Source organism: Anaerosacchariphilus polymeriproducens (assembly GCF_003363435.1).
Taxonomy (GTDB): domain Bacteria; phylum Bacillota; class Clostridia; order Lachnospirales; family Lachnospiraceae; genus Anaerosacchariphilus; species Anaerosacchariphilus polymeriproducens.
This window is the reverse complement of the sequence record NZ_QRCT01000034.1, coordinates 1-230,686: the sequence shown is the minus strand read 5'-3', so window position 1 is coordinate 230,686 and position 230,686 is coordinate 1. Positions and strand designations below refer to the sequence as shown.

At 31.7% G+C, this 230,686-nt stretch carries 217 protein-coding genes, 1 tRNA gene, 1 other RNA gene, 1 pseudogene and 1 other annotated feature; of the genes and pseudogenes, 51 read left to right on the top strand and 169 right to left on the bottom strand.

Annotation, left to right across the window (positions count from 1 at the left end; translation table 11 throughout):
* The first annotated feature begins 34 nt into the window (after positions 1–34).
* From DWV06_RS11980 to DWV06_RS11840, 29 genes are all read left to right on the top strand, one after another.
* Positions 35–1,705, top strand: a complete 1,671-nt coding sequence (locus DWV06_RS11980; protein WP_115482415.1) for a putative polysaccharide biosynthesis protein — start codon at positions 35–37, stop codon at positions 1,703–1,705.
* 76 nt (positions 1,706–1,781) lie between these two features.
* On the top strand, positions 1,782–2,336 hold the full coding sequence (locus DWV06_RS11975) for a hypothetical protein (RefSeq protein ID WP_115482414.1): 555 nt from the start codon (positions 1,782–1,784) through the stop codon (positions 2,334–2,336).
* 72 nt (positions 2,337–2,408) lie between these two features.
* A complete protein-coding gene (locus tag DWV06_RS11970) occupies positions 2,409–3,638 on the top strand; it encodes a BaiN/RdsA family NAD(P)/FAD-dependent oxidoreductase (RefSeq protein WP_115482413.1) in 1,230 nt (409 codons plus the stop codon).
* A 1-nt stretch (position 3,639) separates the two neighbouring features.
* Positions 3,640–5,241 (top strand): NAD(P)/FAD-dependent oxidoreductase, encoded by a 1,602-nt coding sequence (locus DWV06_RS11965; protein ID WP_115482412.1) that lies wholly within the window; start codon positions 3,640–3,642, stop codon positions 5,239–5,241.
* 66 nt (positions 5,242–5,307) lie between these two features.
* On the top strand, positions 5,308–7,941 hold the full coding sequence (gene mutS, locus DWV06_RS11960) for a DNA mismatch repair protein MutS (protein WP_115482513.1): 2,634 nt from the start codon (positions 5,308–5,310) through the stop codon (positions 7,939–7,941).
* 15 nt (positions 7,942–7,956) lie between these two features.
* Positions 7,957–9,831 carry a DNA mismatch repair endonuclease MutL gene (gene mutL / locus DWV06_RS11955; protein WP_115482411.1) on the top strand — a complete coding sequence of 625 codons (1,875 nt, stop codon included), beginning with the start codon at positions 7,957–7,959 and terminating at the stop codon, positions 9,829–9,831.
* Positions 9,832–9,847: 16 nt separating this feature from the next.
* Positions 9,848–10,792 carry a tRNA (adenosine(37)-N6)-dimethylallyltransferase MiaA gene (miaA, locus tag DWV06_RS11950; protein ID WP_115482512.1) on the top strand — a complete coding sequence of 315 codons (945 nt, stop codon included), beginning with the start codon at positions 9,848–9,850 and terminating at the stop codon, positions 10,790–10,792.
* A 25-nt stretch (positions 10,793–10,817) separates the two neighbouring features.
* Positions 10,818–12,113 (top strand): methionine gamma-lyase family protein, encoded by a 1,296-nt coding sequence (locus DWV06_RS11945; RefSeq protein ID WP_115482410.1) that lies wholly within the window; start codon positions 10,818–10,820, stop codon positions 12,111–12,113.
* A gap of 149 nt (positions 12,114–12,262) precedes the next feature.
* Positions 12,263–12,523 carry a DUF4321 domain-containing protein gene (locus DWV06_RS11940; RefSeq protein ID WP_115482409.1) on the top strand — a complete coding sequence of 87 codons (261 nt, stop codon included), beginning with the start codon at positions 12,263–12,265 and terminating at the stop codon, positions 12,521–12,523.
* Positions 12,524–12,580: 57 nt separating this feature from the next.
* On the top strand, positions 12,581–13,282 hold the full coding sequence (gene radC, locus DWV06_RS11935) for a RadC family protein (protein ID WP_115482408.1): 702 nt from the start codon (positions 12,581–12,583) through the stop codon (positions 13,280–13,282).
* A gap of 30 nt (positions 13,283–13,312) precedes the next feature.
* Entirely contained in the window at positions 13,313–14,332 is a 1,020-nt protein-coding gene (mreB, locus tag DWV06_RS11930) for a rod shape-determining protein (RefSeq protein WP_115482407.1), read from the top strand.
* A 19-nt stretch (positions 14,333–14,351) separates the two neighbouring features.
* The gene (gene mreC / locus DWV06_RS11925) at positions 14,352–15,209 is read left to right on the top strand and encodes a rod shape-determining protein MreC (RefSeq protein ID WP_115482406.1); all 858 of its coding nucleotides are present in this window, start codon (positions 14,352–14,354) and stop codon (positions 15,207–15,209) included.
* A gap of 1 nt (position 15,210) precedes the next feature.
* Entirely contained in the window at positions 15,211–15,729 is a 519-nt protein-coding gene (mreD, locus tag DWV06_RS11920) for a rod shape-determining protein MreD (RefSeq protein ID WP_115482405.1), read from the top strand.
* Positions 15,722–18,607 (top strand): penicillin-binding transpeptidase domain-containing protein, encoded by a 2,886-nt coding sequence (locus DWV06_RS11915; RefSeq protein ID WP_115482404.1) that lies wholly within the window; start codon positions 15,722–15,724, stop codon positions 18,605–18,607. Before mreD ends, DWV06_RS11915 begins: the two co-directional genes overlap by 8 nt.
* Before the next feature lie 30 nt (positions 18,608–18,637).
* On the top strand, positions 18,638–19,330 hold the full coding sequence (locus tag DWV06_RS11910; RefSeq protein ID WP_115482403.1) for a septum site-determining protein MinC: 693 nt from the start codon (positions 18,638–18,640) through the stop codon (positions 19,328–19,330).
* A gap of 27 nt (positions 19,331–19,357) precedes the next feature.
* Positions 19,358–20,155 (top strand): septum site-determining protein MinD, encoded by a 798-nt coding sequence (gene minD / locus DWV06_RS11905; protein ID WP_115482402.1) that lies wholly within the window; start codon positions 19,358–19,360, stop codon positions 20,153–20,155.
* A gap of 2 nt (positions 20,156–20,157) precedes the next feature.
* Positions 20,158–20,433: a cell division topological specificity factor MinE gene (minE, locus tag DWV06_RS11900; protein WP_115482401.1), complete on the top strand. Its 276-nt coding sequence runs from the start codon at positions 20,158–20,160 to the stop codon at positions 20,431–20,433.
* A 15-nt stretch (positions 20,434–20,448) separates the two neighbouring features.
* A complete protein-coding gene (locus tag DWV06_RS11895) occupies positions 20,449–21,555 on the top strand; it encodes an FtsW/RodA/SpoVE family cell cycle protein (protein ID WP_115482400.1) in 1,107 nt (368 codons plus the stop codon).
* A 15-nt stretch (positions 21,556–21,570) separates the two neighbouring features.
* Positions 21,571–21,966, top strand: a complete 396-nt coding sequence (locus DWV06_RS11890) for a methylglyoxal synthase (RefSeq protein ID WP_115482399.1) — start codon at positions 21,571–21,573, stop codon at positions 21,964–21,966.
* Complete coding sequence (locus DWV06_RS11885; protein ID WP_115482398.1) at positions 21,950–22,936, top strand: D-alanyl-D-alanine carboxypeptidase family protein; 987 nt, start codon at positions 21,950–21,952, stop codon at positions 22,934–22,936. The genes DWV06_RS11890 and DWV06_RS11885 overlap by 17 nt, the downstream gene beginning before the upstream one ends.
* Positions 22,937–23,082: 146 nt before the next feature.
* Positions 23,083–23,499: a twitching motility protein PilT gene (locus DWV06_RS11880; RefSeq protein ID WP_115482397.1), complete on the top strand. Its 417-nt coding sequence runs from the start codon at positions 23,083–23,085 to the stop codon at positions 23,497–23,499.
* A gap of 78 nt (positions 23,500–23,577) precedes the next feature.
* Positions 23,578–24,531, top strand: a complete 954-nt coding sequence (locus DWV06_RS11875) for a TIGR01212 family radical SAM protein (protein ID WP_115482396.1) — start codon at positions 23,578–23,580, stop codon at positions 24,529–24,531.
* Between the two features lie 15 nt (positions 24,532–24,546).
* The gene (locus tag DWV06_RS11870; protein WP_115482395.1) at positions 24,547–25,923 is read left to right on the top strand and encodes an HlyD family efflux transporter periplasmic adaptor subunit; all 1,377 of its coding nucleotides are present in this window, start codon (positions 24,547–24,549) and stop codon (positions 25,921–25,923) included.
* A 16-nt stretch (positions 25,924–25,939) separates the two neighbouring features.
* Entirely contained in the window at positions 25,940–26,635 is a 696-nt protein-coding gene (locus DWV06_RS11865) for a YggS family pyridoxal phosphate-dependent enzyme (protein WP_115482511.1), read from the top strand.
* A 10-nt stretch (positions 26,636–26,645) separates the two neighbouring features.
* Positions 26,646–27,161 (top strand): cell division protein SepF, encoded by a 516-nt coding sequence (locus DWV06_RS11860; RefSeq protein WP_115482394.1) that lies wholly within the window; start codon positions 26,646–26,648, stop codon positions 27,159–27,161.
* A gap of 171 nt (positions 27,162–27,332) precedes the next feature.
* Positions 27,333–28,445, top strand: a complete 1,113-nt coding sequence (gene aroB / locus DWV06_RS11855; protein WP_115482393.1) for a 3-dehydroquinate synthase — start codon at positions 27,333–27,335, stop codon at positions 28,443–28,445.
* Entirely contained in the window at positions 28,438–28,977 is a 540-nt protein-coding gene (lspA, locus tag DWV06_RS11850) for a signal peptidase II (RefSeq protein ID WP_115482392.1), read from the top strand. Before aroB ends, lspA begins: the two co-directional genes overlap by 8 nt.
* Positions 28,970–29,881 carry an RluA family pseudouridine synthase gene (locus DWV06_RS11845; protein WP_115482391.1) on the top strand — a complete coding sequence of 304 codons (912 nt, stop codon included), beginning with the start codon at positions 28,970–28,972 and terminating at the stop codon, positions 29,879–29,881. The genes lspA and DWV06_RS11845 overlap by 8 nt, the downstream gene beginning before the upstream one ends.
* 69 nt (positions 29,882–29,950) lie before the next feature.
* Positions 29,951–30,583, top strand: a complete 633-nt coding sequence (locus DWV06_RS11840; protein WP_115482390.1) for a cytidylate kinase-like family protein — start codon at positions 29,951–29,953, stop codon at positions 30,581–30,583.
* A 133-nt stretch (positions 30,584–30,716) separates the two neighbouring features.
* Here DWV06_RS11840 and dtd read toward each other — a convergent pair whose 3' ends face one another.
* Entirely contained in the window at positions 30,717–31,175 is a 459-nt protein-coding gene (dtd, locus tag DWV06_RS11835; RefSeq protein WP_115482389.1) for a D-aminoacyl-tRNA deacylase, read from the bottom strand.
* A 154-nt stretch (positions 31,176–31,329) separates the two neighbouring features.
* Here dtd and DWV06_RS11830 point away from each other — a divergent pair, with 154 nt between their 5' ends.
* The gene (locus DWV06_RS11830; protein ID WP_115482388.1) at positions 31,330–32,067 is read left to right on the top strand and encodes a tRNA 2-thiocytidine biosynthesis TtcA family protein; all 738 of its coding nucleotides are present in this window, start codon (positions 31,330–31,332) and stop codon (positions 32,065–32,067) included.
* Between the two features lie 27 nt (positions 32,068–32,094).
* Positions 32,095–33,144, top strand: a complete 1,050-nt coding sequence (locus tag DWV06_RS11825; protein WP_115482387.1) for a tyrosine-type recombinase/integrase — start codon at positions 32,095–32,097, stop codon at positions 33,142–33,144.
* Between the two features lies 1 nt (position 33,145).
* On the opposite strand, the gene DWV06_RS11820 is transcribed toward DWV06_RS11825, so the two are convergent.
* Entirely contained in the window at positions 33,146–33,490 is a 345-nt protein-coding gene (locus tag DWV06_RS11820) for a LysM peptidoglycan-binding domain-containing protein (protein ID WP_115482386.1), read from the bottom strand.
* 186 nt (positions 33,491–33,676) lie between these two features.
* On the opposite strand from DWV06_RS11820, the gene lexA reads away from it, so the two are divergent.
* Entirely contained in the window at positions 33,677–34,291 is a 615-nt protein-coding gene (lexA, locus tag DWV06_RS11815; protein ID WP_115482385.1) for a transcriptional repressor LexA, read from the top strand.
* Positions 34,292–34,357: 66 nt separating this feature from the next.
* Here the strand turns inward: lexA and rsfS are convergent, their stop codons facing one another.
* The 29 genes from rsfS to DWV06_RS11670 form a co-directional block, all read right to left on the bottom strand.
* Positions 34,358–34,711: a ribosome silencing factor gene (rsfS, locus tag DWV06_RS11810; protein ID WP_115482384.1), complete on the bottom strand. Its 354-nt coding sequence runs from the start codon at positions 34,709–34,711 to the stop codon at positions 34,358–34,360.
* On the bottom strand, positions 34,674–35,300 hold the full coding sequence (gene yqeK, locus DWV06_RS11805) for a bis(5'-nucleosyl)-tetraphosphatase (symmetrical) YqeK (protein WP_115482383.1): 627 nt from the start codon (positions 35,298–35,300) through the stop codon (positions 34,674–34,676). Before yqeK ends, rsfS begins: the two co-directional genes overlap by 38 nt.
* Positions 35,301–35,308: 8 nt before the next feature.
* Complete coding sequence (nadD, locus tag DWV06_RS11800; protein WP_193726019.1) at positions 35,309–35,935, bottom strand: nicotinate-nucleotide adenylyltransferase; 627 nt, start codon at positions 35,933–35,935, stop codon at positions 35,309–35,311.
* Positions 35,936–35,963: 28 nt separating this feature from the next.
* Positions 35,964–36,254, bottom strand: a complete 291-nt coding sequence (gene yhbY / locus DWV06_RS11795) for a ribosome assembly RNA-binding protein YhbY (RefSeq protein ID WP_115482382.1) — start codon at positions 36,252–36,254, stop codon at positions 35,964–35,966.
* Between the two features lie 17 nt (positions 36,255–36,271).
* On the bottom strand, positions 36,272–37,558 hold the full coding sequence (gene obgE / locus DWV06_RS11790) for a GTPase ObgE (RefSeq protein WP_115482381.1): 1,287 nt from the start codon (positions 37,556–37,558) through the stop codon (positions 36,272–36,274).
* Positions 37,559–37,761: 203 nt separating this feature from the next.
* Positions 37,762–38,052: a 50S ribosomal protein L27 gene (rpmA, locus tag DWV06_RS11785; protein WP_115482380.1), complete on the bottom strand. Its 291-nt coding sequence runs from the start codon at positions 38,050–38,052 to the stop codon at positions 37,762–37,764.
* A 3-nt stretch (positions 38,053–38,055) separates the two neighbouring features.
* On the bottom strand, positions 38,056–38,385 hold the full coding sequence (locus DWV06_RS11780) for a ribosomal-processing cysteine protease Prp (protein WP_115482379.1): 330 nt from the start codon (positions 38,383–38,385) through the stop codon (positions 38,056–38,058).
* Positions 38,386–38,403: 18 nt separating this feature from the next.
* Positions 38,404–38,712: a 50S ribosomal protein L21 gene (gene rplU / locus DWV06_RS11775; protein ID WP_115482378.1), complete on the bottom strand. Its 309-nt coding sequence runs from the start codon at positions 38,710–38,712 to the stop codon at positions 38,404–38,406.
* A gap of 148 nt (positions 38,713–38,860) precedes the next feature.
* Entirely contained in the window at positions 38,861–40,120 is a 1,260-nt protein-coding gene (locus DWV06_RS11770) for a ribonuclease E/G (protein ID WP_235828952.1), read from the bottom strand.
* Complete coding sequence (locus tag DWV06_RS11765; RefSeq protein ID WP_115482377.1) at positions 40,113–40,817, bottom strand: TIGR03936 family radical SAM-associated protein; 705 nt, start codon at positions 40,815–40,817, stop codon at positions 40,113–40,115. The genes DWV06_RS11770 and DWV06_RS11765 overlap by 8 nt, the downstream gene beginning before the upstream one ends.
* Positions 40,807–42,666: a TIGR03960 family B12-binding radical SAM protein gene (locus tag DWV06_RS11760; protein ID WP_115482376.1), complete on the bottom strand. Its 1,860-nt coding sequence runs from the start codon at positions 42,664–42,666 to the stop codon at positions 40,807–40,809. The genes DWV06_RS11765 and DWV06_RS11760 overlap by 11 nt, the downstream gene beginning before the upstream one ends.
* A gap of 179 nt (positions 42,667–42,845) precedes the next feature.
* The gene (gene hisIE / locus DWV06_RS11755; RefSeq protein WP_115482375.1) at positions 42,846–44,129 is read right to left on the bottom strand and encodes a bifunctional phosphoribosyl-AMP cyclohydrolase/phosphoribosyl-ATP diphosphatase HisIE; all 1,284 of its coding nucleotides are present in this window, start codon (positions 44,127–44,129) and stop codon (positions 42,846–42,848) included.
* Positions 44,130–44,146: 17 nt separating this feature from the next.
* A complete protein-coding gene (gene hisB / locus DWV06_RS11750) occupies positions 44,147–44,734 on the bottom strand; it encodes an imidazoleglycerol-phosphate dehydratase HisB (RefSeq protein ID WP_115482374.1) in 588 nt (195 codons plus the stop codon).
* A 27-nt stretch (positions 44,735–44,761) separates the two neighbouring features.
* Positions 44,762–46,054, bottom strand: a complete 1,293-nt coding sequence (hisD, locus tag DWV06_RS11745) for a histidinol dehydrogenase (RefSeq protein ID WP_115482373.1) — start codon at positions 46,052–46,054, stop codon at positions 44,762–44,764.
* 18 nt (positions 46,055–46,072) lie between these two features.
* Positions 46,073–46,708: an ATP phosphoribosyltransferase gene (hisG, locus tag DWV06_RS11740; RefSeq protein WP_115482372.1), complete on the bottom strand. Its 636-nt coding sequence runs from the start codon at positions 46,706–46,708 to the stop codon at positions 46,073–46,075.
* Between the two features lie 14 nt (positions 46,709–46,722).
* On the bottom strand, positions 46,723–47,973 hold the full coding sequence (gene hisZ / locus DWV06_RS11735; RefSeq protein WP_115482371.1) for an ATP phosphoribosyltransferase regulatory subunit: 1,251 nt from the start codon (positions 47,971–47,973) through the stop codon (positions 46,723–46,725).
* A gap of 96 nt (positions 47,974–48,069) precedes the next feature.
* Positions 48,070–48,603 carry a Holliday junction resolvase RecU gene (locus tag DWV06_RS11730; RefSeq protein ID WP_115482370.1) on the bottom strand — a complete coding sequence of 178 codons (534 nt, stop codon included), beginning with the start codon at positions 48,601–48,603 and terminating at the stop codon, positions 48,070–48,072.
* A 19-nt stretch (positions 48,604–48,622) separates the two neighbouring features.
* Positions 48,623–49,231: a histidine phosphatase family protein gene (locus DWV06_RS11725; RefSeq protein WP_115482369.1), complete on the bottom strand. Its 609-nt coding sequence runs from the start codon at positions 49,229–49,231 to the stop codon at positions 48,623–48,625.
* Between the two features lie 19 nt (positions 49,232–49,250).
* Positions 49,251–50,201, bottom strand: coding sequence for an RluA family pseudouridine synthase (locus tag DWV06_RS11720; protein ID WP_115482368.1), 951 nt, complete (start codon positions 50,199–50,201; stop codon positions 49,251–49,253).
* A gap of 32 nt (positions 50,202–50,233) precedes the next feature.
* Positions 50,234–50,809: a hypothetical protein gene (locus DWV06_RS11715; protein WP_115482367.1), complete on the bottom strand. Its 576-nt coding sequence runs from the start codon at positions 50,807–50,809 to the stop codon at positions 50,234–50,236.
* 27 nt (positions 50,810–50,836) lie between these two features.
* Positions 50,837–52,732, bottom strand: coding sequence for a YgiQ family radical SAM protein (locus DWV06_RS11710; RefSeq protein WP_115482366.1), 1,896 nt, complete (start codon positions 52,730–52,732; stop codon positions 50,837–50,839).
* Entirely contained in the window at positions 52,722–53,399 is a 678-nt protein-coding gene (locus DWV06_RS11705) for an HAD family hydrolase (protein ID WP_115482365.1), read from the bottom strand. Before DWV06_RS11705 ends, DWV06_RS11710 begins: the two co-directional genes overlap by 11 nt.
* Positions 53,399–54,112, bottom strand: coding sequence for a pseudouridine synthase (locus DWV06_RS11700; protein WP_115482364.1), 714 nt, complete (start codon positions 54,110–54,112; stop codon positions 53,399–53,401). The genes DWV06_RS11705 and DWV06_RS11700 overlap by 1 nt, the downstream gene beginning before the upstream one ends.
* Before the next feature lie 57 nt (positions 54,113–54,169).
* Positions 54,170–55,054 carry a M23 family metallopeptidase gene (locus tag DWV06_RS11695; protein WP_235828951.1) on the bottom strand — a complete coding sequence of 295 codons (885 nt, stop codon included), beginning with the start codon at positions 55,052–55,054 and terminating at the stop codon, positions 54,170–54,172.
* Between the two features lie 111 nt (positions 55,055–55,165).
* Positions 55,166–56,614 (bottom strand): aminoacyl-histidine dipeptidase, encoded by a 1,449-nt coding sequence (locus DWV06_RS11690; protein WP_115482363.1) that lies wholly within the window; start codon positions 56,612–56,614, stop codon positions 55,166–55,168.
* 151 nt (positions 56,615–56,765) lie between these two features.
* Positions 56,766–59,450 (bottom strand): YfhO family protein, encoded by a 2,685-nt coding sequence (locus DWV06_RS11685; protein ID WP_115482362.1) that lies wholly within the window; start codon positions 59,448–59,450, stop codon positions 56,766–56,768.
* A 79-nt stretch (positions 59,451–59,529) separates the two neighbouring features.
* Positions 59,530–60,963: a ribosomal protection-like ABC-F family protein gene (gene abc-f / locus DWV06_RS11680; RefSeq protein WP_115482361.1), complete on the bottom strand. Its 1,434-nt coding sequence runs from the start codon at positions 60,961–60,963 to the stop codon at positions 59,530–59,532.
* A gap of 241 nt (positions 60,964–61,204) precedes the next feature.
* Positions 61,205–61,573: an MmcQ/YjbR family DNA-binding protein gene (locus DWV06_RS11675; protein ID WP_115482360.1), complete on the bottom strand. Its 369-nt coding sequence runs from the start codon at positions 61,571–61,573 to the stop codon at positions 61,205–61,207.
* A 53-nt stretch (positions 61,574–61,626) separates the two neighbouring features.
* The gene (locus DWV06_RS11670) at positions 61,627–62,556 is read right to left on the bottom strand and encodes a helix-turn-helix transcriptional regulator (protein ID WP_115482359.1); all 930 of its coding nucleotides are present in this window, start codon (positions 62,554–62,556) and stop codon (positions 61,627–61,629) included.
* Between the two features lie 174 nt (positions 62,557–62,730).
* Here DWV06_RS11670 and DWV06_RS11665 point away from each other — a divergent pair, with 174 nt between their 5' ends.
* A complete protein-coding gene (locus tag DWV06_RS11665) occupies positions 62,731–63,690 on the top strand; it encodes a transporter (RefSeq protein WP_115482358.1) in 960 nt (319 codons plus the stop codon).
* Here DWV06_RS11665 and DWV06_RS11660 read toward each other — a convergent pair.
* The 17 genes from DWV06_RS11660 to DWV06_RS11580 form a co-directional block, all read right to left on the bottom strand.
* Entirely contained in the window at positions 63,687–65,522 is a 1,836-nt protein-coding gene (locus DWV06_RS11660; protein ID WP_115482507.1) for an ABC transporter ATP-binding protein, read from the bottom strand. The two genes, DWV06_RS11665 and DWV06_RS11660, sit on opposite strands and share 4 nt — an antisense overlap.
* 10 nt (positions 65,523–65,532) lie before the next feature.
* Positions 65,533–67,815, bottom strand: coding sequence for an ABC transporter ATP-binding protein (locus DWV06_RS11655; protein WP_115482357.1), 2,283 nt, complete (start codon positions 67,813–67,815; stop codon positions 65,533–65,535).
* A 16-nt stretch (positions 67,816–67,831) separates the two neighbouring features.
* Positions 67,832–68,254 (bottom strand): MarR family winged helix-turn-helix transcriptional regulator, encoded by a 423-nt coding sequence (locus DWV06_RS11650; protein ID WP_115482356.1) that lies wholly within the window; start codon positions 68,252–68,254, stop codon positions 67,832–67,834.
* Positions 68,255–68,491: 237 nt separating this feature from the next.
* On the bottom strand, positions 68,492–69,775 hold the full coding sequence (locus DWV06_RS11645; protein ID WP_115482355.1) for an O-acetylhomoserine aminocarboxypropyltransferase/cysteine synthase family protein: 1,284 nt from the start codon (positions 69,773–69,775) through the stop codon (positions 68,492–68,494).
* A 13-nt stretch (positions 69,776–69,788) separates the two neighbouring features.
* Positions 69,789–70,706, bottom strand: coding sequence for a CFI-box-CTERM domain-containing protein (locus DWV06_RS11640; RefSeq protein ID WP_115482354.1), 918 nt, complete (start codon positions 70,704–70,706; stop codon positions 69,789–69,791).
* Positions 70,707–70,720: 14 nt separating this feature from the next.
* Positions 70,721–71,449 (bottom strand): YebC/PmpR family DNA-binding transcriptional regulator, encoded by a 729-nt coding sequence (locus DWV06_RS11635; protein ID WP_115482353.1) that lies wholly within the window; start codon positions 71,447–71,449, stop codon positions 70,721–70,723.
* A gap of 331 nt (positions 71,450–71,780) precedes the next feature.
* Complete coding sequence (locus DWV06_RS11630) at positions 71,781–72,128, bottom strand: type II toxin-antitoxin system PemK/MazF family toxin (protein WP_115482506.1); 348 nt, start codon at positions 72,126–72,128, stop codon at positions 71,781–71,783.
* Between the two features lie 126 nt (positions 72,129–72,254).
* Entirely contained in the window at positions 72,255–73,418 is a 1,164-nt protein-coding gene (alr, locus tag DWV06_RS11625) for an alanine racemase (protein WP_115482352.1), read from the bottom strand.
* Between the two features lie 36 nt (positions 73,419–73,454).
* Entirely contained in the window at positions 73,455–74,945 is a 1,491-nt protein-coding gene (locus DWV06_RS11620) for an NAD(P)H-hydrate dehydratase (protein ID WP_115482351.1), read from the bottom strand.
* Between the two features lie 55 nt (positions 74,946–75,000).
* Positions 75,001–75,630: a hypothetical protein gene (locus tag DWV06_RS11615; protein ID WP_115482350.1), complete on the bottom strand. Its 630-nt coding sequence runs from the start codon at positions 75,628–75,630 to the stop codon at positions 75,001–75,003.
* Between the two features lie 2 nt (positions 75,631–75,632).
* Positions 75,633–76,283: a redox-sensing transcriptional repressor Rex gene (locus tag DWV06_RS11610; RefSeq protein WP_115482349.1), complete on the bottom strand. Its 651-nt coding sequence runs from the start codon at positions 76,281–76,283 to the stop codon at positions 75,633–75,635.
* A 72-nt stretch (positions 76,284–76,355) separates the two neighbouring features.
* A complete protein-coding gene (locus tag DWV06_RS11605) occupies positions 76,356–78,269 on the bottom strand; it encodes an ABC-F family ATP-binding cassette domain-containing protein (protein WP_115482348.1) in 1,914 nt (637 codons plus the stop codon).
* A 14-nt stretch (positions 78,270–78,283) separates the two neighbouring features.
* Positions 78,284–79,489: an NADP-dependent isocitrate dehydrogenase gene (locus DWV06_RS11600; protein ID WP_115482347.1), complete on the bottom strand. Its 1,206-nt coding sequence runs from the start codon at positions 79,487–79,489 to the stop codon at positions 78,284–78,286.
* On the bottom strand, positions 79,476–80,192 hold the full coding sequence (locus DWV06_RS11595; protein ID WP_115482346.1) for a GntR family transcriptional regulator: 717 nt from the start codon (positions 80,190–80,192) through the stop codon (positions 79,476–79,478). The genes DWV06_RS11600 and DWV06_RS11595 overlap by 14 nt, the downstream gene beginning before the upstream one ends.
* A gap of 19 nt (positions 80,193–80,211) precedes the next feature.
* Complete coding sequence (locus tag DWV06_RS11590) at positions 80,212–81,600, bottom strand: beta/alpha barrel domain-containing protein (RefSeq protein ID WP_115482345.1); 1,389 nt, start codon at positions 81,598–81,600, stop codon at positions 80,212–80,214.
* Positions 81,601–81,734: 134 nt separating this feature from the next.
* Positions 81,735–82,646 (bottom strand): S8 family peptidase, encoded by a 912-nt coding sequence (locus tag DWV06_RS11585; protein ID WP_115482344.1) that lies wholly within the window; start codon positions 82,644–82,646, stop codon positions 81,735–81,737.
* Between the two features lie 106 nt (positions 82,647–82,752).
* On the bottom strand, positions 82,753–83,751 hold the full coding sequence (locus DWV06_RS11580; protein WP_115482343.1) for an HD domain-containing phosphohydrolase: 999 nt from the start codon (positions 83,749–83,751) through the stop codon (positions 82,753–82,755).
* A 141-nt stretch (positions 83,752–83,892) separates the two neighbouring features.
* On the opposite strand from DWV06_RS11580, the gene DWV06_RS11575 reads away from it, so the two are divergent.
* A complete protein-coding gene (locus DWV06_RS11575) occupies positions 83,893–84,096 on the top strand; it encodes a chorion class high-cysteine HCB protein 13 (protein ID WP_115482342.1) in 204 nt (67 codons plus the stop codon).
* A gap of 43 nt (positions 84,097–84,139) precedes the next feature.
* On the opposite strand, the gene DWV06_RS18395 is transcribed toward DWV06_RS11575, so the two are convergent.
* Positions 84,140–84,298, bottom strand: coding sequence for a hypothetical protein (locus DWV06_RS18395; protein ID WP_155522632.1), 159 nt, complete (start codon positions 84,296–84,298; stop codon positions 84,140–84,142).
* Between the two features lie 119 nt (positions 84,299–84,417).
* On the opposite strand from DWV06_RS18395, the gene DWV06_RS11570 reads away from it, so the two are divergent.
* A complete protein-coding gene (locus tag DWV06_RS11570; RefSeq protein ID WP_115482341.1) occupies positions 84,418–84,873 on the top strand; it encodes a hypothetical protein in 456 nt (151 codons plus the stop codon).
* A gap of 27 nt (positions 84,874–84,900) precedes the next feature.
* Complete coding sequence (locus DWV06_RS11565; RefSeq protein WP_115482340.1) at positions 84,901–85,179, top strand: hypothetical protein; 279 nt, start codon at positions 84,901–84,903, stop codon at positions 85,177–85,179.
* Between the two features lie 58 nt (positions 85,180–85,237).
* Here DWV06_RS11565 and leuS read toward each other — a convergent pair whose 3' ends face one another.
* The 3 genes from leuS to DWV06_RS11550 form a co-directional block, all read right to left on the bottom strand.
* Entirely contained in the window at positions 85,238–87,649 is a 2,412-nt protein-coding gene (gene leuS / locus DWV06_RS11560; RefSeq protein WP_115482339.1) for a leucine--tRNA ligase, read from the bottom strand.
* 137 nt (positions 87,650–87,786) lie between these two features.
* Entirely contained in the window at positions 87,787–90,192 is a 2,406-nt protein-coding gene (locus DWV06_RS11555; protein ID WP_115482338.1) for a LuxR family transcriptional regulator, read from the bottom strand.
* A gap of 100 nt (positions 90,193–90,292) precedes the next feature.
* A complete protein-coding gene (locus DWV06_RS11550; protein WP_115482337.1) occupies positions 90,293–92,377 on the bottom strand; it encodes an elongation factor G in 2,085 nt (694 codons plus the stop codon).
* A 322-nt stretch (positions 92,378–92,699) separates the two neighbouring features.
* Here DWV06_RS11550 and aroF point away from each other — a divergent pair, with 322 nt between their 5' ends.
* The 3 genes from aroF to aroA are packed head-to-tail and all read left to right on the top strand — an operon-like array spanning position 92,700 to position 96,115.
* Positions 92,700–93,707: a 3-deoxy-7-phosphoheptulonate synthase gene (gene aroF / locus DWV06_RS11545; RefSeq protein ID WP_115482336.1), complete on the top strand. Its 1,008-nt coding sequence runs from the start codon at positions 92,700–92,702 to the stop codon at positions 93,705–93,707.
* 8 nt (positions 93,708–93,715) lie between these two features.
* On the top strand, positions 93,716–94,816 hold the full coding sequence (locus tag DWV06_RS11540) for a prephenate dehydrogenase (protein ID WP_115482505.1): 1,101 nt from the start codon (positions 93,716–93,718) through the stop codon (positions 94,814–94,816).
* Positions 94,817–94,834: 18 nt separating this feature from the next.
* Positions 94,835–96,115 carry a 3-phosphoshikimate 1-carboxyvinyltransferase gene (gene aroA / locus DWV06_RS11535; RefSeq protein WP_115482335.1) on the top strand — a complete coding sequence of 427 codons (1,281 nt, stop codon included), beginning with the start codon at positions 94,835–94,837 and terminating at the stop codon, positions 96,113–96,115.
* A 53-nt stretch (positions 96,116–96,168) separates the two neighbouring features.
* Here aroA and DWV06_RS11530 read toward each other — a convergent pair whose 3' ends face one another.
* The 10 genes and pseudogenes from DWV06_RS11530 to DWV06_RS19105 all read right to left on the bottom strand — a co-directional run.
* Entirely contained in the window at positions 96,169–96,513 is a 345-nt protein-coding gene (locus tag DWV06_RS11530) for a PilZ domain-containing protein (protein WP_115482334.1), read from the bottom strand.
* 111 nt (positions 96,514–96,624) lie between these two features.
* On the bottom strand, positions 96,625–97,650 hold the full coding sequence (gene queA, locus DWV06_RS11525; protein ID WP_115482504.1) for a tRNA preQ1(34) S-adenosylmethionine ribosyltransferase-isomerase QueA: 1,026 nt from the start codon (positions 97,648–97,650) through the stop codon (positions 96,625–96,627).
* 17 nt (positions 97,651–97,667) lie between these two features.
* Positions 97,668–100,088 carry a phenylalanine--tRNA ligase subunit beta gene (gene pheT / locus DWV06_RS11520; protein ID WP_115482333.1) on the bottom strand — a complete coding sequence of 807 codons (2,421 nt, stop codon included), beginning with the start codon at positions 100,086–100,088 and terminating at the stop codon, positions 97,668–97,670.
* A 19-nt stretch (positions 100,089–100,107) separates the two neighbouring features.
* Positions 100,108–101,127: a phenylalanine--tRNA ligase subunit alpha gene (pheS, locus tag DWV06_RS11515; RefSeq protein WP_115482503.1), complete on the bottom strand. Its 1,020-nt coding sequence runs from the start codon at positions 101,125–101,127 to the stop codon at positions 100,108–100,110.
* Positions 101,128–101,164: 37 nt separating this feature from the next.
* Positions 101,165–101,410, bottom strand: a binding site (T-box leader).
* Positions 101,411–101,484: 74 nt separating this feature from the next.
* A complete protein-coding gene (locus tag DWV06_RS11510; protein WP_115482332.1) occupies positions 101,485–102,312 on the bottom strand; it encodes a YihY/virulence factor BrkB family protein in 828 nt (275 codons plus the stop codon).
* 87 nt (positions 102,313–102,399) lie between these two features.
* Entirely contained in the window at positions 102,400–104,643 is a 2,244-nt protein-coding gene (locus DWV06_RS11505; protein ID WP_115482331.1) for a SpoIID/LytB domain-containing protein, read from the bottom strand.
* A 170-nt stretch (positions 104,644–104,813) separates the two neighbouring features.
* A non-coding RNA gene (ssrS, locus tag DWV06_RS11500) (6S RNA) lies at positions 104,814–104,993 on the bottom strand.
* A 201-nt stretch (positions 104,994–105,194) separates the two neighbouring features.
* Positions 105,195–106,868: a phosphoenolpyruvate carboxykinase (ATP) gene (locus DWV06_RS11495; protein ID WP_115482330.1), complete on the bottom strand. Its 1,674-nt coding sequence runs from the start codon at positions 106,866–106,868 to the stop codon at positions 105,195–105,197.
* A 108-nt stretch (positions 106,869–106,976) separates the two neighbouring features.
* On the bottom strand, positions 106,977–107,402 hold the full coding sequence (gene cdd, locus DWV06_RS11490) for a cytidine deaminase (protein ID WP_115482329.1): 426 nt from the start codon (positions 107,400–107,402) through the stop codon (positions 106,977–106,979).
* Between the two features lie 51 nt (positions 107,403–107,453).
* Positions 107,454–107,549 (bottom strand): annotated as a pseudogene (locus DWV06_RS19105) (deoxyribose-phosphate aldolase); the annotation flags it as partial.
* Between the two features lie 451 nt (positions 107,550–108,000).
* Between DWV06_RS19105 and DWV06_RS11480 the strand changes: the two are divergent.
* On the top strand, positions 108,001–109,365 hold the full coding sequence (locus tag DWV06_RS11480) for a citrate/2-methylcitrate synthase (RefSeq protein WP_115482328.1): 1,365 nt from the start codon (positions 108,001–108,003) through the stop codon (positions 109,363–109,365).
* A gap of 49 nt (positions 109,366–109,414) precedes the next feature.
* Here DWV06_RS11480 and DWV06_RS11475 read toward each other — a convergent pair whose 3' ends face one another.
* The 3 genes from DWV06_RS11475 to DWV06_RS11465 all read right to left on the bottom strand — a co-directional run bounded on the left by DWV06_RS11475 (position 109,415) and on the right by DWV06_RS11465 (position 112,065).
* Positions 109,415–110,914, bottom strand: a complete 1,500-nt coding sequence (locus DWV06_RS11475; RefSeq protein ID WP_115482327.1) for a sensor histidine kinase — start codon at positions 110,912–110,914, stop codon at positions 109,415–109,417.
* Complete coding sequence (locus DWV06_RS11470) at positions 110,904–111,575, bottom strand: response regulator transcription factor (protein ID WP_115482326.1); 672 nt, start codon at positions 111,573–111,575, stop codon at positions 110,904–110,906. The genes DWV06_RS11475 and DWV06_RS11470 overlap by 11 nt, the downstream gene beginning before the upstream one ends.
* A 142-nt stretch (positions 111,576–111,717) precedes the next feature.
* On the bottom strand, positions 111,718–112,065 hold the full coding sequence (locus tag DWV06_RS11465; protein WP_115482325.1) for a hypothetical protein: 348 nt from the start codon (positions 112,063–112,065) through the stop codon (positions 111,718–111,720).
* A gap of 184 nt (positions 112,066–112,249) precedes the next feature.
* Between DWV06_RS11465 and DWV06_RS11460 the strand changes: the two genes are divergently transcribed.
* Positions 112,250–112,618 (top strand): response regulator, encoded by a 369-nt coding sequence (locus DWV06_RS11460; protein ID WP_115482324.1) that lies wholly within the window; start codon positions 112,250–112,252, stop codon positions 112,616–112,618.
* A gap of 10 nt (positions 112,619–112,628) precedes the next feature.
* The gene (locus tag DWV06_RS11455) at positions 112,629–113,519 is read left to right on the top strand and encodes a chemotaxis protein CheX (RefSeq protein ID WP_115482323.1); all 891 of its coding nucleotides are present in this window, start codon (positions 112,629–112,631) and stop codon (positions 113,517–113,519) included.
* A 46-nt stretch (positions 113,520–113,565) separates the two neighbouring features.
* Here the strand turns inward: DWV06_RS11455 and thrC are convergent, their stop codons facing one another.
* Together thrC and DWV06_RS18845 are read right to left on the bottom strand one after the other, a co-directional pair.
* Entirely contained in the window at positions 113,566–115,053 is a 1,488-nt protein-coding gene (gene thrC, locus DWV06_RS11450; RefSeq protein WP_115482322.1) for a threonine synthase, read from the bottom strand.
* Between the two features lie 79 nt (positions 115,054–115,132).
* Positions 115,133–116,086 (bottom strand): cell wall hydrolase, encoded by a 954-nt coding sequence (locus DWV06_RS18845; protein WP_235828950.1) that lies wholly within the window; start codon positions 116,084–116,086, stop codon positions 115,133–115,135.
* Positions 116,087–116,269: 183 nt separating this feature from the next.
* Between DWV06_RS18845 and DWV06_RS11440 the strand changes: the two genes are divergently transcribed.
* Complete coding sequence (locus DWV06_RS11440; protein WP_115482321.1) at positions 116,270–117,079, top strand: hypothetical protein; 810 nt, start codon at positions 116,270–116,272, stop codon at positions 117,077–117,079.
* Positions 117,080–117,109: 30 nt separating this feature from the next.
* On the opposite strand, the gene DWV06_RS11435 is transcribed toward DWV06_RS11440, so the two are convergent.
* The 4 genes from DWV06_RS11435 to DWV06_RS11420 form a co-directional block, all read right to left on the bottom strand.
* A complete protein-coding gene (locus DWV06_RS11435) occupies positions 117,110–117,916 on the bottom strand; it encodes a methyl-accepting chemotaxis protein (protein WP_162300624.1) in 807 nt (268 codons plus the stop codon).
* A 95-nt stretch (positions 117,917–118,011) separates the two neighbouring features.
* The gene (gene scpB / locus DWV06_RS11430) at positions 118,012–118,581 is read right to left on the bottom strand and encodes an SMC-Scp complex subunit ScpB (RefSeq protein WP_115482319.1); all 570 of its coding nucleotides are present in this window, start codon (positions 118,579–118,581) and stop codon (positions 118,012–118,014) included.
* 31 nt (positions 118,582–118,612) lie between these two features.
* Positions 118,613–119,359, bottom strand: coding sequence for a segregation and condensation protein A (locus DWV06_RS11425; RefSeq protein ID WP_115482318.1), 747 nt, complete (start codon positions 119,357–119,359; stop codon positions 118,613–118,615).
* Between the two features lie 150 nt (positions 119,360–119,509).
* A complete protein-coding gene (locus DWV06_RS11420) occupies positions 119,510–120,376 on the bottom strand; it encodes a metallophosphoesterase (RefSeq protein WP_115482317.1) in 867 nt (288 codons plus the stop codon).
* 170 nt (positions 120,377–120,546) lie between these two features.
* Here DWV06_RS11420 and DWV06_RS11415 point away from each other — a divergent pair, with 170 nt between their 5' ends.
* The gene (locus tag DWV06_RS11415; RefSeq protein WP_115482316.1) at positions 120,547–121,782 is read left to right on the top strand and encodes a D-alanyl-D-alanine carboxypeptidase family protein; all 1,236 of its coding nucleotides are present in this window, start codon (positions 120,547–120,549) and stop codon (positions 121,780–121,782) included.
* A 176-nt stretch (positions 121,783–121,958) separates the two neighbouring features.
* Here DWV06_RS11415 and DWV06_RS19030 read toward each other — a convergent pair whose 3' ends face one another.
* From DWV06_RS19030 to DWV06_RS11395, 5 genes are all read right to left on the bottom strand, one after another.
* Entirely contained in the window at positions 121,959–122,057 is a 99-nt protein-coding gene (locus DWV06_RS19030; RefSeq protein WP_235828861.1) for a putative holin-like toxin, read from the bottom strand.
* 327 nt (positions 122,058–122,384) lie between these two features.
* A complete protein-coding gene (locus tag DWV06_RS11410) occupies positions 122,385–123,293 on the bottom strand; it encodes a class I SAM-dependent methyltransferase (protein ID WP_115482315.1) in 909 nt (302 codons plus the stop codon).
* Positions 123,294–123,480: 187 nt separating this feature from the next.
* Entirely contained in the window at positions 123,481–124,767 is a 1,287-nt protein-coding gene (locus DWV06_RS11405) for an RNA-binding domain-containing protein (protein WP_115482314.1), read from the bottom strand.
* Positions 124,768–124,895: 128 nt separating this feature from the next.
* Positions 124,896–125,423, bottom strand: coding sequence for a cob(I)yrinic acid a,c-diamide adenosyltransferase (locus DWV06_RS11400; protein WP_115482313.1), 528 nt, complete (start codon positions 125,421–125,423; stop codon positions 124,896–124,898).
* A 16-nt stretch (positions 125,424–125,439) separates the two neighbouring features.
* A complete protein-coding gene (locus DWV06_RS11395) occupies positions 125,440–126,012 on the bottom strand; it encodes a histidine phosphatase family protein (RefSeq protein ID WP_115482312.1) in 573 nt (190 codons plus the stop codon).
* A 175-nt stretch (positions 126,013–126,187) separates the two neighbouring features.
* Here DWV06_RS11395 and aroC point away from each other — a divergent pair, with 175 nt between their 5' ends.
* Entirely contained in the window at positions 126,188–127,288 is a 1,101-nt protein-coding gene (gene aroC / locus DWV06_RS11390) for a chorismate synthase (protein WP_115482311.1), read from the top strand.
* A gap of 45 nt (positions 127,289–127,333) precedes the next feature.
* On the opposite strand, the gene hypE is transcribed toward aroC, so the two are convergent.
* The 23 genes from hypE to DWV06_RS11275 form a co-directional block, all read right to left on the bottom strand.
* Positions 127,334–128,320 (bottom strand): hydrogenase expression/formation protein HypE, encoded by a 987-nt coding sequence (hypE, locus tag DWV06_RS11385; RefSeq protein WP_115482310.1) that lies wholly within the window; start codon positions 128,318–128,320, stop codon positions 127,334–127,336.
* Between the two features lie 23 nt (positions 128,321–128,343).
* Entirely contained in the window at positions 128,344–129,390 is a 1,047-nt protein-coding gene (gene hypD / locus DWV06_RS11380) for a hydrogenase formation protein HypD (protein ID WP_115482309.1), read from the bottom strand.
* A gap of 10 nt (positions 129,391–129,400) precedes the next feature.
* On the bottom strand, positions 129,401–129,619 hold the full coding sequence (locus DWV06_RS11375; RefSeq protein WP_115482308.1) for a HypC/HybG/HupF family hydrogenase formation chaperone: 219 nt from the start codon (positions 129,617–129,619) through the stop codon (positions 129,401–129,403).
* A gap of 19 nt (positions 129,620–129,638) precedes the next feature.
* Positions 129,639–131,891 (bottom strand): carbamoyltransferase HypF, encoded by a 2,253-nt coding sequence (gene hypF / locus DWV06_RS11370; RefSeq protein WP_162300623.1) that lies wholly within the window; start codon positions 131,889–131,891, stop codon positions 129,639–129,641.
* 13 nt (positions 131,892–131,904) lie between these two features.
* Complete coding sequence (locus tag DWV06_RS11365) at positions 131,905–132,291, bottom strand: 4Fe-4S binding protein (protein ID WP_235828949.1); 387 nt, start codon at positions 132,289–132,291, stop codon at positions 131,905–131,907.
* 13 nt (positions 132,292–132,304) lie between these two features.
* A complete protein-coding gene (locus DWV06_RS11360) occupies positions 132,305–133,384 on the bottom strand; it encodes a hydrogenase large subunit (protein WP_115482306.1) in 1,080 nt (359 codons plus the stop codon).
* A 13-nt stretch (positions 133,385–133,397) separates the two neighbouring features.
* Positions 133,398–133,739, bottom strand: coding sequence for an NADH-quinone oxidoreductase subunit C (locus DWV06_RS11355; protein WP_115482305.1), 342 nt, complete (start codon positions 133,737–133,739; stop codon positions 133,398–133,400).
* A 32-nt stretch (positions 133,740–133,771) separates the two neighbouring features.
* A complete protein-coding gene (locus DWV06_RS11350; RefSeq protein ID WP_115482304.1) occupies positions 133,772–134,263 on the bottom strand; it encodes an NADH-quinone oxidoreductase subunit B family protein in 492 nt (163 codons plus the stop codon).
* Between the two features lie 12 nt (positions 134,264–134,275).
* Entirely contained in the window at positions 134,276–135,142 is an 867-nt protein-coding gene (locus DWV06_RS11345) for a respiratory chain complex I subunit 1 family protein (protein ID WP_115482303.1), read from the bottom strand.
* Positions 135,142–137,043 carry an NADH-quinone oxidoreductase subunit 5 family protein gene (locus DWV06_RS11340; RefSeq protein ID WP_115482302.1) on the bottom strand — a complete coding sequence of 634 codons (1,902 nt, stop codon included), beginning with the start codon at positions 137,041–137,043 and terminating at the stop codon, positions 135,142–135,144. The genes DWV06_RS11345 and DWV06_RS11340 overlap by 1 nt, the downstream gene beginning before the upstream one ends.
* 466 nt (positions 137,044–137,509) lie before the next feature.
* Positions 137,510–138,100 carry a putative ABC transporter permease gene (locus DWV06_RS11335; RefSeq protein WP_115482301.1) on the bottom strand — a complete coding sequence of 197 codons (591 nt, stop codon included), beginning with the start codon at positions 138,098–138,100 and terminating at the stop codon, positions 137,510–137,512.
* A 139-nt stretch (positions 138,101–138,239) separates the two neighbouring features.
* A complete protein-coding gene (gene cls / locus DWV06_RS11330) occupies positions 138,240–139,733 on the bottom strand; it encodes a cardiolipin synthase (RefSeq protein ID WP_115482500.1) in 1,494 nt (497 codons plus the stop codon).
* 242 nt (positions 139,734–139,975) lie between these two features.
* On the bottom strand, positions 139,976–140,152 hold the full coding sequence (rpsU, locus tag DWV06_RS11325; protein WP_094377655.1) for a 30S ribosomal protein S21: 177 nt from the start codon (positions 140,150–140,152) through the stop codon (positions 139,976–139,978).
* Positions 140,153–140,286: 134 nt separating this feature from the next.
* The gene (locus tag DWV06_RS11320; RefSeq protein WP_115482300.1) at positions 140,287–141,228 is read right to left on the bottom strand and encodes a ComEC/Rec2 family competence protein; all 942 of its coding nucleotides are present in this window, start codon (positions 141,226–141,228) and stop codon (positions 140,287–140,289) included.
* Positions 141,228–143,864, bottom strand: coding sequence for an alanine--tRNA ligase (gene alaS / locus DWV06_RS11315; protein ID WP_115482299.1), 2,637 nt, complete (start codon positions 143,862–143,864; stop codon positions 141,228–141,230). Before alaS ends, DWV06_RS11320 begins: the two co-directional genes overlap by 1 nt.
* Before the next feature lie 98 nt (positions 143,865–143,962).
* A complete protein-coding gene (tyrS, locus tag DWV06_RS11310) occupies positions 143,963–145,195 on the bottom strand; it encodes a tyrosine--tRNA ligase (RefSeq protein WP_115482298.1) in 1,233 nt (410 codons plus the stop codon).
* Between the two features lie 79 nt (positions 145,196–145,274).
* Positions 145,275–146,093 (bottom strand): hypothetical protein, encoded by an 819-nt coding sequence (locus DWV06_RS11305; protein WP_115482297.1) that lies wholly within the window; start codon positions 146,091–146,093, stop codon positions 145,275–145,277.
* Between the two features lie 60 nt (positions 146,094–146,153).
* Positions 146,154–146,630: a ribonuclease HI gene (gene rnhA, locus DWV06_RS11300; protein WP_115482296.1), complete on the bottom strand. Its 477-nt coding sequence runs from the start codon at positions 146,628–146,630 to the stop codon at positions 146,154–146,156.
* Complete coding sequence (locus DWV06_RS11295; protein ID WP_115482295.1) at positions 146,621–148,351, bottom strand: MutS-related protein; 1,731 nt, start codon at positions 148,349–148,351, stop codon at positions 146,621–146,623. The genes rnhA and DWV06_RS11295 overlap by 10 nt, the downstream gene beginning before the upstream one ends.
* A 16-nt stretch (positions 148,352–148,367) precedes the next feature.
* The gene (locus tag DWV06_RS11290; RefSeq protein WP_115482294.1) at positions 148,368–149,087 is read right to left on the bottom strand and encodes an MBL fold metallo-hydrolase; all 720 of its coding nucleotides are present in this window, start codon (positions 149,085–149,087) and stop codon (positions 148,368–148,370) included.
* Positions 149,088–149,126: 39 nt separating this feature from the next.
* Entirely contained in the window at positions 149,127–150,554 is a 1,428-nt protein-coding gene (locus DWV06_RS11285; RefSeq protein WP_115482293.1) for a L,D-transpeptidase family protein, read from the bottom strand.
* A gap of 146 nt (positions 150,555–150,700) precedes the next feature.
* A complete protein-coding gene (locus tag DWV06_RS11280) occupies positions 150,701–151,987 on the bottom strand; it encodes an amidohydrolase (protein ID WP_115482292.1) in 1,287 nt (428 codons plus the stop codon).
* A 73-nt stretch (positions 151,988–152,060) separates the two neighbouring features.
* Positions 152,061–152,894: a purine-nucleoside phosphorylase gene (locus tag DWV06_RS11275; protein WP_193726018.1), complete on the bottom strand. Its 834-nt coding sequence runs from the start codon at positions 152,892–152,894 to the stop codon at positions 152,061–152,063.
* A gap of 118 nt (positions 152,895–153,012) precedes the next feature.
* On the opposite strand from DWV06_RS11275, the gene DWV06_RS11270 reads away from it, so the two are divergent.
* Entirely contained in the window at positions 153,013–153,465 is a 453-nt protein-coding gene (locus DWV06_RS11270; RefSeq protein ID WP_115482290.1) for a YjbQ family protein, read from the top strand.
* Here DWV06_RS11270 and DWV06_RS18385 read toward each other — a convergent pair.
* The 5 genes from DWV06_RS18385 to DWV06_RS11250 form a co-directional block, all read right to left on the bottom strand.
* Positions 153,452–153,622, bottom strand: coding sequence for a hypothetical protein (locus DWV06_RS18385; RefSeq protein ID WP_155522630.1), 171 nt, complete (start codon positions 153,620–153,622; stop codon positions 153,452–153,454). The two genes, DWV06_RS11270 and DWV06_RS18385, sit on opposite strands and share 14 nt — an antisense overlap.
* A gap of 124 nt (positions 153,623–153,746) precedes the next feature.
* A complete protein-coding gene (locus DWV06_RS11265) occupies positions 153,747–154,055 on the bottom strand; it encodes a hypothetical protein (protein ID WP_235828948.1) in 309 nt (102 codons plus the stop codon).
* 304 nt (positions 154,056–154,359) lie between these two features.
* Entirely contained in the window at positions 154,360–154,788 is a 429-nt protein-coding gene (locus tag DWV06_RS11260) for an HD domain-containing protein (RefSeq protein WP_115482288.1), read from the bottom strand.
* Between the two features lie 36 nt (positions 154,789–154,824).
* Positions 154,825–156,303, bottom strand: a complete 1,479-nt coding sequence (gene spoIVA, locus DWV06_RS11255; protein ID WP_115482287.1) for a stage IV sporulation protein A — start codon at positions 156,301–156,303, stop codon at positions 154,825–154,827.
* Between the two features lie 58 nt (positions 156,304–156,361).
* Complete coding sequence (locus DWV06_RS11250) at positions 156,362–158,776, bottom strand: YhgE/Pip domain-containing protein (protein WP_115482286.1); 2,415 nt, start codon at positions 158,774–158,776, stop codon at positions 156,362–156,364.
* Positions 158,777–158,994: 218 nt separating this feature from the next.
* Between DWV06_RS11250 and DWV06_RS11245 the strand changes: the two genes are divergently transcribed.
* A complete protein-coding gene (locus DWV06_RS11245) occupies positions 158,995–159,579 on the top strand; it encodes a TetR/AcrR family transcriptional regulator (RefSeq protein WP_115482285.1) in 585 nt (194 codons plus the stop codon).
* Between the two features lie 22 nt (positions 159,580–159,601).
* Here the strand turns inward: DWV06_RS11245 and DWV06_RS11240 are convergent, their stop codons facing one another.
* The 18 genes from DWV06_RS11240 to rplS all read right to left on the bottom strand — a co-directional run bounded on the left by DWV06_RS11240 (position 159,602) and on the right by rplS (position 175,693).
* Entirely contained in the window at positions 159,602–160,885 is a 1,284-nt protein-coding gene (locus DWV06_RS11240) for a LysM peptidoglycan-binding domain-containing protein (protein WP_115482284.1), read from the bottom strand.
* Between the two features lie 71 nt (positions 160,886–160,956).
* Positions 160,957–161,544: a helix-turn-helix domain-containing protein gene (locus DWV06_RS11235; protein WP_115482283.1), complete on the bottom strand. Its 588-nt coding sequence runs from the start codon at positions 161,542–161,544 to the stop codon at positions 160,957–160,959.
* 169 nt (positions 161,545–161,713) lie between these two features.
* Positions 161,714–162,964 carry an adenosylhomocysteinase gene (locus tag DWV06_RS11230; RefSeq protein WP_115482282.1) on the bottom strand — a complete coding sequence of 417 codons (1,251 nt, stop codon included), beginning with the start codon at positions 162,962–162,964 and terminating at the stop codon, positions 161,714–161,716.
* Position 162,965: 1 nt separating this feature from the next.
* A complete protein-coding gene (locus tag DWV06_RS11225) occupies positions 162,966–164,264 on the bottom strand; it encodes an amidohydrolase (RefSeq protein ID WP_115482281.1) in 1,299 nt (432 codons plus the stop codon).
* 18 nt (positions 164,265–164,282) lie between these two features.
* Positions 164,283–165,296: an NAD(P)H-dependent glycerol-3-phosphate dehydrogenase gene (locus DWV06_RS11220; RefSeq protein WP_115482280.1), complete on the bottom strand. Its 1,014-nt coding sequence runs from the start codon at positions 165,294–165,296 to the stop codon at positions 164,283–164,285.
* A gap of 18 nt (positions 165,297–165,314) precedes the next feature.
* On the bottom strand, positions 165,315–165,962 hold the full coding sequence (gene plsY, locus DWV06_RS11215) for a glycerol-3-phosphate 1-O-acyltransferase PlsY (RefSeq protein ID WP_115482499.1): 648 nt from the start codon (positions 165,960–165,962) through the stop codon (positions 165,315–165,317).
* A 5-nt stretch (positions 165,963–165,967) separates the two neighbouring features.
* Positions 165,968–167,290, bottom strand: a complete 1,323-nt coding sequence (gene der, locus DWV06_RS11210) for a ribosome biogenesis GTPase Der (protein WP_115482279.1) — start codon at positions 167,288–167,290, stop codon at positions 165,968–165,970.
* Between the two features lies 1 nt (position 167,291).
* Complete coding sequence (locus tag DWV06_RS11205) at positions 167,292–168,617, bottom strand: DUF512 domain-containing protein (RefSeq protein WP_115482278.1); 1,326 nt, start codon at positions 168,615–168,617, stop codon at positions 167,292–167,294.
* An 84-nt stretch (positions 168,618–168,701) separates the two neighbouring features.
* Positions 168,702–169,553, bottom strand: a complete 852-nt coding sequence (pgeF, locus tag DWV06_RS11200) for a peptidoglycan editing factor PgeF (protein WP_115482277.1) — start codon at positions 169,551–169,553, stop codon at positions 168,702–168,704.
* A 48-nt stretch (positions 169,554–169,601) separates the two neighbouring features.
* Entirely contained in the window at positions 169,602–169,961 is a 360-nt protein-coding gene (locus tag DWV06_RS11195) for a YraN family protein (protein WP_115482276.1), read from the bottom strand.
* A complete protein-coding gene (locus DWV06_RS11190) occupies positions 169,951–170,244 on the bottom strand; it encodes an EscU/YscU/HrcU family type III secretion system export apparatus switch protein (protein ID WP_115482275.1) in 294 nt (97 codons plus the stop codon). Before DWV06_RS11190 ends, DWV06_RS11195 begins: the two co-directional genes overlap by 11 nt.
* Positions 170,245–170,248: 4 nt before the next feature.
* Positions 170,249–171,802 carry a flagellar hook-length control protein FliK gene (gene fliK / locus DWV06_RS11185; protein WP_162300622.1) on the bottom strand — a complete coding sequence of 518 codons (1,554 nt, stop codon included), beginning with the start codon at positions 171,800–171,802 and terminating at the stop codon, positions 170,249–170,251.
* 13 nt (positions 171,803–171,815) lie between these two features.
* On the bottom strand, positions 171,816–172,592 hold the full coding sequence (locus DWV06_RS11180) for a ribonuclease HII (RefSeq protein WP_115482273.1): 777 nt from the start codon (positions 172,590–172,592) through the stop codon (positions 171,816–171,818).
* Positions 172,593–172,610: 18 nt separating this feature from the next.
* A complete protein-coding gene (gene lepB / locus DWV06_RS11175; protein WP_115482272.1) occupies positions 172,611–173,162 on the bottom strand; it encodes a signal peptidase I in 552 nt (183 codons plus the stop codon).
* Between the two features lie 66 nt (positions 173,163–173,228).
* Entirely contained in the window at positions 173,229–173,780 is a 552-nt protein-coding gene (lepB, locus tag DWV06_RS11170) for a signal peptidase I (RefSeq protein ID WP_115482271.1), read from the bottom strand.
* A gap of 16 nt (positions 173,781–173,796) precedes the next feature.
* The gene (ylqF, locus tag DWV06_RS11165) at positions 173,797–174,645 is read right to left on the bottom strand and encodes a ribosome biogenesis GTPase YlqF (protein ID WP_115482270.1); all 849 of its coding nucleotides are present in this window, start codon (positions 174,643–174,645) and stop codon (positions 173,797–173,799) included.
* A 33-nt stretch (positions 174,646–174,678) separates the two neighbouring features.
* Entirely contained in the window at positions 174,679–175,248 is a 570-nt protein-coding gene (gene lepB / locus DWV06_RS11160) for a signal peptidase I (protein WP_115482269.1), read from the bottom strand.
* A 97-nt stretch (positions 175,249–175,345) separates the two neighbouring features.
* A complete protein-coding gene (gene rplS / locus DWV06_RS11155) occupies positions 175,346–175,693 on the bottom strand; it encodes a 50S ribosomal protein L19 (RefSeq protein ID WP_115482268.1) in 348 nt (115 codons plus the stop codon).
* Between the two features lie 218 nt (positions 175,694–175,911).
* Here rplS and DWV06_RS11150 point away from each other — a divergent pair, with 218 nt between their 5' ends.
* A complete protein-coding gene (locus DWV06_RS11150; protein ID WP_115482267.1) occupies positions 175,912–177,903 on the top strand; it encodes an Ig-like domain-containing protein in 1,992 nt (663 codons plus the stop codon).
* 75 nt (positions 177,904–177,978) lie between these two features.
* Here DWV06_RS11150 and DWV06_RS11145 read toward each other — a convergent pair whose 3' ends face one another.
* The 11 genes from DWV06_RS11145 to DWV06_RS11095 all read right to left on the bottom strand — a co-directional run bounded on the left by DWV06_RS11145 (position 177,979) and on the right by DWV06_RS11095 (position 188,848).
* Positions 177,979–179,448 carry a protein adenylyltransferase SelO gene (locus DWV06_RS11145; protein WP_115482266.1) on the bottom strand — a complete coding sequence of 490 codons (1,470 nt, stop codon included), beginning with the start codon at positions 179,446–179,448 and terminating at the stop codon, positions 177,979–177,981.
* Between the two features lie 105 nt (positions 179,449–179,553).
* On the bottom strand, positions 179,554–180,273 hold the full coding sequence (gene trmD, locus DWV06_RS11140) for a tRNA (guanosine(37)-N1)-methyltransferase TrmD (protein ID WP_115482265.1): 720 nt from the start codon (positions 180,271–180,273) through the stop codon (positions 179,554–179,556).
* Between the two features lie 16 nt (positions 180,274–180,289).
* The gene (gene rimM, locus DWV06_RS11135) at positions 180,290–180,796 is read right to left on the bottom strand and encodes a ribosome maturation factor RimM (protein ID WP_115482264.1); all 507 of its coding nucleotides are present in this window, start codon (positions 180,794–180,796) and stop codon (positions 180,290–180,292) included.
* Positions 180,797–180,896: 100 nt separating this feature from the next.
* Positions 180,897–181,127, bottom strand: a complete 231-nt coding sequence (locus DWV06_RS11130; protein WP_115482263.1) for a KH domain-containing protein — start codon at positions 181,125–181,127, stop codon at positions 180,897–180,899.
* A 35-nt stretch (positions 181,128–181,162) separates the two neighbouring features.
* A complete protein-coding gene (rpsP, locus tag DWV06_RS11125) occupies positions 181,163–181,408 on the bottom strand; it encodes a 30S ribosomal protein S16 (RefSeq protein ID WP_115482262.1) in 246 nt (81 codons plus the stop codon).
* A 77-nt stretch (positions 181,409–181,485) separates the two neighbouring features.
* Complete coding sequence (ffh, locus tag DWV06_RS11120) at positions 181,486–182,841, bottom strand: signal recognition particle protein (protein WP_115482261.1); 1,356 nt, start codon at positions 182,839–182,841, stop codon at positions 181,486–181,488.
* A gap of 3 nt (positions 182,842–182,844) precedes the next feature.
* The gene (gene ylxM, locus DWV06_RS11115; RefSeq protein ID WP_115482498.1) at positions 182,845–183,192 is read right to left on the bottom strand and encodes a YlxM family DNA-binding protein; all 348 of its coding nucleotides are present in this window, start codon (positions 183,190–183,192) and stop codon (positions 182,845–182,847) included.
* Between the two features lie 100 nt (positions 183,193–183,292).
* Positions 183,293–184,726, bottom strand: coding sequence for a glycoside hydrolase family 32 protein (locus DWV06_RS11110; RefSeq protein WP_115482260.1), 1,434 nt, complete (start codon positions 184,724–184,726; stop codon positions 183,293–183,295).
* A gap of 17 nt (positions 184,727–184,743) precedes the next feature.
* Positions 184,744–186,612, bottom strand: coding sequence for a PTS beta-glucoside transporter subunit IIBCA (locus tag DWV06_RS11105; RefSeq protein ID WP_115482259.1), 1,869 nt, complete (start codon positions 186,610–186,612; stop codon positions 184,744–184,746).
* 277 nt (positions 186,613–186,889) lie between these two features.
* Positions 186,890–187,888, bottom strand: a complete 999-nt coding sequence (locus DWV06_RS11100; RefSeq protein WP_115482258.1) for a LacI family DNA-binding transcriptional regulator — start codon at positions 187,886–187,888, stop codon at positions 186,890–186,892.
* A 105-nt stretch (positions 187,889–187,993) separates the two neighbouring features.
* Entirely contained in the window at positions 187,994–188,848 is an 855-nt protein-coding gene (locus DWV06_RS11095; protein WP_115482257.1) for an AraC family transcriptional regulator, read from the bottom strand.
* Positions 188,849–189,087: 239 nt separating this feature from the next.
* Between DWV06_RS11095 and DWV06_RS11090 the strand changes: the two genes are divergently transcribed.
* Entirely contained in the window at positions 189,088–190,113 is a 1,026-nt protein-coding gene (locus DWV06_RS11090) for a Gfo/Idh/MocA family oxidoreductase (RefSeq protein ID WP_115482256.1), read from the top strand.
* Between the two features lie 42 nt (positions 190,114–190,155).
* On the opposite strand, the gene DWV06_RS11085 is transcribed toward DWV06_RS11090, so the two are convergent.
* From DWV06_RS11085 to pta, 13 genes are all read right to left on the bottom strand, one after another.
* Positions 190,156–190,575: a YjdF family protein gene (locus tag DWV06_RS11085; protein WP_115482255.1), complete on the bottom strand. Its 420-nt coding sequence runs from the start codon at positions 190,573–190,575 to the stop codon at positions 190,156–190,158.
* A gap of 165 nt (positions 190,576–190,740) precedes the next feature.
* Positions 190,741–192,396, bottom strand: a complete 1,656-nt coding sequence (locus DWV06_RS11080) for a leucine-rich repeat protein (RefSeq protein WP_115482254.1) — start codon at positions 192,394–192,396, stop codon at positions 190,741–190,743.
* A gap of 237 nt (positions 192,397–192,633) precedes the next feature.
* Positions 192,634–193,845: a threonine ammonia-lyase gene (gene ilvA / locus DWV06_RS11075; protein ID WP_115482253.1), complete on the bottom strand. Its 1,212-nt coding sequence runs from the start codon at positions 193,843–193,845 to the stop codon at positions 192,634–192,636.
* 14 nt (positions 193,846–193,859) lie between these two features.
* Positions 193,860–194,789, bottom strand: coding sequence for a signal recognition particle-docking protein FtsY (gene ftsY, locus DWV06_RS11070; RefSeq protein ID WP_115482252.1), 930 nt, complete (start codon positions 194,787–194,789; stop codon positions 193,860–193,862).
* A 42-nt stretch (positions 194,790–194,831) separates the two neighbouring features.
* On the bottom strand, positions 194,832–198,392 hold the full coding sequence (gene smc, locus DWV06_RS11065) for a chromosome segregation protein SMC (RefSeq protein WP_115482251.1): 3,561 nt from the start codon (positions 198,390–198,392) through the stop codon (positions 194,832–194,834).
* Between the two features lie 3 nt (positions 198,393–198,395).
* Positions 198,396–199,085, bottom strand: a complete 690-nt coding sequence (rnc, locus tag DWV06_RS11060) for a ribonuclease III (protein ID WP_115482250.1) — start codon at positions 199,083–199,085, stop codon at positions 198,396–198,398.
* A gap of 100 nt (positions 199,086–199,185) precedes the next feature.
* Complete coding sequence (gene acpP, locus DWV06_RS11055; protein WP_115482249.1) at positions 199,186–199,416, bottom strand: acyl carrier protein; 231 nt, start codon at positions 199,414–199,416, stop codon at positions 199,186–199,188.
* Positions 199,417–199,432: 16 nt separating this feature from the next.
* Positions 199,433–200,446 (bottom strand): phosphate acyltransferase PlsX, encoded by a 1,014-nt coding sequence (gene plsX, locus DWV06_RS11050; protein WP_115482248.1) that lies wholly within the window; start codon positions 200,444–200,446, stop codon positions 199,433–199,435.
* Between the two features lie 278 nt (positions 200,447–200,724).
* Complete coding sequence (locus DWV06_RS11045) at positions 200,725–200,910, bottom strand: hypothetical protein (protein WP_162300621.1); 186 nt, start codon at positions 200,908–200,910, stop codon at positions 200,725–200,727.
* 616 nt (positions 200,911–201,526) lie between these two features.
* A complete protein-coding gene (gene rpmF, locus DWV06_RS11040; RefSeq protein ID WP_115482246.1) occupies positions 201,527–201,709 on the bottom strand; it encodes a 50S ribosomal protein L32 in 183 nt (60 codons plus the stop codon).
* 2 nt (positions 201,710–201,711) lie between these two features.
* A complete protein-coding gene (locus DWV06_RS11035; protein WP_115482245.1) occupies positions 201,712–202,239 on the bottom strand; it encodes a YceD family protein in 528 nt (175 codons plus the stop codon).
* Between the two features lie 164 nt (positions 202,240–202,403).
* Entirely contained in the window at positions 202,404–203,594 is a 1,191-nt protein-coding gene (locus tag DWV06_RS11030; RefSeq protein WP_115482244.1) for an acetate/propionate family kinase, read from the bottom strand.
* Positions 203,595–203,636: 42 nt separating this feature from the next.
* The gene (gene pta / locus DWV06_RS11025; RefSeq protein WP_115482243.1) at positions 203,637–204,641 is read right to left on the bottom strand and encodes a phosphate acetyltransferase; all 1,005 of its coding nucleotides are present in this window, start codon (positions 204,639–204,641) and stop codon (positions 203,637–203,639) included.
* A gap of 262 nt (positions 204,642–204,903) precedes the next feature.
* Here pta and DWV06_RS11020 point away from each other — a divergent pair, with 262 nt between their 5' ends.
* Positions 204,904–206,172 carry a nucleotidyltransferase gene (locus tag DWV06_RS11020; RefSeq protein ID WP_115482242.1) on the top strand — a complete coding sequence of 423 codons (1,269 nt, stop codon included), beginning with the start codon at positions 204,904–204,906 and terminating at the stop codon, positions 206,170–206,172.
* Between the two features lie 2 nt (positions 206,173–206,174).
* Here the strand turns inward: DWV06_RS11020 and DWV06_RS11015 are convergent, their stop codons facing one another.
* From DWV06_RS11015 to DWV06_RS10970, 10 genes are all read right to left on the bottom strand, one after another.
* Positions 206,175–207,539, bottom strand: a complete 1,365-nt coding sequence (locus DWV06_RS11015; RefSeq protein WP_115482241.1) for a PFL family protein — start codon at positions 207,537–207,539, stop codon at positions 206,175–206,177.
* Between the two features lie 30 nt (positions 207,540–207,569).
* A complete protein-coding gene (locus tag DWV06_RS11010; RefSeq protein WP_115482240.1) occupies positions 207,570–207,842 on the bottom strand; it encodes an ACT domain-containing protein in 273 nt (90 codons plus the stop codon).
* A gap of 17 nt (positions 207,843–207,859) precedes the next feature.
* The gene (locus DWV06_RS11005) at positions 207,860–208,657 is read right to left on the bottom strand and encodes an MBL fold metallo-hydrolase (protein WP_115482239.1); all 798 of its coding nucleotides are present in this window, start codon (positions 208,655–208,657) and stop codon (positions 207,860–207,862) included.
* A gap of 13 nt (positions 208,658–208,670) precedes the next feature.
* A complete protein-coding gene (locus DWV06_RS11000) occupies positions 208,671–210,386 on the bottom strand; it encodes a sensor domain-containing diguanylate cyclase (protein ID WP_115482238.1) in 1,716 nt (571 codons plus the stop codon).
* Between the two features lies 1 nt (position 210,387).
* A complete protein-coding gene (locus DWV06_RS10995) occupies positions 210,388–212,490 on the bottom strand; it encodes a cell division FtsA domain-containing protein (RefSeq protein WP_115482237.1) in 2,103 nt (700 codons plus the stop codon).
* 3 nt (positions 212,491–212,493) lie between these two features.
* The gene (gene coaE / locus DWV06_RS10990; protein WP_115482236.1) at positions 212,494–213,096 is read right to left on the bottom strand and encodes a dephospho-CoA kinase; all 603 of its coding nucleotides are present in this window, start codon (positions 213,094–213,096) and stop codon (positions 212,494–212,496) included.
* 8 nt (positions 213,097–213,104) lie between these two features.
* Positions 213,105–215,738, bottom strand: a complete 2,634-nt coding sequence (gene polA / locus DWV06_RS10985) for a DNA polymerase I (protein WP_115482235.1) — start codon at positions 215,736–215,738, stop codon at positions 213,105–213,107.
* 49 nt (positions 215,739–215,787) lie between these two features.
* Positions 215,788–216,114 carry a zf-HC2 domain-containing protein gene (locus DWV06_RS10980; RefSeq protein WP_115482234.1) on the bottom strand — a complete coding sequence of 109 codons (327 nt, stop codon included), beginning with the start codon at positions 216,112–216,114 and terminating at the stop codon, positions 215,788–215,790.
* A gap of 184 nt (positions 216,115–216,298) precedes the next feature.
* Complete coding sequence (locus DWV06_RS10975) at positions 216,299–217,306, bottom strand: nucleotidyltransferase domain-containing protein (protein ID WP_115482233.1); 1,008 nt, start codon at positions 217,304–217,306, stop codon at positions 216,299–216,301.
* Between the two features lie 80 nt (positions 217,307–217,386).
* Positions 217,387–218,277, bottom strand: a complete 891-nt coding sequence (locus DWV06_RS10970) for a cation diffusion facilitator family transporter (protein WP_115482232.1) — start codon at positions 218,275–218,277, stop codon at positions 217,387–217,389.
* A 187-nt stretch (positions 218,278–218,464) separates the two neighbouring features.
* Between DWV06_RS10970 and DWV06_RS10965 the strand changes: the two genes are divergently transcribed.
* On the top strand, positions 218,465–218,935 hold the full coding sequence (locus DWV06_RS10965) for a spore coat protein (protein WP_115482231.1): 471 nt from the start codon (positions 218,465–218,467) through the stop codon (positions 218,933–218,935).
* 287 nt (positions 218,936–219,222) lie between these two features.
* On the opposite strand, the gene DWV06_RS10960 is transcribed toward DWV06_RS10965, so the two are convergent.
* The 13 genes from DWV06_RS10960 to DWV06_RS18835 all read right to left on the bottom strand — a co-directional run.
* The gene (locus DWV06_RS10960) at positions 219,223–219,906 is read right to left on the bottom strand and encodes a YoaK family protein (protein ID WP_235828947.1); all 684 of its coding nucleotides are present in this window, start codon (positions 219,904–219,906) and stop codon (positions 219,223–219,225) included.
* 23 nt (positions 219,907–219,929) lie between these two features.
* Positions 219,930–222,017: a nucleotidyl transferase family protein gene (locus DWV06_RS10955; RefSeq protein ID WP_162300620.1), complete on the bottom strand. Its 2,088-nt coding sequence runs from the start codon at positions 222,015–222,017 to the stop codon at positions 219,930–219,932.
* A gap of 539 nt (positions 222,018–222,556) precedes the next feature.
* Positions 222,557–223,264, bottom strand: coding sequence for a glycoside hydrolase family 11 protein (locus tag DWV06_RS10950; protein WP_235828946.1), 708 nt, complete (start codon positions 223,262–223,264; stop codon positions 222,557–222,559).
* A 258-nt stretch (positions 223,265–223,522) separates the two neighbouring features.
* Positions 223,523–223,605, bottom strand: a tRNA-Leu gene (locus DWV06_RS10945).
* A 205-nt stretch (positions 223,606–223,810) separates the two neighbouring features.
* Positions 223,811–225,082, bottom strand: coding sequence for a diaminopimelate decarboxylase (locus tag DWV06_RS10940; protein WP_115482229.1), 1,272 nt, complete (start codon positions 225,080–225,082; stop codon positions 223,811–223,813).
* Positions 225,079–225,792: a TrmB family transcriptional regulator gene (locus tag DWV06_RS10935; RefSeq protein ID WP_115482228.1), complete on the bottom strand. Its 714-nt coding sequence runs from the start codon at positions 225,790–225,792 to the stop codon at positions 225,079–225,081. The genes DWV06_RS10940 and DWV06_RS10935 overlap by 4 nt, the downstream gene beginning before the upstream one ends.
* Positions 225,793–225,883: 91 nt before the next feature.
* Complete coding sequence (locus DWV06_RS10930) at positions 225,884–226,564, bottom strand: DNA alkylation repair protein (RefSeq protein ID WP_115482227.1); 681 nt, start codon at positions 226,562–226,564, stop codon at positions 225,884–225,886.
* Positions 226,565–226,650: 86 nt separating this feature from the next.
* Positions 226,651–227,475, bottom strand: a complete 825-nt coding sequence (locus DWV06_RS10925; RefSeq protein WP_115482226.1) for an undecaprenyl-diphosphate phosphatase — start codon at positions 227,473–227,475, stop codon at positions 226,651–226,653.
* A 100-nt stretch (positions 227,476–227,575) separates the two neighbouring features.
* The gene (locus DWV06_RS10920) at positions 227,576–227,965 is read right to left on the bottom strand and encodes a bacteriohemerythrin (protein ID WP_115482225.1); all 390 of its coding nucleotides are present in this window, start codon (positions 227,963–227,965) and stop codon (positions 227,576–227,578) included.
* A 49-nt stretch (positions 227,966–228,014) separates the two neighbouring features.
* Positions 228,015–228,638: a chemotaxis protein CheC gene (locus DWV06_RS10915; RefSeq protein ID WP_115482224.1), complete on the bottom strand. Its 624-nt coding sequence runs from the start codon at positions 228,636–228,638 to the stop codon at positions 228,015–228,017.
* 48 nt (positions 228,639–228,686) lie between these two features.
* Complete coding sequence (locus DWV06_RS10910; RefSeq protein WP_115482223.1) at positions 228,687–229,049, bottom strand: response regulator; 363 nt, start codon at positions 229,047–229,049, stop codon at positions 228,687–228,689.
* A 296-nt stretch (positions 229,050–229,345) separates the two neighbouring features.
* Positions 229,346–230,170, bottom strand: coding sequence for a rhomboid family protein (locus DWV06_RS10905; RefSeq protein ID WP_115482222.1), 825 nt, complete (start codon positions 230,168–230,170; stop codon positions 229,346–229,348).
* A 95-nt stretch (positions 230,171–230,265) separates the two neighbouring features.
* A partial coding sequence (locus tag DWV06_RS18835; protein WP_235828945.1) for a LysM peptidoglycan-binding domain-containing protein occupies positions 230,266–230,686 on the bottom strand: 421 nt, incomplete at its 5' end.

Here is a 230,686-nt window from a genome sequence, read left to right as displayed (position 1 = left end):
AACAATGAATTGCGGTATATGCTTGAGGTGAAATATGAGCTCGAAGAAGAAAAAAAAATCAAATTTTCTAGTACAAGGTTCGATACTAGCAATTTCGTCTATTATTGTACGTATTATAGGTGCTGTATACCGTATACCATTAACTAAAATTATTGGAGATATTGGTAACGACTATTATTCAAATGCATATGAAATTTATAACTTACTATTATTAATATCTTCTTATAGTTTACCTTTGGCTGTTTCAAAACTTGTTTCAGCCAGGCTTGCTAAGGGAGAGCGAAAAAATGCATACCGGATTTTTCGGGGAGCTTTGGTATTTGCAATTATTTCTGGAATTGTTGTTGCAACGTTTACATTTGTATTTTCCAGATTTTTAACTGCAAGACTTTTCAATACCCCAATGAGCTTTTTTGCTCTGCGAGCATTGATACCGGCTCTTATTATTGTTGCTATACTTGGTGTTCTAAGAGGATTCTTTCAAGGAAATGGAACAATGATTCCAACCGCAATTTCACAAATAGCAGAACAAATAATAAATGCAATAGTGAGTGTCGGTGCTGCATATTTCTTATTTTCATATGGGAAAAAAATAGGTGCAGTTTTAGGGGATGCAAAAAGTTATAGTGCTGCTTATGGTGCTGCCGGAGGAACTTTAGGTACAGGTGCAGGTGCATTGACAGCATTGGTTTTTATGTTAATGATATTTTTCATGTATCGTCCTGTTTTGAAAAGGCAGATACGAAGAGATCGTTACTCTAAAAAGGAATCTTATAGAAAGATATTTTATGTACTGATGATGACTATTGTACCAGTTATATTAAGTACAACAGTATACAATATCAGTGGTATTTTGGATCAGGGTATTTTTAAATCTCCTATGCTGCAGCATGGTCTTAGTGCAGATGTACGATCACAAATGTGGGGGATATTTAGTGGTAAATATAAAGTTCTTACAAATGTACCAATTGCAATTGCAAGTGCCGTTGCTTCTTCTGTTACTCCTGGGCTTAGTATAGCGGTTGCACTTGGAGATAAAAATGAAATGAAAGCTAAGATTGAAACAGCAATTCGATTTGTTATGATTGTGGCTTTTCCTTGTGCCATTGGTATGGGCGTTTTGGCATCACCTATTTTACATTTTTTGTTTAATGGATCTTCCACAGAATCTATGACAATTGCAACAAGATTACTTCAATCAGGAGCTGTTGTAATTATATTTACCTCATTATCGACATTATCAAATGGTTTATTGCAAGGGATAAATAGAATGAAGACTCCAGTAATTAATGCTGTTATTTCTCTTATAATACATCTAATATCATTAATTATTATGTTACAATTTTTTAATCTCAAAATTTATGCAGTGATTTATTCCAATATTATATTTGCTTTTTTAATGTGTTTATTAAATGGTATGGCAATAAGAAAATTCATTGGTTATAAACAGGAAATAAAAAGGTCTTTTATAATTCCATGTATTTCATCGATTCTAATGGGAGTTGTCGTATATTTAGTTTATTCAGGAATACATAAAGGACTTGATAATAATAAATTGGGCGTAGTAATATCAATTATATTAGGTGCACTTGTATATGGAATTCTTTTATTAGCATTTAAAGCATTGACGGAAGAAGAAATAAAAAGATTACCAAAAGGTAATTTAATTTTATCGTTCGGGAAAAAAATTCACTTAATAAAATGAATTAGGAAATAATGGTAAATATTGAATAAAAATAGACTAACAAGCTGATACTATATACAAAAGGAGGGATGTTCCTATGAAAAAAGTATATGGGATCAGCTTTTTACTTGTTGTTTTAGTATCCATTGGAGCTTACCAAATTAGTTATTATTATGCAGAAAAAAATTTTGAAAAACAGGCAAAAGAAAAACAAGAGAAAGAAATGGAAAATGAGTTAATTCAAGCAGATACTAATAATCCTAGCGTAGTGACAAGAAATACAAAATATATTATTAACATAATCAATAATGAAAATGAAATATTAGAAGAAAAAACTACAATGATACCAGAGAATTTAATTGGCTGTACAAGAGATGAAGTTAATGAAGCTCTAGATGGTGTTGAACTCGTTTCTTTTTCACCAGAAAGAATTGTCGTAAAGCAGAAACAATTGAAAGAAAAATATGAATATTATTTAAAGGAAGAAAATGGTTATATTACAGTATTGCTTTCAGATAAAAAAACAGTATATACCTATACAGATATAGCAGTTTCTATTCTTCCAAAAGAAATACAAGAAGAAATAAAAAATCTAAAACCAATTGAAAACTTAAGTCATCTTTATAGTTTTTTGGAAACTTACACGAGTTAAGAGCAAAATAACTTGATTCATATGAATAAATCACCTATAATTGAGAAGTCAAAGGGAATTTTGAGGTGAATTATGAGTAAGAAAAAAGTGATTGTAATCGGTGGCGGTGCTTCTGGTATAGTTGCTGCGATTGCAGCATCAAGAAGTGGTGCAGATGTTACAATATTAGAGCATATGAAACGGATTGGTAAAAAGATTTTATCCACTGGAAATGGAAAATGTAACATAACCAATCTGAATCAGGATATCAAAAAATATAATGGAAATAATCCAGAGTTTATCTTGCCGGTATTTGAACAATTTGGCGTTAAAGAAACACTGGACTTTTTTCATGCAATGGGAATTTTAATAAAAGATAAAAATGGATATATTTATCCTAATTCTGAGCAGGCTTCTTCAGTTTTGGACGTATTAAGAATGGAATTAGAAAATTTGAATGTAGAAATAATCTGTGAATGCAAAATTAACGGAATAAAAAAAATCAGAAATCAATTCATAATTAATACTAATTTAAAAGAATATAAAAGTGATGCGTGTATCATGGCAATAGGTGGCAAAGCAGCACCTGTGACTGGTTCAGATGGAAGTGGTTTTCTATATGTCAAAGAATTTGGACATACTGTCTTGTCTATGGTACCTGCATTAGTTCAATTAAAAGCAAAACAATCATTTTTTAAAGAATTAGCAGGAATCCGAATAGAAGGAAATGTGCAATTGTGGTCAAATTCCATGCTTTTAGCCAGTGAATATGGAGAGATTCAACTAACAAAATATGGAATTTCAGGAATACCGGTTATGCAGATTAGTCGTTTTGCGTCATTGGAATTGCTTAAATATAAAAAAGTTTCTGCTATCCTTGATTTTAATCCACAGATGAATGAAGAAGAATTAAAACATTATTTAAAAAATCGATTTAAACATAGTAGAAATAAAACAGCAGAAGAATGTTTCATTGGATTTATTAATAAAAAACTGGGCAACGTTCTCCTTAAAGAATCAGGCATAAATCTTAATCAAAATGCAAACGGAATAAAGTTCGAACAAATTGAAGTTTTAGTAAAAAAAATCAAAACATTTTCTATTGATATCATAGCAGCAAATTCATTTGAAAATGCTCAGGTAACAGCAGGTGGAATATCTACAACAGAAATTAATAATAAAACTTTGGAATCCAAATTAGTATCTCAATTATTCTTTGCAGGAGAAATGATTGATATTGATGGTACTTGTGGTGGTTATAATCTGCAATGGGCATGGTCAAGTGGTTATGTCGCAGGAATACATGCAGCAATGAGGGATTAATATGATACGAATACAGCAAGTAAAATTAGAATTAAACCATACAAAAGAAGATATGTTTAAAGTAATAGAGAAGACATTAAGAGTATCTTCTCATGAAATAATAGCAGTTGAAATTGTAAAAAAGTCGATAGATGCAAGAAAAAAGAGCGAAATCAAATATGTCTATACTATAGACGTTGAGGTGAAAGAACCTTCTGAGATAATAAAAAGGACAAAAAACAAACATGTATCCATAGCAAAAAAGGATTTTTATCAATTTCCTGACCCAGGTATAAATCAGATGAAAAGCCGTCCGGTCATTGTAGGAAGCGGACCAGCCGGATTATTTTGCGGACTTATGCTTGCAAAAGCAGGATATGCACCAATTCTAATTGAAAGAGGAGAATCTGTTGAGAAGCGTAAAATTACAGTAGATAATTTTTGGGATGGAGAAAGCTTAAATTCGGAAAGTAATGTTCAATTCGGAGAAGGCGGTGCAGGAACTTTTTCAGATGGTAAATTAAATACATTAGTGAAAGATCCCACTGGCAGAAACCGGAAAGTGTTAGAAATTTTTGTTAAAGCTGGTGCTCCCGAAGAAATTCTTTATATCAATAAACCTCATATAGGGACCGATATTTTAGTCGATGTAGTGAAAAATATTAGAAATAAAATTTTAGAATATGGTGGCGATATTTATTTTGATACTTGCATGAAAGACTTATTAATTAAAGATGGTAAAGTCTCAGGTGTAGAGTTGAAAAATCATGAAAGGATTTTAACAGACCTTGTCATTTTAGCAATAGGGCATAGTGCAAGAGATACTTTTCAAATGTTATCTCAGAAGCCATTGATCGAAATGACATCAAAAGCTTTTGCAATCGGAGTTAGAATAGAACATCCACAAAGTTTGATTAATAATTCTCAATATGGAGTAAAGTTTCATGAAATATTACCAAATGCTTCTTACAAATTAGCAACTACTTTAGAAAATAAACGAGGAGTTTATTCCTTTTGCATGTGTCCTGGTGGATATGTAGTAAATGCTTCTTCTGAGCCCAAACGGCTCGCAGTGAACGGAATGAGCTATCATAGCCGTAATAGTCAAAATGCAAACAGTGCAATTATTGTAACTGTTACCCCAGAAGATTTTGAGTATCAAGGGCCATTAGCAGGTATGGAATATCAACAGAGATTAGAAGAGGCCGCATATTTAGCAGGAGAAGGCAGGATTCCCATCCAATTATTTGGTGATTTTTGTAATAACAAATCAAGTACGACTTTTGGTGATTTTGATACATGTATAAAAGGAAATTGGAAATTTTCTGATTTAAATCAAATTATTCCAAAAACTGTGGCAGATAGTTTAAAAATGGGAATTATGCAATTTGAACATAATATAAAAGGATTTAGTAAAGAGGATGCCATACTTTCTGGTGTTGAGAGTAGAACATCTTCACCAGTGAGGATACCAAGAGATACTTTCTTTGAAAGTAAAGTAAAAGGACTTTACCCCTGTGGTGAAGGGGCAGGTTATGCAGGAGGTATCATGTCAGCAGCTATGGACGGTCTAAAGGTAGCAGAAGCAATTGCGAAAAAATATAAGAAGTATTATAATAGTTAAAATCAGGTAACATAAAAATATAAATTCATAATAAGGAAGGTAAAAAAATTGACACAATTAACTCCTATGATGCAACAGTATATGGAAACCAAAAAAGAATATAGTGACTGCATTTTATTTTATAGATTAGGTGATTTTTATGAGATGTTTTTTGATGACGCATTAACAGCATCGAAGGAATTAGAAATTACTTTAACAGGTAAAAACTGTGGACAAGAAGAACGAGCACCTATGTGCGGTGTACCTTATCATGCAGTGGAAGGATATCTTAACAAACTAGTATCAAAAGGCTATAAAGTTGCTATTTGTGAACAGGTAGAAGATCCAAAATTAACCAAAGGAATTGTGAAAAGAGAAGTCGTCAGGGTCGTTACTCCAGGAACGAATTTCAATCCACAGGCTCTTGATGAAAGCAAAAATAATTACATAATGTGTATTGTTTTGTTTGAAAATCTATTTGGTCTCTCTGTTGCCGATATTACAACCGGAGACTATTTTGTTACAGAGATTGATTCAGCAAGAAAATTAATAGATGAAATCAATAAATTCATGCCTTCTGAAATCATTTGTAATGAAGCATTTCAAATGAGCGGTGTTGATTTAGAAGATTTGAAAAATCGTTTAAATATTACAGTATATACTTTGGAATCATGGTATTTTGATGAAGAACTTTGTCAAAGAATACTAAAAGATCATTTTAAAATAAATAATTTAGCAGGTTTAGGAATTACTGATTATTGCTGCGGAATCATTGGTGCAGGATCTTTATTACAATATTTATTGGAAACTCAAAAAAACAGTCTGTCACATATGACTACATTAAAACCATATTCTACAGGGATGTTTATGTTGATAGATAGTTCAACAAGACGTAATTTAGAATTAGTTGAAACATTAAGAGAAAAACAAAAAAGAGGTTCGTTATTATGGGTATTAGATAGGACGAAAACGGCTATGGGAGCTCGAATGCTTCGAAGCTTCATTGAACAGCCGTTAATTGATTTAGACGAAATTGAAGAGCGCTTAGATTGTATCGATGAACTGAATCAAAAAGTGATATCCAGAGAGGAAATCAGAGAATATTTGTCTCCTATTTATGATTTGGAGCGATTAATAGGTCGTATCAGTTATCAGTCTGCAAATCCTAGAGATTTGATTGCTTTTAAAAATTCTTTGTCTATGCTTCCATATATTAAGCAGATTGCAGAAGATTTTGAAGCAAATTTAATACGTAAATTGTTACAACAATTCGATATATTAGAAGATCTGCACTCACTGGTAGAACGCTCTATACTTGATGAACCCCCAATTACCATTCGTGAAGGTGGAATTATCAAAGAAGGCTATTCAAAAGAAGTAGACCAGCTAAGAAATGCCAAAACAGAAGGAAAAACATGGCTTGCTCAATTAGAATCAAAAGAAAGAGAGCAGACTGGTATTAAAAATCTAAAAATAAAATATAACAAAGTATTTGGTTATTATTTAGAGGTTACTAATTCATATCGGGATTTAGTTCCGGAACACTATACCCGGAAACAAACATTAGCAAATGCGGAAAGATACATAACACCGGAATTAAAAGAATTAGAAGATATGATTTTAGGAGCTGAAGATAAATTATATGCATTAGAATATCAACTCTTTACAGAAATTAGAGATATGATTGCAGAACAAGTTTTAAGGATTCAAAATACTGCAAAAGCAATTGCTAAGTTGGATGTCTTTACTTCACTTGCATTAGTTGCAGAGAGAAATCAATATTGCAGGCCAAAAATAAATAAAAACGGTCTGATTCAAATTAAAGATGGACGTCATCCTGTAGTTGAAAAAATGATAACAAACGATCTTTTTATTGCAAACGACACAATATTGGACAATGAAAATCAGCGTATCTCTATTATTACCGGACCTAACATGGCAGGTAAATCTACCTATATGAGACAAACAGCATTAATTGTTCTGTTGGCTCAGATTGGATGCTTTGTGCCAGCTAAAAGTGCAGATGTAGGAATTGTTGATCGGATTTTCACAAGAGTCGGAGCATCTGATGACCTTGCTTCCGGACAAAGCACTTTTATGGTAGAAATGACCGAGGTCGCAAACATATTACGTAACGCAACCAAAAATAGTTTACTTATATTAGATGAAATAGGTCGTGGAACAAGTACCTTTGATGGACTTAGTATTGCCTGGGCTGTTGTTGAACATATCAGTAATCCAAAACTTTTAGGTGCCAAAACTCTTTTTGCTACACATTATCATGAATTGACAGAATTGGAAGGTAAGTTAAATAGTGTAAATAATTATTGCATTGCTGTCAAAGAGCAAGGAGAGGATATCGTTTTTTTACGAAAGATTATTAAAGGTGGAGCAGACAAAAGTTATGGTATTCAAGTAGCCAAATTAGCAGGCGTTCCAGAACCGATAATAGAAAGAGCAAAAGTACTGGTAGAACAGCTAAGTGATGCAGATATCGCTTTAAATGCAAAAAATATTATAACCGAGCAAGAAATCGAGCGATCTTTTGGAACGGAAACTATAGTAGAGGAAGCAACACAACTTTCTCTCTTTGATAATTCTTCAAAAGAAGATGATGAAGTCGTTTTAGAACTTAAATCATTAGATATTGCAAATTTAACACCAATAGAGGCATTAAATATTTTATATAAGTTTCAAAATGTTATAAAAAGCAGAAAATAAAATGGAGGAATTCTAATGTCGAATATAGCAGTATTAGATCAAAAAACAATTGATAAGATTGCCGCAGGCGAAGTAATAGAACGTCCTTCATCAGTGGTGAAAGAATTAGTTGAGAATGCAATAGATGCAGGTTCTACAGCTATTACCGTAGAAATAAAGGAAGGTGGAATTTCCTTTATACGAATTACAGATAATGGATGTGGAATAAAAAAAGAAGAAGTTCCATTAGCTTTTTTACGTCATTCTACAAGCAAAATACAATCAGTAGAAGATTTAATGACTGTTTCATCTTTAGGATTTCGCGGGGAAGCATTATCGAGTATTGCCGCAGTAGCACAAGTGGAATTAATCTCGAAGCCTGCAAAAGAATTGCTGGGAGTCCGATATATTATTGAAGGTAGTCAAGAAAAAAGTATGGAAGAAATCGGGGCTCCTGATGGAACAACTTTTCTTATACGAAATCTTTTTTATAATACACCTGCCAGACAAAAGTTCCTAAAATCACCAACAACGGAGGGAAATTATATTAGTGAACTTTTACAAAGATTAGCATTATCACACCCTAATATTTCCTTTAAGTTCATCAATAATGGACAGATTAAACTTCACACATCCGGAAATACCAATTTAAAGGATATTATATATCACATTTATGGAAGAGAAATTTCTAAGGAGTTACTGGAAATACAAGAAGAACTTGGAGATATTAAAATCGAAGGTTTTATAGGAAAGCCGGTTATTTCCAGAGGAAACCGGAATTTTGAAAATTATTTTATTAATGGGCGTTATGTAAAAAGCAATATAATTTCAAAAGGAATTGAACAAGCATATAAGAATTTTATGATGCAGCATAAATATCCTTTTACAGTGCTGCACTTTTCAATAAAGGGTGAATTATTAGATATAAATGTACATCCAACTAAAATGGAATTACGTTTTAGTAATAAGGAAGAAATATATCAATTTATTCATGATACAGTCTATAACAGACTACAAAAACGAGAATTAATTCCGGAAGTTGAAATAAGTGCAAACAAAAAACCAGAAAATAAAAGAATTAGTAAAATGAAAGAATTCATTCAAAAACAGGCGGCTATTCCAGAACCTTTTGAAAAAAAGCGCTTAGAGACTTTTAAAGAAAATAATCTATATCAAAAGAATATTTCAATAAGCAATACGGATACACCTGTACCAGTAGTAAAAAATAATTTAATTTTAGAAACAAATGAATCATCAAAGACAACTCCTGTAATAGAAAAAGAATCCGAACAGTTAGAATTATTTGATGGGAAATTATTATCAAAAGAGGCTAAAGCAAAACATGAAATTATTGGTCAAGTTTTCGATACTTATTGGATTATACAATATCAAGACAAAATGTTTATTATGGATCAGCATGCTGCTCATGAAAAAGTACTTTATGAAAAAACATTAGCGTCTTTAGATTCTAAAGAACATGCAAGCCAAATGATAAGCCCACCTATCTTAATAACTTTATCTATGAAAGAGCAGGAACTTTTAAACAAATATCTTAAAATTTTTGAAAAAATAGGATTTATCATTGAGTCTTTTGGCGGCAATGAATTTATAATTAATGGAGTACCCAGCAATTTATTTGGATTATTAGGAAAAGATTTATTTATTGAAATAATAGATGGTCTGGCTGAAAATTTAGGTGCGGCTACAGAAGATGTCATTTTAGAAAAAATAGCATCTATGTCTTGTAAAGCGGCAGTAAAAGGGAATCATAAATATTCTAATTTAGAAGCTCAGAATTTAATTGAACAATTAATGGAATTAGAAAATCCCTATCATTGTCCACATGGACGACCAACCATTATTTCAATGTCAAAATATGAATTAGAAAAGAAATTTCAAAGAATATTATAATATGATAGGAAAGATTATGAAGAAACCACTTATTGTTTTAACAGGTCCAACAGCAGTTGGAAAAACAGAATTATCAATCCAGCTGGCAAAAAAAGTAAATGGTGAAATTATTTCAGCTGATTCTATGCAAGTATATAAATATATGAATATTGGAACTGCAAAAATTACGCCAGATGAAATGCAGGGTATCCCTCATTATCTGGTAGATGAAATTTTACCGGACGAAGAGTTCAATGTTGTGATTTTTCAGCAATTGGCAAAAAAATATATGGAGGAAATATACAATAAAGGTAAAATTCCTATTTTAGTTGGAGGTACAGGTTTTTATATACAAGCGGTACTTAAAAATATTAATTTTACCGAAACTGACACAAATTTAGAATATCGTTCCGAATTAGAAAACATTGCAAAAGAGAAAGGTTCAGCCTTTCTACATGAAATGTTACAAAATGTAGATAAAAAAGCCGCTGATTCTATTCACGAAAATAATACAAAAAGAATCATCAGAGCCTTAGAATTTTATAAAGAAACGAAGAAATTAATTTCAGAACATAATGAAGAAGAATATCTGAAAGAATCGCCTTATAACTTCGCATATTTTGTATTAAATACAGAACGCGGACTTCTTTATGAACGTATTAATTTAAGAATAGACAAAATGCTAGAAGAAGGATTAGTGAAAGAAGTTGAAATGCTTGCTAAAATGGGAATGAAGAAAGATATGGTTTCTATGCAGGGACTTGGATATAAAGAAATACTATCTTATTTAAATAGAGAAATTTCATTAGAGGAAGCTGTCTATTTATTAAAACGAGATACTAGAAGATTTGCAAAAAGGCAATTGACTTGGTTCCGCCGGGAGAAAAATATAACATGGATTGAAAAAGAGCATTTTGACTTTAATAATGATAAAATTTTATCCTATATGTTAAATTTTATAAAAGCAACAGAAATTATTTAAATCATAACAAAAGGAAAGAGATAAGATGAATTTACTCAAAAGTGAAAATTTATATGAAGAAATGGGGATTTGTAAAGATGTATTTCAATTTGGAACAGAAATAGAAAAATGTTTAACAGATCGTTTTAAAAAAATTGATGAAGTTGTTGAGTATAACCAACTTAAAGTTATTTCTGCCATGCAAAAACATAAAGTAAGTGCAGAATGCTTTGCATCGACATCCGGATATGGATATAACGACTTAGGAAGAGACAAGCTGGAGGAAGTTTATGCTGCTTGCTTTCACACCGAAGCGGCATTGGTACGTCCTCAAATAGCGTGTGGTACACATGCGTTATCAGTGGCTTTATCCGGCAACTTAAGACCTGGAGATGAACTGCTCTCTCCAGTTGGTAAGCCTTATGATACGCTTGAGGAGGTTATTGGGATTCGTCCATCTAATGGGTCTTTAGCTGAATACGGTATCAAATATCGTCAGGTAAATTTATTAGAAAATGGTGAATTTGATTTTTATGGAATAAAGAATGCAATTACTTCAAAAACAAAAATGGTTACCATACAACGTTCAAAAGGTTATCAAACAAGGCCTACCTTATCAGTAAAAAAAATTGAAGAACTAATTAGGTTTATAAAAAAGATTAAATCTGATATAATCTGTATGGTTGACAATTGTTATGGTGAGTTTGTAGAAACGATTGAACCCACAGATGTTGGAGCAGATTTAATTGTTGGTTCATTGATTAAAAATCCCGGGGGTGGGCTTGCGCCAATAGGGGGTTATATAGCTGGAAAGAAACAGTACGTTGAAAATGCATCCTATCGTTTGACTTCTCCTGGATTGGGGAAAGAAGTTGGAGCTTCTCTTGGAACCATGCAATCATTTTATCAAGGATTTTTTCAGGCTCCAGTTGTAGTGGGCGGAGCATTAAAAGGTGCAATATTTGCTGCTAATATCTATGAAAAACTGGGATTTAAGGTTATTCCTGATTCTATTGAAAGCAGACATGATATCATACAAGCTGTTGAATTTGGAATACCAGAAGCTGTTATTGAGTTTTGCAAAGGTATTCAAGCTGCTGCACCTGTAGATAGTTACGTTATACCAGAACCTTGGGCTATGCCTGGATATGACAGTGATGTTATAATGGCTGCAGGGACATTTGTACAAGGTTCTTCTATAGAATTAAGTGCAGATGGTCCAATAAAGGAGCCCTATGCAGTTTACTTTCAGGGAGGCTTAACGTGGTATCATGCCAAATTAGGTATTTTAATGTCATTACAAAAACTTATTGATGCAAACATTGTCAAAGTACCAAAATAAGTTTTTGCCTGATTTACAAAATTAACAATTATTAGGTATACAATAAATCAAGAATATGGTAAAATAATTTGTAAAATGTGCATACCTAACAAAGTTTACATAATAAATGTATGTAAACTTATTGAAGTTTGTGCGAAAGGGGACATTATATGAGAGGTGCAAAAGACAAAAATTTATGGTCCTTATTCTTACTTTTATTAGCAGGAATTGTACTAGGAGGATTTTTAGGAACCTTAACACAGAATGTATCATTTTTAAGTTGGTTAAATTATGGACAAGCATTTGGATTAGCCAATCCAGTTGTTCTAAATTTAGGGATTTTAGTTATAACATTTGGATTAACAATAAAAATTACGATAGCAAGTATTGCAGGTATTTTTATAGCAGTCTTTGTTTATAAAATTCTCTAATATCATTATCCATTCCTATTTACAGATTTACAGAGAGATGAAGTAATAGGAGGAAGTATGAATAATCATTTTACAATGCGGGATTTGCCGCAATGTGAGAGACCTTATGAAAAATGTTTAACAAAAGGTCCTCAATTTCTATCCGATGCAGAGCTAATTGCTGCTATAATAAATACTGGAACAAAGGGTTTTAGAGCAATTGATCTTTCCCAAGAAATTCTACAAAGTTCTAATTCTTTTCCGAGCATATTAGGAATTCTGAATATGTCTAATGACGAACTGATGAGAATTAAAGGAGTTGGGAAAGTAAAAGCTGCAAAATTAAAATGTATCGCTGAATTATCAAAGAGAATTGCAAAATCAAAAGCATCAAATCTGATTCAGTTAACATCGCCATCTTCGATCGCAGAATATTATATGGAAGAGTTAAGGCATATTGAACAAGAACAAGTTGTCTTATTGATGTTTGATACAAAAAATAAACTATTAGGCGAAAAAACAGTTTATATAGGAACAGTGAATGCTTCACTGGTATCCCCAAGGGAGTTATTTATTGAAGCATTGAGAAGTCAAGCAGTTTATGTAGTTTTATTACATAATCATCCCAGTGGTGATCCTACACCCAGCACTGAAGACATTATACTGACTAAGCGGGTGCAGAAGGCAGGAAATCTGATAGGAATCCAATTAATAGATCATATAATTATCGGAGATCTCTGTTATACCAGCCTAAAAGAAAAAAATCTAATGGATTCATAAAAGAAAATGGAACTATGGAAGGAGTAAAGAATGATAAACAATATATTTGGGGTTGATCTTGGGACAAGTAATATCAAACTTTACAACAAGGCAACAGATAAAATTATTAATGAAAAAAATGTTATTGCAATTGAAAACAAGAGGAATGTCTATGGTTTTGGAGACGAAGCATATGATATGTTTGAAAAAGCACCTGAAGCTATCGATGTATCTTTTCCAATGTTTAATGGAGTTGTTGCAGACTATAAAAATATGCAGATGCTGTTGAATAAATTTATAGAAAAATCCAGCAACGGAAAAAACTGCAGAGGGGCAGAATTTGTGATTGCTGTTCCTACGGACATTACAGAAGTTGAGAAGAAGACTTTTTTAGATGTTGCAAAAGGTACCAAATCAAAGCCAAAAAATGTTTTAATTGTTGAAAAGCCTATAGCTGCAGCAGTAGGACTTGGCTTGAATGTAAAGGATGCAAAGGGAATTATGGTTGTTGATATTGGGGCAGATACAACAGAAATATCTGTATTATCTTTAGGCGGTATTGTATTAAGCAAATTATTACAATTAGGAGGAAATAAATTAGATTTGGCAATTGCATCTGCCATCAAAAAGAAATATAATTTAATTATCGGAAATAAAACAGCACGTATGTTAAAACAAAGTTTAGGTACAGTTATTGAGAGTGAAAACATTACTATGAAAGCTGTTGGAAGAGATATTGTAACAGGACTACCTGTTCAGATGGAAATTGAATCGCATCTGATTTATCAATCAATGACTGAGCATATCAAACAACTTATGGATGCAGTAAAAATAATTTTAGAAAAAACTCCGCCTGAACTTTCTTCTGATATTATAGAAAATGGAATATATCTTACAGGTGGTGCATCCCAATTAAAGGACTTGAACCAGTTAATGAAAACAATTACCGGATTGGAAGTTAACACAGGACCTCAGCCATCCGAAAGTGTAGTAAGAGGATTAATGAAGATAGCAACAGATAAAGAGTTGAATGAACTCGCTTATTTCATGAAATATAAAAGTTATAAATAGAACGAATTGAGGGAATAGGATGAAAAAGAAATCTAAAATTTCTATGCCGAGTAAATATATTTTGATGATAATTTCATTACTTTGTATCATTATGATTTTTATTTCATTTCGTACAAATATTTCTACCGGTTCTTTACGAACTGTATCTGGATATATATATGTGCCGGTTCAAAAAGGAATCAATCGGATTGGGACATTTTTCAGTGACAAAGCAGATGATTTAAATAAACTGCGGGATGTGATGAAAAAAAATGAAAAATTACAAGCACAAGTAGATAAACTTTCAATCGAAAACAGTAATTTACAACAAGATAAATTTGAACTCGATAGATTAAGAAAACTTTATAAATTAGATCAAAAATATACAAGCTACAAAAAAATCGGTGCCAGAGTCATCGGAAAAGATACGGGTAATTGGTTCAGTGTTTTCATGATCGATAAAGGTTCTGATGATGGTATAAAAAAAGATATGAATGTCATGGCCGGCAGTGGTCTTGTCGGTATTATAATAGATGTAGGTCCTAACTGGGCGAAAGTAAGATCTATTATAGATGATGCAAGTGAATTAAGTGCAATGACGTTGGAAACTTCAGACAGATGTTTTGTTGAAGGCGGATTAATGGACATGAATGAAAAACAAATGGTTAAATTCACTGATTTAAAAGATCCAGATAATCAGGTTAGTTCAGGCGCTGAAGTTGTCACCTCCAATATAAGTGTTAAATTTTTACCAGGAATAACGATTGGTTACATTACAGAAATAAAAATCGGTTCAAACAATTTAACAAAATCTGGATACATTACACCGGTAGTAGATTTTGAACACTTAGAAGAGGTATTGGTCATTACTGATTTAAAAGAGAAAGGTGGAAAATAAAGTGAAACGCAAAATAGTAGTTTTTCTGCTAATCAGTGCTTGCTTTATATTGCAGAGTACAGTATTTAAATCACTTGCACTGGCTAATATTTCACCAAATCTTTTGATTGTAATTGTTTCATCATTTGGATTCATGCGTGGAAAAAAATCAGGCTTGCTAATTGGATTTTTTTCGGGTTTATTAGTAGATATTTCTTATGGTGAAGTAATAGGTTTTTATTCTTTAATGTATATGTATATAGGTTATTTCAATGGATTTTTTAAAAAGATTTTCTATCCGGAAGATGTAAAACTTCCTATGGCATTAATTGCAGGAAGTGATTTTCTTTATGGAATATTAATATACTTTTTCTTGTTTTTATTTAGGAAAAGATATGAATTTGGTTATTATTTGATGCACATAATTATTCCAGAATTAGTTTATACAATACTCGTAACTCTTGTTTTGTATCGAGTGATCTTGTTCATAAACAATAAATTGGAAGAAAGTGAAAAAAGGAGTGCAAGTAAGTTTGTTTAATTATATAAAAGAAGTAATACTAAGTATCGTAAAATCCAGATTCTTTATTTTAGCAGTTACGTTTGTATTATTATTTGTTGTGTTGATTCTCCGTTTATTTAAACTTCAAATTGTAAATGGTGAACAGTATATGAAAGATTTTACCATGACAATAAAAAAGGAAAAAGAAATCCCCAGTACAAGAGGTAATATATATGATAGAGACGGAGAATTGCTTGCTTATAATGAATTAGCTTATTCGGTTACAATCGTCGATAGCGGAAATTATAACAAAATGGCTGAAAAGAACGAACAATTAAATAAGATTATATATGATACCATTAAAATGCTAGAAAAAAATGGTGAAACGATAGTAAGTGATTTCAATATAATTATTGATAATAATAAATTGAAATATAGTGTAGAAGGAACAAAGCTCAAAAGATTTTTAGCAGATATATTTGGTTATAAATCGATAGATAGTTTGGAATACAATAAAAAATTAAAAGTAGATGAAGCTAAAATATCTGCTCCAAGACTATTTGAACATTTATGTAGTAAGGATATGTATGGCATTTCAGATAAGTATTCTAAAAAAGATGCGTTAAAAATTTTAAATATCCGATATAATATGTATCAAAACAGATTCAAAAAGTATGTAGGTACAACAATAGCTACACAAGTTAAGGAGGAAACAGTAGCCTTAATTAAAGAAAATAAAAATGAACTGCAAGGGGTAGACATTGAAGAAAGTACGATACGCAAATATGTTGACAGTGAATACTTTGCATCTATTATTGGTTACACTGGTAAAGTATCTACAGAAGAATTGGAAGAACTTAATAAAGAGAAAAAAACATATGATATGAATGATGTCATAGGTAAGGCTGGAATTGAAAGTAATATGGAATCTGAATTACAAGGAAAAAAAGGTTCCGAAACCTTATATGTAAACAATGTTGGAAAAGTAATAGAAACAGCGGAAACTGTAGATCCCATTTCAGGAAATGATGTTTACTTAAGTATAAATAAAAATTTACAAATTGCTGTATACAAAATGTTGGAACAAAAATTAGCTGGTATTTTATATAATAAAATTATTAATGCCTCTATGGATCAAGTTAATAGCTCAAATGAAAACAAATCTGCAAGTGATTTGGATATTTCTATTGACCATGTATATAATGCTCTAATTAACAATAATGTAATTGATATTAGCCGATTCAGCCTGGAAAATGCATCGGAATCTGAAAAAAGTTTATACCAGTCATTCCTAACTCACTTAGATACTTCTTTAAATGAAATTAATAACCAGTTGATTTCTGAAGCCCCTCCATCCTATAAGGATTCAGGAACCCAAATGCAGTCTTATATCAGTTATATTGAATCTATGTTAAAAACAAATGAAGTTCTATTAAAGGATTCAATTGATACTGCAGATGAAACTTATTTAATTTGGCAGAAAGAAGAAATTAGCTTTAAAGAGTATCTTCAATATGCAATTGCCCAAAATTGGATTGATATTTCTAAACTTAAAGTGGATTCCAAATATGCGGATTCTTCTGAAATTTATACAGCATTGCTTGCTTATATCCAAGAAACACTCAGGGAAGATACCGGGTTTCATAAGAAAGTTTATAAAAGTTTGATTCAAAATCATATTGTATCTGGTGTAGATATTTGTATGGTTCTATATGATCAGTGTGTACTTGATTCTAATGATGCATCGAAAACACAACTTGCATCCGGTGAGTTAGATCCTTATACATTTATGAAGGAACAAATTAAGACACTTAAAATAACACCAGGTCAATTAGCATTAGATCCATGCTCCGGTTCCTGTGTTATTACAAATCCGAATAACGGAGAAATATTAGCGGCTGTATCGTATCCCGGATATGATAATAACCGTTTGGCAAATACAGTTGATTCTGCCTATTTTAGTCAATTAAATAAAGATTTATCTTTACCTTTATATAATCATGCTACACAAGAAACTACCGCACCTGGTTCCACCTTTAAAATGGTTACAGCTGTTGCAGGTCTAACAGAAGGAAAAATTGACCCTTATAAAGAAATTAAAGATTTAGGTAAGTTTGAAAAAATAAAACCTTCACCAGAATGTTGGATATATAAAAAAGGTCATCAAACACATGGATCAATTAATGTAAGTCAGGCAATTGAAGTGTCCTGTAACTATTTCTTCTATGAAGTTGGATATCAATTGAGTTCTGTGAATGGTACTTATAATCAAGATCAAGGTATTTCCATGTTACAAAAATATGCCGCAATGTTTGGTTTGGATCAATATTCAGGAATAGAGATACCGGAAACAAAACCACATATGTCAGATGAGTACCCTGTCACATCTGCTATTGGTCAAGGAAATCATACTTATACGACCAGCCAGCTGGCACGATATGTGACTACAGTCGCCAATAGCGGCACATGTTATGATATAAGTCTAATTGATAAAGTAAAAGATAATAAAGGCAAGCTTGTTAAAGATTACACACCAAAAATTCATAGTCAACTGGACGATGTCTCAGAGAGTACATGGAATGCAGTTCATGAAGGAATGAAGCTAGTTGTTAATAAAGAACACAAAGATATTTTTAGTGATATCAATAATACTATAACATTAGCAGGAAAGACAGGTACTGCACAACAAATCACTACAAGAGCAAATCATGCCTTATTTGTTGGTTATTCTTCACAAAATACACCTGGAGCTAGTCCTGACATTGCATTTGCTACACGTATTGCCTTTGGTTATTCTTCTTCAAATGCAGCTGACTTTATGAGCGATGTCATTCGATATTATTATAAAATAGCAGATGAAAATACTTTAATTAATGGCGAAGCTAAGACAAACAATACAAATCTCGGTGGTGATTAGTAAATTAGCAGGTAAATTAGGAGGAACAAGATGAGCAATTCAGTTATTATTAAGAGTAATCAATATGGAATATCCGTATTTCTAGATGATGAGTTGCCATATGAACAACTTTTACAAGACATAATCGATAAATTTAAAGAATCTGCCAGGTTTTTTAAAAATGCGAAAATGGTAGTATCTTTTGAAGGAAGGCAGCTTACAGAAGAACAAACATTTGAAATACTGAATACAATTACAAATTATTCCGGATTAAATATCATGTGTGTAATTGATAAAGATGAGGAAAGAGAAAAGTATTTTAAACAAAAACTGGAAGAACGTATCGAAGAAGTTGCATCAAATTGTGGCCATTTTTATAAGGGAAATTTACAAACCGGTCAAGTATTGGAATCTGAAACCAGTGTTATTATTCTTGGTTCGGTAGAAGCCGGTGCAAAAGTTTACTCTAAAGGAAGTATTATAATTATTGGTTCATTATATGGTAAAGTATATGCTGGAATTACCGGAAACCAAGAAGCATTTGTAGTGGCACTTTCTATGGAACCGGTACAAATTAAAATAGCTGATATAATTTCCAGAAACCCTCTAAAGCCATCAGGACTTCTTAAATTTACTAAAAAGTCAGTTGTGGGACCTAAGATCGCATTTATTGAAAATGGAACCATTATTGTTGATTCCATAACCAAAGATATCTTCAATCAAAATACACAGAACGAACAATAATTCAATATGTATTAGGAGGATATAAAAATGAGTGAAGTGATTGTAGTAACATCAGGAAAAGGCGGGGTCGGTAAAACGACCACCAGTGCTAATATCGGAACAGGATTGGCCAAATTACAAAAGAAAGTAGTTTTAATCGATACAGATATTGGACTAAGAAATTTAGATGTTGTTATGGGATTGGAAAATCGAATTGTTTATAATCTTGTAGATGTTGTGGAAGGAAATTGCCGCTTAAAACAAGCATTAATTCGTGATAAAGAGCATTCCAATCTGTATTTAATCGCGTCAGCTCAGACAAAAGATAAAACAGCAGTTTCACCGGAACAAATGAAAAAGCTAACAGATGAATTAATAGAAGAATTTGATTATGTTGTATTAGATTGCCCGGCAGGGATAGAACAAGGATTTCAAAATGCAATTGCCGGTGCTACCCGTGCTATTATTGTTACTACCCCTGAAGTTTCAGCAATTAGAGATGCTGATCGTATTATAGGTCTATTGGAATCTAACGGAATTAAAAAGCTGGATATGGTGATAAACAAAATGCGATTGGATATGGTTAGGCGTGGAGAAATGATGTCAATTGAAGATGTCATGGATATCCTGCCAATTAATCTTATCGGAGCTGTACCAGATGATGACCAGGTTGTCATTTCAACCAATCAGGGGGAACCAATTGTTGGCACAGATACCTTGGCTGGACAAGCTTTTTTACATATTACCCAGAGGATAACGGGAGAAGAAGTCCCATTTATTGACTTTAATAAACGTGTTGGATTTTTTAAAAAGTTCACAGGCATATTTAGTAAAATAGGAGGGTGAAAATGGGATTTCTTCGTTTTAAACGCAAACTTTATTCAGGAAATGTTGCAAAAGAAAGACTAAAACTACTAATTTATTCAGAACGAGTTAATTGTCCACCAGATGTGTTGAATCATATTCAATTAGAGATTCTACAGGTCGTACAAAAATATATGGAGATAGATACCCAAAATTCTAGTGTCCAAATAATACAAGAAAATAAAAGCAACAGTATGTATCGTATGCCAAGGTTGTATGCGAATATACCGATAAAAACTATACAAACAATAAAAGAATAAAACAGGTGTATTAATATGTTAAAACAATATAAACTTAAAGATTATCATTTTAGACTCATAATTTTAATAATGGCTCTTAGTACAATAGGTGTTTTTGTTGTAGGAAGCGCCTTAAAAGCAGTGCAAAACAAGCAATTATTCGGAGTTATTTTAGGACTTTGTGTAATGATTGTGATATCTTTGATTGATTATAAGTATATTTTAAATTATTACTGGATTTTATATTTTGCAAATATAGGATTTTTATTACTAGTTAGGTTTTTTGGCGATGATGCAGGTGGCGCAACACGTTGGATAGATATTGGTTTCCGTTTTCAGCCATCTGAGTTATCGAAAATACTATTAATTATATTTTTTGCAGAATTTTTTAATAGACATATTGATGATTTAAATACATTGAAAACATTAGCGTTAACTGGTATTTTAATATTGATTCCCTGGTTATTAATATTAAAACAACCAGCTTTATCTACAAGTATTGTAGTGGCACTTATATTTTGTGTAATTATATATATTGCAGGACTTAGCCCTAAAATAATTGGTTGCATTTTTGCATTATTTGTTCCTTTAGCCGGAATTTTTATTAGTATAATTCTACAACCAAATCAGTCTTTACTACAAGGATATCAGTTTCGCAGAATCATGGCATGGCTTCATCCGGAAAATAAACTATATTTAGATTTGACATTACAACAAAAAAACTCTATCATGGCAATAGGCTCAGGTCAGCTATTCGGAAAAGGTCTAAATAATACAATGATATCTTCTGTAAAAAATGGTGATTTTGTTTCAGAATCTCATACAGACTTTATATTTTCTGTCGTAGGAGAAGAATTGGGATTTGTTGGAGGCTGCGTTGTTATTGGTCTTTTGTTATTAATTGTGTTAGAATGTATTTGGATAGGAAAAAATGCTAAGGATAAAACTGGAACTATGATATGTTGTGGTATGGCCGCTTTAATTGCTTTTCAGAGTTTTATTAATATCAGTGTTGTAACGAGGCTATTACCTAATACAGGGTTAGTTTTACCTTTTGTTAGTTATGGTTTGAGCTCGCTTATAAGTTTATTTATTGGAATGGGCTTAGTTTTGAATGTAGGATTGCAACCCAAAAAATATTAGATAGGGGGAAAAAGAATGAACATAGGATTAATCGCACATGATGCAAAGAAAAAATTAATGCAGAACTTTTGTATTGCATACAGAGGAATTTTATGTAAAAATGATTTGTATGCAACAGGTACAACAGGTAGACTCATTGAAGAGGTAACTAATCTGTCAATTTATAAATATTTGGCAGGTCACTTAGGTGGAGAGCAACAACTAGGTGCTCAGATTGAACACAATCAAATTGATTTGATGATTTTTTTAAGAGACCCACTATCTCCCAAATCTCACGAACCTGATGTAAACAATGTTGTGAAATTATGTGATACACATAATATTCCATTAGCAACAAATCTTGCTACGGCAGAATTGTTAATTAAATCTCTTGATAGAGGAGACTTAGAGTGGCGTGAAATGTATAAATAAAAGAAAAATAATAATTTTAGCAGTTATTGGATTTATATTAACAACTTTAAGTAGTTGTGGAAAAAAAACTGAATATCCGTTTAAGTATGATGTTTATGATACATCTGACGAATATGGTTTAATAAGGGTAAATGGTTCATCTAAAATCACTACATTTGCAAATGATTTATGTGTTGTAGGAACAGATAATATTACATTAGAAAATATTAATATAGCAGATTCAGCAGGAGCAGGACTTTTTGATTTAAAAAGAAAAAATGTTTTGTATTCTAAAAATTGTCATACCAAATTATATCCGGCTAGTACAACAAAGATATTAACAGCTTTGGTTGCATTAAAATACGGAAATTTAGCAGATGAGATTACAGTAAGTAACGAAGCAGTTGACTTACCTTCAGATGCTTCCTCCTGTCATTTTAGTGCAGGTGATAAAATAACATTGGAACAGGCACTTTATGGTTTATTAATTTGTTCTGGAAATGATGCCGGAAATGCTATCGCAGAACATATGTCTGGAAGTGTAGAAGAGTTTGCAGCTTTAATGAATAAAGAAGCAAAAAGCTTAGGAGCAACAAATAGTCATTTTGTTAATCCCCACGGATTACATGATGATCAACATTATACAACAGTATATGACTTATATTTAATTTTTAAAGAAGTTATTAAAAATGATGAGTTTATAAAAATCATTAATACAAATGAATATACTGCAAATTATACAGATGCCAATGGTAAAGCGACTACTACTACCTGGAGCGCAACCAATCGTTATATTACCGGAGTTGAAGAAGAGCCTGATGGAGCTAATGTTATTGGCGGAAAAACAGGAACGACTTTTGATGCAGGTTCTTGTTTGGTTTTACTAAGTGAGAATACAAATCATGAGCAATATATATCAATTATTTTAAAAGCAGATGGAAAGACACTTTTATATGCAGGTATGAGTGATTTACTACGAAATATAAATTAAGAAAATCGAAAGATTCTATAAATTATTTAAATATCAGTTGTATTTCTTGTTCAAATATACTATAATTACTGTATTAGAATAATATTTTTTGTGCAAATTGTTTGTGTGTTGGTGGATTTGTGCAAAAAATAAAGGAGGAGATTGCGATGATACAGTTAATTGTTGGCGAGAAAGGAAAAGGTAAAACAAAGCACTTACTCGAAAAAGTTAATACGGAGATAAAATCCGCCTCTGGTAATATTGTCTACTTAGACAAAAATACAAAACATATGTATGAATTATGTAATAAGGTTAGGTTAATTAATGTTAAGGATTATCCAATCAATAATAGTGACGAATTTGTCGGATTTATTAGTGGAATCATTTCACAGGATCATGATTTAGAACAAGTTTATTTAGATAGTTTTTTAGAAATAGCATGTATATGCAATAATTTGGAATCGACCATACATAAATTGAGCAATATAGGAGAAAAATATCATATTAAATTTGTTTTAAGTGTTTCACTAAATGAAAATGAAATTTCTGAAGACTTAAAGCAAAATATTATTATATCTCTCTAATAATAAATAAAAAATACAAGGTGTCTCAAAATATATGAGACACCTTGTTCATGGTTTTTATGGCAATAAGGAGAAAATATGAAATCTAATTATATATATAATACATACTCTACATTTTTACAAAATAAATATGGTGAAAAAGTTTATAAATTGCCTATAAATTTACCAATATCATGTCCTAATAGAATTGATTCATATGGATGCAGTTTTTGTTCAGAATTAGGAACAGGATTTGAAGCTCATGAAAATACAAAAACTGTGTTACAGCAATTGGAAGATAACAAACATAAAATTCAACGTAGATATCATGCAAATAAATTTATAGCCTATTTTCAAAATTATACAAATACTTTTATACCTTTTAAAAAGTTTAAAGATTATATTTTGGAAGCTCTAAGCTCAGAAGATATTGTAGAAATATCTATCGCTACAAGACCGGATTGTATAGAGGAAAAATATTTGAATTTTTTAAGGGATATTAAAAATGAGTATCATATAGAAATTACATTTGAATTAGGGTTGCAGACTATTAATTATCATACCTTAGATTATATTAATCGTGGACATGGATTAGCAGCATTTTTATCTAGTGTTTTAAAAATAAGTTCATATTCATTTCCAATTTGTGTACATGTCATATTAAATCTTCCTAATGATACAATACGTGATACACTAGAAACAGCTAATGTATTATCAGTACTTCCCATTCAGATAGTAAAAATACATTCCTTATATATTCCTAAGAATACACGGTTGTGTTATGAATTTGAAAATGGTACAATATCTTTATGTTCAAAACAAGAATATTTAGAGAGATTAGTACTTTTTATTGAAAATATAAGACCTGACATAATAATTGAACGTTTGTTCAGTAGGGTTCCACAAAAAGATGCTGTCTTTTCAAATTGGGGGACTAGCTGGTGGAAACTTAGAGATGAGTTTTTGGATAGTATGATAAAGCGCAAAAGTTATCAAGGAATAGCTTACCAAGATTTAGCAAGAGCCGCCTTAGATAAATTAGATTATAAATAAATTTGAGGTGATGTTTTGACAAGAAGAAATCGTAAGATTAGAAAATATAAAAAACCAGTACATTTAAATATTGGTCTGATTATTTTTAGTATTATATTTATATATATTATAATCTCAGTAACTTTATATTTTTTCTCTAAGCATATATCTGTTTATGAAGTTAATAAAGGAAAGCTTGCTACGAATTATAAGTATCATGGTTTTGCCATAAAAGAAGAAAATATTGTAACAGCTCAGGATTCTGGAAACATTACATATTATGCGAGAGAGTGTGAAAAGGTTGGATGTTCATCTTTTATATATTCTATAAATTCAACTGGTAATCTATCTGATCTACTTAAATCAACTGATGGTAATTCTGATATTTTAGACAAAAAAGAACTTACAGAAATTCATAAAAGTATAACTGATTTTAGCTATACTTTTAATAAAATGGATTTTACTGATGTTTATGATTTTAAATATGATATTGAAGAGAGCCTGATTTCCAGTATAAATTTAAATGCATTAGAAAAAATGAATGAAAATGATAGTAATCTAAATATGCAAACTTATAAAGCACCTGCAGCCGGAATGATTTTATTTTCAACAGATGGATATGAAAATGTTTCACAAGACAATTTTCAGTATTCATATTTAAACGATACAAATTATAGAAAGATAAATCATAAATCTAACACTGTAAAAGCTGGAGATATTATCTATAAATTAGTATCAAGTGAAAATTGGAATCTAATTATTGAAATCGATGAAGCTTTAGCAAAAAAATTAGAAGATACTGAAAATATAGAAGTGAAATTTTTAAAGGACGATTCTACAACTTGGGCTGGATTCAACATTTTCGAAAAAGATGGAAAAAAATTGGCCAAACTATCATTTACAAATTCCTTAGTAAGATTCGCTTCAGAGCGTTATATTGATGTTGAGCTTCAAATTAATGATGATGAAGGCTTAAAAATACCTGCTTCTTCAATTACAAAAAAAGAATTTTATATAATTCCGTCAGATTATGTAACACATGGGGGAAATAGTAAAAAACCAGGTTTTATTGTTGAAAAACTGGATGAAGAGCAAAAATCTGCCGTCAAATTCACCCCTACTACATTATATTATTCTGATGATAAAGTTTGTTATGTCGATACATCATGTTTTAATACCGGTGATACAATTATTAAACCAGATTCTAATGAACGATATCAATTAGGTAAAAAAGAATCTTTAATAGGTGTTTATAATATCAATAAAGGATATGCAATGTTTAAACGAATTGAAATTTTGTATCAGAATGAAGAATATTGTATCATAAAATCAGGAACTGATTATGGTCTGGCTTTATATGATCACATTGCATTAGATAGTGATTCAATAAATGAGGATGATATTATTCAATAAAAGGAGTGATTGCAAAGTGGTAACAGAAAACCTAAAAACTGTTCATGAAAGAATCTTTGAAGCATGTTCAAAAAGCAGCCGGAACCCGGATGAAGTCACCTTGATTGCTGTAAGTAAAACAAAACCGGTCGAAATGTTGCAAGAAGCTTATGATGCTGGTATCAGATGTTTTGGTGAAAATAAAGTACAAGAGATAATGGATAAATATGAAGTCTTACCAAAAGATATTAGATGGCATATGATTGGACATTTACAAAGAAATAAGGTAAAATATATAGTTGATAAAGTTGATTTAATTCATTCCGTCGATTCTTTAAAGTTAGCACAGGAAATCAATAAAGAAGCTCTTAAAAAACAAGTAATAGTTTCAATTTTGATTGAAGTAAATGTTGCAAAAGAGGATAGTAAATTTGGGACGACCCTTGAAACTTGTATTGAATTAGTTCAAGAAATTTCTCAATTGCCCCAAATAAAAGTTAAAGGGTTAATGACTATTGCACCATATGTTACGAATCCTGAAGATAATAGAGAAGTTTTTAAGGAATTAAAAAAATTAGCTGTTGACATAAAAAACAAAAACATTGATAATGTAGATATGAAAATTCTTTCGATGGGAATGACAGGAGATTATCAAGTAGCTATCGAAGAAGGTGCTACTATGGTAAGAGTAGGGACAGGAATTTTTGGAGAAAGAGATTATAATAAAGGATAGGAGATTAAAAATGAGCGTATTGGATAAATTTTTAAATGTTATGAAGTTAAATGATGATTATGATGATGAGTATGACGATTATGATGAATATGACGATTACGAAATAGAAGAGAAGGCAAAAAAGAAACATTTTAAGAAAGATGAGTTTGATGAATATGATGAAAAACAAAAACTTCGTTCATCGAAAGCTACATCAAAGGTGACCCCAATGAGACAATCAAAAAAACAAGCAGGTGGAATGGAAGTTTGTGTTGTTAAACCTACAACTGTAGAAGATTCGAGAGAGATTACTGAAATATTATTGACAAACCGTACCGTCGTACTTAATTTAGAGGGATTAGATGTCGAAATAGCCCAGAGAGTAATTGATTTCACTTCGGGTTCATGCTTTGCAATTAATGGTAACTTGCAAAAGATATCAAATTATATTTTTATTATAACACCAGCATATGTAGATATATCCGGAGATTTTCAAGATATATTAAATGGTGCTTTTGAAGTTCCGCCTATTTCAGCAGAATTTTAATTTTATTTATAACAAAGTGTCTATCTCTCATATTTACTCTCAGCTTAAACTTAAGGAAGTTTTAGACACTTTGTCGCACAGGAGAGCATCGGTCAAGTTCAAACTTTACGGATGCTCTTTATGTTTGGTTCTTAAGACTATTAGAAATGCTTTATAGGAGGATATAAAATTATGAAAAATGAGCGACTAGTTGTCCATTATGACAATGAGCCGATTTATGATATTGTTTTTAGAGAATCATATCAAAATTTAATAGATGAATTGAAATTACTTAATGTTCAAAACAAAAAGCTTTGTATCGTTACCGATTCTAATGTAGAAAAACTGTATGCAAAAGAACTTCAAGAACTTCTTAAAGAAATTTCTTCTATGGTATCTGTTTTTTCATTTCAAGCAGGTGAAGAAAGTAAAAATATTGCAACGGTTCAAAGACTGTATGAACATCTTATTTTAAACAAATTTGATCGTAAAGACATGTTATTAGCATTAGGTGGAGGAGTCGTAGGAGATTTGACGGGTTTTGCCGCTGCTACCTATTTGCGTGGAATTGATTTTGTACAATTACCAACTACATTGCTTTCACAAGTAGATAGTAGTATTGGCGGAAAAACAGGCGTAGATTTTGAATGTTATAAAAACATGGTGGGGGCATTCTATCAGCCCAAGTTAGTTTACATGAATCTATCTACTTTAAATTCTTTAGATGATAAACAATATCATTCAGGAATTGCTGAAATTTATAAACATGGTTTAATAAAAGACAAGATCTTTTTTGAATGGCTTATACAGAATATGAACGAAATTCAAAACAGAAATATTGATATTTTAAAAGAAATGATTTGTCATAGTTGTGATATAAAAAGAGTAGTTGTAGAGAATGATCCGAAAGAAAAAGGTGAGAGAGCACTTTTAAACTTAGGACATACAGTGGGGCATTCTATTGAAAAATTAACTAATTTTTCTTTATTACATGGAGAATGTGTTTCTGTAGGAATCGTAAGTGCAGCATATATTTCTTATAAAAAAGGTTATATTAAAGAAGAAGAATTTAATTATATAAAAAGCAATCTAATAAATTTCAAACTACCAATTAGCATAAAATATCCTGATTTAAATTCAAAACATGTTCTAGAAACCACGAAACTGGATAAAAAAATGGAGTCAGGCCATATTAAATTTGTATTATTAAAAGATATTGGAAATGCTTTTATTGATCATACTATTACTGACAAAGAATTGTTAGAAGCAATTAACTATGTTTTGATAGGAGATAATAATGAATAAACTTAAAAATACAAACTTATTTTATGGACTATTTGGAATTCTAATTTCTTTTGTATTAATTACAATAGATCAATATACAAAACGTCTGGCAATTTTATATTTAAAAGAAAATCCAATTATTTTAATTAAAAACATTTTTCAATTGACCTATTTAGAAAATAGAGGAGCTGCTTTTGGAATCATGCAAGGGAAAAAAATGTTTTTCGTAATTATAACTATTGTAATATTATCATTTATTTTTTTCATATATTTAAGAGTCCCAAAAAGTAGACATTATAATTTATTAAGATTTGTTATGATTCTTTTTGTTTCAGGTGCAATTGGAAATATGATTGACCGCGTTTCTTATAACTATGTAGTTGATTTTTTTTATTTTGAATTAATAAATTTTCCTATTTTTAATGTTGCTGATTGTTATGTTACAATTGCTGCCGGATTATTAATATTTTTATTTCTTTTTGTATATAAAGAAGAAGAATTAAATTCCATATTTCAACTTGGAAAGAAGGGATTGAAAAAAGAAAATGAATAAATATTCTTTTCAGGTTGATGAAAAAAGTAATGGTTATAGAATCGACAAATATTTGAGCAATGAGATGTCAGATTATTCAAGAGCATATATTCAAAAGCTCATTAAAGATTCTAATGTATCAGTTAATGATAAAATTGTAAAATCAAATTATAAATTAAATGCAAATGATCTAATTGTAATACAAGTTCCAGATAATCAAGAGCCTGAGATTTTACCTGAAGATATTTCACTTGATATATTATATGAAGATCAAGATCTTTTAATAGTTAACAAACCGAAAGGAATGGTAGTACATCCATCTGCAGGACACTATACAAAAACGTTAGTAAATGCTGTACTGTTTCACTGTAAAAATGATTTATCCGGTATTAATGGAGTTTTACGTCCTGGAATTGTACATCGAATAGATATGGATACAACGGGCGCCTTAATTGTATGTAAAAATGATTTTTCACATAATTCAATAGCAGCGCAACTTAAAGAACATACCATTACTAGAAAATATAGAGCTATAGTATACGGAGTTATAAAAGAAGATGAAGGTGTTATAGATGCTCCTATCGGAAGACATCCAATTGATCGAAAAAAAATGGCGGTAAATGAAAAAAATGGAAAACATGCGGTAACACATTATAAAATAATAAAACGATTTAAAGATACGACCTATATTGAATGTCAACTAGAAACTGGAAGAACTCATCAAATTAGAGTTCACATGGCAAGTATTCAACACCCTTTATTGGGTGATCAACTTTATGGACATACTCGGAAGAACACAAAATTATTAGGTCAAACCTTGCATGCTATGACAATAGGATTTATCCATCCTCGAACCAATAAGTATATGGAATTTGAAGCACCATTACCAGAATATTTCGAAAAACTATTGCTATCTTTCGAATAATAAGTATACATTTCAAATGATTTCATTTATAATAATATTAACTTAATAATTTATAACTGAAGGGAGCGAATGGATATGAATACAATTATTACTATCGGAAGACAATATGGTAGCGGTGGAAGAGAAATTGGTACGAAATTAGCAGAAGCATATGGTATCAAATGTTATGACAGAGATTTACTACAGTTGGCAGCCAAAGAAAGTGGTTTGTGTGAAGATATTTTCAATAATTATGACGAAAAACCAACCAACAGTTTTCTTTATTCTTTAGTTATGGATACATATTTAGTAGGAGGTTATTCTTCAGCATCGTTTTTAGATATGCCAATTAATCACAAAGTTTTTTTAGCACAATTTGAAACAATCAAAAAAATTGCAGATCAAGGTCCGTGCGTAATTGTTGGGCGTTGTGCAGATTATGCATTAGCTGAATATAAGAATTGTGTTAGTATATTTATTCATGCAGATATTAATTGTCGTATTGAACGTATTTCTAAGCTTTTGAATTTATCTGAAGATAAAGCCAAAGAAGTTATTCATAAAACCGATAAACGTCGTTCTAGTTATTATAATTATTATTCAAATAAAAAATGGGGCGAAGCCAAAGGCTACAAATTATCTATTGATAGCAGTGTTGTTGGGATAGATGGTACAATTCAATTAATTCAAGATTATATTAATATAATGGAGAAGCAATTATAGAGAAAATGATTTATTAATTATTGATAATAAGTCGAGATATAAAATCTTGACTTATTATTATATTTATAACTATTCGCAAAACACAACTTTAACGAAATGTATGATGTTAAAATCTTCATATTGTTTACATAATCTACTTATGTAAACATATTTCATGAGAATCTAATATTATGGTAAAAGGTCCGTCGTTTTCTAAATTTATTTTCATATCAGCACCAAATTCACCTGTACCTACATAGGGAATTTGGATCATTGCTTTTTCAATTAGGTAATTGTATAATTCAGATGCTAACGATGGAGAACCTGCATCAATAAAAGAAGGTCTATTTCCTTTTTTACAATTTGCATAAAGTGTAAATTGAGATACTAAAAGCAAATGCCCATCAATATCTTCTATTGATAAATTGGTCTTCCCATTATTATCTTCAAAAATGCGTAATTGAATTAATTTTCTTAACATTTTATCAGCTATTTCTTTAGTATCATGATTTGATATACCAATAAATACAAGTAATCCTTTTTGTATTTTACCAATAATCTTATTTTCTACCGATACTTCTGCTCTATTTACTCTTTGTATAACAAACTTCATAATTTTGTTCCTTTCTTTAAGTTATATAGCAACATTAAACAAACTAATTTTAGCAGATTATTATATATAATTCAATGTTAGGTTATTTGTAACTTCTTCGATATTATAGTATAATGTTTAAGTATTATAAAACGAAACATTGTGAGGAATTGAAATGAAATTACAACAATTACTAAGTCAAACAAGGAAAGCAATTGACGAATATCAAATGATTCAAGATGGAGATAGAATAGCCGTAGGTATTTCCGGAGGCAAAGATAGTTTAACTTTATTGTACGCTTTAAGTAATTTAAGAAGATTTTATCCGAAAAAATTTGAAATTGAAGCAATTTCGGTAAATATTGGATTTGACGGCGTGGATATGTCTGAAATCGAAAGTTTGTGTAGAGATTTGAATGTCTCTTACACTATAATTGACACAGAAATTGCAAAAATCATTTTTGAAGAAAGAAAAGAATCAAATCCATGTTCACTTTGTGCAAAAATGAGGAAAGGCTCTTTTAACGAAAAGGCAAAGGAGTTAAATTGCAATAAGATTGCATATGCTCATCATAAAGATGATGTAATTGAAACACTATTTCTTTCATTTATCTTTGAGGGTAGATTACACTCTTTTTCACCTGTTACTTATTTAGACAGAATGGATTTAACATTGATTCGTCCTATGCTTTTTGTCTCTGAATCAGACGTTATTGGTTTTAAAAATAAGTATAACCTACCTATTGTTAAGAACCCTTGTCCTGCTGATGGATATACGAAAAGGGAATATGCAAAAAATTTAGTAAAACAATTAAGCGATGAGCATCCAGGAGCTAAGGAAAGAATGTTTACAGCAATTTTAAATGGAAATCTTCAGGGGTGGCCTCAAAGGATTTTAACAAAAAGAATTTAGTTACTATCAGAAAATGGGGTGAAATATATGAAAAACTTAAATTATCATGAACAACAGATCCGTGAAAATGAATTAAAATTAAGAAATGTCATTCGTACTCTTCCATCTTTTTGCAAAGAATTTTTTATTGGAATTGAACATACGACTTCAGCAAGAACTAAGTTAGCTTATGCTTATGATTTGCGTCTGTTTTTCAACTTTCTACAGGAAACGAATTCTAGTTGCAAAAAGATGCAGATGAATGAGATTCCGATTAATATCTTAGATAAAATTACACCAATGGATATCGAAGAATATTTATCTTATTTAAAATATTATAAAAAAGATGGTTATGAACATTCTAATGATGAAAGAGGTAAAATGAGGAAATTAGCTACATTAAGGAGTTTTTATAACTACTATTTTAAAAAAGAGCTTATTGTAAAGAATCCTGCGGTGCTTGTTTCTATGCCTAAATTACACCAAAAAAATATAGTTAGATTAGATATAGATGAAGTTGCAAGACTTTTAGATGAGGTTGAAACAGGAGAACTTTTAACTGAGAAGCAAAAAACTTATCATAAACGTACACAACGTAGAGATTTGGCAATTATTACTCTTCTATTAGGTACAGGTATCCGTGTATCAGAATGTGTTGGTATTGATATTGAAGATGTAGATTTTAAAAATAATGGTATTAAAATACGCAGAAAAGGTGGAAATGAAGTAGCAATATATTTTGGGGAAGAAGTTGAAGAAGCTTTAAGGAATTATCTAGATGAAAGACTTATGATTGAAGCAAAGGAAGGAAGTCAAAATGCCCTCTTCCTATCCATGCAAAACAAAAGAATCAACGTTCGTTCTGTCGAAAATCTAGTTAAGAAATATTCAAAACTAGTAACCAGCTTAAAGAATATTTCTCCACATAAATTGAGAAGTACTTATGGAACTAATTTGTATCACGAAACCGGTGACATTTATTTAGTAGCTGATGTTTTAGGACACAAGGATGTAAATACCACTAAAAAGCATTATGCTGCAATTGAAGATGAACGACGTAGAATGGCAGCTACCAAAGTAAAATTACGTGAAAAATAAATTAGTTTTTAATATAATATGGTAAAGTTAGGTATTCACCGGAATTTATATGTTCATCTGACAAGCCATTAACTAATTTAATTTCTTTAATATATTCATTAATATTAGTTACTTCATTATTATAGTCATAGTAATTATTCGCAATTGCCCATAGTGTATCACCATTTTTAATCATTATTGATGTATAATACTTACGGTTAGAATTTGAATGTTTATTCATTGTTGAACTTGAACTAATAAAATTACACCCAAGTACTAAACTGGAAATCATAATAACACTTAATATCAATATATGCAATTTGAATTTATTTGAATGTTTCATATTTTTTAACTTAATATTTTTCATAAGTAACCTCCTAAAATAATTTCTATTTAAGCAAGAACACGTGTTCTATGTTTTTATTATACAAGCAGAACATTTGTTTGTCAATAGGATGATTCAAAAAAAATCGAACAAACTTTCGGAATATCTGTTTGCTTTTTGTCTATATTTATGTTATTATGATTATTATAGAAATTTTGGAGGTATCGTATGTCAAATAGAAATATAAGTGGAAAGCAGAAGGAAATTTTAGAATACATAAAAAAAGAAATACTAAATAAAGGATATCCACCTGCAGTTCGAGAAATTTGTGAAGCTGTAAATTTAAAATCCACCTCCTCTGTTCATTCTCATTTAGAAACCCTTGAAAAAAATGGTTATATTAGAAGAGATCCTACGAAACCAAGAGCTATAGAAATTATAGATGATAATTTTAATCTGGTAAGGAGGGAAATTGTAAATGTACCAATTGTAGGCACCGTCGCCGCTGGAAATCCAATATTAGCGGTTGAGCAGATAGAAAATTATTTTCCAATACCTACTGAGTATATGCCTCAAGAAGAAAGTTTTATGTTAATTGTCAAAGGTGATAGTATGATAAACGTTGGTATCTTTGATGGTGATAAAGTACTTGTTAAAAAGCAATCGATTGCCAAAAACGGGGATATTGTAGTTGCTTTAGTGGATGATTCAGCTACCGTAAAGACTTTTTATAAAGAAGAAGGATTTTATCGTTTACAACCTGAAAACGATTCTATGGAACCTATTATCGTTAATGATGTAGAGATTTTAGGAAAGGTATTTGGGGTGTTCCGATTATTTTAAAAATAATACTCCATCATCTCAGTAATTTGATGATGGAGTATCATAATTATAGTTACACTACAAATTTTATTTTAATTCTTCAACAGATATTTCTTTTCCGTCTCTCCAGATTCTTTCTAAATCATAAAACAAACGATCCTCTTTGGAAAATATATGAATTATAATATCTAAATAATCTAATAAAATCCAACTTCCACTATTTCTTCCTTCGATTTGTTTTGGTAAGTAACCTGCCTTATCTAAAGATTCTTCTACATTATCTACTAATGCTTGAAGCTGACTAGAATTTGATGCGCTTGCTATAATAAAATAATCTGCTACTACTGAAATTTCGCTAATATCTATAACTTTAATATCTTCAGCTTTTTTTTCATCCAAAGAATTATAAACAATTTTTGCCATTTCTATTGATAGATTCATTGGTTCTCTCCTTTAATTTTTTTAAATAATAATTATATGATTTTTGTGTCATGGGATCTATATTATGCTTTCCATTTCCTTTTAGAAATTTTAGGCAATCTTCTAATATCATACAAAGACATTCATCAATATCAATAAAAGCCATTTTACGTATCTTTTTTAAATTAGGAGATTTATTTCTCTGTGGTTCAATATAATCAGCAATATAAATAATTTTTTCCAATATTGACATATTGGGTCTTCCTGTAGTATGGTAAGTTATTGCCTCCAATATTTCGTCGTCTTTGACATCATATTTTGTTGAAGCTAAATAAGCACCTAATTTGGCATGTATTAAAAAAGGATTTTCTCTTTCAAAATCAGAGATAACTATTTTTTCTCGATCGCAAATCAATATTTTTTCGGAGTCTGAAATACATTTTGCACAATCATGTAATAATCCGGCTAATTGGGCTTTATAAATATCAAAATCATATCTCATTGCTAGGGATGCAGCGGTATAAGAAACTCCTAAAGTATGTTTGTATCGTTCTGTGTCTAAATCTTTTTCTAATTGATTCTCAATTTGGTATAAATCATTAAAATTCATTTTTTTAGCTACTCCTTATATAAATATAAATGATTCTTTTTGATATATGTTTCTACTTCTTTGGGAACAAAATATTTTATTGTAGACCCATTTTTCACACTCTCTCGTACTGACCTGGATGAAATATCTATATTAGGGGTGTTAAGAATTTGTATTCGGCTTTTATATTTATTTTTTAAATAAAGAATTTTATCCTTTAAAGCTTGATTTTCCATATTTTCACGGGTAGCTACCAATAAAGTACAGTATTCAGTAATTTTTGAAGGTTCCTTCCATGATTCGAAATCAAATAAACTATCTGCACCCATGATAAAATAATAATCGGTGTCCGGATTTTGATTTTTTATTATTTCTAAAGTTCTGAACGTATATATAACACCTTCTCTTTCCATTTCCAACGTTGATAATTGAAAATGAGAATTATCTTGGATCGCTAAGGATACCATTTCTAATCGCTGTTTTGACGTTGAAAAGATTGAAATATCTTTATGGGGTGGATTTCCTGTTGGAATAAATAAAACTTGCTCTAAATCGAATTGTTCATAAGCACTTTCAGCTAAAATCAAATGTCCTATATGAATTGGATCAAATGACCCACCCATAATCCCAACTTTTTTACTAAATTTTTCAATCATAATATGTCCCTCAAATCTCAAATGCTAATTATTTTGAAAGATTAGTTTTCTTCTTTTCTTTCGATTCTTTATAAAGAATAATCTTTTTACCTATTACCTGTACTACTTGTGATTTTGTTCTTTCTGCTAGTACATTAGCAATTTCTTTTGGATCATCTATACAGTTTTTTAAAACATTAATTTTAACTAACTCTCTATTATTAAAAGCTTCTGCTACTGCTTCTGTTATTTCAGAAGTTAAACTAGATTTACCTATTTGAAATATTGGTTCCATTGTACTGGCAAGACTTTTTAAATATGCTCTTTGTTTACTTGTCATAATCTACTCCTATATCACTATTTATAATAATAAAATTCTAAGCCATACATACGGACAGTATCACCTTCTTGTATTCCTGCTTTTTCTAAAACTTCTAAAATTCCATTTTCTTTTAAGAAATTTTGAAAGAATAAAAAGCCTTTTTCAGAATCAATATTGGTATAACCTAACATTTTTTCGATTTTGGGACCTTCAACAACGTAAATACCTTCTTGAGGCTTCTCTACCGTATATGGTTCGTCTTTTGATTCTAGATTTTCCGGGAAAAATTCCTGTTCAAATATAACTGGTTCAGTATCTATTTGATTTAATAAATCATAAACGAAATACAATAATTCTTTTACACCTTTTCCTGAAACTGCTGAAATCGGAAAAACTCTAACACCCTTTGGCTCAAATTCTTCTTTTAATAATTTAATTGGGTCATTATCTTCTGTTGTGTATATTGCATCAATCTTATTTGCAGCAATAACTTGAGGTCTTTTGGCGATCTCTTCATTATAAGCTTCTAATTCTTTGTTAATTGCATAAATATCATTAATTGGATCTCTTCCTTCTATTGAAGCTGCATCTACCATGTGAATCATTAATTTTGTTCTCTCTATATGTTTTAAAAATTCATGCCCTAATCCTATTCCTTCAGAAGCACCTTCAATTAAACCTGGAATATCAGCTATAACAAACCCGGCTCCATCATCAAGATCGACAACACCTAAATTGGGATTTAAAGTTGTAAAATGATAATTCGCAATTTTAGGTCTTGCATTAGTTACCTTTGATAAAAATGTTGATTTCCCAACATTAGGAAATCCTACTAGTCCAACATCAGCAATTACTTTTAATTCTAAAATTACATTAAGTTCAATAGAATCTTGTCCAGGTTTGGCATATTTTGGAGCTTGCATTGTTGGTGTTGCAAAATGCTGATTGCCTTTTCCACCTCTCCCACCTTTTAAAATGATTTGGCGTGTGTTATCACCTGACATATCAGCAATCACTTTGCCGGTAGCCAGATCTTTAATTACTGTTCCTGCAGGTACTTTAACAATTAAATCCTCTCCATTTTTACCATGTTTATTTCTTTTACCGCCTACAGCACCATCTTGAGCAACATATTTTCTTTTATGACGGAAGTCAACTAATGTATTAAGTCCTTCATCTACAACAAAGATTACATCTCCACCTTTTCCGCCATCTCCGCCATCCGGACCACCGTTTGTAATATATTTTTCTCTATAAAAGCTAACATGGCCATCTCCGCCTTTTCCTGAGCGTATAAGAATTTTTGCGCTATCTGCAAACATAGTCTCGCCACGTCCTTTCTATCTCTATTTGTTCTATTTGTTTATATATTAATAGTTCCTTAAAATAATATTTTTTATTACATTGTTTTAGCATAGTATGATTATTATCTAAATAATATCGCAATTTCTTATAATATGATAAAAATGGACTCGAAGGAATATCGAGTCCATAGAAATATATCATAAAAATTTCTTTTTATAATTTATTCGTTGCTTGCTACTGGATATACGGAAGCTTGTTTTTTATCTCTTCCTTTTCTTTCAAATCTAACAACACCATCTACTAATGCAAACAATGTATCATCTCCACCGCGTCCAACATTTAAACCTGGATGAATTTTAGTTCCACGTTGTCTATATAAAATATTTCCAGCTTTAACAAATTGTCCATCTGCTCTTTTCGCACCTAATCTTTTTGATTCTGAATCTCTACCATTTTTAGTAGAACCAACACCTTTTTTATGAGCGAAAAATTGAAGGTTCATTTTCAACATATTCTACACCTCCTTGAATACTAATTCAATATATTTATTACTATAATCATTTTGAATCCCCTTCAAACCTATTACTAAAGAATCTACTAACATTTCAGCTTCTTTCGTAGGTATCTGGGTAAATTCGCATTTAATCAATCCACTATTTTCATCTGTATGAACTGTAATTGTGTCAGTCGTTAATTGTTCTATGGAATTAAGTGCATTAATAACCAGAGCAGAAACACCTGCACATACTATATCATTACCATTTTTAGCAAATCCAGCATGTCCTATCACTTCAAAAGATTTATATTTAGTTTCTTGATCTTTGTAAATCGTTATTTTAATCATAACAATTTCCCTTAATCATTATCCATTAATTTTCTCAATTTTAACTTGGGTAAATGACTGTCTATGACCATTTTTCTTATGGTATCCAGATTTTCTCTTATACTTATAAACAATAACTTTTTTACCTCTGCCTTCTTTTACTACGGAAGCAGTAACAGTTGCGTTAGGTACGATAGGTTCCCCTACCACTAAATTTCCATCGTTTACAGCAAGTACTTGATCAAATGTAACAGTTTCACCAGCTAGAACACCAAGTTTTTCAATATTAATGATATCTCCTTCGGATACTTTGTACTGTTTACCACCTGTTGCTATAATTGCGTACATATGGCACCTCCTATTATCATTACTCGCCAATTGCGGTGTTGTATCAATACAATCTTTAAACCTCATTGAGCGGCACACTAATGGATTATAGCATAGAAAAGAATTTTAGTCAACTCAAATCCCTTAAATAATTGGTGCTTTCTGGATGTTAGTATAAGTACCCATTTCCATGACATAAAGGACATTTTATGCTTACTTGTTCATAGATTGATTTACGAATTTTCTTTCTAGTCAATTCAACTAAATTAAGTTTACTCATTCCAACCAAATGAATTGGAATCGGATCCAGTTCAAGATATTTCTTAAAAGAATTCATTAATACTTTTTTGTCTTCTTCTCGTTCTAAATCTATGAAATCTATAACACAAATTCCAGATAAATTTCTAAGCCGAATCTGTTTTGCAATTTCTTCGGCTGCTTCCAAATTTATTTTTAAAAAAGTCTCTTGTAATCGTTTTTTTCCAACGAATTTACCTGTATTCACATCAATGGATACAAAAGCTTCCGTAGGTTGAATAATAATGTAAGCACCTGATTTTAACCAAACTCTTTCTTTTAAAATAGAGTCCATATGTTTTTCAATACTATATAACTTAACTAGTGGTAAAAGTTTATCGTCATAAAATTTTAATTTTTCAATTAATGACTGTTCTTTATTTGAATACTCTTTAAGTTCTCTGTAAATATTTTCATCATCCGTAATAATTTCATCAATATCATTGCAATAAGAGCTATTTAAAGGTTCCAGATATTTAGGATTTGCTTGATAAAGTAAACTAAAGCATGTACGGTATGGCGCTTTCTCTAAAAGTTCACTACATAAAGTTTTTAAATGATTCCATTCCATTTCTAATTGTTCTTTTGAAGCAGATTGAGCATTTGTTCTTACGATCATGCCGAAAGAATCCATTTTAAAATCTTGCAATAAATTTTGTAATTTACTTTTTTGTTTTTTATCTAATTTATTAGAATATCCTATTTTCTGAATTTCAGTTGTTAGTATAAAATATTTACCTTTGAAATTTAAATTTGAAGAAACTACCGCTGCTTTGGTCTTTATTGCTTCTTTACTTACTTGTACCAAAAGTTCATCCCCAATATTTAAATTGTTTTTTCCATTTTTTTTAGTAAAAATAGGATTTTCATTATCTTCTAACGAGTAATAGCATTTTAATCCTTTTTCAATTTCTATAAAGGCAGCTTGAATATTTTTTACAATGTTTTCTACTCTCCCTATATAAATATTTGATAATATATCCGTTTCTTCAATTGGATCAAAATTTATTTCTTTAAGTACAGATTTTTCAAAAAGAGCAGAAACAACAAATTTACGTGAGATATTACCGAATTTATTGGGCTGTTCTTGAGTAGATTTTTCCATTTTTGTAATTACTAATTTATTATTCAATGTTATCTCCTAAATCACCTAACGGTACTAAGCTTAATTTTTCATCTTCACCTATATTAGCATATATTTCTCTGCGGTGGATACAAAAGGTAAATGCTGCAAATTCATAGTTTAGATAATTACCAAATGCTTCCATTATAAGCTCCGGTTTTAAATTATTTGCACTTCCGGCTGCTAACTGAAAATTAATTTTATCATCATTTATTTGATATGAATAAATCAGCGGCTTAATATCTACTTCTTTCTCACTTTTTTTGGTTTTTTTTAATATTTTTATACTATTTTGCTTCATAAAAGAGTCGAAATCATCATCCCAAGGAAAATCTAGCTCATAACCTTTTCGGAAACTAACCGTATAATCCGCAGCTGCTACAATTGACATTGCATTTTGAGCTTTTTCAGGAAGTTTTACAAATTCAGTCACTTCTATGCCCTCTGCCATAACTTGATTCAATTGTTCGATAGAATCTTTTGAATTACTTACACTATGAACTTCTATATCTAAATATTCACCATCACTTGTAATTCCTACACCTAGTGGTGCAGCAAAGGACATGATTTGATGAGGACTGTAACCTTCAGAATAACATATATCAATCTCTGCTCTTCGCATTGCTTTTTGAAAATAACGCATAATATCAAGATGTCCTATAAATTTCATGGAGCCGTACTTTCGAAATTTGATTCTAATGTTCATTGCAGATACCTCCTTCAAAAATATTAGCACCACATCCAGAACATTGTGTTTTACAATTTGGTGTTATGATTTCTTCTTCTGCCTTTTTATATTCACGTATTAAAAACTCTTTTGTTACTCCTATATCAATAAAATCCCATGGTAATAATTCTCCGAAATCACGTTGTCTTACCGTATAAAAGTTGATATCAAGACCTGTTTTTTCGAAAGCATCCATCCAATATTGATTATGAAAAAACTCAGTCCAAGAATCATAGAGACATCCATTTTTGTATGCTTCCAAAATCGTTTTCCCTAATTTTCTGTCTCCACGAGCTAAGACTCCTTCTAAAACAGTCAAATCAGCTTCATGCCAATTATATTTAATACTTTTTTTATTTAATTGTTCTTTCATAGCATTATTTACTATTTTAGCCCGATTTAAAAACTCTTCTTTTGTACACATACTGAACCACTGAAATGGTGTAAACGGTTTTGGTACAAAGAAAGAAGAGCTTGCTACTATCTGACATTTACCATTTCTTTTTTCTTTAGGTATTTGATAATAGCGCTCTGCTATTTTTTCAGACAATTCAGCAATACCTCTCATATCCTCTTCCGTTTCCGTAGGCAGACCGAGCATAAAATAAAGCTTTACTTTTGTCCAGCCACCTTCGAAGGCTTGTCCTGCTCCTTCTAGTATAATTTCTTCTGTCAAACCTTTATTTATTACATTTCGCAGCCGCTGCGTTCCAGCTTCAGGTGCAAACGTTAAGCTGCTCTTCCTAACATCTTGTACTTTACTCATAACATCTAATGAAAATGAATCTATTCTTAAGGAAGGTAATGAAATATTAACACCTTTTCCTTTAAATTCCTCAATTAAATACAATAATAGTTCATCTAAATCTGAATAATCACTGGAGCTCAATGAGCTAAGTGAAATTTCATGATAACCTGTATTTTTTAACATTTCATACGCATATTTTTTCAATAATTCTACATTACGTTCTCTTGTTGGTCTATATATCATACCTGCCTGACAAAACCGACAGCCTCGTATACAGCCACGCATAATCTCAAGTACCACCCTGTCTTGTGTAACTTTTATAAAAGGTACTACGGGTTTCGAAGGATAATAAGTTTTAGATACGTCTTTTACTACTTGTTTCATAACTCGTTTTGGAATATTTTCTATATTTGGTTCAAATGATTTAATAGTTCCATCAGAATGATACGTCACATCATATAAAGATGGAACATAAATACCAGGTATTTGAGCACATTGAATTAAAAATTCTTTTCTGCTCTTACCTGATTTTTTCATTTTACGATAAGTTTCAATTAAATCCTTATAACTGGTTTCTCCTTCACCAATATAAAAAAGATCAAAAAAATCTGCTAATGGTTCGGGATTATAGGTGCAAGGTCCTCCTCCGATAACAATAGGATCCTCTTCTGTTCGTTCATTTGCCATTATAGGAATCTGACTCAAATCTAGAATCTGCAAAATATTTGTATAACACATTTCATATTGAATCGTTATTCCCAAAAAATCGAATTTTTTGATGGGATCTTGTGATTCTAATGCAAATAAAGGAATGTTTTGCTCTCTCATTATAGCGTCTAAGTCTACCCATGGAGAATAGACCCGTTCACAATATACGCCTTCCCATTGGTTAAACATATCATATAAAATTTGAATTCCTAAATAAGACATCCCTATTTCATAAACGTCTGGAAAACACATTGCAAATCGCACATCAATTTCTTCTGAATCTTTCCGAGCCATATTTATTTCATTACCAATGTAACGTGCCGGTTTTTCAATCGTTAATAATATTTCATCTGATAAAGCCAATTTATTCATTTTTCTCTTCCAATCTTTTAATTTGATTCACATCTATTGTATCTTACAAAATAAATGTAATTGTGTCAATCTGAGAAAGCATATTATGAAAATTCATAAGCCAATCGTCGAATATCCGCTCATCAAATGCTTATTTAACTCCTGTTCCTTTATTATTAGGCGATTAGATACTTTTAAGTTTATCTTGTTGCTAATTCTTTGGTTATGTCCTCCCAAGAAATTTCCTTTTCAACCATAAGAACCATTGCGTGATATAAGAAATCTGAAATTTCGTATTTAATTTCTTCAGCATCTGGATTTTTTGCAGCTATAACTATTTCTGTAGCTTCTTCTCCTAGCTTTTTCAGAATTTTATCAATCCCTTTATCAAATAAATAATTTGTATAAGAGCCTTCTTTTGGATTTGATTTACGATCTTGTATTACTTTATATACTTCTTCAAATACTTTTAAAGGATTTGCTGTCTGTCCTTCTTTTTTCATAATTTCTTGGAAAAAACAAGTTTTATTACCCGTGTGACAAGCAACACCTACCTGTGATACTTTTGCTAAAATGGTATCATTATCACAATCAAGTAATAATTCCTTCACATATTGTACGTGACCGGAGGTGTCTCCTTTCGTCCATAATTCATTGCGGCTTCTACTCCAGTATGTCATTTTTCCACATGAGAGTGTCTTCTGAAAAGCTTCTTCATTCATATAAGCCAGCATCAGTACTTCATCGGTTTTGTAATCTTGAACAATAACCGGTATCATTCCATCTGAATTTAGTTTGAAATCTGTCCATGCAATTTTTGACTTTAAAATGTTCATAGGAATATTATCTTCTTGAAATTTCTTTTTTAATTCCATATAGTCTAATCCCAAATTATCCATATTGGTATTAGCAACACCTGATACAATCGTATTTTTTAAATATAATCTCATTTCCTCCAAAGAGTTGTATTTCATAACAGGAATTACCGGTAATGTTATATCTTTTTTTAAATCTTCTAATAATTCAATATTAAATAAAAAAATCTCACTTGCGTAATTTATTAACATATTCTCTTTGCTTTCCAGCAAATCTGAGTAATCGACTGCGCAGGCAATTTTATCTTTACCGAAACGCTTGGACACCTCTTCCAGCAATTTAACATTTTCAGGCTTATTAAAATTTAGAATAGCTTTTGAGCATCCTGCATAAAGTAATTTCTTTACATCTTCCATTTTATTAATATGACCACCTGATAAAACCGGAATATCTACAATTTGAGTTATTTGTTTAATAATACTGATCGTTTGTTCATGCGCAGTATCTGTATTAGATAAATTGAAAATCAAAATTTCATCTGCCCCATTGTCACTATAATTATGAGCAAGTTCTATTGGATTTTCATCAATTAACTTTCCTGCCTCAAAACCTTTTACTGCTTTCCCATTTAAGATATAAATACATGCAACTAATTTTTTATAATTCATAAAGTCTCCTTTTCTAGTTAGAGAGTTCCTTTTGTAGAAAGAACATCATCTATTCTCGAATCTATTATAACTGCCTGATCAAGGGCTTTTGCAAAGCTTTTAAAAATAGCTTCTATCATATGATGATTATTCCCAGGTGTAAGCATTTTGAAATGTAAGTTCATACCGGCTGAATAAGAAATGGAATAAAAGAACTCTTTGACCATTTCTGTGTCCATATACCCTACACGGTCAGTTGTTAATTCAACATCATAGACAAAATAAGGTCTCCCCGACAAATCGATAGAACACAAAACTAAACACTCATCCATTGGAAGGATCACACTTCCAAAACGTTTGATGCCTTTTTTATCTCCAACCGCTTTTTTAATAGCTTCCCCTAAGACAATTCCCGTATCTTCAATTGTATGATGACTATCAACTATTAAATCTCCATTTGCTTTTAAATCTAAGTCGAATAAGCCATGTCTCGTAAATCCTTCCAACATATGATCAAAAAAACCGATTCCTGTATCAATTTGATAAATTCCAGCTCCATCTAAATTTAATGTTAAAGTTATTTCCGTTTCCTTGGTTTTTCGTACTACATGTCCGGTTCTTTCCATAAGTATCCTCCAGTTCTAAGATAATTATTATTTTTCAAATCTTACTTTTATAGAATTCGCATGTGCCGTTAATTGTTCTGCTTCGGCAAATTTAATAATATCTTCATGTATCGGTTCCAGTGATTCTTTAGAGAATGATATAATACTAGATTTTTTAATAAAATCATCTACACTTAAGGGTGAAAAAAATTTGGCAGTTCCATTCGTTGGTAATACATGATTCGGTCCTGCAAAATAATCTCCTAGTGGTTCACTGCTATATTCTCCTAAGAAAATAGCTCCTGCATTTTCAATTTTCGTCATGACTTGAAATGGATCCTTAGTTACAATTTCAAGATGTTCAGAAGCAATCTCATTTGTAACTTGAATTGCTTCATCTAAATTTTCAGCTATCAATATATATCCATAATTTTCTATAGATTTTTCTAATATAGTTTTCCTTGATAATTGTTTTAAAAATATGCCTATCTCTTTCTTAACTTGTTCCGCTAAAATTTCACTAGTAGTAACTAAGATTGCAGAGGCTAATTCATCATGTTCTGCTTGTGATAATAAATCGGCAGCAACATAACGTGGATTCGCAGTTTCATCTGCAAGTACAAGGATTTCACTGGGACCTGCAATCGAATCTATCCCTACATTTCCATAAACTGCTTTTTTGGCTAAGGCTACATAAATGTTTCCGGGTCCTACTATTTTATCAACTTTTGGAATTGACTCAGTTCCGTAAGCTAATGCCGCAATTGCTTGTGCTCCTCCGGTTTTATAGATTTCATCTACACCTGCTTCCTTAGCAGCAACTAAAGTATTAGGATTTATTTTTCCTTCTTTATTACAAGGAGTAGTCATTACTATCTTTTTGACTCCTGCAACTTTGGCAGGCATAACATTCATAAGCACGGAAGAAGGATAAACTGCTTTACCGCCAGGTACATAAACTCCGGCAGTTTTGATTGGAGTTACCTTTTGTCCTAGAATACTACCATCTGGTTTACTGTCAAACCAACTATATTGACGTTGCTTTTCATGAAACTCACGAATATTTTTTTTTGCTTTTTGAATTACTTCTAATAATGTTGAATCAATTTGATTATAAGCTTCCTTGATTTCCATATCCGACACTTTAATATTATTTTTATTTATTTGAGCCTGGTCAAATTTATAAGCATACTCAAAGACTGCTTTATCTCCTTCATTTTGAACATTTTTAATTATATCAGCTACAGCGTCTTCATACTCTTTATAACTGTTTGGGCTTCTTTTCAGCAAATCTGACAAGAGATTCTGAATGGTATCTCGATTAATTTTTAGGGTCTTCATAGATTTCACTCCTCTATTCTATAATACCTGTTTTAATGCGTGGATTAAATTGGTAATTCTCTCATTTTCCATTCTCATGCTTACCTGATTCACTACCATACGTGCAGAAAGAGGACATATCTCCTCTAATACATTTAATCCATTTTCACGTAAGGTCGATCCCGTTTCTACTATATCAACAATTACTTCTGATAATCCCACTATAGGCGCTAGTTCAATGGATCCATTTAATTTAATAATTTCTACTGTTTGATGTTTTTTATTATAAAAGTAATCTTTTGCAATGTTAGGATACTTGGTAGCAACTCGAATCAACTCATGATGCTGCAGCAAATCTTTTGCTGTTTCCGGACCACAGACACACATACGACAGTTTCCAAATTCCAGATCTAATACTTCATATAATTTTCTGCCTTCTTCCAATAACGTATCTTTTCCAACAATACCTATATCAGCTGCACCATATTCTACATAGGTCGGCACATCCGGACCTTTTGATAAGAAAAATTTTAATTTTAATTCTTCATTTACAAAAATTAACTTTCTAGAATCCTTTTCTTTCATTTCTTCACAAGTGATACCAATTTGTTCAAAGAGTTCTAATGTCTTTTTGGCTAAACGTCCTTTTCCCAGGGCGAAAGTTAAATATCTCATATCTAATCACCTTTCTAATATAATAAATCTTCCATCGTTAATTCTTGTATATGTTTTTCTTCTATATTAATTTTCTTAACTTTATTATTATTAATTATCAAAATTTCTTGAATATGATTTTTTAAAGCATAATCTTCATAAATATCAGTTTCATTATTATAATCCATAAGAATGAGTTCTACATTACAACTTTTTTTACGTAGATTCATAGCTAAATGTATGGCATTTTGTCTCATATTTTCTGTATAAACAATTAAAGTAGTATTTTTCTCAATTGGGATATCTATTTTTTGCCTTGCTAATGCATTCATCAACTGATCAATTACTACAGCAAATCCAATGGATGGTGAATTTTTTCCAAAACGCGCCATCAGTTGATCATATCTTCCGCCTTTCACAACTGCATCACCGGTTCCAAAGGTAAATGCTCTAAATATTACACCTGTATAATATTGATAACTATTCAACATACTTAAGTCAAAAGAGACATATTGTTCAAACCCATAAAAACTAAGTACTTCATAAATTTTTTCAAGTCTTTGAAGTGCATTTATTGCTCCTTCGTTTGTAGTAAGTCGTTTCGCTTCTGATACGACCTCTATTGAACCAAATAAGTGGGTCATTTTTAAGAAAATTTCCTTTAATTCGCTACTAAATTCGGGTATCGATAAAATTTCTTCTACTCCAAATATATTTTTATTAGTTATATATTCACGCAAATTTTCTTCCGTTTCTTCATCAAAATTAGCTTCCTTAATTAAACTTTTAAAAAAATCCACCTGTCCTATACTAACTTGAAAATCTTTTAATCCTGCAGTCAACAATAATTCGATAACTAAAACGATTATTTCTGTATCAGCATCAACGGAACTATCTCCAATTAGTTCAGCACCTAATTGTGTTGATTCTTTCAATCTTCCCTGATAACTAGAATTGTTAATAAACGTGTTTCCCATATACGAAAGTCGAATTGGAATTTTTTCATCCATAAAATATTTAGAAGCAGCTCTTGCAATAGAAGGGGTAATATCTGGTCTTAAAACCAGGGTATTTCCCTCACGATCAAAAAACTTGAATAAATCTTTTGAAGGGATAGTTCCGACTTCGTGATTAAAAACATCAAAAAATTCAAAAGTTGGTGTTTGTATTGGATGATATCCATACTTCTTCAATGTATTGTGCAAGTTTTCTTGCAATTTATTCTTTTTTTCACATTCTCCATTATAAATGTCTCTAACACCTTCTGGTGTGTGTAACAATTTCATAATTTTAGCTCCTTTACTTTATTATAGTAAATCGCTACCATATTAGAGAGGTAGCAAACTAAACTTACTTAAGTATATGATAACCTCTATAGAATGTCAATCCCTTGAATCTAAATCCTTTTGTAAAAACTCAAGATAAGGTATAAAATAACCGTTACTGGATTCAAAAAGATAATCAGCGTTTAATTCATCAAACCGAAAGCTCTTTCTTCCACCGTTTTTTCCTCTTTTCCAAAACTCATTTAATTTTTTAAATGTTAAATAGCAAAAGATATTTTTATGTGAATAGTAAATCAGCAGAAAAGAAATTCCTTCTTGCTGTTCGAATTTTTCCATAAATTCAACTTGATGTTCATGTATATTTTGAAGTGAAAAAGTATCAACAGCACATTCTTTTGCATCAAAGCATACAGGAAGTCCCTGTACAGCTCCTATGTAATCAATGGTGCTTTTCTGGTCAAAATATGCTAAGGTAATATGTCTGCTTTTTGAATCTATCTTAACAGGAGTGATCGGTGTTGGTACTTTCTGAATTAGTGCCAGATTATTTTCTTTGTATTTTTGATTTGTCCGATTTATAATTTCTTCAAGGTGAGATCCTCTAAGACCTCTTGAATTCCAAGTTGGCATATGACCTCCTACTTATATTCTAATAAAATAATTTTCCTTCTTCCATTAATGTAAATGTATCATTTCTTACATCAATAATATTAACAGAACAATTTTTTTGATGTGTATTCCATAAATTCTTTAAGCTTTCTTTTTTTATGTAATATAAAAAACCACGTATGACTGCACCATGTGCTGCAACTAATATGTTATCAGAATCATTCTGATTAGGAATGATGATTTCATCTATAAAACTTTTTATTCTAATCAAAAATGCATCATAAGTTTCAGCACCATCTTTTGCTACATATTCTTCCGGATTCGAAAAACATTTCCAAAATTCTGTATATCTTTTATCTGTTCTTAAGATTTCTATGGATTTTCCTTCATAATTTCCAAAATTAAATTCTTTTATTCTAGAATCTTTTATAATAGGAATTTTATGATGTTCACATAAAATTTGAGCCGTTTCATAAGCTCTTATATATGGACTTGCATAAACTTTATCAAATTTAATATCTCTTAAAGCTTTTGCAGTAATTCTTGCTAATTCTCGTCCATATTCGTTTAACGGTATATCACTGGAACCTTGAATCAGTCCTTTCTTATTCCAATCGGTTTCTCCATGTCTTACTAAATATAATCTCATCTTAGGTTAACTCCTTTTCTTATTTCTTATAAAATTGTGCAAAATATTCAGGTTCTTTTGCAATAAATTCTTTGTTAGAAAGATTTGGTAATTCTTCTAATTGAGGTATAACGATACGATAAGAATGTAGTAACTGATGATTTATACCTGAATGTTTTTTATAAAATAAATTTACTTTTGCATCACCATATTTGTCATCTCCTATGATAGGGTGACCTATAGATGCTAAATGTGCTCTTATTTGATGGGAGCGGCCGGTTATAAGTTCTACTTCTAAAATACTGTACTCTTCTGTATGATAAACAGGTATATATTTCGTCTCAATATATTTAGAATTTGATATAGACTTACTATAAATATTAACTTTATTTAACTTTTCCTCTTTTACCAAATAGCCTTTCAAATATTTTTCTTCTTTTACATTTCCTTTTACAATAGCTCGATAAAACTTTTGTACCGTTCTATCTTTTATAATACGACTCATAACTTGAAGTCCTAATAAAGATTTACCGGCTATCATAAATCCACTGGTATTTCTATCTAACCTATTGCAAATAGAAGGTCTAAAGGTTTGGAGCTCGTTTAAAGTTAATTGATTACTTTCAACTAAATAGGACAATATATGTTCTATAATAGAAACATCCGTATCCTTAGCCTTTTGAGATAAAATTCCTGCTGGTTTATTTACAAAAAGTACATGAGAATCTTCATAAATTATATTAAGATTTGCATGCACTTTTTTAAACTTATTATTAGAAAATTTATCTATCGTTTCATCTGAAAGAAATAATTTAATAATATCATTTCTTTCAAGCTTCTCACTTCCGGATGCCTTTTTTTCATTTAATGTAATATTTTTTTTACGTAGCATTTTATAAATAAAACTGTTAGGAGCTTCATTTAAATATTTATTAAGAAACTTATTTAAACGTTGTCCTGCCTCATTCTCCGAAACAATAATTGATTTCATTTTACTTTCCTCGTACTTTTCATAAACTTTTATTAAATAGAGATTGCTAATATTACTGATTTTATATTTTTCTCTTGTTCATCCTTATGTATTTCAGCAGAATTTAAATGTTTATTCATTTCATCTAAACGATTTAAATAAACATCTAACTTTTGGTAAACTTTAACTGAAACCTTATTATAATTATTATTTAATAAAATTTCCTTGATATGATTTGAAAGTTTTTGATCGTCTATTTGAGCAGAGGTATATCCAACAACAGTATTGCCGGATATTGCAACCGCATTTAAAGGCATTAAACCATTATAGGAACTAATAATCATATCATATGCACAGGTTAATTTTCCTTCATGTTGTAAGCATTTTTCGTAAGATTTTTTTTCAAATGTTTTATATTTCAAGACGATTATAAAATCCACTGCTTTTTTCCCGGCTGGCAAAGTACCTAACACGGCAGCAATTGTCATTAAATTGGCACGCGTATGCGTAGTAAAATACCCTATCAAAAATATAGAAAGAACTATTCCAAATAATATAACAGTAAAAACAGCTTCAATTATTTTCTTTTTGTCTATATATCCATAAACTCCTTTTTTATTTCTAAACATTTTGAATCCTTTCTGATTATTTGTTCTCTAGTTGCCTTTTTTCTTATGAACATTTCTAATTGTTTTTTTCTTTTTCGGTTTATTTTCCTGTTTGTTCTGCGATTTTTTTGAAGGAAATTTTCCTTGTTGTTTGGGCCTGATTAAACATTTATTATCGTAACCGATTAAATCCGTTCTATTTGCTTTTAATAATGCTTCTAATACTAAATTATAATTTTGGGGATTTCGATATTGTATTAACGCACGCTGCATAGCCTTTTCATGAGGATTAGCAGGTACATAAACTGTTTCCATAGTACGAGGGTCCAATCCGGTATAATACATACAAGTTGAAATAGTAGACGGTGTAGGATAAAAATCTTGTACCTGCTCCGGCATATACCCTAAATCACGTAAATATTCTGCCAATTCAATTGCTTCTTCTAATGTAGATCCGGGATGAGACGACATCAAATAAGGAACCAGATATTGCTTTTTGTTAAGTTTTTGATTAATTTGTTTGAACTTATTTTCAAATTTTTTATAAATATGATTTCCTGGTTTCCCCATTTTCATTAATACTTTGTCCGAAATATGTTCAGGTGCTACCTTTAACTGCCCACTGATATGATGCTCACATAATTCATTAAAAAACTTATTATCATCATCATGAATCAGATAATCAAAACGAATACCTGATCGAATAAATACTTTTTTTACATTTGGTAATTCTCTCAATTTTCGTAACAGTTTTAAGTAATCTTGATGATCGATTTTTAAATTTTTACATGGAGCAGGAAATAAACATTGTTTCTCTTTACAAACACCTGTCGATAATTGTTTTTCACAAGATGGATGTCTAAAGTTCGCTGTCGGCCCACCAACATCATGAATATAACCTTTAAAACCATCTTCCCATATAAATTGTTTTGCTTCATTCATAATTGATTCATGACTTCTTGTCTGAATAATACGACCTTGATGGAATGTAAGAGCACAAAAATTACAACCGCCAAAACATCCACGATTACTGACTAAACTATATTTAACTTCCTCTATTGCCGGAACTCCGCCAAGTTGTTTATAACTCGGATGATAATCTCTCATATAAGCCAACGAATATACACGATCCATTTCTGACTGAGATAATGGTTTTGATGCAGGATTCTGAATAACATAAATCCCATTATTATAGGGTTCTGCTAATGGTTGTCCTGTATATGGATCTGTATTAACATACTGTGTGTAAAAACTATTGGCATATTTCTTTTTATCTGCAACAATTTCTTCATAAGACGGTAACGTTATTGCATCATAAACAACTGAAATATCTTTTGTACGAAATACAGTACCTTCAATAAATGTAATATCTTTGACCTGAATACCGCTTTTTAATGCATCAGCAATTTCTACAATGGAGCGTTCTCCCATTCCATAAGAAATAAGATCCGCACCTGAATCTAATAAAATGGAGCGTTTCACCTTATTAGACCAATAATCATAATGTGCCATTCGTCTTAAGCTTGCCTCTATCCCTCCAATGATAATAGGAATATTTTTGTAGACTTTACGAATTAAATTTGAATATACCATAGTTGCATAATCCGGACGTTTTCCCATAATGCCCCCTGGAGTATAGGAATCCGATTTTCTTTTTTTCTTTGAAACAGAATAATGGTTTACCATAGAGTCCATGTTTCCTGCCGTTACAATAAATCCTAATTTAGGTTCTCCAAGTATTTGAATACTTTTATCATTTTTCCAATCAGGTTGTGAAATGATTCCAACCGTATAACCATTTGCTTCTAAGACTCGGCTAATAATAGCATGTCCAAATGATGGATGATCCACGTAGGCATCTCCAATTACATAAACAAAATCTAACTGTTCTATATTTCTTTCTTTCATATCTGCCTTAGAAATAGGCAGGAAGTCATTTTTCATTCTTTAAAACCTCATATGTTTTATTTTGTATATCATGATAACTTTTTATATAATAGTTAGCTAAACGATATTTTTTATCTTCTTGATCTTTCGAAAATTCATCAAAAACAGCACAAACATCCATATTTGCATTTTTTCCTGCCAAAATCCCCATAGGAATATCTTCGAATACAATACATTCTTCTGGAAGAACTTCAAGTTTTTTTGCCACTTCTATATAAATATCAGGTGCCGGTTTTCCTTTATTGACTTCGCATGAAGTCATGATACAGCCAAACATACTCCTTAAATTATGTGCATCGATAACTGCCATAACTAATTCTTTTGAATTGCTCGTAGCAATCCCTAATTTGAAATTTTTTTCCTTTAAATAATTTAAAAATTCTTTGGCTCCCGATTTTAATGGTACCTGTGAAACATATTTATCATATGCCATCTGGTTCCAAATTCGTTTTAGCTCCTCAACACTTTCTTCCAAATTAAAAAATTCTTTAAAATAAAATGCTGTTTCTGTAAAACTCATACCTTCAATTTCTTGTTGAAGGCTCTCCGGTAATGCTAAACCTCTGGAACTTAAAAATTCTATATCAATCTCTTCCCACATCCACATGGAATCAACAAGCGTTCCATCTAAATCAAAAATTGCGGCTTTTTTATTTTGTAACATTAATTCGATACTCCTTTTAGTAAATCTATCTCTTCTTGAGTAAGGAGGCGATATTCACCTACAGCTAAATTTTCATCTAATTTTATTGGTCCCATAGAGATACGTTTTAAATATAATACATCTTTTTGAATAGAATGAAACATTCTTTTCACTTGATGAAACTTCCCTTCATGAATCGTGAGTAATATTTCTGAAATAGAACCGGTGGTAAGAATCTCTAATTCTGCAGGTCTGGTCATCTCATTCTCCCCAATTTTTATTCCTTTTGAAAAAGTCTCTTTATCTTCTTGCGTTATCATTCCATCAATTTTGGCATAGTATGTTTTGTTAACATGTTTTTTAGGTGATAATAAATTATGAGCTAATACCCCATCATTTGTGATTAAAAGTAAGCCTTCTGTATCTTTATCCAATCGACCGACCGGAAATAAATCAGTCCTCTGTCGACTCTCTATTAAGTCAACAACTGTTGGCTGTTTAAAATCAGAAGTGGCTGATATTACTCCTGCCGGTTTATTCAACATATAATATTCACAAAAAACAAAAGAGATTTCTCTATTATTTAACAAAACTTTAGCATTTGCATCTATTTTAGTTTCGGGTTTTTTGACAATCACATCATTTACAGATACCATACCTTTACGAATCCAATTTTTCACTTCTGTTCTGGATCCTGCTTTCATATTTGATAAAAATTTATCTAATCGCAACATACGTTCTCCTTAATCTATACTTTTTTATTATATCATAAGTTCTAGATTATTTCATTCCTAGTATGAATATTTCAATTTATATTTTTCTATATATTTAAGGATCCAATAAGGATTAACGCTTAATTGAGAATTCTTATTCGGATTAAAGTAAATACCTAAATGTAAATGAATCGGAAATTTTCCTTTTGTTCCTTCTGTTTCACCATATCCTGTATCTCCCATATATCCAATTAATTGACCTGCTTTGACTTTATCACCCTCTTTGAGATGATAAGCATAACTTTCTAAATGAGCGTAATAAAAATAAGCACCATGATTACTTCGGATTCCTATTCTATATCCGCCCATATTTAACCAGCCCATTTTTTCTACAATTCCATCTGTCATACTTAATACAGGATAATAACCTCTTTTTTGTATTCCTGCCATAATGTCAGTACCCTCATGATGACGTTCTCCACCATAAGTACGCTCACAAAACCATGTATCTTCAAAGGAAACCTTTGCATTTTTATTACTGATTGAATCAGGAATTGGAAAGTATTTTAGATCACTCCAAATCGTTTTATAACTATTAACAAGGGATTTCCATTCTTTTTGTCTATATTTTTTTAATTTAAAATAGTAATTCTTATATTGCTTTAAATCATTTTTATCTATTTTTTTGGATAAATCATATTGATTTCCGAGCATTGCCAAAGTAATTTCTTCAAAGAAATCTAACTCTTCGAAATTCACCTTTTTTAACATTTCTATATTGGATACAGAAATGCATTGTTCTCTAAATTCTGAAGATTGATTTGATTTTATTTGAATATTAAATAGCTTTGCACTTCTCTGTAAGGAAGATGTAATCATTGTAATAAAAATAAGTAAAACAATGAATAGAAAGAAATAAATTTTATTTTTTGAGATTTTATGTTTTTGATTTTTTATTTTCATATGCTATCATATTTGTTTTTTATATAGATATGCATAAAACAAGTCTTTCTATTCAAAAAAGAGAATGACTTCCTATGACATTCTCTTTTTTACAGTATTACCAATATATATTTATTTAGACCTCTTTAAAACTTCTATTATAAATTCCCAAACTCTTTTCGTTGATGATATACTTAATTTTTCATTTGTAGTATGAATTCCTTCTATATTCGGACCAAAAGAAATACAATCCAAATCACTTATTTTATTTGAGAAAATACCACACTCTAATCCAGCATGTATCGCTTTGATCTCAGGTTCTTTATGATATTGCTCTTTATATACTTCAATGAATAAATCACGTAAAGGAGATTCTTTACGATACTCCCATGCAGGATATATTCCACTAACTGAAATTTCTCCTCCTAAAAATTCAGTCAGATATTTCAATTTTTCTATTAGCTCATCCTTCTTCGTTTCGATTGAACTTCTTAGACCTGAATGTAATGAAAATGTTTCATGTCCTAATGTTATGATGCCTGCATTTAACGAAGTTTCTACAAGTCCTTTGATATCTGCACTCATTTCTTGTACTCCGTCTGGTATATTTCTTAATAAAAAAAGAACCAGTTCCCTTGATTTTGGTGTCAAGACTTCTATTTTACTTTGTTCTTTAATAACTCCTGTAACAGTTACATCTGGATCGCTAGTCTTGAACTCATTTTTCAAAATTTTATCATATTTTTCAATTAATGATTTAAATTTTTCTTGATCTTTAACATCTATTAGAATTTGAGACGTTGTCTCTCTAGGAATTGCATTATCTTTGGAACCTCCTTCTAATAACGCAATTGTAAAAGGCATAATATTGCTAAGTTCATGTAAAATTCTTCCCATGATTATGTTGGAATTTCCTCGCTTTTTATCAATTTCTATACCAGAATGGCCTCCTAATAAACCATTTACCTTTACTTCACAAAGCAATCCTTTCACCATAAGATAATCAACTGGAAGTTGACACATTACTTTAGCACCACCAGCACAACTAATTAAAAAAATTCCTTCTTCTTCAGAATCAATATTTATCAAGCGTTTCCCTTTCAACGTAGATAAATCTATTTCAGTTGCACCAATCAAACCAATTTCTTCATCTACAGTGAAAACAAATTCTAATGCCGGATGCTCTAATCCTTCGGAAGCTAAAATTGCTAATGAATAAGCAATTGCAATACCATCATCTCCTCCTAATGTAGTACCGTTAGCATAAACATAATCTCCCTCAACCCTTAAATCTAAACCATCTTTTTCAAAATCAATATTACAGTCCTTATCATTTTCACAAACCATATCTAAATGTCCCTGCAAAATAATAGTAGGAGCATCCTCATATCCTTTACTTGCATTTTTCTTAATGATAACATTATTCCATTCATCTTGTATATAATCGAATCCGTGTTCTTTCGCAAAATCAACACAATAATCACTAATATGTTTTGTGTTTTTGGAACCATGTGGTATTTTGCTTATTTCTTCAAAATAGTGAAATACTAATTTCGGTTCTAAATTATTAAGGCTATCCATTTTTTTCCTCCTCTTTTTTTGATGTAATCATTTTGTCATATTTTTTCCAAAAAATCAATCTTCTATGTAGATAATAGGACATAGTTAAAATATGATTTCTTTTGAAAAATATTCATAATATAAATTTAAAAAGTGAAGTATATGAAATACCTCACTCTTTCTCTCTTTTTTTATGATAAATAAATACAATTATGAAAGCTAAGGTTCCCATAATTGAAATGGATGCACTTATTTTCAAATAAGGAGTATGATATCTAAATACTACGTTGTGTTCACCCGGTTCTAGAAATGTTCCCAAATACATAGAATTAGCTTTTAAAACTTCTTGTTTTTTTCCATCTACATAGACTGTCCATCCCTTACTATAAGGAATAGAAAGAACCAAAAATTTTGATCGTTCCAAAGTAATAGTACCAGATATTTTATTAGTATCTATTTTTATACTATTTAAAGTATCTTCCTTTAATTTTTTAACAGCTTGTTCAAAACCATTCATCGGCTGACAAACAACAGCCAATTCTTCAAAACTATACTCTCCTTGTTTTAAAAAAGTCATTTTTATTTGATTACTTTCTTTTTGATTATAGTTTAAATTACATAAAAAGCTGTCACGGCCACAATAAGCTCGTTCTCTTTCCGTTAAAAGTTCTACTACTTTATTTTCGTTTTCTCCTTCAACTTTTATTTTGTATTTTCCACTAATCATCTCTTTAGAAACACCGATTTTATTTAAAACAAGATAAGTCTCGCTATTCTTTAATCCTTTAAAATTTAATGTTACAGTAGAGTTTTTCTTTGAGGTGATAATTTTATTACCAATAATCTTGGTATTTTTATCAGGGGTTATTGTATAATCTACTTTTTTATCAGTAAATGATAATTCTGATTCTTTCATATTGTTAATTTTTTTATCAAGTACAACTCCTTGTAAAAAAGCCCACTGCTTTTGCGTTACTGATAATGAGTCATACGTTTCCTTCGAAATATAATTCTCATAAGTATATCCCAAAGGCAGATAATTATCTGTAGTATAAACTTGATAACCCTTTTTATTGGCAACCTCTGATGTAACTAGCTTTTTATATCCATAAGGTAAATCTTTCGTTCTGTTATTCTTTATTATAAAATATTTTACAGATGCAAGAGTATCTAAAATTGTTCGATTATCTAATGTAGAATATGAATAGTCTCTTGGTGTATTAATAAAGTTCTCCTCATAAAATTTACTGATATTACCATCTGCCATACTAAATCGATATCCAACACCAAATAAATTCTCTAAAACTGAAGAATTATATACAAGTTTATTACCTTTATCCTGATCATAACGAAATACTGAATCATCTTTTATATTTTTCACCAAACTGCTAGGTGAATTCATGATTTGGTTATATGCCTTACCGGATTCTTTAAATTCACTCACATAATTCTCTTGATTTTCTGAAAAGATAAAATAAGCATTTATTCCAATCCCAATACAGGTAATGCCAAGAATTAAAATTTGGATAAAACGTTTGGATTTTAAAACATTACCAATCATTAATATAAGTATAACATTAATAACTAAAATACCTAATGCGGAACAGACACATTTATAACAATCTACTGATAACCTGCTTGTTATAAAAAGATATAATCCTGTATATAAAATAGTAAAAATAAAAATAATTTTCTTATCTTTCTTATTAAGCTCAAAGAATTTAGGTATCATATCAACAGAAATAAAAGCTACTAACAATGCATAACCCCAAATCCAGCGATTCTGACTTGATGAAAATCCATTAAACAGAAATCCAAAAAATGGGAATAAATAAAAAATGGTAGTTAATAACAAACCTATTTTAAGAGCCAATTTATCTTTTTTTTGCGTAAATAAAACAAAAATAGATACTAAAGCCATAGTAGAAAAATTCAAATGCGTATAGGCACTTGTATGTTTTGCGGAGATAAAGCTGAGGAATGTATTATAATATTGTTGTTCTAAATATAATAAAGGGATTGTTTTTGCAGCACCATACCTAGCTGAGCCGACAACTAACATTGCATTGGGTAAAAAAATAATCATGGCAATACAACTTCCAATCAAAAAATAACCACTAAATTTCATTACCCATTTCAGTAATTCTTTTATCTCAATCTTTTTAAAAAGAATAACATAACGAAAAACTGCATATAGAAAAATTAATATTGCCAACATATAAAAGAAATAAAAATTACTAATTGCTGAAACAGCTGTAGCAATAATAAATAAATAAGGTTTCTGTTTTTTGAAAATTTTTTCTATTCCTATTAAGAGAATCGGAAAGTAAATCATTGGATTAATAAAATATGGGTGTCTTACTGATACAGACATACCATAACCACAAAAAACATAAATAATAGCACCAACTAAGATTGCAAAATTATCTTTTCCTCGGCTTCTACAATAAATAGAGAACGTAATTCCAGCTAAATAAAGTCGAACTATAATCAAAATATTATATAAATATTCCATTTTAGCAGCAGGTACAAAAATTGCAAATATATTTAAAGGATCTCCTAGTGCATAATAATGTAATGTAGTTATAATATCTGAACCATAGCCGATACTCATATCCCACATAGGGATAACAAAAGAATGATTAACAAAAATATTCTTGAATATCTGCCTCAACCAGCCGCCTAAATAGGTCAAAGCTGGTAAATGTTGTGTCAAACCATCCATATGCCAGACAAATGACCTGTTTTTTAAAATAAAATATATATATATAATACAAGCCATAAATGCAAAAAGTATTGTATAACTAATAAAGTATTTTCTGGCTGATTTTTTAACTATGATATCTTTGTTACTCATTAATGTAGTTCTCCTTCCAGCTTAAATATATAAAGCTATTACATGTTAAAAAAAGATGAATCTATCATAATCTATCCTTCTAAAATTTGTCAATATTAAATATTTGATTTTCTTTTATTTCATAAATGAAATCTGCGAGATTCTCTATCATTTTCCTATCATGACTCACAATTAATAAAGTCCCTTCATATTCAAGCAATAACTTTTCTAACCCTTCCATTGCATAAATATCAAGGTGGTTCGTCGGTTCATCCAAAATAATGAAATTGCAACCTGAAACTAATAATTTAGCAATAGCAGTTTTTACACGTTCTCCACCTGATAAAATCGCAATCTTTTTAGAAAAATCATTTTCTCTCATATAAAGGTTAATTAACACTGCTCTACAGATATGTTCAGGAACAATTGCTGTAGTCATTACATTTTCAAGTACTGTCTTCTCTAAATCTAAATTTTCTTGATTCTGTGAAAAATATCCTACTTTGGCTTCTGATGTAATAAAGGTGTAATCTTCATGGTTCATTAAACATCGTATTATAGATGTCTTCCCAGTGCCATTATCACCTGTTAGAAACGTCTTTTTTCCACTTAATACTTGAATTTTCACATCTTTAACTATAACTTTATTATCATAGCCTATTGAGAGACCATCTATTCTTGCAGCAACTTTTGCTTTCATTTTCTGCTGTTCTCCAAATTTCATAGATACTTTCGGTAATTCCTTCGGCCGCTCCTTTTCTTCTAGTTGTTCCATTCTGCTTTTTAAAGCCTTTGCTCTATTCTGAACACGACCTTGTTTTATGGAAGCATTCCCTTTATAAAGCATCCATTCACTACTAGACATTTTCTTGGGAGTCTTACTAATTTTTTGAGCTTCCTGTTTGACTTGCCTCATCGTTTTTTCTAAACGTTTCTTTTCATTACGATATTTCCCATATTCAAATTCTGCAAATTCTCTTTCTCGTGTTTTCTGCTTCATCCATGTATTATAATTACCGGGAAATATTCTTAATTCTCCATCTTCTAATTCCCAGATCTGATTACAGACTTTATCTAATAATTTTCTGTCATGAGATACTAGAACGATAGCACCTTTATAACCTATCAGCATGTTTTCCAGCGTTTGTATTCCATTTACATCTAAATTTGTAGTAGGTTCATCTGCCAATAAAAGTGCTGCATGTTTTGAAAAGGCAGATGCTATTGCTAATCTGGTCTTTTCTCCTCCACTCTTAAGCATACTTTGACTTAACTTCATTTGACTCAAAAATTTCCCATCCGAAATGCCATCGGATTCTCCTCTTTGTGATATCTTTGCTATATCACAATTACATTTTATCATACCCTTTTCATATGGGATTTCACCACACAAAATATCTAAAAATGTACTTTTACCAGCACCATTAGGTCCTATAAGACCAATTCGATCGCCATCATGGATCTCAAACTTTTTAATATCCAGTACAGTTTGTATCCCATATTCTTTCACTATATTCTGTCCCAATAATAGCATAAAAAAACCCTCCTTAAACTTTCGTTCAGAAAGGATTTAACAACAAAAATATACGCAGAATAACTCTGCAAAAAAACATGATGTTAAAATAATGACTGAACGAAATGACATAAAAATTCAACTTATAAAAATATATAAGTCTAGTGAACTATCATTTTAATGTTTCAATCATTATCTCTTCATATTTATAAATACCACCTTTTATTCTTATTCTGCTATCAGTATAGTAAAAATATCCAATTTAGTCAATGGAATTTTTAATTTCATTTTGCAGTTTTTTACTTAATCCATTAAAAACTAAATGATAAGATTTATCTGCCATATCCTTTAAAATTTCATCTGGTACATCTCCATCCAAATTGACAGAATTCCAATGCTTTTTATTCATATAATAACCAGGATTAATATCTTCAAATTGTTTTCTTAGAAAATCTCCATCCAAAGGGTCTAGTTTTAAAGTTACAATGGTATCATTACCGTTATTGTTTTTACATATTGCAGCAAACATTTTGCCACCAACAAGATATCGAGTCCATTGCCATTCTACCTTAAAATCTTTCTTTGTTCCTTTATGTGATAATAAAAACTTGTCTAACCATGGATAATTCATTATTTTTCCTCCAATTTAATATTTTTTTAAATATAACACGTAAAACACGACAACTAACTGTCATATTTCATACATTTATTTTGCATTTGTAATACTTGTTCTTGATATTCTTTTTTAAAATCAGCAGGCTCCAATATTTCTACGTGTTTACCAAAACTTAGAATCCATCGAAGCAGATATTCTCTATTACTGAAATCATACTCAAAAATAAGTGTATTATCTTCTAATTCTTGAAAACTATCGATACCATATTCATCAATTAATCTCCATTTAACATCAGCGTCAAACTTGGCAATAAAATGTATTTCATTTCTAAAGTATTGTTCTATCTGTTTTTCATAAGATTTTATTGGACGTGCAAAAAAGAATTCTTCTAAAATATGTAACTGTAAAATACGATTTAATTTAAATAATCTAAAATCTTTACGCTTGATGCAATATCCCCATACATACCAATTTGCCCATTGAAATATAAGTAAATAAGGTTCAATTACTCTTTTATTCTCTCCTTTTTCATAATAATAATTGAAAGCAACCATTTGATTCTGATCAATTGCGTTACGCAGACTTTCAATTTTGGGGGCTATTGTACTCTTATAATGAGATGACAGATCAATTAATATATGTCCACTGGAATCATAAATGGATTCTTTTTTATATTCTATATCATGACTTAATTTTTCCATAAGTTTTCTATACATACTAGAATTTGATATACTGTCTAAACTCTTGATACCAGCTAAAATTGCCTGCATTTCCTTTGAAGTAAGTAACGTCTTATCAATTTTATAGTCATCTGAAATAGATATCCCGCCATGAATTCCCTGGGTTGTTATAATAGGAATCCCGGCTTTACATAAATCTTCGATATCTCTGTTTATCGTCCTTCTTGATACTTCATATTTTTCAGCAAGGTAAGGAGCTGTTACTTTACCTTTTTGTAATAATATGAAAACGATTCCAACTAAACGGTCAATTTTCATTTTGTTCACCTACTTACTTTTCTCTATATTGTTTCATTTATTCTTATTTATTATAATTTACTATGTCGAAATAGGCAATAACATCAGAAAAACAAGTAAGATACAATTCAGCATAATATTAATTTCAAATTGCATATGTTAGAATTATATCTTTTTGAGGAGCTGTAAAATAATATGAATCTTTTAAAAACCTCCGTGTTTAACTGTCTTTTTGTATGCAGTCTCATTTTTTTTCTATTCTTTTTATTACTGTTTCCGAAGGAATCTTTTAATGCGGCACTTAATGGACTGGTTTTGTGGTTTCGAATGATTATTCCGGCTCTTCTTCCATTTGCAATTATTTCAGGTATATTTATACGTTTTCACATTGCAGACTATTTTTCCTTTTTATTTAAACCAATAATTGGAACGATATTTGACCTTTCTAACGAAGGTAGTTTTTGTGTTTTAGCAGGATTTCTTTTTGGTTACCCAATGGGAGCAAAAATAGCTAATGATTTGGTTGTTGATCGTCAACTTTCTAAAAATGAAGGGGAATATTTATTTCTTTTCTGTAACCAGGCAAGTCCTGTATTTATTTTGAATTGCGTAGCAATCAATTGCTTTAAAAATGAAAATTTGTTTCTACCAATTTTTATCATATTACTATCAACTTCAATAACAATTGGGATTGTTTTAAGAAAATTTTTTTATAAGTCCTTAAAATGGGATTCAAAAGAGAAGGTGCTGAAATCTTTAAATGATAATACTTCTCCCTTTGAGATATTAGATAGTTGTGTAATGAATGGTGTTGATACCATATTAAAGCTTGGTGCTTATATTATTTTATTTTCTATTATAGTAAAAATGGTAGAAATCATACTGAAAGACTTTTATTATTTAAAAACACTTATAATAGGATTTTTAGAGATGACAAATGGCATTTCATACATCTCATCATTAAATACATCTTTCCAGATTCATTTTTTGTTTGTACTATTTTGTGTATCATTTGGCGGAATTTCCTGCATCTTCCAAACTGCTTCCATGGTAAAAAACAGTCATTTTTCTATGATCAAATATTTGATCGTAAAAATAATGACTGCTTTCATTTCCATTCTTTATGGAATTTTGTATTTAAAATTTATTTATTAGGCCGTTTCTATCTGCTCAAATTGAGAGTTGTATAATTGTGAATAAAAGCCATTTCTTTCTAATAGATCTTTATGATTACCTTGTTCTATAATATCACCATTATTCATTACTAAGATTAGATCTGCGTCCCGTATGGTAGATAATCTATGAGCAATAATAAAACTGGTACGGCCTTCCATTAAATTATTCATAGCTTTTTGAATATGAATTTCAGTTCGTGTATCTACTGAACTTGTTGCTTCGTCCAAAATTAATATTTTAGGGTCAGCTAAGATTGCTCTCGCAATGGTTAATAACTGTTTTTGTCCCTGCGATACATTATTCGCTTCTTCATTTAATTCCATATGATAACCATCCGGTAATGTTTGAACAAAGTGATGAACATATGCTGCTTTTGCTGCTTCGATAACCTGTTCGTCAGTTGCATCTAAATTTCCATATCGTATATTTTCCATAATACTTCCGTTAAATAGCCAAGTGTCTTGAAGAACCATACCAAACAATTGACGTAACTCTCCTCTGTTAAAGTCTTGAATATTATTTCCATCTAACAAAATGGCTCCATCATTTACATCATAAAATCGCATTAATAATTTTACAATTGTTGTTTTACCTGCACCAGTTGGACCTACAATAGCAATTCTCTGACCTTGTTTTATTTTTCCATTAAAATTATGAATAATAACATTTTCAGGATTGTAACCAAACTTAACATTTTTAAATTCTACATTTCCTTGAATTTGGGAGATATGTTTTGGATTTTCAACTGTTTGTACTTCTTCCTGTTCATCTAAAAACTCAAATACTCTTTCCGCTGCTGCTGCAGTTGATTGAAGCATATTGGATACCTGGGCAATTTGTGCTAATGGCTGCGTAAAACTTTTTGTATAGGAAATAAAAGATTGTATATTTCCAACCGTGATTCGTCCTTTTATGGCAAAATACCCGCCAATAATAGCGACTGCTACATAGCTGAGATTTCCAATAAAAGTCATTACAGGCATCATAAGACCAGACAAAAATTGTGCTTTCCATGCCGAATCATATAGTTTTTCATTTGATTTTTCAAATTCATTAATTGCTTTTTGTTCTCCATTAAAAACTTTAACTATGTTATGGCCACTGAAAATTTCCTCTACCTGACCATTTACGTTGCCAAGAAAAATTTGTTGATTCTTAAAATGCTTTTGAGATTTTTTAACTACTATACTAATAAGTAACATGGAAATAGGAAGAGCTAACAATGCAATTAATGTCATAATCCAATCAATTGAAAACATCATGATTAAAATTCCTATTACTGATAATATTGATGTAATCATTTGTATTGCACTTTGACTTAAACTTTGAGATAAAGTATCAATATCATTGGTAATAACAGAAAGAACTTCACCATGTGTTTTTTTATCAAAATATATCATAGGCATTCGGTTTATTTTTTCTGACAATTCTTTTCTCAATTGATAAGTTAATTTCTGAGATATAGTAGAAATAAAATATCCGAGTACATATGAGCATAATGTACTTATAATATAAAGTAATAAAACCATTAGTAATATGTGATGTAATTTACCGAAATCTATTCCATTGCCGCCTGAAAACTTGCTAATTACACCATTGAACAATTCAGTCGTTGCATTCCCAAGTATTTTAGGACCAATAATTGCAAATATCGTACTTCCAATCGAAAAAATTACTATTAAAAGAATTGAAATTTTATATTTCGCTAAATATTTTCCTAATTTGGCCATAGTACCTTTAAAGTTTTTGGCTTTTTCTCCCTGCATCATTGCACCTGGTCCATGTCCAAATGATTGTCTGTTTTTTGACATTCTTTTTTGATTAGGCAATTACTCCACCTCCTTGCATTAATTCCTCTTCAGATAATTGGCTATAAGCTATATCACGATACACCTCACAGCTTTCTATAAGATCTTTATGTTTTCCCATTCCTACTATATTTCCCTCATCAAGTACTACAATTTGATCTGCATTAATAACAGTACTGATTCTTTGTGCAACAATAATTATTGTTCTATCATTTAATTCATTTTTTAAAGTTTGTCTTAATATCCTATCTGTTTTATAATCCAATGCTGAAAAACTGTCATCAAAAATAAAAATATCAGCATCTTTTGCAAGTGCTCGGGCTATTGCTAATCTTTGTTTTTGACCTCCGGATACATTATCTCCATTTTGAGCAATAGAATCTTTATATTTTTCTGGTTTTTCATCGATAAAATCAGATGCTTGGGCAATTCTTGCTGCCTTTTGAATTTCTTCATCTGATATGTTATCTTTTCCATAAGCAATATTTGATTCAATAGTTCCTGAAAATAATAATGCTTTTTGAGGTGCAAATCCAATTTTCTCCCTCAAATTATGTTGCGAAATTTCTCGTATATCAATCCCGTTAACTGTTATCATTCCTTCTGTAACATCATATAACCTTGGAATTAGATTAATTAACGTTGATTTACCGCTGCCTGTACTTCCGATAATTGCAGTCGTCTCACCTGGTTTTGCAGTAAATGAAATATGATTTAAAACATTTTCCGTAGCTTTTGGATATCTAAAAGAAACTTCTTTAAATTCCACGTAACCTCGATCTCTATTATCAAAACTCTTTGTATCATCAGGATCCAAGATTGTTGCTTCTGTATCCAAAACTTCACAAATACGTTTGGCCGAAACAATCGCTCTAGGTAAAATAATTGACATCAGTGAAAGCATTAAAAATGCCATAATTATTTGTATGGTATATTGAATAAATGCCATAATATCTCCTACCTGCATTGAACCTTTATTTACGGAATCCGCTCCAACCCAAAGTATAAGTATACTTATTCCGTTCATAATAAACATCATTGTCGGCATCATGAACATCATAACACGATTTACAAATAAGTTAACCTTTGTCAAGTCTCTATTGGCACCATCAAAACGTTTTTCTTCATAACGTTCTGTATTAAAAGCTCGAATAACCGGAAGTCCTGTCAAAATTTCTCGTGCGACCTGATTTACCTTATCTACTAATTGTTGTACTTGTTTAAACTTAGGCATAGCTACTTGCATCAATATAAGAATTAGCAATAGCATTGCACCTACTGCAACTCCAATAACCCAAAACATATCACTTCCTGTCCTGGTCACTTTAATTAACGCTCCAATTCCAATAATAGGTGCATAAACAATCATACGTGCCATCATAACAAGCAGCATTTGTATCTGTTGAATATCATTTGTTGAACGAGTAATTAAAGATGATGTTGAAAATTTATTAAGTTCTTGATTCGAAAAATGTAATACTTTAGAAAAGACACTACTTCTCAAATCTTTCGATACTTTTGTACCAATTTTAGCCCCTAATAAGGTGACTAATATCGTAGTACCCATTGCTAATAATGCAACCAATAACATCTTAAGCCCTGTAAACACAATATACTTTATTTGAATCGATTTTACATCCATATTTATAGCATTATATTCACCTTTTAAATAAGAAATCCCAAACTGCTTCGTTATACTGCTTCCTAAAGAATCAAACTTTTTTTCAAACTCTTTTACCAGCTCATTAATATTTTCTTCTGGCATTTTTGTAATTACTGCAAAAACATCAGTTCCTTCTGGAATAGACTGCAAAAAAGAATTTTTCATCGCATCGCCATTCTCTTTTTCAGAATTCTTTCCAGATAATTGACTAATATCCGCTGAAAGCATATAAGTGATTAACATAGGAGTTTTAAGCTTTGCTTCTATTTTATTCTTTTCTTCTTTTGCTAGATTTGATTTTAAAACATATATTCCTTCTTTTTCAATAATAGGATATTTTGATTTATATGAACTAAATTTTTCCTTGCTTAAATTCTCTTTTGAGCAAAATTTATAATATTGCAAAATGTCCTCTTGCTCTTTTTTTGTAAATAAAAGTACTTTATCCATTTCGCTTTTTCGAATTGCATCAGGCACTAATGAATCTATTCCTCCTTGCTGTATACCTACATTAACAATATTTGATGTATAAGCTGGAAGTGATAAATCACAAGCCGCCTGTATAATCAGTAGTACAATTACGAACAAAATTGAAACTTTCGTTTTCGCTAAAATTTTTCTGAATTCTTTCATGTTTACTCCTTCCTAGTTATAAGTTATTGGATATCTTATCTAATATATTCAAATAACATTCTTTTTCCTCTTTTGTAAAATTTTTAAACATTATCTCTGAAATATGATTTAAAAATTCATCTGCCTGATTCGCCAATTTTTCACCGGTCGGTGTAAGATAAACTCTTAAAATCCTTTTATCATTAATATCTGTTTCTCTTTTTATTAAATCTTGTTTTTCTAATTTTTGTAAAATACCTGATATTGATGCGGGTCTTGATTTGTGTTTCTTTGATAATTCTTTTTGTGAAATACCCTGATTATGCTTTAAAAATACTAAAATCTGTGGTTGCCCTGGATATAATTTCGGTTCAAAAGATTGATTATAAGTTTTATTATTTATTATTTTCATAATGCACAATAAACGTATTAACATATATTTAGAGTCATATTGATTCAATTAGTTAGCCTCCTTACTAATTTTCTGTTTTATAATGTACAACTATTTTAACTGATTGTCAATCCCTTATTTACATATTATCTTATTTTTATTTTTTAAATGACATTTATTTATATTGTTTTTCAAGATTTAAATATTTTTTTTTAACATAAAAAAATAAACAGACCATTAATTAAGTATAAATCTCTTAACTAACAATCTGTTATATTTGAGCTTATAATTATTACTATATATTTGTTATATCTCAGCTAAAGCTTGTTCCAAATCTGCTATAATATCGTTAACATTTTCTATTCCTACTGATAAACGGATTAAATCAGGTGCTACTCCTGCTTCTACTAATTGTTCATCTGTTAATTGTCTATGTGTATGGCTGGCCGGATGTAAAACGCAGGTACGCGCATCCGCAACATGCGTAACAATTGCAACTAATTTTAATTTATCCATAAATGAAACGGAAACTTCTCTTCCTCCTTTTAATCCAAAAGACAAGACTCCACATGTACCATTCGGTAAATATTTTTGGGCAAGTGCATAATATTGATCTTCCTGAAGTCCTGCATATTTAACCCAAGCAACTTTTTCATGATTTTTTAAATATTTTGCTACATTCAAAGCATTTTCACAATGCCTTGGAACACGCAAATGTAAAGTTTCAAGACCTACATTAAGTAAGAATGAATTCTGAGGTGAGGGAACAGACCCTAAATCACGCATTAATTGTACAGTTGCTTTATTTATGTAAGCTCCTTTTCCAAATTTTTCAGTATAAATGATGCCATGATAAGAATCATCCGGTGAAGTTAATCCGGGAAATTTTTCCGGATTTTTACCCCAATCAAAATTTCCACTGTCAACGATACAGCCACCAACACACATTGCATGACCATCCATATATTTTGTTGTAGAATGTGTAACAATATCTGCTCCCCACTCAAAAGGTCTGCAATTAATCGGAGTTGCAAAGGTATTGTCAATAATTAAGGGAACTTCATGTTCATGCGCCAAATCTACAAATTTTTCAATATCTAAAACTACCAATGCAGGATTTGCAATTGTTTCAGCAAAAACTGCTTTTGTATTTGGTTTAAATGCTTTCCTTAATTCTTCTGGACTGGAGTCAGGATTTACAAAAGTACAGTCAATTCCCAATTTACGCATTGTAACATCAAACAAATTAAAAGTACCACCATAAACAGTAGACGAACATACAAGGTGATCCCCTGCTTCACATATATTAAATACTGCATAAAAATTAGCTGCCTGTCCGGATGAAGTCAACATTCCAGCAAAACCGCCTTCTAAATCTGTTATTTTAGCTGCTACCAAATCATTTGTGGGGTTTTGAAGACGTGTGTAAAAATAACCTGTATCTTCTAAATCAAACAATGCTCCCATTTGATCACTTGTATCATATTTAAATGTGGTACTTTGAAAAATTGGCAATACTCTCGGCTCACCTTTTGACGGTTTCCAGCCTGATTGTATACATTTAGTTTCTATCGAATAATCCTTGCTCATTTCGTACCTCCGGCTACATAAAATATTTTTTTTCAAGTATTTCTACCATATCAGTATAAATCTTCATACATTTTTTATTTTGATCTAGTTCAATACACTGTATACATGGATATAGATAATCTTCCCATACTTTTTTATAGATTATTTTATTATCAGGATGTTTATTAATATGTTTAACAATTGTAGGAGCAATATCGTAATATTTTTTAATTACTTCTTCACCATTTGGTTGTTTTTGTAAATATAAATCTCTATAATTTCTTAATAATGTTAATTCATAACAGTCATCAGTTTTACCTAAAGATTCACAGACTGCAGTTGTTATATAACAAAATTTTTTATTGAATCCTTCATTAATGTTTTCAAAAGAAGATAAAGCTAAATTTGTTTTTGGGAAATTTTCTTTCCAACAATCTAAAACTGTTTGTGCCAATGGTTGAGATGAGCTTCCTTCTAATTCCAATATAGCTGGAAATAAATAAACAGCCAAAATCATATTGTAGTCTAATAATGCATCGTCTGCTTTTCTTTTACTTTTTTGCTTAGCCAAAGCATCTTTAACAGCTTCTAAAAATGTATCAGCAAACTCTTTTAGTAATTGATCTTTTACAGGTGATTTTTGATATAACTGTTCAATTTTTACTAAAGTTTTTTCGTTTTGTGAATAAAATTTTTGAAATTCTGATTTATATTCTTTTTTGTTAAAATTTTTCATTGGATCATTTAACTCAAAAAGTGTTTTAGAAAATTTTTCTTTTGTTTCTTTAATCTCATTCAAATATTCCGGATCATTTAGAATTTCTTTATTCTGATTCAAAGCATCACACTTTAATATTTCTCCTCCGCAATACATACAAATAACTTTATCTAACTCTTCTGGAATTTGTAACTCTCCTTTACAGTTTGGACATGTTCCTTTTAAAAATCCCATTCTTTTTTCACCTCTTATTCATCCCAGTTATGGTAAACTGCCTGCACATCATCATCTTCTTCCAATAAATCTAATGTTTTTTGTAAATTCTTAATTGCTGTTTCATCCGTAAGCTCTACCCATGTTTCTGGAATCATTGTTATTTCAGCATTTACCATGGGAAGCTCCATATCTTCTATTGTCTGCCTTACCTGACTGAAATTATCAGGATCTGTTATAATTTCAAAACTGTCTTCCTCTTCTATAAAATCTTCTGCTCCGGCATCTAATACTGACATCATTAATTCGTCTGAATCTATTTCACATTCTTCTCGATCAATAATTATCTGTCCCTTTTTCTCAAACATATAAGAAACACATCCTGGTGTTCCAACATTTCCATTCCCTTTAGTAAAAGCACTTCTTACATTTGCTGCTGTTCTGTTTTTATTATCTGTTAAGGCATCTACAATAATTGCTGTTCCATTTGGACCATAACCTTCATAGGATACATATTCATAATTAACAGAATTAGCATCTCCAGCAGCCTTTTTTATTCCTCGTTCTATGGTATCATTAGGCATATTGTTTGCCTTGGCTTTCGCAATCACATCTCTTAAACGACTATTATTATTTGCGTCCGCTCCACCTTCTTTTACTGCAACTGCAATTTCTCTTCCGATTACTGTAAATATTTTTCCTTTTGCCGCATCATTTTTTTCTTTTTTATGTTTGATGTTCGCAAATTTTGAATGTCCTGACATACTTCCGCTCCTCTTTCTAATACTTTTTCGTCACTATTTTTAATTCTATCATTGTTTCTTTTTGGTGGCAAGATATTACTTGTATAGATATAATAAATATAAATAAAAAAGTATTGTCATTTTGCTTAAAACTTTTTAGAAATTAATTTTAAGCATAAATAAAAATACTTTTTAAAAGTATAATATGTATTTGACTATCATTGATAAATAAAATAACATGTACACTCGTACCTCGTTCAAAATAAAATACAGGAACAAAGTACAAAGTGTGCCAATTTTAATTATAACAAATTATATGAAATATATCATTTTAAAGAGCATTAGTCAAGTATTATGTATCTAACTCTAAGCTGATTTTCAGAGCCTTATCCACTTTTTCCAACATCTCTTTATCCAAATGACATACTCTGTCTTTTAATCTTTTCTTATCAATTGTTCTTAGCTGTTCCAGTAAGATAACGGAATCCTTTACTATTTCACATTTTGAGGAATCAAGTTCAATATGTGTAGGTAATTTTGCTTTATTCATTTTCGATGTGATTGCAGCACAAATTACCGTTGGACTATGTTTGTTTCCTATATTATTTTGTATGATAACAACTGGCCTGATTCCACCTTGTTCCGACCCAATTACCGGTCTTAAATCAGCATAGAAAATATCGCCTCTTTTAATAACCACCAAATCTCACACTCCGATTTTTCGCTTTTCTTTATTATTTCCTACATTCTCGGGTGTATACTTGGTAATTAAGGTATGTTATCTACAATATTTTCTCTCTATCTAAAAAAGTTGCTGAAAAATTATCTACTCATTGAAATAATCTTTTTTTTCAACAATCTTTCCATTTTTATAAAACACTCGTGGAATACGTTTTCCAAGATCGCAAATAAATTCATAATTAAATCTACCGCAAAGTTCTGACAATTCTTCCACTGTGATATATTCTCCCTGTTGCTCCCCAATTAATACCACTTCGTCTCCATCTTTCACATCATCAATTCCCGACACATCAACCATAAATTGATCCATGCAGACTCTTCCGCGAATAGGAGCTTTTTGACCATGAATAAGTACATATCCTTTATTGGACAGACCCCTGGGATAACCGTCTCCATAACCAATCGGTATTGTGGCAATCGTTTCTTCCGTTTTTGTAACATAAGTTCCACCATAACTAATAGAACGTCCTGCAGGAAGTTTTTTCACATGAACAATATGGCTCTTCAAACCTAACGCAGGAGTTAATTTGATAACATCTTTTGTGACATCTTGAGAGGGCCACAACCCATAAATTGAAATTCCGGCACGCACGATATTCATATTGGCTTCTCTTATTTCTATAATTCCGGCACTATTAGAACTATGTTTTAGTGGTATTATAATTCCTTTCTCTTCTAACAAATTAGTAAATTTATTAAATTTATTAATTTGTTGAAATGAAAATTCTTTATCTACTTCATCAGCTTTCGCAAAATGTGTAAATATCCCCTCAATTTTTAGATTTCTAAGCTGATGAATCTTAGATATGATATTTACACTTTCTTCTTCTACCTGAAATCCTATTCTACTCATCCCGGTATCAACCGCAATATGAATTGCTACTTCTTTCCCTTGTTTCACTGCTTCTTCAGAAAGAAGTTGTGCCGTTTCATATTTAAAAACCGTTGACCGGATATTATGCTTCACTATACCTTCATAATGTTCTTGAAACGCATAGCCTAATATTAATATAGGCTTATAAATACCGTGACGAATCAGAATTTGAGCTTCCTCGACCGTAGCAACTGCAAAACCATATAAATATTCTTCATTTTGAAATTCGTTTGCGATCTGTATCGCACCATGACCATAAGCATCTGTTTTTATAACTGCCATGATTTTGCAATTATTATCTATGTTTCTTTTCATTTGATTAAAATTACTTCTTACTGCATCAAGATTAATTGTTGCAAATACTCTACTGTACATTTTTTGCCTCCATATTTAGACATGCTTTTGTATTCGTTAATTTATTTCTTTTAAAACCATTGAAATGCCTTCAATGATATGAGATGCCATCAAACTATAAACACCATATTTTTTTCTTGCTTCATCTCCAGCCAAACCATGTAAATACACTGCAAGAGATGCTGCTTCAAAAGGTTTTTTACCCTGACCAATTAAAGATGTGATAATTCCTGTCAAAACATCACCAGAACCGGCTGTAGCCATTCCGTTATTTCCTGACCTATTAATGTAAACTCGATTATTAGAGTCTGTTACTATAGTTCGGGCATCTTTTAAAACTAATATGGATTTATATTTGTTTACCCATTGTTTGGATGAATTTAATAAAGCGGATTGGATTTTACCAACATCATCACCAGTTAATCTAGACATTTCACCTAGATGAGGAGTTAGTATAATCGGTTGATCCGTTTCCGTTAACAATTCATTTCCTTTGGATAATGCATTTAATCCATCTGCATCAATTACTACTGGAACTTTTGTATTCTTTATAACTAATTCTAATAACTTTCTTGTAATATGATTATCTCCACATCCCGGCCCAATTGCAATTGCATCTACATTTTCCATTGATTCTAGCAGCAACTCTTCTATTTCCTCTTCGGAATTAAAACAAGTCAAAACTGCTTCTGGTAGATTAGACTGCAATATGATCCTATTTTCAGAAGAAGTAAATATATTTACCAAACCACTACCAGTAAAATAAGCTGATTTTCCTGCCAAACATGCTGCACCACTCATATTTATATTACCTGCAATAATAAGGATTTTACCATATGTTCCTTTGTTAGAATAAAACTTTCTTTTCGGTAATTCCTGCAAATCTTTTTTATTATAGGTAAAAGTGATAGGAAGTTCTCCCAAAAAGCTATCCTTAGTAATACCAATATCTTTTACTATAATTTTACCACAATAGGTGCAGCCTGGATATAAAACTAGACCGATTTTTGAAAAACCAAATGTTATTGTATAATCTGCTTGAAAAGCAATACCTAGTACTTTTCCAGTATCTGCCGATATTCCGGAAGGAATATCAATAGCTATTTTGCACCCCTCTATTTTATTCATAATACTTATATTTTCATAATAAATGCCTTCTACTTCACGACTGAGACCAATTCCAAACAGAGCATCTATAATAGTAGTATATTCAATCTGAGGGATCGTTGACTCAATATTAATTTTATATTTTTCTAAAATTTTTTTTTGAATTGCAGCTTCTTTTGTTAGACTATCGTCACTGCCAATTAAAACTACTATAGGTTTGTAGCCTCTTTCATAAAGTATTCTTGCAATTGCTAATCCGTCACCACCGTTATTACCAGTTCCACAAACAACTAAAATATTATCTTTCATTTTTTTATCTTGAATTAATTCTATTACAGACAAAGCAGCTCTTTCCATTAATACAATACTAGGCAGTCCAAAATAATTTGCTGTAGCTGAATCACAAGATTTCATTGTTTTACTATCTAATAGATATTCCATATTACAAACCCTTTCTATTACATTTTATATGAAAAAACAGCAGAACAAGTATTAATTACTTGTCTTCTACTGTTTCATTTTCTTCCTCCACAATATATGCCATATCGAATAAATCTACTACCTCAGGGCCAAAAATATCATGCATATAAGAGTAAATTTGCTGATTTTTCAATTCTTTATTCTGTTTTCGAATAATATTTTTCTTTAGTTCTACTCTAATATGTTTTATCCATTCTGTAATTTCAGTTATATCATTTTCGTTTTGTTTTAAGGTGTCATAACAAACATCCATACTTGCAATCATCAGTTCACTATTCACTTTTTTAATTTTACTCGGAATCTCTAGCAATTCATCCTCATATTGTTCTATCGTCTCATTAAGTTCAATAATTAATTTTTGATTTTCTTCCTGCTTTTTTTCTCTTTCTTTGTCTGATACATTCTCCATATTTGCAACAATATCCCGCATCAATTTAACTTTTAATCTTTTCGATTCTTTTAAGTCTGAATTTAATTGACCTTGACGGCGCAACAAAACATTCAAGTTTTCTTCTAATTCTTGAATGCTTTGAGGCTTACCATTTAATTGAAAAAGACAATGCCATTTATGATCCAATGTTAAAACAGGGATTTTTTTATCCTGTAATGCTATTTCAAACTCTTGTAGTTTTTCTGTTTCTTTCATATTCACATCTTCTTTTGATTTTCTATTTCATAACAGCTTAATTTATAAGATAAAGTCATTAAGCTATCTGATAAATGTACGTTTTCAACTACAACATCATCAGGAACCTGCAAATCTACATGAGCAAAATTCCATATTGCTTTTATTCCATACTTTACCAACATATCAGCCATATCACCCGCTTTATCTTTTGGTATGGTAAGAGTAGCGATTTCAATATTATTTTCCTTTATGAAGTCTTCCAATTCTTCAATCATCATAATCTGAATACCGCGTACTGAAAGTCCTTCTAATCTTGGATTGATATCAAACAATCCTTTAATAATAAATCCTTTTTTTTCAAACGCTACATAATTAGCAAGCGCTTGTCCCAAATTACCTGAACCGATTATAATCATATTATGCTGTCTATCCAGGCCAAGAATTTTTCCCATTTCACTATACAGAAATTTAACATTATATCCATAACCTTGTTGACCAAATCCACCAAAGTTATTTAAATCTTGTCTGATTTGAGAAGCTGTTACCCGCATTCTTGTACTTAATTCATTAGAAGATATGCGTTCTATACCTTTTTCTATTAACTCTCCTAAATATCTATGATACCTCGGTAATCTTTTAATGACTGCTTGAGAAATCTCTTTGCTGTCCAAATTATTCCCTCCAATCTTAAAATCCAAACTAGTAAATATTAGTAAATATTATAATATAATTTAAGGTTTTCGTCAAACAATTGACGATATAAATTCTTCCCATTCTTCATATAACTTTAATAATTTAATTTCTATGTTTTCTCGTTCATTATGAAGCTCTAATAGTTTTTTTGAATTTGTACAAATATCATCTTGACCCAACATGAAATCAATCTCTTCTTTTCTTGCTTCCAGATTTTCTATTTCTTGTTCAACTTTTTTTATCTGGTTCTCTCGCTTTCTAAGTTTTGCTTGTTTTTCTTTTTGTTTTTTCCAATCAAGTTTATTTTCACTTTCTTTTTCAATCGTTTTTTGAATATCTTTTTGATCAACAGGAGTTAGAATATCTTTTTTTTCTAAATAGTAATCGTAATTTCCAATATAATTAATTAATGTTTTTCCTGTTAATTCCAATATTCTTGTAGCGGTCCGATTAATAAAATATCGATCATGAGAAATATAGAAAACTGTTCCAGTATACATGTTTAAAGCATGCTCTAGGATTTCTTTGGATTCCATATCTAAATGATTGGTAGGTTCATCCAATAACAACAAATTACTTTCAGAAAGCATTAATTTTGCTAATGAAATACGACCTCTTTCTCCTCCACTTAAATCATTTATCTTTTTAAATACATCATCGTTCGTAAAAGAAAAGGCTGCTAATACATTTCGAATTTCAGTATTATTTAAGTTTGGATATGCGTCAGATATTTCTTCAAAAATAGACTTTTCCAAATTTAAAACTTGATGTTCTTGATCATAGTATCCAATATGTACTTTTGATCCCAATTTAATAGTTCCAGTATCAGCTTCCATGATTTGATTGATAATTTTAAATAAGGTTGTTTTTCCTGTTCCATTATTTCCAATCAATGCAACACGTTCACCTCGTTTTATTTCAAAATGAATTTGTTGAAACAATTGATTTTCCCCAAAAGATTTTGATAAGTTTTCTATAGATAAAACATCATTTCCACTTAAAATCTGGGGCTCTAATTTCAGTTTCATTTTGTTTTCCTTAAAAATCGGTTTCTCTATTTTATCTATTTTCTGCAGCATTTTCTCTCTGCTCTCTGCTCTTTTAATGGACTTTTCTCTATTAAAAGATTTTAATTTACTAATAACTTCTTCTTGATGCTTTATTTCTTGCTGTTGATTCATATATTGATGAACCAACGCTTCCCTAAGCATTTCCTTTTTTTCTGCATAATCTGAATAATTGCCGCTAAATGAAGTTATTTGACCATTGTCGATATCAATCACTTTATTTACGATACGATCTAAAAAATAGCGGTCATGAGCAACGATGATTACAGTACCTGAATAATTAAGTAAATATGTTTCTAACCAATTTATTGATTGTAAGTCTAAATGATTGGTCGGTTCGTCCAAAAGAATAATATCAGGCTTTGTAAGAAGTAGTTTTCCTAATGATACTCTTGTTTTTTGCCCACCAGACAAGGCCTTCACATTCTTAGAAAACTCTTCTTCTTCAAAACCAAGACCTTTCAGAACTCCGATAATTTCACTTTTATAGGAATACCCTTCGGCTAATTCAAATTCTTGATTTAGTCTTGAATAAGTATCTAATTTATTTTTTAGTTCTTCACCTGATAATAACTTCATCTCTATTTCTAAATCACGAATACGCTGCTCCATTTCAAGAATGGGTCTTTTAATTTCTAAAAGTTCTTCATAAATCGAATTATCGCTGCACATATCTTGATGTTGAGCCAAATAGCCAAGAGTTTTTCCCTTGGCTATAATAACTTCTCCTGAATCAGGTTGTAATTCTTCCATAATAATTTTTAATAGTGTAGACTTTCCTGCACCATTAATTCCAACAATCGCTGCTTTTTCATGTTCTTCTATATGAAAAGATCCTCCTTTGAAAATCTCATTTGTTCCAAAGGATTTTTTTATATTATGACAAGCTAATATCATTGTTTTCTCCTAAATTAAAGAGTCTCTAACGTCTTTCTGATTGCAATAATAAATTCTTCACTATTTAAAACTTCCGGTTTTTCGTGAGAGGTAATTAATGCCAGATCTTTTGTCATCTTTCCAGACTCAATCGTTTCAATAGTTGCTTTTTCTAATCTTTCTGCAAAAGAAACTAAATCATCAAGACCATCGAATTCACCACGTTTTTTAAGAGCACCAGTCCATGCAAAAATTGTTGCAACTGAATTTGTTGATGTCTTTTCTCCTTTTAAATGGTTATAATAATGTCTCTGTACCGTTCCATGTGCAGCTTCATATTCATAAACTCCTTTCGGTGATACTAAAACAGATGTCATCATTGCTAATGAACCGAAAGCGGTAGCAACCATATCGCTCATCACATCACCATCATAGTTTTTACATGCCCAGATATATCCACCTTCTGATTTCATGACTCTTGCTACTGCATCATCTATTAATGTATAAAAGTATTCTATACCAGCCGCTTTAAACTTTTCATCATATTCTTTATCATAAATATCTTGGAAAATATCTTTGAATGTATGATCATATTTTTTTGATATCGTATCTTTGGATGCGAACCATAAATCTTGTTTTGTATCAAGTGCAAAATTAAAACAGCTTCTTGCAAAACTTTCAATAGAAGATTCAAGATTATGTTGTCCCTGAACTACTCCGGGACCTTTGAATTCATGAATTAATTCCCTATTTTCAGTTCCGTCTTCAGAAGTAAATACTAATTCGCATTTTCCTGCTTGAGAAATTTTCATTTCACTTGCTTTATATACGTCACCATAAGCATGTCTTGCTATTGTAATTGGCTTCTTCCAAGTTCTAACATATGGATCGATACCTTTTACTGTTATTGGAGCACGAAATACAGTTCCGTCTAAAATTGCTCTTATTGTACCGTTAGGACTTTTCCACATTTCTTTCAAGTCATATTCATCCATTCTGGCAGCATTGGGTGTAATTGTAGCACATTTAACTGCAACACCATATTTTTTGGTCGCTTCTGCAGAATCTACTGTTACCTGATCATTCGTCTCATTTCGATGTGCAAGTCCCAAATCATAATATTCTGTTTTCAAATCAACAAAAGGCAGTAATAACTCATCCTTAATGATTTGCCACAGAATTCTTGTCATTTCATCTCCATCCATTTCTACTAATGGTGTTGTCATTTTAATTTTTTGCATTTTTGTCCTCCACTTTCATTTCTTCGTATATATTTCCTATTGGTAATTCTTCTAGATTTCTAATCGTATTCATAATATGTTCACTAGCAAGAGTTTCTGCTATTTGTACATCTTTATTAATAAGTGCCTGAATAATTGCACGATGTTCCTCATTGGATTGTATCGCTCTTTTTTCAGAAGCAAGTGATACTTTCCTCACTCGTTGTAAATAGTGATGATAATCTGATAAAATGTGTCTAAGCACTTTACTATTTGAGGTCTCATATAAAATTTCATGAAACCTGTTATCTAATTCAACGACTTGAGCAAACTTATGTTTTTTTGCATAAAAATCAGATAAATAAATGTTTTCTTCTAATTCATTTATCTGTTCTTCTGTAATAAATTCACAAGCCCATCTGGCACATAAGCCCTCTAGCAAAGTTCGGATCATATAAATATCTTTTACATCTTTTTTCGTAATACCAATCACATATGCACCTTTATTGGGAATAATATTTACAAGTCCTTCTAATTCTAATTGTCTTAGAGCCTCTCTGACCGGAGTTCTGCTGACTCCCAACTCTTCTCCGATTGTTTTTTCTTTCAGCTCTTCGTTTTGCTTATAAACTCCAGATAAAATATCTTCACGAATTTTATGGAACACTCTTCCTCTTAATGAGTACTTATCTGTTACCTCTTCGTGTACATTATGACTATGCAAAACTCTTCCTCCTATATTGTTATAATATAAATCCTAATTTTTTGCAACTATCTGTAACAACACAAACTAATTCATTATCAGTAATTACTGTTATTCGTCCATCTTCATATTCTTTGTCAACCCACTCTTTTACTATAGCTACAAGTTCAGAATCTTTTGTAACTTGTCTTTCTTCATCTAAATGATAATAATTATTAATCCAGTGTGCAATACCAGCTAGTCCAGATGTTTTCGATACGGCAACCAATGGCGGTCGATTTAAAAACTTTTCTGTATCAAAGATATTATAGATTTCTTCATTTTTTAATAACCCATCTGCATGGATACCGGCTCTGGTCACATTAAAACTACTTCCTGCAAAAGGTGTTCTGGATGGAAGTTTATATCCAATTTCTTTTTGGTAATATTCAACTAATTCTGTAATCACAGTCGTATCCATACCATCTAATGTCCCTTTAAGCTGTGCATATTCAAAAACCATTGCCTCTAATGGAGTATTACCTGTCCGTTCTCCTATTCCAAACATAGAACAATTGACTCCACACGCTCCATATAACCAAGCAGTTGTAGAATTACTAACAGCTTTATAAAAATCATTATGTCCATGCCATTCAATTAATTCTGAGGGAACTCCTGCATGTTTTATTAAACCATAAATAATTCCTTGTACAGAACGTGGAATCACAGCACCTGCAAAATTGACCCCATATCCCATCGTATCACAAGCTCGGATTTTTATTGGTATTTGATATTCATTCATTAATTTCATGAGTTCAACACAGAAGGGGATTACAAATCCAAATATATCTGCACGAGTGATATCTTCGAAATGACAACGTGGACTGATGCCAGTTTCCAGACATTCCCTGATAACAGATAAATAATGAGTCAATGCCTGCTTTCTTGTCATTTTCATTTTGTAAAAAATATGATAATCAGAACAGCTCACCAAAATCCCTGTTTCCTTCAAACCAATTTCTTTTACTAACTCAAAATCTTTTTTACTTGCACGTATCCAACTGGTGATTTCTGGAAACTTGTAGCCTTTTTCCAGACATTTATAAACTGCATCTCTATCTTTTTTACTATATAAAAAGAATTCACTTTGTCGTATTATTCCCTTGGGGCCACCCAATCTATGTAGATAATCATAGATTTTTACAATTTGTTCTGTTGTATATGGCGTTCTTGACTGTTGTCCATCACGAAATGTAGTGTCTGTAATCCAGATTTCATTTTGCATATTATGTGGAACAATACGATCATTAAATGCTATTTTAGGAATTTCATCGTATGGGAACAAATTTCGGTAAACATTAGGGGTGTCTACATCTACCAAAGGATAAATGTGCTCTTCTAATTCCAAAAGATTCGTAAAATCATTTTTTTGTACTTTTCTTGCTTCCATTATTTCACTCCTTTTATCATGTATTATCGCATACAATTTGTACTCCTGTATTATTGTATACAATAACATTATGGTTGTCAATATATTGTATACAGAAAAAGAGACCCTGATATATCAAGATCTCTTAAAATGTGTTAGCTGATTAATTGTTTCACATCAATTTTCCCCCATCCTTGTTGATTATGGGGTAAACCTTCGTTCACTGCTTTATCTTTCAATTTTAATTTAACTTCCATATTTGTTATATTCGGATATTTTTCAATAAGTAGAGCTATGCTTCCACTCACAATTGGAGTCGCCATAGATGTTCCACTCTTATTGGTATAACATTCGGTCAATGAAGTTGCATTTAAATCTTTCATGACTTTACACGAAATAATATTATTTCCAGGCGCTATCACATCTGGTTTTTTTATGCAGAACTGAGTTGGTCCTCTTCCAGAATAATGTATTTTTATGTTATTTGACTTCGGTACAAGATGATCATCAGATGCACCTACCGTTATAACTTTTCGACTAATTCCCGGTGTAGTTATCGTCATTGGATTTGGGCCGTTATTGCCCGCAGCCACTACTACCACTAGACCAGCATCCCAAGCTTTTTCAACTGCTTTAACAAGTATCATACATTCTTCTTTTTCTACATTTGGTATTGTTCCAACAGAAATATTCATAATTCTGATATTGTAAGCATCCTTCATTTTTAATACCCAATCAATACCTTTTAGAACATCTTCTGTTGAACCATTACCTTTATTATCTAAAACTTTTACGACAATTAAATTACACTTTGGTGCCATCCCTGTAAAAACACCATTACTCAATTTTCCAGTTCCACCAATTATCCCTGCGATATGAGTACCATGACCATTGTCATCATAAGGTTTTTGCTTTTCATTTAATACATCTTTAAATGCTATAATTCTATTATCAAAATCCGGGTGCTGAAATATACCTGTATCCAGAATCGCAACACCGATATTTTTTCCAAAATATTGTAATTGATGAGCATATTCAACATTTAATTCTTCTTTTACCTTATTCAAAGAACTGAACCCACTTCCATCTTTTTATTAACCTATTCAGGAAGTCTCATTTTTGTTATAGAACTTGTAAAAGTTTTATTAATTTATCAAAAACTATTAGTGGTTCTTAGTATTTATAACACTTTTTTAATGCCTCAATTACTTTTTGATCATAACCTTCTTCATTCCACCCTAGAATTTCAAGTGCCATTTCGGCAGAAATACCTCTATGATAAATTCGGTCTGATACCAATGCATCAAAGGTATCTGCTACAGATAAAATTCTGGCTTCAATCAAAATATCATCACCTAAAAGACCATAGGGATATCCGGAACCATCCATTTTCTCATGATGTTGACAAACTATAGTAGATATTTTATTCATATCCTTAAGTCCTGATAAAACAAGACTTCCCTTATATGAATGCTCTTTCATGACATCAAATTCAAAATTATTTAATTTGCCCGGTTTGTTTAAAATTTCATCCTGAATAGCAATTTTTCCTATATCATGCAGTAATCCTGCTATCTTAACTTCTCTTATGCCTTTTTTTGGTAATTTCATCTTTTCTGCAATCATAGATGCAATTCGGCTCACTTGAACTGAATGAATGTACAATTCACGATTACTTACTTCAATGACCATCATTAATGCACTGATAACATCATTTTGCAAATCTAATACATCCTGTTTATATTTTAGAAATTTATCCTCTTCTTCACTATTATAATTACTAATAAACAAATTTTCTCTATATATGACTGCTTGTTGAATGATTTCAGCTACATAATGTGTATCCCATGGTTTTATTAAGAAATGAAAGATGTTGCCGCTAATCACTTCTTCGTTAATAACATTAAGGTTATTATAATTTCCCATAAGAATCCTTACAGTAGACACACTTTTTTTCTTACAACGTGAAATCAATTCAGTACCTAGCTTTTGATTTAGTTCATAATTGGTAATCAAAATATCAATTTTTTTATTCTCTAATAACGTTAACGCTTCCTCAAATTTATCTGTCTTAAAAAAATTGTAATTCTGACCAAGTCCATATACAATTTGCTCTAGCTCATCCATATCCTTTATATTTTCATCAACGATAAGTATTTTATAAGTTGTCACTGTTTATCTCCTAAATTTTTGATTGTTTTATATTATAACAAATTTTACTAAAAAAGAAAATTTAATTTATTTAAAATTTTTAACACATTGTGACTCATTAACATATCATGTAATGTAAAGAATCAAATGGAGGAATTTCATATGAGCGATTTATCAGCAACCAGTTGTGGTGGAGTATGTGACGGAGGCGGAAACAATTCCTGTCTATGGATTATTCTCATTCTTTGTTGTTGTGGCGGATCCGGATGGGGTTCAGGCTGCGGAGGTAGTGGATTTGGTGATAATGGATGTTTATGGCTTATACTTATCCTTTGCTGCTGCTGTGGCGGAAATTCATTCTGCTAAAACTCATAAAAGGGTGTGAAAAATTCACACCCTTTATGAATTTCTAACATTTCTTTTTTCCTACATTACTTTCCTGTTTTAATTGAGAATCATTTGATTCGCACCTTTCTTTTGAATTTTTCTTCCTTTTTGCCTTCATACATTCATCATCTATTTCATAAACAGAATTCCCTTCAAATATCAAATTATGATTATCCTTCATTTAGAATCCGCCTCCTCTTATTCTCTCATAATATTATATGATATTTTTTTTAAATCTGTCATATTTGATTTTATATTGAATATATTATCTAAAAGATATATTAAGGAGACAAGAATCCTTTGAGTGATGAAACCAATTCTAATATGACTACTTTTGATTCTGTAATTCAAACAAAACAATTACAAATCATCAAAGCAGCTATCCCTTATATTCAGACAACAGAGCAGAAATTCCTCTCTATTTATGTTAAATATCTTGAATTAAATCAAACGATAAACCTATTTAATAAAAAAGAGGATGCTTTGAAAATGTGTTCCGTTGATTCGGAAAGTGATTCCCCAAACGAAAAACCGATTCGTATGTTAAATGATATACGTAATTACTGTTCCGATACTGAAAAAGAAACAATAGATATGATATTAAATTTTTTTAATGCATTTGAAATTTATAACAGTTATTTAAAAAAACAAGGTGATGGAACTGGAAAGTCTGAATCTCCATTGTCATTTTTTAAAAACTTTATGACGCCCGAACAAAAAGAAGTTTTTGAAACATATAAAACACAATTTACATAATATAATAAGAAAGTAATGAGGTGAACTATGGATCCTAGTATTCTTTTAAACAACCCTAATTTGAAAAATATAAATCCTGAAAAATTAGCACTCTTAAAAGAATTAAGTTCTAATGCCAATGGAAAAACAGCCAAAGAATTACTTCCAATATTAATGGCTGCCACATCAACAGCAAAGGAAAAAGGTATTGAATTCAACTCTTCTGAAAAAGATTTGATTATTGATGTATTAAAACAACAAATGACACCTGATGAGCAAAAAAAAGCAGATATGTTATTAAATATGGTCAAAACGTTTAAAAAGTAATATTTTGATTACGATTACAAAACTCCCCCAATCATTAATCGATTGGGGGATAATCATTTTACTTCTGTACAATATTAATAATTCTACCAGGAACATATATTTCTTTCACAATCGTTCCAGTCAATTTCTCAGCAACCGCATTTTTCCCAGCAGCTATTGCATCTTCTTTTGAAATATCAGCCGCCACTTGTATAACGGCACGTGTTTTTCCATTAATCTGAATCGCAATTTCAATTTCATCGTCTTTCATTGCAGCTTCATCATAGGAAGGCCATTCATTATCAAAAACAGAATTCTTATGTCCTAATTGCTGCCAAATTTCTTCACCCATATGAGGAGCAAACGGAGCAATTAAAATTGCTAAGACTTCTAAAGTTTTAATATCAATTCCATCTTTTTTGCTTAATTCTATCAATTTATTATTATATTCCATAAAACCAGATACAACTGTATTTAAATTAAATGCTTCTAAACGTGTAGTTATATCATAAATCATTTTATTTCTTATTTTAACTAATTCTTTTGTTTCTTTTGCATTTTTATCTTTGTTTTCCATTACTAAGTTCCAGAAGCGATTCATGAAACGATAGACTCCATCAATCCCTCTGTCATCCCACTCTGAGTCTAATTCAGGTGGTCCAACAAACAATTCATATAGTCTTAATGAATCACATCCATAATCTCTGACCAATTCATCAGGAGACACTATATTTCCTTTTGATTTACTCATTTTGATTCCATTTTTCCCAGTAATCATTCCTTGGTTAAATAGTTTCGTAAATGGCTCTTTAAAATTTACGACACCGATATCATATAAGAATTTTGTATAAAACCTTGAGTACAACAAATGTAATACTGCATGCTCCACTCCACCAATATACATATCTACCGGAAGATATTTCTCTGCATTCTCTTTAGAAACTAATTCTTTCGAATTTTTATTGTCTACATATCTTAAGAAGTACCAGGAAGAACCTGCCCACTGTGGCATTGTATTCGTCTCCCTTTTCGCAGGCTTCCCACAAACAGGACATGTTGTGTTTACCCACTCCTCAATATCAGCCAATGGTGATTCACCTGTTCCAGTTGGTTGGTAAGACTCCACTTCTGGTAATAATAATGGTAATTGTTCCTCAGGAACCGGAACTGCTCCACATTCATCACAATGTATAATCGGAATCGGCTCACCCCAATAACGTTGTCTGGAAAATACCCAGTCACGTAATTTATAATTAGTAGTCTTTTTTCCAAAGCCCCTTTTCTCAATCATTTCAGGCGCTTCTTTTTTCAAAACAGATGATTCCATACCATTCCAATCCCCAGAATTTATTACGATTCCGGAAGCTTCTGTATAGGCCTCTGTCATATTTTCAATTTCTTTCCCATCTTTTGCGATGACCTGGATAATTGGAATATTAAATTTTGTGGCAAATTCGAAATCTCTATCATCATGGGCTGGTACACACATAATGGCTCCTGTTCCATAATCTGCAAGTACATAATCGGACAACCAAATCGGTATTTTTGCTCCATTTAACGGATTGATTGCGTAACTACCGGTAAATACACCTGTTTTTTCTTTATCCTGTAATCGGTCAACATTAGATTTCATAGAAGCTTCATAAATATATTTTTCAACCGCTTCTTTAGTTTCGTCTGTTGAAAGTTTTGATGCAAGTTTATGTTCCGGAGCTAAAACCATGAATGTCGCACCATATAACGTATCTGGTCTGGTCGTATAAACTGTAATTTTTTCGTCTCTGTCTTTTATTTGAAAATCAACTTCTGCTCCATAAGATTTTCCAATCCAATCAGCCTGCATTTTCTTAACTTTCTCAGGCCAATCCAATTGATCCATATCTGCCAGTAGACGTTCTGCATATTTGGTAATTTTCAGCATCCATTGTTTTAAATTCTTTTTCGTAACATCCTCACCGCATCGTTCGCATTTTCCATTCACGACTTCTTCATTTGCTAATCCGGTTTTGCAGGATGGACACCAATTTATTGGCATTTCTTTTTCATAGGCTAATCCTTCTTTAAACATTTTAACAAAAATCCATTGTGTCCATTTATAAAATTCCGGATCGGTAGTATTTACTTCTCGATCCCAATCATAAATTGCCGCTATCTCAGCTAATTGTCTTTTAATATTTGCTATATTCTCAGCAGTGGATTTTGCAGGATGAACTCCCATTTTTATTGCATAATTTTCTGCAGGCAACCCAAAAGCATCCCATCCCATTGGATGAATCAAATAATACCCCTGAAGCATTTTATATCTGCTCCATACGTCAGATATCACATAACCTCTCCAATGCCCTACATGGATTCCATTTCCGGATGGGTATGGAAACATATCCAAGCAATAATATTTAGGCTTTTTTCCATCATTGACATTAACTGGATCTGTTTCCCATTTTTTTCTCCATTTTTGTTCAATTTCTCTGTGATTGTAAGGTGTTGCCATTTTAATTTCCTCCTATTTATATTAAAAGTAATCTTCTTTTTCATTCTCTCAAAAATGCCCTTCCATCCACAATGAATAGAAAGGGCTTGCTTTAGATATTTTATCATATGGTAAGTATTTGTCAACCCTTGCCAGTTCTAGGATTCATTAAATTTCATTGCTGCTTCCATCCTATTCGTAACTCCTAATTTCACAAATACATTATGCAAATACTCTTTTACTGTATCCTGCTTTATATTCAACTCTTTAGCTATTTCTGCATTTTTCATGCCAAGACTTACTAATTCCATAACATCAACTTCTCTCTTAGATAAACGATACTTGTTGTATTGATTTTTTTCAATAGAAAGATTAAATGCTTTCACTTCTCTTAAAACAGTAAGCCGCCATGTTGTTGAAAAATTTTCTTTATATGTATTAATAATATCTATCATATCTCTTCCTGCTTCTATGAATGGCATAATAATTTTATCATCTTTCGTAAGGTTATATGCTACAAGCATATGACTTAAAGCTGATTCATCTTCTCCCATTTTTCGACAACAAAAAGAAGCATATATATTCGAATAAATAAGTCCTAAATCAATGTTATGTACTTTATAATATTCTATTATTTGAACTGCATATGCATAGGCTTCTTTATACCTTTCCATATAATAAAGCACCACTAAAAAAGCTATCATTGCATAACTTGATTCATTTTGTTCTAATTCATCTACCTGAAATGATTCTTCTTCAACGAAATATTTAGGAATTGTCTTGCCCATTCTTGGATATAGCCAGGCTTTTGAGATTTCTGGAACTAATTTTGACTTTTCCGGAGTTTTTGTAGCCATATAATTCATTGAATTAATACAAGATTCAGCACTTCTGAAATTGCCCTCATGCGTAAATAATTTTATTTCTAAATATAATGCAGCAAGTACAATAGAATATTGTTTTGCTTCTTTGGCAACAGCTAATGCTTTCTCAACATAATTAAATGCTTCTTGACGCTCGCCTCTCAGATAGCAGGCTTCGCCACAATTTAACAAATAACTGCCTAATCCAAAACGATTTCCAACTTTGGAACATATTTCTTCGATTTCACGACTACAATTAACTATTTCATCCAATTCACCTGCGCGATAAACAAGATACAAACTGCTTGGACTCATTAAATTAAAAGATAACTTATGGAAAATTGTAGTATGAAAATAACCCTGCAAGTCTTTAATTTTCAAAAGCTCCTGGTGCATTTTTCTCCAATCATAACGATATGCAAATGCTTTTAGAATACCTACCTCTCCTCTGATTTTAATTTCATTTTTCTCTGCTAATGTCCTATTTTCCAGTAATACATTCGCACCATGATCATAAAATTCTATTCTGTTTGCTATAGGAATATAATTTTGTGATACATAAGCATAACATATTGATAGATTTCCATACTTTAAAATATACTCCATAGGAAGTTTCTTTAAAATGAAATAAAAAGTCTTTTTATCATTTGTAAAAAAATCTTTATCAGCTAATTCAAGGCATATTTTTGCCATAACATCATATTCTTTGATTTCTCCATACAAAGAAAATGCCTGCAAATATTCTTTCTCAGCTAAATAATAATCTGCAAGACGTTTTGTCGATGATGCTTCCACTGTAAAGTTCGTATTAAAAAACTCCCGTAAAACCGGGTGAATAGAATAATACGATTCATTTTTTTCAATAAAATTCTGGCAATCAGCATTTTTACTTAATTCTCGCTTAATTAATGTTTTTCCTTCGAAAAAATCTGCTATTTTGGATGTGAATCGATCTATTTTAGATGCTACTAACAAAAAAGATTGCATTTCATTTGAAAATAACGGTAATATATTTGTCTCAATCAATGCGTCTACTTCGCTGTTATCTTTACAACCTTTTGAAAAACTCCATATTTTCGTAATAATTCCTTCTGTCCAGCCTCTCATATTAAACACAAGGTCATTCGCTTGCTGTTCCTCTATTTCAATATCATTTTCATATAAAAAATGTTGAATTTCTTCTTTTTCAAATAATAAATGTTCTTTACCAATATAACTGGAAGGGCGTTGTGAAATAAATGTTCCCAATTTACCTTTTGGCATTGTTCTACTTGATAGAAAAATACTGATATTATAATTTTGTGAAACTTGTTTCGCAACTTTTAAAACCAACTCATTATTTTCTTTATTTTCTATTCGATGATAGTTATCAATTAAAATCACTAATCCTTGTCTTCTACTTGATGCAATATTAAGCATCGCGATAAGAAAATCAATCTTAGCATCTGTATTATTAATTTTTCTGACCTGTACTGCAATATTTTTTCCAAATATATCGTGACAGAATTTCTCACAGAACTTATCGACTCTCTTATGATGTTCCGAAATCTCTATATTACAGATATCATGTTCTTTCCGAAATGCCTTTAATACCTGTGTTTTTCCATAACCTGTAGGTGCAACTAAAATATTAATTGAATTATTCAAAGCTTCATTCATTCTTTTAACAATTTTGTTTCTTGTTATCATTCTAACCTGCATATGAAACCTCCTGTGTTAAATTAGTATACCATATTTATAGGCAGATAGAAAACAAAAAAAAAGAAGGGATACCTTAAAATGGTACCCTTCTCATTAGGAATTAATCTTCTTCCTCTTTACTTGCTCTAGCTGCTACTTCTTTTTCCTGAATATCTGATGGAGCCTGCTCATAACGAACAAATTTATAAGAATAAGTTCCGCTTCCACCAGTCATAGAACGCATTTCAGTCGAATAGCCAAATAACTCTGACATAGGAATATCAGCAATAATTTCTTGTTTATTATCTTGTGTAGGATTCATGCCCAAAACTCTTCCACGACGTTTATTTAAGTCTCCCATAATATCTCCGGTATATTTATCAGGAACAATTACTTTTAATTCTGAGATCGGCTCTAACAAAATCGGGCCAGCATCCATAAATCCTTTTTTAAATGCTTGAATCGTAGCCATTTTAAATGCCATTTCTGATGAATCTACCGGATGGTAAGAACCATCATATAATACAGCCTTTACTCCAACTACCGGATATGCTGCCATCGGTCCTTTCAACACGGATTCTTGAAGTCCTTTATCTACCGCTGGAAAATAATTTTTCGGTACTGTTCCACCGACTACAATCTGCTCAAATATGTATGGTGTTTCCATATCTCCTGAAGGTTCAAATGTCATTTTAACATGACCATACTGACCATGTCCACCAGATTGCTTTTTATATTTTGATTCTACATCTACTTTTTTCCTTATCGTTTCTCTAAAAGCAACCTTAGGTTTACTTAATTCAATATCTACTTTGTACTTTGTCAGAAGTTTGCTTGCAATAATTTCTAAATGTTGATCTCCCATACCGTAGATTAAAGTCTGCCTGTTTTCACTATCATTAACGGAACGAATCGTTAAGTCTTCCATCATTAATTTATGCAGTGCCTGAGATATTTTATCCTCATCGCCTTTATTCTTTGCTTTGTATCTCATATAAGTATAAGGTACCGAAATTTCAGATTTTTCATATTCTATTGGCACATTCTTAGTTGATAATGTATCACCTGTTTCTGTATTAGAAAGTTTTGCTACAGCTCCAATATCACCTGCATGAAGTTCTTTGACTTCAATCGGTTTACTTCCTTGCAGAACATATAACTTATTAAGCTTTTCTTCCGTATCCTTATTCGTGTTATGAATCATATCATCGTTTTTAATTACACCTGACTTAATTTTTATAAAAGAATACTTTCCTATAAAAGGATCTACAATAGTCTTAAAAACATATGCTGATTTAGCTTTAGAAGAATCATAATCTGCCTGGAAAGTTTCATTAGTCTTCCTGTTAACTCCTGCACATGTTTTTTTATCCGGACTTGGAAAATACTTTACAATATCATCTAATAAAGTAAACATACCTTGCGCTAATATACTTGATCCCATTGAAATAGGAACTAAGGATCCTTCTAAAACATTTTCTTTTAATGCAGAACGTACCTCATCTTCAGAAAATTCATCTCCATTAAAGTAACGTTCCATAAATTCTTCACTTGTTTCCGCTACCGCTTCCATTAATGTATCTCTGCATATCTCTAAATTGGGTTTTGAATATTCGGGAACCTCACATGATTGAACTTCACCTTTTTCATTCCATCTATTTCCTGTCATTCCAATTACATTAACATACCCAACAAATTTTTCATTCTCACGGATAGGTAAATGGAATGGCGCAATTTTCTTTCCATACATTTCTGTTAAATCTTCAACTACCTGACGAAAACTCGCATTATCGACATCCATCTCTGTTACAAAAAACATTCTTGGTATTTTATATTTTTCACAGATCTCCCACGCTTTTTCTGTTCCTACCTGTATACCTGATTTTCCGGAAACAACTATAATTGCAGCATCTGCGGCACTGACAGCTTCCTCTACTTCTCCAACAAAATCAAAATATCCTGGAGTATCCAAAATGTTAATTTTGGTATTTTCCCAAATAATTGGAATGCAGGAAGTATTAATTGAAAAAAGTCTTTTCACTTCTTCTTTATCGAAGTCACTAATTGTATTTCCATCTAATACTTTACCCATACGGTTAGTAACACCTGCTAAATACGCCATTGCTTCCACCAAAGTTGTCTTACCACATCCACCGTGTCCTAAAAGAACTACGTTTCGTATCTTGTCCGTCGTGTAAACATTCATATGAATTCCTCCAATACTTTATTATTTTGTCACAGGATTTCTTCTGCCTAACAATGCAGTTTACCTATGTGTATATTCTACTAAAAGTAAATAGATTTTACAACTATTTTATTAATTATTAACAATTATACAACGTTTCGACATTATTTTTTTGTAAATCGATGTTCTATTTTTTAACTTAACAGCATATATAAGCGCAGTATATTACTTTAAACTTTTAAACTTTAAAGTAATATAGTATTGACTTTTATTGTATTTGTATTTAAAATAGTTGCTAGGAAAATATACATATTTTATAATAGAGCGATAAGGAGACTAAATTATGATTATTGTTATGAAAGAAAATGCACCAGCCGATGCAATTAATAATGTTCTTACTATAGTGAAAGAATGTGGATTTGAACCACATCTGTCAAAGGGCGAGCAAGTTACTATAATAGGAGTTATCGGAAATAAGGCTAACTTAAAGAATATTAATTTTGAACTAATTTCCGGTGTCGATAAAGTTGTCCCTGTAACTGAAAGTTACAAATTAGCAAATAAAAAGTTTCATCCAATTCCCTCTGTAGTAAAAGTAGGAAACACCTCTATCGGATCAGACAATTTAACTGTAATTGCCGGACCCTGTGCTATTGAATCAGAAGAGCAGCTTCTTTTAATAGCTCATAATGTAGCTAAATCAGGGGCTACATTTATTCGCGGGGGAGCTTACAAGCCCAGAACCTCCCCATATTCCTTCCAAGGTCTAGAAGAAGAAGGTTTGAAATATATGCAGCGTGCGAAAAATGAAACTGGTCTAGCTACTATTTGTGAAGTCACCTGTCCTGATGCTATTGAAGCAGCTGTTAAATATATCGATATGATTCAAATTGGAGCAAGAAATATGCAGAATTTCCATTTGTTAAAAGAAGCAGGTGCATCTGGCCTTCCTGTTTTATTAAAACGAGGACTTTCCGCTACGATAGATGAATGGTTAAATGCAGCTGAATATATTATATCAGAGGGGAATCCAAATGTAGTATTGTGCGAACGTGGAATTCGTACCTTTGAAACAGCTACCAGAAATACGTTAGACATCAGTGCTGTACCTGTTCTAAAAGAAAAGAGTCATTTACCCGTTATCGTAGATCCAAGTCATGCTGCAGGTGTACGTTCTTATATAAATCCATTAGCAAAAGCTGCTGTTGCCTGCAATGCAGATGGATTAATGATTGAAGTTCATAATGATCCTGCACACGCATTATCCGATGGTCCGCAATCTCTAAATTTTGAACAATTTGATGAATTAATGTTGCAATTAAAACCTTTTGCTAAACTTGTTGGGAGATAGTGGAAGAAATGAATGAAATTACAATTGGTTTTATCGGACTAGGATTAATTGGTGGTTCTATTGCCAAAACAATACGCAGAATTATACCAGAGTATCGACTACTTGCTTATGACATTGATACAGCAAATTTAAAACTGGCTCAAACAGAAGGTGTGATTGATGAAATTTATTGTGAGATTAATCATGAATTTTCACGTTGTGATTTTATTTTCTTATGTGCACCGGTATCAGATAATTGTGAAAATCTTCTGCTGCTCAAGCCTTATTTAAAACCTTCCTGCATTTTAACAGATGTAGGAAGTGTAAAATCTGATATTCATAAAAAAATTATGAAAACCGGTCAAGAAAAAATGTTTATTGGAGGCCATCCAATGGCAGGTTCTGAGAAAATAGGATATCAAAATGCTTCCGCTTATCTAATTGAAAATGTTTATTACCTTTTGACTCCTTCTGATTCTGTTTCAGAAACAAAAATTTCAGTTATGATTAAGCTAATCGCTTCTCTTGGAGCTATACCGCTTATTCTCAGTTTCTCTGAACACGACAAAGTCACTGCAAATATTAGTCATCTCCCACATATTCTTGCCTCTAGTCTTGTAAATTATATAAAAGAATCAGATAACAATCTGGGAATTATGAAAACAGTTGCAGCTGGCGGTTTTAAAGATATAACCAGAATCGCCTCTTCTTCTCCCTATATGTGGCAGCAAATTTGTCTATCAAATAAAGCACCTATCTTAACTGCTTTGAAGGGATATATTAAATATTTAACACAAATAAAAAAAGAATTGGAACAATCATCAAAAGATAATTTATATGATTTTTTTAATTCCGCCAGAGAATATAGAAATTCTTTTTCTTCCGCATCAACTGGACCTATCAAAAAATCTTATGAAGTATATTGCGATATTGTCGACGAAACAGGTCAGATAGCTTCTCTTGCAGGAATTTTAGCAAAAAATAACATAAGTATTAAGAATATTGGAATCATTCATAACAGAGAATTTGAAGAAGGTGTACTGCGTATTGAATTTTATAATGAGAACGCAACAAGTCGTGCAATTGAATTATTAAGAAAATATCATTATACCGTATATGAACGATCTTAAACTCAAAAGGAGCAAGCCATGAATATAAATAGAATAAAATCTTTAAAAGGCTCTATACATATACCAGGAGATAAATCAATTTCACATCGTGGTATTATGTTAGGTGCACTTGCAAACGGAAAAACAGAAATTAATCATTTTCTACAGGGAGCTGATTGTCTGTCTACAATAAGCTGCTTTCAAAAGTTAGGAATAGATATTGTAAATAGCAAAAATTCTGTTCTTATAGAAGGTAAAGGACTCCATGGACTATTACCATCAAAAGAAATATTAGATGTAGGAAATAGTGGGACAACGACAAGACTTTTATCAGGGATATTAGCCGGACAATCTTTTATCACTACTTTAAATGGTGATGCTTCCATACAAAAACGTCCAATGAATCGTATTATTACACCATTGACACAAATGGGCGCCAAAATTGAAAGTTTAAATAATAATGGTTGTACTCCTTTAAAAATTACCGGTTCACCATTAAAAGGGATTCATTATCATTCTCCCATTGCATCCGCTCAGGTAAAATCTTGTATTTTACTTGCTGGATTATATGCGGATTCACCAACAAGTGTTACCGAACCATTTGTATCAAGAAATCATACAGAATTAATGAGTTCGTCTTTCGGTGCAGAAATTACGGTGCAAAATACAACCGTTACAATAGACCCAGATCCAACTTTAGAGGGACAAAAAATTGATGTTCCGGGAGATATCTCGTCTGCTGCATTTTTTATAGTTGCCGGACTGATTATTCCTAATTCTGAAATAATAATTAAAAATGTTGGAATAAATCCTACCAGGGATGGAATTTTAAAAGTATGTAAGGATATGGGTGCTAATATTAAATTAGAAAATATACATACTTCTAATGGTGAACTGATTGCAGATATCATTGTTTCCACAAGTTCACTTACCGGTACTGTCATAGAAGGCAGTATCATACCAACACTCATCGATGAAATACCTATAATTGCTGTACTTGCATGTTTTGCAAAAGGAACTACTGTTATTAAAGATGCGCAAGAATTAAAAGTAAAAGAATCCAATAGAATTGATGTTATGGTACGTAATCTTACCGCAATGGGTGCTGATATCAGTGCTACCGATGATGGGATGATTATAAAAGGCGGTAAGCCTTTACATGGAGCAGTTATTAATAGTGATTTTGACCATCGGATTGCAATGGCATTTTCTATTGCTGCTTTAAATGCTGAATCAGAAACAGAGATTCTGGGAATAGAGTGTATCAATATTTCATACCCTGATTTCTTTACAGATTTAAATAATCTAATTCAAAAATAATACCAAAGATAAGAAAGAACCTGACAGTATGAGAGTCAGGTTCTTTTCTTGCTTTATTCTTCATTAAATAATTGATAGATATCAATTTTTAAAGTATCTGTTTCTGTCATTCCAACAAAACACGCACCATATTGATAAATATTATTTTCTTTTTCTTCACAGCGTACAATTTCAATAACAGCATCTATTACTTCTTTGGTCCATATCTGAATTTGGGTATCATAAAAAGTACCAACATCTAATTTATAATTAGATTTAAAACCCATACCAGAGCGAGACAAATCACTTACATCAGCTTTAATATATTTAACTGTTGTAACACCACCTTCATCTAACTTTTCAAGTTCAATCTTTACATCTAGATCAAGACGTTTATGTCTTCTTCTTTCTTCTTTCATTATATGCCCTCCATCTTACCTTTACATTACCACTTTTATTATTTTATTACAAAATGTCTTAACTTACAATCGTTTTCTAGTAAATATTTTGTTAACTCTTAACATTGGGGCTTAGTAAATAAACATTGCATCGCCAAAACTAAAAAATCGATACTTTTCATTCACAGCAACTTGATAAGCATTCATAATAGATTCTCTACCTGCCAATGCCGATACTAACATTAATAAAGTAGATTCCGGCAAATGAAAATTTGTAATCAGGCAATCTATAAATTTGAATTTATAACCAGGATAAATAAAAATTTCTGTCCAGCCGCTTGTTTCTGAAATTCTACCATCTTCTTTCACTGCGGATTCTAAAGTCCTGCAACTAGTTGTTCCAACTGCAATGATTCTATTTCCATTTTCTTTTGCCTTATTCATTTTGTCTGCTTCTTTTTGATTAATGGTATAAAATTCTGAATGCATATGATGATCAAGTACATTTTCCACCTTCACAGGACGGAATGTACCAAGACCTACATGAAGTGTAATATATGCAATTGCTATCCCTTTTTTTTCAATTTCCTCAACTAACTCAGGAGTAAAATGCAAACCGGCAGTTGGTGCGGCAGCAGAACCGGAATGTTTTGCATAAACAGTCTGATAACGGTTTTTGTCCTCCAATTGATGTGTAATATAAGGTGGCAATGGCATTTGACCTAATTCGTCCAGTATTTCTTCAAAAATTCCATTATAAGAAAATTGAATCAAACGATTACCTTCTTCAACAATATCTACTATTTCACCAATTAATATTCCTTCACCAAAACTTATTTTTGTTCCTATTTTCGCTTTTTTCCCTGGTTTTACCAATGTTTCCCATACATCGTTGTCTTTTCTCTTGAGCAAAAGAATTTCAATCTTCGCATCCGTACCTATACGGCTTCCAATCAAACGCGCCGGTAAAACTTTTGTATCATTTAAAACCAGACAATCACCTAGATTTAGAAATTCTATTATATTGCGGAAAACGTTATGTTCAATCTCTCCAGTCTTTTTATCTAGTAATAATAAACGTGAGCTAGAACGATCCTTTAACGGATCTTGTGCTATCAATTCTTTGGGTAAATCAAAATAAAAATCTGTTACCTTCATTTTTTTCATCCATTTCTCTATTTTCTTAATTCTATACCTAGTTCTTCAAATGATCTTAATATTTTATTCATTACTGATGTAACATCATTTTCCTCTAAAGTTCTATCTTTCGCTCTGAATACAATCGAATAAGCAACAGACTTAAATCCTTGTTTTATCTGTTCGCCTTCATAGATATCAAATAAATGATAACTTTCTAAATACTGGCCACCTTTGGATTCTATCATTTCTTCAATCTGACCAACTAAAATCCCTTTTGGAACGACCATACTTATATCACGAGTTACGGCCGGATATTTGGCAATTCCTACATATTTTCTATCAAATGTTGCATAATTTAAAATTTCTGGCATATCAATAACGGCAATGTACGCACGTTCCCCTATTTCATAATTTTCTGCAACTTGAGGATGTATTTCTCCTAGATATCCCATTACATTGTTTTCATAACAAATAAAAGCCTGTCTACCCGGATGTAAAAATGTTTTACCTGCATTCGGATTATAATTTATCTTTTTATTCAAACCAATTTTTTCGAAAAATTCCTCAACGACACCTTTCATAGTAAAGAAATCACCTTCGCCATACATACCCAAAGTTAATTGCATTCTCTCTTCCGGTAATTCTGTGGCTGGTATTTGTTTCGGCAAATAGATATTACCCAATTCATACAAACGCACATCTTTATTTCTACGATTGTAATTGGTACCTAAGGAAGTCAGCATACCATTTAAAGGTACTGTTCTCATTATACTATAATCTTCACCGAGAGGATTCGAGATTACAAGTGCTTCTCTTTCTTTTGCATCTTTCGAGAATAACAATTTATCAAAAACATTTGGACTCTCAAATGAGTAATTCATACTTTGACTGAAACCACAAAATTCTGCAGTATTTCTTGCCACTTCTTCCACTCTCAATTTAAAAGATAATTTACCTGTGGTAGATTCTCCGGTAGGTAATGTAGTCGGAATATTATCATATCCATAAAACCTTGCCACTTCTTCTGCTAAATCTGCAGAATTTTCTAAATCTTGACGCCAAGAAGGAACGTAAATCTCCTTTGTATTTTCATCATAGGATAATTCAAGGCTTTCAAGATATTCTAGCATAGTTTCTTTTGCTATATTGGTTCCAAGCAATTGATTTACTTTTTCCCAGGAAAATGGAATTTTGCGTCCTTCCATTTTTTTACTGTAACAATCAACCATGCCTCCAACCACTTCGCCGGCGCCTAATTCCTCAATCAATTGACAAGCTCGATTGATTGCAGCTTCTGCGTTATTTGGGTCCAAACCTTTTTCAAATTTACCGGATGCATCTGTCCTCAATCCAATCTTTTTGCTTGATAAACGGATATTAGTTCCATTAAAACAAGCGGCTTCAAACAATATTGTCTGTACAGAATCTGTGATCATTGAATTTTCACCGCCCATAATACCTGCGATGCCCACTGGTTTTTCTCCATCACAGATCATTAATACGGAATCATCCAAGATCCTTTCCTGTCCATCAAGAGTTGTAAACTTGTCGCCATTATTCGCACACTTTACAATGATTTCCTTCTCTGCAATTTTCTCCAAATCAAAAGCATGCATTGGTTGACCATATTCTTCCATTACATAATTTGTAATGTCTACAATATTATTAATTGGCCGTATTCCTTGAGAAGCTAATCTCCTTTGCATCCATATTGGTGAAGGAGCTATTTTAATATTTTTTACAACTCTCGCGCAATAACGTGGACATAAATCTTCATTTTCTACTGTTACCTTAATATAATTATTTACATCTTCATTATTTCCCGTTTCTTCCACAAAAGGAGGTTTAAATTCTTTATGGAACGTAACTGCAACTTCTCTGGCAATTCCTAAAATACTAAAACAATCCACTCGATTAGAAGTGATTTCATATTCAAATAAAATATCATCCAAACCTAAAGCTTCAATCGCACTTTGTCCAACAACTGCATCTTTTTCAAATATATAAATTCCATACTCCGGTGCTTCCGGATAAAATTCTCTGGTCGAACCTAATTCTTCAATAGAACAAAGCATTCCATTCGATTCAATTCCCCGAAGTTTTCCTTTTTTTATTTTTACACCACCCGGTGTTTTTTTACCATCATGTCCACCTGCAACTCTTCCCCCTGCTAAAACAACAGGAACTTTGTCACCTTCTTTTACATTAGGTGCACCTGTTACAATTTGGATTAATTCTTCTTTCCCAACATCCACCTGGCAAATAATAAGTTTATCTGCATCGGGATGTGAATCAATTTTTTTGATTTGTCCAATCAAAATATTCTCTAAATCTGCGTCTAGCTTTTCATATTTTTCTATTTTTGAACCAGACATTGTTAAAGCATCTGTATACTCTTGTGCTGTAACATTAAGATCTGGTACGTATGCTTTAATCCATGATAATGATGTATTCATATACTAATATCCTCCTTATTTAAAACTGTGATAAAAATCTATTATCATTTTCATATAGTAGTCTCATGTCATCAATTTCATATTTAAATAATGTGATACGTTCCAAACCCATACCAAATGCAAATCCCGAATATTTTTCTGAATCGATTCCACTCATTTTTAATACATTAGGATGCACCATACCACATCCTAAAATTTCGACCCATCCCGAACCTTTGCAAAATCTGCAGCCACTTCCACCACATTTAAAACAAGTCACATCCATTTCTGCACTTGGCTCTGTAAATTGAAAATGATGAGGTCTGAATTTAACCTTTGTCTCTGGTCCGAATAATTGTTTAGCAAACTCTGCCAGTGTACCTTTTAAATCTGCAAACGTAATGTTTTTATCAATTACAAGCCCTTCAATTTGATGAAATGAGGGAGAATGTGTCGCATCAACTTCATCTGAACGAAATACTCTTCCCGGAGCAAGCATACGGATTGGAAGCTCTCCTTTTTCCATAACACGTACTTGAACAGGTGATGTCTGTGACCTTAATAATATATTTTTGTTAATATAAAAAGTATCCTGTTCATCTTTGGCTGGATGATCCGCAGGAATATTTAATGCTTCAAAATTATAATAATCATATTCCACTTCAGGTCCTTCTACAACTTCATATCCCATTCCGATAAAAATTCCTTCTACTTCTTCCATAACAATAGTATTCGGATGACGGTGTCCAAGTTTATTTTTCTTTGCAGGCAATGTAACATCAATCACTTCATTTTTCATACGCTCTTCTCTTTGCGCTGCTTCCATCTGTAAACGAGTTTCTTCTAACAATTCTTCAATTGTCTCTCTGGTCTTGTTCACAATTTGACCTACTACTGGTCTCTCTTCTGGTGAAATATCCTTCATTCCTTTTAATACGGTAGTAAGTTCTCCTTTTTTTCCTAAAAAGTGAATTCTAATATCATTTAACTCATTTAAATCTTTTGAAGCCTGAATTTTTTTTATTGCTTCTTCTTGAATACGGTTTAATCTTTCTTTCACTTCTCTTTCTCCTTTCATCAATAAAAAAACTCCATCCCAAAGGGACGAAGTTAAAATTCCGTGGTACCACCCTAGTTCCTGAATTGATTCAGGCTCTTAGATTACGTAACGTGTACATACGTCATTGTCTACTTTCTAATAGATAGGTTCAACAATGCAGCTCCAGCGGGAAATTCAATAATTATTCACAATCTAGTACTAAGATCCTTGAAAAAGCTTCCAGCCAATGACTTTTCCTCTCTGTAAGAAAATAATTATCTACTAACACTTTCATAGCATTTAATTTCTATAAAATTCTGAAAAATATTTTATCATAACACCGCCTTTTCATCAAGCCTTTTTTCAATTTACTTTCAATTACTTTTTAGAAAGATTCAAAATTTTTTTCTCAAAAGCTTTATTAAGCTGTGCACAAATTAATATAATATACATGCAAACATATAGCCAGAGCATTACTAGTACTATAGTCATTAAACTTCCATACATAGAAAATCCATTAAAATAATCTATATAAATTGATAATCCAAATGAAAAACCAGACCATAGAAGAGCTGCTAATAAGGCACCAGGAAATTGACTTAAAAAAGTAGTGTTTCTATTAGGCAATACCTTATATACAACATTAAAAAATAATACATAAACAACAATTGCAATGACTGCTCGCAAACTTATAATTATTTTTGTCACTTCAGAAACAAACTCAAAATGCTGGCTTAATATTAATTGTATGTGATTACCGAAAATTAACAGTATAAATGATAAGATAAGTACAATTACAAATAAAATAGTATAAAATGCAGCTCTTACTCTTAAAAATAACCAGCTTCTAGTTTCTTCTATTTCATAAACAGCATTTAATCCATTTGAAATATATTGAACACCTTTTGCTGATGACCATATAGAAGCTATGATCGTAATAGGAATTACTCCTCTTGATTTGTTATAGATTTCATCTACTATAGAAATTATTATAGGCTGTATATATTCAGGAAAAACTTCTGTTATTCCTGAGATTAAATTCTGTTGAGTTACCGGAGTATATTGAATTAGGGAAGAAAGCAAAATAATAAAAGGAATAAAGGATAAAATAAGAAAGAACGCAGCTTGTGCAGCAAATGCATCACATTTTTTATCTCTTAAACTATTTGAAAATTTTTTAATATTATTTATATACTTCCAAACCATATTATCTTAATGTACCTTTCTTTATATCTGACTTCTAATTATTATAATATCGAAAAATACCTGCGTCAATCATTATACCTATTATGATTATTCTTTATACATATCTTTAATTTCGATATTATTATAAAAATAATTCAAAATTTCTTTAAAAGTCATCCCTTTACTATCCATTGCTTTACATGCTGTTTGACTTAATCCTATTCCATGTCCATGACCACCGCCAGCAAAATTCCAACTTTCTATATTTTTGTTCTCATCGTATTGAGGCTCTATATAAAAAAATGCACTTGGTAATAAACCGTTTATTTCTACTTCATCTTCATCTTTATTTTCTGCCTTTTTTATGACCGAACCCAAAATTGCCCTAATATTATATTCTGATTTAATTTTTATTTTAGCATTATCTTCCACAATTGTAAGCTCCAATACATTTCCATTTTCATCACGTTTGGATACTTCTATTTTCCTTATTTCTTTTGATTTTTTTATCTGCTTTATTGGAATTTCTTCATTGTCTTTTTGAGCAGTAATTTGTTTTGGATTTATATCATATCTTTTTAAGATTTTAGCATTAACCCTTTTTATTATATCTTTATTTAATATTTTGCATTTCCATCGAAACCAATTTCCGCTTTGATCGAACCATTCTTTACCATTATCTTTGATAAACTTTTTAAAATTTTCTTCTGAAGACAAGTCAGGTTCTTTATTTTTTATATTTTCACCTACATAAGTACCTTTAAGATACCCATGCGCAGCATCTTCTTCTTCTCCCCATGTGGTAAAATCTGTAGTATGACCACTTGAACAGGAGAAATAATAAGTTTCAACTACTTCTCCATTATATGTTGCAACCAAACCCTTTGTTTCGTCAACCGCTTGTATTGATTCTTCATTCGTCGGAAGGTTATTATAAACCTGATAATTAGTGCTGTCATCAACATGTGCACCATAAGCTGCATAATCATTATTTAAAATTTGACAATATGCAAAACTCCTGGCACAAATTGCCTGTACTTTTAATGCTTCTTTTCCAAAACTTGAAGGCATTTCACTTGGCAGCACCCCATATAAATAGTTTTCCATAGCCAGTTCATTTACAATAATTAATTTATCATCCTTCTTCCTTATTTCTAATGTACCTTCATAGGAGGGTTCTCCTAAACTTCTTGAAATTGATTTTACCATTATCTTTCCATTATTAGTACCTGATTCTATTCTTAAATAACTTGAATCCAATAATTTAGTATCTTTGTCTATCTTAAAAACTTCATTTCCTTCATATTTAATATTTTTGTCGCCAGCAATGACGTAAAAGGGTTCGGCAGAAGAAATTTCTATTTCATCATGAAATGCCTCTTTATTATCATTTAAAAGTAAAACACGAATGGTTTCCATATTTAATGGTTGTGTAATCAATCCGGCACATATCTTCTTATCTGCTACTACAAATTCTATCCAATTGTCTCCAATTACCATCTCATTTTTTTCTTTCTCAATAATCCCATCATAAATTTGATATAATCGAAAGTCTTTCTCACTAGGTATTGTCCCATATCCTTCTACTTCAATTTGTTTGTCATCAAACGATAAAAGTTTGCCTTTAATCACATCTTTCTTTTTCACGATCTTTTTCACTTTCATATTTTGAATATATAAATCACAAATACCATTCGTTTCCTGATCCTTAACTGTGATATCATTTAATTTTATTTTCTTATCTTTTAACCAAATAGAGATTCCTTTTTCCTCTGATGCTAACCATACATTGCTAAGTTTTGATTCCTTCTTTATATCCGAAATACCACCTACTATTTCATTTCCTTTGACCACCACTTCATATACACCATACTGTTTAAAATAATTTACATCCCAATATGTATATAAACCTTTATCCGTTAACAATGTACATTTATTTTCTTTATTATCATTATGTAGAACAATAATTTGTTCTTTTCTAATTGCTTTTTCCAATTTCAATTTTTTAATTATTTCAAAATAAATTGGTATCCAATCTTCTTTTAGTATTTTATCGTTTGAATTAAGATTTGTTGAAGAAATTTCAATATTTTCTGTTAAATCTAATGACTTTAGTATAAAACCAACATCAGACCACTTTATCTGATTTCCTAAATTTTTTTCAAATAAATTTCTGCAATCTTTTTCCGAATCATAAGCAATGCTTAAATAATGAATCATCTCTTCTTTCGATATCCGAAATCTCTCTTGCCTTTTTTCTTCTAATAAATATTTGACTCCAATAAATACACTGATTGCAATGCAAAATAAAAATCCGATTAGAACTATTTGATTAAATCCTTTTTTCTTCATAACGATCTCCTGTCATTAAATTTTCTGTACAACCTATATCACTATATGATTTTATTATTCATTATATAACTTTTACATTATATATTAAACGTTATTTATATCGATTAAAGTAAATTAAAAAAGCAGCTATAAAGCTGCCTTTCCTCTTTTGTACGATAGAATAAATCTATTATTTCCCCAAAATGCCGTTTCCTACGATTTTGACGCCTAGCTAAGCTAGGTGGGTATCCGCAACTGATCTTCTGCCTTCCACTGCTATACGGTGGCTTGACATCTAATCAGCAATGTAGGAGTCCCATAAAAAAACATGTAGGTTCAAAATAGTAGGATCTCGTACATTCCAGGTTTTCTTCGTGACTCTATTATACAATATTACTTTAAGAATTTCAACATCTATTTAATAGTAAGTTTTTCTTTACTATATATAGTACAATAATGAATGTTTTTCTTTAAATATAATATTAGAGTGTACCAAAAGCACTAAAATATACATTATTCTTAACTAAATTAAAAAGCTTTTCATCGAAAATCCAATGAAAAGCCTCTTTAACTTAATCTAAAGCATCTACAAGTTTTTGAAGAGCTTCTATCGCTTCATCAGGAAGTTTATCGTATCCTCCTTTTTCCATCGCAAACTTTTTGACCTCTTCTACTCGATCTATCATTCTTGCTTTTAATTGCTTTCTATATAATTCATTTGACATCTCAGGAATGAAACCGTCCCATTCCATAATTTCTATGTTGTCAAAAGGAATCCACGTTTTAAAGACTGCTTTTTTCTCAATAATAGCTTCTATTATTTCTAATGTATCTTTCGGTTGTACCTTCTTACCCATAAATTCTCCTGTATTGATCACATAACAATCTACATTTTTTTCTTCAACTAATTTTTTAAATTTTTGGTAATCATTCTCTAAGGGATAGGTTCTAAACGGGTTTGCATAAGGGACTACCACTAATTTATCAGGATCGACACCTGCAGCCAGCCTTTCTGCAGAAGTTCTCTTTGTTGCAAGTGTTGCTCCCATAACAGATGCCAAAGCAGAACCATTTAATTTTATAATAGGTGGAAGTGTAGAATCTTTCATGATCCATATAATAGAATTGACCGGCTCATCTATTTTATCTACACGATTTGGTGACCATAATCTTGATTTAATCGCACGTCCATTTCCGTTTCTTATATCTTCTGTTACTAATTGTATATGTCCTTTGTCATCTAATGTTGCAGCACAATTTTGAGCTGTCAATAAATATTTATTGTCTTCACATCCTACTGGATAATCTGAAGTTTTATCAAAATATGTAGGCTCTAAAGCAATAGACGAACAAGTATCTGTATTAATAATAAATGCATCATCATGTAAAACTGTTACATCATATTTCCCACCGTGTTTTGCATGTGTGATCGTTGATTTTCCAGATCCAGATAAACCAAATACAGAAACTACATAGTTAGTTCCGTCCGATAATCTGTATTTTTTCTGCCCGCCATGGCAAGAAGCGTATCCATTTCTATTTGCTATGGCCCAAGCCATTGTAAGTGTTCCTTTTTTAAATTCGCCAAAATATCTCATACCTAATATAGCTGCACAGTTTTGTTCTGTATTAAAGTAACAAAGACATTTAGGTTCATAATTAGGTTTCTCTGTTCCAACCCAATGAGGATTTGAAAAAATATAAATATCCGGTTCTTGTCCTTCTCCAACTGGGTTCGAATTTTTATACATTTTAACATATTCTTCTGTCATATATTGGAAATTTAGCATCCAAGAATACAATGTATTTTCTTCTCCTTCAGGAATTAGTAAATGAGCTTTCACCATGAATTCCGAATCTAATCCAACAAACACTTCTGCATGATAAAGATTCATCCATCTTGTATCATATATGGCGTCCATAACCATTTTATCTAATTCGTCGCAATTTATATTCGGCTCTCCTGAAATTCTTCTTGCAGCTGCATATCGCCCTGTTATTGATCCATCATTAAATAAAAGTACTTTTGCTTCTTTTTCCAGACCAAATTCTTCGCCCCTATACACTGGAATATCTGTCACGATCGTACCCGGTGAATTTTTAGCAAGTTCATAAGCTTCTCTTAAGCTATTAATCTTAATTACATTATTTCCATAAAAGGCCGTTTCAATAATGGAACGCGTTTTTGAAAATCCTGTTTTACTAGTACCAATTTCAGTTATTGGATAATAAGCTTTCGTTGACATGTTTCATCCTCCTTGAAAAATAGAATATTGACAACCGATAAACTCTATATCGATCCATGACTAACATATTCCTACTACCTTATTATATATACTAGTTTTTTTATCTTATTACTTAAGAAATTTTTCCCCAAAGCTTACTGGCAATAAATCTTTTAATTTATATGACTCATATTCTTGTACATTCTTAGCTACAATAATCTCAAAAGTCTCTTTATCACAGAACTCAATCATAACTTGAAGACAAACACCACAAGGTGAACAAAATTCTTCTGCTACTTTTTTCTTCTCACCTAATCTGCCTCCAACAATAGCAATTGCTTTAAATTTTCTTTCACCTTCAGAGATTGCTTTGAAAAAAGCGGTTCTTTCCGCACAATTTGTTGGGGTAAATGCTGCATTTTCTACATTACACCCTTTGAAAATCTTATTACTCTCAGTTAATAATGCTGCTCCCACACTAAAATTGGAATATGGAGAATAGGATTGCTTTTGTGCCTCTAACGCATTTTTTATTAATTCTCTATCATTGATCATATACTTCTTTCCTCTTTCAATATCCTTTGCTTAAACATTCTCCACAGATTCTGTACCAAATCCTGTGGATGTTTTTATATAATTTGCCCCTGTTTCCGTAACAATATGACACAATTTAATTTTTTCTTCTTCGGTCAGATAACAAGTTCAATAATAACTCCATCTTCTAATGCTTTCTTCGTTTCATAACATTTATTTCCGTCTCATTATATCCTAAAGGAAACCCAACTACTTACAAACATTGATCTGAGACAGTGGTTGTAATAATTTTTCATTATCCATTTTTTTCTTCTCACTTTCTAAATATTATGGTAAAATAACTTTAAATACATTTTTTTATAATCTTAACATAAAATGTAAAAATAACCAACTTATATAAGTTGCTTACGTATACACATTGAATTTTTATACATAATTTTTTATTAACTCACGCACTTATATTATGAAATTTTCATTAAATTTATGAAAAACTTGTTTTATTAGTATTTATTCATGGTATTATTATTAATGATTTTTTTTAATAATTATAAATAAAAATATGATAATTTGTAACTTTTATATATAGAATATATAAATAATTAAAAAATGGAGGGATAGTATGAACCATAATGTGTTTTCTGAAATTACACCTGAGATATTAGAATTATCTGAATTAAGTGAAAAAGCAAGTATGATAAATCCTGAATTATTTTCCAAATATCAGGTTAACAGGGGGCTTCGTGATATTAATGGAAAAGGCGTATTAGTTGGACTAACAGCTATTTCTGAGGTTTCTTCAACCAAAATATTAGATGGGAAGACCGTGCCTGCTGATGGACAGCTCTATTATCGTGGATATAATGTTGAAGATTTGATCCGCGGCATCAGAAAAGAAAGTCATTCCGGATTTGAGGAGATTACATTTCTTCTTTTATTTGGTAAACTTCCTAATAAAAATCAATTAAATACTTTCTCATCATTACTTGGCGATTATCGTTCATTACCTACAAGTTTTGTGCGTGATATTATTATGAAAGCACCCAGTTCAGATATGATGAATACTCTGGCTCGTAGTGTTTTAACTTTGTATTCATATGATGATCGGGCTGATGATATTTCTCTTCCAAATGTATTACGACAATGTATGCAATTAATTAGTCTATTTCCGTTACTTTCTGTATATGGATATCAAGCATATAATCACTATCAGAGAGGTAATAGCTTATTTATTCATGCATCAAAGCCGGATTTGTCAACCGCTGAAAATATATTGCATATTTTAAGACCCGATAGCAAATATACGCCTTTAGAAGCAAAACTTCTTGATATTGCACTAATTCTTCATATGGAACATGGCGGCGGTAATAATTCTACCTTTACAACTCACTTGGTTTCATCTTCCGGAACAGATACTTATTCTGCTATTGCTGCTGCAATTGGTTCATTAAAAGGCCCTAAACATGGCGGTGCAAATATTAAAGTTATTGGTATGTTTGAAGATATGAAAAAAACAGTACAAGACTGGAAAGACGAAGATGAAGTCAGTAATTATTTAAGAGATTTACTAAATCATAAAGCCTTTGATAAAGCAGGGCTTATTTATGGTATGGGACATGCAGTTTATTCTTTATCTGATCCTCGTGCCAGAATATTCCGTCGATTTGTCGAACAACTTTCAAAAGAAAAAGGGTTTGAAGAAGAATTTGCTTTATATTCTTTAGTTGAACGTCTTGCACCTCAAATTATTGCTGAAGAACGTCAAATATACAAAGGTGTCAGTGCTAATGTCGATTTCTTTAGTGGATTTGTATATAGCATGTTAGATCTTCCGTTCGAACTTTATACTCCTATTTTTGCGATCGCACGTATATCCGGTTGGAGCGCACATCGCTTAGAAGAACTTTCATTAAAGGGTAAAATTATGAGACCCGCTTATAAAAGTATTACCGAAAATAGAACATATATCAAACTTGATGAACGTTAATCTAAAAAAATACTAAGAGCAAACAATTATAAATTTGTCTGCTCTTGTTTTATTTTGTAATTTCAAATTGAAACCAAAAAATACTGCCTTTCTTTTCTATGCTCTCTACTCCATATTCTCCTTGATGTAATTCTAATATATTCTTTGAAATCGATAAGCCTAATCCCGTTCCTGCGATCGCTCTTTTATGTTCTTTATCTACTTTATAATATCGCTCCCAGACATATTGCATATCAGCTTTCTTAATACCTGGTCCTGAATCCTCCACTTGGATCCTAACTTTATTATCATTCACTATTTGCCTTACTTTTACTTGTTTATCTTCACCTGTATAATTGATGGCATTGTTTACCATATTATAAATCACTTGATATATTTTAAATTCATCTGCCGTTATATAAACTTCTCGATCATATTCAAAGCTAATATTATATCCCTCTTGTTCTTTAAGCTTTGTATATCTTTCCATTACAGATTCTATACTCTTTGTAAGATTATATTTTCTCTTTTCAATTTGAATTACTCCAGACTGCAATTTGGAAATATCAAGCATATCGTTTACTAAATTTGTTAATCTCTTTGCCTCATCTATTACAACTTGTATATTTTCAGGGGTGTTTTCTCCAGGTAGATCTCTCATTCCTTCAGAATATGCAATTATCATAGTTAAAGGTGTTCTCAAATCATGTGATACATTAGCAATTAATTCTTGTTGATATGCTTCTGTCCTTCCTAATTCTTTCGAAGTATAATTTAGTGTATCGGAAAGTTCTGCAATCTCACGATAATCATTTCCATCAAAAACAACCTGAAAATTCCCTTTTGCCAATTCTTTTGCTGATTTATTTATTCTAATAATTGATTTAGTAATCTTTTTAGACATTAAAAATGCAATTCCGATTGATAGTACGAATAAAATGATAGAAATACAAATTAATTCTACTTGCAGTGTAGAAACTGTCGAATCTATTGGTGTCAAAACCGAATTTATCATAATTAGATATTCTTTACCTTGTATCTTTTGTATACTTAATTTTATAAGACTTTCCATTTTTACTTTTTTTTGAACAAAACCAAATTGCGTATCTTTTGGTTTATGAATATCATCATAAATATCAGGAGAGTCATCTGACGGATTTATTTCTGGAACACTTTTTTTATTTTCCTTTAAATCTTCATAAATTTCTGTATCTCCACCATTTTCTTCCGCCTTACTATATAAATCGAGAAATTTTTCATAAGAAATGTTATTAATTGGAGAATTTGGAGAATATGCTGCCGAAACTAGTTTGAAACCTTTCTTATCCATGATACAGATACTTATCTCATATTCAGACACAAGATCATTTGCTATCTCATTCATATCATCTTGATTTAATTGTTGAATCAATAAATCTGTAGCTCTATTCAACTTATTTGTTTTAATAATCTTATAAAAATTATCTAAATAAACGATTTGCAAAAGCCATAATATAATTAATAATATGATTGTAAAACTAAATAGATAATAAAAAATTTTCCATTTTATACTTAATTTTTTATGCTTCAAATCGATATCCCACCCCTCTTAGTGTCACAAGACATTTTCTATATTCTCTAAGACTGTTTCGAAGAAGTTTGATATGCGTATCTAAAGTTCTATCATCACCATAATAATCATATCCCCAAACTTCTGTAATCAACTGTTCTCTCGTTAAAGCGATATTTTTATTTTTAACCATATAAAACAATAAGTCATATTCTTTCGGTGACATATTTATTCGTTCAGAGTCAATCGTTACTATTCTACCAGTAAAATCAATATGCAACTCTTCAATATTAAATACATCTCTACTTTGCTCATCTTGTTTTAAGTTTCTTTTTATCACTACATTCACACGCATCATTAGTTCTCTAGGTGAAAATGGCTTCACTACATAATCATCGATTCCTAATTCAAATCCATGAATACGATCATATTCTTCTCCTCTAGCTGAAAGCATAATTACTGGAATTTTTTTCATCTTTCTAATTTCCCTGCAAGTAGAAAAACCATCAAGTTCAGGCATCATTACGTCTAAAATAATTAAATCAAAGTCTTCTTTTCTACATATACTTACTGCTTCCATTCCATCGATTGCCTCTTTAACCTTATAACCTTCAAATTCAGCATATTTTTTAATAATAGTTCTAATTTTTTCCTCATCATCAACAATTAAAATTTTATACATTTTCATTCCTCACTCTCTCATAATATTTTCATTTTATTCAATCAATGTGACAATCAAGTGATGAATTCTTGAAAACTCATAACAAAAAAATACCGCATACAGAATCCTTTCATAGATTCTTCTATACGATACTCTTTCTATTTTAATCTAAATATTTTTTCCTTGCTCTGACATAAATAAATCCGAATATTACCAGAAATATGAATAATATTATTGTAGCACCTATGAGTAATTCTTTATTAATAGAAATTATAAAAGTGTTTACAAATCCAATTATACTAAATAGTAATACAAATATTCCCAAAATCAATGTCTTTATGGCAATATAATTAATAAAACCTTGAACGTCTCTACATTTCTTTATATCAGTTTTATCACCTAAAAGCCATTTCTTGATCTCTCCTTTGGTCATCATTACAATAGCTGAATATATAGTATATGCACCACATGCAAAAATCATAATATTCATTAAATTATCTACATTATTCATATCTGATATTCCTTCCTTATTTTATTCTTTTATATTATACAATTTTTATAAACTTTTTTCAAGAAAGGTTTTTTATTTAATATACAATTTTGTGTTTTTTTTCATTTCCAAGTGTTTTTGATTGAATTCCGACAAATTTTAGTGTAAAATTAAAAATATATTAAAATATTAGGAGAGATGACGTATGTTATTGGAAAATGCCAAGGTGTTAATTAGTGATGATTCTATTTTAGCAAGAAAGCAATTAAAGGATTTATTATTTGATTTAGGATGTACAAATGTTTTTGAAGCCAATAATGGGCAAGTTGCAATCGATACTTACATGTCTGAAAAACCAAATCTTGTTTTTCTTGATATAGTAATGCCAGTAAAAGATGGTATAAAAGTGACAAAAGAAATTATAGAATTTGATTCTGATGCAAAAATTGTTATTGTATCTTCTGTCGGGACTCAGAAACATCTAAGAGAAGCACTTGAAGCTGGTGCATGTGAATTTATTCAAAAGCCTCTTAATCTCAAAAATCTAAAAAAAATAGTGGAATCTATGATATAAGGAGGACAATATGTATACACAATTTTTCGGTAATTTTATTCTAAACAAAGGAGTCATTACTCCTGAACAGCTGATTGATGCAATATCATATCAAAAAGCTACCCATCTAAAACTTGGTACACTTGCAATACATTATGGATATATGACGGCTAGCGAGGTTGAAAGTATTCATATTATGCAAACTCATGTTGATAAACGTTTTGGTGAATTAGCAATTGAACAGGGTTATTTGACTCCTGAACAAGTTAATGAATTATTAACTTCTCAAAAACCCAATTACCTCCTATTTGGACAAATTCTTATAGACCGTAAGTATATTACCAATGCACAATTTGAAGAGCTTCTGGCTGAATATCAAGCACAATTTAAAATCCAAGATATTGATTTTATTCATGCCACACAAGATAAATATTCAGATTTAATTACATCTTTTTATAATTTTCCTGGTACAGAGGAACAAAAAGAAAAATTTGTAAACTATTTAAATCTATTTTTTAGTAATTTACTAAGATTTATAGGTGAAGATTTCACCCCCTTGCATGCAGCTGCTTTTCCTGAATATCCAATTAATTTTTGTGTATCACAAGATATTACCGGTTCCTTCTCTGCAACGACTGCTTTAGATATGAATCATGCAACAGCAATCGCTTTTGCTTCCAGATATGCTGATGAATCATTTGAAGAATTTGACGAATATGTTAGTGCATCGATCGAAGATTTTCTAAACTTACATAACGGATTATTCACAGTCAATATGTCAAATGATTTTGATATAGAACTTAGTCTTAATCCTCCTGAAATTAAACAGGAACGAATACTAACATATCCTTCTATGTATTTTATTCCTATCATTTTTCCATTTGGAACAATGAATCTTATTTTTACAATTGAATTGACCTAATGAAAAAAATGCTGTCTCAAATAGAGGCAGCATTTTTTATACATTGTTATATTTTCAAATAATTACGTACTGTTTGTTCCATTTCATTTACTTTACAGACCGTATCATGTAATATATCTGCATTACGAATTTCCTCGATTGCATGAGGCACTTCAACATTGGAAAGCTTTGATAATTCGTCAATTAATTCAAATTCATCCATTTTATCATAGTTTTTGTCTATTGCATTCATAACACTTCGAGTAAATTTAAATGGACTTGCAGTAGATGCAATCAAAGTTTTTGTTGTATCATTCGTTTCTTTACCATATTGTTTGAACACACTAGCTGCTACTGCAGTATGTGTATCTAGCACATAACCTGTAGAATTATATAAATCATATATTGTTGATGCTGTCATTTCTTCTGTAGCATAATTTCCATAAAAATCTACTAATTTATTTTTCATATCATCTGTAATTTTATAAACACCACTCTTAGATAATGATTCCATAAAACTTCTATTTTTGTTTGCATCTTGATCTGCAATATTATATATCAATCGTTCCAGATTACTAGAAATTAATATATCCATTGATGGTGAAGAAGTTAAAACAAAATCTCTATTTTTGTCATAATTACCTGTTGAAAAAAAGTCAAATAGCACTTTATTTTCGTTTGATGCACAAATCAATTTATGAATTGGAATTCCCATGTTTTTTGCATAATATGCTGCTAGAATGTTACCAAAATTTCCTGTTGGTACTACAACATTAATTCTTTCATCTTGTTGAATTTCCTTATTTGCTAATAAACGAACATAAGCATATACATAATATACAATCTGTGGAACTAATCTTCCAATATTTATTGAATTAGCAGATGAAAACTGATAACCGGCCTTTTCCATTTCATTCGCAAGTGACTGGTTGCTAAACATTTCTTTTACACCAGTCTGAGCTTGGTCAAAATTTCCATCAATAGCTACTACAAAAGTATTTTCACCTTTTTGTGTGATCATTTGTTTTTCCTGAATTGGACTTACACCATCTTTAGGATAAAATACTATAATCTTAGTTCCAGGAACATCTGCAAAGCCTGCCAAAGCAGCTTTCCCTGTATCACCTGATGTAGCTGTTAAGATAACAATTTCATTTTTTATTTTATTTTTTTTCGCTGATGTGGTAAGTAAATGTGGCAAAATAGATAGCGCCATATCTTTAAATGCTATGGTTGGACCATGAAATAATTCTAAATAAAATGCTCCATCCGCTTTAACTAACGGTGCAATTTCATCAGTATCAAACTTTTTATCATAAGCTTTTTGAATACATAATTTTAATTCTTCTTCTGTAAAATCGGTTAAAAATAATTTCATTACTTCATAGGCAACTTCTTGATATGACATATTAGATAATGCTTCGATTGAAACATCTAATTTTGGGATACTGGAAGGTACATATAAACCACCATCCTCTGCTAACCCTTTTAAAATTGCTTCTGATGCTTTTACCGTCTCATTTTCGCTTCTTGTGCTCTTGTATAACAAATTCATCTATCTCATCCTTTTCTTTTCCCTAAGATTTCATTAACGGTAAAATTATAGCATATCTGTCAATTGCATACAAGTATTACTAATCTTTTAATGCATAGAATTCATGTCCTCCATATTTAAACAACCATTTTAAATGTGTATCAAACCAGCTCATATTATTGGGGTCTGCATGTGAACGTGCAGAAAAATACAATGCTCCATTTGAGAAATCTTCTCCCGCCAATGCTCGATTCACCGCCTCCTTTGAGCCTTCAGAAATTCTTACAGAATCAAATCTTCCATCAGCAGTAGGTGAAAACTGTGGACTTCCTCCACAAGTTTCAAATACTACATCTGTTACTGTATTTGGAAAACTTTCGTGTTTAACTCTATTTAATATTACATTTGCAACTAAAATTTTACCTTTCATATCTTCTCCAGTTGCTTCCGCTTCAACTATTCTTACTAGTACATCGTAATCATTATTCGGTAATTGAATAGCATTGTTGGTTTGCGTATTCGAACATTCTTGGTTATCACATTCATCTTGTACATTTTCATCTTGTACATTTTCATCTTGTACATTTTCTTCTGACACATCTTGCACATTTTCTTCTGTCACATCCGGCACATTATCTTCTGGCAGATTTTCCTCTTTTAATTTTTCTTCCTGTATGTTTTCTTCTTCTTTTATAGCGTCTTCCTTCATTTGATCTTCTGTTTGAATATCTTTATTTTTTTCTTCATCTGCTTCTATTTTATTTTGTTTATTTTTTTCTTGCTTTAACTTAACCATTTCTGCGGTACTTTTTTCTATTACACTAAGAGCATTTTCTCTTACTTTTGTATTTTCTATTTCAGTTTTTTCTATTAGTAATTGCGTATCTTCTAATTCTTTTTCTTTGCTTACTGTATTTTCCATTCCTAATACCATGGTATCAACAATTTCTCTTTCTTGTTTTACAGCAAATCCAATTGCCAGACATAGTATACTGAAATATACTATAGTCCATATAATTTTGTTATTAATTTTGTGTTTCATTTTTTTATACATATATTATCCCTTCTTTTTTTATACTGAATTTGAAAATATCAGTTATTACTAATATATGAATTATTTTTAACACTTATTTAACAGTTTATACCTTTTCTAATTTTAATATTCATAATCAGTCATAAAAATGTTATAATAATTTATGTAAAATCAAAAAAATTTAAACATTGAGAGGTTTATAAAATGTTACCTGGCGTATACTTGGCAAAGAAAAAAAACGGTAATATCTACTACCGTTCCTCAATTACTTATAAGAATAAACATATTAGTCTTGGAAGTTATACACGAGAAATCGATGCGCATTCAGCCTACGCTGAAGCACATTATTTAACGACCCATCCAAACATTTCAATTTCTGATTATCGTAAAGAAAATACTATTTTATATTTTGAAAAATGGGTTTGCATGATTAATTTTCGGGACAATGGATTATATATAAAAACTCCTATTTATTTAAAACAACATTTCTTCTATTATTATCTTTCTCCAAAAAAAATTCTAACTTTTGAAATTGACGATTTATTTTACTTTTCAAGTCATAAGATAATGCAAAGAAACGGATATCTTTTTGTTTCTGATTATGGTATGCAGATTAATATTTTATCTCGTTTTGGTATTAAGAACTATGCGGTACCGGGGATAGACTATTATTATTTAAATGGAGATGAGAATGATTTTAGATATAATAATATTATTGTTGTGAATCCGTATTATGGTGTACGGAAAATAGAAAAAGAAAATGATAACGTATATTTTCAAACTAAAATACATTTAAATGGTGACTTCTTAATTGGTAATTACAATACAATAGAAGAAGCTGCCGTAGCTTATAATAAAGCTGTTGATTTAGCGAAAAAAAATGGGTGGAATAAAAATTTTGAAACCAATTATATACTTTCTTTAACAGCAAAAGATTATGCAAATACCTATATGAAAATTAATATATCTAAAAAATTTTTAGAATATCTAAAAAACTCGCCTTCCAAAATATGAAAGACGAGTTTTTATTTATGTATCATTCTTTTATTCCATTGTTGTCAATTTTTCGGCTGCATTCGTTATATTACTTAAAGTAGCTGTAATTTCCTCGACAGCAGCAGCTTGCAGACTGGCTACATCATTAGCGCCTTCTACCTGATCGGTCACTTCTCTTAACGATTCAAACATTTCTGTTAACGTTTCGTTGATTTGTTTCGCTGATTCACCACTCATTTGTGCTAATTTACCCATTTCATTCGCTACGACTGCAAAACCACGTCCGGCTTCTCCAGCTCTTGCTGCTTCTATTGATGCATTTAGAGCCAAAATATTGGATCTGGATGCATTACTTCTAATAGAGTTAACCACTGCAGATGCTTCACCTACTTTTGTGCTGACTTTTTGGGAGACTTCTTGTATACTATTTAGTCGTGAAGCCAGGCTTTGTGCTCCATTAGCAATATCTTCAATTCCTACTTGTGTCTGTTCTAATGACTCAATTAAGTTTTCAGAAGAAATTTTTGCTTCTTCAGATTTACTCATCTCATATACACAAACCATAACGGCTTCAATTCTTTGATCCTCTCCTGCAACCGGAACAATTTTTTCTCTTACCGGTATTCCGTATACCTCTTTGGAAATATTTATATCAAGAGCTGTACCCGTTTTTTGAACTTCATAAACCTTATCTGATATATCTAGTTTTGTCCCAATTTGAATTGGTAATTTAAATCCTTTTGCCTGGGTACTCCCTACGCATACTCCCTCAACAAATATAAATACTGCAACGTCATCTTTAGAAATTGTATTTATCAGTGGTAAAAACTCTTTTAACGAATCAACTCTGCTCATATAATACTGCCTCCCTTTTTTCATATGAATATCTGTCATAATATTACAATAAATTCAGAAAATTTTCAAGTAATTTCTATAAAGTTTTTGACCATTTACACATCTAACTTCAATTGTATTTCCTCTTCTGCCTGAACTTTAAATTCTTCTAATTGTTCAGAATTTAATGTTGGTAAATCCTCTAATGAATGTACACCAAAACTTCTTAAAAATTCTTCTGTTGTTCCGAACAGCAATGGTCTCCCCGGTGCATCTAATCTGCCTAATTCAACCACTAAATTATATTCAATCAGTTTGTTGACTGCATGATCACTGGAAACACCACGTATTTTCTCGATCTCCATTTTGGTAATCGGTTGCTTATATGCAATAATTGATAATGTTTCTAATAGAACATCCGTTAAAACATGTCGCTTAGGTTCTTTTGCAATACGAATCAGATACTCATAATAGTCGCTCTTTGTACACATCTGGAAAGCTCCGTCCAATTCGATTATCTTTAAACCTCTGTTATCGGATTCATACTTCTGTATTAAATTATATACCAATTTTTTAGTCGTTTCCTTATCCTGCTCAATTGCGTAAGCTAACCGTTCCAGCTCAACAGATTCTCCCATTGTAAATAAAATAGCTTCTATCACAGCCTCTAGTTTTTTTATTTCCACAAATAATTCCTCTCTTTTACTAAAACTAATTTCAATTTATACACGCCTGAATTTTAATATCATGAAATGTATATTCTTGTGAAATGGTGATCTTTCCCGTCTTCATTAATTCCAATATGGCTAAGAAAGTAACAATAATATGAATCTTACTACATTGCTCTTCCAAGATTTGTCGGAAACTAAACTCCAAATGATCTTTCAAATAATTTTCAATATATCGCATCTTTTCTTCTAAACTAATTTCTTCTTTTTCAATTTTGCCAAACTTACTACGAATGGGATCCATTTTATCTACCTGTTTTTTTATAATGGATTTAAAAATTGTTTGCAATTTTGATAGAGTCAAATCACCAATCAGTTCATTCATATCTATAGGTGCTTTATAATCCTCGATCTCTTTAGGAATAGATGGTTCCTTAAATAGTACTTTTTGAGCACCTACCTGGCAATCTTTCAATTCAAAAGCCATATACTTATACATTTTATACTCCAGCAATTTTTCTACTAATTCCTGTCTGGGATCTTCCTCTTCACCATCTTCATTCACTTCCGCCGGCAGCAGCATTTTTGATTTGATATCAATCAATGTTGCGGCCATAACCAAAAATTCACTCATAATATTCAAATCCTGTCGTTGCATCTCTTTGATATATTCTAAGTATTGCTTGGTAATTTCCACGATTGGTATATCATAGATATTTACTTTGTTTTTATCAATTAAGTGAAGTAATAAATCCAAAGGACCTTCAAACACTTGTAATTTTACTGGAATACCCATTTTTTCACCCTAATCTGTTTTCAAATTATTTATATAAGAAATGACGCAATTACTATTACGCCATAAGTCTATTTATATTTTACAAGGAAATCATTCAAAATTCAAGCTTTTCACAAGATTTAGTATTTGTTTTTTTGTTTTATACCATAATTAGTATTTACTTTTTACATTTAGTATTTTAAGTTCTGCTCGGTTAAAAATACGTATATGAATTGTATGTGCCCCAAGCCCTCTGCTTAAAATAAGTTTTCTTCCATTCAAGTCATAAATTCCTGCATCATATTTTGGAAACAATTCCATTTGAGGAGAAACAATGCCTCCAATCCCCGGAATCCGAATTAAACCTCCATGTAAATGGCCGGAAAAAGTTATATCTGCTCCCCATTTTGCATACTCCGGAAAATAGATTGGATTATGTGCAATAAGCAGATTTAACTTTTTTTCGTTCGAAGTTCCAAGAACTTCTTTCAAATATTCATCCTTCATTAGTACTTTTTTTCCACGTTTATAATATTCTCTTTCGATTTCTAGCCCATAAATGGAACATAGATTTCCATGAATATTAATTTCATGTTTTTCATTCTCTAGTAGTTGAATTCCACAGTTTTTCAGGCTTTCTTTAAAATAAGAATATCCGTTTTCATAAGTATCTTCATAAATTTTCATACGATATTCATGATTTCCATTTGCATAATATACCGGTGCTATAGAAGGCAGTCTTTTTAGTAAACTTAATGCTACATCAAAATTTTTTCTATTAGGTTTTGCAATAATCATATCTCCACTAATAATAATTAAGTCCGGCTTTTCACTTTTTATCGCTTCTACGATTATATCATTATCATTACCATAGGAATAATTATGCAAATCTGATAAAAATGCAATCTTTATGTTTTTTCCTTTTACTTTTTCCAATCTGACTTCATCCCTTGTTATTTCAAATAGCTTTGTCTCTCTATATAACAATCCAATTATGATTACAGTTAAAATAACAGCTATGATAAAATATATAAGCATGTATTCTTTCTCCTTATCTTTCACTTCTTTACCGATACAAGTTAAGCTCTCTCATTTTACTACACCTCATTTTGGGTGGCAAGAAAATTATGCTATTATTTATTAAAATGATGCATAATTCTTGGGGCTATCTCTTAAAATGTATAGATTAATAAAAAATGGAGGTCTCCATGTTCTATAAACATTTTTTCCCAATTATACTATGTCTGACTTTAATTACTTCTTTTCAACCCGTTAATGCACAATCCTTCAATAGGAATTTTTTTCAAGAGGAAACGATAGATGGAGATTCATCAAACTCCAAATCTCCAACAGATGATGATACTGCTGAACTGGAGATTTCTGCACCATCAGTAATATTAATGGAAGCCTCAACCGGAACTATTATTTATGAGAAAAATTCTGATGAAAAATTACATCCTGCCAGCATTACAAAAATTATGACTCTTATTTTAATTTTTGATGCATTAAAATCAGGCAGAATTCATTTAGATGATACAGTATCAGTCTCAGAATATGCTGCAAGTATGGGCGGATCACAAGTATTTTTAGAGTATGGTGAAACACAAACGGTAGAAACTTTAATTAAATGTATTGCTATTGCAAGTGCAAATGATGCGTGTGTTACTATGGCTGAACATATTGATGGTAGTGAAGCTGAATTTGTGAAACACATGAATAAGCGTGCCAAAGAACTTGGAATGAATAGTACAAATTTTGTTAATTGTTGTGGTTTAGATGCTGATAGCCATATGACCTGTGCTAAAGATGTTGCTCTAATGTCTCGTGAATTAATTTTAAAATATCCTCAAATCCATGATTATTCTACTGTCTGGATGGAAAATATAACTCATGAGACAAAGAAAGGTTCTACCGAATTCGGACTTACAAATACAAATAAACTAATCAAGCAATATCAATATGCCACTGGTTTAAAAACCGGTTCTACCAGTAAAGCAAAATATTGTGTTTCTGCAACAGCAAAAAAAGATGATGTTGAACTAATTGCAGTAATTATGGCTGCTCCTGATTATAAAGTCCGATTTAAAGATGCAACCACACTTTTAAATTATGGATTCGGAAAATGTAAATTATATAAAGATGAAAATAAAGACGCCTTGGGAGAAGTTACAGTACAAAATGGAGTAAAAGACAAGGTTGGAATTACATATGCATCTGAATTTTCATACTTAGATAACGAGGACAGCAATTTGTCCTCAATTAAAAAAGAAATAAAATTGAATCCAGCCAAAGCTCCTATCAAAAAAGGAGATGTCGCTGGTGAAGCTATTTACTCATTAAAAGGCAAAGAAATTGGAAGCGTAAATATAATATTTACCTCCTCTGTTAAAAAAGCTTCCATAAAAGATTATTTTAAAAAATCATTTCATTTTTGGCTTTTATAATATAAGCTAAAATAAACCGTTAAAGAAAAAATAGCATTGTACATATATTCTTACAATGCTATTTTTTTGTTGAAATTTACTAACACCTATGCTACAATAACATTATAAAGAGTGGTACTAAGTTGTACCCCTTGTAAATGGATTATTTAAAAAATAACCGACTTTCTCAGGGGCGGTTATTTTTTGTCTTTATGACTTATCTTGTGTACAAGACCTATCAGTGCTATAATGAACAATCCAAATTGGATTAAGTTATCATATGTAACATACTGCATAGGCATCTCCCCCCTTTCTCAAGGGGCAACCGTTCCCACTCCCAATATAAATAACCTCATAGTACCAAATATTTTCCTGTTATTGTATATAGTCTTTGACTAAACCATAAATCACTGGCTATATATGTAGTAGAAACTCCCATACAATTTCTTAATTCATAAGTTCGATTTAAAGATGCAACCACACTTTTAAATTATTGATTCGGAAAATGTAAATTATATAGAGATGAAAATAAAAGCGCCTTGGGAGAAATAACAGTACAATTTGGCTTTTATAATATGAAACGAAAATAAATATTTCTTAGTTCAAATTGTAATTCATTGCTCTCATTTCTTAACTGCCATGCAATAATTTACATTATTCTGGGCAGACATTCGATGTATTGGATTTGCTTCATTATAGTTAGAGATATACTGTTCTGTCATTTCAGTAGAATCAAGATGTTCAAAAATTAAAAAATTATGTTTTGCCAATAATGTTTCCATTTCCTTATATGAGTAACAAGTTATCATGTTTTCATTTGCAGCTGCTGCTAATTTTGCATACTTATTTTCACCGATTTTCTCAGAAAAGTAATTTTCATCTGGATAATCAAACAAAATAGTACTATTATCTGGAATAATAGAACTAATTCTTTCAATAAATTTATCAAATACTTGTTTTGAAAAATAATATGTCATTCCTAGCATGCTACAAAAACTTAGCTTATTCTTATCAAAACCAACATCCTCATTCAATAATGTTTCCCAGTTATCCATCATAAAATCAGCTTTAATATAATGAACATTTTGAGGTATCATTACTTCTGCATTCCTCAACCGTTCTATTTTATCAGAAGCTGTTGCTGGATGATCTATTTCATAAATCTCCATTTTTTTTGACCAACTAGGCTGACGATATGCAAATGTATCATATCCAGCAGCTAATATCAAATATTGCTTTGCACCATACCCTGCAACAGTTTTCAGTGATTTTTCTGCAAAAGCCGCTCTACAAAGTGGTGTAGGTGATAATTGATTATCCACAATCCACCTTAATACTTCCTCATCATTACCAGAAAATGTTGGATTGAAATAATTTATACCATAAGACATATTTTGTGATATCATTTTATACTCTTCATCGGTTAAGAGTAATTTTGCAATTGTATCATCAAATATTCTAACAATGTTTTTTTCCCTATGATATGCTCTTGAAAATGCACATATACGTGCAGTTATACTTTTTTCTTCCATATTTTACCTCCAAATCGTTATAGTAAATCTAAGTATATACCTAAAAAAACTACTTACAATTCTTGATTTTTCAACAAATTTGTGGTAATATAATAGTATTAAAATTTAGTTTTTTAATTTATGCTATAATCTGTAGCTTAATTATTTAATAAGTTTCATTGTTTTTTCAATAATAGTTCACTATATTTTACTTCGACACATATCTAGTCAATCTACCGTTTCCAACCTTACTAATCAAATTTTTATCCAGCATTTCTTTAAGCATATTAATTGCATGAGTTGTGCCAATCCCCAAAATCTCTTCCACGTCAGAACGGGTAATTTCTTTTTTCTTTTCAAACAATTTGAGTATTGGTAAATATTTTTCATCTTCTAGACTTAAATTTTTCGCATGTATGTTAGGCAGAACTACTCGGAATGCACCTTCTACATTTTCAAATTCAGGCTGCACTGGTAAACCCTTATAACAGCTCATTATCTTGTTAATACCTGTTCCATATGCTTCAATTAGCTTCATTCTATAAAAGAGTGCTGCAAGTTTTTCATTTCTAGGTTGAGATGCCCCCAACATAGCTGCTTCTAATGACAAACCGGAAACTAATCCACCTAAAGAGATAATCTCTAAACGATCAGAATATAGATTAATAAATGTGCTGCCGCTAAAGGAATAATCTCTATGAACGATAGCATTTAATAATGCTTCACGTACAGCATCTTCCGGATAATCTCTCTCATCTGTACGTAATAAATCATGAAAAGTTGCTTTTGTACCATTATAAAAATCAATAGTTTTATAAGCATCTGTTAGCTGTACAAATATAGAACCCGTAAACTCTTTTCTATCTTTAAACACTAATTTATCTGTACCTTGAAAAATTGCAAACTTAATTGAATGTCTACATTGGTCTGAAACTAGTAAACCCATATTTGTGTAAATATCATCAGCCGAAAGAATGCCTAAATTTTTCATTTGAACTTTTGTAAATTCTAGATTCCTTTTTTTGAATTCTTCATTTAGTCTATTCAGAGTCAAATCTTGAACTAGAGAACGATTTGACTCAAATGAATCACCATCTGTCATTTTTATCATCATACGGATAGCATCTTCAGATGCTGGGGCAGATGTGGTTCCACTTCTAACATATACTCCTGTTGGTTTAAGTCCTTTCTCTGATAGGTAATAAGGTTTTTTTGTGCCTTGGCTGACAGTAAGTTTAATAAAAAATATATTTTCTTCTTGCAATAACTCAATATTAGTAAACATAGAAATATCTGGTCGAATACTATCTCTTAAAGAATTCGATATCTGTTGCATAACAAAATCAGCATTATCAAGACCAATAATTTCTCCGCTATCCTGAACACCAACATAAATTGTTCCGCCATTTGTATTTGCAAAGGCAACAATTTCTTTTTTCAAATCAGAGGTATAGATTTCTTTTAATTCAACTGTTTCACTTTCATATAGTTTCATAATGCCACTCCTTATATCATTTCCTATCACTTCTAACACAATAATAACACACAGAGTGACAAAAAGCAATGAGAATAACCTCTTTTATGGAATCCTTTTTCAATTGTAAACCAACCAACGATAAACAATCAATATTCAATCCCCTTCCTAGCAGAAATTTTTTTATCATATGGATGTTTTACTTTTTTAATTTCCGAAATATAATCAGCATGCTCGATAAACAAATTATCCGGATTCCTTCCGGTTATTACCAGCTCTAACTGTTTTGGTTTATTCAAAATGAAATCCTTTACAATATTTTTATCAACCAATGAATTTCCATAAGCAGCACATAGCTCGTCTAAAATTAATAAATCACATTCATCTGATACTACTTTTTCAATGGCCATTTTTAAATTCTGCGTATGCATTGCAGTAATTTCATGTATTTCTTCTTGTGATAAACTATGAAAAAAGCCAAAATCTTTCGAATTTCTAATAACTCTAATATTAGATAATTTCTCTAAAGAATTTAATTCTGAAGTTTTTCTTCCTTTTAAAAACTGAACAATTATAACTTTCATTCCACTCCCTGCAGCTCTTATCGCAAGACCTAAAGAAGCGGTTGTCTTTCCTTTCCCCTCACCACAATATATATGGATACATCCTTGCTTCATATTTTCCCTCCTGTTTTCAAAAAAGTTTCGTTAAATTATGTAATTTACCATCTTTCCATTCTCCAGTATAACCGTTTCCATTCTTAATTTGCCAATCGAAGTATTCACGATGAGGAAATCCAAACTTTTCAAGAACTGACATTATGGTTCCTCCATGAATAACAAATACAATATCTAACCTATCATATAAATTAATACATTCTTCAAATCCCCTGATACATCTGCTTTTGAACTCAACTATAGATTCTCCGTCCGGAAAATCTATGGTTCCATTACTCTGAATCCAATTTTGATAATCTTTATCACCACTTAATTCTATATAATTTTTATTTTCAAATCTGCCAAAATTACATTCTTGCAATTGATCACAGATTCTCAAATTTTTAGTTGAATAAACGATTTTTGCTGTTTGAATGCAGCGCTGCTTTGGACTGACAATTACTATATCTGCTTTCGGATATACATGTTTTTCTAAATTTTGTTTTATTTCCCCAATTCCTTTAGAACTTAAGGGTTCATCCGTTGCTCCAATATATCTTTTTTCAAAATTCCCTTTTGTTTCCCCATGGCGTATTAAAGTAATTTTCATATTCAGAATGTCCTTCCATATAAATCCATTCGTTATTCTTTTGATTATATATTATAATATATAACTTATTCTTTTTCACTAATAATTTGACACTCCTCGATATATTAGTTAAAATATTTCTAGATAACTACCTAAATTACTTTTAAGATAGATAGCCAAAAGGAGGCATAATATAATGTATGGTTCAACCTATGGAACACTTTTTAAAATCACTACTTGGGGAGAATCTCATGGAAAAGGCATCGGTGTTGTAATCGATGGCTGTCCTGCAGGTTTAGAACTAAATGAAACAGACATACAGAAATTTTTAGACAGGAGAAAACCAGGTCAATCAAAATATACTACTCCCCGTAAGGAAGCGGATACTGTTGAAATTTTATCAGGAACATTCGAAGGTAAAACTACAGGGACCCCAATTTCTCTAATTGTCTATAATAAAGACCAACGTTCAAAAGACTATAAAGAAATTGCCAGCATCTATCGCCCCGGACATGCTGATTTTTCTTATGATTCTAAATATGGATTTCGGGATTATCGAGGAGGCGGTCGTTCTTCTGCACGCGAAACCATAGGCCGTGTTGCTGCTGGTGCAATTGCTGTTAAACTATTGAACCAATTAGGTGTATCAATTTATACATATACTGCTTCAATTGGTCCTGTAAGTATTGATAAAAACCAATTTGATTTTAATACTATTTTTCAAAATCCTTTATATATGCCTGATTCCATTGCAGCGAAAAATGCAGAAGAATATTTAGAAGATTGTATGGCTCAAAAAAATTCATCAGGGGGAACCGTAGAATGCGTCATTAAAAATCTGCCTGCAAATATAGGAGAACCTGCTTTTGAAAAATTAAATGCCAATCTGGGAAAGGCAATTCTTTCCATAGGTGCAGTAAAAGGATTTGAAATTGGTGATGGTTTTTCAGCTGCCAAATCAACCGGTATTGAGAATAATGATTGTTATGGTCACGATGAAGAAGGTAACATCATAAAACTAACGAATCATTCTGGTGGTATATTAGGTGGAATAAGTGACGGAAGTGATATTATTTTGCGTGCAGCATTTAAACCTACTCCTTCGATTTCGGCTACCCAAAGAACAGTAAACAGACAGGGAGAAGCGCTCAATATAAATATTAAAGGCAGACATGATCCTGTTATTGTACCACGTGCTGTTGTTGTAGTAGAATCTATGGCAGCTATTACTTTATTTGATATGTTACTTGGAAGTATGACTTCCCGTTTGGATAAAATTATAAAATTTTTTGAATAAATACTTAAGAGCTGAGTCTTTCTCAGCTCTTAAGTATTTTTTAATTTAACAAATTCTTGGTAGTCCTTCTCCATAAAGTATATCTATCTTTCTCTTTCCACCAATTAATGTATTCACAAAAACCATTCCAGCTTCCTCTTGCGTAACAGAACCTATAATTGCTGCATTTTCTCCATATTTACTATTTCGAATTAATTCTAATGCTTTTTCACTATCTTCTTTGGAAACAACAGCAACCATCTTTCCTTCATTCGCCATATAAAATGGGTCCAGACCTAATATTTTACAAAATGATTTGACCTGATCCGAAACCGGAATTTTTTCTTCTTGTAATTCTATTGTGCAAGAAGAAGCTGTTGCAAATTCATTTAATACTGTTCCCAAACCACCGCGAGTCACATCTCTCATAGCCTTAATTCTAATTTTATTTTCTAATAAATTTTCAACCATATCATTTAATGGAGCACAATCACTTTTTATAGTGTTTTCAATACTTAATCGTGAACTCAAAATAGTTGCATGATGATCCCCTAAATTTCCAGATAAAATTACGATATCACCATTTTCACAATTACTACTGCTAATATCTATTGTTTCGTCTACAAAACCTACTCCGGCTGTATTAATATAGATACCACCATTTCCTTCAATTACTTTTGTATCGCCTGCAACAATCATAATTCCAGCAGCTTTTGCCGTTTTTGCCATTGATTTCGCAATTTGTTTTAAGGTGTCTATCTCAGTTCCTTCTTCAATTATAAAACCACAGGTTAAATATTGAGGTCTGGCGCCACTCATAAGCAAGTCATTTACAGTTCCACATATAGATAAATGTCCTATGTCACCACCCGGAAAAACAATAGGTGTTACAACAAAACTATCTGTTGTCATTGCAAGCTTTTGGCTTCCCTTGACCAACGCGCTGTCTTCCATTCGATTCAGTATCTCATTTTCAAACTCCTTTGCAAACACTTCTTGTATTAGTTCAGAAGTTGCTTTTCCTCCGCTTCCATGAGCCATCGTTATTTTCATCTATTAGCCTTCTTTCTGTTTCTTTAACGCTTTCTATTACTGATATAATAATGATAACAGCTTCCTTCTGTAGAAACCATACAAGCTCCCTGAGGAGTTTCCGGTGAACATACTTTTTTAAACAAAGGACATTGTGTTGGATTTATCGTACCAATTATAACTTTATCACAGCAACAACCTTCATTTATTTTACTGTCTTCTATTAAGTTTTGGCTTCCTGCATCATATTTTAAATACTCTTCTTTTAATTGCATGCCAGAATCTTCTATCTGCCCTATTCCCCTCCATGCGCTCTTACAGGAAGTAAAATACTGTTCCACCTGCTTTTGTGCAGCTTTATTACCTTTATCGGTCACATAAGCAGGATATAGATTTAGAACTTCTCCTTTATCTTTATAATTTATTAAAGCATATATTGCGTTTAATAAATCGATTGCTTCAAAACCTGAAACTACAAATGGCATATTCCATTTTAAAGCAAGCTCTTTAAAATAGTCACTACCAGTTATTACACTTACATGTCCCGGTGCAATAAACCCATTTATGGGACTATCAACTGAACATACCCAATCAATCACTTTTGGCATTGTTTTTAAGGCTGTTAATAATTTAAGATTTTCAATTTTTTCTTCGATTATTTGTTTAAGCATCAAACTATAGATCGGAGTTGTTGTTTCAAATCCAACTGCAGCAAAAACATAATTCAATTGAGTATTTTTTTTCGCTATATCAATAACATCCATAGGCGAATAAACTAATATGACCTTTCCGCCTGATGCTTTTGCATCATTCAGACTTTTTTCACTCCCTCGAACACGTAACATATCTCCGAATGTAGCGACGCAAGTATTTTCTTCCATAGATAAAGAAACTAATTTATCAATATAAGAAGCTACTGTTACACATACAGGACACCCCGGTCCAGAAACCAAGCGAATTTTATCTGACAAAATTTCGGTTATTCCTGATTGAGAAATAGCTGCTGTGTGTGTTCCACAGACTTCCATGAATGTAAGCTCTTCTCCATCATATTTTTTTAAATAATCTTTAATGGTTTCTAATGTTATCATTCTTTTCTCCTTAACGTTGTAAGTCTTCGAGCTCCTGAAACAGTTCTAACATATCTACTGCTTCTTCTTGATTTAATTTCTGCAAAATACATCCTGCATGTACTAGACAGAAGTCTCCTTCATTTACCTCCACTAAACCTGCTTGAGCTTGAATGATATTTCCATTAAAATCTACCGTTGCAAGATTTCCATTTGTTTTAATTACTTTTCCTGGTAATGCTACACACATTTTTCTCAACCTCTTTTTATTATTTTTTCATAAGGCCGGCTAAATATGCCTGACCGAGACAAATTCCACCATCACCTATAGGTACTTTTTCATTTATATATACTTTAAAACCTTTGTCATTAAGACATTTCATTATTTCTTCCGTTAAAACACGATTTAAAAACACACCACCACTTAATGCTATTTGTGTAATACCAATTTCTTTTTTAACAATTTCACATACTTGTTTCATTATATCAACTAAAGCATAATGAAATCCTAGTGCAATTTCCTGCCTTTCATGACCTTCTTCCATTGCTTTTTTAATTTGAGAAAATAAACCTTTCGTACTAACAATAATCATACCATTTTCTCTTGAAATTGTCAGTCTCATAGGATACGGTTTTTTCCTTTTTTCTAATGCCATGATTGCTAAATTTTCAAGTAGCCCCGCACATTCTCCTTCAAAATCATTATAGTCTTTTATTTTAAGCATAGCACAGACAGCATCAAATAATCTACCCATACTTGAAGTTTGAAATGTATTTAATTTAAAATCTAAAGCTGCTTTTATTAATGAACTATTATCATCTTTACTTTCTATTCCTTCGTTAATCAAAAAACAATTTTTTACTAAATCTGCATTTTTTGCGGCTTCGTCACCACCACATAAAGTAATATAAGATAAATGACCAAGCCTTTTTACCTTTTCCTTTTCACAAAGCAAAAATTCTCCACCCCAGATTGCTCCGTCTGTACCATAACCAGTACCGTCAAACGCAATCCCCAATACTCTGCCCTCTAATCCATGTTCTGCTATAACAGAAGCTATATGTGCATGATGATGCTGTATCCGAATAATTTGATTATTAGAATTATATATTTTTTTAACAGTAAAATATTCCGGATGCATATCACATACATTTTTTTTCGGAGTTAGATGAAATAATTTTTCCATTCGTATTTTATTTTTTTCATATGCTGAACAAACATCGATATCTTCCATATCCCCAAAATATTGACTTAAATAAGCCCTATCCTCATGGTAAAGACAAAAACTTGCTTTTAAATCTCCCCCAGCTGCAAATATGACTTCTTTTGATTTTTGCTTTAGTATGATAGGTAACGGAACATAACCTCTGGCTCTTCTGATAAAAATCTGCTTATTGCCAATCATCCGCAATACAGAATCATCAAGCGGCGTCAATATCTGTCTTGTATGATACAAAATACCTTCCAATAATGAATCTTTCTCTTTTAATGCCTTAACTTTTTCATCCTCTATTATAATAGGTTCTCCAGAACGATTTGCACTTGTCATAACAAGAGGACCACAATCTTCTAATAATAATATTTGCAATGGATTACATGGTAAAAAAGCTCCTATATCTAAACTTTCTCCACAAACTTCTTTGGAAAAATCTTTTTTCTTTCTTAACAGAACAATTGGTCTGGGATCAGAATTTAATAATTGTTCTTCTTTTGAGGATACAAAACAATATTCTTTAATTTGTTTTACGTCAGAAAACATAACAGCAAATGGTTTTTTCTCTCTACCTTTCAATTGGCGTAAATGTTTCACTGCTTTTACACAATCAGCCAAACAGGCAAAATGATATCCTCCAATATCTTTTATAGCAACAATTCCACTGTTTTTAAGTACACTAACTGCTTTTTTGTATGCTTTCTCTTTTACTTCTTCTTCGCCATTAGGACCGTTCCAAATCAAATATGGTCCACATTCCTGACATGCAATTGTTTGTGCATGACACCTTCTTGTAGCTAAATCCGAATATTCATTCTCACACTCTTTACACATAGGATAAATATCCATTGTTACATTACAACGATCATATGGTAATTTACGTATAATACTATATCTTGGTCCACAGGATACACAACTAATGAACGGATACAAATATCTTCTATCATTTTTATCATGTAATTCTTGCTCACATATCTTACAAGTAGGTAAATCCGGCGAAATAATCGGTAACTGTTTTTCATCACCGCTTTTATAAATAGTAAAATCTGAATATTCTTTATATTCTATTTCCTTCTTATCAACTGATAATACATTTGCTCCCGGGGGTTTTTGCAACTCAAGGCGGTGGATAAAATTATCCATCGCCTCTTTGTTGCCAACTGCGGAGATTTCAACAATTCCGCCAATATTTTTTACATAACCTTTTATATTACATTCTTTTGCTAAGCGTACTACAAAGGGGCGATAACCCACTCCCTGTACAATACCTAAAACATTAATTTTATAAGAAATTTGATCTTTTTTCATATCATAGCTTCTTTTATTTTTCACTTTTATTCTCAGCTTGTTCCTTTTCAGATTCTTGTTTTGGCGCTCCATAAGTAACAATTACACTTTTAGCTGCGGGACTTGTATAATGTTGATCCATTGATAATGCATTTTTTGCACATACATTGACACAATTCGCGCATTGAATGCATCCAAAACGATCAATCTCCCATATTTTATTGTTTCTATCAACTTTTATTGCATTTGCAGGACATCTCATAGCGCATAATGTACAATAAACACACTTATCTATATCAATACTTACCTGCCCTCTGGTACGTTCCTGTACCTTAGCAGGTCCTGCCGGATAAGCTGTTGTAACTGGTTTAGAAAAAAGATTCTTCATTACAGTTTTGGTAAATCTCATTAAAGTTGCCATGTTAAATCTCCTTTCATCGTTCTGTACAACTAATACACGGATCTATAGTTAAAATTAAAATTGGTACATCTGCCAACTGTGCTCCTTTTGTTGTTTCCAATAAAGAAGGAATATTTGCGAATGTTGGCGTTCTTACACGGAATCTATCTAAGAATTTTGTCCCATTTCCTTTTACATAATAAATCGCTTCTCCTCTAGGCTGTTCAACACGCACAAATGCTTCACCATTTGGCATACCTTTTGCTTTGATTGCAATTTCTCCATCAGGAATTTGTTTTACTGCTTGACGTATGATATCAAAAGCTTGAAAAATTTCTTTTATTCTTACATAAGTACGAGCATAACAATCTCCTTCAGTCGCTACTACAGGTTCTACATCGATCCATTCATAAGCAGCATATTTTAATTTTCTGGTATCGAAGGCAATTCCAGAAGCTCTCATCATTGGACCTACGACGCCTAACTCTAACCCTTGTTCTTTTGTAAGAATTCCTACATCTCGTAATCTGGTATTTACAGTATAATCCTCTAAAAATACATTTGTAAGTTCAATAATGTCTTTTTCCATATCATCAAACTGCTTTATAAAATTTGACAGCATTTCATGATCCATGTCTCTTAAAACACCGCCTACTTTATTTACTGAAAAAATAACTCGTCCTCCTGTGGACATCTCGAACATATCTAAGATTTTTTCTCTCATTCTCCAGCATTGATAAAACAGACTTTCAAATCCAAATGCATCCGCAAGAAGTCCCAGCCATAACATATGGCTGTGTATTCTTGACATTTCACACCAAATCGTTCTTAAATATTTTGCTCTTTCCGGAATATCAACATCCATAACTCGTTCAACAGCTTCACAATAACTCATTCCATGCATAAAACTGCAAATACCGCAAACGCGTTCTGCTACATATACATAATCATTAAAATCTTTTTTCTTTACTATATGCTCTAATCCTCTATGGATAAATCCAATTGACGGAATTGCTTCAACCACTTTTTCATCCTCTACTACCAAATCCAAGTGTATAGGCTCTGGCAAAACAGGATGCTGAGGACCAAAGGGCACAATGCTTCTGTTTCCCATTGTTCATTCTCCTTTATTCTTTATATGGTGTAGGTTTTTCAATACGATAAAGATTTCCTTTATAATCAAGATTAATTAAATCAATATTAACCCCAAATAAATCTTTCATTTCATTTTCATATAAAAATGCAGTTTCAAATACACCACTAATACTGGTAACTACAACATCTTCGTTAATTACAAGCCGATAGTTTAAAAATTCATACTCTTTTGCAAATGAATATGTCAATTCATAACCTGACTCGATACGAACAGCACATATTTGTACCAATCTATATAAATCACGTTTTAATCTCATAGCCGTATCTACTAATCGTTCCGGTTGCAACTCAATGATTTTATATTCTTCTCTCATGATATCATCCTTTACTTATGCATTAACTCTCATTAACTCTCATTCTCTTTATTTGATTCATTTTTGTTTTTCATTGCTTTATTATACGATATACCATTTTTTTCAAAATAATCTTGTTTCATTTCTAATAAGTCTACAGCTTGTACCACTCCATCAATGATTGATTCAGGTCTTGCTGCACAACCCGGTACATAAATATCGACCGGAATCACTTTATCTACACCACCCAAAATATTATAACACTCTTTGAATATTCCACCGTTATATGCACAAATTCCAACTGCTACTACTACTTTAGGTTCTGGCATCTGCTGATATATCTGTTCTACAACCTTTTTGTTCTGTGCATTAATTCCTCCGGTTATTAACAAAATGTCTGCATGTTTTGGATTTCCAGTATTAATAACTCCAAAACGTTCTACATCATAAAGGGGAGTTAAACAAGCAAGAACTTCAATATCACACCCATTACAACTAGATCCATCATAATGTATAATCCATGGAGATTTTTTTAATTTAGCCATTCTTGTTCCCTCCTATCGTATAATGTCCAAGATAAATATATTAATACCGCCGACAACCAATGTAATTGCCCATACTGTTTTTAACATAACATCCCATTTTACTCTTGCTGATGTATTATCAATTAAAATTTCTAAAAAGAATGTTATTAATATTACTATACCAGCAATGATCCAGCTCCACCATTGATTTGATACAATAAACAAGCCTACAATACCGAGAAGGAACACATTTTCATACCAGTGCGCAATCTCAATTAATGCAAAAACACTTCCAGACATTTCTGTTGTAATTCCTTTTACCATTTCTTGGTGTGCATGATGTGAATTACTTAAATCAAATGGTGATTTTCCAAGTTTGACTGTTAAAATATATAAGAATCCAGCAAATACACCCGGTAAATATACGATAGCCGGAATATTCGCCTGCATAATACCTTTGATATTAAAAGTTCCGGTAGCCATATAAAAGCCAACAGCACTAATTAACAACATTGGCTCATACGACATCATCTGTATCAATTCTCTTTGAGAACCCATTGCACTAAATGGGGAATTAACAGAGTAAGATGCCATTACCATAAACATAACTGCTGTTGTAAGTGAAAATATGACTAATAAAATATCTTCACCTGCAAAAAACAATACACCTGTAAATACAACAAAGATTAAAAATCCCCATACTAACATATGCTGCAGTGAATTCACAATCAATACCTGTTTGGACAACAATTTTCTCACATCATAAAATGATTGAAAGATTGATGGCCCTCTTCTGCCTTGCATTCTTGCTGTAATTTTACGATCAATTCCAGATAATAGACCGCCTACAAATGGTGCAGCTATTATGAATACAAGTCCTCGTAAAATAACTTCTAACATTAAAATGCGCCTCCTATCGTAAGTACCATCAAAATAATAATAATCCCTGAGGATAACCATAAGGAAATATTAAATATCTTATGTTCACCAAAATAATCATTCATATACCAATTGGACAAATACATATCTTTATGATCTCCAAATGAATCTACAAAACCTCTATCATCACCAGTATTAATTCCACCCATATAAGATATTTCTTTCTTATAACGTGTTTTACTTGTTAAAATACGAACAGCTACCGGTAAAATTATAATCATACAAAGCATGATAATCATAATTATCATATTTCCTTTACTTATAATTACAGGTATATCTAACTCAAACATCTCTGTGACCAATGGTTCAACTAATCCCATTGATACAAATGGAAATACCAGACAAAGCACTACGACTAAAACAGCATGTGAAATCAATGAGAACCACTCTGTAGATTCTGTTCTATCCGGATGAATCTTACTACGATGTGATACTGATATTAACTTAGCTAACCACTTTGTCCAATAAAACATTGTTGTTGCACTACCAAACGCTATTAAAAGTACAAGTATCATATTTCCTGTGTCAATAAATGCTTTTAAGGCAGCCCATTTTGAAATCAACATTCCAAACGGAGCTAAAAACATTCCACATATACCTATTAACATAATATATGCCAAATGTGGATATCTTACTATGAGACCATGCATATCTTCAATATCTCTTGAACCTGTTTCATTTTCAACAGCACCAACTGATTGGAATAAAAGGGATTTTGATACCGCATGGAAAATCAATAACAATATTCCAGCCCATGTAGTTTCTGCATTTCCACCACCTGCGCAAGCAGTAATTAATCCTAAATTGGAAATTGTGGAATATGCCAACACTTTTTTTGCATCACTTTGTGATATCGCAATCATTGAAGTTGCAAAGAATGTAAAGCCACCGATTAACGATACCATGATACCTGCCAAATTTCCTTCCATAAGAGGTGATAACCGTAATAACAAATATACACCTGCATTTACCATTGTAGCACTATGTAATAGTGCCGAAGTAGGTGTCGGTGCAACCATTGCCCCTAATAGCCAGCCAGAAAATGGCATTTGAGCAGATTTGGTCAATCCTGCAAAAGCTAACAAACTAACAGCAATCAAAGTCCCATGTGAAGCAACTAATTGTTGTAAAGATACAATATCATGATTAAATCCCAAGTATACGATTGCAATTGCAAATCCTAAACCTCCTAATAAATTCATCCATAACGCTTTGAAAGAATTGTTAATTGCTATATTCGTTTTTGTATATCCAATCAACAGATAAGAACAAACACTTGTAATTTCCCAGAAAAAATACATCCAAATTAAATTATTCGAAAATACAAGCCCAAACATTGCTCCTAAAAATACAAAAAGTAAAGTAAAAAACATAGGTCTTCTATCAACATATTCTTTATGATGTTTATGATAATCTTTCATATAACCCAAAGCATAAACACATATCATGCATCCAACCACTGCTATAACTAAACACATAATATTTGTGAAACGATCAGAAAAAATATGTACTATTTTTTCATGACTTTTATATCCAAACTCTTCAAACCAGATTATTAATGAAGTCTGAGTAATTGCCAATAGAATTACAAAGTACTTTTTATATTTTAAGCTAGTTATTATAATCAATAGTAGTATTGCCAACTCTCCTATTATCATAATTTGATCAATTGTATGTGTATCTTCCAAATATTCCAGACAGGCATTATTTACAATTCCTGAAATGGAAAAAATCAAAGCAACTGCAGTGATAGCAATAGCACTAAGAATAACAATAACTCTTCTTATGGTATCATTTTTAGTCAGGAATAATAATGCTGCTACGATAAATGGAAAACAAATTAAAAATGCGATAAAACTCAATTTGCTCTTCCTCCTTCATAATGTGTTAATATCTATCCGATAAAATACTGTATGATAGAAGCAAATTGACACTATCATACAATACAGGTTTTTTTAAAATTAGTAGTGGTATCTTTATACTTTTTTTACATTTTTTTCAAAATATTTATAATTATAAAAGACGTGACTATTTGTATTTTACAACTTTTTTATTTTTACTACAAGGAAATTGTCTTAATTTTTTCGACAAAAAGAAAAGATTGTGCACATTCTACAACTGTCAATCCGCACTCTATAGTAACATTTCTATAATTACTTTTTATAATTCGAGTAAATTCGTCATTATTTTTGTGAAATATACCTAAATACATTTTTTGACATTCTACTTATAACGTCAAAATGTTTTTATCTACAGACTCCAAAATAAGTGTTCCAATCAAAAAAAGTTTTTAAGTAATGAATATCATTACAAAAAAACTTTTTAATCTCAACTTCTTCTTATTCTCATATTTATACTATCTTTAATTTTAATTATCCGTTCTGGTACATAATCTTCTTTTTCTCTAAATACACAAATGGTAAAATCTACAAGATAATAAAACAGCAATATAATAGCTAAGGTTTTTCCTACATTGACCTGATAACTATCCACAAATTTTATAACCGCTTGATGGCCGAACATAAAGAAGAATATTGTATAGAATCCCCACGCAACAGAACTTTCCAAACATAAGATTCCTTTATAATTGAATGGCTTTTCATTGTAGTCCCACCATACCTGCCCAAAAAGAAAAATCATGATACGAGCAGTTACATATTCAATTGTGGTAGCTAAAATAAGTCCTAATATGTATAACATAACGTAACGTCCCTGAAATGGACTTAAAACAAAATATACAGTTAATGCTCCAATGCCATATATAGGACAAATAGGTCCTTTGACAAATCCTCTATTTGTTAATTTTCGATTACATATTGACATGAAAATCGATTCAACAATCCATCCTATTATACTATAAATTAAAAACCATTGGATAATATGATACACATCTGTACCTAATATTATCTTATCCCACATAAAACCTTTCACCAACCTCATCTTTTCTACAAATTTTCTCACCAAATAACATTATATCATAACATTATATAATAATCTACTTGATTTATTTAGAAATGTTTTATATTTTTCTTAAGCAGTTAATACTTTCTTAATATTTCTAAAGTAAAGGTGCAAACAAAATAAACAATTCTTGAATACTTTTTACAAGCCAGAATCTGTTTTTACAGTCCTCACTGGTTATTAATTCTGATTGTTCAAAGGTTTTTAACATATCTTCCTTCATTTGTTTTACTGCTTTACTTTTATACATCCATACGCCACACTCAAAATGCAAATATAAGCTTCTGTAATCCATATTAAAAGTACCTACAGTAGCAACTTCATCATCACAAACATAACACTTGGCATGAATAAATCCCGGTTTAAAGCGATATATCTTAATTCCCGCTTCAATAAATCTTGGAAAATACGACTCTCCAACCCAATAAACAATTTTTTTATCAGGTATACCAGGTATTACTATTCTTACATCTACCCCGCTTTTGGCTGCAATACAAAGTGTTGTAACCAACTCATTATCTGTAACTAAATAAGGCGTAAATATATATACATATTTCTTAGCTTTACTAATCATATTTAAATACACATTCTCACCAACAGTTTCTCCATCTAAAGGTGAATCACAATATGGCTGTACGAACCCATCGGAACAAAATCCTTCTTCATGATATACATAAGGTTTGTATTTTAAATAGTCCTGTGGCATATCTGTATGAGTGATAGAATTCCACATTTCTAAAAACATAGCTGTAAAATTCCATACAGCTTCCCCTTCCAATCTTATACCGGTATCTTTCCAGTATCCAAATCTCTCTATCTTATTAATATATTCATCAGCCAAGTTAATGCCACCAGTATATGCAATAAATCCATCTATTACTAAGATCTTTCTATGATCTCTATTATTCATTATAATAGACAGCATAGGTCGAAAGGGATTAAAAGCGGCACATTTTATTCCTTTACTTTGCAATATTTTATAATAATGATGTGGTAATGTAGAAATACATCCAACATCATCATATATTAATCTCACTTCTACTCCCTCTTTAATTTTCCGTTCTAATATTTCCAGTATGCTATTCCACATATGGCCCTGTTCTATAATAAAGTATTCTAAAAATATATAATGTTTAGCATTTTCTAAATCAGTTTTCATTTGTTCAAACATTTCTTCTCCACTGGAAAAATAATCGGTTGAAGTATTTTGACATAATGGAAATCCTGCCCATTTATTTATATATTCAGATTGATTACTGATATTAGAATCTAATTCTTGTAACTGTGTTCTTAGATTTTTATCTCCTTTCAAATATTCTTCAAACTCTCGATTAGTACGCTCGAAACGAATCCTCATTTTCTTATTTAAATCAGAACGTCCAAAAATCCAATATAGTGTCAGACCTAATACAGGTACTGCAAGTATGATGAATGTCCATGCTAGTTTCATCGTAGGGTTAGAACGTTTATTAGCAATTCTTAAGGATACTATAATAGCAAGTGTCCGTATTATCGCACTTGCATAAGTAAAGGTTGCACTAATACGATACGCTAATAAAACAATCCATACAAATTGAATTAAGATCAGCATACAGACAATAACTAATCGACTGAACAACACTTTTGATAATTTCTTTAACAACTTAATTCCTCCAATAGTAAATTATAATTCCTTATTATCAAATTAAATTATACTTTATTTCTACATGGTTTACTAGTATATCTTCAATTTTCAAATATGTATATCTTGGTTTTTCATAACCACCGGCTAAAGTAAAGTGAAACAAAAAAGTTACAGTATTTTCCCATACTGTAACTTTCATCGTTTGAAAATTAATTATATTTGCGTTTTCTAGCAGCTTCAGATTTTTTCTTACGCTTTACACTTGGCTTTTCGTAATGCTCTCTTTTACGAATTTCTTGTTGGATACCTGCTTTCGCACAATTCCTTTTAAATCTACGTAAAGCGCTATCTAAAGTCTCGTTATCTTTTACGATTACATTTGACATAGTCTCACACCTAACCTCCCTCCAGTTGCGTATTGTGCACAATACAACTGTTTGGGTATTTTTATTGCACTAATGATAATTATAGCATAATTTTGCAATTCGTCAACCGGTTTTTGCTAATTATATTGAATTATTCATTTTAATATAATCTTATTTGGTGACGTTTTAAAACTATAAATTTTAGCACCTAACCTTTTTAAACATCGAATTGTCTTTTTCGTTTTATAGTTAGCTTTTTCACCAGAATATTGGTCTTTATTTTCCATCAACCAATTCGGTGAATCAAAATAAGCTTTTCTCGGTCTTACTTTTTTGTAAAAAGATTTTCTTAACCCTCCATTTCCATGATGTCCTACTTGTAAATAGTCTGATTTTAGTTCATTCCCATACTTTTTTAATAAATAATCACTAAATGTAGAACCTACATCAGCACAAAAAAGCATACTTTGCTTTCTTCCTATTACTTTGAACATTAAAGAGCCACCATTACATAAATCTTTTGTATATTTGGAAACATATGATGCATATGCATTGAATACTTTGAAATCCAAACCCTTGATTCTAAAACTATCTCCTGCTTTTAAGTATCTTACTTTTGAAGATCCTGCTATTAAATTATTAAATTTTTGAAATACTTCATATTCATCCCAAGGTTTTGCATATTTCTTATATTTTAATTCATTCATCTTTACTGTAAAGATTTTTTTTATTTTAATTCCGTTTTTATTACTATAAATTTCATTAAATGCCCCTACATGATCCGGGTGCGGATGCGTTATTATCCATGCATCCACAACTTTACCTTTCTTGATTATTATCTTTCGTACTTTCGCAGCATCATATCCCCAACCTCCATCTACTACAATCAAACCTCTGGATTTTGTTTCAATTGTATAAAATGTACTTTGTCTCCCAGCAGGATTTCCATATTGAGTAATAATTGCAGAAAAAGCAGCCATAGAATCCTTTTTGGATTTTATGGCTGCTGCTTTTACATTTAATGATGTTTGAAATATTGTTAAAATAGCAATAATACAAATTAAAAATTTATACCTTTCAAACTGTAAAATTTTCATTAAATTTGTCCTCTTAATACCTTAATTGATTCTTGAATGGCTGCATCTATACCAGCTGGATTTTTGCCTCCTGCTTGTGCCATATTAGGCCGGCCTCCACCGCCGCCACCGACAAGACCTGCAATTTCTTTTATTAAATTTCCTGCATGAGCACCTTTTTTCATTGCCTCTTCTGTAGCCATAGCAATTAAATTAACTTTTTCGCCGACAGCGGAAGCAATTACTATAACACCTTCACCAATCTTACCTTTTAATTGGTCACCTAGATCTCTTAAACCATTCATATCTACGTCATCTACTCTAACAGCTAATAATTTTATACCTTCTATCTCTACTACCTGATCCATTACATCGCCCATTGCATCTTGCGCTGCTTTTGCTTTTAAAGATTCATTTTCACTCTGTAACGCTTTGTATTCTGACATAAAAGTTTCTAATTTTTCAATTAAATTATTTGGTGCAGCTTTGACAATCTTAGCTGCTTTTTGGATTATATTTTCCAGATTATCATAATATTCAAATACAGCATTAGAAGATAGCGCTTCAATTCTTCGTACACCAGCTGCAACTCCTGTTTCTGAAATTATTTTAAAAGCAGAGATCGCGCCTGTGTTTTCAACATGTGTTCCTCCACACAACTCTGTCGAGAAATCTCCCATTTTTACAACACGGACTTCCTCTCCATACTTCTCTCCAAACAACGCCATAGCACCTGTCTTTTTCGCATCCTCTATTTTCATAATCTGTGTCTCAACCGGTAGTGCTTCTGCAATTTTCTCATTTACGATTCTTTCAACATTTTCGATTTCTTCCTTCGTCAATGAAGAAAAATGAGAAAAATCAAATCTTAATCTATCCGCATTTACATCTGATCCAGCTTGTTCAACATGATTTCCAAGTACTATTCTTAAAGCCTTTTGAAGAAGGTGTGTTGCACTATGATTTTTACCGATTGCTTTACGTTTATTTTCATCAACTATTAATTGAACTTTATCTGATACCTTTAACATACCTTTTTTCATTCTTCCAATATGTCCAATTTTTCCACCCAACATTTTAACAGTATCATGTACAATAAATTCTCCTTCAAGAGACTTAATAATTCCAACATCTGCAGTCTGACCTCCACTAGTCGCATAAAAAGGTGTTTCAGCCACAAAAATTGTTCCTACATCACCTTCTGTTAATGCTTCTACAATTTCAGATTCAGAAGTTAATACCAAAATTTCAGATTCATGTTTTAAACTATCATACCCAACAAATGTTGATGTAATACTTGGATCGATTTCTTCATAAATGGTCGCATCTGCCCCCATATAGTTCGTCACTTTTCTAGCATTACGAGCTTTTTCTCTTTGTTCTTCCATTGCTTTATTAAATCCTGCTTCATCAATGGTAAATCCTTTTTCTTCCAATATCTCCAATGTTAAATCAAGTGGAAAACCATAAGTATCATACAATTTAAATGCATTTTCTCCTGATAATTGTTTGTTACCAGACTTTTTCATTTCGTCCTGCATTTCTTCCAATATTGTTAGGCCTTGATCAATTGTTTTATTGAATTTATCTTCTTCCTGCGTTAAAACTTTAAAGATAAAATTCTTTTTTTCATCTAATTCCGGATATCCATCTTTCGATTCTATTATTACCGTTTCACTTAGACCAGCTAAAAATTTTCCATCGATTCCTAGAAGCTTTCCATGTCTTGCAGCTCTACGAATCAAACGTCTTAATACATAACCTCTACCTTCATTTGAAGGCATGATGCCATCAGAAATCATAAACGTTGCAGATCGTATATGGTCAGTGATTAAACGAATCGAAATATCCTTCAAATCGTCTTTTTTGTAAGTAACATTTGCAATTTTACAAACGTTATTACGTATTGCTTCAATTGTATCAATATCAAAAATAGACTCTACATCTTGCACAACAGCAGCTAATCTTTCAAGCCCCATACCTGTATCAATGTTTTTTTGTTCTAATTCTTGATAATTTCCATTTCCATCATTTTCAAACTGTGTAAAAACGTTATTCCATACTTCAATATATCTGTCACATTCGCAGCCAACAGTACAATCTAGAGAACCACATCCATACTTTTCTCCTCGATCGTAATAAACTTCTGAACATGGACCACAAGGACCAGCTCCATGTTCCCAGTAATTATCTTCTTTTCCAAGCTTAAAAATTCTGCTTTCTTCTATTCCAATATGTTCATTCCAAATTTGGAAAGCTTCTTCATCTTCTACATATACAGAAGGATACAATCTATCAGGATCTAATCCAACTACTTCGGTTAAAAATTCCCAAGTCCAGCTAATTGCTTCCTTTTTAAAATAATCCCCAAAAGAAAAGTTTCCAAGCATCTCAAAAAATGTAGCATGACGTGCTGTTTTTCCTACATTTTCAATATCTCCGGTTCGAATACATTTTTGACATGTTGCAACTCGCTTACTTGGCGGTATCTCTTGCCCTGTAAAATAAGGTTTTAATGGAGCCATGCCTGAATTAATCAATAATAGACTATTATCATTATGTGGTACTAATGAAAAACTTTTCATTACTAAATGATCTTTACTTTCAAAAAAGTTTAAAAACATTTTTCGAAGTTCGTTTTCACCATATTTTTTCACGATGCTTCCTCCTAAATCGCTACATATTTCTATATTTAAAACTATCGCCACCATTGGTGGCGATTGTAACTATTTCATTTGATAATCATCTTGTAATTTTAAGAAGACTTTATTTGATGATAACCTTTTTTCCCTTTTTTTATCAATAATACTCCATCTGAATTCATATTATTAAGATAAAATACTTTGGTGATATCTGTTATCTTCTCTTCATTAACAGATACCCCGCCTTGTTGAACAAGTCTTCTTGCCTCAGAACGTGACGGTGCTAATTTTGTATCTACTAATAAAGTCAATATATCTTTTCCTTCTTCTAAATCAACTTTTTCGTAAAAAGTTGTAGGTATATCATCACTATGTCCACCTTTTGCAAAAAGAGTTCTCGCAGCTTCTTGTGCTTTTGCGGCTTCTTCTTCACCATGTACAATTTTTGTGATTTCATATGCTAAAACTTCCTTAGCCTGATTGATTTCTGCACCTTCTAATGCTCCAAGTCTTCTAACTTCATCCATTGGCAAGAAAGTTAATAGTCCCAGACACTCTTCGACTTTCACATCTTCAATATTTCTCCAGTATTGATAAAACTCATATGGTGATGTTTTCTCAGGATCTAGCCAGACAGCACCTTTCATGGTTTTACCCATCTTAATTCCTTCACTTGTTGTAAGTAATTTGAAGGTCAGACCAAATGCCGGCTTCTGTTCTTTCTTTCGAATCAATTCAACTCCACCAATAATATTGGACCATTGGTCATTACCGCCAAGCTGCATAGTACAACCATACAATTGATTTAATTTCCAGAAATCGTAAGACTGCATCAACATGTAATTAAATTCGAAAAATGTTAATCCTTTTTCCATTCTATTTTTGTAACAATCTGCTGTCAACATTTTGTTAACTGAAAAATGAATTCCTACTTCTCTTAAAAATTCAACATAATTTAAATCTAATAACCAGTCTGCATTATTTGCAATAATTGCATTATCATTATCAAAATCAATAAATCTGGAAAATTGTTTATAAAAACAATCTGCATTATGTTGAATTATTTCTTTGGTCATCATAGAACGCATATCAGACTTACCGGAAGGATCCCCTATCATAGTCGTTCCCCCGCCAAGTAATGCAATGGGCTTATGACCAGCTTTCTGCATATGCATCATAGCCATTATCGTCAAAAAATGACCTGCCGTCAAACTATCTGCTGTTGCATCAAACCCTATATAAAAAGTAACTTTTTCTTTCCCTAATAATTCTCTAATTTCTGCTTCATGAGTGGTCTGCTCGATAAAGCCTCTTTCTAGCAATATATCATAGACATTTGCAGACATTTTCTTGTCCTCCCTTAATTCAAACTAAGATTTATCATAACATAGGAAATATTGGATTTCAAGTAGCATAACTAAAAAACTAAGGTAGCATAATTTCTACATAATCACCTAATTTATGACTTACTTTAATCGCCAATATCGTTTTTTCATCTTTAATATAAGAATAAATCATTGGACTTTTTTCTTCTTTTGTAAAAGAACCGTCTGAATTTTCAATTATATTGATATCCGCATTCTTAAGTTTTTTAATCCATTCTTCTTTCGAATATTTTTGAAATTCCTGCATATAATCTTCTAATTTCATTTCTTTTTCATCATCTAATTCTGCAGGTTTAACAAGTTTTAATTTCTCACCACTCATAATTAATTCCGCAATCTTTTCAATATCATTATTTTGAGAAAGACAAACTGTGCTTCCCGTTTTTAAATCAATATTATACGTATAAACAAATTTAATTGGATGAGTTTTATTCTTAACATAACTCTCACCTCTGAAAATTACAGAAATCAAATCATTTGTCATTGTAGAAATCTCATAATCAAGATGATAATAATCGCCATCTCCTAATTTTATTCTCTTATTTTTATAATCTGACAATTCTTTTCCTAACTGTTCATTATAATAATCTACTATACTTAGAGTCTCAATTTCCTTTATAACGGGAATATGAATATTTACTGCCTGATAATTTTCTTCCTTTTCCGTTTCATAACTTTCATCTACTATGGTATATTCTAAATCAGAATGAATGCCAGCATCTGAATCTTTTCCATTAGATTTCATACTATTATTTACATCTTCAATATTCTGGTTGATGATCTTACATCCATATCCAGATAAACTTATTCCAATTACCAAAATAACCATTACTAATTTTTTTATTTTTCCATTTTTCATTTTTGCCTCTTTTACAATTATTTTAAATCATTAAAATAAAGCTTGTGATTTATTCTCACTTTATTCTAAAATGATATCATCCTGCAGCTGATTTCCGTCTGCTGCAGTAGTAGCTAAAACATCACACCGTTCATTATATTCATGCCCGGCATGACCTTTTACCCAAATAAATGTGACATCATGCGGCTCTTTCGCCTTTAATAATCGTTTCCACAAATCTATATTCTTGACAGGTTCATTACGGCCTCTCTTCCAACCTTTTTTCACCCAGCTGTCAATCCATTTTTGATTAAAAGCATCTACTACATATTTCGAATCTGAATACAATTTCACCTGACAAGGCTTTGTTAAAGCCTCTAATCCAACTATGACCGCCATTAATTCCATACGATTATTCGTGGTTTTTTTATAACCGCCTGATAATTCCCTTGTATGCAATTGACCTTTCGCATCTAAAAATGTAAGGATCGTTCCATATCCTCCCGGCCCATCCGGATTGCCTCTAGCAGCACCGTCTGTATATATATTTACGAGCATTCCTGTGCCTCCATTCCATTAGCATTTAATTTCCACTTTCCACTTTTCAAAAACAATTCTGCTGTTTCTTCAGCATCCGATACAATTGTATCATCATATCCCATAATTTTTAATAATTGAATAGCATTTCTTGTTGTTGCTTTATTTTTAAGTAATTGATAATCAAATAAAATATCATTCTCTACAATTTTCTCTTCAAAATGATAATTTTCAAAATACTCTTCTAATAATTGCGTTAGTTCAATATCATGTGTGGCAGCAAAACAAAGAATTTTGGGATCTGCAGCTAAACTCTTTAGTATTTGTGCTGATGCTGCAATTCTTTCTATCGTATTGGTTCCTCTTAGAACTTCATCAACAAAACATAAAATCGGAATTTCTTTTTTAGCATCTAAAATTCGTTTTAATGATTTTATTTCTACCATAAAATAACTTTCTTTATTTTCCAAATTGTCTTTTAAAGACATAGAAGAATAAATTTTAAAAAAATTCGATTCATATCTTTCAGCCATAGAAGTCATTATTGTTTGTACCAATATTTGATTCAAAGCAACGGTCTTTAAAAAAGTAGATTTTCCAGATGCATTGGACCCTGTGATTAGCATCCCCTTCCGAACAGAAATATCATTGGCCACAGGTTCTTTTATTAAAGGATGATACAACTGAACTGCATTTATATGTAATTCCTCTTGTGATAGTTCCGGAATACTATAATATTTTAAACTTTTCCTAAAAGATGCAACTGCAATCATACTTTCAAGCAGACCGATCGTATCTAATAGTTGATATATCCATTCAATATTCTTTTTGACCTCATTAATCATGCTGTTAAATTTAATCAAATCGGCCTGGGTAAGAATCTTCAAATAACCTAAAATAATTGTTTCCGGTCCAGGGCCTGTCAAATTATTGTTTGTCATGATTAGAAATGAATTTCTTTCAAACTTTTTTGTATGACTTTGTGCTTCTTTTAATCTATCCATATACTTTCTCAGTTCAACGGTTTGAAGATTTGAATCTTTTGTCAAAGCTTTGGAAGCATTCATTAGGTTTATAATATATTGGAACGACTGAATATATGGCTCTATTTTAGAAGTTTCAATATAATGCGTATAACCGCTGAAGACCATAGCTCCTACTAAAAACATAATTCCCATATCCGGTCTAAAAAAAAGCCCTGCGAATCCTAAAATTATCCCTAAATTCGTGATATAATATTTAAAATTACTCTTTTTCTTAAAATCTAAAAGATTATCTAAATAATCTGTAATTGATAATTTTTTTGTTCTCCCTAATTTTGCACAATTTAATTGAATACTTTTCCTAACATCCTTTTGTTTTGAAAAGTATTCAATTAAAAAATGACGTTCTTCTAAAATTTGCTTATCAAATACAGGTCGTCTCAACAAATCATATAAATACTCTTGACCTGCCGATGAATAAGTAAGATTAATTATTTCGAAAATACGATCCATATCTAAATCGTTCCAAGTTATATCATCAATGAAAAAACCATCTTTCTTTGAATTTAAAAAATAATGCTTTATTACCTGAAATTCTTTAATATCATAATTTCTAGAAGGAATTTTTCCCCATTCTACATCTGATGTTTGTAAAAACTTTTTTTCTTTTTTCTTTAAATCCCAAAATAATTTAATGGTAATCAATAAATATCCTCCAATAATTATTACCACAATCCCCAATATTTCAATCTTATCCATTTTCACTCTCCTGTATTTATTCTAGTTCAAATATTTGTCCCTTATCATATATCTCGATAATCCTATCTCGATAATCTTTTGTTTGATCTAACTTTTTTAAACGATATATCAAATCATAATCTTCCCATAAATGCATTGGAAATACTGCTTTTGTTTTTGTATTTCTCATGAAATAATCTATTCCATAATAATATTTTTTCCCCAGTCTTCCATCAACCGGAACAAAAGCAATATCAATCTTCTGATTTTTCAATTTATCAATTTCTGTTGTATAGTCAATCTTCATCTGAAGTTTGTCTTCCTCAGATTCTTCCTCCCAATGCCACCAGTTCAAATCTCCTCCATGATAGATGACTTTCCCCTTGTAATTAATTAAATAAGCGACACCTTCATCTGTCGATTTCAATGTTTTGATCTCTAAATCATCTACTTTAAATTCATCATCCTTTTTTGCTGTAATTATTTTATTTTTAATTGAAGTATCAATTCCTTTTCTTTCTAAATATCTTTCATTCACTTTAACATCACTAGAGAAAATATATACAATATCTGAATACTTTTCTTCTAAATCGAATAGCTTCAGACTAAAATGGTCTCCGTGTTTATGACTTGTAAAAGAATAAATTTTCTTATTCAAAAATTCAGGGAATCTTCCATCATAATAATCAAACAACAATACAACATTCTCAAATTCTACTGCAAAACTACTATGTTGAATAAATGTAATTTTAATCATGATTCCACAACTCCTTTTCATTTTGAATAATCAATTAGCTTACTTATTATAATTTTCTGTACCCGGAAGCTCATAGCAAAAAACAGCTACTCCCTTTGAAATATTCTCAAAAATAATCTTTGCCTTATCATGTGGTAAATTGATACAACCATGAGAACCTTGGGTCAAATAGATATTTTTTCCGAATTCACTTCTCCATGTTGCGTCATGCATTCCTACATTTTCATAAAATGGCATCCAAAAATCTACCGGTGTTTCATAATCCTCACCAACTAAAGTAGCATGTTCCTTTTTATACAAAATCGGAAACGTCCCTGTCGGCGACTGATTTTTCTTTGCAACATTTCCGGAAACCAAATCTGAATCAACCACTAATTTACCATCTTTATAAAAAAATAAATGCTGGGCAGTCAGATTAATTTCAACATAGGTGTCCCCTACATCATCATCCCCATAATGCGCTGCCTCCTGAAAATACACCGGCTTTTTCGTAGTCTTTTTTCCTTCTTTAATCACAGCTTTTAATTCTTCACGTTCTGCTTCACGATTCATCCACCAGCCATAATCGCCACCCTTCACTTGTATGGTCTGATTATAAGATGTTTTTAATGTTCTTGTTTTACCGAACGTATTATACGTTCTTCCAAGATAATCTACATATTCTTTCAATTTTTCTTCATTCAACACTACTTGTTTCTCATCATTAACACTAAGCCATTCACTGATTTTGGAACCATCTAGAACTTCAACGGCATCACCAAATTCATATTTGATTTCTGAGCTTACATAAGTGTTCATTGTATTGACTGCATTAATTAATGCCTCTGATTTCGATGTATATACAGGTTGAACATAACACTCTTCTTTCTCTAAATTGATCTTCGTATTCAAATCATTGATAGACTTTACAACTAATTCGTAGAGTTTATCTTTTTGGACAAGATTTCCAAATTCAGCCTCGATTATTTCGTACCCGGATTTCTTATATTCTGATATATATGCATCTACCGGCTTCACCACATTATTTTCATCAAAACATTTTAAATTATCATAATAACGTTTTAATAATTCTTCATTATATGAAAGCATAGTTTTAATGGTAAAATCTTTTTTTTGTATAAATCCAAAGGGCCATAGAAAAGGATTCTGCTTTTTCTTAATCTCGCCCAAGTCACTATCAAAAAGTGTTACCAGCTCTATATCCTTTCCTATAATCTGTTCTTTCGTACCGCCTTTTTCTTCGAAAGTCAAATTATATTTTCTCACTGCTTTTGTAATTTTATCTTCTGCTTTTTTAACTGTCATTCTGGTACAATTAACCCCATTAATCGTCGTTCCATGATAAAAATGTTTTATGTAATATATGGAAAGACCTATATAACTTATAAGAATGAGACCCAAAATAATAATTAGAATTTTAACTATATTGTACTTTTTATATTTATTCCGACTTCTCGTGCGCCGCATAAACTATTCCTCCAGTCATCTTATGTTAAATCATCTCTTCTATAATATCGAATACTATATTGTTTATCAAGTACAAAACAATTAACAATTCTTAAATTTTAATTACAAAAAAGTCAATATTTTCCACAAATATTGACTTTTTTTCGTTATATTATTCTGCTCTTTAACAATTCTACTTTTTCATATATCTCATCGAGATTTCTTCCTATATTGAATTTAAAATCTTCGTAAAGTATTTTTCCATTGACCATAGTCATTTTAACATTTATCTTACTACCACTGTATACAATATTCTTTGTAATATTATTGAGCGGCTGCATATTGGGCTGCTTTAAATCAATCATGATAATATCTGCCTTTTTACCCGCTTTAAGCACATCACAATCTTTTAATCCCATCGCCTTTGCACCACCAACTGTGGCCATATATAAAACTTGATTCGCATCAACCACAGAAGCATCCTTTTCTTTTATTTTTGCTAATCCAGTTGTCAAAAACATTTCACGGAACATATCCAGACAATTATTACTAGCCGGACCATCGGTACCGATTGCAACATTGATATGGTGATTTATAAGTTTCTGTATCGGAGCAATTCCACTTGCTAACTTTGTGTTTGATCCTGAATTTGTAACAACTGATAATTTTCTCTTTTTAAAAATTTCAATATCTTCATCATTTAAATATACACAATGAAATCCTCCTCCCCCATACTCATAAATTCCAAGTTCTTCAAAAAGCTTTGTAGGTGTCTTTTGGTAACGTTCCATACATCCTTCGACTTCTTCCTTGGTTTCTGAATTATGGGTAAAAACGGGAGCTCTGTATTTTTCTGCTAGTGATGCAACTTGCTCCAAACGTTTTCTGGAAGTTGTATATTCCGCATGAAAACCGAGAATATAACTGGATAATTCATGGCATTCATTTAATTTCAAATAATATTCTTCCATTTGCTCGATCGATTGGCTGAAATCATTTAAACTCCCACATTGAACTGTTCGAAATCCAACATCAACTGCCGCCTGTGTTATGGCATTGGGTTCCAGATACATATCAAAATTAGCAGTAATTCCGCTGGTTAAGTATTCCGTAATTGCAAGTATGGTAAATTCATAAATATCATTTTTACTTAATTTCGCTTCTGCCGGGAATATTTGTTTGGTAAGCCATTCTGCCAAAGGCAGATCGTCTGCATAGGATCTTAAAAATGTCATCCCTGAATGCGTATGGGCATTTTTGAATCCGGGCATCAGCAAGTTTCCTTTTACATCTATTTCTCTATGCCAGTCGGTCATTCCAATATTTTTCGTCTTCTCAAAATCAATTTTTCCAACATGTACAATCGTATTTCCCTTTATCCAGACTTCTCCTTCTATAATAGAAAGATAATCTTCCATCGTCAAAATTCTAGCATTATAAAACCGAATGTTCATCTTCTAACCCCCAATTATTAATTTATTGCAGAAAAGAATCATATAATTTCTTACATGATTCTTTTCAATCGCATTATAAATTTTTTGCTATATTGATAATTGATGCAGTAATTAGTTCCTTAAATAAAGGCGCAACTCTAATAGCTGTTTCCTGTACTTCAGCATGTGTTAACGGCTGGTCCGATAATCCACATCCCAAATTGGAAACACAAGAAATACCGCATATTTTCATTCCCATATGATTCGCTGCAATTGCTTCACAAGCCGTACTCATACCAACTGCATCTGCTCCCAGGATACGGCACATTTTAACCTCACTCGGACTTTCATAATTTGGTCCTGTTAATTGTATATAAACACCTTCTTTTAACGGAATTTCAAGTTCTTTCGCTGTCTGTTTAATAATTGTTCTAAGTTCTTTATTGTATATATCACTCATATCAGGAAAACGGACACCTAATTCATCCATATTCGGGCCTAGTAACGGAGATGGTACAAAGTTCGCTATATGATCGCTTATAAGCATAAAATCGCCTGCTTGAAAATCATAATTCACACTTCCAGATGCATTTGTCAAGAATAACACTTCTGCTCCCATTAATTTCATTAATCGAGTCGGTAGAACTACATCTGAAATATCATACCCTTCATAATAATGAACTCTTCCCTGCATAATAACAACCGGAATATCTTTTATATAGCCAAAAATATAGCGGCCTTTGTGTCCTGCGACCGTTGAAATCGGAAAACCTTCAATCTCATGATAATCTAATGTGGATTCTACCTTGATCTCATCGGCATAATCCCCTAACCCAGAACCTAATATTAAACCAACTTTTGGCTGGAAATTTATTTTCTCTTGAAAACTTTTATAGCATTTTTGTAATTTCTCATATACTGGTAACATAATTTTCCTCCTATTAATTTTTATTTTAAACTTATTCTACCCTAAAATTTCCATTTTGAAAATAGTCATTTTAAATTGTTCGTGATATAATGGTACTAAAATTTAAGGAGGTTTTCTTATGGCTGTATACACAGATAAAAAAGAATATAACACAATAGCGCACATGGGTATGATCGATGTTACAAAAGATTTCCAAGAAGCAGTTACAAAAGCTTGTAAAAAACATAGTATTTCATCCGGAATTATCACAGGATTTACTACCGGAGGTGTGGCAGGATTAACTACTTTAGAATTCGAACCAGGAATCGTTACCAAGGATTTAAAAGAAGCTATGGATATTTTTTCACCGTATACCGATGAAACAGGTAAAATAATTCACTATAAACATCATGACACTTGGCATGATGATAATGGCTCCAGTCATATAAAAGCCGCACTTCTATCTCCTTTTATTACCATTCCATTTGTAAATGGCGAGATTACCATAGGACCGTGGCAAAATCTTACATTAATTGAATGTGATACCAGAAACCGACATAGAGAGATTATTTTTCAGGTTATGGGGGAATAAATACAACAAAAGTGTCTTTGGTCTGTGATTGTGTCAATTCCTTATCCTCGACCAAAAAGCGGTCTTCGGTACCATTGACACAAAGCAATGTTAATTGCAAATAGGCTTGATTTCTAGTAAAATAATACATACTCATAACATAAATTGTATCGTTCATATCTCGTTTTATTATAAAAGTATAGTATTTATCATATGAAAACCCCACAAATTCCAATTTTGTGGGGTTTCTGTATTTTACTCATTGAGTAGGTGGACAAACTTAGGTGGATTTTTTTTATTATTTAATTGCCTATCAAGTGCTTAGCGAGTTGCAATCTTTTTTTATGGACTAGGATTTTGTATTCACAAGATACAGCCTGATTTTCGCCGACAGGGTCTACTGCAATTCCCCTCATTCCGATGTTTCGAATGGCTGTTCCCAATGTGTCAATCTTATAATCTATACCATTAGCCTCTAGTGTCTCACAAATTTTAACTTTTTCTTTCAATGAAGATGTTATTGCTAGTTCCGTATAATTAAAAAACATTTTAAGACAACACCTTTCCGTTTTCCTGCAATAGAAAATAAAGATAAATCTTTCATCCATCATAACTCAAATCGTTAAAACTATCAATATAAAATCCCCAAAAAAATAACTATTTAGGGCTCACTTATACACTACTCTAAAAAGAATGATGCCGTGTGGTCTGCTGACAGCTTTAAAAATCGCTCTCTTAAGTTACTATTTTATTTTTGTATATAACTACGTTATATACAATCTATTATCTGTTCGGTATCGAAGTTTAACTTAGAGATTCATGAACTAATAAGCGGTTAGTTCTGCGTTCGTGTCACAAGTGACTCAAACTTGAATTTTTGTCGTGTTAAAATTTAATTTAAACAGACTATTTTTATTATGTAGTTAACATTTTTAAAGATTTTTTATACTTATTTCTTCTTTCTTTGTCTTTTATCGTACAAGTAAGCAGTCTTGTTTCATCTAAATTATGTTTTAAATCTTCTATTTTCACTATTTTAGCTAGTTCATTGCTTTTTACTCTTTGGATATATTCAAAATAATCTTCCTTTTTATCTTTTGTTAACAAAACAATTGCATCTACTAAAAATAGAGGTATTCCTTCTTTTAGCAAATCATCCTGGGTAATTGTAGTGTCTTCTATAACATCATGAAGCAATGCAATTACTGTTGTCTCTTCATCATTCATCTGCTCTGCCAAATGGATTGGATGAAAAATATAAGGTACACCTGCTTTGTCCTTTTGATCCTTATGCGCTGAATATGCAATTTTCATAGCTTTCATAGTAAGTTCTGTATATATCATAGTTATTTCCTCTAAGTATTTTCGGGGATAATAGTCTTATATTATAATGCAGACCATTCCACCATTACTGTCATTCACAATTTTCTGCATAGTTTCTTGAAGTTTGATCTGACTTTCTTCTCCAATTAAAGAAATTTTATTACGTATACCGTCTCCAACTAAATCTTCAATTGATTTTCCGAAAATACTAGTACTCCAAATTCCATCTTCGCTTTCTTTATTCTGTTCAATATAATTAATCAAATCTTTTGCCTGTGATTCATCTCCGACGATAGGTGCAATTTCAGTAGTAATATTAGCTTTAATCAAATGTATCGAGGGACTTTCTGCTTTCATTTTTACACCGTATTTATTTCCATGCTTCATAATAACCGGTTCTTCTAAAATGATTTCTTCTAACTCTGGAGTGATAACACCATACCCTTTTTGACGGACACATCTCATTGCGTTTGAAACTTTTTGATATTCCTGTTTCATTGCACAAAGTTCCTTCATCATTGAGATCAACTGATATTCTCCTTTAATTTCAGTGCCAATTAATTCACTCATATTTTCATAATAATACTTATCATCAATATCAATGTCAATATTAACGGCTCCGGTTCCTAAATCAATTCTACTGCTCTTTATATTACTAACATAATCTCCTTCAAATTTCAATGGTTTATTTTGAAAATCATTAATTGTCAAAATCCCTTTTACAAACCCTTGAATATTACTAATTAAATTTTGCTTTATCTTATGTTCATTACTTAACATTTCCACCCATTTCGGAAAATAAAACGCAATTTTTTCTAATGGGAATTCTTTCAGTACTGTCTCCATAATCTGATTGATTTCTTCCATTTTTAATTGTTCACAATTGATAGGAAGTGCTGAAACCTGATATTTATTTTCAATTTCTTTAGCTATATTTATTGTTTCTTCACTATAAGGTTTTGTTGAATTTACAAGAACTACAAACGGTTTTCCTATCTTTTTCAACTCTAAGATTGTCTTTTCTTCCGGCTCTAAGAATCCTTTTCTCTCAATTTCTCCAAAGGAACCATCACTTGTTATTACTATCCCAATTGTCGAATGATCTCTAATTACTTTCTCCGTACCTATTTCGGCAGCCCTGGTAAATGGTATCTCTTGATCATACCAAGGCGTCTTTACCATTCTTTCTGCCCCTTCCTCCATGTGACCTGAAGCCCCTTCTACCATAAAACCGACACAGTCAATAACTCGAACAGACAGTTCTACATCGTCTCCCAATTTTAATGAAATAGCTTCTTTTGGTATAAATTTAGGTTCTACTGTTGTAATCAATTTTCCATTACCACTTAATGGCATTTCATCTTTTGCCTGCATTTTTTCTTGTTCTTCCAAATTAGGTAATATCATTTGTTCCACAAAGCGTCGAATAAATGTTGACTTTCCTGTTCTTACAGGGCCTACTACTCCCATATAGATTTCACCATTGGTTCGATTTTTTATGTCCTTATAAAGGTTATATGTAATATCTTTGTCCATAGGAATTACCTCCTTGTTATACTGTTATATGTATATGCAGAGATATCATTGGATATAATCAAATTTTTATAACAAGTTTTTTCATTTTCCTTTGATATACGCTCACAGTAAATAATGAAAAAATAATTATGATTCCTAATAAGACTAAAACTTGTACTCTGATGCTTCCTCCTATAGCTGTCGTATTTCTAAATGCATCTACTGCGTAAGTAAATGGCATAAATTTGCTTATTACATGATAGAATTCCCCACTCAATTCAATTGGATAAGTTCCTGCACATGCACTTAACTGTAATAGCATCATAATAAGCAATAGATAACTTCCCACTTTTCCAAAAGAAATGTCAAAAAATAAAACAATGCTCATAAAGGCCAGCGAAGTCATACAAGCCACAACAACCGTCTTCCCTAATTCTATAGGTGCAAATCCATGTACTCCCTTGATTGCAAATACCATTGCAGCTGCCTGAATAATTGCGACCAAACCTAATATTGAGAATTTTGATAACCACCATGAAAATCCAGATTTTAAGTTACCACTATATTGTGCAATCGGATAAAACATACATATAGCCAGGCAAGCAATCCACAAAGCTACCGTCATCATATAAGCCGACATCGCTGTTCCATTATTATCAACCCTTGAAGCCTCCATTTTCTGTGTTTCTACCGGAGCAGCGAACATTTCCACTGTGTCATCAGATGTATTGACTTTTTTTATTTCATCTGCGCCTTTCACCAAACTACTATTTAATTGATTGGAACCATCAGACAACTTTGTTATGCCATCGCCCAGACTTTTAGACCCAAGCGCTAAAGCTGATGTACCTTTATTAATAGTTTCAGAAGCATTGGATAACTGGCAGATTCCGGAAAGTAATGTTTCATTCTTAGATACAAGTTCACTTGTACCTTGATATAATGATGATGCACCCGTATTTAGTTTTGATACGCCATGATTCAGTGATGGAATCTTCTCTTTTAATTGTGCAATACCAGTATTCAATTGAGTAGCACCATTCTTCAATTTTACAGAATTATTACTTAATTTTTCTACTCCATTATTTACTTTTTCTACTCCTTGCGTATATGCATGTATTCCTCCAGCTAATCCATCTGTCTCACTCTCAACAGTTCCATTTATTCCTTCCTCAATATTTGATATTCCGCTATCTATTGCTTTCATTCCTTGAATTAATCCCATATCTTTAGCAGTCGTTCCAGTCTGATCGAGAACGGTTTTCACACCCACAAGACCGGTAGATAACTGTTTTACTGATTCTGAGGCTCCAGGAATAAGTATATTCGAATTTACCGCAATTTGATTCACTCCTGATTTAATGATAGCTGCTGTATCAGGATTACTTAAGTCCACACTCTGCAATGTAGTATTTAAATCTTGTATACTTTGATTTAAAGTTTTCATGCCTTGTTCTAATTGACTGATTTTTTGTATCTGCTCCTCAGTCATAACACTTCCTATGCTGTCTGACATCGTTTGCATTCCGTTAAGTACATTGCTGCTTCCTGACTTTAACTGGGTCACTCCTGTAGATAAAGTATTGATTCCACTATTTAATGAAGTGTTATTCTTTACCAATTCTGCTGTACCGGCATAAACAGTATCAACACCTGATGTATAATCTTTTACACCTGTAACAAGACTTGACGAACCATTCGAAAGTTTTTCAACACCTGTTGATAAAGTGTTTGCACCTAAGGCAAGAGAACTTATTCCGTCTGATAATTCTTTACTGCCAGTCTTTACCGCACTGACTCCATTGGTATATTGCAACATTCCGGACTCTAATTTCTTAGTACCTTCTTTAAAAGACAAAGTTCCAAACGTCATTTTATTTAAATTATTTGTTATTTTATGATTACCATCTGAGAGTTCTGACATTCCGTTGTTTATCTTTCCAGCACCATCCGCTGCCTTTTCCATTCCATTACCAAGTTCACTTATTTTTTCATATACAGTTTTTGTGTAAACTTCCGTGACTTTTTCAGATATACTTTTTTCAATTTTATTTAGTGCAGTTTCACTCATTTTTGATGCAATATAATTTCTTCCTGGATTCGTCTCGTATTCTAACTCCATCTTCGAAGGTTTTTCTTTCGTTACCGTTGTTGCATTAGCGGAGAAGTTATCAGGAATCGTGATGACCATATAGTATGTTCCATTTGTAAGACCTTCATTGGCAGTTTTCTCATCCACAAAGTTGAAATCCATAAAATAATTCTCTTTTAGATTATTAATTAAGTCTTTTCCTACATTTAAGTTTGTTCCATTATAGGTAACCTTCTTATCTTTATTAACAATAGCTACAGGAAGATTTTCAACACTTCCATATGGATCCCACATAGAACCTAGAAATATAATTGTATATAATGACGGAATTGTAATAATTGCAATTATAACAATAATTAAAAACTTATTTTTGAATAAACTTTTCCATTCTTCAAATAACATCTCTTACCTTACCTCCAAATTCAAATATAATCGTTAGTATAATTCTTTCTATTAATAGATACCGTGTTGTTTTTCTAATCATTTCGTATTATAATGATATGAATTAAGATTTGCAATAAACAATTTAGAACAATCTATCTAGTATTAAACAATATAGTGAATATTTGATAGATAATAGAAAATTAAAACTCTATTGTCGATTAAAAGGAGGTTTTTGTATGCAAAAAAAAACAGATCGCAGAGTGAGAAAAACAAAAGCCCAGCTAAGAGCCGGACTTACAAAATTAATGCGAACGAAAAGTATTAAAGAAATTTCAGTAAAAGAACTCGTCGATGAAGTAGACATTAATCGTTCCACTTTTTATTTACATTACGCAGATATTTTTGATATGCTTGAAAAAATTGAAAATGAATTGATGGAAGAATTTATTTATATGATAAATCATTATCCAGCTAAAAACTTGAAAGAATTACATTTTCCATTAATGACCAATATCTTTTCTTTTATCTATAACAATGCAGATATTTGTTATGCTTTAATGGGGCCATATGGAGATATCACTTTTGTAAATAAAATGAAACAAATGATTTCTGATATGAATTTAAAAACACTTATATCTATGGTACCTGCTTCTGTGAATGATTTGGAACTGATATCTTCATTCTGCATTACCGGATGCATTGGTATCATAGAAAACTGGTTAAAAGGCGGGACGAAAGAACCCCCAGAATATATGTCTGAATTAACCGGAAAGATAATGACAAATGCAATCAAAACATTTATCCCAGAAGAAACGAAGTAAGTCAATTAGTAATTCCATAATTTTAGATATCAGTTTTTACTATATGATATTGGGTATTAATCACCAGCCACATCTGCGCAAAGTATTTCATGATATTCCAAACACCAATACCATCGATTCCATAACTTTGTAAAATTTTTAATGATGAATTTATACTTCTTGCATCATTGAACCATACGATATGCTGATTATTATTATTATCTATATATTCAAAATAGGCAGCCAAATAAGTTTCATCATATTTGATGACGGAATTTGTTTCTATTGCTAAAGCTAAAACAGAATCAAAATATAGAACATTCGCTTCTGATTTGCCTTCGACATAGGGTAATTGCCAATCATAACCTAATGTTGGTAATCCGATTCTAATCTTATCGAGCGGAACCTGCGATACAATATAATCTAATAATGAACTTGTTGTTATAATTGAAATTGGGACGGGTGGTTTATTTATAAGAGCCCAATCATATTGTAAAAATAAGATACCGTCTGATACTTTGCTGAAATCTGCATAATTTATTTTTTTAAAAATAATTTCATCCACATTATATTCTAAACCTGGATTTATTGTTAAAAACACCTTATAACCAACAGTATGTAAATAGTTTGACAGGTTTGTTAAAAAATTTAGGTATAAATGCTGGTTTGATTCCGTAATGAATTGAATCGACATATTAACTCCATTATACCCTTTTGATTTTATTATATTCAGTAGGTTTTCAATAATTTTATCCTGATTTCTTTGATTTAAGAGAACATCATATTCAATTTCTAAATTAATTTCTCCAATTTGCGAAAATGTTGTTAAAACCAAAGTAGTGGCTGTTTCATACACTTTTGCTGTATTAATAACCTCAACATCTTTATCACTTCCTACAATCTCACCATTGCCTGTTATTCGATAGTTGAAAATAAGAATGTATGTCATATAAGGTAATGTCTTTTTAAGAGTTATATTATTTATAAAAGGGTAAGTATAACCAGCTACCCATACATTTCCTAAATTATTGTTATAATGAATAACTAATATCTCCCCAGGATATAGATACTGTCGATTGGAAATAGTAGGGTTGTTTTGCAATAACTGTAATAATGTTACTGAAAAAGCTTCTGCAATACCAATTAAGGTATCTCCTTCTTTAACTATATATACCTGTACTGGATATGTAATGACCAAAGTTTGACCAACCACAAGATAATATGGTTCTTTTATTTCATTTTCGATTATTAGTTTTTCAACAGTTATACCAAACTTTGCTGCTATCGAAAATACAGTATCTCCCTGTTTTACCACATATATTTCCATAATAATCCTCTAATGTTTCATTATCCTATTATATGTATTATCCTTATTATATAATATATTTTTTTCAAACATTAAATGTTTTTTTGCAATAATCCATATTGTTTACAGTATATATATAGAATTCCATGACCGCTTATTTTAAATCTTGCTTCTGCATTCTGTTCCGGATATAATTTTTTCATCATCATTTTATCTGATGTTAAATATGCAATGAATGAAATATAGTTCTGTTTCTTCATTTCATGATCGATCGAAACATAAATCTCATCTTCAATATATTCAAGTTTAAGCTTAAAAACTGATTCAATCGTATTTTCTATTGGTAGTTCTAATAGTTTCTTTCCACAACAATTAATGATTAAAGGATTCGTACTTGTAACGACATTCCCACATTGAGGGCAAACATAAAATTTAGTTTTTTTAATATTTCCACTGTCATTACCATTCAAAATAATATCCCCGGATAAAATTTCCGTTACATTCACACTGAAAACATCAGCCAAATTTTTTATGCTGTCAATATCAGGACATCCTAAACCTCTCTCCCATTTCGATATCGTCTTATCACTGACATGTAGCAGATCTGCTAATTCTTTTTGTGTCAGATTTTTTTCTTTTCTACACTGAATTATTAAATTTCCTATTTTCATATTATCCATGTTTTTATCACCTCATGAATATTTTATAATTTATAATGTAAATTTACAATCTACATACCGTAGAATAACAAATATCGGTTCTATGAATATTTATTATAGAACCTACAAAATAAGATGAGGTTAACATATATAATCCTATGCTAATCTCATCTCATTCAATTTCTAAGTTTTATGATATATTAGAACTATTTAAATATTCTTCTTGTTCTTCTGTAAGACTATCAATAGATTTACCCAGATAAGCTAATTTTCTGGCTGCTACATCCATATCTACTTCTTTTGGCACAGATATCAATTTTTCTTTTAAAGAATCCGCATGTTCTACCAAATACTTTGCACTTAAAGCTTGAATTGCAAAACTCATATCCATGATTTCTGCCGGATGTCCATCTCCAGCTGCTAAGTTCACTAATCTGCCTTCTGCAAGAACATAAATCCAACGGTTCTCATCTAATTGATAACCCATAATATTTTTTCTGGCCTCTTCTTTTTTCATAGCGATTTCATCTAAACGTTTCATATCAATTTCAATATCAAAATGTCCTGCATTACAAAGAATTGCACCATCTTTCATTACTGCAAAATCTTCTTCATCTATAACGTGGTTACATCCTGTTACCGTTACAAAGAAATCTCCTACTTTTGCAGCTTCTTTCATTTCCATTACTTCAAATCCATCCATCACCGCTTCAATTGCTTTTACAGGATCAATCTCTGTAACAATCACCTGCGCACCCAGGCCTTTCGCTCTCATAGCCACGCCTTTACCACACCAGCCATATCCTGCGACAACTACCTGTTTTCCGGCAACAATTAAATTTGTAGTACGGTTAATTCCATCCCAGACAGATTGTCCTGTTCCATATCTATTATCAAATAAATGCTTACAATCTGCATCATTTACTAATACCATTGGAAATTTCAATTCACCCTGTTTTTCCATTGCCATCAGACGGATAATACCTGTTGTGGTCTCTTCACATCCACCGATTACATGACTGATTTTATCTTGAAATTTAGTATGTAACATATTTACTAAATCCCCGCCGTCATCAATAATAATATTACAATCATTTTCTAATACTTTCTCAATATGTCCTTCATATTCTTCAGCCGTACAATCATGCCATGCAAAAACATTTAAACCTGCTTTTACTAACGCTGCTGCAACATCATCCTGTGTGGAAAGTGGATTGCTGCCTGTAATGAACATCTCAGCACCACCAGCCGCTAATACTTTACAAAGGTAAGCTGTTTTAGCCTCTAAATGAATGGACAATGCCACTCTTTTTCCCTGAAAAGGTTTGGTCTTGGCAAATTCAATTTCCAAATTTCTAAGTAATGGACAATTTCTCTTCACCCATTCAATTTTTTGTTCTCCTGATGGAGCTAAGTTAATGTCTCTAATTGCATTGCTCATTTTAATACCTCCTGTCTAATCCTAAACGCTTTGAAATTTGTTCAATATGAACATAAACCTCTTTTTCATCAATAAATGTAAATTTCTTGTCTTCCATGACTATATTACCATCTACCAATACAGTTTCTACCTCAGAACCCGTTCCGGAATAACATAATCCGGCAATTAAATTGTTCCGTGGAGAAAATTGCGGGTTATTTAGATTAAGAATAATTAAATCAGCTTTCATACCTTCTTTGATTTGTCCTATTGAATCTTCCATTTGTAAGGCCCTTGCTCCATTCATTGTAGCAAATTTTAATGCGTCTTGTGCGCTGACAGCCTGTGCATTCTCCTCCACTCCTTTATGGATCAAAGCTAAAAGACTCATTTCATGAAATAAATTTAAAGAATTATTACTTGCCGCCCCATCTGTACCTAAGCAGATATTAATACCTTGTTCCATTAACTTTGTAATTGGCGCAAATCCATTCCCCAATTTCATATTACTTGCTGGATTTGTAATTACATTTACTTTTTTCTCTCGTAATATCTCAATATCTTTTTCTGTTAACTGTACACAATGTGCTGCTAATGTATTCTTGTCAAATAAATTTATTTGATTCACATATTCTATCGGTGTACAATTATTTTGCTTTTTCATATTTTCGATTTCATTTTTACTTTCTGATAAGTGAATGTGAATACCCTTATTATCTTTTTTCGCTTCTTCTAATACAATTTTTAAATAATCCTGATCACAGGTATATGGGGCATGAGGTCCATATAAAAATGATAATCTTGAAGAATCTTTATAATTATTCATTTCCTCCTTCGCTTGCGATAATCTCAAGCGGCCACCTTCATCATCACCAAAGCCTACAAGTCCTCTTGATAAAACACCACGAATACCTGAATCTTCAACTGCTTTTGCTATTTCATTCGGAAACATATGCATATCTAAAAAACAAGTGGTTCCGGTACGAAGCATTTCCATAATTGAGAGCAAAGCGCCCCAATAAGCATCTTCAGGTATTAATTTATCTTCCAAAGGTAAAATGTTCTTGAACAGCCAGTCGTCAAAAGCAAGATCATCGGCACAATTGCGAAATACTGACATATAAGAATGGGTATGACAGTTGATAAGACCCGGTAAAAGAAGTTTATTCGTTCCATCAATTATTTTTTCTTGAATAAAATTTTTTGGCTCATTGCTGATTCCAACTATTTTATCTTTTTCAATATATATATCTTTCGTCTCTATTACAAATTTCTCTTCTTGTAATAAAACTGCTTTAATATTTTTTATTAAAATACCCATTTTACACCTCCGATCACCTTATTCTTCCCAAGGTAAATTATTATGCTCCATCTTCATATCTCTCAGCATCAGCTCTTTTACCGCTGCCTCTGCTGATTTATTTTCAAAAAGTACCAAATTCACCTGTTCAATAATCGGTAAATCTACATTATATTTTTTTGCTAATGCAATTGCAGCTTTTGCAGAATATACCCCTTCTACAATCATTTTAACTTCTTTCATGGCTTCATCCATAGATTTTCCCTGTCCTATAAGATAACCAGCCTTACGGTTCCGACTATGAATACTGGCACAGGTTACGATTAAATCACCAATTCCGGTCAGACCATTCAATGTCTCTTTCTTTCCTCCCATTGCAATACCCAATCTTGAGATTTCTGCAATTCCTCTGGTGATCAAAGCCGCTTTTGTATTATCTCCATATCCCAATCCATCCGCTATTCCAGCTGCTAAAGCTATTACATTTTTCAACGCTCCGCCCAATTCAATTCCTAATACATCCGGACTTGTATAAACGCGGAATACATCACTTGTAAAAACCTGTTGCAGCATCTGAGCTGTTTCCTTTTTCTTCGTTCCGACCACGCAAGTAGTAGGCAGTTCTTTTCCTACTTCTTCTGCATGGCTCGGTCCGGATAAAACGGCAACTTCTGCTTGCGGAATCTCTTCTTCGATAATTTCACTCAGAGTTTTTAAAGAACTTTCTTCGATTCCCTTTGCCACATTGACAATCACTTGTCCTTCTGCAACAAATGGTTTCATTATCTGCGCGGTTGACCTAGTAAAAGGCGATGGGACAGCTAATACCATAATTTCTTTTCCTAATATAGATTCTTCTAAATTGTTTGTAATATAAATTTCTTCAGGAATTTTTGTACCTGGAAGTTTATCTTTATGTTCTCTTTCCGTTTTTAACATTTCTACTTCTTCGTTTACAATCGACCAAATTGTAACATTATGCCCATTCTTATGAAGCAGGACGGCTAAAGCTGTACCCCAGCTTCCTGCACCTAATATACTAATATTAGCCATTTATATTTTCCTCCGTTTTCATTTTTTGCCCAATTTATTCTCTGTTCCATTACAAAGCCGAATAATATTAGCTCGATGTTTCATAAATGCTAAAACTGTTAAAGTACCTATAATAAGCCACAATTCAATCAAACTCAATTGAGACATTCCGAATTTTCCACCTTGTCCAAAAATTATCACTTCTAATAGAAATCCAGCTATTAATAATAACGAGCCCAATGATACATATCTTGTAATAGCAACCGGTATTACAAATGTCAAAAATCCAAGTAATGTTAATATCCAATTGTTCGTTAACCAGGACATTGATACAATCAGACCTGCTGTTGATGCAATCCCTTTGCCACCTTTAAAATTTAAATAAAATGGAAAATTATGCCCTAAAACAGCTCCCATTCCTGCATAAGCACCTAAAACTATAATATCCACAACATCATTATTTTTAAATAATAATTTTACAATTGCGACTGCTGCTACGGTTTTCAAGCTGTCACCAAGAAAGGTACATAAACCTGCCTTTAATCCAAGCGTCCGCAATGTATTCGTAGCTCCTGCGTTTCCACTTCCATGTTCACGGACATCAATTTTTTTCATTTTTCCATAAAAATAACCTGTTTGAAATAGTCCACAAACATATCCAATTAGGATACAAAGTGTACGTTCTATCATAATTACTTTTCCTTTCTTTCCCTAACAAAAAATTTCAATGAAGTTCCTTTAAATCCAAAGGAATCTCTAATCCTATTTTCCAAATATCTCGTATATGAAAAATGCATTAATTGCTTGTCATTTACAAATATAACAAAAGTCGGCGGTTTTACAGAAACCTGTGTTATATAATAAATTTTTAATCTCTTTCCTTTGTCCGAAGGTGGTTGCTGCATAGCCACAGCTTCTGAAACAATTTCGTTTAAGACTCCTGTTGCAATTCTTAACGTACTATTTTCAATTACCATATCAATCATATCAAACAATTTGGTAATTCTTTGACCTGTCTTCGCTGAAATAAACTGAATTTCTGCATATGACATAAAACTTAAAATTTCCCGGACTTTCTGAGTATACTGTTTTACTGTTTTGTTATCTTTTTCAATTGCATCCCATTTATTAACGGCAATTATAATACCTTTTCCACGTTCATGAGCAATTCCTGCAATTTTAGCATCTTGTTCTGTTACTCCTTCCGTTGCATCTATCGTAATGATAACAACGTCTGCCCTTTCTACTGCTGTAACAGCCCGTATAATACTATACCGCTCTAACTCTTCCTTTATTTTATTCTTTCTTCTAAGCCCAGCCGTATCAATAAATACATATTTCCGATCCTGCCAAATGATTTCCGTATCAATGGCATCCCTGGTCGTTCCTGCTATATCTGATACGATTACACGATTTTCACCTAATAATTTGTTTATCATAGAAGATTTTCCAACATTAGGCTTTCCAACAATCGCTACGCGCGGTCTTTCATCTTCTACTTCTTCCATTTCTTCCTTTGGAAAATGTTTTGCAATTTCATCCAGCATATCACCAATTCCAAGTTTGGAAGCTGCTGAAACAGGAATAGGTTCTCCAATTCCTAAATTGTAAAATTCATATACATCAGGCATGAATTTATCAAAATTATCCACTTTATTTACGATTAATACGACCGGTTTGTGTGAACGTCTAAGCATATCAGCTACTTTAGCATCAGAATCTACCAGTCCTTGTCGTACATCCGTAATAAATATAATAACATCAGCAGTTTCTATAGCAATTTCTGCCTGTTCTCTCATTTGTGCCAATATAACATCATTAGAATCCGGTTCTATTCCACCGGTATCAATTAATGTAAATGTCATATCCAGCCAATTAATATCTGCATAAATTCGATCGCGGGTAACTCCGGGTGTATCTTTAACAATGGAAATCATCTCTCCGGCCAGAGCATTAAACAATGTTGATTTCCCTACATTTGGACGTCCTACGATCGCTACGATTGGTTTACTCATTTCAAAACTCCTTTTCTTCTTCAAGCAGACTCATCAACAAGTCTTTTCCGCTTGATTTTACAATATCTATTGATACTTGTAAAGCATTTTCCAATTCCTCTTTGGTCATATCATCCAGAAAAACTTTTTCTCCACTTCGAAACATATTGCAAGGCAGGAGTAATCTTGTTCCAAGTTTTTTCCCGAGCAACTGCTTTTTCAGATCTTGTCCCGTAATTAAACCGGATACTGTAATTTGTTCCCCAAAAAAGTCATTCGATATTGCATATAAATGGACTTTTATATTGGGATATTTATTCTGAAATGCAATCAGAAACTTTTTTAAATAAGTATACGCCAATTTTCCGGTGGCAAGTGAAAATTCTTTTTTTATTAGTGAACCTTTTTCTTTATAAAGTGCTTGTAAAAACTCATCTTCCAATAAACGAACCATTCCTACTCCATTTTCTAATTGAAGATATCCATCATATGTCTCTTCACCTGGCATTTCTTTCTCCGCCAAAATGTACCATTCATCTCCTGCATGGATAAAATGGGTCTGATGCTCAACATAAATTTTTTCCTGCCATTTATGAATTATTTCCAGAACCTGATTCGCATCTTCTTTCTGAAAACTTTCTAATGGATAGAGTCCTTTTCGATATTTTGTAATCCCAACCGGTACAACGGATACGCTTTGTAAATACGGAAGATATTTCATTAAATCTTCAATGCTTCGTTCTAATTCAGCTCCATCGTTAACTCCTTTACATAATACAATCTGTCCATTCATCGTAATACCCGCTTCATAAAACTTCTGTACTTTCTTTAGAGCTTCTCCTGCAAAGCGGTTATTCAACATCTTACATCTTAGTTCCGGGTTTGTAGTATGAAAAGAAATATTTATTGGCTCAAGATGATATTCTATAATACGTTCAATATCTCTATCTTTCATATTTGTGAGGGTTATATAATTCCCTTGCAAAAAAGATAACCTGGAATCATCATCTTTAAAATACAAAGTTTCACGCATTCCCTCAGGCATTTGGTCTATAAAACAAAAAATACATTTGTTATGGCAGGATTTATATTCATCCATAAGTCCATTATCAAAAGTAATCCCCAAATCTTCTTCATATTCCTTCTCAATTTCAAACTCCCATTGCTCTTGATCCGGTTTTTCTATCAATACTTCTATATATTCGTCATTCACTAAAAAATGATAATCAAAAATATCTTCAATCGGTTGTTGATTTATAGAAAGCAGGAAATCTCCGGGTTCTATTCCCAATTCCTGTGCAATGCTATTTTCTTCTACCCATTTAATATAGTGTTTTTTTGTTTCCATGGAACTACTCCTATTCATTCGTCTTTATCATAAGCTATCTTTATCTAAAATGCAATTTAGAATTTTTTAATTTTGAATTCTAATTTATTTTAAAGCTAAAAAAGCCGCAAGATTTCCTCTTCTGCCTTGACTGGCACGATGTGAAAATAAAAGTTCCGGGTTACAGCAAGTACAGACGTCTGTTACTTCAATATTCTCCTTTTTAAGACCGGCTTCTTCCATGATAAATTCATTTGCCTTCCATAAATTTAACTGATATTTTCCATTCTCTTTTTGACAAAAAAAATCAGACCACTGTTCTTTGGGGAAATTTGATTGAAATTGGATAATAACATCTTTATCGACTTCATAACACTCTTGACAAATTGACGGGCCAATGGCACCTATGATATCTTTTGGATTGGAACCATATTCTTCATACATTTTCTCTACCGCTAGTTTACCTATTTTGCCGACGGTTCCTCTCCATCCTGAATGCACTAAAGCAATTGCTTCCTTAACGGGATCTACAAAATATAAGGGAACACAGTCTGCATAAAAAGTAGATAATACAATTCCCTTTACATTCGTCAATAGTCCATCGATATCGGAATAATCTCTCTTTTTTGTAAGACCTTTTCCTCTGTCTTTGTCCGTAACTACATATAAATTCGTAGTATGCGTCTGGTCAGAAAAAACAAAATCTTCATATTCCGTCCCCATAACTTTCGCAACTCTTTTAAAATTCTCTTCTACAGCTGCCGCATCATCACCTCGGGTAAAACTCAAGTTAAGAGTGCTGCATGCCCCTTGGCTCACTCCTCCTAAGCGTGTTGTAAACATATGTTTCACTTTATTGGTATTTACTATTTTTTGAAACTGAAAATATGGAAGACCTCCTTTTTCCTGTAATAATATAGGATTCTTCCCTTCTTTTCGTTTTATATTTATATTCATGATCTTACCTCAAACTTTTATTAATTAATATAATATAGCATTTCACCGTTACCTGCAATATTCAAATGCATTTTGATATAACGCAACCTCATTTCCCAAAAATGTGACTACATCAAATCTCACAGTAATATTGTCTAGTTCACTTCTATTCTTCATCATATAATAATCTGCTACTCTGCAGATTATTTTCTGCTTCTTAAAATTAACTGCTTCTTCTGGATATCCACTTTTTAATGTAGAACGATATTTTACCTCAACAAATACTAAATACTCATCCTGCTTTGCAATCAAATCAATCTCTCCATAACGACAGCGAAAATTTTTTTCTATAATTTCATATCCTGATTTACTTAAATAATCTGCCGCAAGCTCTTCATATATCGTACCGACCCTACGTTTATTCTTCATCAAATTTACCTCTAAGAGTCTCAATATCATTTACAAAAACTAATATTTCAGCAACAACACCATAAAGCTCAGGCGGTATCATATCACCGATATTTAATTTAGAAAGTGTCTTTGCCAATTTATCATCTTTATAAAACGGAACATCCGCTTCTTTTGCCGTTTCTATTATTTTTTCAGCCACATATCCTTTTCCTGCTGCCAAAATTCTCGGAGCTTTTTCATCTGGTAAATATGACAATGCGACCGCTGTCTTTTCTTGTCTTTCATTTTTTTCTTTCTTCATTTTTTCACGCCCTTACATCAAATGAATATCTTTGTATTTTGTTTCCCTGTTGTTCATGCTTTAGAAAATCTTCCACAAAATCAACCGTTTTCTTCCTTTCTTTCATCTCAACCGTACATTCATATCCCTTGGCTTCCAGCCTACTTGTAAGCAAATAAGTATTCTTTATAATTAAATCAAAAGAAATGGTATCTTCTACAAAGAACTGGGTATCCACCTTATTATTTTCTAATTGAATATAAATATCAAGCGGCCCCATTGCTTCCATATCCAAGTGTAGAAGTGCACTAAGTTTCCCTTCTTTTTGTGATAGCTTCTTTTTATTCGTAAAGACATATAAATCACTATGTGCCTTTTGATTTAACATTTTTAAAGGTATTTGAACATAATTCATGAATTGATTTACTTGATTCATAAAATCCATATTCGTCTTAATAGAAGTTAAATTTTTTGAAAGTGATTGCTCTCCTTTGGTTAAATTATCAACAATCTCTTCCATTTTATCTATTTGCCGATACAACTGCTTATACATATCTTCTATTTTCTTTTCCTTTAGCAATTCCTCAGGTCTTATGAACCAATTATTTTCAATATGATTTTTTAATAGAACTTTGAATTCCTTACCAGAAAATAGTTTTTTTAAAGCACCTTCCGGAAAATTGTAAGTTTCCAACTTTCCTAATGTTTGTTTTATCAAATCCAATGTATCGTTCGAAGATATATTTCCGCTTTTCACTTCTTCCAAAACTTCCGGCAAAAAGCCCAATCCCCTTAATTGTTCCGTAAAACTCTTTATCTCTTTAGCCGTAAAGATCTCTTTTAATAATTGTGTTTCTCCTTTATTTCCTTCCTGCTCTTGAAAGACTTCTATTATTTCAAATTGCATTCTTAGTAATTCATCAGGCTGTCTGCTTCCATCCTTCCAGGCTTCACTCAATACTGGTATAAATTCATCAACTACTTGATTCATTGTCTGATCAATTTTATGCTCGAAATTTTTATAATTTTCAAATTGGCAGATGTTCTCTTGTGTTATAGGTATTGTTAACTTAGACATTTGTATGATTGTAGCGGGTTCTTGATCAGGATATTTACTTATCTGTTTTACCATTTCCATTATACTTTTTTTATCAACCGCCATTTGTTCACTCATCATTGTTTTAACCATTTCAATATTTCGTTCCGTAATGGGTACGCCAGCCTGAGACAATACTTTAGCAAATACTTCATTTCCATTATTTATAGATGGCATCGGTTTAATGGATATTTGTTTACCATCATTATTCTGCACTTTAAATGAAATGTTTTGTCCTATATTCAAATTAATAGATTCTTCTAAATGGGCATTCAGATTCTGTCCATTGATCTGAATCGTCACCTCATTTTTTCTAACATCTGTAATCAAACCTTGGAATACATCACCGACCAATAATTTAGACACATCAAAATTGACACTACTTACTTGCTTTAAAAGCAATGAAGTAATATCAGAAGTGGTTGTGTTTTGTTCTAAATTCGTATTACTTAGAACTATTCCATTGGAGGTTGAAATAATCATGAAATCACCCGTTTCATCCATTTGAGACCTGAGTTACAAAATTTTTAATAAAGGTCTCTCTATGTATTGGAGATGGCCCAAACTTCTTTAGTGCTTCAATATGTTGACTTGATCCATAACCTTTATTACTATCAAATCCGTATTCTGGTAAAATTTTATGATATTCTTCCATTAATCGGTCTCTTGTAACTTTGGCTACAATACTGGCAGCAGCTATGGATACGCTTTTTGCATCTCCTTTAATAATTGGCACCTGTTTGATATTTACTTTTGGAATCGTAACTGCATCATTTAATAATATATCGGGTCTTTTTTCTAATTTCTGAATAGCTTCTCTCATAGCTTCATAAGTAGCTTGTAAAATATTAATTTCATCAATTCTTTGAGGGCTTACATATCCAATACCAACGGAAACCGCATCTTTCATAATAATATCATACAATTCTTCCCGTTTCTTTTCACTTAATTTTTTTGAGTCATTTAAATACAAGATTTCACAGTCGGATGGCAAAATAACTGCCCCCGCTACGACCGGTCCTGCTAAAGGTCCTCTTCCCACTTCATCAATTCCACATATGTATTGAAAATTTTGATATTTATATTCATATTCTTTCATCTTTTCAATTCTTTTCTTTTCTAAATAAATTTTCTCAAGATGATTTTCATACTTTTTAATAATATTTTGAACCCCTTGTCTTGTGTCATCCTTATATTTACTTAATAATAGAGGCAGCATTGCTTCCTCTGCTGCCTGAAATTCACTTTTTATATCTTTGATTTTTAATTCCACGTCTTATCCCATTCCTCTTTATTGGTGTTTTAAAATTCCGATATCACTGAGAGGCCAGATACGCATCCATGCCCTTCCAACAATATCGCTCCGTTTAATCATACCAACATCCTCTGCCCTGCTGTCTGAACTATTATTACGATTATCTCCTAAAACAAAATACTCATCATTGGACAATTTTATTGGATTAGCTGCCTGACCGGCACTTGTCATCACTTCTTTTCCGTATATTTCTTTTAATACTTCTCCATTAATATATATGGATCCATTGACAATCTGTACTGTTTCTCCCGGAAGACCTATGATTCTCTTAATATAATATGTTTTTTTCTGATATTTATATGGAAATACAATAATATCAAATCTCTTTGGACTACTAAATCGGTAGGAAATCTTATCTACTATTAAATTATCTCCATCATTTAATGTATTCATCATAGAAGGACCACTTACCTGTGTTCTTTGACCAACGAAAGTAACAATTAAAAAAGTTATTCCTAGAACTACTGCAATATAAACAATTAATTCAATTATTTCCCTAAGTAATCCTTTCTTGTTCTCTTCCTTCATTCTACGCCTCCTTTTTTAATATCTTATACCTCATTTTATGTAAATACAAGAAAAAGTTATCACCAATTATTGATGCTTTATCATTCCGGTTTTGGCTAATGGCCAAACTCTTAACCAAGCTCTTCCCAATATTTGACTTCGTTTAATATTTCCTACTTCAACGGTTCTGCTGTCGGAACTATGATTTCTGTTATCTCCTAATACAAAGTATTCATCTTTCTCTAAAACTATTGGTATTGCAGCTTCTCCAGCTGTTTCTATCTTTTCTTTTCCATAGTTTTCTTCTAATAACTCATCATTAATATAAATTTTACCTTCAATGATCTGTACTTTTTCTCCAGGCATACCTATAATTCTTTTAATATAATTTTTATTATTATCTTTCTTTACCGGAAAGACTATAACATCAAATCTATTTGGCTCATGAAATCGATATGATATTTTATCCAAAATTATAGTTTCACCATGATGAAGTGTATTTTCCATTGAAGAACCATCCACTCTCGTCAGCTGACCAATATAATTAATAATCAACAGACTTACAATCACTCCTATAATCATATATATTATAGTTTCAATCACATCTCTTGCTATCCCCTTATTTTCTTTCTTTTGCATTTCTATACCTCTTAAATTATTCATTTTCAGGAAATTCTAATGTTATTTTCCCTAATTTTCCATTCCGAAAATCGTCAATTATAATTCCGGATGCCTTTTCTAAATCCAATTCATTTTCTCTTTTCCTGCACAAACGTTTATCTGCTATCTCCATTAATACTTTAACACTTTCTTGCTCCTCATTGATATCATACCTTTTATTTAATGTTCCAGAATAATTTTCAATCACAAATTCAATAAAGGATAATGCAAGCTCTTCAATGTTAAGCAATTCATCTTTGATTGACCCAATCAATGCTAATCTCAAACCAACCATCTGATCTTCAAATTTGGGCCACAGAATTCCCGGCGTATCAAGCAACTCAACATTCTTATTCAAACGAATCCACTGTTTTCCTTTCGTTACACCAGGCTTATTTCCGGTTTTTGTACAAGCTTTTCCTGCAAATGAATTAATAAATGTTGATTTACCCACATTCGGAATCCCCACCACCATAGCTCTGATCGGCCTGTTTATAATCCCTCTTTTTCTATCTCTTTCAATCTTCTCTTTACACGCCTCTTGTACAACATGATTAATCGCTTTTATTCCTGCTCCGCTTCTAGAATTGATTTTAACAGCATAAAATCCTTTTTTCTTAAAATAGTCCGCCCATATATCATTTTGCTTTTCATTTGCCAAATCCGACTTATTAAGCAGTATAATTCTGGCTTTGTTTTTTCCAAGTTCATCTATATCAGGATTTCGACTACTCAAAGGAACTCTTGCATCTACAAGTTCAATGACTAGATCAATCAACTTAATATTCTCCTGCATCATCCTTTTTGCTTTTGTCATATGTCCCGGATACCATTGAAAATGCATATTTCACCTCTTTGCTTTCTATCTTTGTATTTATTATTTTAATAATCCCATATTTTCTCTTGGTGATTTTATAAACCAGGCTTTTCCTTCTATATCTGATTTGTTGATGTTACCTATATTTGCATATCGACTATCTTCGCTGCTGTTACGATTGTCACCAAGTACAAAATATTCATCTTTTTTAATTTTTATCTCTTCTTCTGCAATTCCCTCATTAATAATAGAAGAAGTAATCTTATCATTTAATTTTTCTCCATCAATATAAACGGTTCCACTTTTAATTTGGACCGTCTCACCCGGAAGACCAATTACACGTTTTACATAATAATGAGAATTTTCATTCCCATTTGGTTTAAATACAATAATATCATTCCTTTTCGGAGCTGATATCAAATATGTAAATTTATTGATTAAGATACTATCTCCATTTTTTAATGTCGGATTCATAGATTGTCCTATGACACTCGTTTTGCCACCCATAAAATAGACCAATGCCCAGGCGGCCAAGATAACAAATACAATCTGAAATATCCAAATTATAATAGATCTTAATTGGCTGACATTTTCATCTTTTCTCTTTGTATAAAATTTTAATTCACTCATATCCTTACCCTGCTCTACCTGTATTTATCTCCAGTATCCTGTAAAGTAAAAAAAGGGACAATATACAATTTGTACTTGTCCCTATTACGTCACTAAATTATCTTACTAATTCTTTTACTTTTGCTTTCTTACCAACGCGATCTCTTAAGTAGTTTAATTTAGCTCTTCTTACTTTACCTTTTCTTACTACCTCTACTTTCTCAACAATCGGAGAATGTAATGGCCATGTTTTTTCTACACCAATTCCATTTGAGCTCTTTCTTACTGTAAAAGTTTCTCTTGAACTTCCGCCCTGTCTTTTAAGGACTGTTCCTTCAAAAACCTGAATTCTTTCACGGTTTCCTTCTTTAATCTTAGCATGTACTCTAACTGTATCGCCTACATTGAACTCTGGAGCACTTTCTTTTAATTGGGCTGCTTCAATATTTTTAATAATTTGATTCATTTGTGTGACCTCCTTCTAATTTGGATGTTCTTAATACATTTCGTAACAGAGGACCATCTCTTCATCTCACAACGATTCACTTTATCATACTTTTACTTATATATCAAGTGTTTTTCCTTATTTTTATCTTTTTTATCCTTTTTGCTTCCATTTTATTGCAAACTTTTAACAATGCTCTATAATTAATTAAAAGATTAAAAATATTAGGAGGCTGATTTATGAAACACAAAAAACTAATTGCTATTATACTAGGTCTGATCATAGGTTTGGAACCCGCAAGTTATGTATTCGCATCTAACTCATCTGTTAAGGACTCTATGAAAGAATCTTCAATCGTTATTCAAAGTCAAGATTCTCGTTCAAACAAAAATACTTTTATTAAACCTGCTCTTACATTAAATAGAAAAGCTTTGACCGTTTATTTAAAAAATCCTATTACTCTAAAAGCAACAACCAAACCAACTTCAAAAATAAAATGGAAATCTTCAAACAAAAAAATCGCTGTCGTTTCAACTAATGGTAAAATAACAGGTAAAAAAACCGGTACTGTGACTATTACAGCATCTGCTAATGGTTTAAAAAAAACCTGTAAAGTTAAAATAAAAAAACCAACATTAAGTATTAATTCAAATAGTATTAATGTTATTGACGGTTATAATTATCAATTCAATGCAAAAACAAAACCAGCAAAAACCTCATCCAAAATAATCTGGTCAACTTCGAATAAAAAAATAGCCTCAATTTCTTCTAAGGGCATTATAACTGGAAATAAACCGGGTACAGCTACCATAACCGCTAAATTTTGTGGTATTAAAAAAACATGCAAAGTAAACGTTGAGAAAAATATTTTTAAATTAAATAAAACTTCTAAAACTTTATTAGCAGGTGATACATTCACTTTAAATATGCCAGGTACATCTTTGGATGTAGATTACAAAATATCACAATCTTCTGAAGGTCATGTTGTAATACTTGATCAGAAAAATAATTCTTGTTCTGTTACAGCATTAAATGCAGGAACAGCTACTATTACAGCAACTACCTATCCGATTCGTAATGGAAAAAAAGTAACATGTACTTCAAGTTGTACTTTAAAAATATTAGCTTCCGGTATATCCCCTCAACAAAGCAGCTGTGCTGTTGGTTCATCAAAACAATTCACCTTAATTAATGGTGAAAAATTAGGAACCGCTATTGAGGATATAAAATGGACATCTTCTAATTCAGATGTTGTTACAATTGATTCTACATCAGGTATTGCAACTGCTAAGAAAACAGGTACAGCAAATATTACAGCGGTTGTAACTTATGCAAATAATACAAGCACCCAATTTACAGGAGTAATAAAAGTTTCTTCTCCTTCATTAAGTTCCTATAAGTATACCCTTGCCCTTCACAGCAGTTATAAATTGAAATTGACGGGCACTAACAATTTTAGTGATATAAAATTAAGTTCCAGTTCTCCTGACGTTGCCACGATTTCGTCAGATGGTATGATTACCACTTATAAAGCAGGAACTACTACGATTACAGCAATTGTTGATGAAAAAAAACTGGATTTTCTTTTAACGGTCAGCAATCCTTACTTAAAAACGAATTATAAAGCGCTTACTAAGGGAAAGACTTTTACAATAAAATTAAATGGAAAGAATAAATTAAGTAAAGTCAAATTTTCCTCTGATAACAAATCAGTAGCTACAGTAAGTAAATCAGGAGTCGTTAAAGCAAAAAATTATGGAAATGCCAATATTATTATAACCGTAGACGGAAAAGAACTTAAATATTTTGTCAGTGTTGTATCCAAAACAGCATTAAATGCAACAAAAAAAGCAAAATCAATAATTGATTCATCTATATATAGTCAAACTTACCGTATGAAACAGGGATATTATGACTGTAGTTCACTTGTATTCAGAGCCTATAATAAAAATACAGTCTTACTTGGTGAGTCATTTGAATGGGCACCAAATGCTGCAAAACAAGCAAAATATCTAGAAAACCACGGTAAAGTTCTCTCTTATAAATGGATCAATAATACTCATCTTCTTCCGGGAGATCTTATTTTCTACGGAAACAAAAACAATGGTAGATATAAAGGGATATATCATGTCGCTATGTATTATGGTAATAAGCTTTGCGTAGAAAAGCCATTGCGGACTTATACATATAACAAACGAAATATTGTAATGATTGCAAGACCAATAAAGTGAAATTAGGGAATCTAAGTTCTGGAAATGGATATTTATCCAGAGCCAGAGCTTAGGTTCCCTTAATTCATAAACCATTTATGTTCCACAATATGTCAGATAACAAGTTTTACGTTCAGGAACTTTTACATACTCATTTTGCTCCTCTGTATAGGCAAACGGTGATTCTAAAACATGCAATAGTTTCTCCATCAGGCTAAAATCGTTATTTTGGGCGGCATCCAAAGCTGCTTCCACATGGTGATTACGTGGAATAACAGATGGATTACTTTTCTTCATAAGTGCCAATACGTCCTCTTTTGTTTCCGATTGACTTTCTAACCTTTTTGACCATCTATCCTTCCATTGCATAAACTCTTCTACTCCATTTAGTTCAAATTCATCTAAAATACCCAAAGTTAATGAACGGAATGTATTGGTATAATCTGCTTTGTTTTTTAACATTATATTTAACAATTCTTCTATCAGTGCTTCATCTTCTCCTTCTTCACTGAATAATCCTAGTTTTGCCCTCATTCCATCCATCCAATTCTGCCTAAATATTTTTGTAAAATCGGAAACCGTATTTTCTGCCATTTCAATTGCTTTCTTCTGCTCTTCGTCAATCAATGGTATTAGAGTCTCAGCAAATCTTGAAAGATTCCAAACAGCAATAATGGGTTGATTTCCATATGCATACCTTCCTTGTGTATCAATAGAGCTAAAGACTGTTGCCGGATCATAAATATCCATAAAAGCACAGGGTCCATAATCAATCGTTTCTCCGCTTATCGATACATTATCTGTATTCATGACTCCATGAATAAAACCAATCAACTGCCATTTTGCAATTAATTCAGCTTGTCTCTTAACCACTTCTCGAAGAAATGATATATATCTGTTTTCTTCAGACAAAAGTTCGGGATAATGACGTTTTATCGTATAATCGGCCAAAGCTTTAAGATTCTCATAAATTTCCCATTGAGCAGCAAATTCAAATGTACCAACACGAATATGACTAGAAGCAATACGTGTTAAAACTGCCCCCGGCAAAATAGTTTCACGCATCACTTTTTCTCCAGTTGTTACTACAGCCAGACTGCGAGTAGTCGGAATGCCCAATGCATACATTGCTTCGCTAATTATATATTCTCGGAGCATTGGACCCAATACTGCCCGCCCATCTCCACGTCTTGAATATTTCGTGATACCGGAACCCTTTAATTGAACATCAAACCTCTCTCCTGACGGTGTAATATGCTCTCCTAATAATAAAGCCCTGCCATCTCCCAGCATAGTGAAATATCCAAACTGATGACCTGCATAAGCTTGTGCTATAGGCGTCGCTCCCTCTGGTACTTGATTTCCTGCAAATATAGATACCGACTCTTTATTTTTTAATAAATTAGGATCTAATCCTAAATCTTTCGCTAAGGATTCATTTAATTTAATCATTTTTGGTGAATTTACCGGGTTCAAATCGTTAAAGCTATAGAAAGTATCAGGTAATCGTAAATAACTATTATCAAAATTCCATCCTGGATTATTTTTTTTAATCTGCTCTTCCATGATTTCTCCTTATCCATTTTTAGAAATAGTATTTACTCTTTTCAAGCAGATATGCAATTATTTTACAAAATAAAAGATAATTTTTCATGAGATCCAGACCTAAAACTACAAATTAAATCGTTTTCTTTCTTCCACGGAAAGTTCCGCTTTTTCCAATAAATCTGGTCTTCTCTCCGCAGTTCTCAGAACGGACTGTTCCCTTCTCCATTTGGCAACATTTCCATGATGACCTGACAATAAAACATCTGGTACTTTTTCATCTCTCCAAGTTTCAGGCCTGCTATATTGAGGATATTCTAACAAATTGTCATGAAAGGATTCAAATTCAGCAGATACATCATTATTCAAAACACCTGGTACCAACCTTGCTATTGCATCAATCATAACCATAGCCGGTAGTTCACCGCCCGTTAGTACATAATCACCAATTGATACATAATCCGTTACAATTTTATCTAATACTCTCTCATCAATTCCTTCATAATGCCCACATAAAAAAATCAAATCTTCCTCTTTTGCAAACTCTTCTGCCATTTTTTGATTGAAAGTTTGTCCTTGTGGAGTAAGATATATGACTCTCGCTTTTTGTCCTATTTTATCTGCTATTGATTGATATGCTGCATATACAGGTTCTGCCTGCATGACCATACCTGCACCGCCTCCATATGGGTAATCATCTACCTTCTTATGTTTGTTCGTTGAGTATTCTCTTATATCAACAGCATCTATTGTTATAACACCTTTTTCTACTGCTTTCCCAATAATGCTGGTATTTAACCCGTCCAATACCATTTCTTTGAATAATGTCATTATATGAAAATTCATTTTACCACCAAACCTTTTATTCCAGTCCACTTAAAACATGAACTTTCATCTTTTTTTCTTTCATGTCAATATCTAATACACACTCTTTGATAGCCGGAAGCAGTAACTCTTTCCCATCATTCTTCTTAATGATATATACGTCATTTGCACCGGTCAAAAGTACATCTTCCAAAATCCCTATTTTTTCTTCCTCTTCATTCCAGACTTCCAATCCTATCATGTCCGCTATAAAGTACTCCCCCTCTTCCAATGTCACTGCATGTTCCCTTGTTACATATAGAGATTTTCCTTTATATTTTTCAATGTCATTTATATTATCAATTCCTTTGAACTTGAGAATAGCAAATTGTTTGAAGAATTTCACATTCTCAATTTCAAGTAATAATTGTTCTTTTCCTGTTTCTAAAATTATTTCTTTCAATTCTTTAAACCGCTTCACATCATCTGTCGTTGGAAATACTTTGACTTCGCCACGAATACCATGAGTGGAAGTGATAACTCCTACTTGTAATAACTGTTCCATTCTGTCCTCCTAAGGCTATCATATTAAATTTATAAGGATTCTCAAAAAGTAAAATGAGGCTGTCCCAAATTAAAATCTATTTGGAATAGCCTCCTTTACTTTACTGTAGAATTTCTACATTTACTTTTTTATCCTCTTTGGATGCTGCCGCTTTCACAACGGAACGAATGGCTTTCGCAATGCGTCCCTGTTTGCCTATGACTTTACCCATATCAGACTGAGCAACACGTAGTTCTACAAGAATTGCTTTTTCATCTTCTGTTTCTGTAACAACCACTTCTTCCGGAAAATCCACTAAAGCTTTTGCTATTACTTCTACTAATTCTTTCATTACGTCACCTCACTAAGGGTAGCCAATCCTGGGATTTATTTTTCAATACCAGCTGCTTTGAAAATTTTTCCAACAACTTCTGTAGTTTGTGCGCCATTAGCTAACCATTTTTTTGCTAATTCTTCATTTACTTTGAACTCACTTGGATTCTTTGTTGGATCGTAAGTACCAATTTCTTCGATACATTTACCATCTCTTGGAGATCTGGAATCTGCTACTACTATTCTATAGAAAGGAGCTTTCTTTTGTCCCATTCTTCTTAATCTGATTTTTACTGCCATTACTTTCACCTCCTTGCAATGTGCATTTAGAATATTATTAAATAGAAATATCACAATGTGTATTTTCTACTTTTATGTTAAAAAGGAAGTTTGAACTTACCTTTTGAACCACCAAGTCCTGGGAAACCACCCATATTTTTGGGCATACTCTTCATCACTTTCCTCATTTGTTCAAATTGCTTGACCAAACGGTTCACCTCACTGATGTCGACGCCTGCTCCCTGTGCGATTCTTCTTTTTCTGCTAGGGTTTAAAATAGATGGATTGCTTCTTTCCTTTGGAGTCATCGAAAGAATAATACCTTCCGTTTGAGCCATTTTCTTCTCATCCATGGCTTCTTCAATCTGTTTCATCTGGCTGCCTACTCCCGGCAGCATGCTTAAAATGCTGGAAAGACCACCCATTTTTTTCATTTGAGCCATGGATTCCAGATAATCATCAAATCCAAATTCTGCCTTCTTCATTTTCTGCTCAAGTGCCTTGGCTTTTTCTTCATCCACCTCTGCAGATACTTTATCGATAAGAGTCAGTACATCTCCCATTCCAAGAATTCTGGAAGCCATACGATCCGGATAAAACTGTTCTAAATCAGTAAGTTTCTCACCCATACCTACATATAATATAGGTCTTCCGGTCACAGAACGAATGGAAAGTGCTGCACCACCTCTGGTATCACCATCTAATTTTGTCAGAATTACGCCATCAATCCCAATTTTTTCGTTAAATGTTTCCGAAACATTCACCGCATCCTGACCAGTCATAGCATCTACTACCAAAATGCATTGATCGATTTGTATATTCTTTTTCAACTCTTGCAATTCTTCCATCATGGATTCATCTACATGAAGGCGTCCTGCCGTATCAATAATCAGTGTATTATAGCCATTTTTTGATGCATGTTCCACTGCTGCTTTCGCTATATCTACCGGTTTATTTTTGTCTCCCATTGAAAAAACTTCAACGCCCTGCTTCTCACCATTAATGTGTAACTGCTGAATGGCTGCCGGTCGATAGATATCGCAGGCTGCCAATAAAGGTTTTCTTCCTTTTTTCTTAAATAGTCCCGCAAGTTTAGCAGTCGTCGTTGTCTTACCTGCACCTTGAAGTCCCACCATCATAATAATGGTGATTTCATTTCCGGGTTTTAAAGCAATCTCTGTTGTCTCGTTGCCCATTAAAGCAACCATTTCTTCATTCACAATTTTAATTACCATTTGTCCCGGATTCAAGCCATTCATTACATCCTGCCCAATAGCCCGCTCCTGAACTGCTTTAATAAATTGCTTCACAACTTTGAAGTTTACATCAGCTTCCAGCAATGCCATCTTAACTTCCTTCAATGCAGCCTTTACATCAGCTTCTGTAAGACGTCCTTTACTTCTTAAATTTTTAAAAACATTCTGTAATTTATCAGATAAGTTTTCAAATGCCATGAATTATAACTCCTTTAAAATCTCAGTTGACAGGTTTTCTATTTCCTTAATTTGTTCAAGTTTCCCATTTTGCTGTTGAAATTCTTCTGCAATTTGCAAAATTTTGCAGACACGTTCTTTTGTGATTATGAATTTCTCAACTAATTTCAATTTATCTTCATATTCTTCTAAAATCTTATTACATCTTTTGATTAAATCATGAACACCTTGTCGGCTGATTCCTTGCTTTTCTGCTATTTCACTTAAAGAAAAATCATTTAAAACAAAGTCTTCATAAACTTTTCGCTGATGATGTGTCAGCAATTCACCATAAAAATCATATAAATATGCTTGCTCTACAATCTTTTCCATTTCATCACCTATGCCATCATATAACAAAAAGCAATGAGTGTCAAGTATTTTTTCTTGACACTCATTTTCTAAGATAATTTTAATAAATAGTTCCAATAAATCAATAATTTACTGTCATATTTTTCATTTTCCAAATATTAATTTCGGCCGTTCCAGCAACAAACTGAATTGTATTTTCTGTTGAGCTGTTATAATATCTGGTTGTTAATACTTTCTCGCCATCATTCAAAAATAGTTCAATTGATGAAGTATCCACAAACATATGTAAAGATTTCAAACTTTTTATCTTTACTTTTCTTATTGTTCTACCGGCTCCTAATTCATTGATAAACTCCATAGAAAATAATTCTTCCTGAACATTATATTTCAATACCAGACCTTCTGAGAAAATAAATTCTAAATCTTCTATTCCTCCTTGTTTTACTTCTAATTCAAACGTTTCCAAATTCCTGATTTTTGTTTTATTTTCAACTTCAATTAATTCATCTCTCAATTCCAGATATTCTTTGACTGGTGTTTGAAATATCTGTCCATCTTTCATACTGATTTCACGAAGCATAGTTAACGCATGTTGCCATCCATTTTCTATCGTAGGATTTTGATATTCCAGATCGGAATCGGACATACCCATCCATCCTATTATGATTCTTCTTCCTTTTTCATCCAAAAATGTCTGTGGTGCATAAAAATCGAACCCATAATCCCACTCTTCAAAATCCCTTAATTGATAATCAGAACGAAAATCTCCATCTAAATAAAAGTATCCTGACTGATAAATATTTTGAAATCTGAAATTTTCACGAATTAATCCTTGCGGTGAGATGGATAACAAATTTTGTCCATCAATTTCAAACAAGTCGGGACATTCCCACATATAACCAAAAGTTTCTTTAGTTTTTAATTCATTACACAATTTCCATTGTTTTAAATCTTTTGATGTATAAACTAATACCCTGCCTTCATCATCAAGTGTTCTACCACCCAATACCATAAAGTATTGATTATCTTCTTTCCAGACTTTCGGATCTCTTATATGACAAGAATAATGTTCGGGATAATCTTCGTTTCTGAGAACAGGCGCTTTACTGATTAATACCGTATTCTCTTGATATTTCACATAGATAGTAGCAGCCCCTCTGCCTTTGCGGACATAGTCATGATCACCTTCTTCTTTTACATTCCCGGTATAGAAGATATGCATCTGATCATTTTCAATAAAACTTGATCCGGAATAAATGCCATCCCGGTCAAATTCTTGATCCGGAACCAGCGTTACTCCTTCATAATTCCATTCAAGTAAATCAGAACTTGTATAATGTCCCCAGAACTTAATCCCACCAGCAGCTTCTAAAGGTGAATACTGAAAAAACACATGATAGATCCCATTCATTTGACACAACCCATTCGGATCATTGATCCAGCCTACCGGCGGCATCAAATGAAATTTCAGTCTCCACGGATCCTTATTGATTTTTTCTAGTTCCTCTTCCGCTGCTTTTACTTTGTCTAATAATTCTCTCGTCTGTAATTTCATTTCTAACTCCTTAAAATTTATTTTGCAGAAAGTATGGTTTCTGAAATTTTTACTTCTTTTCCTGTTTCTGCTTCTATCTGTTTATAGTCATCGGAATTGGTAATGATGAACGGTGTTACTGTATCATATCCGGCTTCCTTAATTTTTCCGACATCAAAGGATGCTATCACATCACCTTTTTTAACTTCAGCGCCTTCTTTTACATGAATTGTAAAATATTTCCCATTTAACTTTACCGTATCAAGACCTATATGAATTAATAATTCTGCTCCTTTCGAAGAGATAATTCCTATGGCATGTTTTGTATCAAATACTGTCGTTACTTTTCCATCACATGGTGATGCTACTTTACCAGAAGACGGAATTATGGCCATCCCTTTACCAAGCATTTCAGAACGGAACGTTTCATCCGGAACATCAGCTAATGAAATAGTTCTTCCCTCAATTGGACTCCCAAACAACTCCTCTATTGCTTCCGGTTGATTATTTTCACTTTTTTTTAATGTGGAATTTGTATTTTTATTTTCATCCTTAAACATGATCCAAGATAGAATAAATGAAACCCCAATGGAAACACTCATTAAAATTAAATATTGAATCGTATAATCTGTGGTAATCAAAAATCCAAACAGACCTGTCACACCATAGGCACTGGCTCCAACCTTTAAAACTGCTCCAATCAGTGCACCACATGCCCCTCCGATACAACCGGCTGCAAATGCTTTCATAAATCTTATATTCACACCGAAAATTGCAGGTTCTGTAATTCCTAAAAAGGCAGAAAGAGACGCTGGTAATGCCATAGATTTCAACTTTTTATTTTTTGTTTTTAATGCAACCGCAAGTGCTGCTCCTGCTTGACCTACATTTGCTGCTGTGGCAATTGGCATCCAGGTATTCAAATTCGTGCTGCTTAAAAGTCCAGCTTCCAATGCATTATACATATGATGGACCCCTGCAACTACAGTTGGTGCATATACTGCTCCTGCCAAAAAGGCTCCTACACCAAAAGGTAGCGTAATCAACAGACCAGCACCTTTTAAAACATAATTTTCTAATACTGAAAATACAGGTCCAATGATTGTCAATGTCAGATATCCTGTTATAAGTACACTTAAAAATGGAGTAACAAATAAATCAATGATTTCCGGAACAATTTTGTGCAATTTCTTTTCTATCATAGACATGATCCATACTGCTATGACTACAGGAATCACGTGCCCCTGATAACCCACCATCGGCGTTTCAAATAGACCGAACCAAGTAGATGCTTTCGGTATCGATTCTGCAGTAGCAACTCCCCAAGCATTCAAAAGATCAGGATGGATCATAATCATTCCGATTACAGCACCTAAATAAATATTTCCGCCAAATGTCTTTGCCGCACTCATTGCAATCAAAATCGGTAAGAATACAAACGCAGCATTACTAAACAAATGTACAATAGAATAAGTACCTGATTCTGCCATTTGAGGATATACTTTACATAATCCCTCTAATAATCCCATAAGTAATCCACTTGCAACAATAGCCGGAATAATCGGGACAAAAATATCTCCTAATGTTTTAACAGCCCTTTTAAATATATTCTGTTTTTCTACCGCTATTTTCTTTACTTCATCTTTTGTCTGAGCTTCAATACCAGCCATTACAATAAATTCATCAAATACTTTATTGACAGTACCAGTACCCAATATAATTTGTAATTGGCCCGAAGCTTCAAAAACACCTTTTACACCCTCAATATTTTCGAGAGCTTCTTTCTTGATCTCTTTATTGTTAGCTATCACCAAACGTAGCCTGGTTGCACAATGTGCCGCAGAAATAATATTTTCCTTTTTACCAATTGAGTCATATATCTGCTTTGCAGTATCTTTATAATTCATAATTCTCCTCCTTCTACCCCTGATATGATATCTATATCATATACAATTTTATTTTAACTACTTGTTACATTGATTTTGCAATCTTTATTGTGTGTAATCGATTTCACTTTAATATAATTATATTCTATTATAAACTATTTGTATATAGTATAAATCTTCAAAATAATCAACTTGCTTTTTGTGAAAAATCGACAAAAAAGTTTACAGACAGACAAATTATAGCTGTTACTGTAAACTTTATTATAAATCAATTTAATTATTCTCTATTACTTGTATCTTATACCTTCTTACTGTTTTTCATGGAATCACGTTCCATTAATTTGTAACCCATTTTTATTTCTTTTGCAATAACAGACTCTCCTTCGATTTCTGTTAAAAGCATTTTTGCAGCCTCTTCTCCACTTGTTTTGTAATAAAAATGAATGGAAGTCAAAGATGGGGTCGTAACTTTCGCCATCATACTATCTCCCATCCCACCAATCTCTATATCATCCGGAATTTTCTTACCTGATTCTTTGATTGCTTTCATAGCACCTATGGCAATATTATCGGTAGAGCAGAATAATCCATCCAGATCCGGAACGTTATCTAATAACTCTTTCGCTTTTATATAACCTTCTTCCATACTGAACGATACTTGCATCATTCGAGATTTATCTTCCGGAATGCCATATTTTTTCAATGCTTTTTGATATCCTCTTTTCCTTTCAAAACCTACTGCAATATCTTCCGTTGTTACACCAATATAACCTATCTGTTTTCGTCCATTTTCTATCATTTTCTCTGTAAGTCTATATGCTGCATGATAATCGTCGTGATAAACACATTGATATCCTTCTAACTTCTGTCCTACAATAACAATGGGTACTGTTAAATTTTTTAAAACTTTTTTATGTTCTGTTGAGAACATGGTTGCTATCAAAACGATTCCATCCACTTGTTTCTGATTAAAAATTTTTAAATAATCCAATTCTTTCTTCGCATTATTTTCTGTATTAGCTAATATCATCTGATAGTCTGACTTTGAAATAATAGAACTAATTCCAGCAACCATACGGCTTACCGCATGGGAATTGATCTTTGGTATAATGACTCCAATCAAATTTGTCTTTCGTGTCCTCAGAGTCCTGGCTTCTCTTGACGGCTGGTATCCAGTCTGTTCGATAACTTTTCTTATTTTCTCTTTCTTTTCTTCACTAATATAGCCGTTGTTAAAATATCTGGATACTGCTGCTTTTGAAACTCCGGCTAAATCTGCGATCTCACTGATGTTCATTATTTTCCCCCTATCTCAAAGTATAATTTTATTTTCTAATAAATGATTACATTCTTCTTATTTTTGGATATCCAAGTCTTAAATTCATAAAAAGGAATGGGTAAATTAAGACTTGTTCGTAGTAAAATGATTACGAAACTGAGCAGGCGTATATTTTAATTCTCTTCTAAAAGTTCTGACAAAATTAGATACACAACTAAAACCTACCATTCCACTAATCGCTTCTACCGAAAGCTTAGTTGTTAATAATAAGTTCTTTGCATTTTTCAAACGTACATTCGTTAAATATTCGTAAGGAGTACACCCATGTATCTTTTTAAATGTACGAATGAAATAGAAAATGCTAAGGTTGGAAGAATCTGCTAATCCTTTTATTGAAAGATTCTCTGGATAAAATTTATCAATATATCTTGCAGCTTCAACAATAATCTGTGAGGTATCTACCTTCGCTAATGAATTATTAATTGCAAGATGTGCAAAAATATCATGTATGGTCAATGATGCGAGATGTTCATTTACATTACCACTTGCCATCATATTAATAATAAAAGAAAACTTTTTGCTCATTTCTACGAAATCTTCCGGAAAAAAAACGGGACCATTGGACTCATACAAAGTATCTAAGTAATTTTGTACCATTTTACCAGAAAAATGAAAATATTTAAAGCTTACTTTTTCTTTTGCATAATATAAATGTGGCCTTTTACAATCTAATAAAAACATACTGCCTTTCGGAACTGAATGCGTTTTATCTTCGATATTTAAATACAAAGTTCCATCCTGTATAATTTCTAATAAAAATGTATCAATCTGCTCTTCCATTCTCCTAACAATATATTTTTCATCACACTGATAATCTCCACCTGACTCTAAAAAAAACAACGTATCTTTTGCAAATTTTGATGCTATATAAAAATACTCTTCTGAAGTAGGCAATACACCGACATCATAATTGCGCATAGAAGCCCTCCTGCAATTTCTGTATATTCTATAATCTCAATATATTATGATTGTAGTAATTATATTATATCACATCTCTTAATTTTTTTATTTACAAAGTGCAATTTTTGCATATTTTTTGTGCAATATACTTTATTGTTTTTTTATACAGCCTTGCTATAATATATTTAAATCTAAGATTGAAAAACTCAGCTGAGAGCAAACTATAATTATATATTAAAAATTAGGAGGTATTTAGAATGAAACGAGTAAAAATTGGTATCGCAGGATTGGGACGTTTGGGACGTACACACGCACAAAATTTAGCATTCAAAATTCCACAAGCTGAATTAACAGCTGCTTGCTCAATTGTTGATGCAGAATTAGATTATGCAAAAAATGAATTAGGAATTACTGAATTATATAAAGACTTTTCTGAAATGGTAAACAAAGCTGATATCGATGCTGTAGTCATCGTTACACCAAGCACAGAACATCCTTGGCAGATCGAAGCAGCTTTAAAAGCCGGAAAACAGGTTTTCTGTGAAAAACCATTAGCCGTAACAATTGAAGAATGTAAAGCAACTGAAAAAATTGTAGAGCAATATCCTGACCAAATCGTTATGTTAGGCTTTATGCGTCGATTCGATCCTTCTTATGCCTATGCAAAAGAAAAAATAAAAGCCGGAGCAATCGGTCAGCCATATTTAGTAAAAGCTACCGGTATTGATCCGGAAGCGGACTGCCAAAGTTTAATTGATAGTGGCTTTATTCCAAAAAGTGGGGGTATCTTTATTGATATGGCCGTACACGATATCGATTTGATGCGTTGGTTCTTAGAAGCAGATGCCAAAGAAGTTTATGCATTAGGCTGTTCTTTCAAACATCCTGAATTTAAAAGAGACGGTGATTGTGAAACAGGATGCGCCATGTTTGAGTTCGAAAATGGAGCAATGGGACAAATTCATGTCGGAAGAACTGCGCCTCATGGATATCACATTGAAACTGAAATCGTTGGGACAGAAGGCTCTATCCGTATTAGTCCGGTTCCAGCAAAAAATCTAGCCATACTTTATGATACGAATGGTGTTGTACAAGAATGTGTCAGAAACTTCCCAGAACGTTTCTCTGAGTCTTATGTGTTAGAATTAGAAGAATTTATTAACTGTGTAATTCATAAGACTAAACCTAGCGTTACTGTATACGACGGTACAAAAGCTACCCAAATGGCTTTTGCTGCAAAAGCTGCTTTTGAAAACCATGTAGTGACGCCTGTAGAACATTAGAATTTATTACATTACGAAAAGAAAAGCAAAGCAAAAGGACAGTCATCTGCCCTTATGCTTCGCTTTTCTTTTTTCCTGCTTCATTGCAAAAATTCTTTTGGATTCTGCTTCTTTCTCTTTCCGAGTTTTTGCTTTTCTATGCAGCTTCTTTTCTTCTTGCTGTAATTTCAAAGCCTGCTGTGATTTGGTCCCTATTCCAAGATCTAAAATTTCTTTTTTGACCTTTCTTTGTAACCTTTTTGGATTAATTTTATCACTACTCATATTAAAAGTTTCAATAGCAGGACTGAATTTTAATGTGTGCCAATTGTTTAAAATGTATTTTTGAATATCATACTCCTTAGGTTCCGGACCAAAAGTAATTTTACAAACTGATAACTTTTGATTTTCAATTCTTTCAATAACACCAATCCAAAATGGTTCTTCAAAATACACTTTAAATTTAACCGTTACTTTATCCATTATTTTTTCCTCCTTAAAATAAATGAACAAAGAACGGACAACCAAGGAGGCAGGTTACTGACAGCTTAGCTGCGTCTGGACTACCAACCAGAACTGTGTTTTTATCTTTGATGCTTAAATACTAACTTTTTTCGTTGTGTCTGTCAAGACTGACACCAAATTGTATTACATTTTGACCTTTTTTATCGTCGAATATTTACTGTAAATCTTTTTCCCTTTGACTATTTTGTAAACTCTGATCTTATAATAGTAGGTCTTTTTTCTCTTCAATTTTTTATTTTTGCGACTTATAATTTTTGCTTTTTTTATCGTTGCTATTTTTTTATATCCTATTTTTCTTTTTGTTGAACGATATATTTCATATCCTGAAGAATCTGACACTCTTTTCCAAGTAAGCTTTACCATTCTTTTGGATAATTTCTTCACTTTGAGTTTTGTCGATTTGGGTCTGACTGTAATAGCGATTTTTGAAGTCACTCTACTTCCATCTTTTGCAGTAATCGTAATAACTGCCTTTCCAATTTTCTTAGCAGTTACTTTTCCACGGCTGTTTACCGATGCCACTCTTGAATTATTTGATTTGTATATTACCTGTTTATCACTTGCATTAGAAGGAATAATCGTAGTTTTAATTTGATAACAAGATTTTAAATCTAATGTTTTTGATTTTTCTTTCAAACGGATTCCTTTTATTTTGATCGTTGTGGAACCGGGTTTTTGAGATGTTTCTAGAAATTTATAAAATAATTTGTTATCAACTGCGTATTTATGAGCATTTGAATTTTTGACACAATAAATAATTACTTTCTTATCATCATAAAATACTGTAATTCCAAAATTTTTGACACTCTCAGGAATAGTGATATTCGTAAGATTATAACACATACCATAAGCTGATTCCCCAATAGTCGCCACACTCGAAGGTACATTAACATTATCTAAATTCTCACATCCAAAAAAGGCACCTTCTCCTATTGTAGTCAACCCCTTTGGTAAATTAACCTTAACTAAATGTTGAGCAGATATAAAACCACAATTGCCAATAGTCTTAACTCCATTTAAAATGGTATATTCTTTAGCAGTGTTACCACATGGATATAATACTAAAATAGTTTTGTCTTTATTATATACTACTCCGTTTATTGAACAGAATTTAGGATTAGATGCTTCTACATTGATTTTTTTCAAAGCAGTACAATCATAAACAATACCATCTCCAATTTTGCTAACACTTTCCGGTAAACTTAAATATTCTAAACTATCACACCATCCAAAAGCACTATCTTGAATCGTTGTTACACCATTTGAAATCGTAACACTTTTTAAATTGTCACAATATTGAAACGCGCTTTCTCCAACCACTCTGACACTACTTGGTATATGAATATTTGTTAGATTCTTACAATTTAAAAATGCTGAACTTTCAATGATTCCAATACCCTCAGATAATTCAACATTTCTTAAATTTTGACAAGACAAAAATGCATTTTTTCCAATGTTTATTATACTTCCTGGTATTTCAACACTGGTTAAATATTCCCTATATTGAAATGCACCTTGATAGATACTGCTAACCTTTTTTCCACCAATTTCTTCTAATATTTGAGCTGTTTCTATACTACTGGAAGCACTTGTTACAATATAAGAATCTGTAGATGAATCAAAGGTATATCTAATACCCTTTATCTCTCTATTATCTGTAGCAGCTTCTACTTGCATCTTAAAAACAGGTATCACCAAAAAAATTATCAGCATTACTATGACACTAAATGAAACTCTTTTCCCTTTCATTTCTGTTTTAAATCTTAATCTTTCCCTCATTTCTAATTCCTCCCCTTTGGTACTTATCCTTCATTCTTCATTCCTCTTCTTGTAAATTGTAAATTTTTATATTACCCTGACCGTTCTTATTTTTCCACTCCTTTCCCCTAATCATCGCGCAAAAAAAGCACCTTATGCTAAAACTCAACGCAAAGTGCTTTTTTAACACATATTTATTTTATCATCTGAATCGCTTTAAGTAAACTAAAATAGCATTTTTTTCCTGAAATCTTTTACTTATAATGAAGTTCTTACCAATTTGGGAAGATATTCCTTTTTCTCCAGAGCATTCATTATTTGTTTCTTGTGCTCCGTTCCAAAAGCCTCCAATGTAATTCTAAGTTCTACTGCTGCATTTCTATTGGTACTTACAAACTGATTATGCTCCAAACGAATTACATTCCCTTGTTCTTTTGCGATTACGTCTGCTACACGAGATAGTTCTCCCGGTTTATCCGGCAATAGAACAGAAACAGTAAAAATGCGGTCACGCAAAATCAGACCATGCTGGACAATGGATGACATTGTAATTACATCCATATTACCTCCGCTTATGATTGAAACAATTTTTTTATTTTTAACATTTAGTTTTTTCAATGCAGCAATCGTTAACAAACCAGAGTTTTCTGCTATCATCTTATGATTTTCAACCATATCCAAAAATGTAACAATCAACTCATCATCTTCAATTGTAATGATCTCATCTATATTTTTTTGTACATATGGAAATATATTACTACCAGGTGTTTTAACAGCAGTACCGTCTGCAATCGTATTTACTTTAGGCAATGTAATTACATTCCCCTTTTTTATTGACTCTTGCATGCAATTAGCCCCTGCAGGTTCTACTCCAATTACTTTTATTTTTGGATTAAGTAGTTTCGCTAATGTAGAAACACCGGCCGCAAGTCCGCCTCCACCGATTGGTACCAGAATATATTCTACTAATGGAAGTTCTTTGAAAATTTCCATAGCGATAGTCCCTTGTCCCGTAGCTACAGCCAAATCATCAAAAGGATGAATAAAAGTATAACCATACTCTTGTGCCAAATCATAAGCTTTCTGACATGCTTCATCGTACACATCCCCATATAATATCACTTCTGCTCCATAACTTTTCGTTCGGTTCACTTTCATAAGCGGAGTCGTCATTGGCATAACAATAACTGCTTTTGCACCAAAACATTTAGCTGCATAGGCCACTCCTTGGGCATGATTTCCTGCTGATGCTGTAATCAGTCCTTTCTCTCTTTCTTCATCCGACAAAGTACTGATTTTATAATATGATCCACGGACTTTGTAAGCTCCTGTAAACTGCATATTTTCAGGTTTTAAATAAACCTTATTTCCTGTTTGCTGACTTAAATAATCACTAAATACTAATTTCGTTTCTAACGTTACTTGCTTAACTACATCTGCTGCTTCTTCAAACTTCTCTAAAGTTAACATATTGTCTTCCTTCCTTAATTTTGGGTAAATAGTGCATTAATGAATTGTTCTGAATCAAATTTTTGGAGATCATCAATTGTTTCTCCAACACCAATATATTTTACAGGAATTTTTAATTCGGATTGTATTGCAACTGCAATACCACCTTTCGCAGTTCCATCCAACTTTGTAAGAATGATACCGGTTATATCTGCAACTTCTTTAAATTCACGAGCCTGAGACAAAGCATTCTGTCCAGTAGTCCCGTCTAATACGACTAAAGTTTCTCGATAAGCTTCCGGATATTCTTTTTCTAAAATTCTATTAATTTTACGGAGTTCTTCCATTAAATTCTTTTTATTGTGAAGACGGCCCGCTGTATCACATAATAAAACATCTGCTTTTCTTGCTTTTGCAGCGGCAACTGCATCAAATACTACAGCGGCAGGGTCTGCTCCTTCTTGTCCGCCGATGATATCGACACCTGCACGATTGGCCCATTCCGTCAGTTGTTCGCTTGCAGCTGCTCGGAATGTATCTGCAGCTGCTAATACAACTTTTTTACCTTGATCTTTTAATTTTCCAGCAAGTTTTCCTACAGATGTTGTTTTTCCAACCCCATTCACACCGATTACCAAAACAACAGACTGTTTGTTTTCAAATTCATATGCTGTCTCTCCTACATCCATCTGTTCTTTCATACTCTTAATTAAAAGTTCTTTACATTCAAATGGCTCTTTTATTTTATTTTCTTTCACTTTTGCTTTTAAATCCTCAATAATTGCTGTTGTAGCATTTATCCCTAAATCTCCCATTACTAAGATTTCTTCAATTTCTTCATAAAATTCTTCATCTATACTGGAAAATCCACTAAAAATACTATCAATTCCAGCTACAATATTATCACGGGTTTTTGATAAGCCGGCTACAAGTCTCCCAAAAAAACCTTTTTTTTCTTCGCTCATGTTGTCCCTCCTAACTTTATTTGTACCTCGTACACAAACTATTTATTTGTCTAAATCCTCTTCTATTAAATTAACAGAAACTAGAGTAGATACTCCTTTTTCCTGCATTGTAATACCATATAATCGATCTGCCGCCGCCATAGTACCTCTTCTATGAGTTATAATAATAAACTGAGTATGCTTGGTCAATTTATTGAGATAATTGGCAAATCTTCCTACATTAGAGTCATCCAATGCCGCCTCGATCTCATCTAATAAACAAAATGGAGAAGGTTTTAAATTCTGAATTGCAAATAATAAGGCAATGGCTGTCAATGCTTTTTCTCCTCCTGATAATTGCATCATATTTTGAAGTTTTTTCCCTGGCGGCTGAGCTATAATTCGAATTCCTGTCTCTAGGATATCTTCTCCTTCGACCAATTCCAAAGTACCTTTTCCTCCACCGAATAATTCCTTGAAGGCTTTATCATACTCTCTTTTAATTTCAAGAAATTTTTCTTGGAATTGTTTGCGCATTCCAGTGTCTAACTCTTCAATAATATGTATTAAAGTTTCTTCTGCAATGATCAAATCATCATGTTGGGTTTTTAAAAACTCATACCGTTCTGATAAGTTCTTATAGTCCTCAATCGCATTAACGTTAACATCCCCTAACTTACGGATCGCATCTTTTAAGGTTGCAATTTCTTTTTTCATAAGAGCAAGATTGTCCATAGCTTCGTCACGCAATTCTTTTGCTGCATGAAAAGTCAGTTCGTACTCATCCCACATATAATTCGTCTGGTTCTCAATTTGTTCTCTCATTTTCTCTATTTGTGAGTTTAGACGGAAAACCTCTTTATCCAATTGATTCATTCTTTTAGATAAATCTTCCCTTTTTTCAAAAAATCCCTTATAACTGGATGACCACTTTTCTTTTTCTATTTCTAAGTCTTTCATTTTAGATTCTAACTCTATCTGCGTTTCTTTTGATTTTTCTATCGTTTCATTGATTTCATGAATCTGATGATTCTTATTCTCAACTTCTTCTACCGCAGCTGTAGCATTGTTTTGTAATATTTCTTTTTCTTCTTCTAATTTATTCATTTCCTGGAAAATACGATTCTCATTTTCCTTCATGAACTCTTCTTTTTGTTTTAAATTAGAAACCTCCATCTGAATCTTGGCTAACTGTTGACTCTGTTCAGCCTCGTCCTTTGAATCTGATTCCAGTTGATACTGATACTCCTCAATCTCTTTTTCAATTTCTTTCTCACGCTTTTCAGACATAGATATTTCTAATAAAATAAGTTCTTTGCTATCTTTAATTTCTAACAACTGCTTTTCAATCTCAGCATTTTCTATCTTTAAACTATCAAATCCTAATTCTGCTTCTTCTCTTTTGGTTTCTGCCTGCGATACGTTTAACTGAGCGGTATTTTGTACAATATACTGCTCTTGCACTTCTTTTTTAATATCTTCACTTTCCTCTGTAAGTATTTGATATTCTTTTCTTATATACTCAATTTTTTCTTGCGTTTTTTGTACTGAATTTTTAATTTCCTGTAATTTATTTTCTATCTCTTCTATTTCTCTACGACGCCCTAGAAGATTACTAGAATTTTTAAAAGCACCTCCAGTCATAGAACCACCGGTGTTTAAAGATTCCCCTTCCAATGTAACGATACGTACAGAATGATTATATTTTTTGGCAAGAGCAATCGCATGGTCAATATGATCTACAACCAAAATTCTTCCCAATAAATAATTTGCTAATTCTTCAAACTTCTTCTCAACTTTAACCAGAGTATGAGCAAATCCAATTACTCCATTTTCAGAAAGTACTTTATCATTTTGATGAGAATTTCGATTACCAATACTTGTTAATGGCAAAAATGTTGCCCTTCCAAATTTATTTTTCTTCAAATACTCAATCATTTTCTTGGCAGTATTCTCATTATCTGTAACAATATTTTGTATACTACCACCTAAGGCTGTTTCGATTGCAATCTCATATTCCTTATCCACTTTAATGATATCTGCAACTACTCCTAACAGACCAAGTTCTTTGTCCTTATTTTCCATTACTTTACGAATACTGTTACCATAACCATCATATCGCTCTGTTAGGTTTTTTAAGGATTCTAACTTTGATTTTGTACTATGATATAATATATTTTTTTGTTCTAATTCTTTATTTGCGGCTTCTCTTTCACTTTTAAGTTCAACAATTTGCTTTTTAACGACTTCAAAACGATTTTCCAACTCTACAATAATACTTGTAGCATCTTCAAGTTTCTTCCGATAATCAGCCAGCAAAATATCCTGTTCGGCCTCTTCGCTTTTTAATCTTAAAAGTCTTTGACTTAACTGCGCTTTTCGAATATTCACCTGCTCAAGCATAGTATCATATCTTTGCAGTTTTCCTTTCGTTGAACCTTTGTCATTTAAAATTTGTATGATTTCACTTTTCCCTGATTCTATCTGTTTCGTCAAATTTGAAATTTTATTTTGTATCTTTTGTAATTGACTTTGAGCATCTTCTTGTATCTTAATTTGATTCTCTAATGTAATATTAAAATCCGCTTTTTCCTCTTTTAAAATATCATGCTGACTCTTTTTTTCGTCCCAGGCATTTTGAATATTCTCCAAACGACTTCTCAAATGCTCATCATTCATTTTGGCCGTATTAATCTGTTCTTTTAATACATTGATCTGTCCTTCTAATTTTCCACTTAATACAATTGTTTGATTCAATTCATCTCTGGTATTTTTTAAAACTTCATCTGTATTCGAAATATTTAATTCAATTTTTTCATATTCCGTTTTTGTATTTTCATAATTATTCGTTGTTTCTTCTAAATCATTTTCTACAATAACTAGTTTCTTCTCTATTTCAAGAGACTGCTCTTTTAATTGTTCAATTTCCATTAAAAACATATTAACATCATAGGTTTTTAATTCTTCTTTCTTTTTCAAATAAATTTTTGCGGTTTCTGCTTGTTTCTCTAAAGGACCAATCTGTTTTTCTAATTCTGAAAGAATATCTTTTATTCGTACAAGATTCTGCCTTTCACTTTCAAGCTTTTTCTGAGCAGTGGCCTTTCTTCTCTTATATTTTACGATACCGGCAGCTTCATCAAATAATTCTCTTCTTTCTTCCGGTTTTCCGCTTAATATCCGCTCAATTTGTCCCTGACCGATTATAGAATAACCTTCCTTACCGATTCCTGTATCATAAAAAAGTTCATTCACATCTTTTAACCTACAACTGGTACCGTTTAATAAATATTCACTTTCTCCTGAACGATACACACGTCTTGCAATGGTAACTTCTTCGTAATCAATAGGCAACTGATGATCTGAATTATCAAGAGTAATTGCAACATAAGCATACCCTAATGGCTTTCTATTTTCTGTACCTGAAAAAATAACATCCTGCATACTGGAACTTCTAAGCTGCTTTACTCTCTGCTCACCTAACACCCAGCGCACGGCATCTGCAACATTACTTTTTCCACTTCCATTAGGTCCTACAATTCCTGTGATTCCATTATGAAAATCAAATACAATTTTGTTAGCAAACGATTTAAATCCGTGTACTTCTATACTTTTTAAATACATAGTTTACTCCTTAGCGTTTAATTTCATCAGCGCACTATAAGCGGCTTCCTGTTCCGCTGCTTTTTTTGTTTTACCCCTTCCATTTCCAATAACTTCCTCATCTATTTTTGCATTGACCACAAATTGTTTCGCATGATCCGGACCTTCCTCTGAGATTAATTCATAGGAAAGCTCACCACGATTCATTTTCTGTATCACCTCTTGTAAGATAGTCTTGCTATCAAAAAAGAGCTTTTTCTTTTCTATATCCTTCAAAATAAATTGATTGATGAACTCTTTTGCATTAGCAAAACCACCATCTAAATAAATTGCACCAATTAAAGCCTCCATTGCATCTGATACAATAGAATTCCTGTCTCTTCCTCCAGTGTGTTCTTCTCCTTTTCCCAAAAGAAGATATTTCCCTAATTCTATCTGTCTTGTACAAAAAGCTAAAGTAGATTCGCATACAATACTTGCTCTTGTTTTCGTCAAGTCACCTTCATGAAGCTGTGGATTATTAGTATACAAAAACTCACTGGATACTAGTTCTAAAACCGCATCACCCAAAAATTCCAATCTTTCATTATTCATTAATTTACCCAGTTTACGTTCGTTCGCGTAAGAACTATGGGTCATTGCCTGTTTTAATAATGAAATATCACTAAATTGATAGCCTATTCTCTTTTGAAGATCTTCTAATCTAATTTTCATCACTTCCCATCTTTTATTCCCGTATCATATTTTACAAACAATTTTCTACCTGTCGTAAAGCGAAAAAGCCCTTCAATAAAGGGCTTTTTCTGCGTTCACATTAGTTTATTGCATTTTTTATTTGTTCAACTGCATCTCCTACTGTGGCAATTTTTTCAGCTTCTTCATTTGCAATTTCAATATCAAATTCTTCTTCAATACCCATAATTATTTGAAAAATATCTAATGAATCTGCTCCCAGATCATCTACAAATGTTGTCTCCATAGTAATTTCTGCTACATCCACATTCAATACTTCTGCAATTATTTTTTTTAATTTTTCAAATTCCATCTTAAACACCCTTTCCTTATTCTTCGTTTAAAGATATATTCTGCTTTATTTTTTCATTTATATTTTGTTCTTTAAAAGTAACGCATTGTATAATCGAATTCATTACTTCTGTTGCTTTAGAACTACCATGTGTCTTCACTACCAATCCATTCAACCCAAGTAGCGGTGCCCCACCATACTGACTTGCATCAAATGATTTTAATGTCTCTTTCAATGCCGGTTTTACCAACAAAGCTCCGATTTTTGAACGCAGGGAACTCATCATTCCTTCTTTTATCTTACCGATTAAGGTAGCCCCTACTCCTTCATACAATTTTAAAATTACATTTCCTACAAAGGCTTCACATACGATTACATCTGCATCTCCGCTCGGAATATCTCTTGCTTCAATACTTCCAATAAAATTAATCTCGGGAGAATTTTTTAATAATGGGAATGTTTCTTTAACCAATGCATTTCCTTTTTCTTCTTCAGCGCCTATATTTACTATTGCCACTTTGGGATTTTTAATTCCTATTACATTTTCCATATAAACAGAACCCATTTTTGCAAATTGTAGTAAATGTGACGCCCTTGCATCAACATTTGCTCCACAATCGATTAAAAGTGAAACTCCTTTTTTGGTTGGAATCAAAGGAGCTAAAGGAGGCCTCTCCACGCCTTTTATCCTTCCAACAATAACTTGTCCTCCGACCAATATAGCTCCGGAACTTCCGGCTGAAACTAACGCATCTGCTTCCCCGCTTTTTACAAGATTCATTGCTTTTACAATGGAAGAATCTTTTTTCCTGCGTATTGCCATAACTGGAGGTTCTGCTGTTTCTATCACTTCCTTAGCATTTACAATTTCAAGCTGTCCTTCTGGATATTCATACTGAGCTAATTCTTTTTTTATGACTTCTTCTTTGCCTACGAGAAATACTTTAATGTCTTGACGTTTTTTAATAGCTTGAATAGTACCTTTTACAATCTCTGTTGGTGCGTTATCTCCACCCATAGCATCCACAGCTATTTTTACTATATCCTGCATTTTTATCCTCCTTGCATACCTATATGCAAATATACTATATATCGAAATATAAATCAATAATTTTTTTCTATTTTCTTTATTGTATTCTTATAATTTATTCTTATGATTTGCTTTTCGTGAAGCCTGGTTTTAATTTTAAAAATAGCCTTGATTGGCTATCTTTTTTTATACTCTTTATAAATTTATTAGATAAATTGAGGAGTTTTGAGATTGAAAAAAGTTTTAAATAATTGTATAACCATAATAAATATTACTTTAAGTACTTATTGGATTTTATATTAACTTTTCATAAATTCAGATCTTTTGCTTTCATCAAATTTTCTTCCACAAGCATAGAGATTGGTTATAAATGCATCAATTAACGAAATATTATACGAGGATTGCCTTGGAGCATTCGCTAACGCCTGTAATGCATTTAGTCTTGGATTATGTTCCCCATCTCTATATTGGCTTATCATGTCCACGATATTTATTTCACCAAAAGTCCCAGCCTCTAATTTTTAAACATAAGCTGCCATAGCTAATTTCTCTTGATCTTGCCACCAATTCCCTTGAAAGAACCCATCCTCTCGATTCCAGAAATCAGCATTTAACTTTTTATAATCAACTCTGCCATCTTCTAGTTAGTATTCCTCAATCTTATTCTGCTGATAAGCTTCCCAGTTCTTATTAATTTTAAAGGATACTGTTTTATTTTTTACTGTATATTTATTATTAAAATAAAAAAGATTATCTTATTGTTTATTTTGAAAATAATTTTATAAATAAAAGACTAATAATCATACCTATTGCTTGAGCAATTAAAATATAGATTGCTATTCTAATATTGTAATCAAGAAAAATTATAAACCCTAATAATATTAAGATATAAATTATTAATTGAATAAAAATATTTTTTTTTAAATTCATGAAATATTATTCCTTTCATTTATTATTTTAAATCCATAATAAAAGTTGCCATAATATCAGTAAATGGACGTGATTCAGAGAATCACAGCTAACTATTGACACAGAGCCACAAAAAAGGCACCGCACATTTAGCGCGACACCTTCTCATTCTTCAAAGCATGTTATCTTTTATTATTTATCAACTGAGATAATTTCTTTTTTGTTGTATGAGCCACAAGCCTTACATACTCTGTGAGGCATCATTAAAGCTCCACATTTACTGCATTTTACTAAATTTGGAACACTCATTTTCCAGTTAGCTCTTCTCTTATCTCTTCTTCCTTTAGAAGATTTATTTTTTGGACAGATAGACATAATTACACCTCCTTAAATTTCTTAAAAACATCTTGGATTGCTGCCATTCTTGGATCTAATGTTTCTGTATCACACTCGCATTTACCTAAATTAAGATTCTTGCCACAGATACTACAGATTCCCAAACAGTCTTCTTTACATAGAACCTTAATCGGCCAATTCAATAAAATTTCTCCATAAATCAGCTTCTCTACATCCAGATCATATCCAAGCATAAAATGTGTTTCATCCATTTCTTTCATTCGTTCTTCATCAGAAATCTTCATATCGACTTCTTTTGAAATATTCAGGTGCATGTCGGTTTTAACATCTTCCAAACATCTTGCACATGGAATTACTAGAGATAAATCTACCATTCCCTCTACCAGCAATTTTTTATTGCCCATATTTGTCAGTATCAAATGTACCGGAGTTTTCTCTATAATAGGAAAAGTTCCCATTTTAAAAGTAAATTCCTCCATCTCTAACACGACTTCTTTTTGCACGACCTGATTTTCATGAGATAAAATATCTGATATGTTTATTAGCATATATTCCTCAATTCGTCTATTATAAGACATAATTATAGTTGGAATGCATCGATTTCTATGCTATTTCCACACCAATCAATTATACCCATACACTTTTGATTTGTCAATCATTTTTTATAATCACACGTTTTTTAGTTTAAGAGGTGCAATTGAACAATATCTTATTATTTAACTAAAGCTAAAGTCTCCCTTGCAATGGCAAGTTCTTCATTCGTTGGAATCACTAGAACTTTGACTTTGGAATCCGGTGTTGAAATAACAATATCTTTTCCACGAACGCTATTTGCTTCTTTATCAATTTCAATACCTAAGTATGCTAAGTTATTACAAACTGTTGAACGCAGAACCGGATCATTTTCACCTAAACCGGCAGTAAAGCAAATAGCATCTACACCATTCAATGCTGCAATATAGGAACCAATATATTTTAACACTCTATATCGAAATATCTCCAATGCTCTTGCAGCACGTTCATCACCATTTGCTGCTGCACTTTCTAAATCTCTAAAATCACTGGATACTCCCGAAATTCCATAAACACCTGACTCTTTATTCAAAATATTCATGATTGATGTAATATCTAATCCTTCTTTTTGAGCAATAAACTCAATAATCGCTGGATCAATATCGCCGGAACGTGTTCCCATGACCAAACCTTCTAATGGAGTTAATCCCATAGATGTATCAACTGATTTTCCATTTTCAACAGCACAAATACTTGCACCATTTCCCAGATGACATACTATCATTTTCATACTTTCATATGGTTGATTTAAAAGCTCTGCTGCTTTTTTTGAAACATAACTATGACTTGTTCCATGGAAACCATATCTTCTTATTTTATATTCATCATAATATTTGTATGGAAGTCCATACATATATGATTTTTCCGGCATTGTTTGGTGAAACGCTGTATCAAAAACAGCAACCATAGGAGTGCCAGGCATTAACTCTTTACATGCATGAATACCAATTAAATTTGCCGGATTATGAAGAGGAGCCAAATCATTACATTCTTCAATTCCTTTTATTACTTCATTATTTAAAATAATAGATGATGCAAATTTTTCGCCGCCATGTACTACACGATGTCCAACTGCCCCTACCTCATCAAGACTTTTAATAACACCTGATTTCTCGTTCATAAGTGCATTTAAGACTAATTGAATTGCCTGTTTATGAGTCGGCATAGGAGAATCTGTGACTTCTTTTTCTCCCTCTCCTTTTTGATATACGATTCTACCGTCAATTCCAATTCTTTCACAAATACCTTTTGCTAAAACCTCTTCCGTATTGGAATCAATTAACTGAAATTTTAGCGAAGAACTTCCACAATTTACAACTAATATATTCACGTTTAACCCTCTTTTCTATACTAAAATCCTTTATGCCTCTTTTTACACATTTAATTGAGCCTGTACAGCAGTCAATGCGATAACACCTACGATGTCTTCTGCAGAACATCCTCTTGACAAATCGTTAACTGGACTTGCAATCCCTTGTAACATCGGACCGTAAGCATCTGCTTTTGCTAATCTTTGTACTAATTTGTAACCAATGTTTCCGGCATCCAAATTAGGAAATACCAGAACATTTGCATGACCTGCAACAGGACTTCCTTTTGCTTTTGATGCCCCAATACTTGGTACAATTGATGCATCTAATTGTAACTCACCATCCAAAGTCAATTGTGGATATCTCTCTTTTGCAATTTCAGTAGCTTCTACAACTTTATCAACCAATGCATGTTTTGCGCTGCCTTTTGTTGAATGTGACAGCATAGCGATCACCGGCTTTTCTCCTACCAGACTTCTAAAACTTTTGGCACTGCTGTCTGCAATACAAGCTAATTCTGATGCAGTCGGATCTTGATTCAGTCCACAGTCAGCAAATACAAAAGTTCCATGTGATCCATATTCACAATTCGGAACGTCCATGATAAAGAAAGCAGATACAAGATCTGTACCTGGTGCAGTTTTAAGAATCTGAAGAGAAGGTCTTAAAACATCGGCCGTTGCATGGCATGCACCTGCAACCATACCATCCGCATCTTTACACTTCACCATCATAACACCAAAAGTAAGGTAATCATTTAAAAGTATCTCTCTCGCTTTTTCTTCTGTCATTCCTTTGTTTTTTCTCAACTCAGTTAACGTCTTGACATAATGTTCTAATTTATCAGTCTCATCAGGATCAATTACTTTCACTCCTGTAAGATCCACTTCTAACCATCCGGCACCATCGAAGATTTTTTCTTCTTTCCCAATCATTACAATATTAGCAGTACCTTCCTCTAATACTTGTGCTGCCGCAATTAAAGTTCTTTTGTCTCTTGTTTCAGGTAAAACAATTGTTTTCTTATCTTTCTTTGCTTTTTCTTTAATGACATCAATAAACGCCAATTTAATCTCTCCTTCCGTTATTTATCAGCCCTATTCTCTAAGTTCTATATGAATATATTATAAACCTTTTGCTTATTGTATACAAGATGTAATTCTCCACTTTTGGTACTAAATCAAGTACAAAGTAGCCAAGATGTACTCATTTTTTTGTTAATTCTTTAACACTTTTACTTTTTTATTTCTTAAGAAAAAATAAAATTTGTATTTTCATAATAAAACTGATAAAATATCTTCAAATATCTTGAAAATCAGGAGGGAACCATTGAATACAGTAGGAATTATTGCAGAATACAATCCATTTCATAATGGTCATTTATATCATATCCAAAAAGCGAAAGAGTTAACCCAATCACAATATGCAATTATTATTATGAGTGGAAACTTTGTTCAACGAGGGGCCCCTGCCATAATTGACAAGTTTTCCAGAACCAGAATGGCATTGGAAAATGGGGCGGATATCGTAATAGAGCTTCCCGTTATTTATGCTTCGGGAAGTGCCGAATCATTCGCATATGGATCAGTATCGATATTAGATGCATTGAATTGCGTAGATTATCTTTGTTTTGGGAGTGAATGCGGTCAAATAAAATCGCTTCAAGAAATTGCTGAGATTTTAGTTAAGGAACCAACTGATTATTTAATAAAACTAAAAACTTTTCTAAAAAATGGTCTTTCTTATCCGCTTGCCCGTCAAAAAGCAATTGAAGATTACTTATTTTCAAATAATAATATCTCATTTAATACATCAAAAGAAGAGCTAAACGAGATATTATCTAATCCAAATAACATCTTAGGGATTGAATATTGTAAAGCTCTGCTGAAACTTTCAAGCTATATCAAGCCAATTACAATATCTCGGTTAGATTCCGGATATCATTCTACAGAATTGGGAACTCATTTTAGTTCTGCTTCTTCTATTCGGAAACATATATTAGAATCTAAAAATTTAGATTTTTTAGATTCTCAGGTACCAAACACCAGCTTTCGTTTATTAAAAGAAAATAGGAACAAAACTTATCCGATTGTTTCCAATGACCTTTCTGATTTATTATATTATAAACTTCATATGGATAAAGATTTAGGTTTAGAACAATTTTTAGATGTATCCCCTGCTTTATCAAACAGAATACTTGGATCATTATCAAAATACGAGAATTTTGATCAGTTTTGCAATTTACTAAAATCGAAAGAAATGACATACACAAGAATATGCCGTTGCCTGATCCATGTTCTATTAAATTTAAAGACTGCTGCTTCTCATAATTCTTTTGTTAATTCTGTGGAAGTCCCATATGCAAGAATTTTGGGAATTAATAAATCTGCTTCTAAACTACTTACTAAAATTAAGGAAAATAGCAGTACTCCAATGATAACAAAGCTTTCCTCTCAAACTGATGCTCTTTCTGAATTAGGCAAAAAAATGATTCAACAAGATATTTTTGCCTCTCAAATTTATCAGGGAATTGTCAGTAGCAAATTTAAAACTCAGCCTTATAATGAATATAAGACCGAGCTTGAATTTTATAACTGATATTAATTTTTAAAACTATGAATTGGCGCAGGAATCCTTCCTCCCCGATTAACAAATGCATCACAGGAATATTGATTAACAGGCATAATCGGTGCATAACCTAATAAACCACCAAATTCTGCTACCTCGCCAACTTCTTTTCCAATCACAGGAATAAGTCTTACTGCAGTTGTTTTTTGATTGATCATTCCTATTGCCATTTCATCTGCTATAATTCCGGAAATAGTAGTTGCTTTGGTACTTCCGGGAATTGCAATCATATCTAATCCAACAGAACATACGCAGGTCATTGCTTCTAATTTCTCCAAAGATATTGCATTGACTTTTGCAGCATCAATCATCCTTTGGTCTTCACTAACCGGTATAAATGCACCACTCAGTCCGCCAACAAAAGAAGAAGCCATTACCCCACCCTTTTTCACTTGGTCATTAAGTAATGCTAATGCTGCAGTGGTACCCGGTGCACCTGCATATTCTAAACCAATTTCCTCTAAGATTTCAGCAACACTATCTCCAATAGCCGGAGTCGGCGCTAGTGATAAATCAATGATTCCAAAAGGGATCCCGAGACGTTTGGAAGCTTCCTGTGCAACCAGCTGACCTACACGTGTTACTTTAAATGCAGTCTTCTTGATTGTTTCACATAGAATTTCAAAATTTTCTCCTCTAACTTCTTCTAATGCTTTCTTAACAACTCCAGGTCCGCTTACACCAACATTAATAATAGCGTCAGCTTCTGTTACACCATGAAATGCACCTGCCATAAACGGATTGTCATCGGGTGCATTACAAAACACAACAAACTTTGCACAGCCTAAAGAATCCACCTCTTTTGTTAACTCAGCCGTTTCTAATATGATCTCTCCAAGTAGTTTGACTGCATCCATATTAATTCCTGTCTTTGTTGTTCCTACATTAACTGAGCTGCATACTCTGCTTGTTGTAGAAAGTGCCTTCGGAATGGAACGAATTAATTTTTCATCTGCAAAAGTCATACCTTTTGAAACAAGTGCAGAATAACCACCAATAAAATTCACACCAACTTCTAACGCTGCTTTTTCTAATGTCTCAGCAATACGAACAAAGTCCTCAGATGTTTTACAGGCAGATGCTCCTATTAATGATATAGGTGTTACGGAAATTCTTTTATTTACAACAGGTATTCCATACATCTGCTCTATTTCATTTCCGACCGAAACTAGGTTTTTCGCTGTTTTAGTAATTTTTTCATAAATTTTACGATTTAATTCTTTTATATCCGAATCAATACAATCAATGAGACTAATTCCAAGTGTAATCGTTCTTACATCCAGATTTTCCTGCTCTATCATTTTATTTGTTTCTAAAACTTCTAATACATTTATCATATCTCTTGTTTTACCTTTCTAATGTTTTGCTCAAATTCTATGCATTTGATTGAAAATATCCTCATTTTGGCATTTTACAATCACTCCAATTTCTTCTCCAATCTTGGCTAATTCACTTTTACATTCTTGAAATGGTTTTGTTGATTGATTCATATCTACAATCATCATCATGTTAAAATAATCTTGTACTATCGTCTGCGAAATATCTAAAATATTTATACTATTATCAGCTAAATAAGTACATACCTTTGCTATGATTCCTACGGTATCTCTACCTACTACAGTTATTATTGTTTTTTTCATTTTTTTCTCTCCTCGCATTAAAATTCAACTAATTCTGATATTCCATCTCTTTTTGCTATCTGAATGGAAAAATCATTGGCACGATACTGATTATCACCTAAAGTAATTTCAGAACAAACTGTTTCATATGCCAATTCTTCATAATTATTTTCTTTACTAAGATGTCCTAATAAGACATACTTTAATTTATCATGTAATATCTCACAAAGCAACTGTCCCGATACTTCATTTGAAAGATGACCTCTTGCTCCAAGTATTCTTTGTTTTAAATAATAAGGGTATTTTCCGGTCTGCAACATTCTGACATCATGATTTGCCTCTAATAATAATGCATCCAGCCCTTTTAATTTTTCAATCGTATAATCATCGTACATACCTAAATCAGTAACTACACCAAACGAACTTCCTTCATGTTCCATAACATAAGATACCGGCTGTACTGCATCATGCGATACTGCAAACGGCTTAATATGTATTTCATGAATCTGAAATGACTCATCTTCTTTGATTTCATGAAAAAGTCCATCAGGAAATCTACCCAGAGATGAAATATTCCGGACTGCCTGTATTGTCCCTCGTGTCCCATAAATGGGAATCTCAAACTTTCTGGCTAAAACTCCTAACCCTTTTACATGATCTATATGCTCATGTGTGATTACAATTCCTTGTATATCTTTTGTTTGTAATCCTATTTCATTTAATCCCTGTTCAATTTTTTTCCCACTAATTCCTGCATCAATCATTACATGGGTGTCATTTACTCCTGCGTAAATGCAGTTTCCACTGCTTCCGCTTGCTACACTGCATAATCTCATGCTGCCTCCTATTTTACATCCTGCTGCGCTTCATTTTTCTTCTTAATTCCTGACTATCGAATGTAGTATAACCTTTTCCGTTTTCTTTGGAATAATACATTGCCCAGTCAGCATGATTCAATAGATCCTTTTGTTCCTTACAGCTCTCTGGATAAGTTGCGACTCCACCACTAATATGTATTGTTATTTTCTCTCCTTCATATTCTAACTCATTACTAGAAATTCTTCTATGTAATTTTTCAACAATTTCATATAGTTCTTGATTCGATTTATTCTTTAAAAGAATTACAAATTCTTCTCCACCATATCGTGCAGCCATTCCACCGTACTCTTTGGCCAATTTTTTGGCAGTAATTGCACAAAGTTGAATAACCGTATCCCCGAATAAATGTCCGAACCTATCATTTATACATTTAAAATTATCAATGTCAAATAATATTACCACTAAATTTTCTAGTTCATCTTTTTCAGTTCTATGTGCCATAATCATTTTATTTAAATAAGCACGGTTATAAATTCCAGTCAGCCCATCTTTCATAGCCATATCTTCCATTTTTTGATATAATTTCGCATTATTAATAGCTATAATCAGCTGTGTTGCAACACTATCAAAAAACGCAATATTCTTTCCAAAAAAATTTTTCTCATTTTTTTCTACAATAAGAAGTCCTTTCATCTTATCATCATTATTTAAAGGGAATACTAATAATGAACCTACATTTTCTTTACCCAAAAACGGATATTGTTCAAAATCCATATTATTGTCAATATAATGCTCCTTAATATATTCAAAACGGCTCAAAAAACTTTTATCCAAAATCTGAGCTTGATATTCTGCTGTGGCTTTTTTACCTAAAATGGAATAAACACATATCTTCCATGGCTGTTCACTATCTTCATTTCTTACTAAAATACCACAGCATGTTATTGCCATCGCTTCGGAAATACTTTCTGTTATCATAGGTAATAAACTATCTAATTCTAATGATGTAGAAATATAGCGCTGAATCATATTTTGAACCATCATCTCTGAATTTGATTGATTAATTCTTTTATAAGCTTCTTCAAGTTCTTCTTTCTTAGCCAATAATTCTTCATTAGCCAGCCGCATTTCTCTCTGATTTGTCAGCATAAGTAAATTATTATTTTGTGCCTCCCTGGTCAACCTTCTTTGATACCTTAATGCAACAGCACTACCTAATACCTCTTTATAAATCCGATATGAGATATGAGTTGAAACAACAATACTTATTACTGCCCAGAAAATCAAACCTAATTTTTCTTCACTCGTTATCTTATTATTAAAAATACCGATCAAAGTCACTATAATTAAAGGTATCTGCATATAAATAACTGCATTTCGGTTTAACTTTGGAATTTCATTCTGATAAATATACGATATTTCCATAACAAAAATCCCATAACAGACACAAGCCAACTGTGAAACCATACCCTTTGTAGTTCCAAAAACTGCAAACACCGAACATGCCATTATCTGTAAAATACGTATCCCTAAAATAAAATACATATTTGACCAATAATCATATTTGGAAAATAAATAATCAACCAGAGCTAAAACTAGAATTATTCCAATAGAGCTTATTGTGTAAATAATGTTGTCGTATCCTTTTACACCCCGAATCATAAAGTACAAAACAAAGACCAAACCTGTAATAAGGTGTATATATGAAAAGTCTTTTTGTAATTGTAATATTCTTTTCGAATCCATTCTATCGTTCCTTCCAGTAAATATCAATCTTATCTCCCACCTTTAATTCCTCTGTATATGAGGTGTCTTGACCATTTAACAATGTTACGATTGTTCTACCATTTGAATTATTTAAATCAAAATCTATATATTCAAAAACATCTACATAAATATAATTATTTTTGCCTGTCATTGTAATTGGCTGATCATTTACCATTACTGTCAAGGAGATTCCTTCTGTTTGCTCTTCATGCAGCAATTCCATATTTCCGGATTCTTGCTTCTCCTGCTTCATTTCTATTTCATCCACGTTTTCCTCTTGAGCAGCTAATGGTTCTTCTCTTTCAAAAGTGGAAGAAAAGGTAAATTCCTTCTGCATTGTCCAATCAACTGTAAAGTTTTCATAAATCTTTTCATCTAAATCTGCAACTTTATTATTAACATAGATACTATAACTTTCGTCAATCATAACATCCATAAATTCCATTAATTGTTTTACTGTATAGTATTTCAACAATTCAACTTCATCGTTCTCTTGAATATAATAATATGGTGATACTAATTCTCCATTTACGCTTGCAAATAATGGACATCTTACTAATTTACCGTTAACGATAAAGGAAATGGTATTGTTATATTCAGGCAGCTGTTCAATACTCAATTGTGCCTCTTTTCCGATCGTAGATGGTTGAATCTGGATTTTACAATTTGATTCAATTGGAGTACTCATACTTACCGTTCTATCATTCATCTTAACAATTGCAGATTCACCCTGCTCTCCTCGAATCATTCTTGCTTGTCCATTTACTGTAAAATTCAGTTCTCTTCCCCTTCTTGGGAATAAATATTCATTCGGAAACTCAGCCTGCATTGCTGCATCAAATATGGTCAGTTTATTATTATTATAAAGTTTAATTCTTTCTTCGTTAAAATAAACAAATATAAAATTATTTCTATTTTCATAAGAGTTCAAACAAATTCCTATTGGTGTAACAATTAATGGATCTTTTTTAATTTCTTCCTGAACAAAATGCACCTTTTGTAATACTTGTTCTCCTCGAAGCGCGACCCTTTCATCTGCAATCCCCATCTCTTTTGCAATACATTGGGTAAATCCATGAATCTTTCCCCCACCTCCAACAACAAAAACTGCACTTACTGATTTATTACCATTTAATTCTTTTATTTTATTGGATACTTCTACTCCAATACTCTCTACCATTTTTCTGGTAAGATCCCAAACTTCCTCCGCACTGATCTCATGCTCTAGTGCCATAATATCTGTAAATTTAATTGTTTTTTCAGTTTCAGAAGATAATTTAATATGTTCTGCCATTTTAAAGTCTACCAAGTAATGTTGAACAATTAATTCGGTAATTTCATCGCCTGCATGCGGTATCATTCCATATGCTATAATACTGCCATCCCTGGTGATACAAATATCCGAAGTCCCTGCTCCAACATCTACTAACGCTATATTTAACATTCGGAAAGCTTCTGGAATCGCTACATTAATTGCAGCAATAGGCTCTAATGTTAAATTCGCTACTTCTAAACCTGCCATTCCAACTGCTGCATATAATCCATCTACAACATCTTCCGGCAAAAAAGTAACAATAATCTCTTCTGAAATTTTCTCAGCTTTATGACTTTCTAAATTTGAAATAATATCATCATTTAAAAAATATTTAACAACGGTATATCCGACACAATAAAACTTAAACTTGGTATCGTTAATTGCATTGAGCTCTTTTTGTGCCTTTTCTACACCTAACAAATCTAAAGAGTGAATATGTTCACCTGTAACCACTGTCTCTTCTGAAAATTCCATATCGACTCTGGTTGTTATCGTTTTCAAAACACGGCCCGCTGCAGCAATACAGACTTCAGTCAATGGATGCTCAATTTGTAATTCTAGTTGTTCTTTCACTAATTTTATTGTCTTTCCAACTCTGGTAATGTCATGAATCTGACCATCTAACATAGCTCTGGTATCATGTTCTTTCGTATATTGAGCTGCTACATGGAACAGATCGTCCTCCATATAGCCTACTGTACCAACAACATTTCGTGTTCCTATATCTAAACCGAAAACAAATTGTTCTGTTTTATTTGCCTCTTCCATGACTCATGATTCCTCCCTGTTTTTCATAATCAGATCAATTTGATGATAAACTTCATTTGGCATAAGATTGTTATCTATAACGACACTGCAATTCTTTCGAAACATTTCTTCTGATGCCTGACTTGCAAATATAGCTTCGATTTTTTCCTCTGAATATCCTCTGCTTAACTTTAATCGCTGCTTTCGTATTTCATTTTTGGTATAGATATACCAAAACTCATCACATATTGTTTCATAATGATCTTCAATCAGTAACGCAGCCTCTACAACTACCAGTTTAATTTCTTCTATTTTACGGAAATTCTCAATTTCTGCTTGTATATAGGATTTTACCAATGGATGAATAATCTTATTAAGAATTTCTCTTTTCTCAAGATCAGAAAAAATAATTTCAGCCAAAATTGGGCGTGATATTTCTCCCTGATTATCAAGTATCTTACTTGTAAATGCTTTTAGAATCATCTCATAACCTGTTGTACCCTTTTTCATGACTTGATGGCCTATTTCATCCGCAATTAATAATTTGGCACCATAATTATTTTTCAGATAATCCAATATAAAACTTTTTCCTGCTCCAACTCCACCTGTAATTCCTATTACTTTCATTACTATCCCTACTTTGTCTCGTACCAATTTTGTCCTTGGTTCATTTCAATTTCCAAAGTTACATCTAATTTTGCTGCATTTTTCATTTCTTCAGATAGAATCTCTTTTACCATCGATAGCTCGTCTTTATAAGCCTCAACCAACAATTCATCATGTACCTGCAATACCAATCTTGACTTTAAACCTTGTCGTCTAAGTTCTTGATCTACCCGAATCATTGCTATCTTTATGATATCCGCTGCTGTTCCCTGAATTGGTGAGTTCATCGCAACACGCTCTCCAAAAGAACGCTGCATAAAATTGCTTGATGACAATTCTGGAATCGGTCTGCGTCTTCCAAACACAGAGCAGATATATCCATTCGCTTTCCCTTCTTCTACTAATTTATCTAAAAATCCTTTTATTTTGGGATAAGTTTCGAAATATTTCTGGATGTAATCCGCTGCTTCTTTTCTAGAAATACTTAAACCCTGACTTAATCCAAAGGAGCTAATTCCATAAACAATTCCAAAATTAACGGCTTTTGCATTACTTCTTTGAAGAGATGTCACTTCTTCAAACGGAATATGGAATACTTGTGAAGCAGTAATTCTGTGGATATCCTGCGCTTCATTATACGCTTTGATCAACATTTCGTCTCCTGACATATGTGCCAGGACTCTCAATTCTATTTGTGAATAATCGGCGTCTAAAAAAACATAATCTTTTTCAGGAATAAATACTTTTCGAATCAATCTTCCCAAATCCATTCGAATAGGAATATTCTGCAAATTAGGTTCCGTACTGCTTATCCGCCCTGTTGCTGTTATCGTTTGATTAAAAGTACTGTGAATCCTCAAATCATCTTGTATATAATTCGCCAGTCCATCTGCGTAAGTTGATTTTAATTTACTTAACTGTCTGTACTCCAATATATTGGATACAATTGGATAGTCTGCAGCCAATTTCTCTAATACATCTGCTGCTGTAGAATATCCTGTTTTCGTTTTTTTTGCATGTGGCATTTTCAGTTTCTCAAATAATACCACTCCAAGCTGCTTCGGAGAATTTATATTGAATTGCTCTTCTGCTTGTTCATATATAATTTTTTCTAATTCATCAATCCTTATCTTAAGCTGTTGTCCATATTGTTCAAGCGCTTCTTTTTCAACTTTCACTCCATACGTTTCCATATGATACAAAGTATAAATCAAAGGCATTTCAATCGTCTGATACAAGGAAAACATTTCAGTCTCTTTTAATTTATCTATTAAAACCGGCATTGCTTTAAATGCGACATAAGCACAATAACAAGCAAACTTCGTAAATTCTTCTTTTTGATTAAACGCTTCTTCTAATGAAGCCTTTCCTAATAAATCTTCTTTGGAAGGGATTAACATTCCCAAATAATCTTTTGCTATCTCATCATAAAGATAAGAATTCCTTAATGGATTCAATAAATATGCTGCAATCCCTAAATCATATATATTATTTCTTTCTTTATCATTTAAAAATTTCAATTCATGTTTTAAATCTAAAACACCGACTTGATCGATTTGTTCCAAAAGTTTCTCTACTTTCTCTAATAAATATTCCTCTGTCACAAACCCCTCTACACCTATAAAAAAAGTCTCTTCATCAGAATATTCCAGGGCTGCACCAAGCAAATGATTCCCACCAATCAGAACAATCGAAGCATTTTTAGAATTCTGTCCTTTTTCAAAAATTTCTTCTACCTGATTTAAATCACTTACATACTTGAAATTCTCTTCTACTGAATAAACTGGAACATCACAATTAAATCGTGTTAACAGATTTTTAAAATCGAGACGTTTAAAAAGTAAATAAGCATCTTCTGTATATAATAGTCCGATTTTTAATTCTTCAATCTGGAAATCAATATCACATTCAGTACAAATAGTTGCTAGCTTCTTACTCATTTCAGCTTGTGCGAAATGTTCTTTGAAAGCTTCTTTTGCACGATTTGGCTTAATCAATTCAACATGATCAAAGGCATTTTCAATATTTCCATATTCTACAATAATTTTCGTTGCCGTTTTTTCGCCCACCCCCGGCAAACCAGGAATATTATCTGATGAATCGCCCATTAATGCTTTTAATTCAATAATCTGTTTAGGATTTATCTGATATTTTTCGACAACATCTTTTTCATAATAATCTTCAATTTCTGTTCCGGTTCTTTTGGTCTTAGGAATTCGGATTTTGATATGTTCAGTTGCTAGCTGTAATAAATCTCTATCGCCCGAAACAACAGAAACCTCCAGCCCTTCTTTTTCTGATTTTTGGGCAAGCGTTCCTAATATATCATCAGCTTCATACCCTGCTTTTTCCACAATCTTAACTCCCATTGCATTCAAAACTTCCTTCATAACAGGAACCTGTTCCCTTAATTCATCAGGCATTCCTTTTCTGGTCCCTTTGTATTCCGGAAACATTTCGTGACGGAAAGTAGGTGCACTCAAATCAAATGCAACTGCAAGATAATCTGCTTTTTCTTCATCTAATATTTTAAATAAGATATTTAAAAATCCATATACAGCGTTTGTATGAATTCCCTCTGAATTTGTCAATTCGGGTATTCCATAAAATGCTCTATTTAATATACTATGTCCATCAATTAATACTAATTTTTTAGGGTCCATACTGTTCTACTCTTTCCTTTCATATTCTTAAAAGCTTTTCACCCGACTATTATTTTGAGCAGCTATCCAAACCAAATATTACTACTAACACAATACATATTTCTGCCAGGAAAAAAACTACTTTTTGAAGAATAAAACAAAGTCTCTTACGATAAATTAATTTCAACTCATCTTGTATCGCTCTTTCTAGTATTCTTTTCATATCATAAGAACCATCCGGCTCTTCATCCATTTTCTGTAATGTATAGTAAATTTGAAATTCGTCATAACAGCTGGAGCAATTTAATATATGCTTCAAAAACTCCGCTTTCTTATCGTCTTCCAGGGTTCCGTTTATAAAAGGCATAATCATATGTTCCGCTAATTGACATTTCAATGAACTCACCACCAATACATTTTAAATAATTAAATATACATACTATTTATATGATACACTAAAACCGCGTATCTGCAAACCTTTTTTGTTTTAATTTTTGTATAGATAACTAAGTTTTTCATATTTTTAACAAAATAACAGCGCATATCAACCATTTGCATTGATATACGCTACATATTTTATATTACTTCTCTTTTATAATTCGTTCATTTACACTCATGGCAAACTCTTCTATCCGCTTATAATCCGGTTCGTCCGGTAAATTGGTGTTTTGCTTTGCATATTCTAATCTTTTCTCATAATCTCTTAACAATTCAAAAAAATCATCCCTGAAATTTCCACTACTATTTTGAAATTCACCATTCCGTATTCTTAAAAGTAGTTCTTGTTCTTTTTTGCGATAAGTTACAATTTCTTCTTTTTCGAGAATATCAATTGCCATCATATATAATCGAATCAAATGCATCGCATGTTTATTTAAATGAATATCATCCTTTTTCTTGTTTCGTTTTCCTAATTTTTCATAACTTTTGACAATATTATTCATTTCTGCCCATATATTTTTATAATCACGTAAAGGATAATGCATTAAATTTATATCCATATAAATTTCCGGATTTTGTGTTGACTCTTCTATATACAAATGAATTGAGCCATTATCAAAACTATTATATCTTCTTTTGAAATCATAAATTGCATTATTTACCGAGTTTAAAATATGTTGTTCTTTTTCTTTCTGCGGATATGAATCTTTAGCTAATGCATTTTGCAGTCTGCGTAGTTGTTGACTGGCATATCCTCCAAAAGAATAAACTGCTTTTTTGGATAAAAACATTTTTTTATTCTCTAATAATTCTTCTCCTATTTTATTCCTATATAAATAATGTTCAGGATTTAATCCTAACAATTCAATTGTATTTGGATTGCAGTTCTGTAATAATTTAATTATCTTATGAAAGCTATAAATAGTAGTATCTGTTTTAGTATCTTCATATTGTTCAAATGATGACATTCCTATCAAGTCCGATTTACTATTCAATGCGATTCCTCTTAAATCAATATCACTAGTTTCAATATTGGTACCATAGGAATAGCTGCCTGCCACTCCAAGTAGGATGATTTTGCTGTCTAAATGTTTATTACTTTTTAAAAAATCATATTCTTCCTTCTTAAGTAAATCCTTAAATATCATAAGGTTGTTTCTCCTAATAATAAATATATTTGTATTTTCCAATTTGATTTTATTTTAAAAACTTTCTTATGTCAATATTATCATTTTAATGTTACGGATTCATTCGGTATATATGGTTCTAAATGAGCAATTACTTGAGCACTTTGGTTTAAATTTACTTTTATCGCATCTTCAATATCATGAACCATATCGTGAGAATCCTTAATAGTCAAATCAGGGTCTACCATTATATGCATGTCAATATACAAATTATTCTGACTTCCTCTACTCCTAATCTTATGAATATCTTTCACTTGCTCAAAATCCAGTACAATCGCTTTTATTTCCTCTGTATCAACTACAACTCTATCTACTAAAACACCACTATTTTCCTTATATATTTCATAAGCTGCATGAATAATAAAACCTGCTACAATCAACGACGATATTGAATCTATATATACAGGAACCCCAAACTTTATTCCTATAAGAGTTATTAAAACACCAATTGAAACATAAATATCGCTTCTCGTATGCATAGAATCAGAAATAAGAATCAAACTATTTAACTCTTTTCCTTTTTTATATTCAAAAATTGATACCAATATATTAATCAATAAAGTAACGATTAAGATAATAAGACTTAATATTGTAATTTTCGGTATAACTGGATTTTTCAACCTGTTTATAGCACTAAGAACAATCTTTCCGCCTACGATAAATAGCATTCCGGATATAAATAATCCTGAAAGTGTTTCGAACTTATTATGACCATATGGATGTTCTTTATCCTTAGGTTTAGACGCTAAACAAATACCAACCAACCCAACTATATTGGAAGATGCATCGGATAATGAATGAATCCCATCTGATAACAAACTTGCACTTTTCGTAATCAATCCAATTGCAATCTTAAGTAATGCAACTATTATATTAGCCACTAAAATAATATATAGAACCTGCTTGACCCTTTTATAATTATCTTTTTTCATAATGAAATCCCTTACTTTTTTAAATTAAAGAATATTATTAAATGATATTCTTTATATTTATGATTCAAGAACTAGGATATGAAATTTATTTATAATATTTTTATTGCTAATAGAAACCTAATTTTTATTTCGATACAGAGTATATTATTAGTCTCCTTGTTCAAACTAGAATAAGGAGGTGAATATTATGGATATTAAACTGAGCCAGAAAGAAAAAATGCTATTAGAAGATAATAAACAACAAGAAGAACTTTGTGTGACTAAATATGAAAATTATGCCAAACAGGCAAATGATCCGGAATTAAAGCAAATTCTAAATAAAATTTCTGACGAAGAGCAACAACATTATAATATGATAGACGATTTACTTAAAGGTCGTCATCCAAACTCTTCAAGTCAAGAAACAAGTACTCAATCCAAAAGTTCTCTAGACCAGGTAAGTCAAATGAAATCCGTAAGTAATGTTAGTGATAAAGTGCTTTGCACTGATTTACTTTCAACTGAAAAATACATTTCAAGTACTTATGATACTGGTATTTTCGAATCTGCTAATTCAGTAGTCAGACAAACTTTGCAGCAAATTCAAAAAGAAGAACAAGGACATGGGGAACAACTTTTTAATTATATGCACAGCCATGGTATGTACAAAGTAAAATAATACGATTTTTACTTATAAATATGAATCGCGGACTCATTTGAGTCCGCTTTTCTATTTTATTAACCAATATATTACATCATTTTTTTTATTATTCAAGTAATTTTAGTCGACATAATTTTCACTACATTTACATATTTAACGATATTTTTTCTACTCTCAATATATTAATTAGTATATTGCAACAAAAAAGAACATATTGAATGCAACATGCTGCACCAATATGTTCCTATATTTTGTATTAGCTCGAAAATATTATGAACATATTAAATTTCTCAATAATATTAAAATTAATTTTCCTGTTTATAAAACATAAGCAAAAAAACCACAATTAAAATTAAACTAACTAATCCAACCGCTTTTTCATCTAATATCTCTGTAAAAAAAGCACCTACTATAGCACCTACTATAAATATTAATATAATTAAATAATATTGTAAACTCTTCTTCAAATTTTTCCGATCTTTCGTTATTCGATAACTACATAATTGTTCGGTAGCACTTCTCAAATTTCCGGTACACATCGTTGTTGCATAAACATTTCCATGTACTTTTCGAAAACTTTGTACCTGCATGGAACATACAAACGAAATGCAAACATTCGCAATCATATTAAAATAACCCTGAGGGATAAACATTACAACGAATAATACGACTGCTTCAATCGCAACAGTTATCTGCCTCCAATGAATCTGCTGGTTTTCTTTAAATCTGTCTTTAATTATTTGTGACAATATTATCCCTATAACAAAAGCACAAATAGGTATCAGATAATAAAAAGCACCTTTCATATTTCTTTCTGCTATATTAACACCTAACAGAACCATATTTCCGGTCTGCGCATTGGCAAAAACCTTTCCTCTTGCCAAATAAGAATAGATATCCAAAAATCCGCCTGCCAGAGCCAAAAGCATACCAATACCAAGTGTATCTGATACCTGTCTTTTTTTCATTCTCCTTGTAACTGTTTTCATTTCATTCACTTCCAAATTTTATATCAAGAAAAAGTTCCATTCTTTAAGTATAAATAAGTTTCAAGAGGAACAAATTTTTTTAATTCTTCCCATGCTTCTTCCTTTAAAAGCTTTCTTACTTTTGACGCACTGATAACGTCTTCATTAACTGTTTCCCGTGCTATTTCTATAAATTCAATATTATACTTAGATAATGTTTTTTTCATTTCTTGATTATATTGCCTAGTAACTTTATCTATCGGTTCTTCTCCAGCAAATCTAACTGTGATTCCCAATTCTGCTGCTATATATCGAGCAAAAATTTCTATATCCATGGAAGCATCTACGATAGCATCCTGCTTCTTAGCTTTCTCAAAATAAATCGGCATCGTTTCGTAAGATAATATAAACCTTCCGGACGGAACAACTCTAATATTAGGATATGAAGCTGTACCTGCTTTCACGAGTTTAAATCTATCTTCAAATAAAAACTCAGAACGATTCTCCTCTACTACAAACAAATAGAGATAATCTACTTGTTGCATTGCACAGTCTATTAAATACTTATGTCCTAATGTAAACGGATTGCAGTTCATAACAATGGAACCTATTCTTTGATTAGGCTCTGCTTCAAATTGTTGAATCGAGTTTACATATTTCTTTAATTCTACTATTTCATCTTCGGTTAAAATAGGGGGGCGTTTCTGTAGAAATTGCTGTTCTTTTTGCAAATCCATATTATCTACCAATTTACTCAAGCAATTATAAACAAGTTCTTCAGCAATTTTCATATTTCCCAATTTGGTTGTATGAATTGGTTTATCAAAAAACCATTCTTCATTTTCTTTACGAGAATCAAAATAATCACTTAAGCAAATATCTACTTTATCTTGAATAAAATCTTCATATTTCGAAAACTTTTCGTACATACATAAAATAATATCATTTTCTTTAATGTCTAGATTTTCAATTACCTTATGATATAAAAAAGCCATATAACTTGGAACTGAAATTGTGATAACAGCAAATTTTTGATTGAATTTTTGTGTCACAAATTGACTCATGTAAAAAGAAAATGATTCATTTTGATTGACACCTTGTCCATTAACAATACAAGGACCTATTATATAGATTGTATTTTCTCCTTCAGAATACTTTCTACTGCTTAACTTTAAACTTTTCATATTGTCTATTTCAGAATATATACTTTTACTGTCGGATTCTATAACAGTATCTCCGAAAGCTTTTTTTAATTGTATAGAATTTAACTTATTTTTATCATTAATATTTAGGTTATTGGGACTTATTTCTTGCATACATCTATAATATTCGTCTAATGTATAATGATTTAAATCATTGAATTCTGGAATTCTGCATAAGATTATATTTGCCCCCAAAGCTTGTAATTCTTCTTTCATTTGATTACGACTATTTATGCAATTTACCCTTATGATATCCAATAAAAATTCAAAACTATTAACTGTCTCAATTCTTTTTTTGCATGTTCTGTCCTTTTTAATATGTGAGACTGTTAATGGCTCAGCTAAAATATTCATCTTTGAATAATCTGGATAATATACATTATTACTACTTTCTTCGATTCCACAAATATCTCTCCACTTATCCCCAATTAGTAGAACATCGATTTTTCTTTTATTTAAAAGTTTATATAATCTGAACGCAAATTCATTCATATCATATATGCACACTACTTCAACATTTCGATACAGTTCTTTAATAAATATAGAATCTTCATTTTGTTCTAATTGCTCAAATGCAATATTGATTTGATTATAATAATCTTCATTTGAATTATCATTATAACAAAAATAAATTAATTCCGATTTATCATTAAAAACTGGCACATACATAACATTTTTTTGTATATCAAATATTTTTTTTGCATTTTCCCAAATATCTTCACTTGTAATTAATTTTTCTTTTTGTAATATTTCATCATTACCAAACAAAAGGGTATCATAGGTTATGATCCCAACAAATTCTTCTAAATTATTATAAACTACAACAATATCATTATTATGTCTATCCTCGCAAAAAAATCGAAGCAACTGATTTCTGTCAATCTGATTTTCGTCTATCGTATAAACTTCCATATCACAAAATCTAATCATAACTAGGCTCCTCCCTGATTTCTTTATTAGCAACATGTCTGGTGCTTTAGGCTGTTTTCACTTTTATTTTTCAAGAAAAAATCTAAAGTATATTGTATCACAAAAAAACATATGCTATAATACTTATATAAAAAGAGTGGTACTTAGTTAGTACCCCCCTGTATAAGACTTTAGTTAAAAAATAACCGCCGACTTTTCGCAGAGGGGCGGTTATTTTCTTTTACAACACTTTATAATAATTGTTGCAAAAGCAACTAACATAAGAACAAAGGTGAATAAATCTCCATACGTCACATATGTCATTAGCAACACCCCCTTCCTCGATTAACACATAACGAAACCGTTATCGAGTAACCACAGAGGGGACTAACCTTTCCCACTATAAACATTATACCATATATTCAAAATTTAGATAGTATCAATCATATTATTAACATTACCCTATATATTTTTCGTATACAGAAATTTTTTACGAGCAGTGGAACATAAGCCTTTGACATTGGAAACAAAGTAATTGCAATTCAGCCTCATTTTTTGCATTAGCCACCGCTACCGCCGATACTTATGTTATTACTAGTCACAGAAGCACTTCCACTACTTTGATATCCTTCTACCGTCAAAGAAACTTCATACATTTTTCCCATACTCATGCCTAAGCGCTCCCACGCTTTAAAGTGCTCGCTAACCGAGATCGTACCGCTGGTACGTTTTGAAGTTCTTACACTCCAGTATTGTTTGAAAGTAGCAATTCCTTTAATGGAAGGTTGATTGGTTCTAGTAGTCTCATATATATCATATGTACCACCATCAACGTTAATGGTTCCCTTTGATAAAGCCCCTGGTGGACGCCAAGTACCCCAGCTATCTACGATGTAATATTCTACGAGCGGATTACTTGTCCACCCATAAATACATAAATAAGAATTACCATTAGGAGAGTAATCTGCACTATAGTTTACTGATAAATTTCCAATTTGCTGATGTGTTTGAGTCTCATTAAATTTTTTACCTTTACGGAATAATGCATTATTGATGTTACTCCATTGACAACTGAATGTGCCTCCACTATTGAGAGTCATACTTGTGTTTCCGGAATCCTTCCACAGCTCATAGTTGTAGCCGTCTTGGATTCCGCTTTGATTTGACGTGATTGTAGTTGCTGCTTGTGCATTTCCCTGAAATAACGTAATCAAAATAGTAAAACACATTAAAACTGACAAGAACCTCTTTTGTTTCATAAAACGCATCTTATTTCCTCCTTTTAGAATATTTTAAGCGTAATTATAGTTTACAATAATTTCATTATTTGTAAACCTTTTTTTGATATTTTTTTATTTTATTATCGACTTTACTACTACTCTATATTTGAAACTTCAAGATAACTCGGTACATATTCGATAATCTTACAAAACAAAATTGGTTAAAAATTTGCATCAAGCACATCAAATTTACAAAAAGAAAAAGGCTTCAAACCCTTATAAAAATAAGAATTTGAAGCTCACTAATGCGGATGGAGGGACTTGAACCCTCACGAGGTCACCCCCGTCAGATTTTGAGTCTGATGCGTCTGCCATTCCGCCACATCCGCTTTTATGCATTTTTTCTTAACGACAAAAAATATATTACCATCTCTTATCAAACTTGTCAATCCCTAATTTTTGTATTATGACTATTTTTCTACCCATTTTTGAAGTCTCTTCCCGATTTATTAAGAAAACTTTTTACATGAATAACAATATTTATTAAGAAAAAAGACGCAATATTTTCAAGAAAATAATTACGTCTTTTGAAAATTAAAATTTCATCTTATCTAAAATATCAAAACAATCGAATGTCGCAAAATAATCTTCTGGAGTTTCAGGTCGGCGGATCAATTGGGTAGAACCATCTTCTTTTAATAAAATTTCAGCTGATTTCAATTTGCCATTATAATTATAACCCATAGCAAACCCATGTGCGCCGGTATCATGTATGACCAATAAATCGCCAATATCTATTTTAGGTAATCTTCTGTCAACTGCAAACTTATCATTGTTTTCACAAAGAGAACCTGTAATATCATAAGTATTCGTCAAAATTTCATTATCTTTTCCCATTACCGTAATATGATGATATGCACCATACATTGCCGGTCTCATCAGATTCACTGCACAAGCATCACAACCTATGTATTCTTTATGTGTATGCTTCTGATGAATTGCAGTTGTAACTAAACATCCATAAGGCCCCATCATAAAACGGCCCAACTCAGTATATAATGCTACATCTCCCATTCCGGCAGGAACGAGAACTTCTTCATATACTTTTCTAACGCCTTCTCCAATTACCTTAATATCATTTGGCTCTTCATCTGGTTTATAAGGAATGCCAATACCTCCGGAAAGATTTATAAATTTAATGTCCGCACCTGTTTCTTCTTTTAATTTTACTGCTGTTTCAAATAAAGTTTTAGCTAAGGTCGGATAGTATTCATTGGTCACAGTATTACTTGCTAAAAAGGCATGAATTCCAAAATTCTTTGCACCTTTTTCTTTCAAAACTCTAAATCCTTCAAAGAGCTGTTCGGTTGTAAATCCATACTTAGCATCTCCCGGATTATCCATAATACTGTTACTGATTTTAAACAATCCACCCGGATTATAACGACAACTGATAGTTTCTGGAATTCTACCAATCGTTTTTTCCAAAAAATCTATATGAGTAAAATCATCTAAGTTAATAATTGCTCCAATTTCATCAGCATATTTAAATTCATTTGCCGGCGTTGCATTTGATGAAAACATAATATCATTTCCTGCAAAATCTAAAGCATTAGCCAGCATAAGTTCTGTTAATGAAGAACAATCACAGCCACATCCATATTCTTTTAAAATATTGATCAAAAATGGATTAGGGGTAGCTTTTACTGCAAAATATTCTTTGAATCCTTTATTCCAGGAAAATGCATCCTTTAAAGCCTTTACATTATCACGAATTCCTTTCTCATCATAAAGATGAAATGGTGTCGGATATTTTTTGGTAATTTCTTTTAGCTGCTCATAAGTTACAAATGGTTCTTTCTTCATTTCCTTAAATTTTCCTCCTTATATTGTATTAATGTAATTTCATTCCTTAAATAATCTTTGAATACTCGAACAAAATTTTTCTGTCCGGAATATAAACAGGTACCGTCGTTATCTTCGACTTCTCCGATAAGAACATATTTGGAATCTGTAATGACACGTATCTGATTATCCAGATTTTCATTTAAATAAATGAAAGCTCCTTGCATGTCCCATTTTTCTTCAGATATTACAACTACTTTAATACCGGTTTGTATTAATGATTTAAGCTGCTCATGAAATAAATCCAACTGAAATCCAGGCATGGAAATATAAACTCTTTTCTTCGCACCTTCTAACATATTTCTAATTTTATCATATATATTCTGCTTTCCGGTAATTGTAATATAACCTTCATTTTCTTCTTTTCTTCTAGGTATATTTTTTACTAAGTATTGTTTCATCTCATTTAAACTTCTAATCTTATTATTACAATACTCTTCAATTTCAACCGCAATATATTTTGTAGTAGAATTGCTTTCTATGATATAGGCAGCACCTTTTTCTACAAGTCCGGCCAAAGTATTATATGCATTAGATCTTGAAATACCGGTTTGTTTCGCCACCTCATATCCTGTCATCTGAGTATTGTTCAACAGACAAAAATAAACCGTAGTTTCTTGTCTTGTCATCCCAAAATTCATCAGTTTATCTGATAATATCTGATAATCCATAATCGCTCTCCATTTAGTAGTACTATTCAGGAACACTATACACCTTTTTTTGCGAATTGTCAATGAGAAACAATTTCTCTTTCCTATATTTTCACCTCTTCATCTTGCGAATCCACTCCTTAGTTTCCTTACTGACCGATAGAGATTCTAATATCTTTTGAAGTGATTTATTATATGTAAAATCATCTAAATTATTATTTTGTAAATAAAGTTTTGTAAGATCAGGGAATTTTACAAACGATGTAGAGACTGCCCATGCAACAGCCATTTTGACATAATATCCTTGATGCTTTACTCTGTCAAACAAACTAAAGGAATTTAAAATATATTCTTCCGTAATAAAAAATCGTAAAAGTATTACGACTGCGAATCTGACAATATACTCCGATTCGTCCCGGTACAATTTCTGTAAAAATACCCACATATGCTGAGGATATTTCTCAGTAATTTTTAAGCCTGTACAAAAACTGTCACATACTGACCAGTTATTAATTTTAGGTAAAAACACACTGATATGTTTTAAAACCTCTTCAATATCTCGATCTAAATAGCCAATTACCATTCCTTGAATCATGATTTCTTCAAATGTATGATCACTGGCATTTTTTAAATATTCTTCCGGATTATTTTTTGCAATTTTTTTTGCAATTTTACGCAATACAGGTAAACGTACTCCTATAATATTATCAACACCAGGAAGTAATCTTTTTGAAAATTCCTTGTATTCAGGCTCCGCATGTAATATAAGTTGTTCATATATTGATTTTTCCATAAAAAACTCTCCATCCTAATCTTACAATTCAATAAAAATTGAAGGCACCACACCTTGGCACCTTCAATTAAAAATTCTATCAACTTTTATCTCAACATAAAAAACAATAAAACTAAACTTCCTAGAATTATACGATACCAACCAAAAACTTTAAAATCATGGGACTTTATATAACTCATTAAAAATTTAATCACTCCTAATGATACAACGAACGCTACCAGCATACCTATCAGTAGGATAACAATCTGTGAACCTGTAAATGCACTTCCATATTTATATATCTTAAGCAAACTGGCGCCAAACATAGTAGGTACTGCTAAGAAGAAAGTAAATTCAGCAGCTACAGTTCTGGATACACCTATCAAAAGAGCACCTAATATCGTAGCTCCCGATCTTGAAGTGCCGGGGAAAATTGCTGCAATTAACTGAAAGACACCTATTATTGCGGCTGTTTTATATGTAATTTCTGCAATAGTACTAATTTGAGGCTTCTGATTCTTATTTTTATTTTCAATAATTAAAAATAGTATACCAAATACAATTAATGCAGTAGATACTACTTTATAATTATAAAATAAATCATTCAATTCGTCATCAAACAAAATTCCAACAATAGCACCCGGTATTACTGCAACCAAAACCTTGAACCACATCACGAAAATATCCGTCTTTACTTTGACTTTCTCTTTGAACGAAAAAGGAAAAAGTTTGTTCCAAAATAAAATAACAACTGCCATGATCGCCCCCAATTGAATCACAACCAAAAACATTTCTATAAACTCTTTTGATTCTTTTAGCTTAATAAATTCATCTAAAAGTATCATATGTCCCGTACTGCTGATTGGAAGCCATTCAGTTATTCCCTCTACAATTCCAAATAATACAGCTTTAAAAATTTCTAATATGCTCATAAGTAACCTCTCTTATTTAATTCTTTCTATCAATTTATTTTACTTTTTCCATTATATACTACTCCTGAAAGAAAGAAAAGCAAAAAAGAAAAACTCATTGTTATTGTCCAATGAGTTTATCTGTTTCAAGTATATGATGTACCAACCAATTCGTTAAAAATTCTAAAATTTCTTTTATCATTTCTTCCTGCTTTTCATCCAGCTTTTCAAATTCTAGATCTTCAATTTTTTTTCGAAACGCATCATGTTCTACTTTTTGTGTAAACATTCTTTTATATTGAATACTTTTCATATATTCTTCTTCATGCTCAAAATGCATGATTGTATATTCTCTTAATTCAATTAATACCTGTCTGATATTATCATATTTATCTGGAATAAATTTATCTTGGAGCAATTGATAAACCTTTTCTGCAATTTCAAAAAGTTTCTCATGTTCTTTATCAATTTGTTCAATTCCAATCAAATATTCTTCTTTCATCTCATACATAAATTTCATCCTCCGTAAACACAAATCAGGCACGTCCAATTAATTGCTTCTAATGAGGGACGCCTAAATTGTTAAACAAGTACGTCAATGATTTTAGATCTAATTCTAAAATCATATTACTTTTAAATTCTTGCTCTTCTATAGAAAAATTTACATCAATAAATAAAACACTTCCACCATATTCATCAATTTCTGCAGAAGGAATATGCAACAATTTACCTACTTCATCGGTATACTGCTTAGGTGGTGTAATATTAATTCTCATTCCAGATAGAACTGATAGCGCATTTGCATATGCTGCTGTCGTAATATTTCCAACTTCAGATATAACTGACTGGTCCATTTCATCTAAATTTTTCAAATCTTCTACTTGTTTATGATAAAAATTATTTAATATCTTTTCTACAAAAGATTTTTGAAAAATTTGTAATAATCTTCCATGCATCTCATCGATTAAGTCTATACTCACACCTATCGCAATAATGTTACTTCCTCCAAGAGCATCTGAAATCTCTTCAAAATCCAGAACTCTAACATTCGGTATTGTTACATTTATCTTGGCGTTTAACATTTTCGATAGAGCAGTTGCAGCATTTCCTGCTCCAATATTACCAACTTCCTGCAATACGTCTAATTTATATATATCTAATTTATCATATTTGTTTTTGTCCATATAATAAGGGGACCTCCAATCGTAGTTTTTTGTTTTAGAATCTACTGGTTATCCCAATACTTTCTTTACTGCTTCAACTACACGATCTGCCTGAAATGGTTTTACTATGAAATCTTTTGCACCTGATTGTATTGCTTCAATTACCATTGCCTGCTGTCCCATTGCAGAACACATAATTACAGTAGCTGCGGAATCTGCTTCTTTGATTTTTTTCAAAGCTTGAATTCCATCCATTTCAGGCATAGTAATATCCATTAATACCAAATCTGGTTTTAATTCTGCATACTTATTAACTGCAATAGCTCCATTTTCAGCTTCACCAGCAACTTCATATCCATTCTTGGCTAAGATATCTTTGATCATCATTCGCATAAAAGCTGCATCATCACATATTAATATTTTTTTTGCCATATCCTTCTCTCCCATTAATAATATTTTTCACTACATTGGTCATATAGTCTTATTATTAAATATTTTAACTAAGTATAACTGAAAATTCAATATTTTTCAACTATATACTATAATTTATTTTCTATTAAGGCACTTTTGACACTTTAAACAAATTATACAATTATATTTTGTTTAAGTAGGTATAAATAATAATTTTGCTTTTTTTTCGAAAAAATATACTCCTCATTGCAGCAAACATTTTTCTACAAATTATTTACCACAAGGGGAGCATATTAATTTTTTACATCTATTTAATTTTATTTCTTTTTTACATGTTCATGTGTAAATAAATGATCTTGACAATATTCGTAATTACCATCACATTTTGAACAATAACGAAATACTAAATCATCGCCATCTTTTTCTGTACGCCCACATACTGCACATTTATGCTTTGTAGTTTTTTGTGAATCTAAAGACTGTTTTTTAAATTTTTGTTTTCGATGAATTTCTTTCGGAGAAATCCGTCTGTAATTTCTGGTAAGCAGAAAGAATACAATAACATTAAGCAAAGATGCAACAATAATAACTTTTTGAATATAGCCTGCACCAAGAAACTGATATACTACTATTGCAACATATGCATAACCCAGCCATTTGATCTTAATTGGAATTACAAAATATAATAAAATCTGCATATTGGGAAAAGTTGCCGCATAAGCCAGCAGAATAGATTGATTAATAAAAACCGTTGAAACTAAAAAACCAAATCCTCTAATCTGTCCGGTTACGAAATATAAAATAATAACAGCAATAATAGTCGCAACGATTCCAGAGAAAATAAATAAATTGTAACGAAATGTTCCCCACGTCCGCTCTAAACTGTTTCCTATAGAATAATAAAAAAACAGCATAATTATAGTAAATAAACCCAAAGACTCTGGGGGCATGAACAACCAAGTTATAACTCTCCAAATCTGACCATGATGAAATATCTCATATGGTTCAAGCAACATATAATTAAAAATTTCTGGCAATGTAATTTGCAATAAATAACCAATCAAATAGCATACTATAATCCATAAAGACAAATTTGGAATTGCATATTTCCCAAATTTACGTTCTAATTTGTTTAAATTCATATTAACCGTATCCTTTCAAATGCTTTCTTCATTATAGTTTTTTCAATAATCTTTGTCAATGAAACCGTACTTAAATTTCTATAAATTTTATGAAATTACTGATACGTTTTTGTTGGTATACAGAGTTCATCACCAATTTGTAAATTATAAATATCAACATAAGGATTATAATACATTAAATCTGCAACCGTTACTCCATATTTTTTACCAATATTATAGAGTGTATCTCCTCTTTCAATTACATGAATATGTCCATTACAATACATAGGGGACGGCGCTTGCGTACGTCTCGGCATTGTTTGTGATTGCCTTGGCATTGTTGTTCTCGGCATCATAGTTGGCTGACCTGGCATCGTCTGTCTCGGCGTTTGACCTGGCATCATTGTTCTTGGCATTGCAGGCTGCTGGCCCGGCATCATTGGTGTCTGCCACGGCATTGTCGGTGTTGGTTCAGGCATCATTGATGGTTGTTCTTGCATTGGTGGTTGCTGCCACGGCATCATTGGCTGCTGGCCT

What these genes read in the sequence shown, in the direction of transcription:
- DWV06_RS11980 (WP_115482415.1), top strand. Translation starts at nt 35, where the DNA reads ATGAGCTCGAAGAAGAAAAAAAAATCAAATTTTCTAGTACAAGGTTCG.
- DWV06_RS11975 (WP_115482414.1), top strand. Translation starts at nt 1,782, where the DNA reads ATGAAAAAAGTATATGGGATCAGCTTTTTACTTGTTGTTTTAGTATCC.
- DWV06_RS11970 (WP_115482413.1), top strand. Translation starts at nt 2,409, where the DNA reads ATGAGTAAGAAAAAAGTGATTGTAATCGGTGGCGGTGCTTCTGGTATA.
- DWV06_RS11965 (WP_115482412.1), top strand. Translation starts at nt 3,640, where the DNA reads ATGATACGAATACAGCAAGTAAAATTAGAATTAAACCATACAAAAGAA.
- mutS (WP_115482513.1), top strand. Translation starts at nt 5,308, where the DNA reads ATGATGCAACAGTATATGGAAACCAAAAAAGAATATAGTGACTGCATT.
- mutL (WP_115482411.1), top strand. Translation starts at nt 7,957, where the DNA reads ATGTCGAATATAGCAGTATTAGATCAAAAAACAATTGATAAGATTGCC.
- miaA (WP_115482512.1), top strand. Translation starts at nt 9,848, where the DNA reads ATGAAGAAACCACTTATTGTTTTAACAGGTCCAACAGCAGTTGGAAAA.
- DWV06_RS11945 (WP_115482410.1), top strand. Translation starts at nt 10,818, where the DNA reads ATGAATTTACTCAAAAGTGAAAATTTATATGAAGAAATGGGGATTTGT.
- DWV06_RS11940 (WP_115482409.1), top strand. Translation starts at nt 12,263, where the DNA reads ATGAGAGGTGCAAAAGACAAAAATTTATGGTCCTTATTCTTACTTTTA.
- radC (WP_115482408.1), top strand. Translation starts at nt 12,581, where the DNA reads ATGAATAATCATTTTACAATGCGGGATTTGCCGCAATGTGAGAGACCT.
- mreB (WP_115482407.1), top strand. Translation starts at nt 13,313, where the DNA reads ATGATAAACAATATATTTGGGGTTGATCTTGGGACAAGTAATATCAAA.
- mreC (WP_115482406.1), top strand. Translation starts at nt 14,352, where the DNA reads ATGAAAAAGAAATCTAAAATTTCTATGCCGAGTAAATATATTTTGATG.
- DWV06_RS11910 (WP_115482403.1), top strand. Translation starts at nt 18,638, where the DNA reads ATGAGCAATTCAGTTATTATTAAGAGTAATCAATATGGAATATCCGTA.
- minD (WP_115482402.1), top strand. Translation starts at nt 19,358, where the DNA reads ATGAGTGAAGTGATTGTAGTAACATCAGGAAAAGGCGGGGTCGGTAAA.
- minE (WP_115482401.1), top strand. Translation starts at nt 20,158, where the DNA reads ATGGGATTTCTTCGTTTTAAACGCAAACTTTATTCAGGAAATGTTGCA.
- DWV06_RS11895 (WP_115482400.1), top strand. Translation starts at nt 20,449, where the DNA reads ATGTTAAAACAATATAAACTTAAAGATTATCATTTTAGACTCATAATT.
- DWV06_RS11890 (WP_115482399.1), top strand. Translation starts at nt 21,571, where the DNA reads ATGAACATAGGATTAATCGCACATGATGCAAAGAAAAAATTAATGCAG.
- DWV06_RS11880 (WP_115482397.1), top strand. Translation starts at nt 23,083, where the DNA reads ATGATACAGTTAATTGTTGGCGAGAAAGGAAAAGGTAAAACAAAGCAC.
- DWV06_RS11875 (WP_115482396.1), top strand. Translation starts at nt 23,578, where the DNA reads ATGAAATCTAATTATATATATAATACATACTCTACATTTTTACAAAAT.
- DWV06_RS11860 (WP_115482394.1), top strand. Translation starts at nt 26,646, where the DNA reads ATGAGCGTATTGGATAAATTTTTAAATGTTATGAAGTTAAATGATGAT.
- aroB (WP_115482393.1), top strand. Translation starts at nt 27,333, where the DNA reads ATGAAAAATGAGCGACTAGTTGTCCATTATGACAATGAGCCGATTTAT.
- lspA (WP_115482392.1), top strand. Translation starts at nt 28,438, where the DNA reads ATGAATAAACTTAAAAATACAAACTTATTTTATGGACTATTTGGAATT.
- DWV06_RS11845 (WP_115482391.1), top strand. Translation starts at nt 28,970, where the DNA reads ATGAATAAATATTCTTTTCAGGTTGATGAAAAAAGTAATGGTTATAGA.
- DWV06_RS11840 (WP_115482390.1), top strand. Translation starts at nt 29,951, where the DNA reads ATGGATATGAATACAATTATTACTATCGGAAGACAATATGGTAGCGGT.
- dtd (WP_115482389.1), bottom strand. Translation starts at nt 31,175, where the DNA reads ATGAAGTTTGTTATACAAAGAGTAAATAGAGCAGAAGTATCGGTAGAA.
- DWV06_RS11830 (WP_115482388.1), top strand. Translation starts at nt 31,330, where the DNA reads ATGAAATTACAACAATTACTAAGTCAAACAAGGAAAGCAATTGACGAA.
- DWV06_RS11825 (WP_115482387.1), top strand. Translation starts at nt 32,095, where the DNA reads ATGAAAAACTTAAATTATCATGAACAACAGATCCGTGAAAATGAATTA.
- DWV06_RS11820 (WP_115482386.1), bottom strand. Translation starts at nt 33,490, where the DNA reads ATGAAAAATATTAAGTTAAAAAATATGAAACATTCAAATAAATTCAAA.
- lexA (WP_115482385.1), top strand. Translation starts at nt 33,677, where the DNA reads ATGTCAAATAGAAATATAAGTGGAAAGCAGAAGGAAATTTTAGAATAC.
- rsfS (WP_115482384.1), bottom strand. Translation starts at nt 34,711, where the DNA reads ATGAATCTATCAATAGAAATGGCAAAAATTGTTTATAATTCTTTGGAT.
- yqeK (WP_115482383.1), bottom strand. Translation starts at nt 35,300, where the DNA reads ATGAATTTTAATGATTTATACCAAATTGAGAATCAATTAGAAAAAGAT.
- nadD (WP_193726019.1), bottom strand. Translation starts at nt 35,935, where the DNA reads ATGATTGAAAAATTTAGTAAAAAAGTTGGGATTATGGGTGGGTCATTT.
- yhbY (WP_115482382.1), bottom strand. Translation starts at nt 36,254, where the DNA reads ATGACAAGTAAACAAAGAGCATATTTAAAAAGTCTTGCCAGTACAATG.
- obgE (WP_115482381.1), bottom strand. Translation starts at nt 37,558, where the DNA reads ATGTTTGCAGATAGCGCAAAAATTCTTATACGCTCAGGAAAAGGCGGA.
- rpmA (WP_115482380.1), bottom strand. Translation starts at nt 38,052, where the DNA reads ATGTTGAAAATGAACCTTCAATTTTTCGCTCATAAAAAAGGTGTTGGT.
- DWV06_RS11780 (WP_115482379.1), bottom strand. Translation starts at nt 38,385, where the DNA reads ATGATTAAAATAACGATTTACAAAGATCAAGAAACTAAATATAAATCT.
- rplU (WP_115482378.1), bottom strand. Translation starts at nt 38,712, where the DNA reads ATGTACGCAATTATAGCAACAGGTGGTAAACAGTACAAAGTATCCGAA.
- DWV06_RS11765 (WP_115482377.1), bottom strand. Translation starts at nt 40,817, where the DNA reads ATGAACATTAGAATCAAATTTCGAAAGTACGGCTCCATGAAATTTATA.
- DWV06_RS11760 (WP_115482376.1), bottom strand. Translation starts at nt 42,666, where the DNA reads ATGAATAAATTGGCTTTATCAGATGAAATATTATTAACGATTGAAAAA.
- hisIE (WP_115482375.1), bottom strand. Translation starts at nt 44,129, where the DNA reads ATGAATTATAAAAAATTAGTTGCATGTATTTATATCTTAAATGGGAAA.
- hisB (WP_115482374.1), bottom strand. Translation starts at nt 44,734, where the DNA reads ATGGAAAGAACCGGACATGTAGTACGAAAAACCAAGGAAACGGAAATA.
- hisD (WP_115482373.1), bottom strand. Translation starts at nt 46,054, where the DNA reads ATGAAGACCCTAAAAATTAATCGAGATACCATTCAGAATCTCTTGTCA.
- hisG (WP_115482372.1), bottom strand. Translation starts at nt 46,708, where the DNA reads ATGAGATATTTAACTTTCGCCCTGGGAAAAGGACGTTTAGCCAAAAAG.
- hisZ (WP_115482371.1), bottom strand. Translation starts at nt 47,973, where the DNA reads ATGAAATTGTTACACACACCAGAAGGTGTTAGAGACATTTATAATGGA.
- DWV06_RS11730 (WP_115482370.1), bottom strand. Translation starts at nt 48,603, where the DNA reads ATGCCAACTTGGAATTCAAGAGGTCTTAGAGGATCTCACCTTGAAGAA.
- DWV06_RS11725 (WP_115482369.1), bottom strand. Translation starts at nt 49,231, where the DNA reads ATGAGATTATATTTAGTAAGACATGGAGAAACCGATTGGAATAAGAAA.
- DWV06_RS11720 (WP_115482368.1), bottom strand. Translation starts at nt 50,201, where the DNA reads ATGAAATCAATTATTGTTTCGGAGAATGAGGCAGGACAACGTTTAAAT.
- DWV06_RS11715 (WP_115482367.1), bottom strand. Translation starts at nt 50,809, where the DNA reads ATGTTTAGAAATAAAAAAGGAGTTTATGGATATATAGACAAAAAGAAA.
- DWV06_RS11710 (WP_115482366.1), bottom strand. Translation starts at nt 52,732, where the DNA reads ATGAAAAATGACTTCCTGCCTATTTCTAAGGCAGATATGAAAGAAAGA.
- DWV06_RS11705 (WP_115482365.1), bottom strand. Translation starts at nt 53,399, where the DNA reads ATGTTACAAAATAAAAAAGCCGCAATTTTTGATTTAGATGGAACGCTT.
- DWV06_RS11700 (WP_115482364.1), bottom strand. Translation starts at nt 54,112, where the DNA reads ATGTTGCGATTAGATAAATTTTTATCAAATATGAAAGCAGGATCCAGA.
- DWV06_RS11695 (WP_235828951.1), bottom strand. Translation starts at nt 55,054, where the DNA reads ATGAAAATAAAAAATCAAAAACATAAAATCTCAAAAAATAAAATTTAT.
- DWV06_RS11690 (WP_115482363.1), bottom strand. Translation starts at nt 56,614, where the DNA reads ATGGATAGCCTTAATAATTTAGAACCGAAATTAGTATTTCACTATTTT.
- DWV06_RS11685 (WP_115482362.1), bottom strand. Translation starts at nt 59,450, where the DNA reads ATGAGTAACAAAGATATCATAGTTAAAAAATCAGCCAGAAAATACTTT.
- abc-f (WP_115482361.1), bottom strand. Translation starts at nt 60,963, where the DNA reads ATGCTATTATTGGGACAGAATATAGTGAAAGAATATGGGATACAAACT.
- DWV06_RS11675 (WP_115482360.1), bottom strand. Translation starts at nt 61,573, where the DNA reads ATGAATTATCCATGGTTAGACAAGTTTTTATTATCACATAAAGGAACA.
- DWV06_RS11670 (WP_115482359.1), bottom strand. Translation starts at nt 62,556, where the DNA reads ATGAAAATTGACCGTTTAGTTGGAATCGTTTTCATATTATTACAAAAA.
- DWV06_RS11665 (WP_115482358.1), top strand. Translation starts at nt 62,731, where the DNA reads ATGAATCTTTTAAAAACCTCCGTGTTTAACTGTCTTTTTGTATGCAGT.
- DWV06_RS11660 (WP_115482507.1), bottom strand. Translation starts at nt 65,522, where the DNA reads ATGTCAAAAAACAGACAATCATTTGGACATGGACCAGGTGCAATGATG.
- DWV06_RS11655 (WP_115482357.1), bottom strand. Translation starts at nt 67,815, where the DNA reads ATGAAAGAATTCAGAAAAATTTTAGCGAAAACGAAAGTTTCAATTTTG.
- DWV06_RS11645 (WP_115482355.1), bottom strand. Translation starts at nt 69,775, where the DNA reads ATGAGCAAGGATTATTCGATAGAAACTAAATGTATACAATCAGGCTGG.
- DWV06_RS11640 (WP_115482354.1), bottom strand. Translation starts at nt 70,706, where the DNA reads ATGGGATTTTTAAAAGGAACATGTCCAAACTGTAAAGGAGAGTTACAA.
- DWV06_RS11635 (WP_115482353.1), bottom strand. Translation starts at nt 71,449, where the DNA reads ATGTCAGGACATTCAAAATTTGCGAACATCAAACATAAAAAAGAAAAA.
- alr (WP_115482352.1), bottom strand. Translation starts at nt 73,418, where the DNA reads ATGTACAGTAGAGTATTTGCAACAATTAATCTTGATGCAGTAAGAAGT.
- DWV06_RS11620 (WP_115482351.1), bottom strand. Translation starts at nt 74,945, where the DNA reads ATGGAATATCTATTAGATAGTAAAACAATGAAATCTTGTGATTCAGCT.
- DWV06_RS11615 (WP_115482350.1), bottom strand. Translation starts at nt 75,630, where the DNA reads ATGAAAGAAACAGAAAAACTACAAGAGTTTGAAATAGCATTACAGGAT.
- DWV06_RS11605 (WP_115482348.1), bottom strand. Translation starts at nt 78,269, where the DNA reads ATGATATTAGCTTGTCATAATATAAAAAAATCCTTTGGAACAAATGAG.
- DWV06_RS11600 (WP_115482347.1), bottom strand. Translation starts at nt 79,489, where the DNA reads ATGCAAAAAATTAAAATGACAACACCATTAGTAGAAATGGATGGAGAT.
- DWV06_RS11590 (WP_115482345.1), bottom strand. Translation starts at nt 81,600, where the DNA reads ATGGAAGCAAGAAAAGTACAAAAAAATGATTTTACGAATCTTTTGGAA.
- DWV06_RS11575 (WP_115482342.1), top strand. Translation starts at nt 83,893, where the DNA reads ATGAGCGATTTATCAGCAACCAGTTGTGGTGGAGTATGTGACGGAGGC.
- DWV06_RS18395 (WP_155522632.1), bottom strand. Translation starts at nt 84,298, where the DNA reads ATGAAGGATAATCATAATTTGATATTTGAAGGGAATTCTGTTTATGAA.
- DWV06_RS11565 (WP_115482340.1), top strand. Translation starts at nt 84,901, where the DNA reads ATGGATCCTAGTATTCTTTTAAACAACCCTAATTTGAAAAATATAAAT.
- leuS (WP_115482339.1), bottom strand. Translation starts at nt 87,649, where the DNA reads ATGGCAACACCTTACAATCACAGAGAAATTGAACAAAAATGGAGAAAA.
- DWV06_RS11555 (WP_115482338.1), bottom strand. Translation starts at nt 90,192, where the DNA reads ATGCAGGTTAGAATGATAACAAGAAACAAAATTGTTAAAAGAATGAAT.
- DWV06_RS11550 (WP_115482337.1), bottom strand. Translation starts at nt 92,377, where the DNA reads ATGAATGTTTACACGACGGACAAGATACGAAACGTAGTTCTTTTAGGA.
- aroF (WP_115482336.1), top strand. Translation starts at nt 92,700, where the DNA reads ATGATTATTGTTATGAAAGAAAATGCACCAGCCGATGCAATTAATAAT.
- DWV06_RS11540 (WP_115482505.1), top strand. Translation starts at nt 93,716, where the DNA reads ATGAATGAAATTACAATTGGTTTTATCGGACTAGGATTAATTGGTGGT.
- aroA (WP_115482335.1), top strand. Translation starts at nt 94,835, where the DNA reads ATGAATATAAATAGAATAAAATCTTTAAAAGGCTCTATACATATACCA.
- DWV06_RS11530 (WP_115482334.1), bottom strand. Translation starts at nt 96,513, where the DNA reads ATGAAAGAAGAAAGAAGAAGACATAAACGTCTTGATCTAGATGTAAAG.
- queA (WP_115482504.1), bottom strand. Translation starts at nt 97,650, where the DNA reads ATGAAGGTAACAGATTTTTATTTTGATTTACCCAAAGAATTGATAGCA.
- pheT (WP_115482333.1), bottom strand. Translation starts at nt 100,088, where the DNA reads ATGAATACATCATTATCATGGATTAAAGCATACGTACCAGATCTTAAT.
- DWV06_RS11510 (WP_115482332.1), bottom strand. Translation starts at nt 102,312, where the DNA reads ATGGTTTGGAAGTATATAAATAATATTAAAAAATTTTCAAATAGTTTA.
- DWV06_RS11505 (WP_115482331.1), bottom strand. Translation starts at nt 104,643, where the DNA reads ATGAAGAAAAAAGGATTTAATCAAATAGTTCTAATCGGATTTTTATTT.
- DWV06_RS11495 (WP_115482330.1), bottom strand. Translation starts at nt 106,868, where the DNA reads ATGTCAACGAAAGCTTATTATCCAATAACTGAAATTGGTACTAGTAAA.
- cdd (WP_115482329.1), bottom strand. Translation starts at nt 107,402, where the DNA reads ATGATCAATGATAGAGAATTAATAAAAAATGCGTTAGAGGCACAAAAG.
- DWV06_RS11480 (WP_115482328.1), top strand. Translation starts at nt 108,001, where the DNA reads ATGAACCATAATGTGTTTTCTGAAATTACACCTGAGATATTAGAATTA.
- DWV06_RS11470 (WP_115482326.1), bottom strand. Translation starts at nt 111,575, where the DNA reads ATGTATAAAATTTTAATTGTTGATGATGAGGAAAAAATTAGAACTATT.
- DWV06_RS11465 (WP_115482325.1), bottom strand. Translation starts at nt 112,065, where the DNA reads ATGAATAATGTAGATAATTTAATGAATATTATGATTTTTGCATGTGGT.
- DWV06_RS11460 (WP_115482324.1), top strand. Translation starts at nt 112,250, where the DNA reads ATGTTATTGGAAAATGCCAAGGTGTTAATTAGTGATGATTCTATTTTA.
- DWV06_RS11455 (WP_115482323.1), top strand. Translation starts at nt 112,629, where the DNA reads ATGTATACACAATTTTTCGGTAATTTTATTCTAAACAAAGGAGTCATT.
- thrC (WP_115482322.1), bottom strand. Translation starts at nt 115,053, where the DNA reads ATGAATTTGTTATACAAGAGCACAAGAAGCGAAAATGAGACGGTAAAA.
- DWV06_RS18845 (WP_235828950.1), bottom strand. Translation starts at nt 116,086, where the DNA reads ATGTATAAAAAAATGAAACACAAAATTAATAACAAAATTATATGGACT.
- DWV06_RS11440 (WP_115482321.1), top strand. Translation starts at nt 116,270, where the DNA reads ATGTTACCTGGCGTATACTTGGCAAAGAAAAAAAACGGTAATATCTAC.
- DWV06_RS11435 (WP_162300624.1), bottom strand. Translation starts at nt 117,916, where the DNA reads ATGAGCAGAGTTGATTCGTTAAAAGAGTTTTTACCACTGATAAATACA.
- DWV06_RS11425 (WP_115482318.1), bottom strand. Translation starts at nt 119,359, where the DNA reads ATGGGTATTCCAGTAAAATTACAAGTGTTTGAAGGTCCTTTGGATTTA.
- DWV06_RS11420 (WP_115482317.1), bottom strand. Translation starts at nt 120,376, where the DNA reads ATGCTTATATATTTTATCATAGCTGTTATTTTAACTGTAATCATAATT.
- DWV06_RS11415 (WP_115482316.1), top strand. Translation starts at nt 120,547, where the DNA reads ATGTTCTATAAACATTTTTTCCCAATTATACTATGTCTGACTTTAATT.
- DWV06_RS19030 (WP_235828861.1), bottom strand. Translation starts at nt 122,057, where the DNA reads ATGCAGTATGTTACATATGATAACTTAATCCAATTTGGATTGTTCATT.
- DWV06_RS11410 (WP_115482315.1), bottom strand. Translation starts at nt 123,293, where the DNA reads ATGGAAGAAAAAAGTATAACTGCACGTATATGTGCATTTTCAAGAGCA.
- DWV06_RS11405 (WP_115482314.1), bottom strand. Translation starts at nt 124,767, where the DNA reads ATGAAACTATATGAAAGTGAAACAGTTGAATTAAAAGAAATCTATACC.
- DWV06_RS11400 (WP_115482313.1), bottom strand. Translation starts at nt 125,423, where the DNA reads ATGAAGCAAGGATGTATCCATATATATTGTGGTGAGGGGAAAGGAAAG.
- DWV06_RS11395 (WP_115482312.1), bottom strand. Translation starts at nt 126,012, where the DNA reads ATGAAAATTACTTTAATACGCCATGGGGAAACAAAAGGGAATTTTGAA.
- aroC (WP_115482311.1), top strand. Translation starts at nt 126,188, where the DNA reads ATGTATGGTTCAACCTATGGAACACTTTTTAAAATCACTACTTGGGGA.
- hypE (WP_115482310.1), bottom strand. Translation starts at nt 128,320, where the DNA reads ATGAAAATAACGATGGCTCATGGAAGCGGAGGAAAAGCAACTTCTGAA.
- hypD (WP_115482309.1), bottom strand. Translation starts at nt 129,390, where the DNA reads ATGATAACATTAGAAACCATTAAAGATTATTTAAAAAAATATGATGGA.
- DWV06_RS11375 (WP_115482308.1), bottom strand. Translation starts at nt 129,619, where the DNA reads ATGTGTGTAGCATTACCAGGAAAAGTAATTAAAACAAATGGAAATCTT.
- hypF (WP_162300623.1), bottom strand. Translation starts at nt 131,891, where the DNA reads ATGAAAAAAGATCAAATTTCTTATAAAATTAATGTTTTAGGTATTGTA.
- DWV06_RS11365 (WP_235828949.1), bottom strand. Translation starts at nt 132,291, where the DNA reads ATGGCAACTTTAATGAGATTTACCAAAACTGTAATGAAGAATCTTTTT.
- DWV06_RS11360 (WP_115482306.1), bottom strand. Translation starts at nt 133,384, where the DNA reads ATGGGAAACAGAAGCATTGTGCCCTTTGGTCCTCAGCATCCTGTTTTG.
- DWV06_RS11355 (WP_115482305.1), bottom strand. Translation starts at nt 133,739, where the DNA reads ATGAGAGAAGAATATAAAATCATTGAGTTGCAACCGGAACGATTAGTA.
- DWV06_RS11350 (WP_115482304.1), bottom strand. Translation starts at nt 134,263, where the DNA reads ATGGCTAAATTAAAAAAATCTCCATGGATTATACATTATGATGGATCT.
- DWV06_RS11345 (WP_115482303.1), bottom strand. Translation starts at nt 135,142, where the DNA reads ATGTTAGAAGTTATTTTACGAGGACTTGTATTCATAATAGCTGCACCA.
- DWV06_RS11335 (WP_115482301.1), bottom strand. Translation starts at nt 138,100, where the DNA reads ATGTGGGATAAGATAATATTAGGTACAGATGTGTATCATATTATCCAA.
- cls (WP_115482500.1), bottom strand. Translation starts at nt 139,733, where the DNA reads ATGCTGATCTTAATTCAATTTGTATGGATTGTTTTATTAGCGTATCGT.
- rpsU (WP_094377655.1), bottom strand. Translation starts at nt 140,152, where the DNA reads ATGTCAAATGTAATCGTAAAAGATAACGAGACTTTAGATAGCGCTTTA.
- DWV06_RS11320 (WP_115482300.1), bottom strand. Translation starts at nt 141,228, where the DNA reads ATGAAAATTTTACAGTTTGAAAGGTATAAATTTTTAATTTGTATTATT.
- tyrS (WP_115482298.1), bottom strand. Translation starts at nt 145,195, where the DNA reads ATGTCTGCAAATGTCTATGATATATTGCTAGAAAGAGGCTTTATCGAG.
- DWV06_RS11305 (WP_115482297.1), bottom strand. Translation starts at nt 146,093, where the DNA reads ATGAAAAATGGAAAAATAAAAAAATTAGTAATGGTTATTTTGGTAATT.
- rnhA (WP_115482296.1), bottom strand. Translation starts at nt 146,630, where the DNA reads ATGCTCGTAAATATATATACAGACGGTGCTGCTAGAGGCAATCCGGAT.
- DWV06_RS11295 (WP_115482295.1), bottom strand. Translation starts at nt 148,351, where the DNA reads ATGGATAAGATTGAAATATTGGGGATTGTGGTAATAATTATTGGAGGA.
- DWV06_RS11290 (WP_115482294.1), bottom strand. Translation starts at nt 149,087, where the DNA reads ATGATTAAAATTACATTTATTCAACATAGTAGTTTTGCAGTAGAATTT.
- DWV06_RS11285 (WP_115482293.1), bottom strand. Translation starts at nt 150,554, where the DNA reads ATGCGGCGCACGAGAAGTCGGAATAAATATAAAAAGTACAATATAGTT.
- DWV06_RS11280 (WP_115482292.1), bottom strand. Translation starts at nt 151,987, where the DNA reads ATGAACATTCGGTTTTATAATGCTAGAATTTTGACGATGGAAGATTAT.
- DWV06_RS11275 (WP_193726018.1), bottom strand. Translation starts at nt 152,894, where the DNA reads ATGTTACCAGTATATGAGAAATTACAAAAATGCTATAAAAGTTTTCAA.
- DWV06_RS11270 (WP_115482290.1), top strand. Translation starts at nt 153,013, where the DNA reads ATGGCTGTATACACAGATAAAAAAGAATATAACACAATAGCGCACATG.
- DWV06_RS18385 (WP_155522630.1), bottom strand. Translation starts at nt 153,622, where the DNA reads ATGAACGATACAATTTATGTTATGAGTATGTATTATTTTACTAGAAAT.
- DWV06_RS11265 (WP_235828948.1), bottom strand. Translation starts at nt 154,055, where the DNA reads ATGATGGATGAAAGATTTATCTTTATTTTCTATTGCAGGAAAACGGAA.
- DWV06_RS11260 (WP_115482288.1), bottom strand. Translation starts at nt 154,788, where the DNA reads ATGATATATACAGAACTTACTATGAAAGCTATGAAAATTGCATATTCA.
- spoIVA (WP_115482287.1), bottom strand. Translation starts at nt 156,303, where the DNA reads ATGGACAAAGATATTACATATAACCTTTATAAGGACATAAAAAATCGA.
- DWV06_RS11250 (WP_115482286.1), bottom strand. Translation starts at nt 158,776, where the DNA reads ATGTTATTTGAAGAATGGAAAAGTTTATTCAAAAATAAGTTTTTAATT.
- DWV06_RS11245 (WP_115482285.1), top strand. Translation starts at nt 158,995, where the DNA reads ATGCAAAAAAAAACAGATCGCAGAGTGAGAAAAACAAAAGCCCAGCTA.
- DWV06_RS11240 (WP_115482284.1), bottom strand. Translation starts at nt 160,885, where the DNA reads ATGGAAATATATGTGGTAAAACAGGGAGATACTGTATTTTCGATAGCA.
- DWV06_RS11235 (WP_115482283.1), bottom strand. Translation starts at nt 161,544, where the DNA reads ATGGATAATATGAAAATAGGAAATTTAATAATTCAGTGTAGAAAAGAA.
- DWV06_RS11230 (WP_115482282.1), bottom strand. Translation starts at nt 162,964, where the DNA reads ATGAGCAATGCAATTAGAGACATTAACTTAGCTCCATCAGGAGAACAA.
- DWV06_RS11225 (WP_115482281.1), bottom strand. Translation starts at nt 164,264, where the DNA reads ATGGGTATTTTAATAAAAAATATTAAAGCAGTTTTATTACAAGAAGAG.
- DWV06_RS11220 (WP_115482280.1), bottom strand. Translation starts at nt 165,296, where the DNA reads ATGGCTAATATTAGTATATTAGGTGCAGGAAGCTGGGGTACAGCTTTA.
- der (WP_115482279.1), bottom strand. Translation starts at nt 167,290, where the DNA reads ATGAGTAAACCAATCGTAGCGATCGTAGGACGTCCAAATGTAGGGAAA.
- DWV06_RS11205 (WP_115482278.1), bottom strand. Translation starts at nt 168,617, where the DNA reads ATGGAAACAAAAAAACACTATATTAAATGGGTAGAAGAAAATAGCATT.
- pgeF (WP_115482277.1), bottom strand. Translation starts at nt 169,553, where the DNA reads ATGAATATAAATATAAAACGAAAAGAAGGGAAGAATCCTATATTATTA.
- DWV06_RS11195 (WP_115482276.1), bottom strand. Translation starts at nt 169,961, where the DNA reads ATGAAGAATAAACGTAGGGTCGGTACGATATATGAAGAGCTTGCGGCA.
- DWV06_RS11190 (WP_115482275.1), bottom strand. Translation starts at nt 170,244, where the DNA reads ATGAAGAAAGAAAAAAATGAAAGACAAGAAAAGACAGCGGTCGCATTG.
- fliK (WP_162300622.1), bottom strand. Translation starts at nt 171,802, where the DNA reads ATGATTATTTCAACCTCCAATGGAATAGTTCTAAGTAATACGAATTTA.
- lepB (WP_115482272.1), bottom strand. Translation starts at nt 173,162, where the DNA reads ATGAAGGAAGAGAACAAGAAAGGATTACTTAGGGAAATAATTGAATTA.
- lepB (WP_115482271.1), bottom strand. Translation starts at nt 173,780, where the DNA reads ATGCAAAAGAAAGAAAATAAGGGGATAGCAAGAGATGTGATTGAAACT.
- ylqF (WP_115482270.1), bottom strand. Translation starts at nt 174,645, where the DNA reads ATGCATTTTCAATGGTATCCGGGACATATGACAAAAGCAAAAAGGATG.
- lepB (WP_115482269.1), bottom strand. Translation starts at nt 175,248, where the DNA reads ATGAGTGAATTAAAATTTTATACAAAGAGAAAAGATGAAAATGTCAGC.
- rplS (WP_115482268.1), bottom strand. Translation starts at nt 175,693, where the DNA reads ATGAATCAAATTATTAAAAATATTGAAGCAGCCCAATTAAAAGAAAGT.
- DWV06_RS11150 (WP_115482267.1), top strand. Translation starts at nt 175,912, where the DNA reads ATGAAACACAAAAAACTAATTGCTATTATACTAGGTCTGATCATAGGT.
- DWV06_RS11145 (WP_115482266.1), bottom strand. Translation starts at nt 179,448, where the DNA reads ATGGAAGAGCAGATTAAAAAAAATAATCCAGGATGGAATTTTGATAAT.
- trmD (WP_115482265.1), bottom strand. Translation starts at nt 180,273, where the DNA reads ATGAATTTTCATATAATGACATTATTCAAAGAAATGGTATTGGACGGG.
- rimM (WP_115482264.1), bottom strand. Translation starts at nt 180,796, where the DNA reads ATGGAACAGTTATTACAAGTAGGAGTTATCACTTCCACTCATGGTATT.
- DWV06_RS11130 (WP_115482263.1), bottom strand. Translation starts at nt 181,127, where the DNA reads ATGAAAGAATTAGTAGAAGTAATAGCAAAAGCTTTAGTGGATTTTCCG.
- rpsP (WP_115482262.1), bottom strand. Translation starts at nt 181,408, where the DNA reads ATGGCAGTAAAAATCAGATTAAGAAGAATGGGACAAAAGAAAGCTCCT.
- ffh (WP_115482261.1), bottom strand. Translation starts at nt 182,841, where the DNA reads ATGGCATTTGAAAACTTATCTGATAAATTACAGAATGTTTTTAAAAAT.
- ylxM (WP_115482498.1), bottom strand. Translation starts at nt 183,192, where the DNA reads ATGGAAAAGATTGTAGAGCAAGCATATTTATATGATTTTTATGGTGAA.
- DWV06_RS11110 (WP_115482260.1), bottom strand. Translation starts at nt 184,726, where the DNA reads ATGAAATTACAGACGAGAGAATTATTAGACAAAGTAAAAGCAGCGGAA.
- DWV06_RS11105 (WP_115482259.1), bottom strand. Translation starts at nt 186,612, where the DNA reads ATGAATTATAAAGATACTGCAAAGCAGATATATGACTCAATTGGTAAA.
- DWV06_RS11100 (WP_115482258.1), bottom strand. Translation starts at nt 187,888, where the DNA reads ATGAACATCAGTGAGATCGCAGATTTAGCCGGAGTTTCAAAAGCAGCA.
- DWV06_RS11095 (WP_115482257.1), bottom strand. Translation starts at nt 188,848, where the DNA reads ATGCGCAATTATGATGTCGGTGTATTGCCTACTTCAGAAGAGTATTTT.
- DWV06_RS11090 (WP_115482256.1), top strand. Translation starts at nt 189,088, where the DNA reads ATGAAACGAGTAAAAATTGGTATCGCAGGATTGGGACGTTTGGGACGT.
- DWV06_RS11085 (WP_115482255.1), bottom strand. Translation starts at nt 190,575, where the DNA reads ATGGATAAAGTAACGGTTAAATTTAAAGTGTATTTTGAAGAACCATTT.
- DWV06_RS11080 (WP_115482254.1), bottom strand. Translation starts at nt 192,396, where the DNA reads ATGAGGGAAAGATTAAGATTTAAAACAGAAATGAAAGGGAAAAGAGTT.
- ilvA (WP_115482253.1), bottom strand. Translation starts at nt 193,845, where the DNA reads ATGTTAACTTTAGAGAAGTTTGAAGAAGCAGCAGATGTAGTTAAGCAA.
- ftsY (WP_115482252.1), bottom strand. Translation starts at nt 194,789, where the DNA reads ATGAGCGAAGAAAAAAAAGGTTTTTTTGGGAGACTTGTAGCCGGCTTA.
- smc (WP_115482251.1), bottom strand. Translation starts at nt 198,392, where the DNA reads ATGTATTTAAAAAGTATAGAAGTACACGGATTTAAATCGTTTGCTAAC.
- rnc (WP_115482250.1), bottom strand. Translation starts at nt 199,085, where the DNA reads ATGAAAATTAGATTAGAAGATCTTCAAAAGAGAATAGGCTATCAATTT.
- acpP (WP_115482249.1), bottom strand. Translation starts at nt 199,416, where the DNA reads ATGGAATTTGAAAAATTAAAAAAAATAATTGCAGAAGTATTGAATGTG.
- plsX (WP_115482248.1), bottom strand. Translation starts at nt 200,446, where the DNA reads ATGCAGGATATAGTAAAAATAGCTGTGGATGCTATGGGTGGAGATAAC.
- rpmF (WP_115482246.1), bottom strand. Translation starts at nt 201,709, where the DNA reads ATGTCTATCTGTCCAAAAAATAAATCTTCTAAAGGAAGAAGAGATAAG.
- DWV06_RS11035 (WP_115482245.1), bottom strand. Translation starts at nt 202,239, where the DNA reads ATGCTAATAAACATATCAGATATTTTATCTCATGAAAATCAGGTCGTG.
- DWV06_RS11015 (WP_115482241.1), bottom strand. Translation starts at nt 207,539, where the DNA reads ATGATAAATGTATTAGAAGTTTTAGAAACAAATAAAATGATAGAGCAG.
- DWV06_RS11010 (WP_115482240.1), bottom strand. Translation starts at nt 207,842, where the DNA reads ATGAAAAAAACAATAATAACTGTAGTAGGTAGAGATACCGTAGGAATC.
- DWV06_RS11005 (WP_115482239.1), bottom strand. Translation starts at nt 208,657, where the DNA reads ATGAGATTATGCAGTGTAGCAAGCGGAAGCAGTGGAAACTGCATTTAC.
- DWV06_RS11000 (WP_115482238.1), bottom strand. Translation starts at nt 210,386, where the DNA reads ATGGATTCGAAAAGAATATTACAATTACAAAAAGACTTTTCATATATA.
- DWV06_RS10995 (WP_115482237.1), bottom strand. Translation starts at nt 212,490, where the DNA reads ATGGAAGAGGCAAATAAAACAGAACAATTTGTTTTCGGTTTAGATATA.
- coaE (WP_115482236.1), bottom strand. Translation starts at nt 213,096, where the DNA reads ATGAAAGTAATAGGAATTACAGGTGGAGTTGGAGCAGGAAAAAGTTTT.
- polA (WP_115482235.1), bottom strand. Translation starts at nt 215,738, where the DNA reads ATGGACCCTAAAAAATTAGTATTAATTGATGGACATAGTATATTAAAT.
- DWV06_RS10975 (WP_115482233.1), bottom strand. Translation starts at nt 217,306, where the DNA reads ATGATATTTAAGGATTTACTTAAGAAGGAAGAATATGATTTTTTAAAA.
- DWV06_RS10970 (WP_115482232.1), bottom strand. Translation starts at nt 218,277, where the DNA reads ATGAAAAAAGATAATTATAAAAGGGTCAAGCAGGTTCTATATATTATT.
- DWV06_RS10965 (WP_115482231.1), top strand. Translation starts at nt 218,465, where the DNA reads ATGGATATTAAACTGAGCCAGAAAGAAAAAATGCTATTAGAAGATAAT.
- DWV06_RS10960 (WP_235828947.1), bottom strand. Translation starts at nt 219,906, where the DNA reads ATGAAAACAGTTACAAGGAGAATGAAAAAAAGACAGGTATCAGATACA.
- DWV06_RS10955 (WP_162300620.1), bottom strand. Translation starts at nt 222,017, where the DNA reads ATGATTAGATTTTGTGATATGGAAGTTTATACGATAGACGAAAATCAG.
- DWV06_RS10950 (WP_235828946.1), bottom strand. Translation starts at nt 223,264, where the DNA reads ATGCGTTTTATGAAACAAAAGAGGTTCTTGTCAGTTTTAATGTGTTTT.
- DWV06_RS10940 (WP_115482229.1), bottom strand. Translation starts at nt 225,082, where the DNA reads ATGAAGAAAGAACCATTTGTAACTTATGAGCAGCTAAAAGAAATTACC.
- DWV06_RS10935 (WP_115482228.1), bottom strand. Translation starts at nt 225,792, where the DNA reads ATGGATTATCAGATATTATCAGATAAACTGATGAATTTTGGGATGACA.
- DWV06_RS10930 (WP_115482227.1), bottom strand. Translation starts at nt 226,564, where the DNA reads ATGGAAAAATCAATATATGAACAACTTATATTACATGCGGAGCCTGAA.
- DWV06_RS10925 (WP_115482226.1), bottom strand. Translation starts at nt 227,475, where the DNA reads ATGAGCATATTAGAAATTTTTAAAGCTGTATTATTTGGAATTGTAGAG.
- DWV06_RS10920 (WP_115482225.1), bottom strand. Translation starts at nt 227,965, where the DNA reads ATGTATGAGATGAAAGAAGAATATTTGATTGGAATTGAACAAATTGAT.
- DWV06_RS10915 (WP_115482224.1), bottom strand. Translation starts at nt 228,638, where the DNA reads ATGGACAAAAACAAATATGATAAATTAGATATATATAAATTAGACGTA.
- DWV06_RS10910 (WP_115482223.1), bottom strand. Translation starts at nt 229,049, where the DNA reads ATGGCAAAAAAAATATTAATATGTGATGATGCAGCTTTTATGCGAATG.
- DWV06_RS10905 (WP_115482222.1), bottom strand. Translation starts at nt 230,170, where the DNA reads ATGAATTTAAACAAATTAGAACGTAAATTTGGGAAATATGCAATTCCA.